Origin of the sequence: Bradyrhizobium macuxiense (assembly GCF_007993935.1) — a bacterium.
GTDB lineage: Bacteria > Pseudomonadota > Alphaproteobacteria > Rhizobiales > Xanthobacteraceae > Bradyrhizobium > Bradyrhizobium macuxiense_A.
Window position 1 is genome coordinate 1 of the sequence record NZ_VITY01000005.1, and the last position, 226,527, is coordinate 226,527.

Below are 226,527 nucleotides of genomic sequence, written 5' to 3' on the forward strand. Positions count from 1 at the left end.
CGTCAGCCTTCCGGCGATCGCCAGCTGACCAGCCCGGCTCTCGCCGGCGAACGCGGTGACCCGCCGCCACCTACACCACGCTAGGGGACACGATCGAGGCGGTGCCCGGACGCTCGGAATGGCAAGTTGAGCGATAGCTGCCTGTAGGTCCCTTGGCATGCCGTCACCTTCGGCGGGCTTCCGGTTGGCTGCCGTGCAGGTTGCGCCTGGGACGGAATCCGGGTCAGATGACGTCGACGCTGAATTTCTGGCGCGAGCGGTCGGTTGGCGCTCAAGCCTCGAAGCGGACCCGCCGACGTTTGGCCGCTGTGGTAATCTGCATTTTTGTAAATTTCGGAGCTGCCAGGTAAAGATATGATTGGTTTGATAGTACGAACCTGCGCCGCAGCCGGCCTTGCATTACTGTCAACGCTCGTTGTCGCGGATGGCGCGGGTACGAGCCGCGCAATACGTGGAGGCAGATTTGATAATTGGACGATCGAGGAGAACAAAGCTCTTCCGGAATTCCAGAAAGATATCCCCGATAGTGTTCGCGCGATCGGACAGTCAACTGTTTCGGGAATCTCAATAGAATTGCGTTGCTTAACAAGAAGCGTTGATCCTGAGATCTCCACCTATGCGATAAATGTTCATTTAGGCAACGTAAATACGCCGAGGGAATTCGAGGTTACGTTCTCGTCTGACGCCGCCCAATTCAAGGTTTCGATGCTGATGCTTCCGGGGCGGCAAAGCTATTCCCTGAAATTGCGATCGGATACGTTTCAGGACGTCTTTCGTTCGTTCGCCGTCGATCACGACCTGGAGCTTTCTTTCGCTTCGTCATCCGGCCAGCCCATCAACGCTCGCATTCGCGGCTCGAGTAAGCTTCTTCCATTCTGGAACTATTGCGAAGCGTTCACGAGCTGAAATCCTAACGATCGGCCGAGCGATCCTTGCCTTAACTGATTCAAGATCTATTCCCTGTATATGAGGGATTAAGGGCCATTTGTGGCCATCACAGACGCCCCTCGTAGCAGCTGATTTCGGCCAAAGAAAAGGCTCCCTGCATGCGCTGACCGCCCGATAGGAATGTGAGCAGCTTCGGAAGCGCCAGCCGACATTACCGAGTGTTCATGAATCCGCGTGTCTTCCACAGCAATTGTTGCACAAATTGCCTCGCGCGCGCTTCAGTTGTGGTTTATGTACGGCAAGATGTGGGCTTGCGTTAGGCTCTCGCCGTCCCAGGCTCTTCGGTCGATAGTTTATTCGAGTTTATCAAGTTGATGCTGGAATCGCAGCGCGAAATGGATACGGGTCTGCAATCACTTGCATTGCTGTTGCGTTTCCATGGGCTCGCAGTGGATGTGGGGCAAATCGCGCACCAGTTCGCCGGCTCCCAGATCAAAATCCAGGAAATGCTTCGCTGCGCCAAGACCTTGAAGTTGAAGGCTCGGGCGGTCAACGCCGATTGGGCCCATCTGAAGAAGGCCCAGCTTCCGGCCATCGTCGAGTGTCGCGACAGTAGCTTCTTCATATTGGGCAAGATTTCCGATGATGGCGCCTTGATCCACCGGCCGTCCGGTGGCGGTCCACAGGCGTTGAGCAGGGAGGAGTTTGAGGACAAGTGGACCGGGCGCATCGTGTTGATGACACGCCGCGCTTCGCTGAGTGATCTCGCCAGACGGTTCGATATCACCTGGTTTCTGCAGGCGATGCAAAAGTACAGGCGAATGTTTGCCGAAGTACTCGTCGCATCCTTTTTCCTTCAGCTCTTGGCACTAGCTACGCCGCTGTTTTTTCAAGTGGTTACCGACAAGGTTCTGGTCCACCGCGGATTCAGCACCCTCGACGTCCTGTTCGCTGGACTTGTGACCGTCTCAGTTTTCGAAGTCGTTCTTGGGGCGCTGAGGACGCACGTTTTCGCCCACACCACCAATCGGATCGACGTCGAACTTGGCGCCCGGTTGTTTCGCCATCTGTCCGCGCTTCCGATCGGGTATTTCGAGACGCGTCGAACCGGCGATTCGGTTGCTCGCGTCCGCGAGCTGGAAAACATCCGGAATTTCCTTACCGGTTCAGCCCTCACGCTGGTCGTGGATGTTTTCTTCACATTCGTGTTCCTGGCGGTGATGTTTTATTATTCGCCGCCGCTGACCTGGATCGTCGTCGGCTCGTTTCCGATTTACGTCGCACTATCCGCCGGCGTTACGCCCCTGTTCCACCGCAGATTGGAGGAAAAGTTCAACCGCAGCGCGGAGAATCAGGCCTTTTTGGTCGAAGCGGTCAGCGGCATGCAGACCCTCAAGGCCATGGCCGTCGAGCCGCAGATGCAGCGCCGATGGGAAGAGCAACTGGCTGGCTACGTGCAATCTAGTTTTCGAGTGCTTGCGCTCGGCAACTGGGCAGGACAGGGGGTGCAACTTGTTAGTAAGCTTGTTACAGCGCTGACCCTTTATCTTGGTGCGCATCTCGTCATCAACGGCGAACTCACCGTAGGCGAGTTGATCGCCTTCAACATGCTAGCAGGAAGAGTTTCGCAGCCGATCTTGCGACTTGCGCAGCTATGGCAAGATTTTCATCAGATGAGGATTTCTGTTGCGCGACTTGGCGACATTCTCAATGCCGCCGCCGAGCCGGCTTACAACCCTGCGCGGGCCGCTTTGCTGCCGATACGTGGCGATATTGCCATCGAACACGTAAGTTTCCGCTACCGGCTGGATGGCCCAGAAGTTCTGCAGGACGTCAGCATCAAGGTGCCGCCGGGGCAGGTCGTTGGTATCGTCGGATCCTCAGGGTCCGGAAAATCTACGCTGACCAAGCTGATCCAGCGGCTCTATATCCCGGAGCGCGGTCGCGTCATAATCGATGGTGTCGATCTCGCTGTCGCTGACGTCGCTTGGCTACGCAGGCAGGTCGGTTCGGTGCTGCAGGAGAATGTCCTCTTCAATCGGTCAATACGCGACAATATCGCGTTGGCCGATCCCGGAATGTCGATGGAACGTGTGATCGATGCGGCCGAGCTCGCTGGTGCCCATAATTTCATCCTCGAGCTTCCGCAAGGTTATGACACGATGGTCGGAGAGCGAGGCGCTAGCCTCTCGGGTGGGCAGCGACAGCGTATTGCAATCGCCCGCGCGCTCGTGACCGATCCCCGTATCCTTATCTTCGACGAGGCCACTAGCGCGCTCGACTACGAGAGCGAGCGCATCATCCAGACCAACATGCGTCGCATCGCCAAGGGAAGGACCGTGCTGGTGATCGCTCACCGGCTTTCGGCCGTCCGCCACGCGGATCGCATCATCACCATTGAGCGCGGTCGTATCGTCGAGGATGGCAGCCACGACGATTTGATCCGAAGGAGCGGCCGGTACGCGGATCTACATCGGATGCAGGCGGGAATTCATGAGGTCGTTTAGGCGGAACGACAATGTGGTGCAACTGCCGCGGCCGGACATCGGTACCCGGCGGTCGCAGCTTGAATTCCTGCCGGCGGCGCTAGAGATCATGGAAACACCGGCGTCGCCCGTTGGCCGCGCGATCGGCGCCACGATCATCCTTTTTCTTATCATTGCGCTCGGCTGGTCGATTGTGGGGCACATCGACATCGTCGCAGTGGCCTCGGGAAAGGTGGTACCGACGGGACGCACAAAGACGGTTCAGCCCCTTGAGACCGGCATCGTCACGGCAATTCTGGTGAAGGACGGAGACCAGGTCGCCGCTGGTCAGGTGGTAATGCGGCTTGACCAGACTGTTGCCACGGCTGAACGGAACCACGTCAGCCATGATCTTCTGGTCTCGAAGCTCGACGTTGCGAGATTGGCGGCTCTACGGGCCGGATTGGAAAGAGACGCCGACCCGCTGCCTTACTTTAGTCCTCCGGAAGAAGCGCCGACCGCTCAAATTTCCCGAACCCGCGCCGCGATGATCGAACAGGCGTCGACCCAGACGAACAAGCTTGCGGCGTTCGACCAGCAAATCGCGCAGAAGGTAGCTGAAGGTGATGAGATTGCCGCGACAATCGTGAAGCTCGAAGCGTCGATGCCGTTCGTCCAGGAAGAAGCGGACGTGCGCCAGAAGGCGATGGCGATCGAATTCGGCAACAAGATCGCACACCTCGACGCGCAGATCCGGCTGGCGGACCAGAAGAATGAGCTAGTCGTTCAGCAGCGCAAAGCCGCGGAGAATTCGGCCGCCGGAAAATCGCTGGAACGACAGCGCGAACAGGCGAAATCAGAATACGCCAACAAGGTCTTGAGCGATCTTGCTGATGCCGAGCAAAAAGTTGCAGGGTTCAGCGAAGATCTCATCCGGGACGAACAGAAGCTGGAGCAACAGGTTCTTCGGGCGCCGGTTAATGGCACCGTCCAACAACTTGCTGTCCACTCCGTTGGCGGGGTGGTAACCCCGGCGCAACAGGTGATGATGATCGTGCCGGCCGACAGCCATCTCGAAGTGGAGGCGATGGTTCCCAATCGCGATATCGGGTTTGTCAGCGCAGGTCAGGAGGCGCAGGTCAAGATCGATACCTTCAACTTCACCAAATATGGTCTGCTGCACGGTAAGGTCCTCACTGTCTCGCACGATGCGATCGTCCGCGATAAGCCGCAGGACAGATCGAACCCCACGAAATCTCAGACAGCTCTAACCGACAGCAGCGAGCCGCAGGGCCAGGAATTCGTCTATGCGGCGCAAATCTCGCTCGACCAGACCCGCCTGGAGGTCGAAGGGAGGATGGTCGATTTGACGCCGGGCATGGCGGTCACGGTCGAAATCAAGACCGGATCGCGCCGGGTGATCGAATATCTGCTCTCGCCCCTACTGCGCTACAAACAGGAAAGCTTGCGCGAGCGGTAAGAGAAAGAACTGCTCTGGAATCAACGAGGATGGCGGTGCGGAAGATACTGATCATGGGCCTGCCCGGTGCGGGCAAAACCACGCTGGCAACGGCGCTTGCGCCGCTGATCGGCGCAGTCGTGTTCAATGCGGATGCGGTGCGTGCAAATCTATCCAAGGACCTTGGCTTTGCTCACGAGGACCGCGTTGAACATGCGCGCCGAATGGGGTGGATGTGCGATCGCGTGGTGGAGGCGGGTGGAACGGTGATTGCCGACTTCATTTGTCCGACGGAGGCAACGCGCGACACGTTCGGCACTGCATTCACCATCTGGGTCGACCGCATCGAGGCAGGCCGGTTCGACGATACAAACCGCATGTTTGTGGCGCCAGGGCAGTTCGACCTCAGGGTCACGTCTGAAGGGACGCCGCAATATTGGGCCGAGCAGGCACTCATGCGCTTGCGTCCGCCGTTTGATCCGCAACAGCCGACCGCCCTGTTCATCGGACGCTACCAGCCGTTTCACGCCGGCCATCAACGGCTGATAGAGGAGGGGTTGCGACGGGTCGGTCAGGTATGCATCGCCGTTCGTAACACACACGGCACCGATACCAGGAATCCGCTGTCGTTCTTTGCCGTAAAGCAACGCATCGAGGCCGCTCTGTCAGCTTACGCAGGCCGCTTCGCTGTCGTGCCACTGCCAAATATTACAAACGTATTCTATGGCAGGGACGTCGGATACGCGATCGAAAGGATTGTTTTGGATGAGGAAACCGAGGCGATCTCGGCCACCAACGTCAGGATGCTGAGCTCCATGGCAAGATAGTCGGCGTTGATGCCACTTCGGTTGGGGGTCCCATTACAAAGTAACGATGCCCTTGCGAACTGCCTCTGGCTGCAGCCAGAAGCTCAGATGCGCGTACTTCGCGAATATGTCTGGCGGTATGCACGGCTCGCGGTTCTGGCGCTCGACCCTCGCGCCGACCTTGTGCATGCCGGGCATCCCAAGATGGGCATCGTACTCAGGCTCGTCGTAGCTCAGATTAGCAAAATCGTGCGGGTACCATGGCTCTTCGAGCTCCCGGTAGAGGCCCCTTAGCACGGCCTCAGGGGCAGCCACGAGCGTATCGTAGTTGATAACGATCAGTTTGCTGGCGTATTGGCTGAACCAAGCTTCGCGCAAATTGCTCCAAGCGAGACCGATGAGACCGCGGTCGGAGTTCATCAAGGTCTCGATGCGAGCGTAGAGCGAACTTCCCGGCTTGTAGTCTAGCGTTCTTGAGAGCTGTGTCGGATTCTTGCGGAGCATTCGTTCGAGGCTGTCGATAACCCATCCGATCTCACGAACGCAGCAGATTACCTTCGATTTTGGGTAGAGCTCGTTCAGCAAGGGTAGCTTTCCGGTCCACGTCCGATTGGTATCGAACACCAAATGGTCTACCGGGATGCCGGCGTAATAGGAATCAAAGACGGCCTTGATGATGGTCCGGCGGCGCTCGTCGTTGAAAAAGACTGCGAATTCGCTAGCTCCACTCATGCTGTGCAATAGAGGCATGATGAGCGAGGCCACAGGGCTTGTTACCGCGGCGGAGTAGCGTGGATTTTGCCTCAACAAGGCGCTCAAGACAGTGGATCCCGATCGGGGTAGCCCAGAAATAAAATGAAACATTCTTGGTGCGCCGTACTCTTTAGCTCCGAGTCATAGCATCAATCGGTGATGCCGTGGTCAACGGGAAAAGCGTCTTGGCGCGAACGAACCGAGCGTGCCCAACGTCGCCGCGGAAACAGTCCATTTACGCAATGCTCACGATTCGCACATGCGGACCTCAATCTTCATCATGCGTGCAATTACCTCGTTGATACCATCCGGCCTGTCCATCCGGCCGAAGAAAGCCGATAGAAATGGGGCCTCCGACAGAGGCGGGGAGTCCTTCGGTCTCAAGAGTAATCAATTTATTGATAGCCCCCACAATTCCAAGACTTTTCCAGATTAGGTGACGGCTGCGGATTTCGTCGTCGATAAGGGCATGCTCTCCCAAGGTCGCAAACCACACTTGCTTGGCTTGGCAGTGTCCGGGGCAATCCTCTTCTCTGATCGAAATGGAGTCGCCATCCCCTGGAACAAAGCCGATCACGCTCACCTTAAGAACACCATTTTCGGAGGATCCGAATACGGCCTGGAAAGCCTCTTGGCCGCGCATCTTGGCTTCGAAATATTGGGGGACTCGACTTTTGATTCTTTTGACGACCGCGGGAATGACACGAAGCATGTGGTCCTTATAGGCGGTCACAATCTCTGTGTGGCTGGCGGAGGTCGATAAAAGTCGTTTTGCAATCTGAAGGGAATCAAACTCGTCAAGCTGCCTAAATATTCCGGCCGCAGCAAAAAAATGATTTGGGGTAGTGAGGATTTTGCAGCGCATGGCCTCGTAACCTTGAATCGAAACAACTTTGGAATCTGCAGCCACGACTATCTGGGAGTCGGTTCGCAAGACGATCAAAGTTGTTGCGAAGGCTTGGCTTGCACACCAAGGTAGCAAAAGGCTCAGAAATAGAAACAGGCGCATCTTCGTTTGCCGGATCTCTGATTGCTGATACGGGCAGATTTTATAGAAGGTATTGAGACGAGCAGCTAGCTCGTCGGGGCGCACAGTACTTGAGGGCGGAGTATCGTTTGCCAACGTTCAAAGCAGGCAGCTATTTCGTTCGGTTGAAATCCAAAAAATTGACTTGCCAAATGTCATTGCACGACTAAAGATAGAGTTGTCCAGCACGATCATCTCCTAGTTATCTCCCGACGAGAGATGTAATTTGGCGGCGTAGTGAGGGGGTCCCGATGAGATGCGCTGGCCGCGATGCTACGAAAAGCTGATCAACGGCGCGTTCCGAGCAGGAACAATCAAAATCATCCGCCCTGTCAAAGAAGCTGCCAAGGCGCTCCGTCTACAAAGTCGAATTTTCCAGCGATATGGACGACTCGCGGGTCAATCCTCCTCTTATCGGGCCGGCTCCAATGGCCTGCTGGTTCGATCCGCCGCGAACTCACCCGATCAACGGGGGCGCTCTCCGACTCGCGACGCAATATCTCCGGATCACAAAAGCAACCAGGTAGCTCGAAATCGTCCTGGCACCGCACGAACTCGCCAAATCATATGTTTCACCGCCTTTATGCGTCGCGTAGTGCGCGAATACCCGGCGACTCCAAGACCGTCGAGATGCGCGTCGACGTCAGTGGCAACGTCCTTTTATCAACGCACGCGCGTCGGATCTGGGGCGGAGATGCGAACAGCCGCAAGCGAGACTTTCGCGTAAGGCAGCGGAAGAAGGAGTGGCAATTCAATGTCAAATCCAGAGAGTAAGCCGGGTTCTGAAACGACGGCGGCTGCTGATAGAATGCCACCACTCAGCACCGAGGAGGTGTCGCAGCTGCTGATGGCGTCGTCGCTTTCAGCGACAAGGCCGCTGGTTGGGCTTCTAAAATTTCTAGTAAACGAGGGAATCTTGGACGGCGGCAAGCTCAAGTCGTTCCTAGCCCCGATGCTCATCTCGGATGGTTTTCCGCCGGCGACCAGGGCGATGCTCGATCCCATCTGGAAATCGCTGCTCCATCAGCTCGACGACTCCAAGGGACGATCGTCCTTGTAGAATGAAGCGCGGCGGCATGAACGACACCGAAAATGAGACGGTCAGGTTTAGTATGAAACCAAACCCTTTTTTTTATGCGCTCGAGTTCACGCTTCACGCTTTATTTGCTGGGACCACCCGCGCGCTAATCATCAGCTTTTTCCCATTTATGGGTCTCCCATTTATATGGCCGGGGCTTTACTCCGAGAAGGGGGGGATTCTCTTATTAGCTGCATATGCCCTATTTGGTCTTTCTCTATTTATAGTTGCCGTTGTTACGTCTTACTATCTAACCTTCATAGCAACAGACAAGACGGCAATCGTCAGATTTTCCTTTTGGGGAATGACAACGGATGGGCTTTCGATTGCGATCGAAACCGTGGAGCGCATTGAGATAAAATCCCATGGCGCGACGTATGGCAGCGTTTATCTAAATTCGCCTAGCCGGCATCCACGCAGTGAGGCGACCAGAGTTCCTATTCTGATTGAGAGAAACAATTCAAGGTGGCGCTCAATGACCACTTGGCCGCGTTTGCTTGGATTCTACGGTTTCAAGGGCTTCAATGAATTTGCGGATATCATAAGTGAGCAACGAAACTCTGTCTCGGATGTCAAAGGGACCATGATGCCAGTACCGAGTTTTCTTATAAAGTGAGTCGTAATCGAAATGATGCTCGGGGCGACGGAGACCGCCTTCGACGCAAGAGCAGCGTATCACTCTGCTTTGATTCCGGTTGCTAGATAAAGGTTAAGTGTTGGCGAAGCCCGTCGAAGGAATGTGATTGAGGTGGTTGACGCGCGGGGGACCGGTCGACATCGACCAGCATAGGGGAGGCGAAGTTGGCATTGTTTGGTTTGTCAAATGTGACCGTGGGCGAATTCGTCGGAGGGGTAGCTGGTGGCATCTTGTTCTCATCGATAGGGCCGGAGGCCGTACCGGCTGGCGTCTACGTGGGTACGGTTGCTGGCGCGCTTATCGGCCAGTGGTTGGATGGGCAACCACACCCAGACTTTGCCGGGGCACTAGAGGATGGCGCTATCAAAGCTGTCGGTGGTCTGGGTGGGCTCGGGGTTGGCATAGCAGTTCAGCTAGAAGGTACCGCTCTGAAAGCTGCGATCGGAGCAGGGGGCTTCGTTGCCTCTCAAATAGAAAAGGGGGCTCAATATGTTCAGAATGCGCTGAATCAGCAAAATGACACGCAAGCGCCGAACCAGATCGTCGCGAACGATTTCAATGCGCTGAATCAGCAAAACGGCGTGCAGACGCCGAACCAGGTCGTCGCGAATGATTTCGATGCGCTGAATCAGCAAAACGGCGTGCAGACGCCGAACCAGGTCGTCGCGAATGATTTCGATGCGCTGAATCAGCAGAACGGCGGGCAGACGCCGAATCAGATCGTCGCCAATGATTTCAATGCGCTGAACGCAACGGAAACTGCGCCGAGCAGTGGAAGTTTTAATACGCAGAATCTTCCAGCCTACGACATCCCTAGCAGCGGTGGCACGAACGACGGAAGCGTGTTCTCGACCGGAACGACTCCATTCAATTCGTACGGTCAGCAATTCACGGACGCTTACGGCAATCTCTATACGAGCCAGAAGGCGGCCGATGAAGGTCAGGATCTGATACAGGACGAGGGGCTGAACCAGGGGGGGCAGGATAACGGCACGACCTTCGGTAACGATTACAACGGCAAATCAAACGACGGGACCAACAACGATGGCAACAACTCGGGTGGTTACGGTAATCTCAATAACACCAACTACGCTAACAATGTAGGCGGGTATGGCGGATATGGCGGGTATTCCGGTTCTGGCGGCGGAGGATACGGTTATGCACCAATTGTGCTCGATATCGCCGGCAAGGGAATAAATATCGCAAAGCTGTCGTCGTCGAACACTTACGAGGACGTGACAGGAGACGGCTATCAGAATCGAACCGCCTGGGCAGGCGTCGGCAATGGCGTGCTCTTTCTCGATACGACCGGCACCGGCCAACTCACCCAGGCGAACCAGATCATCTTTACCAAGTGGGATCCGGGCGCAAAATCGGACATGCAGGCATTGCTTGACGTGTTCGACACCAATCACGATGGCGCGCTAGATGCGGGCGACGCCGATTTCAGCAAGTTCTTTGTGCTGGTGAGCAATGCCAACGGCACGCAGACGGCCTATTCGCTTGCTGCGCTGGGTATCACCTCGATCAACCTCAATGCCAACGCGACGAATGTGGCTCTGCCCGATGGCTCGTCGATTGACGGCGAGACCACGTTTACGATGACCAATCCGTCGACGGGTGTGACGACGACAAACGTGGCCGCGACGGTAACTCTGGCGGTCGATTCCAACGGCTATCTCGTTGCCACGTCGGACACGGCAAATGCGGATGGTTCGGAAACGGTTGCAAATGTTGCGAGCTATGCCAACGGCAGCGTGGCTTACGAGCGCGTGCTCAACACCAGTTCGGACGGCCTTTCGAGGACTCTGACCAACCTCAACAACGGCGGAGTCGTCACGACAATCCAGACCGATAACACCGTCGTTAATGGCGACGGTTCGAAGACGGAGACGGTGACCAACTACGCCGGTGGTACAATTCTGACCAATGGAGAATTGACCGCTAGCGGCACCAGCGGTTCGAGGAAATTGAACTCGACCAGCACAACCACGAGCGCCAATGGTCTCGTTGTCACGATCCTCCGTGATCAACTGGGTGGTGGATGGACGACCCAGCGGGAGGTCGACACCACCAACGCTGATGGTTCGACGTCGATCGTGATCTCGAATCTGAATCCGGACGGGTCTGCGAGCAACGTAACTACGACGGCTGTCTCTGCGGATGGCCGGACGCGTACGACAACAAGCCTCGTCGATGGCAATAGCGCTGAGTCCACGGGATCGGTCGATCGGATCACGATAAACGGAGCCACTCAGACCGAAACGGTAACTGGCTCTGTTGGAACCACTGTGACAAGCTTGGTCACGATGGTCACGCAAACCGCGGGCACTGCGGTTACGCGGACGACCACCAGTGATTTGACTGACGGCTCCACGCTGGACCTGACGTCGGTCGCTCAAACCGTAACCAGCTCCAGCGGCTCGACCACGACGCAGACCGACACGAGCGGCGACGGGACACTGCTCGATAAGACAGTCACGACCAACACGCCGCAGAGCGGAGGTGGTCTTGTGACGGGCGTCGTAGCGTCGGAGCTAGACGGATTTGGCAACCTTATCAATCTCGGCACGACCACCACGACAATTTCGAACGCGGGGGCAACCGCGACGACGACGGTCGTCGACGACAGCGCCAACGGAACGCTGCTGTCCGAGCGCATCTCCACGAGGACTGTCGGCAGCCCGGTGGGCTCGGTTACGGTCTACGGTAACGGGGACGGCGAGGTTACGCAGTCGCAGACCATCTCCGTCAGCGGCGGCACCACGACCGATACGGTTGAGAACTTGAATGGTGACGGTTCGCTCGTCGGCGCGACCGTGACGACGACCAGCAATGGTGGACTGTCCAAGACCACTTCGATCGATTCAACCGGTGCCGGGACGGCAACGGCACCGATCTTGGATCACATCACGACCGATGTCACGACGGAGTCCGGCGGGGTATCGACGGAGACGGTCACGGCATACGGTGCTGTGGTTTCGGCGGGTGATGAGATTAGCAAGACACAGACAGTGGTGAGTGCGAACGGCCTGACCACCACCGTGTATCAGGCGTTCACTGGCGCAAGCCTCGCAAGCGGGTCCTGGGATCAGGTTACGACCGATCAGACGACAGTAAACGGCGACGGGAGCTTGAGCGAAGCGGTCTCGGTGACCGATGGCGCGGGTCATGTCCTCGAGACAAAGCAAAAGAACACCTCGGCCAATCGTCAGGTGGTCACGACCACGACCGCATTGGGAACCACCGGCCTTGTCAAAACAGTCGAGACAGTTACGACGGAAGGTAATGGCACGGTACAGGATCAAGTGGTTCGCTTTGACGGGCAAGGTGATGTGCTCGGCGCGACCGTAACCACAACGTCCGCGGACGGGCTTACCCAGACAATCCAGAGCGACGTTCAGGGCCAAACGGCGGCGGTTTATGCAGCGCATGGCTTGGCGTTTGATTCCGCAACGACCAGCACAATTGTTATCAACGCAGACGGCAGTCGTGTCGAAACAACCAACGTTACTTCGCAGAGTGGTGCACTTCTTTCGTCATCGGACCAACTGACGAGTGCTAACGGACGTTCGGTCACGACGGTGGCGGATCCTTACGCAACACCGCACTACGCAACACAATCGGTCGACGTTTCAACGATCAACGCAGACGGCAGCACGACTGCGACGGACCAAGATTACAGCTATAATGGCAGTTTGATCGATCGAACCGCAACGACAACGAGCGCCAGCGGACTGTCGAAGACGATAGTCTATGATCTCAATGGTGACGGTGCTACTGATCGGACAACGACGGACGTTACAACCATTAATCCGAACGGCAGCCGAACCGAGATTGTCACGGACTTTACTGGTGGTCAAACGAACGGAGCAGTCCGCGATATCACGACGACAACATCCGGGATCATCGTTCAAGGCGCCGGTCTCGAAACGACAATCACCAGGCAGTCGAACGGGTGGGTGCCGACCTACCAGGTTGAAACGATCACGCCGAGCGCGAACGGTACAATCACCGACACGGACAAGTACTATTCTGGCGCCGGCGGGGCGCTCCTTTTGCAAACATCCGTAGTGACCAGCGCCAATGGGCTCGTCAAAACAACCGGCACGGCGGTCAACGGGGATACGTCCAACGACTTCTGGACGACTGACGCCACCGTGCTTAACGCGGACGGCAGCCAGACGGAAACTGTGGCCAACTACGACAAGGCCGGGCTGATTAGCGAAACGGTGACAACGGAGTCTGCCAACGGCCTTTCAAAGACCACCGAGACCGACGCCAATGGAGCGGGCGGCGGCTCAAACCCGGTGTTTAACTCTACGATCACCGACGATACCGTGCTGAACAGTGATGGCAGCCGGACTGAGACCGTAACGAGCATCGCGGCTAACGGCGCAGCCTTCGAGCAAGTGACGGTCACGAGATCGGCTGATCAGCAGACTGTGACGACAGGCCGCTATCTCGATGAAACCGGAAACCTCGGTACCGTCGATCAGTCCGAGGTGACGCAGACGCAGGTCAACGGCTCGGTCACCGACACCACGTCGAGCTATGACCTGAGCCACACCCTGCTCGGTACCGTTGTCAAATCGACCAGCGGGAACGGCCTGTCGACGTCTCTAGTCTATGAGAATGCCGGTGGCACGGCTCTCGACACGCAGACCGATACCACGACATATGATTCAAACGGTGACGGTGGCACGGTCGAGACGTTCGTCGATGCTGATGCAGCCGCCGGCCTCAATAATACGCGGACCAGGCAATCCACGGGCAACAATCAGAGCTCAACCACCACGATGGTCTTGGCCGGTGCGTTGTCTTCGAATGTCTCTGGTTTCAGCGTGACGAGCACGAGCACCGTATCCATTGCGGACACGGGAGCGACCACTCAGACGACGGTCGACACGATCGCCGGCGCCACCAGTCCCAATGACACCACAACTGTCGTCACTTCGGCCAACCGGATGACGACGACGACTTCGACTGCGTTGGGCGGTGTCAGTGCATCTCCTTATATTGTTCAGCAGACTGCTATTGCGACGGACGGTTCAAAGTCGCAGACGACGACCTACTACAATCCGGCGGACTTGCCGCTGATCGAAAATCAGGTCACCGTCAATACGAGCTTTGACGGTCGGATGATTACGACGACGACGATTTCGGACAACGACCAACTCGATCAGACGTTCGACTCATTCACGCCCACTTTTGCGTCGAGCTCCAATACAGAGGTCAGCACCTTTACCAAAAATGCCAATGGCACAACGACTGATATCATCAGCGGCAGCGGTTCGTTTGGCGCTCCGAGTTACAAGCAGACTGTAACCGTTGCCACAAATGCTGACGCCAGTGTTACTACGACAACTCTGAACTATGATGCGGCTAGTGTTCTTGTCGATCAACTCGTCTCGGAGCTCTCCCCGAACGGCCTGGTTAGGTCGTTTGCATACGATACCACGGGTAAGGAAACGCTGGCTAATCTCGACGCTGCCGCTGCCGATATCGTTGCCGGGATGGCCTTGCCGGCCTCAATGCTTGGAACGGACATCATCGAATCCGATGTCAAGACGCTCAACGCCAACGGTAGTACGACGGAAGTTGTGAAGACAGCTTACGGCAACAGCTTTGCCAATCAACGCTCCCTGACAACGACGCTGACGGGCAACAATGGCCTCGTAACGACAACCTATGTCGATAATGACGGTAGTGGTGTCTACGAGCAGTTTGGACAAACAATCCTAGAGCCGGATGGTTCGAAAACCATCATCAACAATTTCTACAACGACGCTTCAGGCACGCAAGTCATCAATTCGCAGACGTTCGGTTCGACCCTCGTTGGAACCAACACCTATACGGTCAGTGCCGACGGTCTGATTACGACGCTCACGACCTCTTCGGGAATTACGGACAAGACCGTCGAGTTTGCGAACGCCAATGGCAGCTATCAATATTCGCGAACCGTGACGTCAGGTAGCGCTGCGGCCACAAATGGTTTTGTGGCTGGCAGTGCCTCGCATTATGTCGACGCGAACGGCATCGACACATGGAGCTGGAACAGCGGATCCGGGAGTTCAGGTGCGATCACGATCGATGTGGCCACTGAAAAGCAGGACGTCGCGATTGCCAACGAGATCTACCAAACCCTTCTCGGACGTCATATGGACGATGCTGAGACGCAGTATCTCGCGCAGTACATTACCAACGGAGTGGTGAACCGAGAGGCGTTGGCGTTTAACATCACCAATACGTCTGAATATGTGAATAGCTTTTCGACGCCCGGTGGTACAAGCGCCGATCCGATGTACGACGGGTTTAGCATTGAAGCGGCGCTCGAGAACGCGCTGGGACGTTTGCCGACGGCCGAGGAGATGGCGACGTTCGATCAATACGTCAGCCCAACGGAATACGGTGCATCTGCGGCTGCTTCAATTGAAGCGTTTATTCCCGCGGCAGTCGCGATTGCACAATATACGACGGATCAAAACTATCAAGCAAATCTGACGGCCATTGATCCAAATGAGCATTTGGTTGCCCCGTCGGAACAGTGGATTGATCCCGCCAATACGGTGGACATCGAATCCTCCGGAACTTTTGCCTATACTGGATACTTCATTACTGTCGGGAGACAGCTTTCTTCGGTCGACGTCATTAATGGCAGTAACAACGTCATATTCGCGGATGTGGGGTCGCTAACGGTCGCTGGTTTCAACGATGCAATCGAAGTCAATGACGGCCCAGTTTCGATAAGCACGTCGAACTCATCGATATCCATTGAAGATTCGAACATTGCGACTGTATCGGGAAACAACAACCAGATCGCGCAAGTCGGCCCATCGGAATTGACGCTCTCGGGATCGAATGACACGGTCTACGTTGTATCGGGTCCGCTTGTCACCGGGCCTGATACGAATCCATATTCGACGACGAATGCGTCGAACGCTTCCATTATCTTCGCAGCAGGTGTCGGGACCTCGTCTGCCCCCGCGGTCGTTAGCGGTAGCGGGGATATCATCACACTCAAAGGCAATGACGACCTAACAGTCACCGGCGCAAATACGATTGTCGTGCTCGGAAGCAACGATGTCATCACTGCGAGTAACTCGACGATCGAAATAGCGGCCGGTGTCACCGGTTATACGATAAATGGAACAGGAAACAGCGTTCTTGTTCCGCCGGTCGTCACAGCATCTGGTTTTAGCTTGGCTGCCGGCCAGAGCCGCGAGGCCCCGGGCTTGTTTTCGGCAGCCGACCCCGATGGAGCCAGCATCGTTACTTATGGTCTCTGGGATACCAACGGCAACGGCCATTGGGTCGTAAATGGCGTGATCCAGGCGACCAACGCTGAGATTGACGTGACGGCCGCGCAGCTGGCAGCGACCACATATGTCGGGGGTTACGGCAACGATCAGCTCTGGGTTCGCGCTTACGACGGCAACTCCTGGAGCAGCTGGACTTCGTTCAATGAAACTCAGGCGCCGGCGGCGACGACGCCGAGCTTGAATATCCCATCTAGCTTCGACATAGAGCCAGGTCAGATTCGGCCAGCCGCCTCTTTGGTCACGGCAACACAACTGAACGGGGCCGGCATTGTCACCTACGGCCTCTTTGATGTGAATGGCAATGGCCATTGGGTCGTAAACGGTGTGACCGAGGCAACCAACGCCGAGATCGATGTGTCTGCCGCGCAACTGGCGGAGACGACTTACGTTGGCGGCAACGGCAACGACGAGCTCTGGGTGCGCGCGAACAATGGTACGTCATGGAGTGCATGGCAGACTTTAACGGCAACGAGCGTGCTGCCGGCAGTCGCTGCGTCGAGCTTTTACATTGCACCTGGTGCGAACCGTACGGCCGCATCCTTGTTCACGGCAGCAGGTCCGGACGGTGCCAGCATTACGACTTATGGCCTCTGGGACACTGACGGCCATGGCCATTGGGTAGTGAACGGTGTCACTCAGGCAACCAATGCCGAGATCGATGTGACGGCCGCGCAGCTGGCACAGACCACGTATGTCGGGGGTAGCGGAACCGATCAGCTTTGGGTGCGTGCGAACGACGGAAACGCTTGGAGCGCATGGGCGCTATTCAACGCAAGCCAAGCTCCTCCCGTTGTGACGGCGTCGAGTTTCGACATCGCACCCGACGCGAGCCGTGCAGCCTCGTCTCTGTTCATGACGGCGGATCCCGATGGCGCGAGCATTGTTACCTATGGCCTCTGGGACACCGACGGCCACGGCCATTGGGTTGTGAACGGTGTCACTCAGGCGACCAATGTCGAGATCGATGTGACGGCCGCGCAGCTGGCAGCAACCACGTATGTCGGGGGTAGCGGAACCGATCAGCTTTGGGTGCGAGCGAACGACGGAAACGCCTGGAGCACATGGGCGCAGTTTAATGCCACGCAAGCCCCGCCCGTTGTGACGGCGTCGAATTTTAACATTGCTCCCGGCGCGAGCCGCGCGGCCTCGTCCCTGTTCACGACAGCAGATCCCGATGGCGCGAGCATCGTTACCTATGGCCTCTGGGACACCGACGGTCACGGCCACTGGGTTGTGAACGGTGTCACTCAGGCGACCAATGCCGAGATCGATGTGACGGCCGCGCAGCTGGCAGCAACCACGTATGTCGGGGGTAGCGGAACCGATCAGCTTTGGGTACGTGCGTACGACGGAAACGCCTGGAGCACATGGGCGCTATTTAAGGCAAGCCAAGCTCCCCCCGTTGTGACGGCGTCGAGTTTCGACATCGCACCGGGAGCGAGCCGCACGGCCTCGTCCCTGTTCATGGCAGCAGATCCCGATGGCGCGAGCATTGTTACCTATGGCCTCTGGGACACCGACGGTCACGGCCACTGGGTTGTGAATGGCGTCACTCAGGCGACCAATGTCGAGATCGATGTGACGGCCGCGCAGCTGGCAGCAACCACGTATGTCGGGGGTAGCGGAACCGATCAGCTTTGGGTGCGTGCGAACGATGGAAACGCCTGGAGCACATGGGCGCAGTTTAATGCCACGCAAGCTCCTCCCGTTGTGACGGCGTCGAATTTCGACATCGCACCCGGCGCGAGCCGTGCAGCCTCGTCCCTGTTCACGACAGCAGATCCCGATGGCGCGAGCATTGTTACCTATGGCCTCTGGGACACTGATGGCCATGGCCATTGGGTTGTGAACGGTGTCACTCAGGCAACCAATGTCGAGATCGATGTGACGGCCGCGCAGCTGGCAGCAACCACGTATGTCGGGGGTAGCGGAACCGATCAGCTTTGGGTGCGCGCGAACGACGGAAACGCTTGGAGCACATGGGCGCAGTTTAATGCCACGCAAGCCCCACCCGTTGTGACGGCGTCGAATTTCGACATCGCACCCGGCGCGAGCCGCGCGGCCTCGTCCCTGTTCACGACAGCAGATCCCGATAGCGCGAGCATCGTTACCTATGGCCTCTGGGACACCGACGGTCACGGCCACTGGGTTGTGAATGGCGTCACTCAGGCGACCAATGTCGAGATCGATGTGACGGCCGCGCAGCTGGCGCAAACGACTTACGTTGGTGGCAATGGGAGCGATCAACTCTGGGTCCGCGCCTACGATGGCACTTCCTGGAGCGCGTGGACATCATTCACGGGAGCACAAGCCGCACCCGTAGTGACGGCGTCCAGCTTCGGTATTGTCGCGGGCCAAAGTAGGTCGGCGTCATCGCTGTTCACCATCACCGATCCAAACGGCTCCAGCATTGTTACCTATGCTCTCTGGGACTCAAATAGTAACGGGCACTGGGTTGTGAACGGTGTTGCGCAGGCGGCGAATACCGAAATCGATGTTACAGCGGCGCAGCTGGCGCAAACGACGTACGTTGGAGGTGGAGGCACCGATCAGCTCTACATACGAGTCAACGACGGCAATGCGTGGAGCACCTGGGCTTCATTCACTGCAACGCCGGAGTTGCCGGTCGTAACCGCTGGCAGCTTGACGACCCTATCGGGACAAGCGATTTCCGCGTCCACGATGTTTTCTGCCAGTGAACGAGGCGGAGGAACGATCGCAAGCTACGCGCTCTGGGACACCAACGGAAACGGGCATTGGGTCGTCAACGGTGTCGTCCAAGCTACGAACACCGAGATCAATGTTACAGCTGCACAACTTGCCGAAACCACTTACGTCGCCGGCAACGGGGCAGATCAGCTTTGGGTTGCCGCATCCGACGGTACCTCGTGGGGCAATTGGCAGTTGTTTACGGTGACCGGTGCTGCATCCGCTATTGTGCCCGCAGGTACGACCTTTGTGCTCTGGGCGGCTTACTCCGGCCAACTGACATTTGCTTCCGCGACCGGAACGCTCAAGCTGGAGAACTCAGTCGGGTTTACAGGGACCATCAGCGGAATGACCGCGCTGGATGCCATCGATCTCACCGATATCAATTTTGCCAGCATTCAGACCCCGGTTTTCCACAACGCTACGGCCTCCGGTGGTACGCTCACGATAACCGACGGAACACGCACGGCTAACATTACCCTCTCGGGCAACTATCTCAGCTCTACCTTTGTTGTCTCGAGCGACGGAAATGGCGGCACGACGGTGGTAGATCCCGCTCCAGGAGCGCCGCCTACCATTCCCCTTACTGCAGCGGAGGCAGCCAGCGGCACCGTTTTGGCGAGCCAGACGACCGGATCCTATGGTGTCGCAGTCACCGATAGCGCGGCAAGCGTTGGGGCCAACCTGGATGCGCTAAATTCCAATCCTCATCTGACGTCGATTACGTTGACGGATGCCGGGACGCCGGTTTTGCCCCTTGCTGCTACTCAAGCGCTCGACGACGCCAACGCTCTCGGAAAGATCAGCAACACAGCGTATGCAATCGACGTACTCGATACGGCCGCGAATGTTGCCGCGAACCTGGATGCGTTAGATGCCGACGCCAGCGTCGCCGCTCTCACGTTAACTGACAGTGGAGTACCGACCCTGCAGTTGACCTCGGCCCAAGCGGCAGCAGACACCAAGGCGATCGCAGAAATCACCAACCAAGATTATGTCATTGCGACGCTGAACCCTTCTGCAACGGCCGTTTCTAACGCCGTCTTCCACGGAACGGGCGGAACGGTGTCAGCTGATGATGCAACGATAAGCATCTCGAGCAACGCCGCTGGAACAGTTACCGGGTCGAACGATACGATCGCGATCGGTCCGAACGGGACGGTCACGGCGCTTGGGTCGAACAACACCTATCTGTTCGGCGTAGGTAGTGGCCACGCAGAGATCGGTGCCGGAGTTGGATCGAATACTGGGACCGTCGACTTCGGCCCTGGCATCAATGCCAACAATCTGTGGTTTGAGCAGCGTGGCAACAATCTCGAAATTGACGTGCTTGGATCGAACGACACACTGACAATCGATGATTGGTTCGGTGGCGGCAACAACGCTGCGGTTCAGAGCTTCGCAACTACTGATGGGACCAAGCTGGATGCCGAAGTCCAGCAGCTCGTTTCGGCAATGGCGACTTACGCAACCGACAACCCCGGCTTTGCTACGTCGCAGATTTCGCAGATCCCGGCCAATTCGGAGCTGCAGGGCGCTGTGGGGGCCGCCTGGCATCATTAGAGTGGGTGCACCGGCTGAACACCTAGCTGGTTCGCCGACTGATAGGGAAATGGGAGTTTGCTTGCCTGATGCAACAGAATGCTTCTTGAGCAGCAGAGCTTGCCATTCGGTTTCAGCGGAGATCTCGCGTGATCGTCGGCCGCGCGGCGTCTTCGCCCGGCAGGGCTGGATAGGCAGCTTCGCCCTTGACGGCGCTACGGTAACCGTCGGATTGGACGTGGGCTGCAATGAGGTAGAGGAGGCCAGCGATACCCGCGGTCGCTAGACTTGCAGCCAGTACGGGCATTCCACCTTGCAGCAGTAGCTTATACCAATCCGCCGAGGTGGTGACTCACGGCGGGTATTCCCAAATCAGAGGATCGATGATTCAAAATGGCAACTGGAGGGAGTTGCCATGGGGCAGCCGATTGCGGTTCGAACGGATTTTGCAGCGATTGAGGTGCGCCGGCTCGCGCGGCGGGCGAAGGACAGCGATCAGGTCCGGCGCCTTCTGGCGATCGCAGCGGTGCTCGATGGCGCATCGCGGGCGGAGGCCGCCAAGGTCGGCGGGATGGACCGGCAGACGCTTCGCGACTGGGTGATCAGATTCAACAAGCAAGGGCCCGATGGTCTGATCAATGTTCCCGCGCCAGGTGCGCTGGCGAAGCTCAACACGGAGCACCGGGCGTTTCTGGCGCGGATCGTGGACGAAGGGCCGACCCCGCCCATCCATGGCGTGGTGCGCTGGCGGGCCTGTGACCTGATCATGCGGCTGCATGAGGAGTTCGGCATCTCGGTGTCAGACGATACGGTCTATCGAGCCCTCAAGGACCTCGGCTTCTCACACGTCAGCGCGCGGCCGAGAGCGTACAAGCAGGATCCCGAGGCGATCGAGGCATTTAAAAAAAATTCTACGCTCGCGTGGAGGAAATCCGCAGCAGTCTTGCGCCGGACACGCGGGTAGAGGGTAGAGGTGTGGTTCCAGGATGAGATGCGGGTGGGGCAGAAGAACAAGCTCACCTATCGCTGGGCTAGAAAGGGATCGCGGCCGCGGGCCGCTCACGACCAGCGCACGCAATCGACCTACCTGTTCGGTGCCGTATGTCCGGAGCTCGGAACCGGCGCGACACTGGTTCTGCCCTTCTGCAACAGCGAGGCCATGCAGCTTCATCTCAACGAGATCGCAAGCAAGGTCAGCCCTGGCGCCCACGCCATCGTCATCCTCGATCAGGCCGGGTGGCACGGAGCGAAGGAGCTGAAGATCCCGCACAACATCTCGCTGATGCCATTGCCGCCGCGTTCGCCCGAGCTGAACAGCCAGGAAAATATCTGGCAGTTCATGCGTCAAAATTGGCTGTCAAACCGCGTCTTCAAATCCTATGACAACATCGTCGATCACTGCTGTTACGCTTGGAACACTCTCATCGATCAGCCGTGGAAGATTATGTCAATCCGGCTCCGCGATTGGGCCTACATCGGTCGATCAATTTGAGGATTGGTATTACACTCTGCACAACAAGTTTGCAGAAATGCTGCAGGCAGACTCTGAGAGAGTAATTGCAGTTCGTGATTTGCAGGAAACGGCCCATGAACAGGTCCGAAATCGTTTTGCGCCCCGCTCGTGCCGGCGATGGTCGATCGCTGTTTGACGTGACGGTGCAATCCGTTCAGGGGCTCGGAAAAAGTCACTACACGAGCGAACAGCTCGCGGGGTGGATGGGAGAACGTACTGCCGAACACTACGAGGACATCATCAAGAGCGGCCGCACGGTATTAGCAGAACACAGGGGCGAGGTGGTCGGGTTCGTCGCCTCGGATCCTGGCGAGGTGACGCGCCTCTTTCTGCTGCCCAAGGCAGCAGGTCAGGGACTGGGTAAGCGATTGCTCGAAGCCGGTGTGGAAAACGCGAAGATGGGGTACTCTGGATCGATTAGGATCGAGTCCACGTTGAACGCCCAAGGATTCTACGAGCACCACGGCTTCAGAGCCATCGAGAAAGGATACTTCTCTCACGGCGTTGGAGGAGACCCCATTGAAGTCGTCCTTATGGAAATGGCGCAAACATAACATAACGTGATAGTGTCTCGGTCGTGCTTGGTTCGTGCTCGGCAGCGGAATGCCGGCGTATAAATGGTTGCGACGGTGCACCCGGGGGGCTCGCTCTTATCCTTTCGAGGCAATAAACGCTTTGATTTCGTCCGTCAGCCGGAACCATTCGCGGTTGTAGCAAACTGCTTCAAAGCGTGCATGAAGCTCGCGTTCCATTGAATGCGTGCCCTCAATCGTCAGATGGATCGTGGGGTCAACATGCGACGCCGTCCGCAGCGACTTCAACCGCTGCTCAAGGCATGTCGTAAAACGAATCTTCACGAATTCCGGATTGTCGGTGCTGATCAGGTAGACCACGGGACCAGATGACTTCGCTTTGCCGTTGTAGATCTCATTGATGATACGTCGGCATTGGCGACGCACATCCTCGTCGAAGCAATCGGTTCGATCCGGCCGTGCCTCTGGGTAGCCGTAGGCCACGCGCGCGGCCACCGTCGCCCGGTGAGCCGATGGTTGTGCCGAATCGCCCGCAAGACTTGCGCAGAGTTCGCGCATTGAGTTGACCGTCGACACGACATCATCAATCGAATTGATCGTGTGTTGCTTCAATTGACTCTCGTCAAACTCCTCAGAGCTGTCACGCATTCGGAGTTCTCAAACAGCTCCCAGTCCATGTCGCTGGGATCAAAGCGCACATATAGCCATCGGCGCGCCGTCTCCTTTTTCGCTTTCGCCAGCAATCGCTTTGCCATTGTCCGCGGCATATGACGAAGATCGTCATCATCGCACAGGATGATCCAGTCTTCGGGCAATGAAAGAGGGGCGCCGAGGCGCTCCAGCCTGTCAGCCAATGCCTGGATCGCTTGCTCAGTTTCCTGCACTGCCAATCTCCATCCGGGCCCGAATCCTCTTTGAAAGGTTCATTCTAGCGGGCATGGCGGTTCGTGCCACTCCACCGGATGTCTCGACTGGGGATAAACTAGCGGGCACGGTCGTCCGAAGAAGTATGTCCGTGGGTGGAGAGGGCGTTGCGAGCCGATTTCAAAAGTTGTCTTCGGTTGGATAAGTTGAAAAAGATCAGGCGACTGCTTGCATCTTCCAAAGGCCGGCTGAGAGCGTTACATGCGCTGTCCTGCGCATCGAGCTCCGACTTTCCGCTAACGAGAGTGGCCTGTGATTTAATGTGCGAAACGTACAAAGATCGCTGTGCAATTCATATTGCGAACCGGCTAGAAAAAATCGGCGGCCCTTTTGCCTGGTATTTTGCATTCAGCATCCTCGCGCAGTTGAATGGCGAAGGACCATTCATCTGGGATTCTGATCGGTCTTTCTCGTGCTCACCATTCATGGCCAAAAGCTGAATAAACTGCTCTAACAGACGATCATGGATGGCTGATCGCGTTTTTTATGTTGGCGGTGTGAATAGTGTCACACGGCTTAATTGTCTTCGAATGTATTCAGTGATGCATTGGATCGCATCGACGACGTTGGATATGAAGCAATGGAAATCGCACAGCGGCCAAAGCTCCAGGCAGTTCAAGCCAGCGGTACCAGCCGCTGGCTGACGATTATGCTGGGGTACGCGGCATTTTTGATCATATTTTGGGTGGCAGTGTATCTCGACGCCTTCTCGCCGGGGACGGCTGCTGGCGATTTCGCGACGATGACGGCGTTTCCGTAGGTTCGTGAAGCTGCTGATGGCGTCACCGCGGCGTTGGCAGAGTGGGGTAGTACCGCGCCGGCGGCTCGATTGTCCCGGCTCGCAAACAAGAGTTCAGGCAACGGTTGACGAGCGCTTGGCGCGCGGAGACCCATTGGAGTCACGTTGCGAGGCTGGCGAACTTATAGGCGTCTATTTGCAAGGACGCATTGATTTTATCTAGTTCATTTCCGAGAGGCGACGTCGTGCAGGACGATGATACAAGGCAGGATTTCGCCGAGGTATGGGGGAGCGCTCAACGGCAGCGCTCCAGGCAAGCTGTTCTCTGGTTCGCAAATCGTTTTCGAGCTCAAGCGTCTCTCAAGCCGCTCCTTAGACCCGCAGGCGTGCTCTGGCGCCGTGTGTGTGCGACAGTCGGCTGTTCGCTGTTCCGGAGAATGGAGAATGGACGGCTCGCTCTCCGCGCTATCGAAGGTGGGAGGAAGGCGCGATGAGCTCTGAGCTTATTTTGCCTGTCTTTGGGCTGAGTGGAATTGCTGCTGGGTTCTTCGCGGGTCTGTTTGGGATTGGCGGTGGCCTGATCATGGTCCCGGTGCTGGTGTACGCATTCGAGACGACCGGGATTGACCGTCAGCATGCCGTTGCGATGGCGCTGGGAACCTCCATGGCTGCGATTGTGTTTTCGGCGGCGCAGAGTGCATACGGGCATTATCGCCGAGGCAGCACCTCCGTCGACATGATCCGCCGTTCGACGCCCTGGGTGGTTGTCGGTGTTGTATTCGGCAGCGCGCTCGCTTCCGAAGCCCGCGCGACCTTACTGCTGGGCTTTGTCGCGTGTTTTCAGTTGTTCGCGGCCGGTCTGATGGTCACCGACATATCGAAGATCGGCGCGCTGCAGATGGTGGCGCGGCGTGATTTCTCTCTCGGTCTTTTCAGCCTGGCGTTCGGTGGAATTGCTGCGCTCGCCGGCATAGGCGGCGGTACGTTGTTCACGCCCTACTTCAAGGCTGCCGGCATGGAGCCTAAGCTTGCGATCGGCACTTCGGCGGCGATCGGGCTTCCCATCAGCCTGGCGGGGGCGCTCGCTTACGCCTGGGAGGGCCGCAATGTGCCATTAGGCCACTGGATGCTGGGCTACATCAACTTGCCAGCGCTTGCTGCGCTCGTGGCCGGAACGTTCGTGACCGTGCGGCTTGGTGTGGCGGTTGCGCATTGGCTACCGTCTCGCGCTCTGGCTGGGCTCTTTGCGTTGTTTCTGGTCTTTAATGGCGCGCACCTTTTGTATTCGGCATTGACGTGACCCAGCCACGGCGTTGCTGCGGCGGGCGTTTGAGATAGATACGATGAACAATATTATTCTGCTCTTTCTCTGCCTGCTAATAGGCATTGCTCTCCGCGTCGCCAAAAAAGTCCCGGAGGGCGGACATTCCGCGCTCAATGCCTTTATCATTCACATATCGCTGCCGGCCCTCATCATCCTTCAGCTCCACAATGTCCGTCTGCAGACGTCGCTGCTGTTCAGCATTGCCATGCCTTGGCTGATGTTCGCCCTGGGCGTTCTCTTCTTCTGGGCGCTCTCTGCCCGCCTGAAATTCTCACGGCAGACGACTGGCGCCCTGATGCTTGCGGGGGGCCTCGCCAATACATCTTTCGTCGGCCTGCCCATGATCGAAGCGTTCTTTGGCGCCCCCAGCATGGCGACCGGAATTCTGATTGATCAGCTCGGTACCTACCTTGTGCTGAGCACATTGGGGGTCGCCGTAGCAGCGATCTATTCCCCAGGCAAGGAATCGAAGACTGCGATCTTGAAGCGGATTATTCTGTTTCCGCCGCTCATTGCATTGATGGTGGCCTTCGCTCTCATGCCGTTCGAATTGCCGGTCTGGTTCACCGACGCGCTGAAGCGATTGGGCGACACGCTTGCGCCGTTGGCTCTGGTCTCAGTCGGGTTGCAGCTGAGGTTTGACCAGAGCAGCGGTCTTGTGACCGCGCTGGCGACGGGCCTGGGATTCAAATTGATACTGGCGCCTGCAGCGCTCGCGCTATTGTACATCGGCATCCTGGGGACAATGGAAGAAACGACGCGCGTGACACTGTTCGAGGCCGCGATGGGACCACAGATCGGCGGCGCGATCGTCGCCGTCCAGCATGGCCTCAACCCACCCTTGGTTTCGTTGATGGTGGGACTTGGCATATCGCTTTCGTTTCTGACGCTTCCGCTATGGTCCTATGCTCTGCACCACATTTGAGAAGAGCAAGCCTCGAAGCCGAGTCCGATCGAGATCGTCATGCCTTGAAGGCGTCCTGCACCCGAATTGATTCAGGAGCAGGATACTTTCATATTCGACCTGCTTCTGTAGAGGCAGAGGGACGGGAGCCCGTTACTACATGAGCGAGCCTGATGATGTCGAAGCGGCGCGCGCCGCATACGCGCAAGTCCAGCCCCTTTACGCGAGGCTCGCTTCGGAAATCCGGGACATTCTTGAAGTCAAGCTCGCGGCGGCCGGGCTTACACTTGTCTCACTTACGTTCCGGATCAAGACGCCTGACAGCTTTGCGGCGAAGGTTGCACGCAAGCGGTATACGAACCCAGCCTCGCAAATGACCGACCTTGCAGGCGTTCGCGTGGTCTCCGCGTATGAATCGGAGCTTGCTCAGATAGCAGAGGTCATTGAAGCCGTGTTCGATGTGCGGGAGCGCGTCGACAAAGCGCGCGATCTCGGCGCCGACAAGATGGGTTACAACGGCAAGGCATATATTGTCAGACTGGGCCCCCGCTACGCCGGTGGGCGATATGAAGGCATTACCGATATTGACTGCGAGATTCAGGTGCGCACGTTCTTGCAAGATGCTTGGGCGATCATCAATCACCAGCTTGTCTACAAGAACGAAGAGTCGACGCCTCAGCGACTACGCAGGGATTTGAACAACGTTGCGTCCCTTCTGGAGATTGCGCAGGGCATATTCGACTCCGTTAAGGAAAAGAGGAGCGCCTATGTCAGCGAGATCCAGCGAAAGGAAAATGACCAGTCGGCGTTTCTCGCCCAGCCGCTCGATTTCGACACGGTGATGGCGTATTCTCGCTGGAAGTTTCCAAAGTTGGACGCATCTGCAAGCCTGACGCAGATGTTGCTCAACGATATCGACCTGAAGGCCTATCCGACACTGCAGGCGCTCGATGCCGTTGTCGATCAGGCTCGTGCCGCGGTCGCAGCCTATCAGAAAGAAAACCCCGACTGGTTCAGGACCGGCACTGACTTCCTGACGAAGTCCCTGGGTTTTGTTGACCCGAAGTTCCGGGCAAAACACCGCTTTGCAACCAGGACGCGGGATGCATTTGAAAGATTTCAGAACTTGGTCGCGAGATAGCCTTTAACGTCGGAAGTGTGACCGTCTGCCCGGTGAAGCGGAAGTTCGCCGAGCTTCCAGCTAGATGTTTAGTCCCGGCATTTGCTGGAGCGGATTGAGTGTGAAACGTCCGGACTGGGAGGCCCATGCCTTGCAGACGAACTCGTAGGGTGTGAGGCCCTTGAGAGTCTTGAGCCTGCGGCCGTAGTTGTAGGCGGCGACGAAGTCGGCGAGATGGCCGCGGAGCTGATCGTGGCTCTCGTAATAGAAGCGCGTGACGGTTGCGTCCTTGATGGTCCGGTTCATGCGCTCGACCTGGCAGTGGTCCACGGATGCTTGGCTTTGGTCGTGCGATGCTCGATGTCGTTCGTGGCGCAAGTGTATTCGAAGGCGTGGGCCCGGAAGCGTTCGCCGCTGGCGATGGCCTGCTTGATCAGCGTGAGATAGCGGCTGGCGTCACCGGTTATACGATCAATGGAACAGGGAACAGCGTTCTTGTTCCGCCGGTCGTCACGGCTGGCGATTTTCTGGTTCGGCATTGGCGAGACGTCCAAGATATTCTTGATCGCGTAGGGCGTCTTTTTCCCGGTCTGGGTCAACACCTATATCGGCGTGCGCGACGTGAGCCCGCTGCTCGGGCGGGCGGCAGCAAGTCTCGGCGCAGGTGGCTGGCGCAACTTCGCCTACGTCGTCATACCCGGCGCGCTGCCGTTCATCATCGCCGGGCTTCGCGTCAGCCTGTCGGTTGCGCTGGTCGTTTTGGTGGCGGCGGAATTGGCTGGAGCAGCGTTCGGCGTCGGCTATCTGATCCAGATGTCACAACAGGTATTCGGCTCGATCAGATGTTCGTCGGGCTGATCGCGCTCGGTGCGATGGGGGTTGCGGCCGATCTCCTGTTTGAACGCGCCGTCCGCAGGTTGCTGCCCTGGTACGGCGCCGAGCAGGCAGGACAGAAGGGCTCGCAAATCGAGCGAGCCTCTGGCCGTCTGATCACAAAATAGCGAAAGCAATTTATTGCGCGCCAGAGGCGACGGCGTGGATTACAAGCCGTGGCAAGACGGAGAGGCGACGTGCAACCATCCCAGGTCGAGTTATGCGAAGACGCAACGGCATTGGCGCTGACCTGGCCGGATTGCGGGATCCGGCAGGTTGATGCGGTGGCCCTGCGCCGAGCCAGCCGTGCAGCCAGCGAAATCCGTCGGCAGATCGAGGGCATCGAACTGACGCTCCCGCCGGATCTCCACATCGCGGCGCTCGAACCAATCGGGAATTACGCACTGCGGCTCCATTTTTCGGACGGCCACGACCGCGGGATCTACCCGTGGTCCTATTTGCGCCAGCTCGCCGGACAGCAGCCAGCTTGAGGGTACGGTATGGATGAGATCAAAAGTGGCCTGACGGAGGTCGTCTGCGACATCCTGGTGATCGGCGGGGGGACCGCCGGGCCGATGGCAGCCTACAAGGCGAAGCGCCACAGCCCGGAGGCGCGCGTCGTTCTGCTCGAGAAGGCCAACGTCAAGCGCTCTGGTGCGATCGCGATGGGCATGGACGGGCTAAATAACGCGGTCGTCCCAGGCTACGCGACGCCGGAGCAGTACACCAAGGAGATTACGATCGCCAATGACGGCATCTGCGATCAGGCGCCGGTGTACAAATATGCGTCACGCTGCTTTGAAATCATCCAGGAGCTCGACGGCTTTGGCATCAAGTTCCAGAAGAACGAGAACGGTGATTTCGACGTCAAGAAGGTTCATCATCTCGGCTCCTACGTGCTGCCGATGCCGAACGGCGATACCGTCAAGAAGGCGCTTTATCGCCAATTGCGTCGCGAGAAGGTGCTGATCTCGAACCGCTACATGGCGACGCGACTGTTGACCGGACGCGATGGGCAGATCGCCGGCGCGATCGCCGTCAACACCCGCAGTGCCGAGTTTCTGGTGTTGCGTGCGAAGACCGTCATCCTGTGCGCCGGTGCCGCCGGCCGGCTGGGCTTGCCGCAATCGGGCTATCTCTGGGGCACTTACGAGAACGCCACCAATTCCGGCGACGGCTATGCCATGGCCTACCATGCCGGTGCCGCTCTCGCGAACCTTGAATGCTACCAGATCAATCCGTTGATCAAGGATTACAACGGTCCCGCCTGTGCATATGTGGCCGGTCCATTCGGAGCCTACACCACCAACAGCGAAGGAAACCGTTTCATCGAGTGCGACTACTGGTCGGGACAGATGATGCAGGAGTTCTATAACGAACTGCAATCCGGCAAGGGACCTGTATTCCTGAAACTCAATCACCTGCACAGCGATACGATCGGCAAGATCGAGGCGGTCTTGCATCAGGTCGAGCGACCGTCACGGGGACGGTTCCACGAGAATCGTGGGACAAACTACCGCGAACGCATGATCGAGATGCATATTTCCGAGATCGGCTTTTGCTCCGGGCATAGTGCCTCGGGGGTCTATGTCGACGAATTTGCGCGTACCACGGTGCCGGGGCTTTATGCGGCCGGCGACATGGCAAGCGTCCCGCACAATTACATGCTCGGCGCCTTCACCAACGGAGCGGTGGCAGGCGAGCACGCGGCGGAAGTTGCCGCCAACATCGACCTCGCCGACTATGACGCCGCCGATGTCGTGCGCGAGCAGCAACGCGTGCTGGCCGCAACACGACGGGAGGATGGCATTCCGCCAAACCAGCTCGAATACAAGGCGCGACGCTTTGTGAATGACTATCTTCAGCCGCCGAAGGTGACCGCGAAGATGAAACTGGGGCAGGCGCGTTTCGCCGAAATCCGCGAGGATATGGAGAGCGCGATGGTGGTGCGTGACGCGCACGAACTGATGCGTTCACTGGAAGCGGCGTCGATCCTGGATTGTGCCGAAATGGCGGCGTTTGCTTCGCTGTTTCGTACCGAGAGCCGATGGGGGCTCTATCATCATCGTGTTGAATATCCCGAGAAGAATGATGACGACTGGTTCTGCCACAGCATCCTGCGCAAGCGGGGCGGACGGATGACCGCAGAGAAGCGGCCGGTCGCGCCCTACATAGTCCCAATCGACGAATCCGAGCGTTCGGCCTATGACCGCCAGCGCATCCGGCAGCACGCCTAGAGAGAAGCGGACGTTTCATGCCAATTGCTCATACGCCAACCGCTGTTCCAGTTGTCGTCGACGAGGCCAAATGCATTGCCGACAAGGGGTGCACGGTCTGCGTCGACGTTTGCCCGCTGGATGTGCTCCGGATCAGCGATCTCACCGGCAAGGCCTACATGAAATACGACGAGTGCTGGTACTGCATGCCCTGCGAGACCGATTGCCCGACCGGTGCCGTGACGGTCAACATTCCCTATCTGTTGCGCTGACATGACCGTGTTCGAGCCATTCGAAGCGTTCGGAGATCTCGGAGAGATTGCTGAGCGGCTAACGAGTGAAGACCCATCGGTGCGCCGACTGGCGGTGCTTGACCTCGTGGAGACGTCGAGCGGCGAGGCGGTTCCGTTGCTGGCGGGTGCCATCCTCGACGCTGAACCGGTGGTCCGCCAGCAGGCCGCGCAAGCGCTTGGCGAGTTTGACGGCATCGACGTTGCCAGAGCGCTGATCGGCGTCGTAGCCGACCCTGTGGCGGAGGTCGCCCAGGCGGCCGCTGACAGCCTTGCCGAACTCCGCGATCCCGAGGCAAGTGGCGTCCTCCTGCCGTTAGTTACCCATCCGGCCGCTTTTGTGCGCGCGGCGGTTTTTCGGGCACTGAAGGCACTCCAGGTCGATGCATCGCTGGGTCCCGCGATCACAGGGCTTGGTGACGACGATCCCGGCGTGCGTGTGCAAGCCGTGGGAGTCATCGGCTATCTCAAGAAGACTGAAACGCTGCCATCCTTGATCAGCGCAACGCGAGACAAATCTGCTGATGTCAGGCTTGCGGCCGTCAACGCGCTGTCGTTTGCTCGCAACGAGATCGCGGCTCAGGCGGCAGCCGCCGCGCTCTCGGATTCGGAGTGGCAGGTCCGGGCTGCTGCGGCGGAAGCGATTGGGCGGATCGGTCAGGCTTCAGCGGCGGGCGCGCTGATTGCTTCGCTCGCCGACAGCTACTGGCAAGTTCGTCAGAAGGCGTTGCAAAATCTTGGCCGGCTGTGCGTTCGGGACGCTGTCGAAGCTGTTGTTCCCTTCCTCGACGACGAGCTGCCTTCGCTGCGCAAGGATGCCGCCGCAGCGCTCGGTGATATCGCTGATCCGCGCTCGCGCGATGCTCTCACGCGGCATACTGGTGACGTGGACCCCGATGTTCGAAAGACCGTGATCTGGGCGCTTGAACAGATTGGCCGTGGATGACTAATCCTTGAACAGGATGTTTTCGAGAAGATCGAGTCGCCGAATCCTGATGACGCCGTCCTCGATCGCGATAATGCGCTTGGTCTGGAACCGCTTCAGCATCATGGTGATCCACTGACGGGTCGAGCCAACCATCGCGGCGATCTGGTCATGCGTGACCTTTCGGTTGATGAGGACTGTCTCGCCGTCGGCAAGTCCATACAGCTCGGCGAGATTCAAAAGATATTGAGCGAGCCGCTCAATCACCGAGCGGGTGCCGAGCATCTGCGCCATCGATGAATAGCACTTGCCCTTGGCGATGAGGCCATCGATCAACGCCAGTGCGAAAGTCGGCATCTCGGCCAGCATTCGTTGAAGCGCGGGGCTGGACAAGGCCAGGATCTCGCAGTCCTCCATTGCGACGCCGGACCACATGTGGGGACCGCCACCGGAGATCTCGGGACCTCCGATGAAGTGGCCAGCCGTCCAGTAGGCGAGGGTGATCTCCCGGCCGGATGGTGCAGTGTAGTAGACGCGGACCTGTCCTCTTCTGATGATGAAGATGCCGTTGTGATGCTCGCCCTGGCTGAACACCATTTCGCCCTGCGCGGTGAAAACGGCGCGACCGGCGGCCAGGACCTGGGCCTTCTGTTCGGCGGACAGGCGATCCAGGAACTGGGCGCCGACGTTGAGGCCGTCGATGCTCTCGCTCATGAAAAATGCAGAACCGCCGGCCGCCGCGCACGGTCCGTTGGAGACCGTAAGGTTGTCTCTTGTTCGATAGCTGCCGTCCACGGAGATGGCTGTCTGCACCATCGGAGAGCGGGAGTAGCCTTCGGAAGCTTCCTTGATTGTGGTCATTGCGGCCCGGATGTCCTGCGCTGTCGTCCCTAGCTAAGTGTGAGGAGATGGCGAAGTCCACTTGTTTGAATGCCCGTCAGTGCACTTAGCAAAGCTGACGCGAGAACGTCACTCCGCTGGAATGGATTTTCTGCGGATCCGCCTGGCGCGAGAAAATCATTTGAAGCGCTTGCTGCGTGCCGTGATTGGAATCCGCCAGCGAATGACTTCTCCGACGCGATGCAAGTAATTGCTTCTGTTGCCGTGGTGTCGGCTCGATAGTGCAGTCCTGCGTTTTGCGGTGGCTGCTGGCCGCCGATCGATCGTTGGAGATGGGCCGATGCGTTCGCTTTACTTTATGAAGACGGCAGCCACCGCCGCGCTTGCCCTATTTGGCCTGGCAGCGATAGCGCAGGCCGAAACCATCCGGGTCGCGGTCGGGACACAGGACACCACCATCAACTGCGCGACAGGCGGCCTATTGATTCGCGAGCTCAAGCTGTTGGAGAAATTCCTGCCGCATGACGGCAAGTACAAGGATGTCACCTACGACATCCAATGGAAGAACTTCACCAGCGGCGCCCCGCTGACCAACGAAATGGTCGCCGACAAGCTGGACTTTGGCGCGATGGCGGATTTTCCGGGTTCGCTCAACGGAGTGGCGTTCCAGAAGGCGGGCCGCCGGAGCCTCTTCATCAGTGTCCTGTCCGGCAGCACGAAGGGCAGCGGCAACGGCATCGTAGTGCCCTCGAACTCTCCGGTTCAGTCGATCAAGGACCTCAAGGGCAAGACGATTTCCGTGCCCTTCGCATCGACGTCGCACGGCATGCTGCTGCGCGCCATCGAAGCCGAGGGCTGGAACCCAGAGACCGACGTCCACATCATCACCCAGGCGCCTGAAGTCGCCGGTCCTGCGCTCCAGGCCAACAAGATCGAGGCGCACGCTGATTTCGTTCCGTTTGCCGAACTGTTCCCCTGGCGCGGATTTGCCCGCAAGATCTTTGATGGTTCGCAAGCCAATGCGCCAACATTTCACGGCGCGTTGGTCGATGCCGACTACGCGGAAAAGTATCCGGAGATCGTCGTTGCCTACCTGCGCGCCGCACTCGAGGCGGATCGCTTGATCGCGAACGAACCGGAGAAATACAGCGATCTGATTGCCAAGGTGACCGGTATCGAGGCGGAAGTCATCTATCTGTTCCATGGACCGCTCGGCCTGCAGACGCGCGACGTGACCTGGAAGCCCGAATATCGTCAGGCTGTGGCCACCTCGATCAAGACACTGAAGCTGTTGAAGCGCGCCGATAGCGACCTCGATATCAATCAGTTCGTGACCGAGAAATACATCCGGGCGGCAGTTGCGGAAGCCGGCGGTGACTACGAAACACAGTTGAAGAGCTACGACCAGCTTGGGCTGAAGGCCCAAGATGCGACGACCGGCGCCAAGATCACGGATTTCAGTCGTGTCGCCCAGATTTGGGTCAAGGACGAGCCGCTCGTTCAGCACTTCAGTTCACCGGAGGGCGCTTTGACGGCTCTTGCTGGCCTGGAGAAGCATGGCAAGGCAATTCGCGTCATCTATGCCCAGGATCGCGAAACCGGCATCAAGCTGTTCGCCAATCAGGCGTGGTTTGTGCGATCGCCAAAGGGGGAGCTCAGTGCGTTCCTGCTCAAAGATGGGGCGGAAAGGTGGTCGACGGCGCATGGTGGCGTGGTGGTAGACTATGCCGGCGCACGGGAATCGCTTGTCGCGAGCCGGTGAGCAATGACGACCACTCGCACCGCTGGCCAGGTGCCATGGGCGCGCTGGCTTGTTCGGGGTCTTTCGATCGTCGCTTGCATCGTGCTGTGGCAACTCGCCTCAGCCCTGCACCTGAGTCTGGGTTTCGTCACATTTCGCAATGTGCCGCCGCCGACTGAAGTTCTGCAGTCCGCAATCGTGCTGCTCAAGTCGCCCAAGTTGCTGGCGCATGTGGGCAGCAGCCTGTGGAGGGTATTTGCGGGATACGGCGCAGCGGTCTTGTTGGGAATTGGCTTTGGCTTTGCGATCGGCCGTTCGCGCGCCGCGAGCGACCTTTTGCTGCCGCCGCTCGAGCTGCTGCGGCCGATCCCCGCGGTGGCCTGGATACCTCTCTCGATCCTGATCTTTCCGTCGTCGGAAATGTCGATGATCTTCATCACCTTCATCGGTGCGTTGTTTCCTATTGTTCTCAACACCGTGCATGGCGTTGCGAATATCGACCGCCGGCTGGTTGCCGCCGCGCGCAGTCTTGGCGGTACGCCTGCCGCCATTCTCCGTGAGATCGTGCTGCCGGGCGCTGCGCCGAGCATCGTTACCGGGCTCGCCATCGGCATGGGCACATCGTGGTTCTGCCTCGTTACCGCGGAGATGATTTCCGGCCAATTCGGCATCGGCTACTACACGTGGGAGGCTTACACACTTCAGAATTATGCCGATATCATCGTCGGCATGCTCGTGATCGGCCTGCTTGGCATGGGCAGCAGCTGGCTCCTGACGACATTGGGACACTATCTGATGCCGTAGCGGCAGCCGACGGTCGCACGATGAATATTCGGATATCTGATGTTTCGACGAGATCTGTCGGACGTATCGGCATCGAGCGTATATCGATCTCGCTCGGGGATGGCGCTGACGCCTTTGAGGCTGTTCGCGATCTCGATTTCGCAATCGCGCCCGGTGAGCTGGTTTGCGTGCTCGGCCCATCCGGTTGCGGCAAATCCACCTTGCTCGGTGCTTTGGCAGGCCACCTGCCGGTAACACGCGGGCGCTTGACGGTGGATGACCAGGCGGTTCTTGGCCCGAGTCCAGATCGCGGAATCGTATTTCAGCAACATACGCTGTTTCCGTGGAAGCGTGTTCGCGACAATGTCGCCTTCGGCCCGAAGATGCGCGGCGTGGGCAGGAGCGAGCGATATCAGGCCGCTGACGAGATTCTGCGGTTGGTCGGCCTTGAGGGCTTCGAGCGCTTCTATCCTTCGCAACTCTCAGGCGGGATGCAGCAGCGTGTCGAGATCGCGCGTGTTCTAATCAACCGGCCACGTGTGCTGTTGATGGACGAACCGTTCGGCGCACTGGATGCGCAGACTCGCAGCATGATGCAGGAGGTTCTGCTCGACATCTGGACGAGAATCCCGACAACGACCATCTTCGTGACGCATGATATCGAGGAAGCGCTGTTTCTTGCAGACCGCGTCATTGTTATTAGCGCGAGACCGGGGCGGGTCATCGAGAACATCCGCCTCCCGTTCGGCCGGCCACGCCGGGCCGAGCTTGTCACCGAACCGGATTTTGTGCGTCTGAAGCGCCGGATACTCGATCTTCTCAGACAGCCGGATAGCCCGCAGCCGCTGGCACGGTTGAGCCCGCTCGGAATCAAGTAGGGATGAGTGAGACGCCCAGCCGGGCGGCGAGGGCGGCGCATTGCTTGCGGATATCGGGAATCGCTATGATCTCCTAGAGCCGTGCGCCTGAGCGGGCCTATTGCGAAGAGGCGCTGTGAGACCTCGCCATCGCGGCCGATGATCGCACAGTTGCGATCGGTCTTGATGCCGATGCAGAGCGGGTCGATGTGCGATAGGCCCGGTCGAACAGGCCGCACACCGCCCGATTCGGCGTAGCGCACGGATCCTCGACGATGCCGGTGCAATCGACGAACACCTGCATGTCCAGGATTCTGGCATTCGTCGCGCCGGCGATAGTGGATTCGGACTCCGTCGTCGTTTGGCGCGACGCTTATCACCTTGGCCGCCATCAGGCACGATCCACAGTTCTCAGCATTTCGCCCTCATGCTGGAGGCGCCGCTCCGCCGGATTGAATAGATCTCGATCTGCACTTTTGAGAGACGAGCGCTCCCTCGAATATCCCAAATGGGACTGGCCCTTTACGACACCCGGTGCACCCAGGAGTGAGACCATTGCCGCCCTTTTGTATCGCTTTCCGCTACGTGAAGCGCGGAGGACGCACGTGTTGACCGATCCTTTGCCTCAAATACCTGGATTTCATCGGGGAAGATCCCCTCAATCAGTCCGCCATGAATCCTCGGGGGCGACCATCCGCAGTGCGCTCGAGATAATGACTGCACTGCGATCTGACGTTGAGTGCCGCTCAGTCCTCGTTGCGGGCGATCGATTCCATCAGCGACACCAGCTGACGCTGGACGGTCTGATCCTTGATCGTGCTGTACGCGCGCAGGAGCCGCAGGCTGAAGGCGCTGTCGAGGAACAGCAGGCTCTCGACTTCGCGAGCCTTGTTGTCGCTGTCGTAGAAGAAGGTGACCGGCACATCCAGCGCGCTCGCGATCTGCTGAAGGCGGGCGGCGCCGACGCGGTTGACGCCCTTTTCGTACTTCTGGACTTGCTGGAAGCTGACGCCGAGTTTGTCGCCGAGCTCGGCCTGCGAGATCTTCTGCTCGACACGGCGCAGGCGAATCCGCTTGCCCAACTCAATGTCCGGTTTTCCGGCACTGCGCTGCTTCATCTTCTTTGCTGCTGATCTGTTCATTCTGGTGCGTCCTTCAAATCGAGATCCCTGGCCTTCTAGGTCAGGGTCCGTCCATGGTGTACCGCATTAAATCCGTCTGGATCGTCAGTTGGTCGTAGGAACCACGGCAATCCAAGAAGATCACGGGATGGTAGTCCAGACGCATTTACGCGCCGGAAGCAGCTGCCAACTACCTAAAGTCGATCGCGCCAAGGATGCCTCGCGACACTTTCGCCCTCCACATTTGGCAGAATATTGACCATACTGCAACTATCGCGAGTTTAATTGCCAGTGATGTTGATGTGGCGCAGCCGCAGTCCCGTATCCCCACGGGAGTCTCCAACGTATGCTAGTTCTGTGCATTACGGTGAGCGCTTGGGCTCTAGGGAACAGGCTGCAGAACAGCTCGTCGACACAGACGCCGATAACGCAACAAAAGCTGGCAGTTCGGTTGCCCTGGCACCGACAGGTTACGAGTCGCGTTCAGTCCTGGCGGATGTCCTCGCCAGCGATCAAGCCTCTATCGCCCGCGATAATCGTTGGCGGAGCGTACGTCGGCGCACAGGGGCGCGTATGAACGCATCCTTGATCTACCAAGTCAGGGCAAGGTTCGGACTAACGAACTCGCGATCAGTCAAGCCATGATCGCGAAGCAACGACGGATTTTGCGTGGAACATTCCAAAAGACGCGCGCCACTCGCCGCGCGATGAGGAAGGGCAAGAGGGAATCGCGTATCGAAGTCTCCTCATTGCCGCCGTTTGGCATGCTGGCTCTCTACCTTTGCGACCGCCAGCGCTCATGCTACCCACGCCAGATATTGCTTTGTGCTGGGTGCGGATGCCGATTTCGATGCGATCAAATGAAAAAAGCAGAAGGAAGCGGCGCCGCTTTTTGCGGTCCGGTGGCTATTACCCATCAACAACGCCGGCTGAGTCGATTGAAGGCCCCGCTCGCTGCCGAAAAGCCGTTCGGTACAGGCACCTCTTGTAAGAACCTTGGCCGTCGTCGCGACCATGCAATGGCATTGCGGCAGAGCGAATTCATAAACTTTTGTAGGTTATTGCTGATCGTCGAGAACGAGCCAGCGTTCCGACCAATGAGCTTGGCCACGCGGCGTGCCTCTAGTTACTAGCTGCAGCACTCCCCTACTTGCCGAGTCGCAATGTCGTTGAAATAGGAGTCAGATATGAAAACTGCCGAGCAGCTCTTTCAAGATTTCATTGAGGCGGCTGGTCTTCCCGTTGGCAATTCTGTTGTCATGCGCGAGAGAAGGCGTGAGGCAGATGCCGAGCCAAATTGGGTCATTGCGACCGGGAATCTGCCCGACGACGCGAAGGAGCGCTATGAAGAGGCGGTGACACGCTTGCGTGAAGGGCACCCACACGTGAACTGGGACCACGTAAAGGATCGCGAAGGCGTATGGCGAATTATCAGAGCGCTCAAGACTGCCTAAGAGGCGTGGGATAGCTATCGCGCCCGGTACGTCCGATGGATCGCGAGTGGCCTGCGATTCTGGCAACCGAGCCAAGTCACTTTGTAGGCCGAATGCTCCGTGGGAAGCGCTCAATTCGTGGGAAAGCGCTCGCGAACGCCAGCATCTCCCGCACGAGCTGCCTTACGACCAGTACCTCGACACTCTGGGCCTGCACCTACTGCCTACCGATCCTCTGCCACAGCCAACGCGCCACCGCGGCGGGCGAGGAGTTCGCATTGCTGCCACTGGCGCGCAAATTGGCTTCGCGCATCGTCGCAATGTCGATCCGCTCAAGGAGCGGCTTCAGCGCCTCCTGCAATGCCGCATCATGCGCGCGCCGCGGTGCCAGCAGCAGGACCGCATCATAGGGCGGGATCGCGTGCTTGGGATCGGCCAACGTCTCCAGGTCGTATTCCTTGATCCGCCCCTCGCTGGTATAGCCAGCGATGACGTCGACGTCGCCACTAGCCACTGCCGCATACATGAAATCCGGCTGCATCTGTCGTTGCCTGCGGAATGAGAGGCCGTAAGCCTTTTGCAGGGCGGTCCATTCGGGGCGCGAGAAGAACTCGTAGTCGCCCGCAATCGACAGCGTCGGCGCGTGCGCAGCCAGGTCAGTGATTGAATGAATACCGAGTGCATCGGCGCGCTGCCGCGGCATCACCAGCGCATAAGCGTTCTCGAAACCCAGCGCACCGAGCAGGGTGACGTCCTGCTTTGCCAGGATCTCCTTCAACTCGGCAAGCAACCTTTCGCGCGGCGGCATATCGGTGCGGTGAAACTGGTTGAGCCACAGCGTGCCGGAATAATCCACATAGACGTCGATGTTGTTGGCCGCGAGCGCCAGGAAAATCACGCTGGAGCCGAGGCCTTCGCGCGTCGAGGCCTGCAATCCCGCCGCCTGCAGCCGCTGCTCGATCAGCGCGGAGAGCACATATTGCTCGGCAAACGTTTTGGCGCCAACGACGTAGGTCGACGGCGCCCGTGCCATCGAAGGTATCAGCGTGGCCGTGACCAGTACGGCGATCCCGACACTGCCGAGCATGGTGTGGAGGCGCTTGCGCTCGCGCAATCCGCGCTCGATGAGCGTCAAGAATTGATCGACCGCGAGCGCCAGCAGCGCCGAGGCGACGCAACCGAACAGCACGAGCACCCAGTTCTGGGTCTGTAATCCAGCGAAGATGTAATTGCCGAGGCTGGTCTGCCCGATCGGCGTCGATAATGTCGCGGTCCCGATCACCCACACCGCCGAAGTGCGGATGCCGGCCATAATCACCGGAAGCGCCAACGGCAATTCCACCGTGAACAGCGATTGCCGCGGCGTCATGCCCACCCCTTGCGCCGCTTCAAGCAGCGCGGGATCGACGCCGTTCAGCCCGGTGATGGTGTTGCGCAGCACCGGCAGCATGGAGTAGAGCGCCAGCGCCAGCATGGCGGGCAAAAATCCGAACGCGGAAAAGTCGAAGCCGAACCAGCGAAGCGTCAACGACGCAATGGCGAGCAGAAGCGGGTAGAACAGCGCGAGCAGCGCCAGTCCCGGCACGGTCTGGACGACGCTGGCGAGGCCCAGCAGGATGCCGCGGCTCACGGCATGGTTGCGTGCGAGGATCGCGAGCGGCAGGCTGATCACGAGCCCGAGCGCCAGCGCTGCCAGGCTGACCTGAACATGGCTGCCGAGGTAGTCCGGCAGGTGCGCGGCCGCGTCGCGCCAGCGGGGGTCGGACAGGAAACTCATCCCGCGCTTGCTCCCGCCAGCAGGGCGTTCAGCCGCTCGGCCTGCCGCCTGGGCGTGCGCAACAGCTCCGCCACATAGGGCTCGTTGTTGTTTGACAGCTCAGCCGGCTGGCCTTGCGCCACAACCCGTCCGGCCCGCATCACCGCGATGCGATCGGCAAGCAGCAAGGCCGCCGTCATGTCGTGGGTGACCATTACCGTGGTCAAGGCGAGCCTGCGATGCAGGGCGCGGTACTCATCGCCGAGGGTGTCGCGGGTCAGCGGATCGAGCGCGCCGAACGGTTCGTCCATTAGCATGATACGGGGACGGGCGGCGAGCGCCCGCGCCACGCCGACACGCTGCTGCTGCCCGCCCGACAGTTCATGCGGAAGGCGATCGCGATGAAGGGAGCGATCGAGCCGCACCAGCTCGAGGAGCTCATCGACCCGCGCGGCGATCTCGGCGGCGGGCCAGCCGAGCAGTCTCGGCGTGACGGCGATGTTGTCGGCGACGCGCATATGCGGAAACAGCCCGCCGCTCTGGAACACGTAGCCCATGCAGCGGCGCAAGCGCACCGGATCGACGTCGCGCACGTCCTCGCCCTCCACCATGACGCGGCCGCTGTCGGGGGCGAGCAGGCGATTGGCAAGCCGCAGCAGGGTGGATTTGCCGGAGCCGGAGGCGCCGACGATCGCCAGGAATTCCCCCGCGGCAATATCGAGCGAGACATCGTCTACGGCCGTGACGCGCTCGGCGTCATGACCGTTGGCAAAGCTCTTCCTGACATGGGCGTAGGCGATCAGCGGTGCGAGTGCCATGGTTGGACTGGACCAGTGCGCTGTTGTCCCGAATCCGAAGTTCGCTTCATTCTGCGGTGGACACGTTAGCGAACTTCGGATTCGAAGGACACTGGCAAGTCTATGCGGCCCGCCGTGACGCGCGGGAAGACGGTTGGTGGTTTGAGACTTCGAAATTGCTAATGGCGTCGCGGGCGTTACGGTACGAAACGTACCGTTATGACTTCATTAGAATACGCTTTCCGAGGATCCGTGCTCGCTTGTCCGTATCGTACAAAGTATGTTCGCGCGGCGATCGCGAACAATCTGTCAGCGCGACGTTCTCCAAGGAATGTAACGATCCATAGCACTGTTGATACGCGCTTAATCTAGCTTGGCCGACCGCTCCGCAACAGCTGCCGATAACCATGTCTGGCCGCCCACTTGGCACGAGCGAGATGGGTTTCATACGCGCGGCGGGCACGCTCCGGTTCATGTTCGGAATCAATGTGCAACACGACCTTTGCAACTTCTCGCCAGTCGGCGTCCTCTGCATCTGCGTCCAGAAGGCGCATATAGGTGACAGCGTGTTCTTGGTCGTAGGGCGTCAGGATCGAATCCGTCGGCGCTGCATCGTTGACATCCGGATCGAGCGGCGGATTTTGCATGGCAATCCTCCCAAGATGAGATCGGGGCAATGACGGTGCTTGGCTGATTTCAGGGTGGGGGAGCGCAGGCGTCAGGTCAAGGTCTCATCTGCGCAGCGCATAGTGCTCCCAGCACACAATCTGTTGTCAGTCGACGTGACGTGCTCTCGTCTATGTTTTGGAATTACCCGATCTTCTCCTAGCTCGAGCTCCGAGTTGTTCTCAACCGAGAAAGCCCGCGCCGAAATGGGCCGTGCTTGTCCCTTGGCAGGCACCGCAAAAACCTTCCCGCCAAAGGGTCATAATCACTGTGCAGCGGTAGTAGTATGTTCATGAACAACTACTGACTGGCGGCGGGCGACATGGTAAGTTCATCCCGCCCTACAGCCACGATCTTATCAACCGAAAACCCGTTGAATCGCGCCATTTGCGTATAGGCGCCCACATTCTGGAATTCAATCCAATCGCCTTCGCTCATATCGCGTGGCAGTGAATACGAGAATCCAAGCCTGTCCATGCCGTCGCAAGTTGGGCCAAAGATGATAAAGTCCTGCCGCTCCTCAGTCTGGATCGGCCGTCCCCCACGCCAAGCGCGGGCGGGGAGCAGAAAATATTGTCGGGCAGGTGAGAGCCCGCTGTAGATGCCCGCGCCGCAGTAGAGCGCCCCGCCCTTTCTTAAGATCACGCGGCAAAACAAAGAGATGCTATCATGAACCAGTGCTCGCCCGGGCTCACACAAGAGTTCAACACGCTTTAGTGCATCCGTTTCGCGCACAAGTTCCGTGATGTCGGAGAGCATGCTCAAGGGAGAGTGATAGGGGAAGTTCAGATAATGGCCGGGAAAGCCGCCACCAATATCGAGCGCTGTGGGCGCTGGAGAAACAGCTTCTATAATATCGACGGCCGCCCGAATGCCATGCAGGTAGGGATCGACAACGATCGTTTGGGAACCTGGGTAAAAGGACAAGCCTGTGGTCCAGCGCGATTGCGCGTTGACGAGACCCAGCAGGCGGCTCGCTTCGGCGGGCGAGACACCAAACTTGCCGTTTAAGTCTAAGATGGCGCACGTCCCGCTACACTTGAACCGGACGTAGATTCGTATTTCCGGATCATGCGACGGCAGGACCTCGAGGAGCTTCCGCAGCTCGGATTCGCAATCGATGACATAGTCGCGAACCCCCAGATCCCGGAACGTCCGTTCGATATCGCGACGAGATTTCACGGGATTCATGAACCATGAACGGGCCCGGGGAATAGTGGAATGGACAAGGCGGGCTTCGGCCAGCGACGCCACGTCGAATCCGGCCACTCCGGCGCGAGAGACTGCATGAAGAATTTTGGGCAACGGATTCGCCTTCACCGCATACAGCACGCGTCCTGAGAAATGCTCGGTGAATTCGCGCGTGACGGATGCAAGGCGCCCCTCATTGAGCGTATAGAAGGCATCAACTTCCGCCCTTTCCAATGACCTTACCAAGCTCATATTGCAGCATTCCTCTCGCACCGGCGCCGTGTTGTCGCCTGCTGCGAGAGCAATGACCATGCCAGCGCTCCTCACGCATTGAACCGCCTGATTACGATTTGAAATAGTTCGCCATGCGGCCCCGGCGCGCGATGTCTTGGATCTTACAACTTTTGTACACGGGAGTGAAAAGCCAGACAAAGATCGAGGGGCCGGCGCATCCGGATCGTGCATCACGGCCTTAATCCCTCGTTGAAATTCGCTCTGGCCTAAGACAAGGACCAGGCTATGAACCGGGGCAGCGGCCGTCAGTTTGAAGGCCAACTAGACCAGGGCCGGACTCAATTTACCCACCAAGTGAGGGCGGCTGCCGGTGGGGAGCGCCGAATGGATACCACAAGAATGTGCCTCTGACGCAGGCTTCTTGATCGGAGCCTCCAAGATCACCTTGGAGGACGACAAGAAGACAGCGACCTTGCGACACGCGTCGGTCAACAACGGCGCGCAGACGCAGGGCGAAATCCAGCTCTATTTCGATGAGTGCGAAAAGAATGGTGTCACCCCTGATAACTTCGCGGTGCGCTGCGAGTTGTCGATCGAGCCCGAGGCATCGACGCGGACTAACATCGCGGTCGCACGCAACACCGCCACGAAGATCGAGGCGATCTCGATTGCGGGCAAGCATGGCTACTTCGATGATTTGAACGTGACGTTCAAGCAGGAGCACCCGTGGAATGAGCTTGCGCAATCCGAGACCGATGTCGAAGACCATTACGTCGACACCCGGCTCTTGCTGCAAATCTTGTGGGCGATGATGCCGGAGGAACTGGCGCCCGATCACCGCCGGACCATCGAGGCGCGGATGCGGGCGTATAAGAACGCGGCCTACTGCCTGCAAGACTATGTTGAGATCCACGATAGCTCCGGGACGAATAAGGAAGACGCCGCGCGCTACAAGTACTTCACTGACATGGCCGGAACAGCGTGGACCGAGTACCAGCGCTGGAAGAAGTTGGACAAGTGGAATGATAAACATCTCCTCGAGCGCCTGCGCCAAGCCATTCGCGGCGAGGACGGCACCATCAAGGAGGTGTCAGACGGCATCGTTTTCCCGATCCTCTCTGCGCTCTCGCGGTTCGTGAAGCTGAAGAAGGGGAAGTGGCAGCTGATCTATCCGAAGGTCTTTCAGGACGAAGACATGCTGATCGCCGCGCGCCGTCCGCTTTCCCAATGTAGCGGACGTCCCATGCTCATGGGCCGGTCCGGCGCGGCCTGTGAGGCCCTGATCCTCCTGACCGAGATGGCGGAACGCTACTCAGAGCAGTACCAGGCGTAGCAGCATCGAACGCCCCGACCCCCGCGCACTATTAGCGCGGGGGCTTTTCGTTGCAATTTTTTGAGAGGAACGCCCGCCGCCGTTTTCTGAAAATGATCAGACAATCTGGCGGCGGGCCGTCGTCATTATTCGGTTTCCACGAACGAAGCTTCATATTGGAAGACGCGAGCATCCTTGTGGGCCCAATCGGGTACTCCGCTTAAAGCGAGAGCGTCTTTTTGATATTCTGCAAGCATGGACACGAGCCGATCCCTTCACAGAGAACGTGAACCTCGCCTATGCGATGAAGATTATCGGACCGTGTGCCTTGGCAATTGCGGCATACCTCGCCACGGCATCAGATGCATCGGCTGCCTGCGTTGGTCCGACGAAGACCGCGACCGGTCCCACCGGCATAACGCTCACCGTATGTCTCGATGGCAAATACTCGACGTGCCTAAGAGATAGCCAAAGACTTGGTTGGAGCGCTCAGCAGGCACGAAGCTTTTGCGAGAAGAAACGAGCGGCTGGCGGCGTAAGGTAACCGGACGACCTTTTGCGTTCGCAAGTTCTGATGGTTTCGCCCTCTCGCAACCACTCAAATTTGCGAAGGAAGCAAGTCCTGGCCAACGCCAGTCCGTGATTTTGACTTGCTCAGTAACATTCGAGGCCTTGTTGAATCGCGACGAAAGCCGGCATTTTGCGGACATAGCGCCGCCCAGCTCAAGACGATTGGCGCTTGCTGGGGAAGGCGCCTCTGTGCAAGACAATTGGTCTCGGAAGCGCATTAACGGGAACCATTCTGTGACAGCCTCTCTCGATGGCGAAATTCGCGACGGCCGCCATCATATGCAGGTCCGCGTTTATTTCGAAGATACCGACGCCGGCCAGATTGTCTATCACGCGAATTTTTTGCGCTTCATGGAACGCGGCAGAACGAATTACTTGCGCCTGCTCGGAACCAATCAGCAAGCGCTGCTCGAGGGAGCGCAGAACGACGCGCCCGGCTTTGCCTTCGTTGTCCGTTCGATGACAATCGATTTTCTAAGACCGGCGGTCTTGGACGACCTGCTCGACGTCGTCACGGTCGCGCAAGAGGTGAGGGGCGCGTCGATCGCCTTGCTGCAGGAATGCAGGCGGGGAGACGATCTCCTAGTCACGGCGCGTGTACGCGTGGCGTTTATCTCAGGCGGAAAGGCGCAGCGCATACCGAAGTCGCTGAGGCTTGCTATGGAAGGGCCTGGATAAATCGGCCCCTCGTTCATGCTGTGGTCTTCCAGCGACCCAATGAAATCAAGGCGTTAGAATTCTGTTGCGATATCGTCAAACCAGAGTTTTCCGGCATTGTCTACCACGCAAATTACCTGCGGTTCATGGAGCGCGGGCGCACCAATCATCTCCGTCTGATGGGCGCCGAGCAGAACGCGCTGTTCGAGGAGGCGCAGGAGGAGACCGGCGGATTCGCCTTCGTCGTGCGCTCGATGACGCTCGACTTCCTCAAGCCCGCGCGGATGGACGACATGCTCGACGTCGTGACCTGGCCGATCGCGGTGAAGGGCGCCTCCATCATGCTGGCGCAGGAGGTCAAACGCGGCGATGACGTGCTTGTGAAGGCGCAGGTGCGCGTTGCGTTCGTCAGCCAGGGCAGGGCACAGCCGATTCCGAAGTCCATACGCGCATTGATGAAGGCCGATTTGGCCTAACTATCGGCCGATAGCGAACGCCCCATAGACTCTCTGTCGCGTGGCGATAGATTTGCGGTGCTAACAACGAGGGATCGCCGATGTCACGCCCGCCGCTGCCACCTTTCACCCGCGAGACCGCCGCGCAGAAGGCGCGCATGGCGGAGGACGCCTGGAATTCGCGCGACCCCGTTCGGGTTGCCGGCGCCTACACCGAGGACAGCCGCTGGCGCAATCGCTCCGAGCTGTTTCAGGGCCGCGAGGCGATCGTGGCCTTCCTGACCCGCAAATGGGAGAAGGAGCAGGAGTATCGCCTGATCAAGGATCTCTGGGCGTTCGACGGCAACCGCATCGCGGTGCGCTTCCAGTACGAATGGCATGATGCGAGCGGCAACTGGTTTCGCTCCTACGGCAACGAGCAGTGGGAGTTCGACGAACACGGCCTGATGCGCCGCCGCGAGGCCTCGATCAACGACATCGCGATCTCCGAGAAGGATCGGCGCTTCCACTGGCCGGCTCCCGGCCCGCGTCCTGCCGATGTGCCGGGGTTGGGGCAGGAGCCGTTCTGATCGGCTCTTCGTAGCCTGGATGGAGCGGAGCGAAATCCGGCGGTCCTCCCGCGGAGAGATCTATTCCCGGATTGCGCGGAGCCGGTCATCGGGCGCGCGTTCGCGCGACCCGTTGGCTCCATCCGGGCTACGGTCAACCGCACCTGCCCGTTGAAAACGTTTGCGAGTCTCGATGAGGGCTGGTCTATGCTGATCGGCGTTGCAACACCGCGTCTGCCGGACCATTACATGACAATTGAACGTTCCAAAGCCTTTGCGCTCGCAAGCTTCTTCCTAGCGGCAGCGCTTGGCGCCGTTCCTATCAGCCGAAGCGCGGCGAAAGACAAGATGCGCGGGCCGGATACGTGGGGGCCGATGTTCAGATATCAAGTCGAGAGGTGTTGGAAGAAGCCTGCACGCGTCGGAGGCGGTGCGGAAAATGTGAAGGTTGAGATCACGGTCGACTTGACGCGAGAGGGTAAGCTGGATGGGCAACCTGTGGTGCTGCCAGGGAGCAAGCCGGTCACGTCAGACTATGCTCAGGCCTATCAAAAGAGTGCACTGCGAGCGATCATTGAATGCCAGCCCTACACTTTGCCGGCGGAATACTACGATCAATGGAAGCAATTCCAGCCGGTGTTCATGGAGTTTCCGACCCCTCCGACAGGGAAGGGAGAGTCTGCGGACGAGCTCTCCAACACCCGCAAGCTTTCGATCTGCCGCGGATGTTGACGTGACAACAAGCAGCGCTTTTGCGGAAGCGGCCCCTCACCCCAACCCTCTCCCCGAACGGGGAGAGGGAGCGGAGAGAGCCTTACGCCGCCGCCTTGTGCCGCGCGATCTCGGCCTTGTAGAGCTCGAACTCTTCCGCCACCGCCTTCGCGATCGACGGCCGGGCGCGCAGCCGCTCATAATAGGCCTTCAGCGCCGGCCATTTCGAAAGTTCGATCGGCGGCGTCGCCATGGTCCAGTTGATCACGGTGACGAGATAGGCGTCGGCGACGCTGAAATGGTCGAGCAGGTACTCGCGGCCCTTCAGATGATCCTCGACATAGTCGAGCCGCGACACGTATTTCTCCAGCGCATAGGTCTTGGCTTCCGGCGGCGCCTTCTTGTCGAGCAGCGGCAGAAACAGGCCCTTGTGCAGCTCGGTGCCGATGAAGCACAGCCACTGATGCAGCTTTGAACGCTCGGCGTTCGACGCGGTGCCGATGCCGGCCCGGGGGAACTGGTCGGCGACATATTGCAGGATCGCGGCGTTCTCGGTCAGCACCACGCCGTCGTCGGTGCGCAGCGTCGGCACCAGCCCGAGCGGATTGACCTTGTTGAAGTCGGTACCGTCGTTGCGCACCTGCTTGGTCTTCGGATCGACCTCGAGAAAGTTGGCCGGCTGGCCGGCTTCATAGAGCGCGACGCGGGTCGCCATCGAGCAGGCGAGCGGCGAGAAATAAAGGTCCATGGGTGCCTCCAGTGTCAGGCGCGGGGGGGGGGGGGCCGGCCGTTGTTGATTTTTGTACTGTCTTGGATAATATTAGCTGCGTCAAGGAATTTAATGCGAAATGGTACAAAAAAGTAAGAAGCCGCCATCTGCTGCCAAAATCGCAGCGCCCGTTGCACCGAAGCGCCGCGGGCGGCCGCGCGCCTATGAGCCCGATGTCGCGCTCGGCAAGGCGCTCGATCTGTTCCGCCGCGACGGCTTTGCCGCGACCTCGCTCGATGATCTGAGCGCGGCGACCGGCATGAACCGGCCGAGCCTCTATGGCGCGTTCGGCGACAAGCGCGAGCTCTACATCAAGAGCTACCAGCGCTATCGCGATGACGCGCGCGCCGCGATGGTCGACATCTTCCGCGCCGATGCGCCGCTGCGCGAGCGGCTGGAGCGCATCTATCGCATCGCGCTCGACATCTATCTTTCCGGCGAGTCCGGCCCGCGCGGCTGCTTCACGGTGATGACCGCGGCGTCGGAGGCGGTGTCCGATCCTGACATCCGCAACATGGTGGTGGAGGGGCTGACCGAGCTCGACAAGGCGTTCGGCATCTGCTTCCGCCATGCCAAGGAGCGGGGAGAGCTGCCTGAGGGCGCCGATCCGGCGTCGCTGGCGCATCTTGCCTCCGCCACCATCCACACGATTGCGATCCGTGCCCGGGCGCGGGTGCCGCGCCGAGACCTCGAGGCGATCGTGAAGGGCGCCATCGACGTGATGTGCCGGGCCAAATAGAAGCGGCAAAATTCTTCAGCCGCAAATGTCGGGCGCTGGTTTTCCTGCCCGTCCTCCGTAAGGTCTCCCCTCAAGGAAGTGAAATCTCATGGGAAAAGTCAGGACTTCAGCATTCTCGGTCTCAATCGACGGATTTGGCGCGGCGCCGCGTCAGAGCCTCGAAAATCCATTTGGCGAAGGCGGCATGGTGCTGCCCGGCTGGTTCCTCCAGACGCGGACGTTCCGCCAGACCTTCGGCCAGGACGGCGGCAGCACCGGGCTCGATGACGAGATCGCGCGCAAGTCGATGGAAAATATCGGCGCCTGGATTCTCGGGCGCAACATGTTCGGCCCGATCCGCGGGCCATGGCCGGACGAGTCCTGGAAAGGCTGGTGGGGTCCCAATCCGCCGTATCACACGCCGACCTATGTGCTGACCCATCACGCCCGGCCGGACATCGAAATGGAAGGCGGCACCACGTTCCATTTCGTGACCGATGGCATTCACGCCGCGCTCGAGCGCGCGCGTGCTGTTGCCGGGGACAAGGACATCCGGATCGGCGGCGGCGTGTCGCTGGTGCGTCAATTCCTGCAGGCGCGCTTGCTCGACGAGGTGCAGCTGGCGTTTTCGCCGGTGCTGCTCGGCGCCGGCGAGAATCTGTTCGCCGGCATCGATCTGCCCGCGCTCGGTTACGCCGTTGTCTCACACGTCGCGAGCCCGAACGCCACGCACGTCACCTTCGCGCGCAAATCGTAGACGTTCACGCCCGCGTCAGCGGCCAAAATCGGCCGTTGACGCGGGGGCCGTTCGGGCGTATTTAACCCAAAGGTTATTTAACCGATGAGCTAAGTACATGCCGCTCGATCCCCTCAGTTCGACCTTCGCGGCGCTGGCCGATCCGACCCGGCGCGCGATCCTGGCGCGGCTCGCGCTCGGCGAGACCTCGGTGATGGAGCTGGCAAAGCCGTTCGACATGAGCCTGCCGGCGATCTCCAAGCACCTGAAGGTGCTGGAGCATGCGGGCCTGATCTCGCGCGGGCGCGAGGCGCAGTGGCGGCCATGCCGCATCGCGCCCGCCTCGTTCAAACAGGTCGACGGCTGGCTCGGCAATTTCCGCCGCTTCTGGGACGAGAGCTTCAACCGCCTCGACGGCCTGCTCGAGGAGATGAAGGCGGAGGAGGCCGCGAAGGCCTCGCCGCGTAGTCAACGTAAAGTCAGAGTAACCAAGGAGAAGCAACGTGGACGCACGCGTGGATAAGACGCTGAGGATCACCACCCCGTCGGATTTCGAATTTGCGATGACGCGCCAGTTCGACGCGCCGCGGCGCTTTGTGTTCGATGCGATGACCAAGCCGGAATATCTGGTGCGCTGGCTCGGCTGCGAGCAGCTCACGATGCCGGTGTGCGAAGTCGACCTGCGGGTCGGCGGCGCCTATCGGTTCGTGTTCCGCTCGTCCGAAGGCATCGAGCATGAACTCATCGGCACCTATCGCGAGGTGGTGCGCCCGGAGCGGCTGGCATTCGGCGAGACGTTCTCGATGCCGGGCTTCACCAGCGACGAATATCTGGTCATCTCGACCTTCGTCGAGGAAGCCGGCACCACGACACTGACAACCACCATCCGCCATCCGACCAAGGAGGCGCGTGACGGCCATCTCAACTCCGGCATCGATAAGGGCGTCGCGCCCGCCTACGATCGGCTCGCCGAGGTGGTTGCCGAGATGGGCTGAGGCCTTCGCATCGTCATTGCGAGCGAAGCGAAGCAATCCATCTGTCCGCGTTTGCGGTGGCATGGATTGCTTCGTCGCTTCGCTCCTCGCAATGACGCTCGCATGTGATTCCAGCAGTCGCCGATTTCGTAGCCCGGATGGAGCGAAGCGCAATCCGGGAGCAGTTTGTCCGCTGCAAAGACCCCGGATTTCGCTTCGCTGCATCCGGGCTACGCGCTTGCCTCAATAACCCCGCTTGCGATCGACCACGTTCTCCAGCTCGCCGCCCGCCTCGAAGCGCGCGATCTGCGCCGCGACGTATTTCGAGATCTCGTCGGCGTCGGTGTCGGCGGCGTTGTGCGGCGTCAGCACCAGCTTCGGGTGGCTCCAGAACGGGCTCGCCTCGGGCAGCGGCTCGGTCTCGAACACGTCGAGCGAGGCCGCGCCCAGCGTGCCGTCGTCGAGCGCGCGCAGGATGTCGGTCTCGTTCTGCAGGCCGCCGCGGCCGGCATTGATGATCACGGGCGCGCCGAGCGGGCTATCACGGTTCAGCTTGGCGAACGCCTCGCGGTTCAGCACATGCCGCGTATCCGGCGTCAGCGGCAGCAGGCAGACCAGGATGTTGGTCGCGCGCAGGAATGTGTCGAGCCCCTCAGTGCCGTGATGGCAGGCGATGCCGTCGATCCGCTTCTCGCTGCGGCTCCAGCCGACGACGCGGAAGCCGAGCGCGCGCAGCGCTTGCGCCGCGGCCGCGCCGAGCGTGCCGAGCCCCATCACGCCGACGGTGATCGCGCTCGCCGCCCATTGATAGTCCGGCGCCCAGCGCTTCACGCGCTGCGATTCACGCAGATACAGCTCCTGGCGGTGATGCATCAGCACATGCAACACGACATATTCGGTCATGCGGTCGGTGAGATCGGAGACCGCAACGCGCACCAGCGGCACGTTGGGCAGCGAGCGGTCGGCCATCATCGCGTCGACGCCGGCGCCGAGGTTGAAGATGACGCGCAGGTTCTTGAATGAAGCGAGCTCGCCCGGCTTCGGCTTCCACACCGCGGCGTAGTGCACCTCGGCGGGATCGACCGCGCCGTCCGGCAGCAGCACCACCGGGCGGTCCGGGCAGACCATGTCGAACCGCGCCTTCCAGCGCGCCGACGACCAGTTTTCCGAGCCGCCCTTGATCAGCAGCGCCAGTGCGCCCTTACCCATCCGGATACCTCCAGTGTCAATGTGACATATGTCACAGAGCGAGTCCGACCCGCCCCCAATCTCCTGCCATCAACGGGGGAGAACTTCCATGCGCAAACTGATCCACACTGTGCTTCCATCCCGGCCGCCGTCGTCACGGCTTGCGCCGGCCCAAGCCGTGACCTTGTGCTCGCAATTGCCGACACGCCTGCTCAGGCACAACCGGCCGTTGCTCCCGCTCAGGCTGCGCCCTCGGAGCCCACGACAGCACGCGTCTCACCTGGTGACGAGCAGCCACATTCGTCACCGGGAGAGCGATGCGACCAAGGTGCCGGCGTCTCCTGGTGGCCGCACCATGACCGTCGCGGTGATCGCCTAGTGCGCCAGCGCCGCGCTCCAACGTTCGGTCCGTCGAGGCTCGCCTTGAGACTTCGATGAAAATCCAGAGCCGGCATCCGGAACTTAAATTTCTTTCGCTCGCGCTGTCGGCAGCGGGCATAATCGTTCGTTCTTGCAATGAACGGAGATGCCTTTTCGATGCTGTACGCCATCCTCTGCTATCATGACGAAGACATGGTCGGTTCCTGGAGCAAGGAGCACGACGCCTCGGTCATGCAGAAATTGTCCGTCGTGCAGGACAAGCTTGCCAAGCAGGGCAAGCTCGGCCCGGTGGCGCGGCTGTTGCCGACCACCGCGGCGACCACGCTGCGCAAGGAAAACCCGCCGCTGGTGCTGGACGGCCCGTTCGCCGAGACCAAGGAGCAGCTGCTCGGCTTCTACCTGGTCGAGGGCAAGAACCTCGACGAGGTGCTCGACATCGCGCGCGATCTCGGCGAGGCCAATCCCGGCGGCACCTATGAGATCCGCCCGGTCGGCTACTTCACTCGGGGGAGCGCAAAGACGTGAGCGTGACCGACACCGCCTGGATCGATGCCGCGCTGACGTCGGCGCGTCCCCAGGCGGTTGGCGCATTGCTGCGCTACTTCCGCAATCTCGACACCGCCGAGGAAGCCTTCCAGAACGCCTGCCTGCGGGCGCTGAAGAGCTGGCCGCAGAACGGCCCGCCGCGCGACCCGGCGTCGTGGCTGATCATGGTCGGCCGCAATGTCGCGATCGACGACATCAGGCGCGGCAAGAAGCAGGAGGCGCTGCCCGACGACGACCGGGCGATCTCCGACCTCGACGACGCCGAAGACGAGATCGCTGAGCGGCTCGACGGCTCGCATTACCGCGACGATATCCTGCGGCTGCTGTTCATCTGCTGTCACAAGGACCTGCCGCCGACCCAGCAGATCGCGCTGGCGCTGCGCATCGTCTCCGGCCTCACGGTGAAGCAGATCGCGCGCGCCTTCCTGGTCTCGGAAGCCGCGATGGAGCAGCGCATCACGCGGGCCAAGGCGCGCGTCGCCGACGCCAATGTGCCGTTCGAGACGCCCGGCGCGGTGGAGCGCAGCGAGCGGCTCGCCTCGGTCGCGGCGATGATCTATTTGATCTTCAACGAGGGCTATTCGGCGAGCGGCGACACCGCCGAGATCCGCTCGCCGCTGTGCGAGGAGGCGATCCGCCTCGCCCGTCTGCTGCTGCGGCTGTTCCAGAGCGAGCCGGAGATCATGGGGCTGACCGCGCTGCTGTTGTTGCAGCACGCCCGCGCCGAGGCACGTTTCGATGCCGACGGCCAGGTGATCCTGCTCGACGACCAGGACCGCAGTCTGTGGAACCAGAAGCTGATCGCCGAGGGCGCAGCGCTGATCGACAAGGCGATGCGCCACCGCCGCAGCGGGCCCTATCAGGTGCAGGCCGCGATTGCCGCGCTGCACGCCCGCGCGGAGAAGCCCGAGGATACCGACTGGACCCAGATCGACCTGCTCTACGGCGCGCTCGAGGTCATGCAGCCGTCGCCGGTGATCACGCTCAACCGCGCGGTTGCGGTCTCCAAGGTGAAGGGGCCGGAAGCCGCGCTCGAGATGATCGAGCCGCTGGCGCCGCGGCTGTCGAATTACTTCCACTACTTCGGCGTGCGCGGCGCCTTCCTGATGCAGCTCGGCCGCAACGAGGAGGCGCGTGTCGCCTTCGACCGCGCCATCGCGCTCGCCAACACCACGGCCGAAGCCGCCCACATCCGCATGCACATCGACCGCCTGATGCGCGACAGCCAGCCGCGCAATGTGAAGGCGAAGTAGGGCGCGCGCCTGGTTGCGCGTTGTTCGCGTCCAGGCTGAGAGACTTCCCGTGCAACACCCCTCTCCCTAACCCTCCCCCGCAAGGGGGGAGGGAACCCTTCCGCCGGTGGCTTCCTCACACGAACGCCGAAACGATGTGAGCGCGACGGGTCGCGCATCCGGCATGCAACGTCCCTTCCTCGGTGATCGCCAATAATTGCGTGAGGTGGGCAGGCGGCTCAGGCTCCCTCCCCCCTTGCGGGGGAGGGTTGGGGAGAGGGGTAAGTCCCAGGCGAGCTCGTCGACATCGCCTCAACAGTTTGGTCGCGCGATCGCGCCTCTCGTCGCGCTCCGAAAAATTCTTCCCGCGCGTTGTCGGTCCCGTATCTCACCGTTCGTCTTGATGACAAAGCATCACCAAGCGTTACGGAGCCCGTCATGTCGACGATCGTCGAGACCGAAGTCTCAAAGCCCGCCCGCATCACCGGCCGCGTCATGAGCGGCGTGGTCGTTCTTTTCCTGCTGTTCGATGGCGCCATCAAGCTGCTGCCGTTGCCGGTCGTCACCGAGACCATGGACAAGATGGGCTGGGGCGCGAGCGATACGCTGGCGCGCAGCCTCGGCATTATCACCATCGTCTGCACGCTGCTGTACTCGGTGCCGCCGACCTCGATCCTCGGCGCCATCCTGCTCACCGGCTATCTCGGCGGCGCGATCGCATCGCATGTGCGGATCGGCAGCCCGCTGTTCACCCACACGCTGTTCGGGCTCTATCTCGGCCTGATGGTGTGGGGCGGGCTCTATCTGCGCGACGGCAATCTGCGTGCGCTGCTTCCGTTCCGCCGCTGAGTTGGCTTGACGCGTTTGCTTCATGCGAACCGCTGCCCACTTCGTTCGAAACGCTCTAATTCTTCAATTCATGCATTTGGAGACCATCATGTTCGAGACCCTTGCCATCATCGCGATTGTCCTTGCGGTCGCGATTGCCGTCGTCCTCATCCTCGCGGCGACCAAGCCGAGCACGTTCCGCGTCACGCGCGCCACCAGCATCAAGGCGCCGGCCGAACGGATCTTTCCGCTGATCGACGATTTCCGGCAGTGGACGGTCTGGTCGCCCTACGAGAACCGGGATCCGGACATGAAGCGCACCTATGACGGCGCCGGGCGCGGGCAGGGCGCGGTCTATGCCTGGGACGGCAACAAGAATGTCGGCACCGGCCGCATGGAGATCCTGCAGTCGTCCGCGCCGTCGAAGGTCGTCATCAAGCTCGATTTCCTCAAGCCGTTCGAGGGCCACAACACCGCCGAGTTCACAATGCTGCCGCAGGGAGATGCGACCAACGTCACATGGACCATGTATGGTCCGGCCGTCTTCATGTCGAAGGTGATGCAGGTGTTCATGAACCTGGACCACATGATCGGCAAGGATTTCGAGGTCGGCCTCGCCAATCTGAAGAAGCTGACGGAAAGATAGCGCGTTTTCGAGCCAAGTGGTTTACCGGTTCGCGTGAAGAAAACGCGCCAGAACCAGAATCTACCCAAGGGAGCATGCGATGCAGGTCAACCCCTATCTCTCCTACGACGGCAATTGCGGCGCCGCGCTGAAATTCTACGAGAAGGTCCTCGGTGCGCGGATCGAGGAAACCTTCCCCTACGGCGAGGGCAATCCGGAGATGCAGACGCCGCCCGGCTGGAAGGACAAGATCATGCACGCCCGCCTCACGATCGACGGCGAGATCATCATGGCCTCCGACGCCCCGCCCGGCCACTTCCAGAAGTCGCAGGGCTTTCACGTCGCGCTGCAGGTCGAGGATCCCGCCGAGGCCGAACGCCGCTTCAAGGCGCTGTCCGAAGGCGGCACGGTCACCATGCCGTTCGGCAAGACCTTCTTCTCCAACGGCTTCGGCATGTGCGTCGATCAGTTCGGCATCCCCTGGATGGTGAACTGCCCGCAGCAGATGTAGGGCGGACTACTTCCAGCCTGTCGCCGTCATCCTGAGGTGCGAGCCTCTTCGGCGAGCCTCGAAGGATGGACGGCCCGGCTGGTGGCCGTCGACCCTTCGAGGCTCGCTGCGCTCGCACCTCAGGGTGACGGGGCAAGATAGAGGCTAAGAAACGTAGAGTGGAAGCGTAACCCACGTCGGTCTCTCATCCGCGCGACTGCCGTGTGGCGACAACGGTGGGTTACGCCTTCCGCCTTCGCTCGTTGAGCTACGGCGGACGCAGTCGGCTTACCCACCCTACGAGATCGCGCCTCACCTGCACCGCGGATAGATCGCCGCGAGTTCGCGGCCGCGCAGCAGCAGCAGGTGCGAGGTCAGGCCGCCGCGGCGCACGATCCAGTTGCGCACCGGCGCCGGATAGGCTTGCAGCACGGCGACGGATGCTTCCGGCTCTGCATAGGTCCGGCCGCGTTGGTCGATCGAGCGTGCGGCGTGGAAGCCGAGCACGGCGCGCCGTGTCACGCAGATGCGGTCGCCCGGCACCATCGAGAGCACCAGCGTGCAGGCCGACAGGCACGGCCCGTCGATCACCACGCGCTCGCCGGACTCGCGCACCTTATCGAACAGATCGATGAACGGACCGACTTGTCCGCCGGGGCTGGCAAGGATACGAACGTCGGCGTCAGCGCTTGAGACATCGGCAAGCAGCGCCGCCATCCCCAGGATCATGATCGTCCAGATCGCCCCGATACGCATGTGGCGGTTCCTTCCGTTGACGTCGCTCTGGCTCGCGCCGAGCCCTGGGGCATGATCCGGAAAAGTGTGAAGCGGTTTTCCCAAGGGGTCATGCTCAGGCTGAGAGCATAGGCTAGCTCATGCGGCGACAGTTTGTCAGTCTGCGCCGGAGACGCCGGCCTCGGCAAAGGTCGCCATGCCGCCGTGGCAGGCGAGCGCCGCGCGCAACAGCAGGATCGCAATCCCCGCGCCCGAAGCTTCGCCGAGCCGCATCTCGAGATCGAGCAAGGGCGCGAGCTGAAGTTCGCGCAGCAATTCGCGATGGCCGAGTTCGGCCGAGACGTGCCCGGCGCGGCAATGCGCGAGGCCGTTGGGTGCCAGCCGCGCCAGCGGCAGTACCGCCGACGTCGCGACGAAGCCGTCGAGCAGCACCGGGATCGATCTTGCACGCGCCGCCAGCACGGCACCGAAGATGGCCGCGAGCTCGCGCCCGCCGAGCGCGACCGCGACAGCGAGCGGATCGTCGAGCAGGTTGCGGTGCATTTTGAGCGCGGTATCGATCGTGGTGCGCTTGCGCAGCAGGCCGGCATCGTCGACGCCGGTGCCGCGGCCGGCCCAGCGCGCGCCGCGCCCGCCCATTAATGCCGCGCACAGCGTCGCGGCCACCGTCGTGTTGGCAATCCCCATCTCGCCGACCACCAGCAAATCGCATTGCTCCGGCACGGCGCGCCAGCCGGTGTCGAGCGCGACCAGGAAATCAGCGCCGTCCATCGCCGTCGCCATCGTGAAATCGCGGGTCGGCCGCGCCAGCTCGAGCGCCTCGACGCGCAACTCGGCCCCGGCAAGCTTTGCGATCTGGTTGATCGCGGCGCCTCCCGCGGCAAAATTCGCCACCATCTGCGCGGTGACCTCGGACGGATAGGCGGAGACGCCGCGCTCGGCGATGCCGTGATTGCCTGCAAACACCGCGATGGTGACCTTATCGAGCCGGGGGATCTCGCTCCCCTGCCAGCGCGCCAGCCAGATCGCTGCCTCCTCCAGCCGGCCGAGGCTGCCCGGCGGCTTGGTCAGGTTCTGCTGGCGCAGGGTAGCCGTCGCAGCGCTCGCCTCGTCGCCGTCGGGCAGGTCGCGACAAAAGCTGCGGATGTCGTCTAGACTATTGAACTGCATGCGATTCCCTCGTCGAGCGGGCCGCAAACTAAAGCATGATCCGGAAAAGTGTGAAGCGGTTTTCCGAGGAGATCATGCCCAATCAAGAGGCTAAAGCGCGATGACGATCTGACCCGATCCCATCGCGCTTTAGTGCAATTTGAAGGCTACGACCATGCGTGAGTTGCTCGACGATCTCAGGACCGCCACCGCCTTCCTGACCCGGCTGCCGATGCCGCTTCCGGACGGCGCGCGGCCGGAGGGTTTTGCTCGGGCACAGCGGCTGTTTCCGCTGGTCGGGGCGGGCATCGGCGCTGCGATCGGCCTGCTCTGCCTGCTGCTGCGGACGATCGGTGTCCCGGATCTGGCCGCGGCGGCGCTGGCGCTCGGCGGCGGCGCGCTCCTGACCGGCGCACTGCATGAAGATGGGCTTGCCGATGTCGCCGACGGATTCGGCGGCGGCCGCGATCCTGCGGCCAAGCTCGAGATCATGCGCGACAGCCGGCTCGGCACCTATGGCGCACTGGCGCTGGTGGTGAGCTTTGCCACCAGGCTTGCGGCGCTGGCCGCGCTTCCCGATGGCATGGTGGTGCAGGGCCTGATCGCGGCCCATGCGCTCGGCCGCGGCGTGCTGCCGTGGATCGCGATCAGCCTGCCTTACGCGCGCAAGGATGGGCTCGCGGCCAATGCCGGCCGGCCCGATGGTGCGATCGCGACGGTTGCGGCAGGCATCGCCCTGGTGATCGCAATCCTCGCTCTGCCCCTCGGCAGCGCGCTGCTGGCTGCAATCGCGGCCGGGGCAAGCGCGCTGATCATGGCGCTGCTGGCAAAGCGGCAGATCGGCGGCCAGACCGGCGACGTGCTTGGCGGCGCCGAGCAGGTTGCGGAGACCGCGATCCTGGTGTTGCTTGCGGCGCGGTTGGGGTAAGCGAAATGGACGGCGAAACGCATCTCTGGCTGATCCGTCACGCGCCGGTCGATGGACCGTGCGGCGTGATCCATGCGCCGGATGCGCCGGCGGACCTCAGCGATGCCGCTGCATTCGCCGCGTTGCAGGCGAGGCTTCCGGTTGATGCGGTCGCGGTCTGCAGCCCGGCGCGTCGCACAAGGGAGACCGCAGCGCAGCTCGGTCTCACGGCAACGGAAGACGACGCCTTTCGCGAACAGGATTTCGGCAACTGGACCGGCCGTCGCCACAGCGAGATCGAGGCCGAGCTCGGTGCCGCGGCCTATCGCGCGTTCTGGAATTCGCCGGGGACCAACCGGCCGCCGGGAGGCGAAAGCTTTGCCGACCAGATCGCGCGCGCACGGGCAGGGCTTAAGCGCCTGCCTGCAGGCGACGTCGTGCTGGTCGTACATTCCGGTACCATCCGCGCGATCCTCGCGATCGCGCTCGAACTTGCGCCGGAACCAGCACTGCGCTTCGTCATCGATCCGCTGTCGCTGACGCGGATCGACCGGTTGCAGAATGCGTGGCGCGTGGTGGTGGTGAACGGGCTTAGCGACTCTGCTGCACTGACAATTCCGTCATCCTGAGGTGCGAGCCTTGCGGCGCACTTGCGCCGCTGGACTAGCCTCGAAGGATGAATCGGCCACCGGCCGGGCCGTCGACCCTTCGAGACGGCCGCTTCGCGGCCTCCTCAGGATGACGGAGATGGAGTGAGTGTATCGCTAGGGCTCACCCATTCCGCCGCTGGCCGCGCAGGGTCGGCAGGCCGATGCCGGCGGCGTCGAAGCCGCCGTCGACGGCGAGGATCTGGCCGGTGATGTAGCTGGCACGGTCCGAGCACAGGAAGAAGATCGCCTCCGCCAGCTCCTCCTCGAGCCCATAGCGGTTGAGCGGGATGGCATCGTGATAGTCGGCGCGGATCTCCGGCGTGTGCACGGCTTTCGCCATCGCGGTCTCGACCGGCCCGGGCGCCACGCCGTTGACGCGGATGCCGAGCGAGGCGAGCTCGACCGCGAGCTGCTTGGTGAGGTGCGCGAGCCCGGCCTTGCTGGTGCCGTAGGCCGAGCGCAACGTCGAGGCGCGCACCGCCGAGATCGAGGTGATGTTGACGATCGCACCGCCACCATGCTCGCGCATCACCGGCGCTGCCGCCTTGGTGCACAGGAACGGGCCGGTGAGGTTGACCGCCATGATCCGGTTCCAGTCGGCGTCGGAGGTCTCCAGCACCGGCGCGAATACCGCCGTGCCGGCGTTGTTGACCAGCGCGTCGAGCCGGCCGAAGCGGCCTGTGATCGCCGTAATCGCTTTGGTCACGCCATCGGCATCGGAGACGTCGCAGGTCAGCGCCAGCGTGTCGTCGGGCTGCTTCAAGGCCGCGACCGCGGCGCGCAGCAATTCCCCTTCGATGTCGAGCAGCGCGACGCGCCAGCCGTCGGCGAGAAAGCGCTTCGCCGCGGCAAGCCCGATGCCGCGCGCGGCGCCGGTCACGAGTGCGACTTTGTGTGCGGAGGCGTTCATCGGAAGGTCCATCGGTTCGGGCAGGAAGTCCGGACCGTCTGCGACCTTTATGCAGAGGTGTCAACCCGACGGGGATGCCTTGTCACTCTCGAGGCGAAAGGCGCGTCTCGAAGGATGCACGGCCACCAGCCCAGCCGCACACCCTTCGAGGCTCGCTCCGCCCGCACCTCAGGGTGACGGGGAGAAAGCTTCAGCCTACGCCGCGAGTTCGGCGGAAGCGCGCTGCATGTTTGTGGACATGTCCTGCGTCACGATGCTCTGCTCCTCGACCGCGGCGGCGGTGGAGGTGATGTACTCGTTGACGCCGGCGATCGCAGCCTTGATCTCGGACAGCGAGCTCGCCACCGCGGCGGCGATCGAGTTCAGCGCATCGATTTCCGAGGAGATCGTGTCGGTCGCCTGCTTGGCCTGGTTGGCGAGGCTCTTCACCTCGGAAGCGACCACCGCGAAGCCGCGGCCGGCTTCGCCCGCACGCGCCGATTCGATCGTGGCATTGAGCGCGAGCAGATTGATCTGCCCGGTGATGCTCGAGATCATCTCGACGATGCCGCTCATCGCCTGCGCCGCGGCATTGAGCTTCTGCGCCTGGCCGTCGGCGGCTTCGACACGGCCGGTGGCGACCGCGGCGTTCTGCTTCGACTTGGTCATGGTCTCCGAGATCTCGCGGATCGAGGCGCTCATCTCCTCGCTGCCGGCAGCGACCGCCTCGATCAGGCCGCGTGCGCTGTCGGCCTTCTTGCGGCCGATCGCCTGCGCGGTGATGTCGGTGGCGTATTTCACCACCTTGTAGGGCTTGCCGTTGAGGTCGAGGATCGGATTGTAGGAGGCCTGGATCCAGATCTCGCGGCCGCCCTTGGCGATGCGCTTGTATTCGGCGGCCTGGAACTCGGCGCGGTTCAGCGCTCCCCAGAACTCGCGATAGCCTTGCGAGCTCGCCTCAACCGGCTCGACGAACATGCTGTGGTGCCGGCCCTGGATTTCGGCAAGCGAATAGCCCATCGCGGCGAGGAAGTTCGGGTTCGCGGTGCGGATCGTGCCGTCCATGTTGAACTCGATCACCGCCTGCGACTTGCCGATCGCATCGATCTGGCCGTCATTGTCGGCGGCCTTCACCTTCTGCTGCGTCACGTCGGTTGCGAACTTGACGACCTTGAACGGCTTGCCGCGGTCGTCCAGGATCGGGTTGTAGGTGGCGAGGATCCAGATTTCCTTGCCGCCCTTGCCGATGCGCTTGAACTCGCCGGCCTGGAATTCGCCGCGGTTCAGCCGCGCCCAGAAATCGCGATAGGCTGCGCTGTCGCGCTCGGCCGTCGGCATGAAGATGCTGTGATGCTTGCCCTGGATATCGGCGAGCGAATAGCCCATCGCGCCGAGGAAGTTCTCGTTGGCGGTGACGATGCTGCCGTCCATGTTGAACTCGATCACCGCCTGGGCCCGGCCGATCGCGGCGATCTTGCCGGCATCTTCCATGCTGTGGATCTTCTGCGCAGTGATGTCGGTGGCGAACTTGACGACGCCGACCGGCTTGCCGCCCTTGTCCAGGATCGGGTTGTAGGAGGCCTGGATCCAGATCTCGCGGCCGCCCTTGCCAATGCGCTTGTACTGCGCGGCCTGGAATTCGCCGCGGTTCAGCCGCGCCCAGAATTCGCGATAGTCGTGGCTGTCGCGGGTGGCGGGTTCGACGAACATGCTGTGGTGCTTGCCCCTGATCTCGTCGAGCGAGTAGCCCATCGCGTTCAGGAAGTTCTCGTTGGCGGTGACGATGGTGCCGTCGAGCTTGAACTCGATGACCGCTTGCGACTTGCCGATCGCTGCGGCTTGCGCCAGCGCACTGTCGATGTTTGCCTTGTTGCTGAAACTGAACATCAGGGCTCCGTGAATGTTCAAATGAAACGGGGATGGAAAAGCGGATTGCGGCAACTCACGGAAAGGTTGCAGCGAGCGGTTTAGCATCGGTAAAGCCTCGCGCCTGGCACGAACTGCACAACGCGTGGTGGCTCTCGCGCATCTATCTCAATTTGCGAAGCAATTTTTTGCTGTGCACGTTACCATCCATAGTCGGCATGCGATGTTTACCGTAATCTTACGGACGAAAATCGATGACGACTTTCGTCGGATGCGGATCATCGCGATGCGTGTTCTTCACCAACGCTGATCGCCCCATTACGAACGCTGATGTTGCTGAGTGTTTCGCGGATCAATGCGGCAAGCTGATTCGCGTTCTCGACGAATGCGCGTCGCGTCGATGCTTCACTCTCTGCGCCCCGGCGAGAGCAAAAATAAATTGCGGCACGAGATGTCGGCAGGATGGTCTGTGGTTCGTCCTCGGACCTCTGGTCCCATGATGGAGTTCTGATGTCGCTCACCCTGCATTACCACCCGCTGTCCTCGTTCTGCTGGAAGGCGCTGGTCGCACTGTACGAGAACGGTGCGCCGTTCACGCCGCACATGGTCAATCTCGGCGATCCCGCCCAGCGCGCGGCGCTGCTCGCGCTATGGCCGATCGGTCGTTTCCCCGTGCTGCGCGACGAGACGAGGGGCGAGACGGTGCCTGAATCGAGCATCGTCATCGAGTATCTCGACCGGCATTATCCCGGCACCGCCAAGTTGATATCGGGGGACCCGGACCTCGCGCTGCAGACCCGGCTGCGCGATCGCTTCCTCGATCTCTATGTCCATCTGCCGATGCAGAAGGTCGTCGGCGACCGGCTGCGGCCCGCGGACAAGAAGGACCCGCATGGCGTCGCTGAGGCGCGGGCGCAGCTCCGTACCTCCTATGCGATCCTGGATCAGCAATTGCTGATCCTGGATCAGTACCTCGCGCATGGCGGCTGGATGATGGGCGAGCGCTTCTCGCTGGCCGATTGCTCCGCCGCCCCGGCGCTGTTCTATGGCAACAAGGTCGAGCCGATCGGAGAGGGCCACCGGCATCTCGCTGCCTATCTCGAGCGGCTGAAGGCGCGGCCGTCCTTCGCGCGCGTCCTCAACGAGGCCGAGCCCTATTTCGGCATGTTCCCCCAGGAATCCTGACCAGGAATCCTGACCGGGAGCCCCGACCGGGAACCCTGATTCTTGTTCCGAAAATAAATGACGGCGCGATGTCGCTTTCGCGCCGTTCCATTCGTCTTGTACCTGAGGCCCGGGTTCTGGAGCGCTTTGGCCCTCCGGAGGCCCGGGCGATCTGTGTGGAGACGACATGGCTGCAGCTGGCAACAGGGCGGAGATCATCCGCTCCCTCTTCGCCGCCTATCTCGCCAACGACCGCGCGAGCGTCGAGGCGGCGTTTGCGGAGGATTTCCGCTTCTCGACGCCCTATGGCGAGAACATCGACAAGCCACGCTATTTCGCCGAGTGCTGGCGCGACTCGGGCTGGATCGGCCGCCACGAGATCGAGCGCATCATGGTCGACGGCGTCGAGGCCTTCGTCACCTATCGCTGCGTGGCGAAGGACGGCAAGAGCTTTCGCAACACCGAATTCTTCGTGTTCGACGGCGACAAGGTGTCGCGGATCGACGTCTATTTCGGCCCGTCGCATCAGGACGGCGAGCTCGTCAGGCAGGAACGATAAGGCAGTCTCGTGATCGATCGCGCGCTCGCCCGGGCGGCGGCGGCGGGCGTGAACTCTGCAAAGGAAACCGGACAATGTCGATAGCAAGTGAGGGCAGTGGTCTGTCGCAGGCACGGCTCGGACGCATGCGCGAGGTTCTGGCGCGGCATATCGATGATGGCGACGTACCGGGCCTGGTGGCGCTGGTCAGCCGCCGCGGCGAGATCCATGCCGATGTGCTCGGACGCATGGCGGTGGGCGGGCCGCCGATGGAGCGCGACACCATTTTCCGTATCTCCTCGATGACCAAGCCGGTGACGGCGGTCGCCGCGATGATCCTGGTTGAGGAATGCCGGCTCAGGCTCGATGATCCCCTCGATCGCTGGCTGCCCGAGCTCGCCGATCGCCGTGTGTTGCGCACCATCGAATCCGAGGTCGACGACACGGTGCCGGCAAGGCGCGCGATCACGCTGCGCGATCTGCTCACCTTCCGCCTCGGGCTCGGCATGATCCCGATGTATCCGGCGCGCTATCCGATCCAGATGGCGATCGCGGATGCCGGCTTCGCGCCCGGGCCGGTGTTTCCGTCGTTTCCGCCGGACGAGGTGCTGCGCCGCTACGGCACGCTGCCGCTGGCCTATCAACCCGGCGAGCGCTGGCTCTACGACACCGGGAGCCTGATCCTCGGCGTCCTGATCGCGCGCATTTCCGGAACCTCCTTCTCGGGCTTCCTGCAGGACCGAATCTTTGGACCGCTCGGCATGAAGGATACGGCTTTTCACGTGCCGCAACACAAGCTGATGCGGTTTGCGACCTGCTATGGCAGCGATCACGCGACCGGCGCGCTGAAAGTGTTCGACGAACCTGGGACCGGCAAATATGCCGCGCCGCCGGCATTCGAGAATGGCGGCGCCGGGCTGGTATCGACCGCGGACGATTTCAACGCCTTCGCCCAGATGATGCTCAATGGCGGGCGGCTCGGCACCGAGCGCATCCTGTCGCGTCCCTCGGTGGAGCTGATGACCTCGAACCAGATCACGCCGGAACAGAAACTAGGCTCCGAGTTTTTGCTCGGCGCACGGGGCTGGGGGTTCGGGCTGTCGGTCGTGACCACGCGGGACGATCTCTGCGATGTGCCCGGCCGCTACGGCTGGGACGGTGGTTACGGCACCTCCTGGTATTCCGACCCGCGCGAGGCGATGACCGGAATCCTGCTGACCCAGCGCATGATGGATTCGCCGCAGCCGCTTCCGGTGTATTCGGATTTCTGGACGCTCGCCTATCACGCGATCGATGACTAGGAGCCTGCGTCAATGACGTCAAAGATAATTTCAAAGGTCGTGTCGGAAGCGCAAACCGTCCGTCGTCTTTCAACCGAGCGCCGGTGCTGAGATCGGCAGAGAGACAACGGAGCACGACGATGAAGTTCATGGTGATCGTGAAGGCGAACGGGGATACCGAGGCCGGCGTGATGCCGAGCACCGAGACGCTTGCAGCAATGGGCAAGTTCAACGAGGAGATGGTCAAGGCCGGCGTGATGCAGGCCGGCGAGGGCCTGCATCCGACCAGCAAGGGCGCGCGGGTCAAATATGCCGGCGGGCAGGGCACGGTGACCCACGGGCCGTTCGGCCTGAGCGGCGATCTGGCCTGCGGCTTCTGGCTGATCGAGACCAAGTCGCTCGATGAAGCGATCGGCTGGATGAAGCGCGCGCCGTTCGACAGCGGCTCCGAGATCGAAATCCGCCAGGTGTTCTCGGCGGACGATTTCGGCGACGCGCTGACACCCGAGTTGCGCGAGCGCGGAGAGCGCCTGCGCGCGCAGGCAGGCAAGAAGTGACACCCGTCGTCGTTCCGCGATATCGCGCAGGCGATGCGTCCGAAATACATGATCACGATCGCAGGTCATGGACTCCGGGCCGCCGTCGCGTCGGGCTTCCCGGAATGACGAGGGTGAAGATTGCGAGTGCCTCAACAGATAAGGAAATCCGACCAATGCGTTTCATGATGCTGATGATCCCGCTCGGCTACGAATCCGCCCCAGCCAAGCTCGAGCTCGACCCTGAGCGCGTCGCCGCGATGATGCGGTACAATCAGGCGCTGAAGAATGCGGGCGTGCTGATCACGCTGGAGGGCCTGCATCCGCCGGCCGCCGGCGCGCGCGTCAAGTTCGACACCGGCGCGCCCGTCGTAATCGACGGTCCGTTCACCGAGGCCAAGGAGGTGATCGGCGGCTTCTGGATGATCGAGGTCGCCTCGCGCGCGGAAGCGATCGCATGGGCCAAGCAGTGCCCGGCCACCGCGAACGAGATGATCGAGATCCGCCAGGTGCAGGAGATGGCCGATTTCTCGGAGGAGGTGCAGCAGGCGGCCGCCACCTTCGAGCATCCGCAGGGCGGCTGGGGCAAGGCGCTGCGGTAGCGCATGATCCGGAAAAGTGCGCAGCGGTTTTCCGGAAAGATCATGCGCAAAACAAAAGAATCGGACAACAAGCGATGCCGCCGCAATGCGTCGTCGCACCACCAACCGATCGTCAAACCACCAACCACCACAACGGAGACGCAAGATGAGCACCAACACTTACCTCGCCGTCTATCTCGGCGGCGGCAAAACCGGCTCGCGGATGGCAGCCTGGAACGCGCTGCCCGAGACCGAGCGGCGCGCCAAGGAGCAGCAGGGTATGGCCGCGTGGGGCGCCTGGGTCGAGAAGCACCACGACGTGATCGTCGAGATGGGCGGACCGCTCGGCAAGACCAAGCAGGTCGGCGCTGGCGGCACCACCGACATCGCCAATCTCATGACCGGCTTCACCGTGGTGCGCGCCGCGTCGCATGAGGCCGCGGCAAAGCTGTTCGAGAACCACCCGCATTTTTCGATCTTCCCGGGCGAGGCCGTGGAGATCATGCCGGTGCTGCCGATCCCCGGGCGATAGTACCGGGGGCGTTAGGCCACCAGTTCCCTGAACCTCTCCCGCTCGCGGGGGAGGTCGCATCGCATCATCGATGCGATGCGGGTGGGGGCTTCTCCGTGACGAGCGGAGACAGCCCCCATCCCCCGGGAGCGACATCCCTGTCAGGTCACACCGGCCCACGCCAATCTGAAAACCCTGAGCGGAGATTTTGCGCGATGGCGAAGCTCGTCTTTGGATTGAACCAGTCGCTCGACGGCTACGTCGATCACGACCAGCCGATGCCGCCAGAACCTGGGCTGTTTCGTCATTTCATCGAGCAGGTGCGCGGCGCGACCGGCATGTTGTACGGCCGCCGCATGTACGAGGTGATGCGCTACTGGGACGACGACCTCCCCGATTGGGGCGCGGAGGAGCGCGAGTACGCGGCCGCGTGGCGGAGCCGGCCAAAATGGGTCGTGTCGCGTTCGCTGACCTCGGTCGGGCCCAACGCGACCCTGGTCGCGGGCGATCTCGGGACGGCGGTGTGCGACTTAAAAGCCCGGCTCGACGGTGAGATCGAAGTTGCAGGACCGGAGCTCGCGGGATGCCTGACCGAGCTCGGCCTGATCGATGAGTATCAGATCTACCTCCGGCCCGTCGTGCTCGGGCGCGGCAAGCCCTTCTTCGCCGGCCCCCGTGCCCCGCTGCGCCTCGTGGCAAGCGATCGGCTGGGCGAGAACACGATCAGGTTGACCTACGTCCCCGCCTAGTTGCAGCCCGCCGGTCCGTTAATCTTGATCAACGCGTCACCCGCTCGCTAGTGACCTTTACCGCCGGCTCATGTAAAAGCCGTTCACATGAGCTGGCGCAAGGACCAAGGCCGCGCCGAGCGCGGCTATCATCACGGCAATCTCAAAGAGGCGTTGCTGCAGGCCGCGCTCGACCTGATCTCGAAGAAGGGGCCGGCCGGCTTCACCTTCGCCGATGCCGCGCGCATGGCCGGCGTCAGCCCCGCCGCGCCGTACCGGCACTTCCGCGACCGTGACGAACTGATCGCCAGCATCGCGCAGCGCGGCTTCGAGCAGTTCGAGTCCTTGCTGACGCAAGCCTGGGACGACGGCCGCCCCGACACCGTCACGGCGTTCGAGCGGGTCGGCAAGGCCTATCTCGCCTTCGCGCGCGAGGAGCCCGCATTCTATTCGGCGATGTTCGAATCCGGCCTGCCGCCCGACGCGAATCCAACGCTGATGGCTGCGAGCGAGCGGGCGTTCGCGATCATTCGCGCCGCCGCCGAACGGCTCGCGGCGCTGGCGCCGCCGGGCATGCCACGTCCGCCGGCGATGATGATGGCGCTGCACATCTGGTCGATGTCGCATGGCGTCGCCTCGCTGTTCGGCCGCGGCGATGCCGCGCGGCGCAAGCTGCCGATGTCGCCGGAGGACCTGCTCGAGGCCGAAGTCCTGATCTATCTGCGTGGCCTCGGCTTCCGCACCGACCAGCGGCCTGGAACCGCGGCCGCCGACGACAAGCCGGCGGGCGAGAAGGCTGGTCCGTGGGGCAAGCCGAAATAAGGTTCAAGGGCTAAGCCAAAAATAATCCGAGGGGTGCGTCATCCGCGCTGCTTGACTTTCCCGGGGGATGGGCTACCTATGTAAATGTTATTTACATTCACAACGGCGTGATGCCGTGATGGAGAAGGAAATGGCCTACACCGCTGATGTCAATCGCTGGCGCGGCCCCGTCGAAGAGCCCTACCGTCCCTACTTCTACGCGACGCCGTGGCATCCCCTGAAGATCGCCGGGATCATCCTCGGCTTCATGATCTGGTGGCCGATCGGCCTCGCCCTTCTCTTTTTCACACTCGGGAGCAGAAAAATGGCCTGTTGGAGTCACAACGACATGGATCGCTGGCAGAACAAGATGGAGCGCATGCAGGACAAGATGGAGCGGATGAAGAGCCGCATGGAGCGCCGCGGCTTCCCGTTCGGCGGCTTCGGCCCGCCCTCCAGCGGCAACCGCGCCTTCGACGAGTACCGCCAGGATACGCTGCGCCGGCTCGAGGAAGAGCAGGTCGAGTTCAAGAACTTCCTCGATCGCCTGCGTCACGCCAAGGACAAGGAAGAGTTCGACGCCTTCATGGCGCAGCACAAGACCCGTCCGACCCCGCCGAACGACCAGCCGCCCCAGAGCTGATGTTGCAAGGCTGATCACGCGAGGCAGTAGCTAGCCTTCAGGCGATGTGCCCCCATAAAACCTGATGGCCCTGAGCCGCCCGTTTGCGACAAGCAAGCGGGCGGTTTGCATTTTGCGATCGTCATGCCCACTGTATCGCGCAGGATCCGGATGATGAGGCGAAGATGATGGCATCCGCGACGGTGAGTTCTGACGATCTCTGGCTTGCGATCCGGCGCGAGGCGGAAGCTGCAATCGTCGCCGATCCGTTTCTCGAGGCGTCGGCTGCCTTCATCCTCGATCAGGGCGAGCTCGGCGGCGCGCTCGCCTTCCTGATCGGCCGGGCTATCTGCCGCACTGATGCCGATCGTGCGCAGTTCATGCGGACCGCCCGCGAGGCGTTCGCGGCCGAGCCCGCGCTGGTCGATGCCGCAGCCACCGATCTCGTGGCGATCGTCCGTCGCGATCCGGCGATCACGGGTCTGCTGCCGCCGCTCCTCAACTTCAAGGGCTACGTCGCGCTGCAAGCCTGGCGTGTCTCGAACTGGCTGTGGCGTCACGATCGCCCCGACCTTGCGCTGTTGATGCAGAGCGCGGCGGCGGATCAGTTGCAGATCAGCATTCATCCGTCGGCCCAAATCGGAACCGGCGTGTTCCTCGATCACGGCACCGGCATCATCATCGGCGCGCTGGCGTCCGTCGGCGACGAAGTCACGATCCTGCAGAACGTCACCATCGCGCGGCATCAGGACGACCCGCGCCACGCCCCGACCATCGGCCGCGGTGTGCTGCTCAGCGCCGGCGCCACGGTCATCGGCAAGCTCAGCATCGGAGATTTCGCCAAGATCGGCGCCGGCGCGCTGGTGACATCGGATGTCCCCGCCGGCTGCACCGCCGTCGGCGTGCCGGCGCGGCTGACCAATTGCGCGGAGGCGGGGGTGCCGCACGCGTAAGGTGAGCTTGCGCGGAAGAATGCAGCCTGTGAGGTGAGCACACCTCTCAGACTCCCTCTCCCCCTGCGGGAGAGGGTGGGGAGAGGGGTGGCCCCGGGTGAGATGCGCGACGTCGGCCCGGCTGCATCAACGGACATCTACCTGCGAGGATTGTCCGTATTCAATCAGCACCGGAGCAAGCGGTACCCCTCTCCCCAACCCTCCCCCGCAAGGGGGGAGGGAGCCCTACCAGCGTGCTTACCTCACCGCTTCCGGCGATCGCTGTTGTTCACCCTGCATACCCGAGCCGTGAATCGCCCCGCGCCTCGTCACTCCGGCACGAGCGCGTCGGCGAGCTGCGTAAAACTGTCGACGTGGAGGTCGAACCAGGGCTCCGGCGCGACGTCCACCTTTGCCGCCGGCCCGAACTCCAGCGGACGGGCGACGAACGCGGTGCGCATGCCGAAGGCGCGGGCGGCCTTCAGATCGTATTTGTGGCAGGCGACCATCAGGATCTTGTCGGCGGGATAACCGAGGTAGTCCACCGCGAGTTGATATACCGCCGGTGACGGCTTGTAGCTGCGTGCAAGCTCCGCGGTCAGCACGGCGTCGAACGGCAGCCTGGCGTGCTTGACCACCGCCACCACGGCGGCCATGCCGGCATTCGACAATGTCGAGGTCACGAACCGGCGGCGCAGGCGGGCAAGGCCTTCGACACTGTCGGGCCAGGCGTCGAGCTTGCTCCACACCATGTTCAATTCGTCGCGCTCATCTTTGGAGAAAGCCTCCGATAGGGCGTGGCGATCAAGCAGCACATCCAGCGCTTCGCGATAGATGCGGTCGACCCGGATCCACGGGCGCTTGCCGGCGATCACGGCGTCGAGCGCGGCTCGATAGAGATCGCGCCATTCGCTCGAGAGTTTTGCCCAGTCGAGCGCAAGCCCCTTCGCGGCGTTGACGGCTTGCCCGGCGCGCAGGATCGGCTGGTAGAAGTCGACGCATGTCCCCTGGACGTCGAACGCGATCGCACGGATCTCATCGCGCCACGTCGCGGCCCTTGCCGGCTGCATCCCCGTCATTGCGGCCATGATCGATAGTCCTCCAGCGGTCACAACGCTTCGTCTGGTCAGATCGGGTAGCACGGTTTGTTCCCGCTTACGTGGATCGGAAGCGGTTGCTGGAAGCAGCCACCCCTTCGTAAGGTGAGCACGTCAGTCAGGCTCCCTCTCCCCTTGCGGGAGAGGGTGGGGAGAGGGGTGGCCCCGGGCGCGATAGACGAAGTACGATCTCGCTGCATCAATCTACGTACCGAGCACCGTCGTTTCTAACGGAGAGCGGAGCAAGCGGTACCCCTCTCCCCAACCCTCCCCCGCAAGGGGGGAGGGAGCCCTGCCGACGTGCTCACCTCACCGCATGACGCGGCGAAAGCCTACCGCCCCCTCACACATTCGACCCATGGATCGCGTCGATCACCGCGTCCGTCACTTCCTTGGTCGTCGCCTTGCCGCCGACATCGGGAGTCAGCACGCCGGCCGCGCACACTTTCTCCACCGCCGCCATCAGGCGCGCCGCGGCGTCCTTTTCGCCGAGGTGCTCCAGCATCTGCGCACCGGTCCAGAAGGTCGCGACCGGGTTGGCGATGCCCTTGCCGGTGATGTCGAACGCCGAGCCGTGGATCGGCTCGAACATCGAGGGGAAGCGGCGCTGCGGGTCGATGTTGCCGGTCGGCGCCACGCCGAGGCTGCCGGCCAGCGCGCCGGCGAGGTCGGACAGGATGTCGGCGTGCAGGTTGGTCGCGACGATGGTGTCGAGGCTCTTCGGATTGAGCGTCATGCGCACCGTCATGGCGTCGACCAGCATCTTGTCCCAGGTGACGTCGGGAAAGTCCTGCGCCACTTCGGCGGCGATCTCGTCCCACATCACCATGCCGTGGCGCTGCGCGTTCGACTTGGTCACCACGGTGAGGAATTTGCGCGGCCGCGACTGCGCGAGCTGGAACGCATAGCGCATGATCCGCGTCACGCCGACCCGGGTGAAGACTGCGACTTCAGTGCCGACCTCTTCCGGCAGGCCCTTGTGCGCGCGGCCGCCCATGCCGGCATATTCGCCCTCGGAATTCTCGCGCACGATCACCCAGTCGAGATCGCCGACGCCGACATTGCGCAGCGGCGAGGCGACGCCGGGCAGGATCTTGGTCGGCCGCACATTGGCGTACTGGTCAAAACCCTGGCAGATCGGCAGGCGCAGGCCCCACAGCGTGATGTGGTCGGGCACGTCGGGCGCGCCGACCGCGCCAAAATAGATCGCGTCGAACTTCTTCAGCTCGGCCAGGCCGTCGGCCGGCATCATCACGCCGTGCTTCTTGTAATAGTCCGAGCCCCAGTCGAAGGTCTTGACGTTGAAGCTGATGTCGCCGGAGCGCTTGGCCAGTGCCTCCAGCACGCGGACGCCCGCGGAGATCACTTCGGGGCCGATGCCGTCGGCGGGGATGGCGGCGATGGAATGGGTACGCATGGTTTGTCTCCGGATGAGTGATTAGTGGGTTCGCACAGGATTGGGTTGCGGTTCGGATTGTGCAGGCGCGCTCTGGCTGCGCGACAGCAGCAAGGTGAGCACGGCCGAGAGCACCAGCAGGCCGGCGACGAAATACAGCCCGCCGTCGAAGCTGCCGGTGCGTTCCTTGATCCAGCCGATCATCGCCGGCCCGACGAAGCCGCCGAGATTGCCGATCGAGTTGATGGTGGCGATGCCGGCCGCTGCGGCCGAGCCCGACAGGAACACGGTCGGCATGCTCCACAGCGGCGGCTTCGACGACGAGATGCCGATATTGACCAAGGTCAGCGCCGCGATCACGGCAGCAAGCCCGGTCCATAGTCCGGCAAGCGCTAAACCTGCCGCCGCCATCAGGCAGGCCAGCACCACATGCCAGGTGCGCTCGCCGGTGCGATCGGAATGCCGCGCCCACAGCACCATCGCGATTACGGCGATGGTCGCCGGCACCGCGTTGAGGAAGCCGACCTGGATCGACGACAGGCCGAACGCCTTGATGATCTGCGGCGCCCACACACCGAGCGTGTAGAGCCCGGCCGAGGTGCCGAAATAGACCAGCGCCAGCGCCAGTACGCGCGGATCGGCAAGGCCGCGCCAGATGCTGTGGCTCGCGGTCGCGGCCTTGCCGTCATTCTCCGCCTTCATCGTCTTGACCAGCCAGGCGCGCTCGTCGTCGGCGAGCCATCTGGCCTGCTCCGGCCGGTCGGTGAGGAAGCCCAGCACGACGAAGCCGAGCAGCACCGCGGGCACCGCCTCCAGCACGAACAGCCATTGCCAGCCCTTGAAGCCGAGCATTCCGTCCATCTCCAGCAGCGCGCCGGAGACCGGCGAGCCGAGCACGGTCGAGAGCGGCGCCGCGGCCATGAACAGCGCGGTGACGGCGGCGCGCTGCCGCGCCGGGAACCAGTAGGAGAGGTAGAGGATGATGCCGGGAAAGAAGCCGGCTTCGGCAGCGCCGAGCAGGAAGCGCAGCACATAGAAGCTGGTCGCGCCCTGCACCAGCGCCATCGCCGCCGAAACGATACCCCAGGTGATCATCACCCGCGCGATCCAGATCCGCGCGCCGATCTTGTGCAGGATGATGTTGGAGGGCACCTCGAACAGGAAATAGCCCCAGAAGAAGATACCGGCGCCGAAGCCATAGACCGTCGGCGACAGGCCGATGTCCTTGTTCATGGTCAGCGAGGCGAAGCCGATATTGACGCGGTCGATGAAGGCCACGAAGTACAGCAGCATGATGAACGGCACGATGCGCAGTGAGATCTTGCGCAACACGCGCGTGCCAAGCTGGCTTTCCATGGGCTTCCCCGGGTTCGTCTTGTCGTTGGGACGGCGCGTTTCGCCGCACCATTGGGAAGCCTAGAAGGCCGCGCCCTTCCGCTTCAACCCGTGTGGGTTTATACAAAAAAATGATATAATCGCCGCGGCCGTCATTGCGAGGAGCGGAGCGACGAAGCAATCCATCGCCCCGCCTATGCCGAGCTATGGATTGCTTCGCTGCGCTCGCAATGACGGTGGGAGAGGAGTCTATCTTGGAACTGCACCAGCTTCGCTGCTTCGTGGCGGCTGCCGAGGAGCTGCATTTCGGCCGTGCGGCGCAGCGCCTGCAGATGATGCCGTCGGCGCTCGGCCGTCACATCAAGCTGCTGGAAGAGGACCTCGGCGTGCGGCTGTTCGCGCGCACCACGCGCGCGGTGTCGCTGACCGAGGACGGCGCCACCCTGCTGCGCGAGGGCCGCGCATTGCTCGGCCGCGCCGAGGCGATCGAGAACGGCTTCCGCCGCCGGCTGCGCAAGCCATCGGCACGGCGCTTCCGGATCGGCGCGATCGACAGCGCCGCGGCCGGCCTGTTGCCGCCGCTGCTGCGCGACGTCCGCGCGGCCCATCCCGACGTCGCCGTGCAGCTGCTCGAGGAGAAGACCATCCGGCTGCTGCCAAAGCTGCTGTCGGGCGCGCTCGATCTCGCCTTCGTGCGGCCGCCGGAGCGGCCCGACCGGCGTATCGAGTTCGTGCCGCTGCTGCGGGAGACCGCCGTGGTGGCGCTGTCGCACAAGCATACGCTGGCGCGGCGCAAGCAGATCGTACTGCCCGACATCGCCGATCAGCCGCTGATCGTGCCGGAGCGCCGCTCGCGGCCGCACAGCCACGATCTCACGACCAAACTGTTCGACGAGGCCGGGCTGACGCCGCGCATCCAGGAGATCGCCGACGAGAAGCAGACCATCGTCAACATGGTCGCGGCACGGCTCGGCGTCGCCATCGTGCCGCGCTGGACCGCGCGAATGGCGATCCCGGGCGTGCGCTTTGTGCCACTTCGCCTGAAGCGCGGCAGCAGCGCCGGCCGACTGCCGCTCGCCGCCGCCTGGCTGAAAGGCTCCCGCGACCCGGTCCGCGACCAGGTGATCGCCGTGCTGGAAGCAAGGTTGAAGAGTTACGCGCGTGAGGCGTGACCATGCAAAGCGAGTGTCATATTAGCCTGCTAGCGATTCCGTCGCGGCTGCAAATGCACTTCCCGCGCCGGAGTAGCCCGGCGCTTCGCCGACAGTCTTTGACCGGAGGGATCATGCTACGCATTGCCACCTGTCTGACGCTTCTGATTTCCCTTCATGCGGCCGCGGCACAAGACAGGGTGCCGGACGCCCCACCGCACCCCTATTTTGGCGGCTCCACAACGCCGCCGACTGATCTACCGTCCGGGATCGGCAGTTATTGCATCTACGACAACCTCATCTACTCGATTGGCTCGCCCATCTGCGTCGGCAAGACGAGCTACGTCTGTGCTCCTGCGACAAACGAAGCGGAGCTCAATCAGCGGGCGTATTGGTCGGCAAGACCAGCTGACCCAAAACTGACCGCGCCGGTGTGCCAGTAGAACGCGAAGCTGCATCCTCATCCTCACGTGTCATCGCCCGGCTCGCCGCCTCCGCTAAAGCTTCGGCGCGCCAGGGACCTGTAGCCTCGTCGAAGCCTTGGCGTAGACGGGACCGGGCGATCCGGTACGCCGCGGCCTCTCGGCTCAAGCACTGCCGCCTCTGGAATACTGGATCACCCGCATGCGCATGCGCGGGTGATGACATCGCGTTGTTTGGTACCCTGAAAGGCGAACCATCTTGATCGTCGTCCTGGCGAAAGCCAGGACCCATTACCCCTAACCTCAGGCGTTGCGCGACGCTGGGGCCGCTGTCCCGCTCATCACCGAAGGCGGTGGTTATGGGTCCTGGCTTTCGCCAGGACGACGCTGGAGAGAGCTGCATACGGCCCCCCGCGGTTCCATCCCGGCGGATCCCGCGCCGGCGCAGCGCAAATCTCTCCCGGTTTTGCGGATCGGCCATGAGTTCCGCGTTTGTAGACTCGCGTTATGTTATAATATAACAGTCTCTCCATGGCGCATACGCACACCCACGACCATCACCATCACGGCCACGCCCGTCCCCACGGGCACAGCCACGGCCCGGCCGGCCATCCGGCCCAGACTGCGCACTGGTCGATCCTGCGCATGCCCGTGCCGGCCCGGCTGCTCGCGGCGCTCGCTGTCTCTGCCGGCCTGTGGGGCGTCGTCTGGCTGGCGATGAGGTGAGACCTGTGGCTGCTCTTGTCACCTTTCGCGACGTCACCCTCGGCTATGACCGCCATCCGGCGGTGCACCATCTCAACGGCGCGGTCGAGGCGGGTGCGCTGCTGGCCGTGATCGGCCCGAACGGCGCCGGCAAGTCGACGTTGCTGCGCGGCATTGCCGGCGTGCTCAAGCCGTTGTCGGGGGTGATCGATCTCGACGGTCTCGAGCACCGTGACATCGCCTATCTGCCGCAATCCGCCGACATCGACCGGACGTTTCCGATCTCGGTGTTCGATTTCGTCGGCACCGGGCTGTGGCGCTCCACCGGCTTCTTCGGCGGCATCGGCAAGGCCGCGCGCGGCAAGATTTTGGCGGCGCTCGCCGCAGTCGGCCTCAACGGCTTCGAGAACCGTCCGATCGGCACGCTGTCCGGCGGCCAGACCCAGCGCATGCTGTTCGCACGCGTGCTGTTGCAGGACGCCCGCCTGATCGTGCTCGACGAGCCGTTCAACGCCATCGATGCCAAGACCACCGCCGATCTGCTGGCGCTGGTGAAGCGCTGGAACGGCGAGGGCCGCACGGTGCTGGCGGCGCTGCACGACCTCGACATGGTGCGCAACAATTTCCCGGAAACGCTGCTCCTGGCACGCGGCCCGGTTGAATGGGGCCCGACCGCGCAGACGCTGACGGCGGACAATCTGACGGTCGCGATGCGGATGTGCGAGGCGTTCGACGACAGCGCCGCGGCCTGCGCAGCCGATCCGCGCTCGAGGGCTGCCTGACGCCGATGCTGACAGACGCGCTGATCACGCCCTTCACCGAATTCGAGTTCATGCGCCGCGCGCTGGCGGCCGTGATCGCGCTGTCGCTCGGCGGTGCGCCGATCGGCGTGTTCCTGATGCTGCGGCGGATGAGCCTGGTCGGCGACGCCATGGCGCATGCGATCCTGCCGGGCGCTGCGATCGGCTTTCTGATCTCGGGACTCAATCTGTTCGCGATGACGACCGGCGGCCTGATCGCAGGCTTTGCGGTGGCGCTGCTCGCCGGCCTCGTCGCCCGCACCACCGAGTTGAAGGAAGACGCCTCGCTTGCGACCTTCTATCTGGTCTCGCTCGCGCTCGGCGTCACCATCGTCTCGATCAAGGGCACCAATATCGACCTGCTGCACGTGCTGTTCGGCAACATCCTGGCGATGGACGATCAGACCCTGCTGGTGATCGCGTTCAACGCCACCCTCACGCTGCTGGTGCTCGCCGTGATCTATCGGCCGCTGGTGATCGAATGCGTCGATCCGGTGTTCCTGCGCACCGTGAGCCGGGCCGGCGCGCCGGCGCATCTCGCGTTCCTCGCGCTGGTCGTGGTCAACCTCGTCAACGGCTTCCACGCGCTCGGCACGCTGCTCGGCGTCGGGCTGATGATCCTGCCCGCGGGCATCGCGCGGTTCTGGTCGCGTGACATCACCACCATGATCTGTATCGCGGTTGCGAGCGCGATGCTGTCGGGCTATGCCGGGCTGGTGCTGTCGTACCAGACCCGGATTCCCTCCGGCCCCGCGATCATCCTGGTTGCGGCCGGGCTCTATATCGTGTCGCTGCTGTTCGGCAATGTCAGCGGCCTGGTTCGGCAGCTGTTTCCCGGCCGCCATCTCGAGGCATGATGATGCGGCGTTTGCTTGGGTTGATTGGTCTGGCGCTGCTGCTGGCGAGCGGCACGGCGCGCGCCGCTGAGCGCATCAATGTCGTCGCGAGCTTCTCGATCCTCGCCGACATGGTGCGCAATGTCGGCGGCAACGACGTCGACGTGGCGGCGCTGGTCGGGCCCGACGGCGACGCGCATGTCTATGCGCCGACGCCGGCGGACGCGAAGAAGGTCGCCGACGCAAGGCTTCTGGTCATCAACGGCCTCGGCTTCGAGGGCTGGATGCCGCGGCTGCTGCAGGCCTCCGGCAGCAAGGCGCCGGTCGCGGTGGCAACCAAGGGCATCATGCCGCGGAAGATGGGCGGCCATGACGATCCGCATGCCTGGCAATCCGTCGCCAACGCGAAGATCTACGTGGTCAATATTCGCGACGGGCTGATCGCTGTGGCCCCCGACCGGGCAGCCGCCTTCAAGGCCAATGCCGACGCCTATCTGGCCAAGCTGGAGGCGCTCGACCGCGAGGTGCACGAGGCGGTGGCAAAAATACCGGAGCCGCGGCGCAAGGTGATCTCGACCCACGGCGCATTCGGCTATTTCGCCGACGCCTACGGGATCACGTTCTTCTCGCCGCTGTCCGTCTCCACCGATTCCGAGCCCAGCGCGCGCGATATCGCCGCCATCATCGCCCAGATCAAGCTTGCGAAAATTCCGGCAGTTTTTCTCGAAAATATCAGCGATCCCCGCCTGATCGAACGGATCGCGGCCGAGACCGGCGCCCGGGTCGGCGGCACCCTGTATTCGGACAGTTTGACGGGCGAAAAGGGCCAAGCACCCACTTACATTGATATGGTCAGGCACAATATAAAGGCCCTGACCAGCGCGCTCGCCGAGTAGGGGCAGGGGCCTCCCTGCCGGGGTTGAGCGCGAACCCAAGTTCCCGGAGTTGTTATGGCTGAAGCTTCGCAAAAAATTCCTGTGACCGTGCTGACGGGCTATCTCGGCGCCGGCAAGACCACGCTGTTGAATCGCATCCTGTCGGAAAACCACGGCAAGAAATACGCCGTCATCGTCAACGAATTCGGCGAGATCGGCATCGACAATGACCTCATCATCGGCGCCGATGAGGAAGTGTTCGAGATGAACAATGGCTGCGTCTGCTGCACGGTGCGCGGCGACCTCGTCCGCATCATGGACGGCCTGATGAAGCGCAAGGGCAAGTTCGACGCGATCATCGTCGAGACCACCGGCCTTGCCGATCCGGCGCCGGTCGCGCAGACCTTCTTTGTCGACGAGGACGTGCAGAAGAACGCCCGGCTCGATGCCGTCGTCACCGTCGCCGACGCCAAGTGGCTGAGCGATCGCCTCAAGGATGCGCCGGAAGCCAAGAACCAGATTGCGTTCGCCGACGTCATCGTGCTGAACAAGACCGATCTCGTCTCCAAGCCCGAGCTCGCCGAGGTCGAGGCCCGCATCCGCGGCATCAATCCCTATGCCAAGCTGCACCGCACCGAGCGTTGCCAGGTTGGCTTGACCGACGTGCTGGAGCGCGGCGCGTTCGACCTCGACCGCATCCTGGAGATCGAGCCGGATTTCCTCGAGGCCGGCGACGATCACGACCATGACCACGATCATCACCATCACGACCATGATCACCACCACCATCATCACGATCATGGCCACGGCCATGGCGGGCTGAAGCACTATCACGACGAGGACATGCAATCGCTGTCGCTGCGTTCGGAGAAGCCGCTCGATCCGACCAAGTTCATGCCGTGGCTCCAGAACCTCGTCGCTACCGAGGGTCAGAAGATCCTGCGCTCGAAGGGCATCCTCGCCTTCACCGGCGATGACGACCGCTACGTGTTCCAGGGCGTCCACATGATGCTGGAGGGCGACCACCAGCGCAAATGGAAGGACGGCGAGAAGCGCGAGAGCCGTGTCGTGTTCATCGGTCGCGAACTGCCTGAGCAGGCGATCCGCGACGGCTTCGAGCAGTGCATCACCACGTGATGAAAGAGTTCGATCCGGGCGAGGCCCCTTCTTCCATCGTTTCGATCACCGACCGCGTCAAGCAGCTTCCGCTTGGCGCGGCAGTCGGCTCAGTGCATTTCCTCGGCGACCGCGCGTTCTTCGTCGGCACCGAGGAGAGCGTTGCGATCGCGACCCTAGAGGGCGAGATCACGCGCACCGAGACCCATTTCGGCGCCATCCTGTGCGCGGCCTCCGACGGCAAGCGGCTCGTCACCGGCGGTGACGACGGCAAGCTGATCGCGATCGACGCCAAGGGCGAGACTGCAACGATTGCGACCGACGCCAAGCGGCGCTGGATCGACAACGTCGCGCTGCACGGCGACGGCACCGTGGCGTGGTCGGCGGGCAAGACCGCCTTCGTGCGCAATCCCAAGGGCGAGGTGAAAACCTTCGAAGTGCCGTCGACCGTCGGCGGGCTGGCGTTCGCGCCGAAGGGCCTGCGGCTTGCGATCGCGCATTACAACGGCGTGACCTTGTGGTTTCCCAACATGGCCGCCAACCCGGAATTCCTGGAATGGGCCGGCTCGCATCTCGCAGTCTCGTTCAGCCCGGACAACAAATTCCTCGTCACCGCGATGCACGAGGCCGCGATGCATGGCTGGCGGCTCGCCGACAACAGGCACATGCGGATGAGCGGCTATCCCGGCCGCGTGCGCTCGATGTCGTGGAGTGTCGGCGGCAAGGGGCTCGCGACCTCAGGCGCCGATACCGTGATCGTCTGGCCATTCACCAGCAAGGACGGCCCGATGGGCAAGGAGCCGGCGATGCTGGCGCCGATGCCGGCGCGGGTCGCCGTGGTCGCCTGCCATCCGAAGAACGACATCATGGCGGTCGGCTATGCCGACGGCACCGTGCTGATGGTCCGGCTCGAGGACGGTGCCGAGATCCTGGTGCGCCGGAATACTGGCGCGCCGGTGTCCGCGCTGGGCTGGAATGCCAAGGGCACGCTGCTCGCCTTCGGCACGGAAGATGGTGACGCAGGCATCCTGGAAATGTAAGAGATCGCTGCATCCGAAGCGGATTCGAGCGAACTGGGTACCGGCAGCGTCATGCGATTCCTCACGACATTCCAGCTCGCCGATTTCATCGACACGCTGATCAGCCTGACCTCGGCCTTTGTGCTCGGCACCCTGATCGGGGCCGAGCGGCAGTACCGGCAGCGCACCGCGGGACTGCGCACCAACGTGCTGGTCGCGGTCGGCGCGGCCGCCTTCGTCGACCTCGCGATGCATCTGGCCGGGGCCGACGGCGCGGTGCGGGTGATCGCCTATGTGGTGTCGGGGATCGGCTTCCTCGGCGCCGGCGTCATTATGAAGCAGGGCATGGACGTGCGCGGCCTCAACACCGCGGCGACGCTGTGGGCCTCGGCCGCGGTCGGCTCCTGCGCCGGCGCCGACCTCGTGGCGCAGGCGGCGGCGCTGACCGTGTTCGTGATCGCCGGCAACACGCTGCTGCGTCCGCTGGTCAATGCCATCAACCGCATCCCTCTGAACGAGAAGGCGCTGGAAGCGACCTACTACTTCAAGGTCGTGGTCACCCCGGAAGTGCTGCCCGACATGCGCGACGCCGTCGTGGAGAAGCTCGAGGCCGCGAACTATCCGGTCGCCGATGTCAACGTGGTCGAGGCCGGCGACGACTTCCTCGAGATCGTGGCGGAGCTGGTCTCGACCGCGGTCGAGCCCAACGAGCTGAACGCCGTGGTGGTCGACATCCAGCATCAGCCCGGCGTGCGCCACGCGACCTGGGAAATCAGCACCACGGATTGAAGCGTTTTCGAGCGAAGTGGATACCGGTTCGCGTGAAGAAAACGCGTCAAAGCAAAATCAAGAGCCCCGTTCCGATTCAATCGGAACGGAAACGGCTCTGACGCGCGGTTCCCGCAGGCGGCGCCCAGGAACCATGCGGTGACCGGATCGTTGATCTCGCTGACACGACGCGGGGTGAACGAGATGGCTGCGGATCGAACCAGGTTGCGGAGGGACATCCTGATCGCCTCGACTTTGGTCGCGGCGGGCGTCGCGATCGCGGCGCTGGCGCTGCACGCGATCAACGCATCTTCGCCGCAAGAGCTGGCGCAGGCGACCCAGCCGCTGCAGTCGTCGCCGACGCCCGAGCCGCAGAAGACGACGGCACCTGCCGAATCGAAGCCGGGCGGCGAGCGGCCGACCACGCCGGCGCCGCAACCCGCACGTCCCGACGACGAAGCGCAGAAGGCCGGCGCCAAGCCGGTGCTGCCGCCCGCGCCCGCCGAGAAGACCGCCCCGCCGATCGAGAAGAAATAGCCTCTCCGGTCAGCGCATGTGACGCGCATTTGACTGCCGCTGCCGATTATACGGTCTCGCCTCCGTCATCCCCGCCCGCCATAATCCGTCGTCTTGCCAACGACAGATGGGGCCTTTCATGAAGATCGAGGACGTCCGGCGCACCGCCTATTCGATGCCGCTCACCAACCCGTCGTTTCCGCCGGGGCCGTACCGGTTCTTCGACCGCGAATATTTCATCATCACCTACAAGACCGATCTGGAAGCGCTCCAGGCCGTGGTGCCGGAGCCGCTCGAGGTCGCCGAGCCCGTGGTGAAGTACGAATTCATTCGCATGCCGGACTCGACCGGCTTCGGCGACTACACCGAGACCGGGCAGGTGATCCCGGTCCGCTTCAGGGGCGAGGAGGGCGCCTACACCCACGCCATGTATCTCGACGACGAGGGCCCGATCGCCGGCGGCCGCGAGCTGTGGGGATTTCCGAAGAAGCTCGCGAAGCCCAAGATTGAGGTCGAGAGCGACGTCCTGGTCGGCTCGCTGCACTACGGCTCGGTGCTCTGCGCCTCCGCCACCATGGGCTACAAGCACCGCAAGGTCGACCACGACACCGTGCTGAAATCGATGACGGCGCCGAACTTTATTCTCAAGATCATCCCGCATGTCGACGGCAGCCCGCGGATCTGCGAGTTGGTGCGGTTTCATCTCGAGGACATCACCTTGAAGGAGGCCTGGACCGGCCCCGCCGCACTCGGCCTGTTTCCGCACGCGCTGTGCGACGTCGCCCGCCTGCCGGTGCGTGAGGTGGTCTCGGCGCTGCATTTCAAGGCGGACCTGACGCTCGGCCTCGGCTCGGTCGCGTTCGACTACATGGCGAGGTGAGCCGCGCCAGACAGCAAAATGCCCGGCACGAGGCCGGGCATTTTCGTCTCAAGGCGCGGTGCGCGATCAGCGCACCAGGATGTTCTTGAACTGCCAGGGATCGCTGGTGTCGATGTCCTCCGGGAACAGTCCCGGACGATCCGTCAGCGGGGTCCAGTCGGTGTAGAAACCCTTCACCGGGCCGAGATACGGCAGCTGGATTTCCAGCAGGCGATCGAAATCCATCTCGTCGGCTTCGACGATGCCTTCGTTGGGATTTTCCAGCGCCCACACCATGCCGCCGAGCACGGCGGAGGTCACCTGCAGGCCGGTCGCGTTCTGGTAGGGCGCCAGCTCGCGGGTCTCCTCGATGGAGAGCTGCGAGCCGTACCAATAGGCGTTGTTGTCATGGCCGAACAGCAGCACGCCGAGTTCGTCGATGCCGTCGACGATCTCGTTCTCGTCGAGGATGTGGTGCTTCTCCTGCATCTTCGCGGCGCGGCCGAACATTTCATGCAGCGACAGCACGGCGTCGTCACAGGGATGATAGGCATAGTGGCAGGTCGGCCGGTAGATCGCCTTGCCCGATGCGTCGCGCACCGTGAAGTAATCCGAGATCGAGATCGACTCGTTGTGGGTGACGAGGAAGCCGTACTGCGCGCCGCGGGTCGGGCACCAGGTCCGCACCCGCGTGTTGGCGCCGGGCTGCATCAGATAGATCGCGGCGCCACAGCCGGCTTCGTGGGTATGCGCATTCTCGGGCATCCATTTCTCATGGGTGCCCCAGCCGAGTTCGGACGGCTGCACGCCTTCCGACAGGAAACCTTCCACCGACCAGGTGTTGACGAAGACGTCGGGCTCCTTCGGCGACTTGGCGCGCTGGGTGTCGCGTTCGGCGATGTGGATGCCCTTGATGCCGGCCTGCCGCATCAGGTCCGCCCATTCGGCCTTGGTCTTCGGCCGCGGCGCGTTGAGCTTCAGATCGGCGGCGACGTTGAGCAGCGCCTGCTTGACGAAGAACGAAACCATGCCGGGATTGGCGCCGCAGCAGGACACCGCCGTGGTCGAGCCGGCGGGGCGCGCCTTCTTGGCGGCCAGCGTCACTTCGCGCAGGGCGTAGTTGGAGCGTGCTTCCGGGCCCTTCGACGCATCGAAATAGAATCCGAGCCAGGGCTCGTTGACGGTGTCGATATAGAGCGCGCCGACCTCGTTGCAGAGCTCCATGATGTCGGTCGAGCCGGTATCGACCGAGAGGTTGACGCAAAAGCCCTGGCCGCCGCCCTCGGTGAGAAGCGGGGTCAGCAACTCGCGATAATTATCCTTGGTCACGGCCTTCTGGATGAACTTGACGTTCTGCTTCTCGCAATGCGCCTTGCGGCCCTCGTCCTTGGGATCGATCACGGTGATGCGCGATCTGTCGTAATCGAGATGCCGCTCGATCATCGGCAACGTGCCTTTGCCGATCGAGCCGAAGCCGATCATGACAATGGGGCCGGTGATTTTCGCGTAGATCTGCGAGGAGGGGCTCATCATTTTCTCCAGGAGAACGCCTAGCGGCGGGTAGAGTGGATCAGGGGTTGCGACGCTTTGCGGTGACTTCGATTTCGACCTTCATCTCGGGCTTGTAGAGCCCCGCGACGATCAGCAGCGTCGCGGCCGGGCGGATGTCGCCGAGGACCTCGCCGCAGACCGCAAAATGGGCGTCCGCGTCGCTGACGTCGGTGAGGTAGTAGGTCGCACGGACGATGTCGGCCATCGTGAAGCCTCCCTCGTTAAGGGCGGCCTCGATGGTCTTGAAGCAGTTCCGTGACTGGCTCGTGACATCCGATGGCATCGTCATCGTGGTGTAGTCGTAGCCGGTGGTTCCGGCGACGAAGGCGAAGTCGCCGTCGATCACGGCACGGCTGTAGCCGGCGGTCTTCTCGAAGGGCGAGCCGGTGGAAATCAGGCGGCGGGACATGCTGGACCTCGACTGAAAAGGGCTTTGCGCGGGGTTTACGGGCATTTTCGGCGCCCGCGCAACCCTTTGGATTCTGACCTGGGATTCTGGCCTTGCGGCCGGTGGTTAGCGGGACTGCTGCGTGGTGTCCGGCGGCGAGGGCGGCGAGCCGGTCCAGCGCCGGATCAGGATGTCCCTGACGATCATGACCGAGATCAGGACCAGCATCACCGTGGTGACGAGGCCGCGCCAACGCGGGCGCGCGCCGTCGATTGCGGGAAGGTTCTCCGACATGGCGCCCGCCCTTACGCTGCGTGCGGCACGGCGAACGGTGCCTTCCGCGTACGGGCGGTCCTGCTCTTGGTGGACAGCAATGCTCCGGTCGGCACGATCATGCCCCAGGCGCCGTCGAGCGCGCCGTCGACCAGTTCGAGGCCGAGCAGCCGCTCGCGCGCAAAGGCGCCTGGCAGCGACAGCTCGCCGGTCTTGGCGGCCGTAAAGCCGAAACGGGCGTAGTAGGGCGCATCGCCGAGCAGGATCACCGCCCCATGGCCGCGGGTCTTGGCGACAGCCAGCGCGCGCCGCATCAGCGCGGCGCCGACGCTGAGGCCGCGGCAGCCGTCATCGACTGCCAGCGGCCCCAGCATCAGCGCGCTGCGGCCCCCCGCGCTGACGTGCCACAGCCGCACGGTTCCAACCAACCGGCCGTCCTGGCGCACGGCCGCAAGGCTCAAGCCTTGGGCGGGCGCGCGTCCGTCACGCAGGCGCTGGCAGGTGCGCGTATGGCGATCCTCGCCAAAGCAGGCATCCAGCAGCGCTTCGCGCGCGACGACGTCCGAGGCACGCTCCGCACGGATCGCGAACGGGGCGGCTTCTCGGATGAGGGCAACGGGGGTGTTCCGTTTTGCAGTCATGGCACGTCAGTCCCCGCTTGCAACGGCATGTCGTACGCCGCGGCAAGCGTCGTTCGGAAAAATCAAAATGATCGGGAAGGAGCCGGCGGGGCCGGCTCCCGGTTTATCAGGCCTCGATCGGGAGGCGGCTTAGATGTGGTAGGTCTTCAGCGGCGGAATGCCGTTGAACGCCACCGACGAGTAGGTCGACGTATAGGCGCCGGTGCCTTCGATCAGCAGCTTGTCGCCGATCTCGAGCGTCACCGGAAGCGGATACGGCAGCTTCTCGTACAGCACGTCGGCGCTGTCGCAGGTCGGGCCCGCGAGCACGCACGGCGTCATGTCCGCCCCGTCATGCGGGGTGCGGATGGCGTAACGGATCGACTCATCCATCGTCTCGGCGAGACCGCCGAACTTGCCGATGTCGAGATAGACCCAGCGCACCTCGTCCTCGTCGCTCTTCTTCGAGATCAGGACGACTTCGGTCTCGATGATGCCGGCATTGCCGACCATGCCGCGGCCCGGCTCGATGATCGTCTCCGGGATCTGGTTGCCGAAATGCTTGCGCAGCGCGCGGAAGATCGACCGGCCATATTGCAGCACCGGCGGAACGTCCTTCAGATACTTGGTCGGGAAGCCACCGCCCATGTTGACCATGGTGAGGTTGATCCCGCGCTCGGCGCAGTCACGGAACACGGTCGAGGCCATCGCCAGCGCACGATCCCACGCCTTCACCTTGCGCTGCTGCGAGCCGACATGGAACGAGATGCCGCACGGCTCGAGCCCGAGGCGCTTGGCGAGGTCGAGCACGTCGACCGCCATCTCGGGGTCGCAGCCGAACTTGCGCGACAGCGGCCACTCGGCGCCGGCGCAGTCATAGAGGATGCGGCAGAACACCTTGGCGCCGGGCGCTGCGCGCGCGACCTTCTCGACCTCGGCGGCGCAGTCGACCGCGAACAGGCGAATGCCGAGCGCGAAGGCGCGTGCGATGTCGCGCTCCTTCTTGATCGTGTTGCCATAGGAGATGCGGTCCGGCGTCGCACCGGCGGCCAGCGCCATCTCGATCTCCGCGACGGTCGCGGTGTCGAAGCAGGAGCCGAGCGAGGCCAGCAGCGCCAGCACCTCGGGCGCAGGGTTGGCCTTCACCGCGTAGAACACGCGGCTGTCCGGCAGCACCTTCGCGAAGGTCTGGTAGTTGTCGCGCACGACTTCGAGGTCGACGACGAGGCACGGCTCGGTGTCGAGACCATCCTGGCGGCGGTTGCGCAGGAATTCCTGAATACGTTCAGTCATGGCACTCTCCAACGGCCCCAGCGACGGGATCCGCATCAACGTGACGTCGGATAAGAGCGCTTCGGCCACATCGCGCGATGGAGGCGCGCTGAGGCCAAGAGACTCAAACCAGACTGTGCTGCCGTGGATTGGTTGGGAGAGTTTCCCGCCCGCTCACCTGGCAATGAAGGACAAGCCTTTTCAGTAGCCCGCGCCGGCGTTGGACCGCCGGTAGAGACCAAAAAAGCCCGATCCGTCGTTGCTTTAAGTCGCGTCCCCCGTTGAGAGCGGGGTGCGCCGGTTCGCCTCCGGCTGCCAGTCACGGTTGCAAAGAGTGGTGAGACCTTCAACAAGGCATCCCTGGAGAGAGATGCTGGCCGCCTCGTGTCCTCTCGGACGTAAGCGACCCTCGGTTCTTCCACCCCTTGGCGGCTGTCCGGCCTCTTGTCCGGATACCTACCGACTGACACACGACCACAGGCACGTGCGAAATTGGGCAAGGCAGGAAATAAGTCTTTTGACTTCGCGGCGCAAGAATTTTTTTGCGATAGCGGCAAATTTCCCTAACGCGTGCTTGCGATCTCGCGCACAGCACGTGTTGGAGATGAACAGCTGTTAAGAATGACTAACGAAGCGTGTGCGTTTTAGCCCTGTGCCGCAGCGCTTTCTCGAATCGCGCAAAGCTCACGCGCGACGCGTGAACGGCTCGACGCGTTGCGCAGCGCGGATGAAGGCGATCATGATCAGGACGCCGAGGCCGAACAGCACGGCCTGCAAGATGTGCGCAGCGGTGTCGTTGAGCCCGAGCAGGATCGCGAGCGCCCAGCCGCCGGCGAACGCCGCGCCGAACACTTCGGCGCCGATCAGGATCGCCGCCGAGATCACGGTGATGACGCTCGGCCAGTAGATCCGGCTGTTGCCTGAGGCGGTGGGCTGCATGCTCATGAAATAGGTCCTGTTCAGGGGGCGCAATCTCTCCGAAAAGTGCCCATCTATCAAGCGCAAAAGGCCCAAAAATGCCGTATCGCGTGATATAGATTGGGCCGCATTTTCAAGGCGAAAAACGGGATATTCGATGTCAGAAGCCAGCGCAGAAGCCATTGCCAACCCCCTCCTGAAGGCGTGGCAGACGCCGCTCGAGACGCCGCCCTTCGCCGAGATCAAGCCTGAGCATTTCCTCCCCGCCTTCGAGCAGGCCTTCGCCGATCATTCGGCGGAAGTGGCTGCGATCACCCACGATCCGGCGCTGCCCGATTTCGACAACACCATCACGGCGCTGGAGCGCTCCGGCAAGCTGCTGTCGAAGGTTTCGGCCGTGTTCTACGACCTGGTCTCGGCCCACTCCAACCCGGCGATCCTGGAGATTGACAAGGAGGTGTCGCCGAGGATGGCGCGGCACTGGAATCCGATCATGATGAACGCTGTGCTGTTTGGCCGCATCGCCATGCTGCACGAGAAGCGCGCCTCGCTCGGCCTGACCGGCGAGCAGATGCGGCTCTTGGAGCGCACCTATACCCGCTTCCACCGCTCCGGCGCCGGGCTCGACGACGCCGCCAAGGCCCGCATGGCCGAGATCAACGAGCGCCTCGCCCATCTCGGCACCTCGTTCAGCCACCATCTGCTCGGCGACGAGCAGGAGTGGTCCATGGAGCTCGGCGAGGGCGACCGCGCCGGCCTCTCCGACACATTTGTGGCAGCTGCCAAGGCTGCGGCGGAAGAGCGCGGCATGCCTGGCAAGGCGATCGTGACGCTGTCGCGCTCCTCGGTCGAGCCGTTCCTGCAGAGCTCGCAGCGGCGCGACCTGCGCGAGAAGGTCTACAAGGCCTTCGTCGCCCGCGGCGACAATGGCAACGCCAACGACAACAACGCGACCATCGTGGAGATCCTCAGGCTCCGCGAGGAGACCGCGAAGATCCTGGGCTTCCCGACCTACGCCGCCTATCGCCTGGAGGACTCCATGGCCAAGACGCCGGAGGCGGTGCGAGGCCTGCTGGAGCGGGTCTGGAAGCCGGCGCGGGCGCGGGCGCTCGCCGACCGCGATGCGCTGCAGGCGCTGATCACCGAGGAGGGCGGCAATTTCACCTTGGCGTCCTGGGACTGGCGCTATTACGCCGAGAAGCTGCGCCAGGCCAAAGCCAATTTCGACGATTCCGCGATCAAGCCCTATCTGGTGCTCGATCACATGATCGAGGCCGCCTTCGACTGCGCCACCCGCCTGTTCGGCGTCACCTTCGAGGAGCGCAAGGACATCCCGGTCTGGCACCCGGATGTGCGGGTCTGGGAGGTCAAGGGCCGCGACGGCCAGCACAAGGCGCTGTTCTACGGCGACTACTTCGCGCGGCCCTCCAAGCGCTCCGGCGCCTGGATGACCTCGCTGCGCGACCAGCAGAAGCTCGACGGCGACGTCGCGCCGCTGGTCATCAATGTCTGCAACTTCGCCAAGGGCGCCGACGGCGCACCTTCGCTGCTGTCGCCCGACGATGCGCGGACCCTGTTCCACGAGTTCGGGCATGGCCTGCACGGCATGCTCTCCAACGTGACCTACCCGTCACTATCGGGGACCTCGGTGTTCACCGACTTCGTCGAGCTGCCCTCGCAGCTCTACGAGCATTGGCAGGAGCGACCCGAGGTGCTGCAGCGCTTCGCCCGCCACTACCAGACCGGGGAGGCGCTGCCGGACGATCTGCTCCAGCGCTTCCTCGCCGCGCGCAAATTCAACCAGGGCTTTGCCACCGTCGAGTTCGTCTCCTCGGCGCTGGTCGACCTCGAATTCCACACCCAGCCGGCGGCGGCGAGCTGGGACGTCCGCGCCTTCGAACAGAAGGAGCTGGAGAAGATCGGCATGCCCGCCGAAATCTCGCTGCGGCACCGGCCGACCCAGTTCGGCCACATCTTCTCCGGCGACCACTATGCCTCCGGCTATTACAGCTACATGTGGTCGGAGGTGATGGACGCCGACGCCTTCGGCGCGTTCGAGGAGGCCGGCGACATCTTCGATCCGGCGACCGCCAAGCGGTTGCACGACGACATCTATTCGTCGGGCGGCTCGCGCGATCCGGAGGAGGCCTATGTCGCCTTCCGCGGCCGCGAACCCGAGCCGGATGCGCTGCTGCGCCGCCGCGGCCTGCTCGAGACATCAGAGGCGGCCTGAAGGTGAGGCCGTCACTGAACCGGCTGATCGCCGGGCTCGTGCTTGCGGTGTCCGTCGTGCTCGGCATGGCGGCCGCCGAGGCGCATCCGCATGTCTGGATCGTCGCAAAGAGCGAGTTGATCTACGCGCCTGACGGCACCATCACCGGCGTCCGCCACGCCTGGACCTTCGACGACATGTTCTCGACCTATGCGTTGCAGGGCATCGAGACCAAGGTGAAGGGCGCCTACAGCCGCGAGGAGCTGGCGCCGCTGGCGCAGACCAATGTCGAGTCGCTGAAGGAATATGCCTATTTCACCTTCGCCAAGGGCGACGGCAAGAAGCAGAAGTTCACCGAGCCGGTCGACTACTTCCTCGAATACAAGGACTCGTCCCTGACACTGCACTTCACGCTGCCGGTGAAGACGCCGTTCAAGGCCCGGCAGCTTTCGCTCGAGGTGTTCGACCCGACCTATTTCATCGACTTCCAGTTCGCCGAGAAGGAGCCGGTCAAGCTGGTCGGCGCTGCTGCTGACTGCAAGATGCAGTTCGAGCGGCCAAACAGTGACGGCACCGCCGCCGCGCAGAAGCTCGGCGAGCAGAACTTTCTCGATGGCGGCAACGGCAATTTCGGCATGATGTTCGCCAACAAGATCACGGTGGATTGCCCATGACGCCGATCGCCTCGCGCGCGATGCGCGGCCTCGCCGTGTCCGCCGCGGTGCTCGCGGCATTCGCGGTGCTCGACGGCGCGGTTCATGCGCTGCTGGCGCAGAATCCGTTTGGCGCGCCGCGCGCCGCGGAGCCGCAGGGCGGGCTGGTCGGCTGGCTATTGGCAAAACAGTCGGAGTTCTATCGCGAGATGTCGCAGACCATCCGCGCCGCGAAATCCGATGGTTCGGCGGTCTGGACGCTACTTGCGATCTCCTTTGCCTACGGGATTTTCCATGCCGCAGGTCCCGGCCACGGCAAGGCGGTGATCTCGTCCTACATGGTCGCCAATCGCGAGACCGCGCGGCGCGGCATCGTGCTGTCGTTCGCCTCGGCGCTGATGCAGTCGCTGGTCGCCGTTCTGATCGTGGGTGTCTGCGCCTGGCTGCTCAATGCGACGGCGAAGACGATGTGCGGGGCGGAGAAGGCGATCGAGATAGCCAGCTACGCGCTGATCGCAGCCTTCGGCGCCCGGCTGGTCTGGGCCAAGGGCGGCGGCTTCTTCCGCGCGCTGCAGGTGCCGCGTCCGTCACTGGCGATGGCCGGCGCGCAGCACGGTCGCGATCACCATGATCACGCCCACCACGACCATGGCCATGAGCACCATCGTCACGCGCACGACGATCACGACCATCATCACGGGCACGATCACAGCCATGACGCGGACCATGTCCATGACGAGCATTGCGGCCATTCGCATGGACCGACGCCGGCCGAGCTCGCCGGGCCCGGCGGCTGGCGGCGTGGCCTGAGTGCGATCCTCACGGTCGGGATCCGGCCGTGCTCGGGCGCGATCCTGGTGCTGGTGTTCGCGCTGGCGCAGGGCTTGTTCTGGGCCGGCGTTGCCGCGACCTTCGTGATGGGCCTCGGCACCGCCATCACGGTGGCGGCGATCGCGTTGGTTGCGGTGTCGGCGCGCGGCGTGGCCGAGCGGCTCAGCGGCGCGCGCGACGGCGGCGGCATGGTGATCATGCGCGGCCTGGAATTCGCGGCCGCGGGCCTCGTGCTGCTGTTCGGGCTCGGGCTGCTGTTCGGCTACGTCGCGGCCGAACGGGCGACGTGTTTGTGAGGTCACCTCGCCCCGCTTGCGGGGAGAGGTCTCCTGAGTGAGGGACGCATCGCAGCGCGGGTTCCCTCTCCCCTTGCGGGAGAGGGTTAGGGAGAGGGGTGCCGCTTGCTGCACTGCTTATTGGGTGCGAGCGCTTACTAGGCGGCGAGCGAGATATTGGCTGATGGCCCTCGTACATCTCGCCCGGGGCCACCCCTCTCCCCACCCTCTCCCGCAAGGGGAGAGGGAGCCTGAACGGCGTACTCACCTCACGCAGGAACGGAGGCGGGGAGAAAGGCAACTCAGCTCGCCAGATATCCCCGGATTGCCGGCAGCAGGAAGATCGCGATGTTGATCGCAAAGCCGATGCTCCAGAGGATCGAGCGCAGCGTCGGGCGGTTGCCGATATAGGTGAAGACGTAGGCGATCCGCACGATCAGGAACAGCACCGCGAGCTCGTCGATCAGCCGCAGCGGGCCGACGCGGAATTCGGCGAGCAGCACGGCGAAGGCGAAGAACGGGAAGGCCTCGAGGCCGTTCTGGTGGGCGCCGAGCGCGCGCGAGCGGATCGGGTCGTCGTAGAAATCGGGATCGCGAGGTTTCGAATTGTCGAAACCGCGGATGCCGGCCCATTTCACCGACACGATCGTCAGCAGTGAGAGCAGCAGCGTCCCGAAGACGCACCATTCGGCGATCGTCATGGTTCCTCCCCATTCACGGAGCGGAACGTAGCCAACCGGCGCTTGGCTTGACAAGGTTGGAGCAACGCGCGAAGCCCAAAGCCCCCAGGCGAAGGACCAAGCGCAAAGCCATCATGAGCACGGTGATCCCGTTCGAGAGCGCGAAGCCTGCCGCGGCGCCGAAGCCGGAGCGCGTCGGCGTGCTGCTGGTCAATCTCGGCACGCCGGACACGGCGGATGCCGCAGGCGTGCGGGTCTATCTCAAAGAATTCCTGTCCGATCCGCGAGTGATTGAGGATCAGGGCCTGGTCTGGAAGCTGATCCTCAACGGCATCATCCTGCGCGTCCGCCCGGCCCGCAAGGCGCGCGACTATCTGAAGATCTGGAACACCGAGAGGAACGAGTCGCCGCTGAAGACCATCACGCGCTCGCAGGCCGACAAGCTGGCGGAAGCAATCGCCGATCACGACCACGTCGTGGTCGACTGGGCGATGCGCTATGGCAATCCATCGATCAAGCAGCGCATCGAAGCGCTGGCGGCGCAGGGCTGCGGCCGGCTGCTGCTGGTGCCGCTCTATCCGCAATATTCCGCGGCGACGTCGGCGACCGTTTGCGACGAAGCGTTTCGCGTGCTGGCCGGCATGCGCGCGCAGCCGATCCTGCGGGTGACGCCGCCTTATTACGATGATCCCGATTACATCGAGGCGCTGGCGGTCTCGATCAACGCGCATCTTGCGACGCTGCCGTTCCAGCCCGAGGTGATCCTCGCCTCGTTCCACGGCATGCCGAAGGAATACGTCGACAAGGGCGATCCCTATCAGGCGCAGTGCATCGCAACGACCAACGCGCTGCGCAAGCGGCTCGGGCTCGATGCCTCACGGTTGCTTCTCACCTTCCAGTCCCGCTTCGGCAAGGCCGAGTGGCTACAGCCCTATACCGACAAGACGGTCGAGAAGCTGGCCAAAGACGGCGTGCGGCGAATGGCCGTGGTCACGCCCGGCTTCTCCGCCGATTGCCTGGAGACGCTGGAGGAGATCGCGCAGGAGAATGCCGAGATCTTCCGGCATAATGGCGGCGAGCAGTTCGCGGCCATCCCCTGCCTCAACGACAGCGACGGCGGCATGGACGTGATCCGCCAGCTCGTGCTGCGCGAGTTGCAGGGCTGGATCTAGCGGGGCTGGTTCTGATTGTTAACGATCCGTGACACCGGACGCGGCTATTCGTTCGCATCTGGTAGTCCGGCAGCAGCTTCCTATGTGCTAGGTAGAACAACAGCCGGCTGAACCGGCGCGGCGGTCCTGCCGACCAATGCACGACCGCGCCCGGCGACGGTCTCGCCGGTCGCGCGGCGCCTTGGAGGACTTTATGACTGGCTTCGACATTTTCGCGATTGCGTTTGTTCTTCTTGTCATCGTCACGCTGTTCGCCGGGATCAAGACCGTTCCGCAGGGCTTTGACTGGACCATCGAGCGGTTCGGCAAATACACCCGCACGCTGTCGCCCGGCCTCAATCTGATCGTGCCCTATTTTGATCGCATCGGGCGCAAGATCAACATGATGGAGCAGGTGATCAACATTCCCGAGCAGGAGGTGATCACCAAGGACAACGCCACCGTGACGGTGGACGGCGTCGCGTTCTACCAGGTGTTCGATGCGGCGAAGGCGAGCTACGAGGTCGCCAATCTCAACCAGGCGATCACCGTGCTGACCATGACCAACATCCGCTCGGTGATGGGCTCGATGGATCTCGACCAGGTGCTGTCGCATCGCGACGAGATCAACGAGCGGCTGCTGCGCGTGGTCGATGCCGCGGTCTCGCCCTGGGGCGTCAAGGTCAACCGCATCGAGATCAAGGACATCGTGCCGCCGGCCGACCTCGTCGAGGCGATGGGCCGGCAGATGAAGGCCGAGCGCGTCAAGCGCGCCGACATCCTCCAGGCCGAAGGCCAGCGGCAGTCCGAGATCCTGCGCGCCGAGGGCGCCAAGCAGGGCCAGATCCTGCAGGCCGAGGGCCGCCGCGAAGCGGCTTTCCGCGACGCCGAGGCGCGCGAGCGGCTTGCGGAAGCCGAGGCCAAGGCGACCCAGATGGTGTCGGAGTCGATCGCCAAGGGCGACGTCGCGGCGCTGAACTACTTCATCGCCGACAAATACATCAAGGCGTTCGGCCAGCTCGCGGAGTCGCCGAACCAGAAGGTCCTGATGCTGCCGATCGAAACCTCGAGCGTGCTGGGCTCGCTCGCCGGTATCGGCGAGATCGCCCGCGCCACCTTCGGCGAGAGCGCAGCGTCCGCCAGCGCGGCGGCGCGGCGCGGCTCGGTGCCGTCGGCCGGTCCGACGCCGCCACCGCCGGTGCCGCCGCAGCGATAGAGATCCAAAGATGACTGGCTCCGCACACTCCTTGCACCTCTCCCCTTGTGGGAGAGGTCGGATCGCGTCAGCGATCCGGGTGAGGGGTCTCTCTCCGCGGAGAGACCGTCACCCCTCATCCCAACCCCTCTCCCACAAGGGGAGAGCGGCTTTTGACTGTTGAGAGGTCACGTCATGGCCGAGATGTTTTCGACACTGGGTACCTGGAACTGGCTGATCTTCGGCTTCATCCTGATGGCGCTGGAGCTCGCGGCGCCCGGGGTGTTCCTGTTCTGGCTCGGGCTCGCGGCGCTCGTGGTCGGCCTGCTGTCGTTCGTGTTCACGCCGTCCTGGCAGATGCAGCTGTTGATGTTCGCGGTGTTCGCCGCGCTGGCGGTGCCGGCATGGCGGCATTTTGCCAAGGGCGCGACTGCGGCGAGCAAGACCAATCCGTTCCTCAACCGCCGCAACGAAGCCCTGGTCGGTCGCGAATTCACGCTGGAGAAGCCGATCGTCGATGGATCAGGCACGGTGCGGATCGACGACACGATCTGGCGTGTCGCCGGCCCTGATGCACCGGCCGGCAGCCGGGTGAAGGTGGTGCGCGCCGACGGCGCCAGCCTGACGGTGGCCGCGGTCTAGACTCGGCTCCTCTCTCGTCGTCCCTGCGAACGCAGGGACCCATACGCCGCGGCGGATGTTGTGATCGAGACTCGTTGTTCCAACGTCGCGCAACAATGACCATTGGTGGCTATGGGTCCCTGCGTTCGCAGGGACGACAGCGAGTTCGTTGCTGCTTTGCCGTCATACTCCCCCGCGTTCCCGCGACGTGAATCGTTTGAGGCTTTCTGGCGTCTTCACCCCAATCCTCTTCCCGTCAGAACGGGGAGAGGGAGGATCAGCGCTTGCTCCAGCGCTCGGCGAAGCGATGGAGCGGCGTGAAGGTTTGGAACAGCTCGCGGCCGAGCGCGGTGAGGCCGTAACCATCATCCGTCAGCTCGACGAACCCGGCCGCGCGTAGCTCGGTCAATCGCGTCTGCAGGATGGTCGGCGAGGCCTCGTCGCAGGCGGTGCGCAGCGCGCGCGAGGTCAGTGCGCCCTCGCGCAGCTCCCAGACGATGCGCAAGGTCCAGCGCCGTCCCAACAGATCGAGCAGCGCCATGATCGGGCGGCCGGACCGCGAGCCGCGGACGCCGGGTTTTGCGGTCGGAACCTGCTTGGGCATGTCGCGAATCCCTCTCGAATCTCTCTTGCGTCGATCGCTACAGATATTGTAGCGTAATGCTACATTAAATGTAGCAACGGGATCAGCCCATGTCACGCATCGCGCCGCTCGATCCACCCTATGCGGCGGACGTTCAACAGCATTTTGACCGCATCATGCGCGGCAAGCCGCCGCTGGTATTGTTCCGCATGATGGCCGGCCATCCGCGCGCCTGGGAGAAATTCCGCGGCGGCAGCCTGCTCGACCGCGGGCCGCTCTCCTTGCGGGACCGGGAGATCGTGATCGACCGCACCTGCGCGCTCAACGCCTGCGAATATGAATGGGGCGTGCATGTCACCGCGTTCGGCGCCGCCGCCGGGTTGTCGGAGCAGCAGGTCCACGCCACCGTGCATGGTGCGGCCGGTGCCGACTGCTGGTCGCCGGCTGAACGGGCGCTGATCGCGGCGGTCGACGCGCTGCATGCGCACGCGACGTTGAGCGAGCAGGAATATGCCGCGCTGTCGGCGAACTACGACGACGATCAGGTGCTGGAGATCATCCTGCTGTGCGGCTTCTACCGCACGGTCTCCTACCTCGCCAACGCGCTGGCCCTGCCGCTGGAGGCGACCGCGGCGCGGTTTCCGGCGCAGCCACAGTCATTCCGGGGCGATGCATAGCATCGAACCCGGAATCTCGAGATTCCCCGATGCGCAATTGCGCATCTGAGGTTCACGCTTCGCGTGCCCCGGAATGACGGAGCGAAATTACGCCACGCCCGCGCGCAGCAGATCGTGCAAATGGATGATGCCGACCGGCTTCTTGGCATCGGTCACGATCAGCGTCGTGATCTGTGAGGCGTTGAGCAGCTCCAGCGCTTCGCCGGCCAGCGTGTCGCGACCGATCGTCTTCGGCGTCCGGGTCATGACCTCGTCGACCGACAGCGTCAGCAGGTCGGGGCGCATCTGCCGGCGCAAATCGCCGTCGGTGACGATGCCGACGAGATGGCTGTGGCTGTCGACGATGCCGACGCAGCCGAAGCCCTTGGAGGTCATCTCGACCAGCGCATCCGACATCTTGGTGCCGAGCGGTTTCAGCGGCAGCGCGTCGCCGCTGTGCATCAGGTCGCGGGCATATTTCAGCAGCGCGCCGAGCTTGCCGCCGGGATGCAGCACGCTGAAATCGGTCGAAGTGAAGCCGCGGCCCTCGAGCAGCGCGATCGACAAGGCATCGCCGAGCGCCAGCATCATCAGCGAAGACGTGGTCGGCGCCAGATTGTGCGGGCAGGCCTCGCGCGCCTTGGGCAGCGTCAGCTGCACATCGGCGGCCTTGCTCAGCGTCGAGTCCTTGTCGGCGGTCATCGCGATCAGCGGAATGCCGAACCGCGCCGCATAAGCGATCAGGTTGCGCATCTCCGGCTGCTCGCCGGACCATGACAGCGCGAGGATCACGTCCTCGGCGGTGATCATGCCGAGGTCGCCGTGGCTCGCTTCCGCCGCGTGGACGAAGAACGCCGGCGTGCCGGTCGAGGCGAAGGTCGCGGCGATCTTGCGGCCGATATGACCCGACTTGCCGAGCCCGGTCACGATCAGCCGTCCCTTGGCCTTGCAGATCAGCTCGGCCGCCGCGGTGAACGGCGCGCCGAGGTCGGACTTGAGTGCCGCGGAGATCGCCGCGACGCCGCTTGCTTCGGCATCGAGGGTGCGGAGCGCCGACTGAACGGCGCCGTCATCGGGGCCGGATGATTTGGTCATCAGCGGTTTCGGTTTGGCCATTTCGGATTCCAGGGGAGGGGTTATGCACCCGGGCGTCTCCCTTAGCACGTTCGATTCCGCGATGCGACGCGCGGCGGCGGATCCTCAACGGCTCATTAACCATAATTGTTTTAACTCCATTAACGACGTTTTTCGCCGCCCTGGCGGGATGCGTACGTCAAGTGCATGAATTCGTTGGAGTATTTCCATCGTGTGGCGGCGGCCAGCAAGCGGCCCAAATCGGCGCGGACGCCTCGTTCGCGTGGTTTTGCCATGCCTTGGTTTGCCATGCCTTGCGCTGACTGCGACGACTGGGCTCGTCAACGCCCAGACCGTGACGCCGGATCTGTTCAGCCCGAACCGGCAGAGCCAGGTGATCACGCAGGATTCGCCGCTGCGCCGGACCACGGCCGACGCCATGGATCCGCTCAACGGCCTGAAGCTGCCGGACGCCGATCCCAGCCGGCGCGCCTCGTCGTCGGCAACACCATCGGAGCGCGTCGGACAGATCCCGACCTACGGTCTTCCGGCTGCCAACGGCGCTTCGACGTCAGGCTATGACTCGCTCAATCGAAAACGGCTGAAGCCGAAATATTACCCGGGCCAGGCCAAGCCGAAGCCGCCGCCGGGACCCGGCTCGCCGGTGCCGACGCCGCCGCCGCTGACCGCGGCCGGGCAGTTGCGGCTGTCGATCCCGCCGTCGGAGACCGCCAGCAAGCCGCCGGTGCCGCCGGCGATGGCCGGCACCATCGTCGGCCAGCCGCCGCGCAGGCGGCTCAAGATCGACGACGATCCGTTCGGCGCAGTCGGCGACTACGCCGGCTCGTTCATGGTCAAAACCGCTGTCGAGGTGATGGCCGGCTACGACACCAATCCGGGCCGCTTGAATTCGCCGCAGGGCAAGGCGTTCTACATGGTCGCGCCGGAATTCGTCGCGATGTCGGACTGGGAGCGCCACGCCGTCGTCGCCGATCTGCGCGGCTCGTTCACCGGCTATGGCTCCCAGCTGACGCCGATTGATGGCACGCCGCTGTCGGCGCCGCTCGATGTCGACCGCCCGAATTTCACCGGCCATATCGACGGCCGTCTCGATGTCTCCCGAGACACGCATCTGCTGGGACAGGCCCGTTTGCTGGTCTCGACCGACAATCCCGGCAGCCCGAATGTGCAGGCCGGCCTCGCCAGATATCCGATCTACACCACGGTCGGCGGCACTTTCGGCATCGACCAGAATTTCAACCGCATGCAGGTCTCACTGGGTGGCACTATCGACCGCACCGATTACCAATGGTCGAAGCTCACCGATGGCACCTCGTCGTCGAACGACGATCGTAACTTCACGCAATATGGTGGCGTCGGCCGCTTCAGCTATGAGCTGAATCCGGCCGTGAAGCCGTTCGTCGAGGTGGAGGGCGACAGCCGCTTCCACGATCTCTATCTCGACCGCAATGGTTACGCGCGCAACTCCTCGGGCGGTTACGCCAAGGTCGGCACGTCCTTCGAGTTCACCCGGCTGTTGTTCGGCGAGGTCTCGATCGGCTACGCTAGGCGCGACTATGTCGACCCGCGGCTTAGCCCACTCGAAGGCCTGCTCACTACGGCCTCGCTGACCTGGACCGCGACGCCGCTGACCACCGCCAAATTCTATTCCGACACTCAGCTGGGCGAGACCACGCTGCCCGGCACCTCCGGCGTGCTGTCGCGCACCTACACCGTCGAGGTCGATCACGACTTCCGCCGCTGGCTGACCGGTATTGGCAAGTTCACCTACGGCACGCTCGATTACCAGGGCGACAACCGCACCGACACGATCTACTCGGTGTCGGCCGACCTGATCTACAAGATGACCCGCAGCCTCTGGATCAAGGGCACCGTGCGCCGCGACTGGCTGGATTCGAACCAGCCGGGACAGAGCTCGGCATCGACGGTGGTGATGCTGGGCGTGCGGGTGCAGAACTGAGCTGCTGACGTCTTTTTGCAGCGCGCAGCCCTAACATTAGTTGTCTCAGTAATCCGCTATTGCTATCTCCTCTCAGTGCTGGTGGCCCCGAGCTCCTGGTCCAAGAGATCAGGATCAAAGCTGGAAAGCCTGTCTTTCAGCACGTCGTATTGCTTCAACAATGCCTCATCGGCTGTCTTAGAGAGAACCTTCCCACTTATGGCCGCGTAACGGAGCCAAAGGTGAACCGGCTTCTCCTTTTCGCGAAGGCGTTCCCAAAGTCCAAGTGCGGCGTCCCAATTTTCGTTTGCCATCTCATATTTGCATCTCAGGCCGATTCTAATGTCGTGATGCGTTCTAAAGCGCTGGTCCAGATCGTCTAGCCGCCCACATATGGAGCGAGCTCATTGGCCTGTTGATCAGTGATTGCAAACTTTGAGCCTCTGAATTGACGTAAGATCAATCGTTTTGCGTCGTCTTCCTTTAGAGGGCCAACGCTAATACACGGGAATCCCTTTTCGGGCGGCGCGAATCGAACTTTTCTGCGCGAAACAATTGCAAAACGTATAGCTTCGCTGTTCCTCGCGATGGCAATCATGTCGGCGAATTCGGACTTTACAAATCCGTCGTTGTCGAGGAGGCCGCCATCGTCTTGCAGGATCAGTAGTTCTCGTGCATCCACGAACGCTTTCGCGAGCCTTTCAAAAATTACGCTCAGATCACGCGATGAAGTCTTCTCGAGTGTGGAAATGCGCGATTTCGTGGCAGCTATTGATGGCGATGGATTAATATCTTCCTCAATCTTTATCACCAAATCGGCGAGGCTATCTCCATCCTGAATGCGGAAGGTCTGCGATTTTGGAAGTGACAAGAGGTTTGCGCAGACATGCCTGCAGAGCGTCTTCCGTCCGACGCCTTCAAGGCCGAAAAAGCTGAAGACGTGCGGTTCGTCTAGCGAACTCGTTGGCGAAAGTACTGCCTCCGCTTCTTCAATCTCTGATTGCCTGCCGACGAAGTAGGGCGACTGCTTTTGCGACAAGCGACGTTGGAATAGGTATTGAATTTCACGAGTTATAGAAGCGACTGAATTGAGGCTGACAACTCGGGCCTTCTTTAGCCAGTCAGGCAACTCATCTATTGGAAGATCATCAATGATGATTGCCGCAATCGAATCTATCTTTCCCGCGAGTCTTAGTGCTTGAGCCTGAGTCAATTCCTTCTGCACCCAATCCGACTGGATTGAATTGCGACTTGCAAAGAGCACAAAGAGCTCTGATACTTCTAAACCCCTCTCAATTGAGGTCTCAAAATCCACTGCAGTGTCAAATGTGAAATCGTCGTAGACGATGTATGAACGTCCGAGCCGATTGGCCACAGCGGACACTATGTGTTTGTCCTTGGATGAATGCGACAAAAATACCTTCAATTGTCTTCCCCCTACGGCAATGTTCTTCTTGGAAATGCCGCACCCTATCATTTTTCTACCTGGAATTGCTATAGGCGTTCCACACTCCTCTATCAAAAGGCGCGGGCGGGCTTCGCCAGACCGGTCGTCTGTACGATGGCGACCAGCCCCGGGTCACGGCGCGGAATGCTGAGCGTTGCCGTGCTGGCATGCCGGTGTGGACGCAGGACAGGCAACCGCTGTAGGGGCACGCTGCGCTACGGCAGCACATGCGGGCATCCAGTACGCCGCGGCCGATCGGCTCAATCTCTGAGGTCTCTGGAATACTGGATCGCCCGCTTTCGCGGGCGATGACAGTTCAATGTGTGGATGTGGATTGCCGCAACGGCCGGGGCGATTACCCCGGCAGGTCGGTCTTGCCCATCAGGAAGCTGTCGATCGAGCGCGCGCACTGGCGGCCTTCACGGATCGCCCAGACCACGAGCGACTGGCCGCGGCGCATGTCGCCGGCCGAGAAAATCTTGGCGCGCGAGGTCTGGTAATCCTGCAGGGACGCACGGACGTTGCCGCGCTGGTCGAGCTCGACGCCCAAGGTCTTGAGCAGGCCCTCGTGCACCGGATGCACGAAGCCCATCGCCAGCAGCACGAGCTCGGCGTCGAGCGTGAACTCGGTGCCGGGCAGCGGCTTGAACTTGTCGTCGACCTTGACGCAATGCAGCTTGCTGACCTTGCCGTCCTTGCCTTCGAACTTGGTCGTCAGCACGGCGTATTCGCGCACCGCGCCTTCGGCCTGGCTCGACGATGTCCGCATCTTCAGCGGCCAGTTCGGCCAGGTCACGCCCTTGTTCTCGTGCTCGGGCGGCGCCGGCATGATCTCGAGCTGGGTCACCGACTTCGCGCCCTGCCGGAACGAGGTGCCGATGCAGTCCGATCCGGTGTCGCCGCCGCCGATCACGACGACATGCTTGCCACCGGCGAGGATGTCGGCGGCGCCGTTCAGCGGCTCGCCGGAGACGCGGCGGTTCTGCTGCGGCAGGAAGTCCATCGCGAAGTGGATGCCGGAGAGATCGCGACCCGGAATCGGCAGGTCGCGCGGGGCTTCCGCGCCGCCGGTCAGCGCCACGGCGTCATACTGCTTGGCGAGCTCCTGCGGATCGATCGCGCCCGGGGTGCTTCCACCGACGGCCTTGCCGTAATGGAAGGTGACGCCTTCGGCTTCCATCTGCTGAACGCGGCGGTCGATGATGCCCTTCTCCATCTTGAAGTCGGGAATGCCATAGCGCAGCAGGCCGCCGGCCTTGGCGAACTTCTCGTAGACATGCACCTCGTGGCCGGCGCGCGCGAGCTGCTGGGCTGCGGCGAGGCCCGCCGGGCCTGAACCGATCACGGCGACCTTCTTGCCGGTCTTCTCAGCCGCGATCTCCGGCTTCAGCCAGCCATTGTCCCAGGCGCGGTCGACGATCGCGCATTCGATCGTCTTGATGGTGACCGGGTTGTCGTCGATGTTCAGCGTGCAGGACGCTTCGCACGGCGCCGGGCAGATCCGGCCGGTGAATTCGGGGAAGTTGTTGGTCGAGTGCAGGTTGCGCGAGGCCTCTTCCCAGTTGCCCTGATAGACGAGGTCGTTGAAATCGGGGATCTGGTTGTTGACCGGACAGCCCGGCGTGCCCGGCGCGGTCGAGCCGGTGCCGTGGCAATAGGGGATGCCGCAATTCATGCAGCGCGCGGCCTGGTCGCGCGTGTCCTTCTCGCTCAGCGGAATGACGAACTCGTTGAAGTTCTTGAGCCGATCGGCGACCGGCTCGTACTTGCGGTCATGCCGCTCGATCTCGAGAAAACCTGTGATCTTACCCATTGAAACCCGATGCCCCTGCATCTCAGTTGTTCCGTCATTCCGGGCTGCGCCGCGGGGCGCAGACCCGAAGTCTCGAAGTGGTTTTGCGCAATTCCGGGTTCGCGCTCGGCGCGCCCCGGAATGACGCGTGGTCGTGACTTACGCGCCGATCGCGATCTTCGGCTCGGCGTCGGCGTTGGCCTTCATTTCCTTCAGCGCGCGGCGGTACTCCACCGGCATCACCTTGCGGAATTTCGGCAGCCAGGCCTTCCAGTTGGCGAGGATCTCCGCCGCCTTCTTCGAGCCGGTCAGCTTGGCGTGACGGGTGATCAGGACATGCAGCCGCTCCACATCGGAGTCGAGCAGGTTCTGGAACACGTCGACCCGGCCATGCGCCTCGAGATCGCCGGAGTGATGGTAGGTGTCGGCGTTGATCATCTCCTCCGACAGCACCGGCTCCAGCTCGACCATCGACAGGTTGCAGAGCTTGTCGAAGTCGCCGGTCTCGTCCAGCACATAGGCGATGCCGCCGGACATGCCGGCCGCGAAGTTGCGCCCGGTCTTGCCGAGCACCACCACGATGCCGCCGGTCATGTATTCGCAGCAGTGATCGCCGGCGCCTTCGACGACCGCGACCGCGCCGGAGTTGCGCACCGCGAAGCGCTCGCCGGCGATGCCGCGGAAGTAGCACTCGCCCGCGATCGCGCCGTACATCACGGTGTTGCCGACGATGATCGACTCTTCCGGCACGATGCCGGAGATCTTCGGCGGCTTGACGATGATGCAGCCGCCCGAGAGGCCCTTGCCGACATAGTCGTTGCCTTCACCCTCGAGCTCGAAGGTGACGCCCTTGGCGAGCCAGGCGCCGAACGCCTGTCCCGCCGTGCCCTTCAGGCCGACATGGATGGTGTCGAGCGGCAGGCCGGCATGGCCGTAGATCTTGGCCACCGCGCCCGACAGCATCGCGCCGGCGGAACGGTCGGTGTTGTTGATCTCTTCCTCGATCTTGACCGGCGCGCCGCGATCGAGCGCGGCCTGCGCCTGCTCGATCAGCCGGCGGTCGAGCACGGCATCCAGATGATGGTTCTGGCTCTCCGAGTGATAGATCGTCTGGCCCTTCTCCTCCTTCTGCCGCACGAACAGCTTGGAGAAGTCGAGGCCCTTGGCCTTCCAGTGCGAGACCAGCGCGGTCTGGTCCAGCATCTGGACCTGGCCGACCATGTCGTCGAACTTCTTGTAGCCGAGCTGCGCCATGATCTCGCGGACTTCCTCGGCGACGAAGAAGAAGTAGTTGATGACGTGCTCGGGCTGGCCGGTGAAGCGCTTGCGCAGCACCGGATCCTGGGTCGCGACGCCGACCGGGCAGGTGTTGAGGTGGCACTTGCGCATCATGATGCAGCCTGCCGCGATCAAGGGCGCGGTGGCGAAGCCGAACTCGTCGGCGCCCAGCAGCGCACCGATCACGACGTCACGGCCGGTGCGGAAGCCGCCGTCGACCTGCACCGCGATGCGGCTGCGCAGCCGCTGGCGCACCAGCGTCTGATGGGTTTCGGCAAGGCCGATCTCCCACGGCGAGCCGGCATGCTTGATCGAGGTCAGGGGCGAGGCGCCGGTGCCACCCTCGAAGCCTGCGATGGTGACATGGTCGGCGCGCGCCTTGGCGACGCCGGCGGCAACCGTGCCGACGCCGACCTCGGACACCAGCTTGACCGAGACCTGGCCGTCGGGATTGACGTTCTTGAGGTCGTAGATCAGCTGGGCGAGGTCTTCGATCGAGTAGATGTCGTGATGCGGCGGCGGCGAGATCAGGCCGACGCCCGGCGTCGAGTGCCGGACGCGCGCGATCGTCGCGTCGACCTTGTGGCCGGGCAGCTGGCCGCCTTCGCCGGGCTTGGCACCCTGCGCCATCTTGATCTGCATCATGTCGGAGTTGACGAGGTATTCCGTCGTCACGCCGAACCGGCCCGAGGCGACTTGCTTGATCGCCGAGCGCATCGAATCGCCGTTCGGCATCGGCTTGAAGCGGTCGGACTCCTCGCCGCCTTCGCCGGTATTCGACTTGCCGCCGATCCGGTTCATCGCGATCGCGAGCGTGGTGTGCGCCTCGCGCGAGATCGAGCCGAACGACATCGCGCCGGTCGAGAACCGCTTGACGATATCCTTGGCCGGCTCGACGTCCTCGAGCTTGACCGGCTTGCGCTTGTCGTCCTCGGCGCCCTTGATCCGGAACAGGCCGCGCAGCGTCAGCAGACGCTCGGACTGCTCGTTGAGGATCTTGGCGAACGCCCGGTAGCGCTCCAGCGAGTTGCCGCGCACGGCATGCTGCAAGGTCGAGACCGATTCCGCGGTCCAGGCATGGTCCTCGCCGCGGGTGCGGTAGGCGTACTCGCCGCCGACATCGAGCGCGGTCTTGTAGATCTGGCCGTCACCGAACGCGTCGGTGTGGCGCCGCACGGTCTCCTCGGCGATCTCGCCGAGGCCGACGCCCTCGATCCTGGTGTGGGTGCCGGCAAAATACTTGGCGACGAAGTCGGCCTTCAGGCCGACCGCGTCGAAGATCTGCGCGCCGCAATAGGACTGGTAGGTCGAGATGCCCATCTTGGACATCACCTTGAGCAGGCCCTTGCCGATCGACTTGATGTAGCGCTTGACGATCTCGTAGTCGTCGAGCGCGCCAGGCAGCCGGTCCTTCATCGCGAGGATGGTTTCGAACGCGAGATAGGGGTTGATCGCTTCGGCGCCGTAGCCGGCGAGGCAGGCGAAGTGATGCACTTCGCGCGGCTCACCGGATTCCACCACAAGGCCGACCGAGGTGCGCAGACCGGTGCGGATCAGATGGTGATGCACGGCGGCGCAGGCCAACAGCGACGGGATCGGGATCCGGTCGGTGCCGGTCATGCGGTCCGACAGGATGATGATGTTGATGCCCTCGCGCACCGCGCCCTCGGCGCGCGCGCAGAGCTCGTCGAGCACCTGCTCCATGCCCGCCGCGCCGAAGCCGGCGTGGAAGGTGGTGTCGAGCGTGCGCGACTTGAAGTGGGTCTCGGCGACGTCGGAGATCGAGCGGATCTTTTCGAGGTCGGTGTCGGTGAGAATCGGCTGCCGCACTTCGAGGCGCTGGGTCGAGGCGACGCCCTGCAGGTCGAACAGGTTCGGCCGCGGCCCGATGATCGAGACGAGGCTCATGACGATTTCCTCGCGGATCGGATCGATCGGCGGGTTGGTCACCTGCGCGAAGTTCTGCTTGAAGTAGGTGAACAGCTGCTTCGGCTTGTCCGACAGCGCCGAGATCGGCGTGTCGTTGCCCATCGAGCCGGCGGCTTCCTCGCCGGTCGACGCCATCGGCGTCATCAGGATGTTGATGTCTTCCTGGCTGTAGCCGAACGCCTGCTGGCGATCGAGCAGCGGCAGGTTGGAGCGCACGCCCTTGGCCGGCGCATCCGGCAGTTCCTCGAGCTGGATCTGGGTGCGATGCAGCCAGTCGGCGTAGGGGTGGCTCTTGGCGAGGTCGGCCTTGATCTCGTCGTCGGGAATCAGGCGGCCCTGCTCGAGATCGACGAGCAGCATCTTGCCGGGCTGCAGCCGCCACTTGGTGACGATCTGGTCCTCCGGAATCTTCAGGACGCCCATTTCGGACGCCATCACGATGCGGTCGTCCTTGGTGACGAGGTAGCGCGCCGGGCGCAGGCCGTTGCGATCGAGCGTGGCGCCGATCTTGCGGCCGTCGGTGAAGGCGATCGCGGCCGGGCCGTCCCACGGCTCCATCAGCGCGGCATGATATTCGTAGAAGGCGCGGCGCTGCTCATCCATCAGCGGATTGCCGGCCCACGCTTCCGGAATCATCATCATGACAGCATGCGGAAGGGAATAACCGCCCTGCACCAGGAATTCGAGCGCGTTGTCGAAGCAGGCGGTGTCGCTCTGGCCTTCATAGGAGATCGGCCACAGGCGGCTGATGTCCTTGCCGTAGAGCTCCGAATGCACGGAAGCCTGCCGCGCTGCCATCCAGTTGACGTTACCGCGCAGCGTGTTGATTTCGCCGTTATGGGCGATCATCCGGTAGGGATGCGCCAGCGACCAGGTTGGGAAGGTGTTGGTCGAGAAGCGCTGATGCACCAGCGCCAGCGCGCTGTCGAAATCGGCTTCGTGCAGGTCGGGATAGTACTTGCCGAGCTGGTCGGCGAGGAACATGCCCTTGTAGATCACGGTGCGGCACGAGAACGAGCACGGATAGTAGCCCGCCATGCCGCGGTCGCGGCGCTGGTAGATCGCCTGCGAGATCGACTTGCGCAGGATGTAGAGCCGGCGCTCGAAATCGTCCTCGTTCTTGGCTGCACCATTGCGGCCGATGAAGACCTGCATGTGGTAGGGCTCGGTCGGCTTCACGGTGACGCCGAGCGAGGAGTTGTCTGACGGCACGTCGCGCCAGCCGAGCAGCTTGAAGCCCTCGTTCTTGATCTCGTCGGCGATGATGCTCTTGATCACGTTCCGCCACGCCGCATCGCGCGGCATGAACAGCGCGCCGATGGCGTATTCGCCGGGCTGCGGCAGCTTGAAGCCGAGCTCGGAGGTCTTGCGCGCGAAGAACGTGTGCGGGATCTGCACCAGGATGCCGGCGCCGTCACCGGCGCGCGGATCGGCGCCGACGGCGCCGCGATGCTCGAGGTTGCACAGGATGCTCAGCGCGTCGGAGACGATCTGATGCGACTTCTGGCCCTTGATGTTGGCGATGAAGCCGACGCCGCAGGAGTCTTTCTCCAGGCTCAGGTCGTAGAGGCCTTCGGCTTGCGGGCGCCAGGTGTGCAGTTCGGGTGTGTGCGGTCCAAAGGACGCATCATGCGCGGCATCGGCGGCTTTCGAGTCCGCGGTCGCCGACAGCGTACCTGCCACGATGATTTCGCGCTCGAATTCCGACCCGCTCATGTGTCCTCTCCCTTTCGTAAGGGGCCTCACCCTATTTGGCGCACCTTGGACGTTGCGGCACCCACCGGGCCACCGCTCGTCCGCCGCGAGCCGCATTTTCCTAAATTCAGACGACGGGCGTTTCAACGTCCCCTAGGGGACGGCCCTGCCTGCAGCATTCTCGGAGCCCGGGGCGCCGAGGTCCTCCTTGCGAAGGTTCTCGTTGCAATCCCCATGCCGGGATGGCCTCGAAATTGAGACAGCCTTACTGTCCTAACCTCGACCTTGCCAAATTTTTGTCTATCACACAAGCGCGAGGAAGTCCTCGCCCGCATGCTTGGAATGAACGGCTCGGCCGGCTCGCCGCGCCCCCGATTCGAAGCAAACACGCCGTGATCTGGCCCAAGGAGCGACCAAGGACCGCCGAATTTCAAACTGAAATTTTGTCCCCGGGCAAGCCAGCGAGAGAGCGGGAACGCTCCCAGGCGGGGCAGACAGGAGTTACGGCGATGAAGTTGTTCACAGGTTCGGTTGCAGCCGCCGCCCTCGCGCTCAGCGCAGTCTCGGCCGAGGCCCAGCTCGCGACGTCCGCCCGGATCGGCAGCCCGGCTTTCGTCAGGGTCTCCGACATGGACGGGCCCTACGCCGCCATGCCCGAAGTTCCGCCGCCGCCGCGCTTCGGCCGTGTCCCGAGCCTGCTGCCGCCGGTCGAGGTCTACACCGTGCTGCGCGAGAACGGCTATCTGCCGCTCGGCGCCCCCCAGCAGCGCGGCTTCGTCTACACGATCTCGGTGATCGACCAGGGCGGCGACGACGGCCGGCTGGTGATCGACGCCCGCGACGGGCACATCATCCGCTTCACCCCGGCCAATCGGCTCGGCGACAATTACGAGGAGGAGATGAGCGCAACCTACGGCCCGGTCGGCCCGATGCCGCGGGCGATCCAGGCCCGGGTGCCGCGGCCGCCGCTCCCGATCCCCCATGTCGCGAGCCGCGTGCCGGTGCCGAAGCGCAGCCCGCTCAACGCCAAGGCCCAGGCTCCCGCTGCTGCTCCGGCGGGCCAGGCTCCCGCTGCGGCGGCCCAGGCCGCGGTGCCGCCGGCCGCGACGCCGCAGCCTGCGCCGGCCGCACCCGCGCCGGCCGAGCAGGCCGCGGCTGCGCCGAAGCCGGCCGAGACCCAGGCGGCCGCGACGTCGAAGCCCGTTCAGCAAGCCGAGGTCCCGACCGTCGGGCAGGCCGCGCCACCGCCGGCGGCACCCGCGCCCGCGATCCTGCCGACCCAGGCAATGCCCAAGGTGCAGGGGTTGGAATAAAGGCAACCGGCAACAAAAAACGCCCCGGTTTCCCGGGGCGTTTTCGCGTTCAGCCAATATCTGCTGACGCGGGGGGCATTGCTTAGGCAGCGACCTTCGCCGAGCCGTCGACGACCTGCGGGGCCTTCTCGCCGCCGCCGATCGGAATGCTGCGGGGCTTCTTGGCCTCGGGAATCTCGCGAACGAGATCGACGTGGAGCAGGCCGTTCTCGAGCGAGGCGTTCTTCACCTGCACGAAGTCGGCAAGCTGGAAGACGCGCTCGAACGCGCGGGAGGCGATGCCGCGATAGAGCACTTCCGAGCCGTTGCCGGAGTTCTCGTTGGCGGATTTCTCGCCCTTGATCGTCAGCGTGTTCTCCTTCGCGACGATCGAAAGCTCGGCCTGCGAGAAGCCGGAGACCGCGACGCTGATCCGGTAAGCATTCTCGCCGGTGCGCTCGATGTTGTAGGGGGGATAGCCGGGGCTGCCGTCCGAGGTCACCTGATCGAGCAGGTTGAAGAGGCGGTCGAAGCCGACGGTGGAACGATAAAACGGAGTGAGGTCGTAGCTACGCATAGGGTAGTCCTCCAATGAGCGACTGTTTCAGTTACCCGCCCGCCATCGGGCCGGGCTTAGATGTGTGCAGCCTCATGTTCCGGTTCCGAAACACTGGTAGCGGCCTGCACGGAGGTGATATGGGAGGGGTCACGTCGCGTTCAAGAGGCGGAAACCGCGTCGCTTTTTTTGGCGCCGACGTCCTTGATCTCCACCCTGTCCCACCACGCCGGTCTCCCGCATGACGCTCGTCTCGATTCCCGCCAACCCGGTTCCGGACGACGTTGTCAGTGGCACCATCAAAACATCGGATGGAGCCGAGCTGCGCTTCGCGCGCTGGGCGCCGCCGCCCGGCCGCAAGGGCACGGTCTGCGTGTTCGGCGGCCGCGGCGAGATGATCGAGAAATACTTCGAGACCGTGCGCGACCTGCGCGACCGCGGCTTTGCGGTGGCGATGATCGACTGGCGCGGGCAGGGCCATTCGTCGCGGCGGCTGCGCGATCCGCGCAAGGGTTATGTGCGCGACTTCGCCGACTACGAGGCCGACGTGGAGGCCTTCGTGCAGCAGGTGGTGCTGCCGGATTGTCCGCCGCCCTATTTCGCGCTGGCGCATTCGATGGGCGGCGCCGTGCTGCTGCGGGTCGCGCATGCCGGCAAGCGCTGGTTCGACCGCATGGTGCTGTCGGCGCCGATGATCGACCTGCCGCGCAAGCGCGTGTCGTTCTTTCCGAGCGCACTGCTTCGGATCATGCGCTGGACCGGGCAAGGCGGCAATTACGTTCCGGGCGGCGGCAGCGAGCTGGTCGGCCTCGCGCCCTTCATCGGCAATCCCGTGACCAGCGATCCGGTGCGCCACGCCCGCAACGCGGCGATCCTGGAGGAAGACCCGACGCTCGGCATCGCCGCACCGACGATCGCATGGGCCGACACCGCGTTCACCGCGATGCGCACCTTCCGCGGCATGTCGTATCCGTCCGAGATCCGCCAGCCGATCCTGATGCTGGCGGCGAGCAATGACGAGGTGGTGTCGACGGCCGCGATCGAGGAGTTCGCCTATCATCTGCGCGCCGGCTCGCATCTCGTGATCGCCGGCTCCAAGCACGAGATCCTGCAGGAGCAGGATCGCTACCGCGCGCAGTTCTGGGCGGCGTTCGACGCCTTCGTGCCGGGCACGCCGCTGTTCAAGTGAGCAGTCTATCGGTGTGGAGCTCGCAGCTCAGCCGTTGAGCAGCGCAACGATGCGGTCGGGAAAGCGCTTCTCGACGAACAGGGTCTTGACCTCGGCGACGCTGAGATAGCGGTCCTTGCCTTCGCCCTTGCCCATGATGTCGAGCAGCACCGGCCACTCGCCGAGCATCAGAAGCGGATAGTAACAGTGCAGGATGGCGTAGGGCGGCGGATGCTCATCCTTGGCGCGCTGGAAGTTCGCGGCCATGAAGGTCTTGATCTCGGAGGCCGACAGCCCGCGTTCGACGCTGCCGTCGGGCGCCTTGTAGTCCGAGCCGAAGGTCGCGAGCCGCGCGATCTCGTCCTCATGCACGACGGCATGCTGGTCGAGGATGCGCGAGCCGGCGCCATGCTTGTCGAGCGGGCCGTTGCGCAATTCGTCGAGGATCGCGCCCTGCAACAGGCTGCGCATTTGGCTGAACGGACCGATGCCGTTGGCCATCTGCGCGACCATGAAGATCTTGGCGCCGGCGTTGAGCGCCGGAAGGCCGGTCTTGCCGGTGGCGCGGTCGATGGTTTCGGTCAGCTCTCGCAGCGGCACGATATGGCCGCCGACATAGCCGCCGGCGACCAGTGCACGCAGGAACGGGCAGGGATTGTCAGGAGAGACCTGCGGTGCGGGCGCCGCGCTTGCAGCCGTATCGGACATCAAACCACATCCTGAAGAGCTTCAGCTTAAAAAGCATCCATTACCGGTGGATGAATTCGCTCAGGAGTCGACGGCGAATTTCGATGCGGATGCAACCAGAGCGATTTTGCCGAACGGGAGGCCGGCTTTCAAGAGGCCGTCGCGATAATGCGCGATGTCGGCCGGGTTCTTCCAGTGGAAATTGCGCAAGTGACGTTCGACCGTCAGCTCGGGATGGTTGGCGAGCAGCGCCTCGGCGGCCTGCGCGGCCTCCTCGGTGCGGCCGAGCTGGGCGAGCGCCGCGGCACGCACCGCAAGACCCTGCAAATGGTTCGGGTTGAGGTAGAGCGTTTCGCGCGACCACGACAGCGATGCGTCATACTGTCCGAGCAAATAATGGCTGAACGCGTTCAAGGCGCCCCACTGGTAGCGCGGGTCGCTGTTGCCGCGCTGGACCGCCGTCGAGAACAGATCGACCGCCTTGCGGTGGTCGCCGATCACCATGTGGCAAATTCCGAGCACGCCGCGCGCACCCATATCGTAGGGGTTGAGCTCGATCGCCCGCTTGATGGCGTCCATCGCGGCTTCATAGTGGCCCTGCATTGCGTGCAGATAGGCCAGCAGCGAAAACGCGAACGAGGAGCGGGGGTCGAGCCGCACGCTGCTCTCGGCCAGGCTGACCGACGAGGCCCACAATTCGCGCGTGCTCGGAATCCAGCCGAACTGGACGCTCTGGATCTGGATCAGTGCGAGATAAGCGCGCGCGATCGACAGCGCGGGATCGAGCTGGATCGCTTCCTTGAACAGCGCGATCGCGGTTTCGCAATCGTCCTTGGTCTGGTGATAGTAGTGCGACAGACCTTTCAGGAAGCGATCCCATGCCGTGAGTTCGGCATTCGGCGAGCGCGCCGGTGCCGAGGCCTCTGCACGGTAGATCTCCTGCGCGACCGCGGCGGACAGATTGGCGGTGATCTCGTCCTGCATCGCGAACAGGTCGCCCATGTCGCGATCGTAGCGGCCGGTCCACAACTGCTCGCCCTTCTCGGGCGCGATCAGCTCGGCGGAGACACGGATCTTGTTGCCGGCGCGCCGCACCGAGCCCTGGATCAGGTAGGTGGCGTCGATCTCGCGTGCGATCAGGCGGGTCGAGACGTTCTTGCCCTTGTAGGCGAAGGTCGAGTTGCGGCTCAGCACGCGATAGAAGGATTGCAGCGACAGCGCGTGGATCAGATCCTCGGTCAGGCCGTCCGAAAAATATTCGTCGGCGCTGCCGCTCAGATTGTCGAACGGCAGCACGCCGACGATCGCGGTCCGGTATTGCCCCGGCAGATGCGGGCCGTCGTCCGGAGCGTGCTCGTGGGCGTCAGTCCCGGCCGGCGCCCAGGTCCAGACATTGACCGGTTCGGCGATATTCTTGAAGCGATGCGGGCCGGCGTCGACCAGGCTGACGGCCAGCCGCCGTCCCGCCTCGGTGCGGGCCTTGTCCGAGACCGCGATGCCGCCGGGCGTAGCGACCGTCTCGAGACGGACGGCGATGTTGACGTCGTCGCCGAACACCTCGTCCTCGTCGGCCATGACGTCGCCCATGTGGACGCCCATCCGGAAATGCATGGCGCGGTCGGCCGGCAGATGTTCGTTGCGCTCGGCCATCAGGGTCTGCATCGCGACGGCGGCCTCGATCGCGCCGATGATGCTCGGAAATTCCAGCAGGAAGCCGTCGCCGGTGTTTTTGACGATTCGGCCGCCATGGTTGAGGATGATGGGGTAGATCGCGCTGCGGTGCGCCTTGAACGAGGCATGCGTCCCCGCCTCGTCGACCCCCATCATGCGGGAATAGCCGGCGATATCAGCGCAAAGAATGGCAGCGAGCCGTCTTTCCATGTCTCCTGTGCCCTGGAATGGCCACTTAGCCGAGGTGACCGAATCCGATACTTACAAGACAGGCCGGGTCTGGCGGAAGCTCGGTTTGCGGGCACCTATAATGCATAGTAGCAGGAATTGGCATGCGACCAACGGATCGTACAGTCCGTTTCTCTACTGAATTCGTGTGTCGCTGGGATGGCGCAGGTTGGCTGACCGTCCTTTCCGGTTGGTTACTTACATAGGTTAATCTCGCCCAATGCTGGGAATTCACGAACTTTGGCTGTTTGTCCTGTCCGGGCTGCTGCTTAACGTCACGCCGGGGCCGGATACCGCTTATATCATCGGACGCACGATTCAGCTCGGATGGCGCGGCGGTGCCGCTGCGGCGATCGGTATCAGCTGCGGCTGCCTGGTCCATGTGCTGGGCGCGGCGATCGGGCTGTCGGCGCTGCTGATGGCGTCGTCGACCGCGTTCCTGGCCGTCAAGCTGATCGGCGCGGCCTATCTGGTGCTGACCGGCCTGCAGATGCTGCTGTCGCGCGCCAAGCCGATCGCCGAGATCGCGGGGCAGGCCGGCGAGACCTCGATCTCGCGCGTGTTCTGGCAGGGCGCCCTGACCAACATCCTCAACCCCAAGGTGGCGCTGTTCTTCCTGGCGTTCCTGCCGCAATTCGTGGCGGCGGACTCGGCCCACAAGACGCTCGCCTTCCTGGTGCTCGGGCTGATCTTCATCACCGGCGGCACGCTGTGGTGTCTTGGCCTCGCGGCCTTTGCGGCGAAGGCCGCCGGCCGCATTCGGCAATCGACCGGCGTGATCGCCTGGATCAACCGTTCGCTCGGCGCGCTGTTCATCTATCTCGGCGTCCGCGTCGCCATGCTGGAGGCGCGCTAGTCTCTTAGCCGTGGATCTTGAGCAGTGCGCTGCCGGCGAGATAGATGCCGAGCAGAATCATCGAGATCAGGAACCAGCGGCGGAACACGTCCGGTTGCATCCGCGTGCGGACGGCCTGGCCGATGAACATGCCGGTGAACGACGCCACCATCGCGACCGCACCCGGTAGTGCGGTGGCCGCCGTCAGCAGGCCCGAGGCCGTCAGGTTGAACGCGAGCGCCAGGGTCGCGGTGGTGAAGAAGACGCCGAGCGCCTGCACCAGCTCGTCCCTCTCCATGCCGATCGCCTGCATGAACGGCATCGAGGGAATGACCTGGACGCCGGTCGCCGCCGAGATCAGCCCGGTGATGACGCCGACGATGCCGCCGATCCATTTCTCATTGCGCCGCGCGACCTTGAAGTTGAATCTGCTGAGGCCAACGATCGCGTAGATCACCAGCAGCACGCCGAGCACGACGGTGCCGTAGGCGGCGTAAGGCCCGGTCAACAGCCCGGCATTGATCCAGATTCCGGCGACGGTGCCGAGCATCAGCGGCCACAGCCGCCTGAGGATGTCGCGCAGATAGGGGCCGACAAAGGTCTGCCAGATATTGGTGACGATCGCCGGCACGATCACGATCGCGATCGCCTGGCCCGGCGCCATCGTGGTCGCGAGCAGCCCCATCGCGACCGTCGGCAGGCCGAGGCCGAGCGTGCCCTTGACGAAACCGGCGAGCAGGAAGGCGAACGCGATGAAGATCAGGAGATGGTCGACCATGGCCGGACATTGACCGATCGACGCGATCGGCACAATCTGGAGGTTACGGAGTTAGCCTTCGGGATGCCCGAAGGAATGGGGCGGGACACGTCATGCGGTTCGACCTGATCGATTTGCAATTGTTCATCGCGGTTTCCGATGCGCGCAGCATCACGCAGGGCGCGGCGCGGGCGAACATGGCGCTAGCCTCGGCGAGCGAGCGAATCAAGGGCCTCGAGGAGGCGCTCGGCGTCGCGCTGCTCAAGCGCGGGCGCCGCGGCGTCGAATTGACCGCGGCAGGCGAGAGCCTGCTCGGCCACGCCCGCATCGTCATCCACAATGTCGAGGCGTTGCAAAGCGATCTTGCCGCCTATGCCAGCGGTGTCCGCGCCAACGTGCTGCTGCTCGCCAACACCTCGGGCCTGTCGGAGCATCTGCCGCGGGCGCTCGCAGCCTTCCTGCACGAACATCCCGATATCAGCGTCGATGTCGAGGAGCGCGAGAGCACCGATATCGCGACCGCGATCGCCAGCGGCGCCGCCGACCTCGGCTTCGCCGCGGAGCACGCGCTGCCCGACAGCGTGGAGCGCTTCCTGTTCAGCGAGGACCGCCTGATGCTGGTGGCGCCGCGCCGCAGCGATCTCGGCAACCGCCGCCAGATCGACTTCCAGGAGGTGGTCGGGCGCGATTTCGTCGGCCTCACGGCGACGTCCGCGTTGCAGGTCCATATTTCCCGCCACGCGGCAAAGCTCGGTGCGCGGCTGCGCTTTCGTGCCCGCCTGCGCGGCTTCGACGCCATCTGCCAGATGGTCGCCGCCGATGTCGGCGTCGCAGTGATCCCGGAAACCGCGGCGCGGCGCTGTGCGGCGTCGATGGCGATCACGACGATAAGGATCCGCGACGGCTGGGCCAACCGCCGGCTGACGATCTGCGCGCGCAGCTTCAAGGCGCTGCCGCGCGCCGCCAAGCAGCTCGTGGAATATTTGCGGTCCGAAGCGCAGCGCTGACATGCGAGGAGAGAGTGCAATGCTCAGGGTTTGGGGACGGCGCAGTTCGTTCAACGTACAGAAGGTGATGTGGCTGATCGGCGAGCTCGATCTGGCGCACCAGCACATCGATGCCGGCGGCGCGTTCGGCGGGCTCGATGCGCCGGACTTCCTGGCGATGAACCCGCACGGCCGCGTGCCAGTGATCAGAGATGACGCGACAACCGTCTGGGAATCCCACGCCATCCTGCGCTACCTCGCCGCGCGGCATGGGGCGGGGCGGTTCTGGTCCGACGATCCCGTCATAAGGGCGCGGGTCGATGGCTGGATGGACTGGTCGCAAACCGCGCTTCAGCCGGATTTTCTCGGCGGCGTGTTTTGGGGATTCTTCCGCACGCCGGAGGGCCAGCGCAATCGGCTGGCGATTGAGCGCGCTGGTCCGCTGCGAGCAGCATTTCGCCAAGCTCGAACGTCTCCTTGAGAATAATCCGTTCCTGCTCGGCGAGACGCTGTCGCTCGCGGACATCACCGCCGGAACCTCGCTCTATCGCTACTTCGAGCTCGAGATCACGCGCCCGCCGCTGCCGGCGGTCGAGCGCTGGTATCGGACGCTGCAACAGCGCCCGCCGTTTCGTAAGCACGTCATGATTCCGTTCGAGGAGCTGCGCGGCCGGCTCGACTATTAGAGCGTTTTCGAGCGAAGTGGGCACCGGTTCGCGTGAAGAAACGCGTCAAGACAAGAATCCAGAGCTTCGGTCCTGATTCAATCAGAACCGAAGCTCTAGATCCTACTTCGTCGTCACCACGCCGGCATCCTGGATCACCTTCGCCCATCGCTTGATGTCGGCGGCGATGAAGTCGCGGAAATGCTCCGGCGTGTCGCCGGCCAATGTCAGGCCTTGCTCGGCGAGTTTTGCCCTGACCGCCGGATCGGCCATCGCATCGGTGGCGAGTTTGTTCAGTCTTGCGACGATCGCCGGTGGCGTTCCGGCAGGCGCGACCATGCCGTACCAGTTCTCGATGATCAGGTCGGGCATGCCGACCTCCGTCGTGGTCGGTACGTCGGGCGCGGTCGGGGCGCGTTCGCGGCCGCCGAGCGCGATCGGCCGCAGCGAGCCGGCCTTGATCTGCGGCAGGATCACCGGCAGGTCGAGGAAGGTCATCTGCACCTGCTGACCCAGCAGATCGTTCACCGCCGGCGCGGCGCCGCGATACGGCACATGCACGATGTCGATCTTCGCCGTCAGCTTGAACAATTCGCAGGCCAGATGCGGCAGGCTGCCGGGGCCGGAGGAGGCGAAGTTGAGCTTGCCCGGCTGCGCCTTGGCGAGCGCGACCAGCTCGCTCATGTTGTTCGCCGGCACGTTGGTGGCGACGACCAGCATCTCGGGCACGGTCGCGACCAGCGTCACCGGCGCGAGATCCTTCAGCGTGTCGTAGGCGACTTTTTCCATGCTCGGGCTGATCGCCAATGCGCCGGCGCTCGCGATCGCAACCGTGTAGCCGTCGGGCGTGGCCTTCGCGACCGCGTCAGTGCCGAGCACGCCGCCCTGGCCGGCGCGATTGTCGACGATGATCGGCTGCTTCACCAGCTCCGACATCTTCTGCCCGATCACGCGCGCGATGATGTCGTTCGGCCCGCCGGGCGGGAACGGGACGATCAGCCGGATCGGCTTGGTCGGGAACTCCTGGGCCGAGGCCGCAATGGGCGCGAGAAGCAGGAGAACGGCTACCACCAGCCTGCCGCACATCGTCATGTCGCCCATCCCTGACTTTTCTCGTTGCCGTCAGGATGGGCGCAGATCAGGCGCCCGGCAACTCAAGAAAACGGGCGATGAGAAGCTCAGGCGTTAAGCAGCTTCATTGCGGCTTCGTGCACGCGCGGGTCGCCGGCTGCGATGATGCGGCCGCCGCCTTGCGCCGGCTTGCCGTCCCAGGTGGTGACGACGCCGCCGGCGCCGGTGACGATCGGGATCAGGCCGGCAATGTCATAGGGTTTCAGCTCGGTCTCGATCACGAGGTCGAGGTGGCCGGCCGCGAGCATGCAATAGGAGTAGCAGTCGCCGCCGTAGCGCGACAGGCGCGCCGCTTGCTCGACGCGGCCGAAGCGGGCGCGGTCATCCGGATTCATCAGAAGCGGGCTCGTGGTGAAGACCGTTGCCTCTTTCAGCGTGGCGCAGCGCCGCACCGAGAGCCGCCGCTCGCCCGACGGCCCGGAATAGTTCGCCGAGCCGTTGTCGCCCAGGAAACGCTCGCCGATATAGGGCTGGTGCATCATGCCGAATACCGGCGTACCTTTATGCAGCAGCGCGATCAGCGTGCCCCAGATCGGAAAGCCGGCGATGAAGGACTTCGTGCCGTCGATCGGGTCGAGCACCCAGACATAGTCGGCGTCCTGCCGCTCGTTGCCGAATTCCTCGCCGACGATGCCGTGCTGGGGGAAGTTCGCCTTGATGAGCCGCCGCATCACCGCCTCGGCGGCCCGGTCGGCCTCGGTGACCGGATCGAAATCGTTCGAGCTCTTGTTGTCGACCGAGAGCGAGGTGCGGAAGAAGGGCAGGATGGTTTCGCCGGATGCGGTCGCGAGGCGGCCGATGAAGGCGGTAAAGTCGATGACCGTCACGGCATGTCCCCGAAATGCGCAAACGACGCGGAAAGGATCGAATGCGCTCTTGCCTAGCTCAATCCAATGCGGCGCGCACGATTAACGGAGTGTTATCCCAGCCTGATGACCGGTTCCGGACTTTCGATTTGGCTTCGGATTCGAAAGCCGCCCTGCCTCCAGAGTGGATCACGAAGTCGCGAGTTCTGGTATACAAGCTATGCGCAAACCGCCATCCGATCGGAATTTCTTCTGTAAGATGTTGATATAGAATAATAAAAATTGCGGATCTGGATCTGTGACAAATTCGACAGCCTACTAACAAATACGCGGGAAATGTTTCGAAAGTTCTTGCGTTTTGTGCAGCGCGGTCGCATATTGTTGCGGTGCGGTAGCGCCTCGCGCTATCGCTGCCCTCCTTGGGCGTTTCCTCCCTAGACTTGGGCCGCTTGTTCATTCAAGCGGCCCTTTTTTCTTGGCCCTTCCTTGGCTCGACGTTTCCAGGCGTGAATGCGGAATCCAGTTTCGCATCCGGTCACGCCGCCAACTGAATTCCCGGTTCACGACTTCGTCGATCACCGCAGTCGATTCGAGGACGCCGCTACTCCGCCGCGGCCTGGAACGGCCCGAGATCACCGAACGGGATCTTTGCGAGCGCATCCGCGAGCGTCGCGAAGTCGGCTGCCACCTGGGCGAAGCGCGGTCCGCGCTCGCGGTGGCGCTCATCCATATAGACCGCGCGATTGAGCTCGATCTGCACGGTGTGCAGGCCGCTCGCCGGGTTGCCGTAATGCTCGGTGATGAAGCCGCCGGCATAGGGCTTGTTGCGGCCGATCGAATAGCCGAGCGAGCTCATGATCTCCTCGACCAGATCGGGCAGCAGCGGCGCGCAGCTCGTGCCGTAGCGGTCGCCGATCACGACGTCGGGCCGGCGCGGCTCGTCGCGCGACACGCCGACCGACGGCATCGAATGACAGTCGACCACGATCACGGCGCCGAACGCCTGGTGCGCCTTGTTGATCAGCCGGCGCAGCGCGCGGTGGTAGGGCTTGTAGAGCACCTCGATCCGCCGCAGCGCCTCGTCGACGTCGAGCCGTTCGCGGTAGATCTCCTGGCCGTCGCCGACCACGCGCGGGATGGTGCCGAGGCCGCCGGCCACCCGCATCGAGCGCGTGTTGGCAAAGCTTGGCAGCCGCCCGGTGAACATCCGCGGGTCGAGCTCATAGGGCTCGCGGTTCACGTCGACATAGGAGCGCGGGAAGTTGACCCGGACGATCGGAAAGCCGCGATCGCTCACGCCGGCGATCAACTCGTCCATGAAGCTGTCTTCGGAGCGGCGCAGCGACGCCACATCGATACGCGACGCTTCGAGGAATTCGGCAGGATAGACCGAGCCCGAATGCGGGGAATTGAAGATGATCGGCGCGCGCCAGGCCTGCGGCTCAACGATCTCGAACGGGGGCGACAACTCGCCAGCAAATTCGGTCATTCCCTTGGCGCCGTCCCTTGCGTCCGCCTCGCCCCGCAGGAACTGATTCTGCGGAAAAAGCGGAGATTTGTGGGCAGGCATTGTCGGTAATCGCGATCATTCTGCCAAGTGAAAAGAGTGTGGCACGCCCTGGAACGAGTCTTAAAGTCGGGACATGCCGCACCCGGTTGATTCGATGGCGTGTTGGGTCCAGAAATGCGTGGTGCGCATTTGCCGCTGGCTTGACGCAAATTTCACCCGAAATTTACCGTCTGTCGGGCTTACTGTTCGGACTGCTCCTCAAGCCGGATTCGACGATTCCTGCCATGCCGAAAATACTTCTCGCCGAAGACGACACTGATATGCGCCGCTTCCTGGTCAAGGCGCTCGAAAATGCGGGTTTCAAGGTCTCGCCGCACGACAACGGCATGTCGGCCTACCAGCGGCTGCGCGAGGAGCCGTTCGAAATGCTGCTGACCGACATCGTGATGCCCGAGATGGACGGCATCGAGCTGGCGCGCCGCGCCTCGGAACTCGATCCCGATATCAAGATCATGTTCATCACCGGCTTCGCCGCGGTGGCCCTCAATTCCGATTCGGAGGCGCCGAAAAACGCCAAGGTGCTGGCCAAGCCCGTGCACCTCAGGGAATTGGTTAGCGAAGTGAATAAGTTGCTGGCGGCCTGATTCGCCAAAAAACCTTCACTTTGTATCCTTGCCTGCCCCGCCGGTGTCCGTTATAGGGACCCGATCCAAACATGGCTTTGGGTGCGTAGCTCAGCGGGAGAGCACTACCTTGACATGGTAGGGGTCACAGGTTCGATCCCTGTCGCACCCACCACGCTTCGCCCTGACGGGCTTCGCGTGGCGCAGCCACGCCGGAGACCTTCAGAGCGAAGTGTGTCCGGCGTAGCTTGAACGTAGTGAAAGCGAAGACGGACGACGGCCGAAGCCCAGCGAGCGGAGGCAGGCCCTTGGCTACGAGCCACGGCTCGGCAAGCCGTGCTTTGCAATAGCGAGGCGACCGATTCAAGCTGTCAAACACCTGCTCGCTGTCATTCCCGCGAAAGGGGTGATCCAGCATTCCAGACACGCCGGTGCTTGAGCCGAGAGGCCGCGGCTCTCGCGATGTCGTCCCTGCGAAAGCAGGGACCCATACTCCGCGGCAGGCATTGTAGGCGGAACTCGTCGTTCCAGCATCGCGCAACAATTTGCATTTGGGGTTATGGATCCCGGCCTTCGCCGGGACGACAGTGAGCGCGTGGCGCTGTTCGTGAGTCCGCAGTCTCGCGACGTGAACCGCCCGAGTCCTGCGCTTCGTTCCGCCCTCTCACTAATGCAAACGTTCGGCCCGCTCGCCGCCCGGTGATGTCCCGTAGAATTACGCCCGCGCTACTACGCGTCGAATTTCGGCTCTGGTGCTGATACGCCGTGGCATCGCGTCGACCGATCGGCGCCTCCCGTTCCACTGGAAATCACCGTGCACACCGCGCTGAGCCTGCTTTCGATCTGGGTGCTGATCAACATGCTGTTCGTCGTGGTGATGACGCCGGCAGACGATTCGCGTCGGCCCGAACCCGGCGCGCGAGACTGATCTCGCGCCAACCCAACGACGACCTATCGCCAAAAGATCGCGGCCGCTCAGTGCGGCACGCCGCCGCCGCTCCAAGGTGAGGGCCGTGCCGGCGCGGCCGCGGCGCCGACCAGCGGACGCCGATTCCAGTCCAGCACGGAGTCGCTGTGCAACTGCTCGACGACCCACAGGAAATACACCGAGGCGGGAATGCCGATCAGGTCGAACACGAGCATCGCGCCGCTGCCGTGGGTCGTGGCATCGATCAGGTGGATCAGCGCGCAGCTGAAGAACACGCCCGTCAGGGCAGCTCCAGACAGCGACCACACGCCGGTCGCAAGATAGCGGCGCACCTGATGGTCACCCAGATACCAGCCGACCAGGCCGTAGGTCACGGTCACGAACACATTGGCAAAGAACGTGGCTGACGCAACGTCGATCCAGCTGCCCGGCGTCGTCACGCGCGCGGCAAGCTCGGCCGACGTGCAAAGGAACGGCACGTATGCACCGGGCTGGGCCATCGCCCAGGCCGAGAGCCAGCCCGCGGTGATCGCGAACCCGCCGACCAGCAACATCGCACGATGCGGCGAGAGGGCGATCAATCGCTCGCCCTGGCCGCCCAATATCGTTTCGAACCGCAGGAACACGAATGTTAGTCCCGCCGGCAGCCCGAGCAGGGTGACGGCGAGCATCGACCAGGACACGCTCTCGCCCTGCAGCACCTGAAAGCCATGCACCAGATGATGCGGGCCGCAGCTCGCAGCCATCATCGAAAATCCGATGCCGAAGCGAGACCAGCCGCGGTAACGATGCAGGCTGACCGTTTCCCAGGCCGACAACAGTCCGAGGCCTGCGTAGGCCAGCCCGATCGCCAGGTTGCTGAGGCCAATGACCAGATACATCATCGCGAGACCGTCGCCTTGGTGCCCATCGGGGCGCCGATGTGATCAAGAAATTCATCGATGAAATAGTGATGGCCGCGCCGTACCGGTCCTTCGACGGGCTGCGCCGCGTGCAGCGCGCGTCCCGAACTCGGATGCCAGAGCGCCTTGGTCAGCATCGGCGCGATCTGTTCGGCCGCGACCGGCCGCGAGAAGAAATAGCCCTGAGCGACGTCGCAGCCCATGCGGAGCAGCATGGCCGCCTGCTCGCTCCTCTCCACGCCCTCGGCGATGGTGTGCTTGCCCATCGCATAGGCCAGGCTCAGGATCGATGACACGATCGCAGTATCGCCCGGCTCGCTGCTGAGACCGTCGATGAAGCTGCGGTCGATCTTCAGGACTTCGGCCGGCATGTCGCGCAGGCGCGACAGCGATGAGTGTTCGGTCCCGAAATCGTCGATCGCGACAAACACGCCGAGCTGGCGGATCTGATCGAGAACCTGGACGACCTCCTCCGGCGCGCTCATCATCACGCTCTCGGTGATTTCGAGGCACAGGGCAGTCGGATCGACGTTGGTCGTGGCGAGAACCTGGCGGAGCTCCTCGATGAAGGTCGGCTCCGCGATCTCACGCGGCGACACGTTGACGGTCATGGCGAGCCGGCAGGCCGGCATCTGCCTCGTCCACTCGGCGAGCTGGCGACAGGATTCCTGCAGCACCTGCCGTCCGATCTTGACGATGAGCCCGCATTCCTCGGCGACGGGAATGAAGTCGGCGGGCGAGATGATGCCACGCTCGGGATGCCGCCAGCGCACCAGCGCCTCGACACCCACGACGCATCCGTCCTTGAGGCGGACCTGCGGCTGATACTCGACGAATAGCTGTGATTCGCGCAGCGCCGCCCGCAGATCGGATTCGATCTGGACGCGCTTCTCGGCGCGCGCATGCAGCTCGTCGTTGAACTCCGCCAATCGCGCCCGGCCACGGACCTTTGCTGCGTAGAGCGCGGTGTCCGCCTCGCGCAGCAACTGCTCGGCGCACTTCGTGCCGGGCTTGCAATGCGCGAGCCCCACGCTTGCCGAGACCACGACTTCCTTGCCGGAGAGCAGGATCGGCTCGGCCAGTGCGGCGAGGATCCGCCTGCCGAGCGCAGCTCCAGAAGAATCCGAGGCACGCGGATGCAGGACGACCATCTCGTCGCCGCCGAACCGGCTCGCGGTATCTTCAGGTCCAAGGCATGCAACGATGCGACGGGCCATCTCGGTCAGCACCTTGTCGCCGCTGCTATGGCCAAGTGAATCGTTGACGAGCTTGAAGTTGTCGAGATCGACGAACAGCACCGCGACCCGCGCGCCGTCATCGGCCTCGCGCGCCAGTTCACGATCCAGCCGTTCCAGCAGCAGGCTGCGTGTCGGAAGCCCGGTCAGCTGGTCATGCGCCGCCGTATGCATCAGGCGTGCAATCACGCCGCGTAGGCGCTCGACCTCCGAACTTGTCCCGGCCGACGAAGCGGCGGGATCATTCTCGACGCCAGAATGCAGTTCCCTGATCGTGGCCCCGAGCCGCATCGAAATATTGGGCCGCGGTCCAACCATCTCCTCGTCCCCACTACCACTAGAATATCCGGTGACGGTAGGCAGTCTGGAGTTTGCAAAAGGTTGCGTGAAGGTCGTCCGCGACTTTTGCGCGATAACGATTTGCAAGATGGTTACAAATCTACGATGGCGGCGCGGTCCATTTATTGAGACTTTCGTCGATGGTAAAACTAGCGGGTTCCGGCGCCTGGCTCGGAACAAGCATGTTCGGCCGATCGGCAACCCGAACGGTTCCGAGCACGCGCAGGCTCACGATGCCGTCGGCTGCGATGTTGCTGCCGCTGACGACGCCAGCGTCATGCCAGGCGAACCAGCGCGGGCATCTGCCATGCCCGCGCAATCGGCGAGCTTCTATCCGATCTCACCAACGATGCCAGCGATGATGCCAGCGGTGGTAGGGGCCGCCATAGTAGGCGTATGCCGGGCGCACCACGTGACGATAGCGGTAGCCGTAATAGGCCGGGCTGTACCCGCTATAATATGTCGTGGTGTAGCCGCCGCCCCAGCGATACGGCGCGTCGTAGCCGTAGTCGTAAGCGTAACCGGGCGCGTAGTAGGCGGGCGCGTAGTCATAGCCATAGCCGGGGTAGCCGTAGCCATAGCCGGGGTAGCCATAGGCTGACGAGGCGAGGCCGCCGACGACCGCGCCGGCAATCAATCCGCCTGCGAGCGCGGGACCCCATCCTCCCCACCCTCCGTGTCCCCACCGTGCTTCGGCGGGCGCTGGGGCTGCGATGGCGCCCACCCCAAGCGCGCCGACTGTTGCAAGAACAAGGGCTGTCTTCCTCATGGGATCCTCCTCGGGATGTCATTGCCCTGGTGTCAACGGGGGCAGGGAGCAATGGTTGCCAATCGCCGTGCGCCCGCGCGAACGCAACAATCGGTTCCTTGAGCGGGATCCTGTCGCAGTTCCCCGGTGCGAAATGTCGCGTCGCGCTTCTGTCTAGGAACGGCACGGGCGGCGACGCTGTTTCTTCACGAGGCAGGTTCATCGGTGAAGAGCGCACGCCTGTGCCGCACATCTCACCGGGCTTTGTTGGAAAGCGGCAGCGGCGGAGCGAGCGCCAGCCATTGGCATCAACCTTCGCGCAGCGAGTGGCCGCCAAATTTCAGGAGGAATCGGCAATGCAGAACCGAATCATGAAGAGCAAATTGCTGCTGACGACGGCCATCCTGTTCGCCGGCGTCAGTCTCGCATCGGCGCAAGGCATGCGCGAAGGCGCAGGCGGCGGCATGGGTGGTGGTGCGGGCGGCGCGGGTGCCGGTGCTAGCGAACACGGACCGTCCGCAGGATCATCAGGCGGACATGCCGGCGGCGCAATGCATGGAAGTCCCGGCGCGTCGCGAAGCGAAGGCATGACGGTCGGCCAGGGCGCAGGCGCAAGAGAAGGTGGCCGCGCTGAAGGTCGGGTCAGCGGCGGCGCAGCCGGACGCAGCGAACGCGTGCAGGGCCAGACCACCGGGCAAGCCCGCGAAAGCGGCCGGTTGCAGGAGAGAGGCGATCGACAGAGCGAGCGCAGTCAGGGCCGGCAAGAGCAGACCGTCGGCCAGGGCCGAAGCCAGCGCGAGCAGATGGGCCGATCTGAATCCCGCGAACGCAGCAACGCGACAACGCGGCAGAGCCAGCGGCAGGAGGACCGCGCCAACACCGCAAACCGCAGTCAAGGCACCACAACGGGCCAGGCGACGGGGCAAGGCAAGGGCGCGAGCGCAACGACCGGCCAGAGCACGAAAGCCGGCGCGAGCGCAACGACCAGCCCGAACACGAGAGCCGGCCAGACCACGGGCGCGGCCACCTCGCAGTCCGGCAAGGCGCAAGTCCAGGGTAACTCCGGCCAGACCACCGGGCAGGCCGGTGCAACCGCTGGGACGCAATCGAACGCCGCGGTTCAGACCGAGGCGGGGCGCACCGTGACCGCGCAACAGCAAAGCACGATCCAGCGCTCCGTGCTGTCTGCACGCAACGCGCCGCGCGTCGACGTCAACGCGATCCACTTCGCGGTCAATCCAGGCGTGGTGGTGCCCCGGAGGTTCAACGTCGTGTCGGTCGCCGCCTTCCCGGTGCTGATCGATGCGTTCCCGTATTATCGCGACGACAGCTTCTTCGTCGTCGAGGATGAAGTGGTGTTCCTCGATCGGGATCGCCGCGTGGTCGACGTGGTCCCGGTCGGACCGCGGACGCGCTTCAGCCACCATCGCAGCAGCAGCGAGAGCTATGCGATGATGGACCTCAATCCTCAAGAGATCCGCGAGGTGCAGCAGGTGCTTATCGACCGCGGCCTGCTGGTCGGTGAGGCTGACGGCGTGATGGGGACGCGGACCCGCGAGGCGTTGATCACGTTCCAGCGCCGGGAGGGCATCGCGACCAGCGGAAGCGTCGACACGCGCACGGTTGCCGCATTGGGCCTGTCGGACCGGATCGGCCAGGGTGCGGGGCGAGAGCCGTCGACGGTCGGCCGGGGCGGCGCAGGGCAGCAGCCCGCCGAGCAGAGCACGACCGGGCAAACGCGGGATGGACAAACGACGGGACAGGTGAACTCGCCGCAGAGCCAGTCATCATCCGGCCGGACCGGAAACGAGCCATCCGCTCGACAGCAGGCCCCGGAGCACAATACGACAGGACAGGTCGCGCCGCGGAGCCAGTCCACCGTTGGTCAGGGCGGCGCCAACCAGCCAGGTGCCGGCCGGGACAAGCAGTCCAGCCAACCTAACCAGAGCAGCAATCCGCCATCGTCCGGCGCAGGCCAGAGCACGCAGACGCCGGCGCAAAACTCCGACCGGAAATAGCATGTTCGGATCGGAAACAGGATGCTCGAGCAGGAGCCCCGCCGCACGGCGGGGCTCCTTTCTTGAGGCGTCCCTGCTTTCGCGCGTCGTGTGTCCAGCGGGAAAGTTCTTCGCAATGTGATGAGCCGTTGTGACCTTCGTCATCTCGACGTTCAGATGAGAATGCCGCAACGTGCGACAACATGTGCGCCTCGTGCAGCTCACGTGTGCCGTCCGCATGGATTGCATTCACGTTGCACGCGATGGAATGCCACATGATTAGGCAAATGTCCTTGGTCGCGGTCGCCGAGCAACCGGTGCGCGGGATGCTCGATGTGTCATGTACCGTGCTTAGCTCGCGCAGCTGTTGTGACATTCGTTTCGTCTCAGCGCGGAGATCGAGAAAATTTTCTGGACACTCCGCGATGACGCGTTGCCCGATCGCATCGCATGAAGGCAATTTTGGATTTCCGCACGACGCTCGTTGCCGTCCCTCTGGTTCTCCAACAGATTGTTATCTAGATCAGTCGAGCCGACTCGGTGGCGGAGCTACCGCTCCTGAATGCGGCAATGACGCGACAATGATGAATGCCATGTGTGAACACGACTGCCGCAGGAACCGTCGGCCCTATCAGGAGCGGCCGGCATAAGCGGGTGATGTCCGCATCCAGAAAATGCTGCTTCTTTGTCCGCCAGAAATTCGTCAGCCCGCCGGTGGCCGGCGACGCAACCTTGGGAATGCCCCCTCGTTGAGACGACGCTCGTCGTTCGCGACATCGGGGAACGAAAGTACATGCAACAAGACGACAACACGCCGGTGAGCGCAGCGAAGCTCCTGGAACAAGTTCCCTTGCCGCGCGAACCCCGAGACATCAGGGACATAGCCCCGGCGCCGCCGCGGCTTTTCACGACACGGCCCTATCCGCCGTCGGAGCAGTTCGAGGTCTGGAAGACGCGCATGGCCTCGCTGGTCGACGTGGCGCCGCCCGAGGGGCACAGTCCTGCGCAGGGCTTCGAGGTCGAATATCTGACCTGCAACATGGCCGATGTCGTCTTCACGTCAGGCCGATTTGCCGCGCAAACATTCGCGCGCGCGACCCAGCCGTCGCAGGGCACGCCGGTCGATATCTGGTGGCTGTTCCGGGTGCGCGCCGGCGAAGCCCGGTTCGAAACCGCGGAGCGGCAGATTCATGCCGGACCAGGCGCGCTGTTCCTGATCTCGCTCGATGACGATTTCCGCGGCAGCATCACGAATTATGATGGGCTGGTGATGGCATTGCCGCGCAGGTCGTTCGCAGGCGTGGCGGATCAGCTTGGCGAGATCAGCAACGTCCTCCTTTCGGGCAATCTCATCGAACTGTTGACCGACTACCTCGACCGACTCGAGACGCGCCTGATCCTGATGTCTCCGGACGAGTTGCGGCAGGCGGGGCGGGCGACCGCGCAGATGATCTCCGCCTGCATTCAGCTGTCCTCGGAACGGTTGGAGCAAGCGCGCGGTGCGATCGAGTCGGTGCTGTTCGAGCGTGCGCGTCTTTATATAGAGACGCATCTCGGCGACTTCGACCTGACGCCGGATCGAGTCGCGCAAAAGTTGAAAATATCACGATCGAACTTATACCGGGCATTCGAAAGCGTCGGCGGCGTAGCCGGCTACATCATGCGCAAGCGCCTGCACGCAGCGTATGCCGAACTCGTCGGCAGTCCCGACCGGCAGGTGCAGGAAGTCGCCTATCGCCATGGCTTCAAGCTGGCATCGGATTTCACGCGCGCGTTTCGCCGTGAGTTCGGCGTCAGCCCGCGCGAGATGCGCGAACACGCGCGCCGCACATCGAGCGCAAGTTGAGCTCCTGCTCGAATCATCCAGGAGCGCAGGCGTGGACGCGTGGCGTGCGCAGTGCACGGTGGGATTCATATGACACGTCCGCGCACCGTGTGCCTTAATGATCGTTCAACTTGTGAGACGATCTGCCATCTATTTGGACGGCCTGCTGAGTGACGTTGTCAATTATGTGTCTATCATTTTCCGTTATGACGACTCGGGGCAAATTGGTGGGGCAGTCGAGCGAGCGCTGGGTGGCAAGATGCGCTCGTTGAGTTCGGCACATCGTTCGCCAGGACCGGAAGACGGGCGCGGATCGCGCGCTCCTGAAGTCTCCATATGCGTGTCCGATGGGACCGCATGCGGTCTGCCGTGGCACGGCACCCCCGACGTCTGGACCAGATGTCATCAAAGGGGCGCACCATGTCTGCCGCACAGACTCCGACCGCATCGCTGAAGCGTCAAGGCCGCACCGGCTTCGTCCGGAGCTGGGTTGCCTCAGGCGACGCCGATAGCCGTTCGCTGCGGCGCCGGTTGCTCGCCGCGCTGCGTCTGGCGCATCGGACGCTCGGCATGAAGCGCGATCGGCTCGGGCTCGGGTCGCTCGGTGCGGGCGCAGTGCTTGCTGTGATCACGATGATGTCCCCGCAAGGCGCGTTCGCGCAGGTTGCCATCGGCAACGGGGTTTTGAGCAACCCCGCCAATTGCACCAGTCCCACTGCTGCCACTGCCGGTAGCACAGCGATGGGTTGTGGCGCCAACGCCTCCGGTGCCAACTCGACCGCCATTGGCACCGGCACCAACGCGAAGGGCCAGAACTCGCTGGCGATCGGCGATGCCAACACCGCAACCGGCGACGGTTCGATCATCGTGGGCTACGCCAACTCCGTGAACGGTCTTAACGCGATCGGGATGGGCGTCTTTGCGAATGCGGTCGGCACCAATGCCCTTGCCGTCGGCGGGAACGCGCATTCCACCGGGGACGGATCGAGCGCCTTCGGCGTCAACACCACGGCGAATGGCGCAGGCGCGACCGCCATCGGCAACGGCTCCAGCGCCACCGGCACCGGCGTCATGGCGCTGGGATTGGGCGCCGCTGCGTCATCATCAAACGGTGCGGCGATGGCTTTGGGATCGGGCGCCAGGGCAATCGCCGGGACCGGCGGCGGTTCCCCGATTGCCATCGGCGTGAATGCCAATGCGAGCGGGACCGCGCCCGCCGGCTTCACGTATGAGGCCGTTGCGCTCGGCACGGGTTCCACCGCGACCGGTCCGTGGTCGACCAGCGTCGGCCCGAGCTCATCCGCGACGGGGACCGGGGCCAGCGCGTTCGGAACATCGGCCGCGGCCACGGCAAACCAGGCCACCGCGGTCGGCAACGGCGCGAAAGCCTCCGCTGTTGGGGCCGCATCCATGGGATACCTCGCCAATGCGAGCGGCTCCAACGCCGCCGCCTTCGGCATCCAGTCCACCGCGTCGGGCACCAGTTCATTGGCGGCCGGCAACCTCTCCAGCGCGTCGGCCGATTTCGCCGTCGCCGTGGGTAACCAAGCGCAGGCGCAGGCGACCGGAGGTGCGGTTGCGGTCGGATCCGGCGCGATCGTCGGCAGCGCGGCGACCGGCGGCATTGCGGTCGGCAACAATGCGAGCTCCACCGGCGCCTCTGCTGCCGCCGTCGGCGTCGGGGCGGCCGCCTCAGGCGGGAATGCCTCTGCTTTCGGCCGCGCCGCCAATGCGAGTGGCGCGAACTCGCTCGCCGCCGGGTTCCAGTCGGCTGCTAGCGCCACCAGTGCGATCGCGCTCGGCAATGCTGCCGTCGCCAATTCCGCAAATGCCGTCGCCATTGGCACCAGCGCGACCGCGACCGGCGGGCAGGCCGTCTCGATCGGCGCGGGCAACGTCGCCAACGGCAACGGCGCGGTCGCGCTCGGCGATCCCAGCATCGCGACCGGTAATGGCGCGATCGCAAGCGGCCTCAACAACACCGCGACCGGCGACGGCACCGTCGCGATGGGCAACACCAACATGGTGGGCGGCGGCGGCCAGGCCGTGGGCACGCCTGGTACGGCGGCGCAAGGCGCGGTCGGCATCGGTTATCAGAACACGGTGACCGGCCAGGGGGCGGTGGCGATCGGTGACCGCAACATCGCCAACGGCGTGAGCGCCATCGCACTGGGTAGCCAGGCCAACGCCTCGGCCGCGAACGCGATTGCGTTCGGCGCCGGTGCGACCGCCGGCAATGCCGGCTCGGTTGCGCTCGGCTCCGGCAGCGTCACCGCCGCCGCCGTCGGCACGCCGAACACGGTGATCAACGGCACCACCTACAGCTTTGCCGGACCGACGGCATCCTCGACCGTCAGCGTCGGCGCGCTCGGCGCCGAGCGCACCATCACCAATGTCGCGGCAGGCCGGATCAGCAACTCCTCGACCGATGCGATCAACGGCTCGCAGCTCTGGGCCACCAACCAGGCGGTCGACGGCCTCGGCACCACTGTCAACAACATCAACAATGGCGGCGGCATCAAGTATTTCCACGCCAACTCGACGCTGGCCGATTCCTCGGCGACGGGGACCAACTCGGTTGCGATCGGACCGGTGTCGAACGCGAATGCCACCAACGCGGTGTCGATCGGCAACGGCGCGACTGCCGGCAATGCCGGCGCGGTCGCGCTCGGCTCCGGCAGCGTCACCGCCGTCGCGGTCAACACGCCGAACACGGTGATCAACGGCACCACATACGGCTTCGCCGGCACCACGCCGACCTCGACCGTCAGCGTCGGTGCGCTCGGCGCCGAGCGCACCATCACCAATGTCGCGGCGGGCCGGATCAGCAACTCCTCGACCGATGCGATCAACGGCTCGCAGCTCTGGGCCACCAACCAGGCCGTCGACGGCCTCGGCACCATTGTCAACAACATCAACAATGGCGGCGGCATCAAGTATTTCCACGCCAATTCGACGCTGGCCGATTCCTCCGCGACGGGGACCGACTCGGTTGCGATCGGACCGGTGTCGAACGCGAGTGCCACCAGCGCGGTGTCGATCGGCAACGGCGCGACTGCCGGCAATGCTGGCGCGGTCGCGCTCGGCTCCGGCAGCGTCACCGCCGCCGCCATCAACACACCGAATGCCATCGTCAACGGCATCACGTATGGGAACTTCGCCGGCACCACGCCCGGGTCCACGATCAGCGTCGGCTCGCTCGGCGCCGAGCGCACCATCACCAACGTGGCGGCAGGCCGGGTCACGCAGACCTCGACCGATGCGATCAACGGCTCGCAGCTCTACAGCGTCGCCAATACGCTCTCGGGCCAGATCGCCGCCGGCGCCATCCACGACTACAGCGTCAACAGCACGACGCCTGGAACGGACACCAACTACAACAACGCCGGAGCCACCGGCGCCAACGCGCTCGCGGCCGGCGTCAGTGCGAGTGCCGCCGGCACGAGCAGTGTTGCAGTCGGCACCGGCGCCGCGGCACGGGCATCATCCGACACGGCACTCGGTTCGGGCGCGCTTGCCGCGTCGCTCAGCAATCAGCCGCTGACCGGGGCGATTGCCGTCGGTGCCGGGCAGGCCACGAATGATGGCGCCATCGCGATCGGCGACGCCTTCGGCGGCGGTCCGAAGGCATCCGGTCGCGATTCGATTGCTCTCGGCACTCAGACCACCGCGTCAGGCTCTGCATCCACCGCCGTTGGCGCCAATGCGACGGCATCGGGCATCAGCTCCTTTGCCGGTGGTACGTCCGCGACGGCCAGCCAGGCCAATTCGATCGCACTCGGTGCGCTCGCGAATGCTGGTGCGCAAGCCGGCGACGTCGCCCTCGGCTCGGGTTCGGTGACGGCAACGGTGGTCCGCACGTCGGGTATCACGATCGGCACCACCAACTACGCTTTCGCCGGCACCAATCCCCTTTCGACGGTCAGCGTCGGCACGGTCGGCAATGAACGCACCATCACCAATGTCGCGGCGGGACGGATCAGCAACGGCTCGACCGATGCGATCAACGGTTCGCAGCTGTTTGCCGCCACCTCGGCGATCGACAGCCTGTCGACCGTCGTCAACAACGGCCTGACGCATTATTACGGCGTCAACGACGGCGGCACCCAGCAGGCCAACTACAACAACAACGGCGCGACCGGCGTCAACTCGATGGCGGCGGGCGTCGCCGCGTCGGCGACGGCGGCGAACTCCACCGCGCTCGGCTTCAACACCCAGGCCACCGTCGCCGACGGCGTCGCGATCGGCTCGGGATCGATCTCCAACCGTGCGCTCGCGCCGGCTTCCGGCATCATCGGCGGCACCGTCATCCCCTACAACACCACCGACCTCACGCTGCTCGGCGCGGTGTCGGTCGGCAATGCGACGAGCTATCGGCAGATCACCAACGTGGCCGACGGCACCCAGTCGAGCGACGCCGTCACCGTGCGGCAGCTGACCGGCGCGCTGTCGTCGTTCGCGACCACGACGACGAAATACTTCCACGCCAACTCGACGCTGGCGGACTCGCTCGCGATCGGCAACAACTCGGTCGCGGTGGGACCGCAGACCGTGGTCAATGGCGACAACGGCATCGGCATGGGATTTGGCGCCACCGTGGCGCAGACCGCGCCCGGCGGCATCGCGATCGGCCAGAATTCGGTGTCCAACTTCGCCGATTCGATCGCGTTCGGAACCAATGCGCAGGCGAGCGGCATCCAGTCGGTGTCGATCGGCGCCGGAGCCCAGACCACCAACCCGACCAGCGTCGCGCTCGGTCCGAATGCCAAGGCGACGGCGCAGGCCGGCGACGTTGCACTCGGCGCCAATTCGACCACCTCCACGGTGGTCAAGACCGCCAGCACCACGATCGCCGGCACCACCTACAATTTCGCCGGCACCAATCCGACGTCGACTGTCAGCGTCGGCAGCGCCGGTGCGGAGCGCACCATCACCAACGTCGCCGCGGGCCAGATCACCGCGACCTCGACGGACGCGATCAACGGCTCACAGCTGTGGGCCACCAATGTGTCGCTCAGCAATCTCTACAACACCGTCAGCAACATCAGCACCGGCGGTGGCGGCGTGAAATATTTCCACGCCAATTCGACGGCGGCGGATTCCATTGCGGCGGGTGCGGAGAGTGTCGCGATCGGGCCGAAGTCGGTCGCGAGCGGCGCCAATGCGATCTCGATGGGCAACGGCTCGGCCGCATCGGGCGACAATTCGGTCGCGATCGGCGCCGGCGCCAAGGCGACAGCGGCCAACTCGCTGGCGCTCGGTGCGAATGCCACCACTACGGCCAATCTGAACGATGCTGCCTATACGCCGGTCGTCGGCAAGAGCGTCGCCGGGGTTGCGACCGGCGAAGTGTCGGTCGGCTCGTCCGGGGCCGAGCGCCGCGTCACCAATGTCGCCGCGGGCTCGGCCGCGACGGATGCGGTCAACGTCAGCCAGCTGCAGGCGGTTGCGTCGAGCTCGATCCGCTACGACACCGATGCCGCCGGCAACGCCACCAACAGGGTGACGCTGAACAGCGGCAGCAGCGGGCCGGTGACCATCAGCAACGTGGCGGCGGGCGTCGCCGGCACCGATGCGGTCAACGTCAACCAGCTCAACAGCGCGTTCCAGCAGCTCAACGGCCAGATCGGCGAGGTGCGGCAGGACGCGTGGCGCGCGGCGGCGATCGGCATGGCGGCGGCATCGCTGCGCTATGACGACCGGCCCGGCAAGATCAGCGCATCGGCCGGCGGCGGCGTCTGGCGCAGCCAGGGCGCGCTCGCCTTCGGCATCGGCTACACCAGCGAGAACGGCCGGCTGCGCACCAACGCGGCGGCGACCACCGCAGGCGGCGATTGGGGTGTCAGCGCGGGCTTGAGCCTGACGCTCAATTGACCCTGATGGCGACGAGGCGGCTGGCGTGCCTGGCTTTGGCAATCTGGCTCGGCGAGGCGGCGGGCGCGGATGCGCAAGGCGCGCCGCCGTCCGCCTACACCGTCAAGCCGTCCGACGTCATGGTGCCGGACGGCGAGACGCTTGGCGAGTTCAGGCGGATGATCCAGCCGTTCAAGAACTGGACCCTGATCTGCGACGAGAGCCTGAAATCGAAGCGCCGGGTCTGCAATGTCACGCAGTCGATCGTCAACGCCCAGGGCGCGGTCGCCTTCAACTGGTCGCTGATTGCGACCGCCGACGGCAAACCGCTGATGGCGATGCGGATCCCCGCGGCCGCCGGGGTCGGCGCGCAGATCGAGCTCGCGATGGGCGATAGTCCGGACCGTATCGTCGCGCAGACCGATCGCTGCGACGCCAATTTCTGCTTTGCCACGATTGCGATCGGCAACGTGCTGAAGCGGCATATCCGCGCGGCGACGCCGTGCCTCGTGTCCTATCCGCTTCCGCAGGGCGGACCGATCACGCTGGAGGCGCCGCTGGACGGACTGTCCGGCGTGCTGGCGAAACTCAAATGAAGCGAGGTCGGACATGCGGATGTGGAATTCCGGCATCCGGCTCAAAACTGAAGTGCGAAGTGAAAAGGAAGAATGGTCGATGCGGCGCACCCTTGGATTGATCTTTGTTGCGGTCGTCGTGGCCGCGCTCGGTGCCGCCGGCGTCGTGGTCTACGCGCAGCAGGCGCAGCCGATACCATTGCAGCCGGCTGCACCGGCTCCGGCCAAGAAGCCCGCCGCCGCTGCCAAGCCGCCGCCGCACAAGTCGCGTGCGCAGGAGGCGCAGACGCCACCCTCTGCAGCAGCATCCGTTCAGCCGCAGCAGGCGGGACAGCAGCCGACCGTGTTCGACGAGCACGCCCGGCAGGGCAACATCGTGACCTGCGCCAACCTGTTCGGGACACTCGGCCGCGGTCTTGCGATGAATTCCAACTACACCGCGCAGTCGCAATGGGACGCCAAGGCCGGCAATTCGCATTCGGTGCAGTCGCTGGTCGCGCTCGCACCGAACCAGGCCCCGCAGGCCAATCAAGCGCCGCAAGGCAACCAAGCCCCGCAGGGCAATACGGCCCAGCAGGCCGCCGGGATCGTGTTTGCTGCGCCGGTTGGATCGGCCTGCGAAGGCAATCTGGTGCGGGTGACGCCGCGGACCGAGAACTGCTCGACGGTTGCCGCCGAACTCGCCAAGCTCAACGGGCAAAGCGGCGCGCTCGGCGAACTCGCGACGGTCGCGCTGTCGAACGGCGCGCAGGTGGTGCTGATCCCGTTCGGCAATGCCTGCGTCGCCGTGACCGCGCTGCGGGTCGCGGGGTAACGTGGCCGCTCGAGCGCGGTGCCGATGGTCGGCCTGCTCGGCACCGATCAGGGACTTTTGCCGCCATCGACGGTGCTGCTGCCGCTACCCGTGATCAGGCGCGCCGCTGTTCCCTGCATCAGCTCGCTGACATCTTGGCGATCAGCCGATAAAGGGCTGGATTTCCGCCGCCGGATCGTCAATTCTGATTTGGAACTTACCATCCGTGCCAAACGCGGAGGAGATGTCCCATGGAGGAAGCGCGTCCGGAGCGGTTTGTCCGCCACGTCGGCGGTGAACTGGTGTCTTCCGTCATTGCGCGGTCGAAGCCGATCAGGGTCGAGCTGCTCAGCCGAACCTCGCGGCCCCGCATGAACTGGCACTTCCGCCAGCCCGAGTTGACCCTGTTCTGGTTCCGCAACGGCTGCTCGCGCCTGCGGGCCAGGATCAACGGCCGGCCCGTCGAGTACGATTTTTCCGAGGCGGCAAATCTCGCGCTGTTTCCCGCCGGCACCGAGATCGAGGGTGAATGGTCGGTCGGGCCCGCATTCGACTATGTCGTCGTGTTCCTCGATCCAACGTTCGTGCAGAGCCGCCTGAACGGCGTGATCGAACGGCCGGCGATTGCGTTCGGCCACGCCCAGCTCTGCCGCGGCCTCGCCGAACTCAGCGAGGAGGCCGCAACGCCCGACAATCTGTTCGACCTGTTCGCCGAAGGCTGGGCCAGCCAGGCGCTGGCCCATATGGCGCGGTTGTCGCGTGGAGCGGAGGCTCCGAAGCCGCCGAGCCGCGGCGGATTGCCGGCGCTGAAGCTGCGCAGGATCGAGGAGTTCGTCCGCGCAAACCTCGGCGAGACGATTTCGCTGTCGGCGCTGTCGGATGTCGCCGGCCTGAGCAAGCGGCATTTCCTGCGCGCCTTCCAGGAGAGCACGGGCACCAGCCCGCATCGCTACGTGCTCGGCCTGCGCATCGCATCGGCCAAGCGCCGCCTCGGCGACACCGACGAGAGCCTGACCAGCATCGCGCTGGCCTCGGGCTTCAGCCACGCCCAGCATTTCTCGTCGGCGTTCCGGCAGGCCACGGGCATGAGCCCGTCGGCGTTCCGGCAGCAGCGCCGGGCCTGAGTTTCGGCGCTTTTTTGCAAGTCGCGGCGGTTTCCCGCAAGCGGCTGTGGCTGCGCCGTCGTAAGCCGGGGTTGCGCTCAAGAATGGGTCGCGTCCGCGCATCGGAGAAGGAAACAACGCATGTCAGGGCCATTGGCGGGAGTTCGCGTACTTGATCTGACCGGCGTCGTCTCGGGCCCGTTCGCGACGATGTTTCTGGCCGATCAGGGCGCGGATGTCCTGAAGGTCGAGCCGATCGGCGGCGACATCACCCGCCGCAGCCGGGCCAATGTCGACAAGACCGGCGAATTCTCGGCGCTGTTCATCTCGTCGAACCGCGGCAAGCGCTCGCTCTCGATCGACATGAAGACCGATGCCGGACGCGACGTGCTGGGCAAGCTGGTCTTGCAAGCCGACGTGCTGGTGCAGAATTTCCGGCCTGGTACGATGGAACGTCTCGGGCTCGCTCCGGACGAGGTGCGCAAGAAGAACCCGCGGCTGATCTATGTCTCGATCAGCGGCGTCGGCGAAGACGGGCCCTATGCCAAGAAGCGCGTCTATGACCCCATCGTGCAAGCGCTGTCGGGCTTCTGCGACGTGCAGGCACAGCCCGTCACCAACCGCCCGCAGATGATCCGCACCATCGTCGCCGACAAGACGACGGCGGTCTATGCCGCGCAGGCGATCACGGCGGCACTGTATGTCCGCGAGAAATCCGGCCGCGGGCAGCACATCCAGGTGGCGATGCTCGACGCGATGATCGCCTATCTCTGGCCGGAAAGCATGATGCAATACACCGTGGTCGGCCGCGAGCAGACCGCGTCGGATCCGAACGATCGTCCCGATCTCGTGTTCCAGACTTCGGACGGCTATCTCACCTGCGGGACGATCTCCGATTCCGAATGGCAGGGCTTCTGCAAGGCGACCGGCGATCCCGCGCTTGCCGCCGATGAACGCTTCGCGACGCCGGCGTCGCGCTCGGTCAATGCGACGGCACGCATCAACAAGATGCAGGACTATATCGGCAAGCACACCACCGCCGAATGGCTGGCGCGGCTCGATGCGGCCGACGTGCCATGCGCGCCGATCCTGCGGCGCGGCGAGATCATCGCCAACGAGCAGGTGGTGGCCCGCGGGCTGATCGCCGAGCTGGAGCAGCCCGGCGTCGGCACCGTGCGGCAACCGAAGCCCGCGGCGCGGTTCGAGGTCGATGCCGCCGCGATCGGCGGCCCGGCTCCGCGCATCGGCCAGCACACCAGGCAGGTGCTGCGCGACCTCGGTTACGGCGACGCCGCCATCGAAGCGATGATCGCGCAGAAGGCCGTGCGCGCGGTCTGAACGGCCGCGCCGCGCAACGTCAGCATTGTCGAACTGAAGAACCGCCGTCGGTGGGAGATATCCTATGGCCGAGACGAACAAGACCGCCTTGCTGGTTGGCGCGGGCGATGCGATCGGGGCCGCGGTCGCGCGGCGGTTCGCCGCCGGCGGCTACTCCGTCTGCATCGCGCGGCGCGATCCGGCGAAATCGGGCGCGCTGATGGAGGAACTGACCGGCGCCGGACGCAAGGTGCATGCATTCGCCGTCGACGCGCGGCGCGAGACCGAGGTGCAGGAGCTGTGCGAGCGGGTCGAACGCGAGATCGGGCCGATCGAGGTCTGCCTGTTCAATGCCGGCTCGAACGTGAAGAAAGACCTGCACGAGACCAGCGAAAAGCTGTTCTTCAAGGCCTGGGAGCTCGCCTGCTTCGCCGGCTTCCTGGTCGGACGCGAGGCGACGCGGCACATGCTGCGGCACGGTCGCGGCACCATGCTGTTCACCGGTGCGACGGCGAGCGTGCGCGGCGGCAGCGGCTTTGCCGCCTTTGCGTCCGCGAAGTTCGGCTTGCGCGCGGTCGCCCAGGCGATGGCGCGCGAGCTCGGGCCGAAGAACGTTCATGTCGCCCATCTCCTGATCGATGCCGGCGTCGATAGCCCGGCCATTCACCAGCGGATGGCCGACAGGGGCATCGACGCGTCGGAGATCGCGCCGGATTCCCTGACGAAGACATCCTCGATCGCCGAGGCCTACTGGTTCGTCCACCAGCAAAGCCGCGACGGTTGGAGCCATGAAATCGATCTGCGGCCATCGGTCGAGAAATGGTGATGCCATGCCGGAGACGCTAACGCTGTGGGGCGTGGGGACATCGCGGACGATCCGGGCCCATTGGGCGTTGCATGAACTGGGCCTGGACTATCGCTGCCGGCCGATCCTGCCGCGCTCGGGCGAGACCAAGACTCCCGAATACACCCAACTGAACCCGCGCCAGAAGATACCGCTGCTGCAGGATGGCGACTTCACGATCGGGGAGAGCGCCGCGATCGTCGCCTATCTGGCGCGCACCTATTCCAATCCCGATGTTGCGCTGGTGCCGGTCGAAGCCCGCGATTTCGCGCGCTGGCTGGAATGGTGCTTCTTCATCGTGGCCGAGCTGGACTCGACCAGCCTTTACGTGATGCGCCGCCACGGCCTCCAGGGTCTTGCGCATATCTACGGCCACGCGCCCGACGTCGTCGGCAAGGCCGCCGAGTATTTCCGCCAGCAGCTCCGGCACGTGGAAGTCGCACTGTCGGACGGACGCAGATATCTGATGGGCGATCAGTTCACCAGCGCGGATATTTTGCTCGCGACCTGCCTGGTATGGGCGATCGACTACGGCGTCGGGGTCTGCGACGTCGCGACGCCCTATCTCGACCGCGTCACCGCGCGGCCGGCCTACAAGGAAAGCGTCGCGGTCAATACGGTGAAGGCCTGACCGGTCCTACGGCCTCTTTGCTCCGCCGACATCGCATGTCGGTGCGAGGCCATAGCGGCCGTGCAGGCCACGCCAGAGACTGCCACACAGGGCACTCAAGAGCTTGCGCATCGAACATCCCCCTCGACGTCATCCTGCTCACGACGTCGGTGAAATGACAGAGCCATTTCTGGGCAGGCCTGCGTAGTTTTTAAGCAGGGCGTCATTGTAGCCGAGCGCAGCGCGCGGGAAATCTCATGAGATTCAAACGCCGACTCTGTGGCACGGCTCGTGCATCAAGGGCGTTGAGTTGGCCGCTAGGGTTCCGATCTTGTCAGGCAAGATGCTGGTCCGAGAGCAGCCGCTTGCGGGGGAGACATCCCCGCAGGTGCACGGCGGGATAAAAGCCCGGGAGACCTCGTTAGCCAAGGGATTGGCGGAGCGATGGTCTTTTCGCCAGTCCCTTTTTGTGAAGTTTCGCAAGAGGGATCGGCAATGAACAAGTTCTCTTTCTTCCTTCGCTCTGTTGTCATCGGCTGCGCGGTCGTGCTCGCGGCCGCGCCTGCGGCCGACGCCGCGCCGAGGAAAAGCTTCAAGGTCGCCTGGTCGATCTATGTCGGATGGATGCCGTGGGGCTATGCGGCCGACACCGGCATCGTCAAGAAGTGGGCCGACAAATACGGCATCGCGATCGAGGTCAAGCAGTTCAACGACTACGTCGAATCGATCAACCAGTACACCGCCGGCGGCTATGATGCCGTCACCATCACCAACATGGATGCGCTGTCGATTCCGGCGGCCGGCGGCGTCGACACGACAGCCGTCGTGATGGGCGACTTCTCCAACGGCAATGACGCCGTGATCCTGAAGAACAAGTCCGACCTCGCCGCGATCAAGGGACAGACGGTCAATCTGGTCGAGTTCTCGGTGTCGCACTATCTGCTGGCGCGGGCGCTGGAGACCAGCAAGCTGAGCGAGAAGGACGTCAAGGTCGTCAACACGTCGGATGCCGATATCGCGGCCGCCTACAAGACGCCTGATGTCAATGCGGTCGTGACCTGGAATCCGATCGTGACGGAAATCCTCGGCTCGCCTGACGCCAGGAAGGTGTTCGATTCCTCGCAGATCCCCGGCGAGATCATGGACCTGATGGTGGTGAACACCGCGGTCGCCAAGGACAATCCGGATTTCGCCAAGGCGCTGGTGGGCATCTGGTACGAGACGCTCTCCAGGATGACGGCGAACGATCCCGCCGCGAAGGCCGCCAAGGAGGCGATGGCCAAGGCCTCAGGCACCGACCTCGCCGGCTTCGACAGCCAGCTCTCGACCACCAAACTGTTCGACAAGGCAACCGACGCCGAAGCCTTTACGCGCAGCAAGACCGTCGGAGCGACCATGGATCGCGTCCGCAAGTTCCTGTTCGAAAAGGATCTGCTCGGCAAGGGCGCGAAATCGGCCGACGCCGTCGGCATCGAACTCGCCGACAAGTCGGTGCTGGGCGACAAGGCGAACGTCAAGCTGCGTTTCGATCCGACCTACATGGACGAAGCCGCCAAAGGCAAGCTCTGACGCCACCGCGTGACCCCCAAGCAGGAACCGACGATGCGACTCGTGAACATACGGCCGGGACGGCAGACGCGGTTCTATCTGCTCGCGCTGCCGTTCCTCTTGGTCGCAATCGCCTACTTCGCCGGCTCCAGCGCGCGGCTCGCGCAGAACCCGAACGACAAGCTGCTGCCGGCGTTGCCGAGCATGGTGCAGGCGGTCAAGCAGATGGCGTTCGAGGTCGACCCGCGCACCGGCGGCTATCTGATGGCCTCCGACACCGTCGCCAGCCTGGGGCGACTGGGGTCTGCGCTTCTGATCTCGACGGTGGCGGCGCTGGTGCTCGGCATCGTGATCGGGCTGTTGCCCGGCGCCAACGCCTTGCTCGGACCGTTCGTGTCGGTCACCTCGATGGTGCCGCCGCTGGCATTGTTGCCGATCCTGTTCATCGTGATGGGGTTGGGGGAGAACTCGAAGATCGCGCTGATCGTGATCGGGACGCTGCCCTGCATGATCCGCGATCTCGCCATGAAAGTGCAGGAGCTGCCACGCGAGCAGATCGTCAAGGCGCAGACGCTCGGCGCCTCGACCTGGCAGATCGCGCTGCGCGTCGCGATGCCGCAAACCCTGCCGCGGCTGATCGACGTGCTGCGGCTGCAACTCGGCCCGGCGTGGCTGTTCCTGATCGCGGCCGAGGCGATCGCGTCCGATTCCGGGCTCGGCTACCGGATCTTCCTGGTGCGGCGCTATCTCGCGATGGACGTCATCATCCCCTACGTCGCCTGGATCACGCTGCTGGCGTTCCTGATCGATGTCGGCCTGCGCGTCCTGCAACGCAAGGCGTTTCCCTGGTTTGCCTCGGTGAGGGCGGAATGAGCGCGATCCGTTTCGATGACGTCTGGAAGGAATATGGCGACCACATCGTGCTCGAGCGCATCACGATGGAGGTCGAGCCGCGCGCCTTCATTGCGCTGGTCGGCCCGTCCGGCTGCGGCAAGACCACGTTGTTGCGCATGCTGCTCGGCGAGGAGCAGCCGAGCCGCGGCCAGATCCTGGTCGACGGCAAGCCCTTGCTCGCCGAGCCGGACGCCGATCGCGGCGTGGTGTTTCAGCGCTACTCGGTGTTTCCGCATCTCACCGTGCTGCAGAACGTCATGCTCGGCCGCGAGTTGCGCGACGCAAAGTTCATTGGCCGGCTGTTCGGCGCCGCACGCCGCGCGGCCGCCGACGATGCCATGAAGCTGCTCGCCGAGGTCGGCCTCGCCGGTCAGGAGAGCAAATATCCGTCGGCGCTGTCAGGCGGCATGCAGCAGCGCCTCGCGCTGGCGCAGGCGATCATGCGCGGCCCGAAGATCCTGCTGCTCGACGAGCCGTTCGGCGCGCTTGACCCGGGCATCCGCGCCGACATCCACGTCCTGATGAAGCGGCTGTGGAACGAGACCCATCTGACGGTCGTGATGGTGACGCATGACCTCAGTGAAGCCTTCGGGCTCGCCACGCGCGTGATCGCGTTGGAACGGTCCCGCAACCGGCCCGAGGAGCGCGAGCGTTACGGCGCCACCGTGTCGCGCGACCTCGAGATCTTTCCGCGCCGCAGTGCCGAGCTGCGGACCACAGTTCAACCAGCTCCGGCCGGGACGACCCGGTCAGGCAAGGAGCATCAGCCGGGACGGCCCGGCGCTCTCGTCTTGAAGGAGCAACCATGATCCTCACAGAGGAACAGAAGGCCGAGGTCGCGGCGCATACCCGACGCTACAACGAGCTGAAGGCGGCGGGGCAGGAGCACGCGCCGCGGGCGCTGCCGTCGCCGACCGCGCGCGACGGCGCGCTGATCGCCGCCGATTCAATCATCCATCGCGAGGTGATTCCGGCTGGCTGGTACTGGACCACACGGCTGAACCGCGGCGACGCGCTGCGCATCGTCAACACGTCGGGGAAATCGACCGTCAGCCTGCTGGCCTGGAACGCGGCCGATCCCAGTGAACGGCTCAACCACGCCGACACCATCAAGGTGCAGTGGGCGGCACGGCTGCAGAAGGGACGCGTGCTGCTGTCCGACATGGGGCGCGCGCTGCTCGGCATCACCGAGGACACCAGCGCCGCGCATGATGCCGTGGTCGGCGGCTCGACATCAGCGACCAACCTGGCGAACTACGGCGACGGGAATTTCCGCAACACGCGCGACAATTTCATTCTCGCTGCGATGAAGCTCGGGCTCGACCGCCGCGACGTGCATCCCTGCGTCAGCTTCTTCGCGCCGGTCGCGATCGACGCCGACGGCAAGTTTGTCTGGTCGGAGGGGCGTCGCGAGAAGGGCGACTTCGTCGAGCTTCGCGCGGAAATGGATCTGCTGATCGCGCTGTCGAATTGTCCGCATCCGCTCGATCCTGCTGCGGCCTATCCGCAGGCGAGCGTGGAGATCGTGCGCTACCGCGCCGATGCGCCCACGGCGGACGATCTTTGCCGCACCGCGACCGCGGAGGCGGTTCGCGCCTATGAGAACAACGCGCTGTATTTCGGCGAAGCTCTGGAAGGAGCCGCGCGATGACCACGCAATCCGTTCAGACGCGCGGTCGCGTCGTCCTCGATGTCGAAATTCCTGCGCGCAAGCCGTGGTCGGCGATCATCCGCAAGGGCCAGACCTTGCGAATCACCGATACCCACGGCCAGCAGGCGGTGGATACGCTGTTCTATTGTGCCGACGATTTCGGCGAGCGCTACAGCGGCCAGGATACGCTGCGCGCGCAAGGCTCTGCCTATGTCGGCCTCGGCACCAGTATCATGTCCAATGAAGGCCGCGTGATGCTGCGCGTCACGGCCGACAGTTGCGGCCTGCATGATACGTCGGCGGGCGCCTGCTCCTGCGAGAGCAACACCGTGCGGTTCGGTCACCAGACCCGCTACCAGCACGCCTGCCGCGAGAATTTTGTGATCGAGGCCGCGAAATACGGGCTGTCGAAGCGCGACATCGTGCCGAATTTGAATTTCTTCATGAACGTGCCGATCGACCCCGCCGGCAATTTCACCGTGGTCGACGGCGTCTCGAAGCCCGGTGACGCCATCGAGCTGGTCGCCGAGATGGACGTGCTCTGCCTGATCTCGAACTGCCCGCAAATCAACAATCCCTGCAACGGCTTCTTCCCGACGCCGGTGCAAGTCACGATCTTCGATGCGACGATCTCCGAGCCGGAGGCGTGAGGCATGTTCAGCAAGGTCCTGATTGCCAACCGCGGCGAGATCGCCGGGCGGATCGGCAGAACATTGCGCCATATGGGCATCGCTTCGGTCGCGGTCTATTCCGACGCCGACCGCTTCACCCGGCCGGTGCTCGAGGCCGACGAGGCGGTGCGCATTGGCCCTGCGCCCGCCGCCGAGAGCTACCTCAACGTCGATGCCATCATGGCGGCGTGTCTTGCGACCGGCGCCGAGGCGGTGCATCCCGGCTACGGCTTCCTGTCGGAGAACCGCCGCTTTGCCGAGCGGCTCGCTGAGCACGGCATCAAGTTCATCGGGCCGCGGCCGGAGCATCTCGACGCCTTCGGCCTCAAGCACAAGGCACGTGAGATCGCCGAGCAAAGCGGCGTGCCGCTGCTGCCTGGCTCTGGCCTCTTGGGGACCATCGACGAGGCAGTGCAGCAGGCGGAAGCGATCGGCTTTCCGGTCATGCTGAAGAGCACGGCGGGCGGCGGCGGCATCGGCATGCAGCTCTGCCACGACATGGCGACGCTGCGCGAGCGGTTCGAATCGGTGCAGCGCACCGCGCGGGCGAGTTTTGGCGATGCCCGGGTCTATCTCGAGCGGTTCGTCGCCCGAGCGCGCCACATCGAGGTGCAGATCTTCGGCAACGGCAAGGGCGACGTGGTCGCGCTCGGCGAGCGCGACTGCTCGCTGCAGCGGCGCAACCAGAAGGTTTTTGAGGAGACGCCCGCGCCGGGGCTCTCGGCCGAGATCAGGCGGCGGCTGCATGCGGCGGCAGTGTCGCTCGGCGAGGCGGTAAGCTACGAATCCGCTGGCACCGTGGAGTTCATCTACGACGTCGAGCGCGAGGATTTCTACTTCCTCGAGGTCAATACCCGCCTTCAGGTCGAGCATCCCGTCACCGAGCAGGTTTACGGCGCTGATCTCGTCGAGTGGATGATCCGGCAGGCGGCCGGCGAGGACGTGCTGGCGCACGCGAGCACGCTGGCGCCCAAGGGCGCGGCGATCGAGGTACGGCTCTATGCCGAGAACCCGGGCGCAGGATTCCGTCCGAGCGCGGGCCGGCTGACGCAGGTGACATTCTCGCCGGACGCACGGATCGACGGCTGGATCGAGACCGGCACCGAGGTGACGCCGTTCTACGATCCCATGCTGGCCAAGATCATCGTTGCCGCCGAAACGCGCGAGGCCGCGATCGCGCGGCTTTCGCAGGCGCTCGATGAGACGGTCGTCGCCGGCATCGAGACCAATCTCGACTATCTGCGTGCGATCGCCGCCTCGGACGTGTTCCGCAGCGGGCAGGTGGCGACCAGCGTGCTCGGCGAATTCGCCTATCGTCCCCGCACCATCGACGTCGTCGCGCCAGGTGCGCAGAGCGGGGTGCAGGAATTGCCCGGCCGGCTGCATCTCTGGCATGTCGGCGTGCCGCCGAGCGGCCCGATGGACGAACGGTCGTTTCGGCTTGCCAACCGTGTGGTCGGAAATCCGGAAGCAACGACCGCGCTGGAGTTGACCGTCAACGGGCCGACCCTGCGCTTCAACTCCGGTGCGATCGTCGCGCTCGCAGGCGCGCGCATGAGGGCATCGCTCGACGGCGCCGAGATTGCCTACGACGAACCGGTCGCGGTGCGTGCCGGCCAGACACTGGTCATCGGCAGCATCAAGGGCCCGGGCCAGCGCAGCTATCTCGCCGTGCGCGGCGGCATCGATGTGCCAGAGATCCTCGGCTCGCGCGCCGTGTTCGCGCTCGGTGCGTTCGGCGGCCATGCGACGGGCTCGCTGAAGGCCGGCGACGTGCTGCATATCGGTGCCGAGACGCCGAGCCTTGCCGCTGCTCGGCGCGCAACGGCGGACGAACAGCCGCAGCTCACATCAGCGTGGCAGATCGGTGTGGTCTACGGCCCACATGGCGCGCCGGACTTTTTCCTCGACGAGGACATCGAGACGTTGTTTGCGTCGAGCTACGAGGTGCACTTCAACAGCGCCCGCACCGGCGTGCGGTTGATCGGCCCGAAGCCGCGCTGGGCGCGGGCCGACGGCGGCGAGGCCGGGCTGCATCCGTCGAACATCCACGACAATGCCTATGCGATCGGCTCGATTGATTTCACCGGCGACATGCCGATCATTCTCGGGCCCGACGGCCCGAGCCTCGGCGGCTTCGTCTGTCCGGCCGTCGTCGCGCGCGACGAGCTCTGGAAGGTCGGCCAGCTCCGGCCCGGCGACACCGTTCGCTTCGTCGCGGTGAAGCGCGACGATCCGGTTGCCGGGCCCACGGTGCTGCGTGCGCCCGAGCTCGGTTCGGCCATTGTCGGCCGCAACGAGGACGGCCCGATCCCGGTGGTGTACCGCCGCGCCGGCGACGACAATCTCCTGGTCGAATACGGTCCGATGGAGCTCGACATCGCGCTGCGGCTGCGCGTCCATGTGCTGGCGCAGGCGCTGGAAGAGGCGAAGCTCGGCGGCCTGATCGATCTGACGCCCGGCATCCGCTCGCTGCAGATCCATTATGACGGTACGGCGCTGTCGCGCGGAAAACTGCTCGACGTGCTCAGGCGGATCGAGCGCGAATTGCCTGATGTCGATGCGATGCGGGTGCCGAGCCGCACCGTGCATCTGCCGCTGTCATGGCGCGATCCGCAGGCCGAGCTTGCGATGCGCAAGTATCAGGAGCTGGTGCGCGCGGATGCGCCGTGGTGTCCCTCGAATGTCGAGTTCATTCGGCGCATCAACGGGCTCGGCAGCGAGGACGATGTCCGCCGCGTCGTGTTCGACGCCGACTATTTCGTGCTCGGCCTTGGCGACGTCTATCTCGGCGCGCCGGTGGCAACGCCACTCGACCCGCGGCATCGCCTCGTGACCACGAAGTACAATCCGGCGCGGACCTGGACGCCGGAGAATGCGGTCGGGATCGGCGGCGCCTATATGTGCATCTACGGCATGGAAGGGCCGGGCGGCTACCAGCTGTTCGGCCGCACCATCCAGGTCTGGAACAGCTGGCGCACGACGCCGGTGTTCGAGCCCGGCCATCCCTGGCTGCTGCGGTTCTTCGACAAGATCCGCTTCTTTCCGATCGACGCCGACGAACTGCTCGACGCCCGCGCCGCATTCCCGCACGGGCAATACGACATCCGGATCGAGCAGGGCGAGTTCTCCTACGCCGGCTATGCCAGGCAGCTGGCCGAGATGCAGCCATCGATTGCCGCGTTCAAGGCGACCCAGCAGGCGGCGTTCGACGCCGAGCGTCAGCGCTGGCGCGAGATGAAGCTCGACGAGGCGCCGGCGGAGACGCTCGATGTGAGCGCCACAGCGAAGGGTATTCCCGATGGTCAGATCGGCGCCTTCTCCGAGGTGCCGGGCAACATCTGGAAGATCCTGGTCGAGGAGGGCGCCGCGGTCGCAGCCGGCGACACGCTCGCCATCATCGAGTCCATGAAGATGGAGATCTCGGTGCTCTCCCCGGCGGCAGGCCGCATCGCGTCGGTGCCGGTCAAGCCCGGCCAGACGCTGCGCGCCGGCGACGTCGTGGCGTTGCTCCGGCCGGGTTAGGACGGGTGCGCATCGAGATGTAACGTCCGCCTAATTCACGACGGTGGCGCGGATGCGGATGCTGCGCGGGTTCTCAGGCGGACCAGCAGCGGTCCTGCGTGTGCCGTCGGAACTTCCCAGTTCGCACCGGCGGAGGGGATGTCTCGATCGGATGCGCTCACCGGGGACTGTCGGTCACCCCTGGTTCCGAGGGCGTTCAGGAGCATCGCGAACACGATCATCACCATGACGCCTGCAACGCTGAGCGCAATCTGAATCGAAGGCCTGTTCGATACGTCGAACAGATCGAATTGGCTGACGAGCGCCAGCAGGACGCCGAGACAAAAGATCGGTAGTGAGTTCTCGCCGCAGCTTCTCGCGCTGCGCAGCAGCGGCGCCGACAGTCCTCGCCAACCCTGGGGAACGAGCTGCAACGCCACGATCGCGAGAGCCAGGAAATGCAGCAGTCGCAACGGACTCAGATTCGATTTGTCCAATGGAAACAGCAGATCCGTCAAAGTCTGCGGGAGCAGTGACTTGCTGCCCTGGCCCAGTGCAAGGACCAGGCTGAACGCCAGATAGAGGATGGACAGCACAAGAGCAGGGCGCGACGTCACCCACCTTCGGGCCCTCTGCCCCTCGATGACGCTCCATGCGCCCAGCACGATCAGAAGCTGCCAGGCCAGCGGATTGAAGAACCAGGCGCTGTCGGGCCAGGCGGGAACCCGCCATCCGAAGATGTGCACCAGTGCGTAGAGCAACGTCGAAAGGCCGAGCGTCATGTTTGGCGCGCGCAGCAGCAGCCACAGCAGCGGTGCGAACAGGACGTGACAGATCACAAAAACCGGCAAGACATCGGTATTGACCGGGCGGTACTGCAGGACCGCGGCATGCGCGAGGGTCGCGCCCGGATGCTCGAATAGAATCCGCGTATTGCTCGCGTCGGCAAGACGATCACTGCCTGCGACGTAGACAAGGATGGCGCAGGCGAGCGTCAGCAGCAGGAAGGCGGCATAGATGTCCCACCCCCGCCGCAGCGAGCGGTCGATCATGTGCCTCCAGCCCTCGCGCTGATACGCTCTGCCATAAGCCAGCGCGCAGGTGACGCCGGAGATGAACATGAATATTTCGGCGGCGTCGCAGAAGCCGTAGTTGCGCAGCGTCAGCCAGCTTCCGACGTTGTTCGGGATGTGATCGAGAAAGATCCACCATAATGCGATGCCGCGGCAGATATCGATGCGCGGGTCGCGGCCGGTCGATCTGAACTCCGGCGGAGTTTCGCCGATCAATCGTTTCGAGCAGTGCGTTCGATCATGCATTTGTCGATCTGTCCGGCCTGCGCGCACGACCTCATCGGGCAATGGCCCATGGGGCGCTCGGATGCTCCGATGCGCGCGCGTGCCGGACCAGCCTCCGGCCAACTCTTGGGATTGTGTGCTCCGGCTACCCGAGGGTTGGCGACGTTTTCGTCGGCCAGTCGCAATCTCGGGGGCCAGCAGGATCGCTGTCTTCCGACGGCGGCTGCAAGATCTCGCCGATGACCGGTATCAAAAGCTGCTTCCGCATCTCGGCGAGGCGGGCGCGACAGTACTCATGATAAAGCATGTCGAATATGGTGGACATGATCGAACGCCTTCTTCATCACTGAGGTTGAATTCCCACGTGACAGATTTCGACCATTTCAACCGGCGGCAAAAAGCGGTGCCGGGGATAGTTATGTCCGATGAACTCTGCCAGCGATGTCGCTATGGCAGCAAAATAAATTCGATTTCAAAATACTTGCCTGCCCGCAGCTCTCTGAGTTCGATCGATTGCCAGCAAGTTGGTAAAGCTGATTTGCGCTTTGCACGTTGCTAGGAATATCCAAACTCAATCCGATGGCAGCAATTATAAATAGAGCCGTCGCGACCGCCTCCTCTTAAAGGAGAAATATGGCTGCGACTTTCACAAATATTATACCCGTAATATCCTGATCACCGAGTGAACCAGTTCACATTAGCATCAATCACAGGCGGGTGAGAATAGCAGACCGGTAGCATGGCTTCTTGGACTCGTGCGCACGGATCGAGCTTAGGTCGGTGCGTGAATTGCAAAATGCAGATACTGGCTGCGGTGTGCCGCAGCATTTCGTTCTGATGTTTTGTGAAGGCTGGAGGTCCCCATGGCTACGGACGCAGCCGATTTTTCATCGCATCGATTTTCGACGCGCGACCATCCGGAGCGTATTCGGGTCCCGTTATGGCGCGAGCACTTTGCACGATGCATCGTGCACGCCGATATCGAACCTCTATCGGACGTTCCGTTCCAGGCCGATGCGTCGCTGCACGCGGTTCAGGGTTTGCGTACGCTGGCGCTGAAGGGCACGTCCATGCGTTTCGCGCGCTTGCAAGCGAACCTTGCCGACGGCGATGACTCGATCGGTGTCATCTTCTGCTCGTCCGCGAGAAGTCGGCTGTCGCAGCGCGGCGAGGACGTTGAGCTTCGCGGCACCGATGCGATCGCAATTCTGCATTCCGAGCCCGTCAGCGTGACTTATGTCGAAGGACTGCAATTCGGCCTGGCCGTGCCGCGCGTGGCGCTTGCGCAACGCGTGACGGATGTGGAAGGCTTGGCCATGCGGCCGATCTGGCACCAAACGGAAGCCTTCCGCTTGTTCACGGCATATCTGAAATCGGTGTTCAAGACGGGAGCCCTGAGCGCCCCCGGACTTCGTGAGACGGTCGTGCACCACATCCATGATCTCGTCGCGCTCGCAATCGACGACTGTCCTGCGTTGGGCGAGAGCAGCGCGAGCGCCGTCGTTGCTGCGCGGCAGAATGCAGCACTCGACTACATCGCCCTCCACTTCGAGGAGCCCGGGCTCAACGTTCAGACGGTCGCACGCGGGCAGGGCATCTCGCCCCGCTATCTGCAGCGCCTGATGGCGTCGTCGGGATCATCGTTCACCGAGCGCCTCAATGAGTTGCGTCTTCAACGGGCGTTCCAGCTGCTCACCGGGTCCGATGCCGGCCGTCAGCGAATCTCCGATATCGCGCTGGAGGTGGGTTTCTCGGACGTTTCGCATTTCAACCGCTTGTTCCGGGCTCGCTTCGGCGATTCACCGCGCGGCGTTCGGTTCGGACGCAAGGGATCCAGCGGAGCCGCGCGACTCTGATCGAGAAAGAGGCGTCTGCGTAGTCCAACAGCCGATGTTCGCGGATTGCTGAGACTGTCCGCCTTATACTTCCAGCCATTCCTCGCGAATGGCGGCGTTGTTCTTGAGCTGCTCGGGCGTGCCCTCGAACACGACGCGGCCGTGGCCCATGATGTAGACCCGGTTCGAGATCTTCATCGCGATCGACAGCTTCTGCTCGACCAGCAGGATGGCGACGCCGGCTTTGGCGATCCGCGCGATCAGTTCGCCGACCTGCTGCACGATCAGCGGCGCGAGACCCTCGGTCGGCTCGTCGATCATCATCAGCTCGGGGTCGCCGAGCAAGGTGCGGCAGGTGGTCAGCATCTGCTTCTCGCCGCCCGACAACACGCCTGCCGGCGTGTCGGCACGGCGGGCGAGATTGGGAAACATGTCGAGCATCTCCTGCAGCCGCCACTTGCCGGGCCGGCGCGGGTCCTTGATGCCGAGGATCAGGTTCTGGCGCACCGTCAGGCTCGGGAAGATGTCGCGATGCTCGGGCACATAGCCGAGCCCGAGGCGGGCGATCTTGTAGCTCGGAAGGCCCGCGATGTCCTGGCCCTTGAAGCGGATGGTGCCCTGCGGCGGCACCTCGCCCATGATCGCCTTGACGGTGGTCGAGCGGCCGACGCCGTTGCGGCCGAGCAGGCTGACCACCTCGCCGGCGGCGATGTCGAGATCGACGCCCTGCAGGATGTGGCTCTTGCCGTAATAGGCGTGAAGATTCCTGACCTCGAGCATCAGTCGACCTCCTCGCCGAGATAGGCTTCCTTGACCTTCGGGTTGCCGCGGATTTCTTCAGGAGTGCCGGAGGCGATGATGTGGCCGTAGACCAGCACCGAGATGCGGTCGGCGAGGCCGAACACCACGCTCATGTCGTGCTCGACGATGACGAGGGTGCGGCCCTCGGTGAGGCGGCGGATCAGCGCGACGGCGCGTTCGGTCTCGGCGTGGCTCATGCCCGCGGTCGGCTCGTCCAGCATGATGACGCTGGCGCCGCCGGCGATCGTGATGCCGATCTCGAGCTCGCGCTGCTCGGCATAGGTGAGCAAGCCCGCCGGAACGTCGCGGCGATGGCTGAGATGGATATCGTCGAGGATCTGCGCGGTGCGCTGCTTCACCTCGGGCAGACTGTCGGTGTTCTTCCAGAACGCATAGCGGTGGCCGGTCGCCCACAGCACGGCGCAGCGGACGTTCTCCCACACCGTCATGCGGGCGAACACGTTGGTGACCTGGAACGAGCGCGACAGCCCGCGCCGGTTGATCTCGAATGGCCGCAGGCCCGAGGTCACCTCGCCGTTCAGGCGGATCTCGCCCGAGGTCGGCTTGATGTGGCCAGAGATCAGGTTGAACGTCGTCGACTTGCCGGCGCCGTTCGGGCCGATGATGGCGTGACGCTCGCCCTTCGCGACGCTCAGATTGAGGTCGCGGATGATCTGGACATTGCCGAAGCTTTTCTCGACGGCGTTGACTTGGATGGCAGCGGTCATGCGAGATACCCTCGATCACGGGCCACCGTCGCGGCGCGATCCCAGGCCTCGGCAACGCGCCGCCAGGTGATGCGCGCGATCAGGAAGCCGCCGACCACCAGAACCGCCGCAGCCGCCCAGGTGGTCGGCGCGGTCGCGACGAAGGGGATGCCGAGCAGGTTGATCGGGTCGCCACCGGAGAAGCGTGCGACGGTCTCGATGGCCAGGATGATGCCGAGCGCAAACGCCAGCGTCGGAATCGCCGCGACCAGGTAGGACGGGATCACGGTGCCGAGCGTGCCGGCGCGGATCAGCGGACGGTGCTTCATCAGGATCCCGGCGATGCCGCCTGGTGCGAACATCACGATGCCGATGAAGATGACGCCGAAATAGAGCTGCCAGACCGAGGTGACGTTGGTCAGCCCGAGTTGCAGATAGGTGACCAGGATGGCACCCAGGATCGGACCGAAGAAATAGGCGGTGCCGCCGATGAAGGTGGAGAACAGCACGAAGCCCGATTGCATGGCGCCGAGATAGGCCGAGTTGGCGATCTCGAAATTGATCGCGGTCAGCCCACCGGCGATGCCGGCGAAGAAGCCCGCGAACATGTAGGCGAGGTAGCGCACCACATGCGGATCGTAGCCGATGAACTCGACGCGCTCCGGATTGTCGCGCACGGCGTTGCAGATGCGCCCGAGCGGCGTGCGGGTCAGCGCGTACATTGCGATCGCCGAGACCAGCACCCAGAACGCGATCAGATAGTAGACCTGGATCTGCGGCCCGAAGGTCCAGCCGAACAGCGGCATCAGCGAGGTGCGGTCGGTGGTGATGCCGGATTCGCCGCCGAATACGCTGCGCAGGATCAGCGAGGACGAGGCGACCAGTTCGCCGATGCCGAGCGAGATCATCGCAAACACGGTGCCGGCGCGCTTGGTCATGACCCAGCCGACCAGCAAAGCGAACGCCATGCCGCCGATGCCGCCGACCAAGGGGATCACTGGCAGCGGGATCGGCCAGTTGTGGCTCGCGACCGCGTTCATGACGTGGACCGCGAGGAAGCCGCCGAGGCCGTACTGCACCGCGTGTCCGAACGACAGCAGCCCGGTCTGGCCGAGCAGGATGTTGTAGGACAGCGCGAAGATGATCGCGATGCCGATCAGGCTGAACGAGGTCAGCGAGCCGCCGGAGGAGAAGATCAGCGGCAGCACCACGAGCGCTATGGCTGCGAGCAGCCAGACGCCATAGAAGCCGAGGGCGCCGCCGGACTCCTGCTTGGCCGCGGCGAGGGAGGGCGTGGGAGCGTTCGTCATGACTCGCGCGTCCCCAAGAGGCCCATCGGGCGGAAGATCAGCACCAGCACCAGCAGCAGATAGGGCAGGATCGGCGCGATCTGCGCGATCGTGACGTTCCAGATGTCGGTGAGCGGCGAGGGGCCGAGGCTCGGATCGAGCGGCCCGAACACGCTGGCGAGCGAGCCGTTCAGCGCGACCGCAAAAGTCTGGATCAATCCGATCAGCAGTGAGGCGATGAAGGCGCCGGGCAGCGAGCCGAGGCCGCCGAACACGATGACGACAAACAGGATCGGACCGAGATATGCAGCCATGTCGGACTGCGTCACCAGCGAGGGACCGGCGATGACGCCGGCAAGACCCGCCAGCGCGCTGCCGACGCCGAACACCAGCATGAACACGCGGCCGACATTGTGGCCGAGATGGCCGACCATGCTCGGATGGGTCAATGCGGCCTGTACGATCAGGCCGACCCGGGTCCGCTTCAAGGTGACCAGCAGCGCGATGAAGATCACGACCGAGACCACCAGCATGAAGATCTTGTAGGCGGGGTAGTTGGTGGAGAACACGGTGAAGGCGGGGAAGTCGAGCACTGCCGGGACGCGGTAGTCGACCGGGCTCTTGCCCCAGATCATCGAGACGATCTCTTCGATCGCGAAAGCCAAACCAAAGGTCAAAAGCAGCTCGGCGACATGGCCGTGCTTGTGGGTGTTGCGCAGGCCGTAGCGCTCGACGCCCATGCCGACCACGCCAACCAGCAGCGGCGCGATCACCAGCGCCGGCCAAAAGCCGATCCAGCGGGTGAGCTGATAACCGAAGAACGCGCCCAGCATGTAGAAGCTGGCATGCGCGAAGTTCAGCACGCCCATCATGCTGAAGATGACGGTGAGCCCGCTGGACAGCAGGAACAACAGCATGCCGAACAAGACGCCGTTGAGCGTCGAGATGACGATCAGCTCAGCCACGGTGCACTCGCTTGAGAATGGGAACGGTTCACGTGATCAAAGACCTGTCGAAGGAAATTTATCACCGGTCATTCCGGGGCGATGCGAAGCATCGAACCCGGAATCTCGAGATTCCGGGTCTGGTGCTTGCGCACCATCCCGGAATGACGTTTGGCCGATCAGGGCCGCTTCATGTTGCAGGTGGTCGGCAGCATCGTCTGCGCGGTATCGATCTTGGAGACGATGTGCCAGCCCCAGCCGGTGTTCTCCTCGTCGAACGGTTCCTTGGCCTTGTCGGCCAGCGAGCCGAACGAGGAGATGTAGATCGGCTGGAAGAACTGGTGGTCGTCCTTGCGCATGAAGCCTTCACCGCCGTCGAACACGTCGAACTTCACGCCTTCGAGCGCGGCCGCGACCTTCACCGGATCGATCGAGTTGGCCTTCTCGGCGGCTGCCTTGAACATCCGCATCTCGTTGACCGCGCGCGGATACCACACGGAAATGCCGGTCTTGGCGCGGAAGTCCTTCTCGAAGTCCATTGCCGCCTTGTTGCCGGAGTTCGGCACGCCTTCGCTGATCTGGAACACCTGGTTCTCGAGACCGGTCTGCTTGATCGCGGTCGGTCCGCCGGCGCCGCCGGCATAATAGGTGTACCAGTTGACCTTGAGGCCGGCGTCGGCCGCGGCCTTCAGCAGCAGCGCGAAGTCCTGGCCCCAGTTGCCGGTCACGACGGTGTCGGCGCCGGACGCCTTGATCTTGGCGATGTAGGGCGAGAAGTCGGTGACCTTGAGCATCGGATGCAGTTCGTCGCCGACGAGCTGGATATCCGGCCGCTTTTCACCCAGCATCTTGCGCGCAGCAGTGCGCACCGACTGGCCGAACGAATAGTCCATGTTGATCAGGTAGACCTTCTTGATGGACTGCTGGCCCTTCATGTAGTTGGTCAGCGCTTCCATCTTGATGTCCGAGTTCGCATCCCAGCGGAAATGCCAGTAGCTGCACTTCTCGTTGGTCATGCTCGGATCGACCGCGGCGTAGTTGAAGTAGAGCACTTCCTTGCCGGGGTTGCGCGAATTGTGTTTGGTGACGAAGTCTTCCAGCGCGGCACCGACCGACGAGCCGTTGCCCTGGGTGATGTAGTGGACGCCGGCGTCGACCGCCTTCTGCGCCTGCACCAGGCTTTCCTGCGGATTGGTCTTGTTGTCGAGCGGAACGATTTCGACCTTGTGGCCGAGGATGCCGCCCTTGGCGTTCAGTTCGTCGGCGAGATACTGAAACGTCTTCAGGCCGCCTTCGCCAACGCTGGCGCCGCCGCCGGAGAGCGGATCGATGTAGCCGATCTTGATGGATTCCTGCGCGGACGCCGCGCCTCCCAACACCGTCAGTGCCGCCGTGGCAGCAACGATCAGCCTGCGCATCCTGCTTTCTCCCTTGCTCATGTTTCTTGATCTTCAGCGATCGAAGCCGTCTCATAACCTCAATTGCCGAGCCTTCGCAACTTTCGCTTTGAATACTGCGTCAAGTTTTCGCGCGGGGTATTATAATGTTATAGGCTATAAATGTTTCGAGATACCGCGAGATCCGACGCAGATTTGAACCACAAGTAAACTTTTGGATGAGGCATTCGCCGGCTCGTTTGAAACCGACGTCGTCCGAATTCCGGCGAGACAAGCCTGGTCCGGGAGGCATTATAGCGGCGGGACGCGAATTGGCGATTCAAGCCCGCGGGCGCGGCTTGAGGCCCGAGAGGAAGAGCCGCGCGAAGTGATCGGCGATCTCGACGGCAGACCAGTCGCGCCGGGTCTTGAACCAGATCGGATACCAATGCCCCATGCCGGTTAAAATCCGCTCGGCGAAATATGTATCGATGCGGCGGAAGCGGCCCTCGTCGATCCAGCGTTGATAGCTGTCCTGGTCTCGCCGGATCGTCGCCAGCACCTGGCCGACATATTCCTTCCGGTCAGCGTCGTTGAGATAGTTGATGTTGTGGTAGGTCGCCTTGGGGCCGCAGGGCGTGTCGTGCAGCATCAGCAGCAGGCGGATTCTCTGCACGATGTGGTCGAACGCCCCGAGGCTGTGCTCTTGCAGGTGCTCGCGAATGCTGACCTCGCCGGCAAGCCCGCGTCGCAGGCAGGCCAGCAGCAGGCTCTCTTTTTCGCTGAAGTGATAGTAGATGCCGGCGCGGGTGATGCCCGCATCCGCAGCGATGCTCTCGAGCGACGTGCCCGACGCGCCCCGGCGATTGAAGCTGTCCGAGGCGATCGAAAGCATCCTGTCGAACTTCGCGGCCCGCTTGTTCAACGCCGCACGCGACGCGAGGAAAGGCGCGAGGCTGAGCGGCTCGGGCATCTCGGGAAGCGCGATCTCGCGCCGGTACACGCCGTGCGTGATGATGTCGTCGATCGCATCGATCGCCTGCTGGCGCGTGTAGTAGTCGCGTTCGGACAGCCAGAACGGCACCCAGTCCAGGATCGAGATCAGCGCCACCGCCGTCAGCTGCGGCTCGTCGCAGGCGATCGAACCGTCCGCCACGCCCCGTTCCAGGATTTTCGCCAGCAGTGCGGCGTTCTGCCAGCGCTTGGCGTGGACCTCGCTGCTGTAGGGCGCGGCAAGCGCATCGATATCGGTGAACAGGATCATGCGCTGGCCCTCGGGCCGCAGCCGGCCGCGCACGAAGCGCCTGACGATCTCGAGCCCGTCGATACCGGGCTCGGCCGCGGCTTCGATTTCGTGCCGGTAGATCGCAAGGCCCCGCAGATAGCAGTGGAAGATCAGATCTTCCTTGTCGCGGAAATAGTGGTACAGCGCGCCCGGCACGGCCCGAACCGACGCCGCGACCTGCTCCATCGTCACGTTCGCATACGAGTGGCGGGCAAACAGCCGGGAAGCTGAGACGAGGATTTCTTCAGCCCGGTCCGTCGGGTCGGCGGCGACTTGCAAGCTCGAATGCCCTTCCTGATCGCGGAACGATAATCCGCACGCGAGATAATCCGCTTGGCAGCGGCTTGTCGATCTGCGATAGACGGTGGCATACCATACACCAGCAGTCCTTTGGAGAGAGCATGGCGCGCAACATTCTGATTTTGGGAGCCTCCTACGGCTCCCTGCTGGGGACCAAGCTCTTGATGGCGGGGCACAATGTGTCCCTGGTGTGCCGCAAGAACACCGCTGATCTGATCAACCGCGAGGGTACCGAGGTCCGCATCAAGCTGCGCGACGAGAAGGAGCATCGCTCGATCTTCTCGCGCGACCTGCCGGGTAAGCTCGACGCGGTCACGCCCGCCGATGTCGACGTGTCGCGCTACGACATGGTTGGCCTTGCGATGCAGGAGCCGCAATACACCAACCACACGGTGCGCGTGCTGATGATCAAGATCGCGGCGGCGAAGCTGCCGTGCCTGTCGATCATGAACATGCCGCCGCTGCCGTACCTGAAGCGGATCCCCGCGCTCGCCGGCATGGACCTCGAGGAGGCCTACACCAACGCGCAGGTGTGGGAGCGCTTCGAGCCGGGCCTGGTCACGTTGTGCTCGCCGGATCCGCAGGCGTTCCGTCCGCCGGAGGAGAAGGCCAACGTGCTGCATGTCGGCCTGCCGACCAACTTCAAGGCCTCGGCCTTCGCCGACGACAAGCACAACAAGGTGCTGCGCGAGCTCGAAGCCGACATCGATGCGGTGACGCTCGACGGCCAGGACGTGCCGGTGAAGCTGAAAGTATTCGACTCGCTGTTCGTGCCGCTGGCCAAATGGTCGATGCTGCTGACCGGCAATTATCGCTGCATCACGCCGACGGAGCCGCAATCGATCCGCGACGCCGTGCACGGCGATCTCAGCCGCTCGCAGGCGATCTACGATCATGTCGACGGTATCGCGCGCAAGCTCGGCGCCGATCCGGCAGATCAGGTGCCGTTCGCGAAATACGCCAAGGCGGCGGAAAGCCTGCTCAAGCCGTCGTCGGCGGCCCGCGCGGTCGCGGCCGGCGCGCCGTTCATCGAGCGCGTCGACCTCCTGGTGAAGCTGATCTCGCACCAGCTCGGTAACCCCAGCGCCGAGATCGACCGCACCGTCGAGACCGTCGATCAGAAGCTGAACGAGAAGATCGTGCAGGGCGGCTCCGGCGCGGAGTAACCCGAGCACGCGGTGCGGGGGCGGGAAGCGCGCCCTCGCCATGCACTGGCGATCGGCAAAGCGTGCGATCGCGGCTGCCGAATGCATGGCTCGGCCTGGTCAGTTGAGCTAGGCTGGCGCAGCTGCGGCTCGGAGCTACCGACATGCCGAACAAATCGCTTCCTCGCCTTGCAATCTACGGCGACCTCGATCGCGCGCGCGACATCCTGCGCGCCTGGCAGCCGCTCGACCACCTCTCGCCTGACGACGCCGAGCTTGTCGTGAAAGCGATCGCCGAAGGCATCGCCCGCGGCCGCCGGCACGGGCTGGAGATGGGGCAGTGCTGCCACCTCGCGGCGTGAGGTGTGGTCAGCGAGCGTTTGCATAGCGCGCCCATAGAGCGACCTGCACTAGTGGGGTGAGCACGCCGGTCAGGCTCCCTCCCCCCTTGCGGGGGAGGGTGGGGAGAGGGGTGGCCCCGGGCGAGATGGTCGATGTGCGCGTCGCTATCGCAACGTTGAGCGTGCGTCGTGGCGATGTTGAAAGAGTTTGCCGTGTGGCACCCCTCTCCCCAACCCTCCCCCGCAAGGGGGGAGGGAGCCCTTCCGCCGGTGCTCGCCTCACACGAGAGCATAGCCCTTCACCTCACGGCGTGCGATCACGAGATGCGCGTGTCGCGACCTGTTCCTGTAAGGCGAGCACGCTCGTCAGGCTCCCTCCCCCCTTGCGGGGGAGGGTGGGGAGAGGGGTGGCCCCGGGCGAGATGATCGGTGTGCGCGCCGCTATCGCAACATTGAGCGTGCGTCGTGGCGATGTTGAGAGAGTTTGCCGTGTGGCACCCCTCTCCCCAACCCTCCCCCGCAAGGGGCCCGCAAGGGGGGAGGGAGCCCTTCCGCCGGTGGCTTCCTAACTTGAGATCGGTCGTGCTTCGAGGCCGCGCCGCTAGCTCTGATGTGCCACCGCCAAAATCGTCACCGCACGCGTCTGGTGGCTCGGGGTCTGGAAATCGATGGTTTGGCCGACCGACAATCCGATCAGCGCGGCGCCGACCGGCGTCAGCACCGAGATGCGGCGGAGCGCGATGTCGGCTTCGTGCGGATACACCAGCACGACTTCCCTGACGTCGCCGGTCTCGTCGTCGCGGTAGCGCAAGCGCGAGCCCATGCGGACCACGTCGTGGAGGTCGGCATCGTCGGCGACGACCTGCGCCCGGTCGGTCTCGCGCGCCAGGAACTGGGCGACGCGCGGAAACACCGCCATGCTGGAATCGGCCAGCGCGCTGAGGCGATGCGCCTCGCTCGCCGTGATCACGATCGGCGGCAATGCCGCGGCGGTAAAGCTATTCTGAATGCTCTGGGGCATGTCGTTTGACCTTGCGGTTGATCGAAGGCGCGAAAGCGCCGGCGCGCGACTGCTTCGCGCGCCACGGCGGGCTGAAATGATGTTGATGACGCCTGAAGAATCCGGACGGCGCGCGATCGCCGGCCGGCTAAGTGCCTGCGTGCAGACGTCCAGCGCGCAAGCCAAGGCGCGCGATGCGGGTGTCGATGCTCAACATGTCGATCATGGCCCCATCAACATAGCCGCTGATGACGACGCATCCATTGCGGCGAACGCGCGCACGCGCCGCGGGTCAGGGCTGGCCGATGCCGGTGAGGCCGAGCACCGCGCCGGCGGCGAGCGCGAGCAGCGGATGGATGCGGGTCGTCGTGGTGGCGATCGCGACGCCGGCCGCGATCAGGATGGTACCCCAGCTCGAAACCGAGGTGTGGGTGATGACGATGGCGCTGGCGGTGACGAGGCCGGCGGTGACCGGAACGAGCCCGGCCTGCACGGTCTTCCGCCACGGCCGGTCCTTGAAGCGTTCCCACAGCCGCAGCGCGAAGCCGGTGACGAGCGACGATGGCCCGAACTTGGCGAGCGAGGTCACCAGCACGCCGGAGAATCCGGCGACATGCCAGCCGACCAGCGGCACCACCATCATGTTGGGTCCAGGCGCGGCCTGCGCCAGTGCGAACAGCGCGCCGAATTCCTGCGCCGTCATCCAGTGATGGATATCGACCACCTGGCGCTGCATCTCCGGCAGGATGGTGTTGCCGCCGCCAAAGGCCAGCAGCGAGAGCTCAGCGAAGATCAGTGCGAGCGTGACGAGGGTTGCGGTCATGATGTCTGCCTCGCGCGCAGGAAGATGCTGAGCGGCGCGAGCGTCAACAAGGTCGGCAGCAGCGGCAGCCGGAACACCGCGATCGCCAGCACGCCGAGCGTGACGATCAATAGGCCGACGACATCGCGCCGCAATGGCCAGGCGATCTTGATCGCCGTGGAAATCAGCAACCCTGCTGCCGCGGCGGCGAGCCCGCCGAACAGATGACGCACCACCGGATCGTTGGCGAATTGGCTGTAGATCACGCCGAGCCCGATCACCACCGCGGTCGGCACCGCGATCAGGCCGAGGATCGAAGCGAACGCGCCGGGAATGCCGCGAAACTTCAGTCCGACCGCCACCGACATGTTGATGATGTTGCCGCCGGGCAGGAACTGGCAGAGCCCGAGCAGGTCGGTGAACTCGGCACTGGTGAGCCAGCCGCGCTTCTCCACCATCATGTGGCGCGCCAGCGGCAGCACGCCGCCGAAGCCGGTCAGTCCGAGGACGAAGAAGCCCGTGAACAGCTCGCCGACATCAGGTGCGACATGCTTGCTGGTTTGAGCGGCGCGTATGGCGTCCATCGGCGGGGCGGCTCCGGTTCGTTCGTTCTTGAGCCGACTCTAGTTGGCCGCATGCCAAATTTCCAATATATGGATACTGGAATTTGCATATCTTTTGCATATGGATCGTCGCGATGATCGAGCTGCGCCATCTCCGTTATGCCGTCGCGGTCGCCGAGGAAGGCCACATCACCCGCGCCGCGGCGCGGCTCGGCATCCAGCAGCCGCCGCTCAGCCAGCAGATCCGGGCGCTGGAAGCTGCGATCGGCGCACCGCTGTTTCGCCGGCAGCCGCGCGGGGTCGAACTGACCGCCGCCGGCCGCGCCTTCGTCGGCAAGGCGCGCGCGATCCTGCGCGACACCGAGCTCGCGGTGGAAGCCGCGCGCCGCGCCAGCCGCGGCCAGGAAGGCCAGCTTGCGATCGGCTTCACCTCGTCGGCTGCGTTCCATCCCTTCGTCACCGGCGTGATGCGCGAGATGCGCGAGCATGCGCCGGCGATCAAATTGTCGCTGGAAGAGGCCTCGACCGGCGAGCTGATCGAAGCCGTCGAGGCCGACCGGCTCGATGCCGCGTTCGTGCGCTCGCCGAGCGAGCGGCTGGACAACCTCACGATCACGCATCTGCTCGACGAGGAGATGCTGGTCGCGTTGCCCGACCATCATCCGCGTGCCCGCAGGGATCCGCGCCGGCGGATTTCGCTGAGCTCGCTTGCCGACGAGCCGCTGATCCTCTATCGCCGCCCGACCGGGCCGGGCCTCTACGACAGCATCATCGCCGCCTGCCGCGCGGCGGGCTTCAGCCCGAAGGTGGCGCAGGAGGCGACGCGGATGGTGTCGACGCTCAGCCTCGTCGCCGCAGGGCTCGGCATTTCGATCGTGCCGGAATCGATGGCGCGGCTGGAGACCGCCGGCGTCTCCTATCTCCGCCTCGACCGCGCCGCTGGCCTGGTCGCGCCGCTCGCACTGGCGCGCAAGAAAGCCCCCGCCGGCGGCACGCTCGGCCGCCTGCTTGCGATCGTGACGCGGCGGGTGAAGGACCGCGCAGGGGTTTGATGGCGATTTGCGCGCCGTGGCAGAACGTCCCAGGTGGCGCGGAATGTGGCCAGTTTGGCGAACGCCTGCGTCGGTGCGCGTCTAGATAGCCTGCATCGGATCCGGTTGCCCGCGTGTCGATTGCGACAGGTCGGTTGCGTCCGGCGGCTTCCGGTTCGTCACCACAGTGAAAGGCAGTTCCAATGGCACGTTTTCCCGTCCATACGCTCGACTCCGCCCCCGAGGCCTCGAAACCCTCGCTGCGCGAGGTTGAGGCGCGGTTCGGCATGATCCCCAACCTTGCGGCGACGATGGCGACCTCGCCCGTGCTGATCCAGAGCTTCATCGGCATCTTCGACAAGGTTCACGGCGGCAGCTTCACCGAGCAACAGATCCAGACCGTGCTGCTCACCGACGCGGTGACCAATCGCTGCACCTGGGCGGTCGCCCTGCACTCCGCGCTCGGCCTGCAGGCCGGCCTTGCTGCGGCCGATGTCGACGCGATGCGCGCCGGCCGTTCGCCCGCCGACAAGCAACTCGGCGCACTCTCGACATTGGCAAGGTCGCTGATCGAAAAGCGCGGCCGGCTCGACGAGGAGGAGATCGAGCAATTCCTGGCGGCCGGGTTCTACAAGGACCTCGTGCTTGAAGTGATCAACATCGTGGCGGCGTCGACCATCACTAATTACACGGGCAGCGTGACCAACCCGCCGCTGGAAGCGGGGTTGCAGGCGCATGCCTGGAATGGCTGAGTAACAAACACCGCGCGCCGGCCATGGGCCGGCGTGCGCCTGCCTTCTAGCCGGCAAACCTGGCGCGGTAGTCCTGCGGCGTCGTCGACAGCAAGCGCAGGAAGCTGCGGCGCATCGTCTCCTCGGAGCCGAAACCGCAGCGCTGTGAAATCCGCTTGATCGGCAGCCGCGTCTCCGAGAGCAGATGCCGCGCGCCCTCGACCCGCAACCGCTCGATCGCGCGGGCCGGCGTCAGCCCGGTCGCTTCGGCGTAATGCCGGCTGAAGCTGCGCTCGCTCATGCCGGCCTGCTTCGCCAGCGTCGGAAGCGAGAGGTCGTCGGCCAGATGGTTGCTGATCCAGTCATGCAGCGCGCCGAACCTGTCGTCGGTCGTTTGCAGCGACAGGACTTCGCTGAACTGCGCCTGTCCGCCCGGCCGCTTGAGAAACACCACGAGATAGCGGGCGACGGCGAGCGCCGTTGCGCGGCCGAGATCGTCCTCGACCAGCGCCAATGCCAGATCGATGCCCGAGGTGACGCCGGCCGAGGTCCAGAACGATCCGTCGCGCACGAAGATCGGATCGGACTCGACGTGGATGTCGGGAAAACGCTCGGCGAGCTCCTGCCAGAATCCCCAATGCGTCACCGCCCGACGGCCATCGAGGGCACCTGATGCGGCGAGCAGGAACGCGCCGGTGCAGACCGATGCGGTGCGGCGGGCCTCTCCCGAGCGTCTGCGCACCCAGTCAACCAGGACGTCGTCGGCCGCCGCAGCGTTGACGCCGTCGCCGCCTGGAACAATCAGCGTGTCCACCGCGCTGCCGGTGGCAGGCAATGGATTGACCGCGAGCCCGATGCCGGCCGATGCCTGGACCGTGGGGCCGTCCTTGGCAACGACGCGGACTTCGTAAGGCTCCGCGTTGCCTGCCTTGGCCATCATTGCGTTGGCCGACGCGAACACCTGCAACGGTCCGGTGACATCGAGCAACTGCACCGCCGGATAAGCCAGCACCTCGATCAGGCGACGGTCTTTTGGCGGAGAATGTGGGGGCTTTGGCGTCATCGCCGAAGCGTGCCGCGCTAGATTTGCTTTGTCCATAGTGCGAGGGAAGTTCGATGATTGCTCATGATGTCCACTTACGGATCGGGTCGCTGCTGTTCGAAGGCGTCGACCAAATCGACTTGACCGGCCCCTTCGAGGTGCTGTCGCGGATTCCGAATTCGACCTACCGCATCTACGCCAAGACCATGGAGCCAGTGCGCGACCTCAAGGGATTGCGGCTGACGCCGGATGCGACGCTGACTGAGGCGCCGCCGCTCGATGTGCTGCATGTGCCGGGCGGCTTCGGTCAGGAGGCGCTGATGGAGGACGAGGAGGTCCTGCGCTGGATCCGCGAGCAGGCAGCAGGGGCTTGCAGCCTGTTCTCGGTCTGCACTGGCGCGCTGCTGTGCGGCGCGGCCGGGCTCTTGAAGGGGCGCAGGGCGACGACGCATTGGGCGTCGTTTCATCTGTTGCCGTACTTCGGCGCCACGCCGGTGAACGAGCGCGTGGTGGTCGACGGAAGCTTTGTCTTCGCCGCCGGCGTCACGGCCGGCATCGACGGCGCATTGCGGCTCGCGGCGGAATTGCGCGGCGACGACGCGGCGCGGGCGATCCAGCTCTACATGGCCTATGCGCCGGAGCCGCCCTTCAACAGCGGCACGCCGGAGACCGCGCCGCCCGAGATCCTGCAGCAGACACGGCACGCGACGCGTGCGATCACGGCGCAGCGGGAAGAAACTGCACGCCGCGTGGCGGCCAGGCTGGGCGTCGTCGTGCCGGAGCCCGAGCGTCTGTCGGCAAGTGCAAGCTGACGTTACTTCGAAATCGAGCGGTGGCCTCCACTTCACCTCGCCCCGCGTGCGGGGAGAGGTCGGAACGCATCGCTAGATGCGTTCCGGGTGAGGGGGAGCCTCCGCGAACGCGGCTGTCACCGCGTGCGCGGAGAGAGCCCCTCACCCCAACCCTCTCCCCGTAGGAACGGGGCGAGGGAGCGCGCTGCCTGCCGTCGCTATTCGGCCTAGTCGCGCGGTTAATTGCCCGGCTCGAAGCTGCAGTCGGCGCCGCCGCCGGCCTTGTCCTTGATCACCTTGGGATCGAGCGTGCAGGACAATTTCGACAGTGCCTCGTAGATCGTGCCGGCGGCGCCGTCGCCGGGCACGCCGGCGAGCGCCACGGTGGCGTAGATCGCGTTGGCTTCGCGTCCCCTGACGGTGTGGGTCCTGCTGCCGAAGGTCAGCGCGCAGGAACGCGAGGTGATGTCGACATTGCTGGCGCGGCAGACGACCTTGTCGGCGGTGACGGTGATCTTCCTGATGACGTGGACATCGCTGTCGCCGTTGAAGAACGCGGCGACCGCCTTCTTCTCCGTGGCCGGCAGCGGCGAATAGGGCGCCACCACGCCGGCGAGCGCCAGCGCGACCGAGCCGGACGTGGTCGCAGGCGCGGCCCATGCGGCTGACGAGGCCAGCGGCAATGAACATGCGAGGATCATCAGTCGGCCCAGTCTCATTCCCGTCTCCTGTTGTGGCGCTTTCCGCGGCGCGGAATCGCTAGCACGTCTCGCAGCTTGAACAGGTGACGTCATTCACATGCCATCCCGCAACTTCGCGTGAGGGCGGTGCGCGCTGATGGCAGTGCGGCCCCGCGTGGACCGGCTTGCACGATCGCGCCATCGGCGTCACAGTCCCCTCTGCGGCTGCGATGCCGCCAACAACGAAGACAAGAAGATCAATCCGAGGAACGCCATGGCGGCCACGCGCATCGACTGCGACATCCATCCCGCGGTGGGGGGAACGCGCACCACGCTGCTGCCCTATCTGAGCGATCACTGGAAGGAACAGGTCGTCAGCCGCGCCATCGACGGGCTCGACCTCAATTCCTATCCGCCGTCGATGCCGCTGTCCGGCCGCGCCGACTGGCGGCCGGCCGACGGCAGCAAGCCCGGCAGTGATCTCGCCATGGTGCAGCGCGGCGCGTTCGACCAGCTCGGCGCCAGCCACGCCATCTGCAATGTCGTCTATGGCGCACAGGCAGTGTTCGATTCCTACATGGCGGCGGACTTCTGCCGGGCGATCAACGACTGGATCGCGGCCGAATGGCTCGCGAAGGACACGCGGCTGCGTGCCTCGATCGTGGTGCCGATCCAGGCGCCGGATCTCGCAGTCGAGGAGATCGAGCGCCGCGCCGCTGACAACCGCTTCGTCTCGGTGCTGGTGCCGTCGCAAAACGAGACGCTGCTCGGGCGGCGGCATTACTGGCCGATCTATCAGGCCGCGGAGAAATACAAACTGCCGATCGCGATCCATGCCGGCAGCGCTTATCGCGGCGCGCCGAGCTCGATCGGTTGGCCGTCCTACCGCTACGAATATTATCTCGCCGAGGCGCAGGCGTTCCAGGCGCAGACGCTGAGCCTGATCTATGAGGGCGTGTTCGGGAAGTATCCCGGATTGACCGTGGTGCTGATGGAATCAGGCGTCAGTTGGCTGCCGGCCTTCATGTGGCGCGCCAACAAGACCTGGCGCGGCGTGCGCGTCGAGGTGCCCTGGGTCGAGCGTGAGCCGGCCGCGATCATCCGCGAGCATTTCCGCGTCACAATGCAGCCGTTCGACGCGCCGATGGACGCAACAAGCGTTGCCGACATCATCGACCAGATCGGCTCCGACAAGATGTTCCTGTTCGCGTCCGATTATCCGCATTGGCAGTTCGACGGAGACGATCCGATCCCGCCGCATCTGCCTGCGAGCCTTGTGAAGCGGATGTGCGAGGATAATCCAATTGAAACGTTCCCGCGTCTGAAGCTGAATTCGTAGTTCGCGCGCATGATCCGGAAAAGTGGAGCCGGTTTTCCGACAGGATCATGCGCCAAACAAAAAGGAGGATCGCATGAGTGACGTCATCGACCGCCCGATGCTCGACCAGGAGACGACCGCGGCGACGCGGCTCAGGATCATCGATTGCGATATCCATCCGAGTATCCATTCGCATAGCGATCTCAACGAATTCCTGCCGAAGCGCTGGCAGCAGCATCTCAAGGAATATGGCAGCCATCTCCGCACGCCCTATATCGGCACCACGCCGTATCCGCGCTCCTCGCCCTTGATCGCGCGGCGCGATGCCTGGCCGCCGACCGGCGGCGTGCCTGGCTCCGATCTCGATTTCATGCGCAAGCAGCACCTTGATCCGTTCGACGTCGAGTTCGGCATTTTGCAGGTGCTCGACCTCTTCATCTTCTCGCAGCAGAACCTGGAATTCGGCGCCGCGATCCAGCGCGCCATCAATGACTGGCAGCTCGCGTTCTGGGCGCATCGCGATCCCAGGCTGAAGGCTTCGATCCTGGTCGGGCAGGACGGCAGTGACCTCGGCCTTGCCGAGATCGAGCGCTGCGCCAGGACCGGCGAATACATCCAGATCAACGTCTCGCCGCGCGCCAACGAGCCGCTCGGCCGCCGCCGCTACTGGCCGATCTATGAGCGCGCGCAGGCGCTCGATCTGCCGCTCGGCATCCATGTCGGCGGCTATGGCGGGCACGCGCCGACCGGCGGCGGCTGGCCGTCCTATTACTGCGAGGAGCATCAGTCGAACGCGCACACGGTGGCCTCGAACCTCACCAGCCTCGTGCTGGAAGGCGTTCCCGAGCGCTTCCCGAAACTGAAGATCGTGTTCATCGAGGGCGGCTTCGGCTGGATCCCCGCGACGATGTGGCGGATGGATCAGCACTTCGAGCGCTTCCGCAGCGAGGTGCCACATCTGAAGCGCAAGCCGAGCGAATATGTGAAGGAGCATTTCTGGTTCACGACCCAACCGATCGACGAGCCGGATGAGGCCAGGCATCTGCGTCAGCTGATCGAATGGGTCGGCATTGACCGGCTGCTGTTCTCGTCGGATTATCCGCACTGGGACTATGACGACGCGCGCTACGCCTTCAAGACGCCGCTGACGGACGCCGAGCGGCGCAAGATCTTCAACAGCAACGCCCGCGCGGTTTACAAGTTTTGATCATGACCCGTCACATCGTCGCGCGCACCAGTGAGATTCCGGCCGGCGGCAACAAGGTGTTCGGCCTCGAGGGCCGCGACATCGTCGTGTTCCACGTCAATGGCGAGTTCTTCGCGCTGCTCAATCGCTGCCCGCACGAGGGCGCGCCGCTGGAGAAGGCGGCGTGCGTCGCGCGCCTGACCTCGCCGGAGCCCGGCGTCTATCAGCGCGACCGCGTCGGCGAGATGCTGCGCTGTCCGTGGCACGGCTGGGAATTCGACATGCGCAACGGGCAGTCCTGGTTCGACCCCAACCGGTTCAGGATCCGCTCCTATCCGGTCGCGGTCGAAAGCGGCGCGGAGTTGCAGAAGGGGCCGTACGTCGCCGAGACGTTCCCGGTGCATATCGAAGACAATTACGTGATCGTCGAGGTTTGACCGGCACGTCCGCTTCGTTATTGCGATATTAGCAATAATGAAGTTCCGGTGACGATAATTATAATAATCGCTGCAATGAGCCACCTTGAGGTCGCGGTCGGGAATGATCCCGTCCACGACATCAGGAACGGCACCATGAAGCTTTATCACTTTGCGCTCTCCGGCCACGCGCACCGCGCCCGCCTGTTCATTTCCCTGCTCGGAATTCCGCACGAATTGGTCGACGTCGACCTCAGGTCCGCCGCGCAGAAGACGCCGGAGTTTCTGACGCTCAATCCGTTCGGCCAGGTGCCGGTGCTCGACGATGACGGCACCATCATTCCCGACTCCAATGCGATCCTGGTCTATCTCGCGACCAAGCTCGGCCGCACCGACTGGCTGCCGCAGGACGCGAAGGGCGCTGCCGCCGTGCAGCGCTGGCTGTCGGTAGCCGCCGGCGATCTCGCGTTCGGACCCGCCGCGGCGCGGCTCGTCACCGTGTTCGGCGCGAAGTTCAACCCGGAAGATGTGATCGCCCGCGCGCACGTGATGCTGAAGCGGCTCGAGGCCCATCTTGCCGATCGCGACTGGCTGGTCGGTGCGCAGCCGACCATCGCCGACGTCGCGCTCTACAGCTACCTGTCGAGCGCGCCCGAAGGCAATGTTGATCTCTCTGGCTATGCGCGCGTCAACGCATTCCTGCGCCGGATCGAGGCGCTGCCGGGCTTCGTGCCCTTTGCCAAGACCCCAGTCGGTCTGGCCGCGGCTGCGTGATCTGCTGATCGGGCGCGCCTTTCGGGCACGCCCGTCCAACCCCCGAAAGGGAGGGCGACGAGATGAGCGACAGACGAAGCAAGAGCAAGCTGCCGGCCTGGCATGCCGGCGAGAAGGCGATCCAGCAGAAGGCCGGCGTCGCCGAGAAGATGGAGGCCGTCGGCCAGCGCGCCGTGCGCGACTTCATGCCCGACCAGCATCGCGATTTCTTCGCGCAGATTCCCTTCATCGTGGTCGGCAGCGTGGATCGCAGCGGCGACGCATGGGCCTCCTTGCTGACCGGCCGGCCCGGCTTCATCTCTTCGCCGACACCGCGCGGCCTCGAGATCGATGCGCGGCCCGACGCCAGCGATCCCGTCAACGACGGCATGCGTGAGGACGAGGCCATCGCATTGCTCGGAATCGAACTGCACACGCGGCGCCGCAACCGTGCCAACGGGCTGCTCCGCGCATCGTCGGGTAGGGCGCTGAGCTTCGAACTCGATCAGAGCTTTGGCAACTGCCCGCAATATATCCAGCTCCGTGATTTCGCCTTCGTGCGCGAACCGGATCAGCCGTTCACCGGAGCGATCGAGACGAGCACGACGCTCGATCAGGCCGCGCGCGACACGATCGCGGCGGCGGACACGTTCTTCGTGGCGTCCTATGCCGAGCGCGAGGATCGCCGCCAGGTCGACGTGTCGCATCGCGGCGGCAGAGCTGGCTTCGTCCGCGTCGCTGCCGACGGCACGCTGACCATCCCGGATTTCGCCGGCAATCTGTTCTTCAACACGCTCGGCAACATCCTCGTCAACGGCAAGGCCGGGCTGGCGTTCGTCGATTTCGAAACCGGCGACATGCTGCAGCTGACCGGCGATGCCGAGGTGATCCTGGACTCGCCGGAGATCGCGGCATTCCAGGGCGCCGAACGGCTGTGGAGTTTTCGTGCCCGCCGCGTGGTGCGCAGGCGCGGCGCGCTGCCGCTGCGCTGGGCGTTCCGGGCCGAGGGCTGGTCGCCGAATGCGCTGATGACCGGCGACTGGGCGCAGGCCGCCGACCGGATTCGCGCGGCCGAGCTTGCGTCGCAATGGCGCCCGTTCAAGGTCACCAAGATCGTCGACGAGAGCCGGTCGATCCGCTCGTTTCATCTGCAACCGGACGATGGCGCAGGGCGGCTGCCGCACCGGGCGGGACAGCATCTGCCGATCCGCATCGCGCTCCCCGGCGCCGACAAGCCGATCATTCGCACCTACACGCTGTCCGTCGCACCGTCGGACGGCATGTACCGCATCAGCGTGAAGCGTGACGGCGCGGTGTCGCAGCATCTGCATGACAACATCCGTGTCGGCGACATCATCGAGGCGCGCGCGCCGGGCGGCGGCTTCACCATCGATGCGCGCGAGAAGCGGCCCGCGGTGCTGCTCGCCGGTGGTGTCGGCATCACGCCGCTGCTGGTGATGCTGCGTCACGTCGTCTATGAGGGGCTGCGCACCCGCGGCATCCGGCCGACCTTCCTGTTCCAGGCCGCGCATACGAAGGCGGACCGCGCGTTCGGCGACGAATTGCAGCAACTCGCTGCGGCCGCCGGCGGCGCCGTCCGGATCATTCGCGTCCTCAGTGACGTCGATGGCGCCGAGCTGGGCGCCGACTACGATGCCGCGGGGCGGATCGACATGGCGCTGCTGTCGCGTACCCTGCCGTTCAACGACTATGATTTCTATCTGTGCGGCCCGCCGCAGTTCACCCAATCGCTCTATGACGCCCTGTGCGGCTACAACATTGCCGATAGCAGGATCCACGCCGAGGCGTTCGGGCCGTCGTCGCTGGTGAGGACGCCGGATGTGGCCGCGACGGCGCCGCCGCGCCGGCCGCCCGCGACCGCGCCGGTCCCGGTCGCCTTCACCGCATCTCTGAAGGAAGCGCGCTGGACGCCGGAGTCGGGCACGCTGCTTGAGTTGGCGGAAGCGCGCGGCCTCAGCCCTGTGTTCAGTTGCCGGGAAGGCAATTGCGGAACATGCCGGACCGGATTGCTGGCAGGTGCGGTAACCTATGTGAAGGAGCCGACCGCTGAGGTGGCCGATAATGAAGTGCTGATCTGCTGCGCGGTGCCCGCGCAGCCGGCGACCGACGGCGACGACCGGATCCAGCTCGATCTCTGATCAGCTGCGCCGTCGATGCTTCAGGCTGCGCAGCGCCTTCGTCGCTGATCAACCCATGCTGCCCGGCATGAAGCAGCGCGGTCTCGGGTGACCATTCAGATAATACGGCCAGACGACGGTGTGGCCGGCGCGGTTTGGTCCGGGCACGACGGCCTCATCGGGAACGTCGACCCATTCCCCCTCGAGGCGCACGCGGTAGTGGCCGTCCTTGGTGTCCCAATCGGCGTCATCGACGCGCGTCGCGTCGGTGCCGTCGCAGCAGGGGCCTTTGCCACTGTGCAGGCTCTCATACCAGCCGTTGAGTTCGGGATGCTGATGATCGTGGGCCTGGGCCGGACCGATCGACGGCATCGGCAGCAGGACGGTAAGTACAGTAAGCGTCATACGCCAAAACGATGTGTTCATCTGGTTCCCAGTTCCGGAAGCCCATGTCAGCCAATCCGGAAATGGTCACGGAGTTCAGTTCATCAATAGATGACATTCATCATATAAATCACATTCATGAGAGCCACGGCGGGCGCGAGCGCAACGCAGATGCTGACAAGGTCAGGCGAGCAGGCCCATTACCTGCTCGATCACGGCCTTCACTTGCTTCGAATCCGGCGTCTGGTGCGCGAGCGCCATCAGCCCCGCATGCACCACCATCACCGTGTGCGCGGTGATGTCGGGATCGAAGCCCTTCTTGAACTGAGCGCGGTCGGCACGCAGCCGCGTGCGCAACAGCTCTTCAAGCCGCCGGTTGTAGCGCTCGATGCTCTTGCGGAGCGCGGCCTGATCGAGCGAGCCGTCGGTCGCCGAATTGATCGACAGGCAGCCGCGCTGTCCCTTCTCACCCGAGCAATAGGGAATGAAGCCGGTGAGCCACTGCCTGATCGCCTCGCGGGCCGGCCCCGGCTGCGCCAGCACGCGCTCGGCCCAGCCGAGGATTCCGTCGTGATAGCGGTCCAGCACGCGCAGGAACAGCGCGTGCTTGTCGCCGAAGGCCGCATAGAGGCTCGGCTTCGCGATACCGCTCGCCGCCGTGATCTCGTCGAGCGAGGTCGCCTGAAACCCCTTCTGCCAGAACACCTGACGGGCGATTTCCAGGACGTCGTCCGGATCGAAGCTGCGCGGCCTTGCCATGGCGCTGTTTTATGTACTCCCGCGTCCGATGTGAAGCCGTCACCAACGCCGTGAAACCATTTCTAGTCATTGACGTGGCCGCAATTCTATACTTATAAGTACAGAATAACATCGGGAGATGATGCCATGAAGGCGGTTCAGGTTGTTGCGTTCGGACGTCCGGCGGAAGTGGTGAAGCTCAACGAGGTGCCTGATGTCGGCAGCCCCGGGCCGAACGAGGTGGTGGTCGCGGTCGAGGCCGCGCCGATCAACAACTCGGACTTCATGATCATGGCGGGGCGCTACGGCTATCTGCCGACGCCGCCGGCGACGCTCGGGATCGAGGGCGTCGGGCGGGTCATCGCCGCGGGGGCGCAGGTCAAGCACCTCAGGGAAGGTGACCGCACGCTCGTTCCGTTCATGATCCCGACCTGGACCGAACGGCTCAAGTTCACGCCGTCCTGGCAGCGTCCATTGCCCGAGACTGCCGACATCCGGCAGCTATCCATGATCGCGGTCAACCCGGCGACGGCCTATCTGCTGCTGACCGATTTCGTCAAAGTCCCGCGCGGCGGCTGGGTGATCCAGAACGGCGCCAATTCGGCGACGGCGCGCGCGGTGATCGCCATCGCCAGGTCGCTCGGGCTCAAGACGGTCAACATCGTCCGCCGCGAGGAGGTCGTGGATGAGGTCAAGGCGGTCGGCGGCGACATCGTCCTGGTCGACGGGCCGGATCTCGCCAAGCGCGTCGCCAAGGAGACCGGCAAGGCGCCGATCCAGTTGGCGCTCGACGTCGTCGGCGGCTCGTCGGCCTTGAATCTGATGAACTGCCTGGCGCCGAAGGGTGTCCTCGTCATTTACAGCGCGATGAGCGGACAGCCGTTCTCCGGCTCGGCCTTGAGCGTGATCTTCAACGAGGTGTCGGTGCGCGGCTTCTGGCTCGCTCATTGGAGCAAGACCGCAACCGATGACGCGATGGCCACGATGTACGACCATCTCGTGCCGATGGTCGCCTCAGGGGCGATCAGCGCGCCGGTGGTCGGGTCCTATCGCCTGGAGGATTTTTCGCAGGCGATCGCGCAGGCGTCGGCATTCAAGGGCAAGGTCATCTTCACGCCGAACCAGGCTGCGTAGCCGGACAGTCGGTGGCGTGACACGGCGATGCCGTGTCCGCCACCCGGTCGCGGCAGGCAGCTAGACGATGGTCGTGAGCGCGAAAGCGTGCCACGAACTCCAGTCAATTCCGTCGAACGCGCGTACGTACATCGTGTCGGTGCCGGTGGCGGCGCCGCCCCGCATCCAGACATCGCCGAGGTCGGCGGCGCCGACGTCGATGACGGTGGCGGCCGGCCAGTGCGAATTCGCCGACGTCCAGAAATAGCCGCTGTTCGCGGCCGCGCTGCCATCCCAAAACTGATACTCGGTTGCTGGATTTCCGTCGGCGTCGGAATAGGACACCAGGTTGCTGAGCTGGCTCCACTCGTTGACGTGCAAGGTCTGATCGTTGATCGAAACGGCGGGGGCGTGGTTCGGCAGGGTGGTCAGGTTGAAGCTGTCCCAGGAGCTCCAGCTGGTCCCGTCGAACGCGCGAACGTACATGGACTCCGAACCGCCTGCGGTCCCGCCTCGCACCCAAACGTCGGCCAGATCGGACGCGGACACCTCGATCGGCGTGGCGGCGGCCCAGTGTGAATTCGTGGACGTCCAGAAATAGGCGCTGTTCGCGGCAGAGCCGCCGTCCCAGAACTGGTATTTGGTGATCGGATCGCCGTCGGCATCGGACGCCGACGTCCAGTTGACGAGCTGCGCCCATTGCGCGGCGTTCAGCGTATGATCGTTGATCGCAACCGTTGGCGCCGTGTTTGTGGACGTCAGGGTAAAGGCGTCCCAATTGCCCCAGGCGGTCCCGTCGAAGGCCCGCACATACATGGTCTCGGAGCCGGTCGCCGAGCCACCCTGAATCCAGAGACTGTCCAGATCGGACGCCGAAACGTCGATGGGGGTGCCGGCCGCCCAATGCTCATTGGTAGGCGTCCAGAAGTAGGCGCTGGTCGCGCCCGAGCTGCCGTCCCAGAACTGATACTTGGTGATCGTGTCACCCTCGGCATCGCTGGTGCTGAGCCAGTTCTCCGGCTTGACCCATGTATTGACGTGAACCGACTGGTCGTTGATGGTCGCGACCGGCGGCGTGTTGACCGTCGACGTCACCGTGAAACTGTCCCAGTTGCTCCACGAGGTGCCGTCGAACGCCCTGACCCACATGGTCTCCGAACCGGTCGCCGAGCCGCCCTGGATCCAGACGTTGGCGAGATCGGCGGCCGAAACGTCGATCGTCGTGTTCGCATCCCAGTGCGAATTGGTCGGCGTCCAGAAATACGCGCTGGTCGCGGCCGTGCCGCTGTCCCAGAACTGGTACTTGGTGATCGCATCGTTGTCGGCATCCGACGTCGTCAACCAGTTGCCGACGGTGACCCACTGACCCATGTGCACGGAATGATCGCCGGTCGTGACCACGGGCGCCGAGTTCGTCGTCGTCAGCGTGAAGGAGTCCCAGGAGCCCCAGTCCGATCCGTCGAATGCTCGAACCCACATCGTCTCGGAGCCGGTCGTCGAGCCGCCCTGGACCCAGACGTTGGTCAGGTCGGCGGCCGAAACCTCGATCGTCGTGTTGGCAGCCCAGTGCGAATTGGTGGGTGTCCAGAAATAGGCGCTGGTGGCGGACGTGCCGCTATCCCAGAACTGGTATTTCGTGGCGGCATCGCCGTTGGCATCGGAGTAGCTCAGCCAATTCTCGACCTTCGCCCAGGTGTTAACGTGCAGCGACTGGTCATTGATCGCAGCAACCGGAGGCGTGTTTGGCGTCGTCGTGAGGATGAACGACGTCCAGGAACTCCAGTCAGTCCCGTCGAAGGCGCGGACCCACATTGTTTCCGAGCCGCTGACCGAACCGGAGCTCAGCCACACATCGGAGAGATCGGACGCTGCAACGTCGATGATGGTGTTGGCGGCCCAATGGGTATTGGTGGGCGTCCAGAAGTAGCCGCTGGTTGCGGATGCGCCGCTGTCGAAGAACTCGAAGCTTTGCGCGGGATTGCCGTCGGCGTCGGAATAAGTCAGCCACGGCTGTATTTTTTGCCAGTGGTTGGACAACAGGCTGTGGTTACCAATCGAGACGACCGGTGGGGTATTGGCCATGGTTTGCTTCCTCGTGGGGCGCCGGTCGAAGCCGGCAAATTTCCAAGGTGCAAGGCAATCGACTTCGCCTTCGCGAAGCGGGGTGGTGCTGCTCCCGTGTCATTGGGCTGAGAGCAGCGCATTGAAAAAATCGGCAATATCAAATTCAGGATCGCAGAATTCGGGCGCGTCATCTATGACGGGCGTCACGCTCGCTCGCGATGCGGACTGCGACAAAACGTCCTAGACCGCGCTTTGGAATCATCTTGCGCGAGGTCTCCGCTCATGCAACGGCGGCCGATCATCGACCGCGAGCGGACCAATCGCGAGACGATGATCGCGATTGCCCGCTCACTGAGATCGATGTCCGGAGCACGAAAGGCTTGATGCTCACGCGTGCTTGCCCGCGCGCTGCGGCAGCATGAAGACGAGGGCCGCGATCGCAACGGCGAGAGCAACGGATGCGGTATAGCGGCTGAGCGCGAGGCCGCCGTGATCCAGCGGCTTGTCGAGGAAATCGCCGACGGTGGCACCGAGCGGCCGGGTCAGGACGAACGCGATCCAGAACAGCACCGTGTGTGAGACCCGGGTCCAGAGATAGGCGGCGGCGACGACGGCAAGACCGGCGGCGAACACGATGGCGCCGCCGCCATAGCCGAGACCGGTGGAGTCGGCCATCCAGTCGCCGAGCGCGGTGCCCAGCGTCTGCGAGAACAGGATCGTGATCCAGTAGAAGGTTTCGGCCGCCTTGTTGTCGATCGACGCGATCGAAACCGTGCCCATGGTGCGATACCACGCAGCGAGGGATGCAACGAGCAGTCCGGCAAGCAGCGACGAGCCGCCGAGATATCCGATCCCCAGCGAGCGGTCGACGAAATCGGCAAAGGTCGTACCGACGGTCGTGGTCGCGATGATCACCGTCCAGTAGAGCAGCGGATGGAAGCGCCTCGCCGCCATCTGTGCTGAAACGGCAGCAACGAAGATGATCGCGAAGATCGCGGTGCCGACGAGATAGCCGAGATTCATCGACATCGTGACGGCGTCGCCGCCGGTCTCGCCGAGCGTCGTGGCGAGAATCTTGATGATCCAGAAGCCTAGCGTGACGGCGGGAACCTTGCCCGCGCGGTCCTCGGTGGCGTTGTCGAGCAGCATATCCATGGGTTGGTCACTCCAAGATTCGTCACTTCAAGAGAACATCGCCGGCGGACGTTACCGCCGGCGGGTGGTCGAATGATGGACGGAGGGATCAGGCCTTCATCGAGTCCATGATCGAGAGCAGTTCGGCGAGCGCCTTCCTGCATTTGGCGGCGTCCGGATTCATCTCACGCACCGCCTCGAGCGCACGATCGATCGCCTTGTCGACCGTGTGCCAGTCCGCGGCCGCGCGCGGCTTCAAGCCGGCTTCCGCCTCGTCCCATTTGGTCTCGAGATCCTTGATCCGCGCCTTGGCGCCGGCCAGGTCGTTCTTGTCGACCATTTCAGCGACGTCGGCGGCGATGCCGCGGAACGGCGTCAGGTCGCCGAGTTTGGAGGCGGCGGCTTGCGCGCGGGGTAGCAGGGGCAGGCCTCCGCTCGCATGCGGAAATGGTGAAGTCACCACGAGAGCGTGGATGGCGGCAAGTGCGACTATCGTTCTGTTCATTGTGGTTCTCCTGTTGGGGTTGCTTCGGCCGACGACCTCTTGGACGCGCGGCGAACTCATGCGCGGGGTGATGCTTCGGGGTTTCGCCCGCTGCCGCCCGCGAGCGACAGCCAGCCGACCAGCGCGATGATCACGGCGAGGAAGGCGAGGCTGGTGTAGATCGTGCCGAGGCCGAGGCCGCCATAGTCGCGGGATTGCGACAGCATGTCGCCGAACGAGGCGCCGAGCGGCCGGGTCAGGATGTAGGCGATCCAGAACGCCAGCACCTCGTTGGCGCCGAGTGCGTAGGCGGCGGCGACGCCTGCGATCAGCGCCATGAACACCACGACGCCGACGTTGAAGCCGAGGCCCAGCGCTTCGGTGGCAAGATCGCCCGCCGCCGTGCCGAGCGCGAATGTGAAGAGGATCGCGGCCCAGTAGAACAATTCGCGCCGCGTGGTCACGATGCTGTGGATCGACAGCGTCCGCTCGAGCGCGAACCAGATTGCGAAGGTCGCGGCCAGGGTGATCGCAAAGGCGGCCGTGCTGACGTAGAGGCTGATCTCGAGCTTGTCGGTCAGCACATCGGTGATCTGGGTGCCGACGATGCTGACGAGCACGACCGTCAGCCAGTAGACCCACGGCACGTAACGGTTCATTCGCAGCTGGACAGCCAGCACGGCCGCAAGCAAGGCAGCCATGATCAGGCCGGTCACACTTGTTCCAAGGCCGACATGGACGGCAAGATAATCGGCGCCGGTCTCGCCGACCGTGGTCGACATGACCTTGATCAGCCAGAAGACGAGGGTGACTTCGGGGACCTTGTTCAGCATGCTGCGGCCGAGGCGTCGGGTAACCTGCACGGTGGTGAACTCCGCTGTGAGATCGCCGGCGGTTCCGCCGGGTTCGACACGGAGCGTGCCCTGCGAGACTTAGCTCCGGCTTAGCCGGGCCGAGTGGCCGCCACGCAGGCGTCGAATGCCCTAAGTTCCGGCTAAGTCGAAGCTGATATGATCGCGCAGGTGTCGCGGGTTGGGCGATACGACGCAGTTTTGCCGGGCGATCCCCGGTGCGGACCCGGATGGATTGCCAGGCGATGCGCGTGCTCTTGGTCGAAGACGACAGGATGATCGGCGCCGCCGTCGTCGAGGCATTGCGGGATGCCGCCTATGCCGTCGACTGGGTGCGCGACGGCGATCTCGCCATCGAGGCCAGCCGCAGCGAGACCTACGACGTCGCACTGCTCGATCTCGGACTGCCATTGACCGATGGCCTCGACGTCCTCAAGGCGATCCGCGCCGGCTCCATGCGCCTTCCCGTCATCATTCTCACCGCGCGCGACGCGCTGAACGATCGCATCCAGGGGCTCGATCTCGGCGCCGACGACTATTTGGTCAAGCCGTTCGAGATCGCGGAATTGCTGGCGCGCATGCGCGCGGTGCTGCGGCGCGAGGGCAGCGGGGCGCCGCCGGTGCTGACCAACGGCGAGCTTCACCTCGACCCGGCAACGCGGGAAGCGGCCTTCGGCGGAGAAAAAGCCGTGCTCAGCGCGCGCGAGTTCGCCCTGCTTCAGGCGCTCTTGAATCGCCCGGGAACGATCCTGTCCCGCGCCGAGCTCGAGCGCCAGATCTATGGCTGGAGCGAGGAGGTCGAGAGCAATGCGGTCGAATTCCTGATCCACGCCGTGCGCAGAAAGCTCGGCGCCGGCGCGATCAGGAACGTGCGCGGCGTCGGATGGATGGTGGACCGTTCGAGATGATGCGATCGCTGCGCGGGCGCCTGTTCGTCGGACTGACGGCGATTATTCTGCTGACGGGCGCCGTCGGCGGCATCCTGGCGTACCGATGGGCCTACAGCGAAGCGATCGAAATGCAGGACTCCGTGCTGATCCAGATCGGCAGCTTCGCGCTGAGCGCTCCAATGCGGCAGAGCCGCCCGGTCACCGGTGTCGATGCCGAAGCCGAGGTTGCCGTCGTCGAGCTGGGCGACGCGCCGCGCGGCGCCACGGACGATCGCCGGCTGCGGGGCCTGAAGGATGGGCTGCACAACGACGTCTATCACGGACAGCCGGTCCGCGTGCTGCTTCGGACGCGGCCGGATGGCAGCCGCTTCGCGGTGACGCAGCAGACCGAGATCCGCACCGAGATCGCGGGCGACATGGCCGTGCGTACGCTGTTGCCGATCGCCGCGCTGGTGCCGTGCCTGCTGCTGATGACCGCATTGGTGATTGCCCGATCGTTCCGGCCGATGTTGCGCCTCGCCGGCGATCTCGACGCGAGCCGGGTGGACGACATCGGCACGCTGCCGACGACCGGCGCGCCAAGCGAGCTCCAGCCGTTCCTTGACTCGATCAACGGGTTGCTCCGGCGGACGCGCGTCATGATGGATCAGCAGCGGCGTTTCATCGCCGACGCGGCCCATGAACTCCGAACGCCGGTCACCGCGCTCAGCCTGCAGGCGGAAAATCTCGCCTCGCTCGACATGCCCGCGGAGACGCGCGACCGGCTCGATGCGTTGAAGAGCGGCATGCGGCGCACCAAGCATCTGCTCGAGCAACTTCTGGCGCTGGCGCGTCAGGACGCAGCGCCCTCCACCGTGAGCGCCGCGGTGGAATTGGACAAGATCGCAAAGGGTGTCGTCGCCGACTTGCTGCCGGAGGCGTCGGCGCGCAACATCGATCTCGGTTTCACGACCGTCGAGACGGTCGTCGTGAACGGTGATCCCTTGTCCTTGATCTCGGCGGTCCGGAACCTGGTCGAGAACGCGATCAAGTTCACGCCCGATGGCGGGGCCGTCGATCTCAGTGTCCATCGCGAGGACGCAATGGCGGTCATCCGGATCGAGGACACCGGGCCGGGGATTCCGCCGCAGGATCTGGCGCGGACCGGCGAGCCGTTCTTTCGCGGCGGCCAGCCGAGCGGCGAGGGCGCCGGGCTCGGTCTCTCGATCGTGAAGCGAATTGTCGATCGTGCCACGGGTTCGATCCTGTTCGAAAATGTGACCGGCGCCGGACGCTCGGGCCTGCGCGTGACCGTCAAGCTGCCGCTGGCCGATCGTTAAGGCCTGGCGGCCGGCAAAATGCGCCGGGGTGCGCGGCATCATTGCCATTGTGTCTTGAGACCCGCGCCGCTTATCGCTACCAGTGCAATCCGAAAGCGATGCCCGGGCGCATTGGAGATAAGGACGTTTCTCATGGCAAACACGACGACGGAGCTCGAAGCGCTCCTGATGCAGCGGTCGCTGACCGATCCGCAGCTTCTGGCGAAGGCGGAGGCCGCATCGGACTTCCGCATCCTGCCGGATGCCACTGTCATCAAGATCGGCGGCCAGAGCGTCATCGACCGCGGCCGCGCCGCCGTCTACCCGCTGGTCGACGAGATCGTCGCGGCCCGCAAGGCGCACAAGCTGCTGATCGGGACTGGCGCAGGGACCCGTGCCCGCCATCTTTACTCGATCGCGGCCGGGCTCCGGCTGCCGGCCGGCGTGCTCTCGCAGCTCGGCGCTTCGGTGGCCGATCAGAATGCGGTGATGCTGGGCCAACTGCTGGCCAAGCACGGCATCTCCGCGGTCAGCGGCGCCGGGCTGTCGGCCGTGCCGCTTTATCTCGCCGAGGTGAACGCGGTGATCTTCAGCGGCATGCCGCCCTACGGTTTGTGGATGCGGCCCGCGCCTGAGGGCATGATTCCGCCCTACCGCACCGACGCCGGATGCTTCCTGGTCGCCGAGCAGTTCGGCTGCAAGGCGATGATCTATGTGAAGGACGAGAACGGCCTCTACACCGCGAACCCGAAGACCTCGAAGGGCGCGACCTTCATCCCGAAGATCTCGGTCGCGGAGATGAAGGCCAAGGGATTGCAGGATTCGATCCTCGAATTCCCGGTGCTCGATCTGCTCGCCTCCGCGCGCCATGTGCGCGAGGTGCAGGTGGTCAACGGCCTCGTCCCCGGCAATCTCACCCGCGCGCTCGCGGGCGAGCATGTCGGCACCATCATCACCGCGAACTGAGCAGAGACACGACCATGGATGACACCATCAAGCACGTCGCTTCGCCGCTCGCGCGCCAGACCCTGCTCGACAGCGATCTCACCCGTCCCGTCGCCGGCGGACGCCCGATTCCGCTGCTGCCCTGGGTGCAGGTGATCAAGATCGGCGGCCGCTCGATCATGGATCGCGGCCATCAAGCGATCCTGCCGATCGTCGACGAGCTGCGCGCGCTCTTGCCCGAGCACCGCATGCTGATCCTGACCGGCGCCGGCATCCGCGCCCGCCATCTCTACAGCGTCGGCCTCGATCTCGGACTGCCGGTCGGCTCGCTGCAGCCGCTCGCGGCGAGCGAGGCCGGGCAGAACGGCCATATCCTCGGCTGCCTGCTCGCGCCGGAGGGCGTGTCCTATATCGAGCATCCGACCATCGCGAGCCAGCTCGCGATCCACCTCTCCGCATCGCGCGCGGTGGTCGGCAGCGCGTTCCCGCCGTATCACCATCACGAGTTTCCGAACTCGCGCATCCCGCTGCATCGGGCCGACACCGGCGCGTTCCTGCTCGCCGATGCGCTCGGCGCGGCGGGTCTGACGATCGTCGAGGACGTCGACGGCGTCTACACCGACGATCCCAATGGTCCGGAGGGCAAGAAGGCCCAGCTGCTGCGCGAGGCGAGCCTCGCCGATCTCGCCAAGCTGAAGGGCACGCTGCCGTTCGATCCCGCGCTGCTCGAAGTGATGGCCAATGCGCGGCACATCGAGCGCGTGCAGGTCGTGAACGGCCTCGTTCCCGGCCGTCTCACCGCGGCGCTGGGCGGCCAGCATGTCGGATCGATCATCCGCACCGGCGCGCGCCCGGCCTGATAGCGCCGCTGACTCCGCTTCACCTCGCCCCGCGTGCGGGGAGAGGTCGAAATTCGCGGGACGCGAATTTCGGGTGAGGGGGAGTCTCCGCGAATACAGCTGTTGCCGGCGTGTGCGGAAGCGGCCCCTCACCGCAACCCTCTCCCCGTAAGAACGGGGCGAGGGAGTTCGATGCCGACGCGGCGCGCGATTACTTGATCGTGGCGTGCACGGTGATGACCGAGGTGCCGGAGGCCTTCGGCCCCTTGCCCGTCGCCTTGATGGCAAAGCTGTCGCTGCCCTTGTACTTGGCCTTTGCCCTGTACTCGAAGGTCGATGCGTTGATCTTCTTCAGTTTGCCATAGGCCGGCTTCTGCGAGATCGACGAGTCCGTCACTGTGCCGCGGATTCCGATCGGGATCTGGCAGCTTTCGCCGGAGGCGATGTCGATATCGCCGGTCGAGTTCTCGCCCCAGTCCGCCAATGTCACCGACATCGAGCATTCCGGCACAGCCTGCGCCGACAGCGCCGGCGTGACACCCGATGCTGCAAGGATGAGCGCCAGGGCGGCTATTCCCGACGACCGCGTCGTGACCATACTCATTTTCATGCAAGGCCCACTGCTGAAGATTTTCGGCGCGGGAATCCTGCAACGTGGGAGCTGGGGTGGCAAGGGCTTCGGTCCACCAGTGTGACAGGTGTTCAAATGCGTGGGTGCTTGTTGCGTCGCTGAAGCATCTCCATAGTCATCGCAGCCCGATCTGATCGGGATACAATCGTTCGCAAGACAAGGAAGAATTCCCATGACTGAAGGAAACGACGACGCTCCGCAGGCCGGATTTGCCGGCGTTACGCGCAAGACGCTCGAGCGTCTCGCGCTGCCCGGCGATCGTCGCGAGCTCGTCGTTGCCGAGGTGACCTATCCGCCCGGCGGGGTGGCGCCGCTTCACAAGCATCCGGTGGGCGGCGTGATCTTCATCGTCGAAGGCACAGCCGAGTCCGCCTACGGTGACGAGCCGCCGCGACGATACGGGGCAGGCGAGACCTTGCAGGATCGCCCTGACGTCCCGCACACGCTGTTTCGCAATTGCGACCCGGAACGGCCGCTGCGCTTCCTGACCATCTACGCACTCGAACCCGGACGCGCCTACACGATGGAGCCGTGAGGCGCGGACGCCAACAACAGGATCTCACTCCTTCTTCGCCGTCAGCCCGTCGACCATTGCGCGGGTCAATGTCGCGATCTCGCTGCGCAGCTGGCCGATCGGCACGGCGATCAATTTGTGCTCCAGTCCGAGCGCGACCATGCCGTGCACGGCCGAGAACAGGCTGCGCGCGGTGACGCCGAGCTGCGCCGGCGAACGCTGCGGAAACAGCGCAGCGAGCGGCTTGTAGATGTGGCGGAACAATTCCATCTGCTCGGTGATCGCCCATTCCGGCACCGGCTTGCCGGGCTGCATGCGATGCTCGAACAGCGCGCGCCACAGTTCGAGATTGTCGGCGGCGAAGTCGCAATAGGCGACCGCGATCCGCACCAGCATCTCGCGCGGCGCCGCCGAGCCGCCGATCTCGGCCAGCGACAGCGACGCATCCAGCCGGGCCAGCGTGCGCGAGCCGACCCGCAGGATCAGCTCGTCGACATCCTCGACCAGATTGTAGACGCCGCCATTGGCGACCCCGATTTCCTGGGCCAGTTCGCGGGTTTTCAGGCCGCCGAGACCTTTCGCCGCAATTGCCCGTTCCGCTGCCTCGATCAGCGCTTCGCGCAGTTTTGCCCGTCGTTCCAATGCCTTGGACATATTTCACCTATCGTTAACCACAAGCTTGAGCATCGCTCAAATAATTCTTGAGCAATGCTCAGTATGTGGTACAAGAGATTCATGAGCGATGCTCATAACAGGGAGCGATCAAATGTTCAAAACTGTTTTGACAATTTTCCGCGGCGGCGTGGCGGCAGCCGAGGAGGAACTGCAAGACCGGACCGCGCTGGTCGTGCTCGACCAGCAGATGCGGGACGCGGCCGCCGCGGTCGACCGCTCGAAGCGGACGCTGGCGCTCGCGATCGCCGGCGACGCGCAGGAGGGCCGGCGGCTCGACGCCACCAACGCCCGGATCGCCGACCTCGAGGTGCGCGCAACGGCGGCGCTCGAGGGCGGCCGGGAAGACCTCGCCCGCGAAGCCGCGCAGGCGATCGCCAACCTCGAAGCCGAACGCGATGCCGCGATGACCGCGCGCACGCTGTTCGCCACCGAGATCACCCGGCTGAAGCGCCACGTCGCCAACGCCGAGGCGCGGATTGCCGAGCTCGATCGCGGCCGGCGCCTCGCCCGTGCCTCGGAGGCGGTGCGTTCGCTGCGCCGGAGCGGCATCGAGGCGGCGCGGCCCTACGAATCGACGCTGCCGGAAGCGGAAGCGACGCTGAAGCGGCTGCGCGAGCGGCAGATGGAGATCCAGGCGGCCGATGACGCGCTGTTCGAGATCGATACCGCCTCGGGACCGGTCGTCGTCGCCGAGAAACTCGCGGAGCAGGGTTTTGGTCCGCGCATGAAATCGACTGCCGACGACGTGCTGGCGCGCCTGAAAGCCAAGCGCCCGCCCGCAGCGTGACACCCCAAGCCTGAAACCAAGCCAACTTAAACCTGATATCATCAAGGAGACGACCATGAACCAGACCGTTCAACCCCACAGCAGCAGCTGGGTGACCTTCACTTACGCGTCCTTCGCAGCCGCCGCCTTCCTCGTCGGTGTCGGCGTGTTCTTCCTGCCGATCGACCTCTGGATGAAGGGCTATCTGACGATGGGCATCGTCATGCTGGTCCAGACCTGCGTCACGCTGACCAAGACGGTGCGCGACAATTACGAGAGCGGCAAGTTCGTGAACCGCATCGAGGACGCCAAGGCCGAGCGCCTGCTGATGGAAGTCTCCAAGGCGGCGTAAGAAGGCGACGTGAGGCTGAGCCCAATGCGAAACGGCGGGTGTTTCTTCACCCGCCGATTTCGCCTGAGGCAAATGCCAAACCCTCCACGTCATTGCGAGGAGCGAAGCGACGAAGCAATCCATCGCGCAGCGCATGCGGAAGGATGGATTGCTTCGCTTCGCTCGCAATGACGGGTGGATAGACTGCCGGCGCTTACACCCAACTTGTTCCGTTTCCGGAAGGCCTTGTTTACCCTGCGGCAAAGCGCGTCAGGTTGCGCTCATGGCTCCTTAACAGGGGCGAGTGCAGAGATCGCGCCCGAGGGACAGAGAAATGGCGTCCACCGATGATCCGACCCCGGCTTCGCGCGGCGGCAGGGGTTTTGCGAAGGCGCGCGCGGCCTTTGACGGCCTGCGCAGCCATGCCGGCTTCTGGCTGAAGGCGCTGTCGCAGCCGACCATCGATCTCACCTTGCGCACCCAGGCCGGCCAGCGCACCCGGATCGTCGAATCTCCCGGCCTGTCGCTGCCGAAGGACGAACTCGACGCGCTGGTCGGGCAGCTGCGCATCGTCGCCGCCAAGACGCTGCCCGAGGAGAGCCTGACCTATGGCATCTTCTCCGGCGAGCCGGAGCGGCTGTCGCGCGCTGTTGTCACCGTAATCTCAGAGGAAGACAGCGGCCGGCCGATCGCCTTCAACGCGCTGTCGGTGATGGAGGTGCCGCTCGACGGCGAGCCGGCTGAAGTGACCCATCTCGGCCTCGTGATGGTCGATCCGGATGTACGCGGGCAGGGGCTGTCCTGGGTGCTCTACGGCCTGACCGCGCTGGTGCTGTTCGCCCGCGATGGGTTGCGGCCGAAATGGATCTCCAACGTCACCCAGGTGCCGGCCGTGGTCGGCATGGTCAGCGACACCTTCTCGGACGTGTTTCCGTCGCCGCTGCCGGGCGCGCGGCAGAGTTTTGCGCATCTGCAGCTCGCGCGCGGCATCATGGCGCGACACCGCGCGGTGTTCGGCGTCGGCGAGGAAGCCGGCTTCGACGAGGCGCGCTCGGTCATCACCAATGCCTATACCGGCGGCTCGGACGCGCTGAAGAAGACGTTTGAGATTGCGCCGAAGCATCGCAATGCCGTCTACAACGAATTCTGCGAGCGCGAGCTGGACTACGGCCGCGGCGACGATGTGCTGCAGCTCGGCCGCGTCGATCTGGCCGGCGCGCGCCGTTATGTCATGAGCGAGGTGCCCTCGGGCTCGCTGCCGGCGCTGCTCGCGGCGTCCACGATGCTGGCGCTGCAGCGGCTGGTGCTGCCGGTGGTCTACTGGCTGGACGACAGCCGCGCCTTCGGGACCTTGCGGCCGCGCCGGCAGGACAGCGGGGCTATGCGATGAATTTCGACTATTACTCCTTCACCGGCCGCAACATCGGCTTCGTCGACGAGCACGAGCAGCAGCTGCTGCGCCAGGCGCGGGTGTTCGTCTGCGGTGTCGGCGGCATGGGCGGCGCGGCCTTCATGGCGCTGGCGCGCGCCGGCGTCGGCAAGTTCGTGATCGCCGACATCGATCGTTTCGAGGTCTCCAACCTCAATCGCCAGGTGTTCGCCTTTGCCGATGAGGTCGGCCGCGAGAAGGCGGAAGTCGCCGCCGAAGCTGCGAAGCGCATCAATCCGACCATCGAGATCGAGGTGCTCGGCGAGAATTGGACCAGCGAGCTCGCCGGGATTGCGAAACGCTGTCCGGTGATTGTCAACGGCATGGACGACATCGCCGCCGGTGTGCATCTGTACCGGACTGCAAAGCACGCCGAGTCAACCGTGATCGATGCCTATATGTCGCCGCTGCCGTCGGTGATCGTGGTGCGCCCGCATGATCCACGGCCCGAAGAGCGCCTCGGCTTTCCGACGACAGGTAAGGACTGGACTGCCATTACCGAGGACGACCGCCGCGCCGCGATGCGCGCCGAGATCGAGCATGTGATGCTGCACTCCTCGTCGCGCAACTATGTCGACCTCGCGATCGCCGGCGAAGTCGCGGCCGGCCGCCGCAGCCGGATGTCGTTCGCGCCGATGGTGATCTCGACCGGCATGCTGATGGCCTATGAGGCGGTGGCGCTGATCCTCGGCCGCACCTCCGGCACCGATTGCCGCGGCTGGTTCCTCAACCCGCACCGGCCTGCGATCGAGAAGCCGCGCAACGCGCTGGTTGCCGCCCTGATGCGCCCGCTGGTACGGCGGGCGATCGATCAATTGACGGGCGTCGCATGACTTCGGGGGTGATCGCCGATTCCATCGTCAATCTCTGCGGCGCCATCGGCGTTGCGGTGGCGATGATGACGTTCTATCGCCGCGATCCGCGGAGCCCGCTGACCCGCCGCCTGCTGCTCGCGCTCGGCGTGATCGCGACCCTGTTCCTCGACCGTGGCCTGGCCTGGTGGAGTGGAAGCTTTGTGCTCGACCGCCTCTCGGTGATCCCGGCCGCGCTGATCCCGCTCGGCGCGCTGATCGTCACCGAGGGCATCCTGCGGCGGCACGCGCCGCGTGCGGTCAAGATCGCAGCGCTCGGCGGCGGCATCCTGCTCGGCCTCGGCGGCACCTTCGGGCTGCAGCGCTTCGTGATGCCGTATGCGATCACACTTGCGCTGTTCCAGCTGCTGGGCTTTGCCACCTGCGCGTTGCTGCTGGCGACGCGCGACCGGGCCGCGTTGATGGCCTCGGAAAACCGCAGCATCGGCCGCATGGCGGTGGGCGCGCTGGTGGTGATCCCGTTCATCCTGACCGATTTCCGCACGCTGTTTCCCGACATCCCGGTCCGGCTCGGCGCGCTCGGCGCGCTGCTCACCGTGACCGTAATGCTGATCGCCGGCGGCGGCGCCGAGACCCGCCGGCATGGGCTCGCGATGATGGCGCTGCGGCTGATCTCCTCGGGCCTGCTTGGGCTCGCCGCCGCTTTCATGGCGCCTGACGTCGATGCCGCGCAGATGGTCCGGTTCGTCGCGGTCGCGATCGCCGGCGTCTTGACCATCGGGCTGATGACGGACGCGCTGCGCGCGTTGTTCGAATCCCAGGAGCCGGGCGTGCTCAACTCGGTCGCGGCGTCGCCGGCGCAGACCAGGGAGCAGCTGATCGCCGAGCTGGCGCGGCACCCGATCTTCGAAAGCGCGCGGCGCTTCCGCGAGGACGAGCTTGGACCTTACGATCCGCCGTTGCTTCGCGACTTCCTGTCGACCAAGCGTGTGCTACGCCGGTCCGAGGCCCCATGGGGACTGCCGCCGACCGATCCGGCCGCCGAGCGCATGGTGTCGCTGATCTCAGCCAACAGCGCCTCCCATGTCATCGTGCTCGCACATGATCCGCTCGACCTGATCGTGCTCGCCGTGCCGGTGACCGCGGCCGATCCCGCCACCGAAACTGCGCTGGCGCTGGTGCGGCGGCTGCTGGCATTGACCCCGGAGGCCAAATGACGATTGAGATCCGGGAGGGCGACCGCAGGGCGGCATTCGACGCCGCCCTCAGTGCCTATGGGCCCGACAGCCTCTACGTGCCGCCGCTGTGGAGCGATTTCGACCGGATGTTCGACCCCGCGAAGAACCCGTTCATCACCGAAGGCCATGGCCGCTACGCGCTGTTCTCGGCGCATCGCGACGGCCGGCCGATCGGCCGTATCGCCGCCTCGATCCACGATGCGTCAAACCGCAAGCACGGCACCCGTCACGGCGCGTTCGGCTTCTTCGACTGTATCGACGATGTCGACGTGGCCGATGCGCTGCTGCGTGCCGCCGAGCAATGGCTGTCGGCGCGCGGCATGAGCCGCATCGCCGGCAACTTCAATCTCACCGCGATGCAGCAGATCGGCGTGATGACCGACGGGTTCGACCATGCGCCGTTCACCGACATGATGTGGTCGCCGCCGCATATCGCGCAGCATCTCGAACGCGCCGGTTATACGGCGACCTTCCCGATGACGACGTTCGAGATCGCGCTCGACGATGGCAAGCCGGAGCAATTGCTCGGCGACAAGCAGCGCGCAGTGCTCGCGGACAAGGACTTCGTCTGGCAGCCGATCAAGCGCTCCGCCTTCAAGGTCCGGCTGGAGGATGCGCGGCTGATCCTGAACGACGGCTTTGCCGACAACCCGATGTTCGTGCCGCCCACCGCGGCCGAGTACCTGTTCCAGGCCGGCGACATGATGTGGATCATCGACAAGCGGATTTCGACCGTGGTGTATCACCGCGGCCGCCCCGCCGGCGCGATCATCGCGATCCCGGACCTCAATCCATTGATCAAGGCGATCGGCGGCCGGATCGGGCTATCAGCGCCGTTCAGGTTCGTGCAGCACCGCATGCTGAACACGCGCGCCGTGCTGATCTATCAGTCGGTCTGCCGCGACCTGCACAATCGCGGCCTCAACGGCGCGATGCTCTACCGCACCGCGCTGGCGTTGCAGCAGGCCGGCTACCGCACGCTCGGCGGCACCTGGATTGCGGACATCAATGCTCCCTCGCTGCGCCAAGTCGAGAAGGCCGGCGCCACGCCGCTGCACCGGCTGCATCTGTTCACCAAGCGGCTGGCCGCGGCATGAGCGAGCTGACGCCGGATCTGCTGCACGAGCTGGTCGCGGAGGCGCGGCTGGCGCCGAGCGTCCACAACATCCAGCCGACGCGCTGGCGGCTGCTCGGCGACGGGCGGCTGGCGCTGGTCGACGATATCAGCGTGCGCGCGCCGGTCGCCGACCCCGCGGGGCATGATGTGCTCGTCTCGCACGGCGCCGCGCTGGAAGGCATGAGCCTTGCGCTCAACCGCCGCGGCCTTGCGATCACGGCTATGACCACGATCGAGCAGCCGCTGTCGCCGCAACTTGCCGCGCTTTGCAGCTTTGCGATCAGGCAAGGCGTCGCGCCCGATCCGCTCGCGGAGCATGTGGCGCACCGCATGTCGTGGCGGGGCAGGTTCGTGGCATCGCCGGACGATACCGCGCCGCTGGTGCAGCTTGCCGTCGCGCGTGACGATTTGATCTGCATCAGTCATCGCCGGACGATTGCCGATATCGCCGGGTGGGCCGACCAGGCCGAATTCTCCTTTGTGCACGGCGACGACTATCGGGCCGAGCTGCTCGACTGGATGCGGCTGTCGCCCAGCCATCCGCACTATCTGCTTGATGGTCTCAATCGCGACGTGCTCGCCATGAGCGCGGTCGAGGCCACCGCCGCCCGCTTCGTGCTCGGCAGCCTGTTCAGGCCGCTCGATCGTCTCGGCCTCGCCGCAGCGCTGCTCGCCGACCGTGCCAAGACCGCCTCGGCCTCGGCGATCGTCCTGTTCTGCCGCCCGGTCGGTGAGGATCCACTCACGACGGGCCGGCATTTCTACCGCAGCTGGCTGGAGATCGATCGTGCCGGGCTCGCGGCGTGCCCGATCTCGGCGCTGGCAGATCATCCTGACTTCAATGAGCGGCTGCGAAAACTCGGCAAGGTCGGCGCCGACCTGCGCCTCGTCAACGTGTTCCGCGTCGGCCGGCCGGCCAAACCACTGAAACCGCGGCATTACCGGATGCCGGTGGATCGCTTGATTGTCTGATCGGTACCCCCTGTCAAAGCTTCACGCGGCCGTGCTATGACGCCGCCCGCAAACCAATGACCGGTGGGATGATGTCGAAGCAATCGTTGCGCGAGGAGGCGGAACGCCTGATCCGCGAGACCATGGAAAAACGGAACCTGGTCATCAAGCAGGGCACGACCCGGATCGAGGCCGTCTGCGGCAAATGCGGCGCGCCGAACCGGGTGCAGGCGGAAAAGGGCCAGACCCGCGTCAAGTTCACCTGCAAGAACTGCGACCACAAGCAGGAAACGCTCTGAGCGATTGAGCGAAACCGCGTAGGGTGGCTCGTCTAACCCACCCTGCGACTCTGCTTGTACCGTCATCCTGAGGTGCGAGCGGAGCGAGCCTCGAAGGATGCACGGCCCGGCCGGTGGCCGTCGATCCTTCGAGACGGCCGCTTCGCGGCCTCCTCAGGATGACGGTGATAGTGCGTAGGATGGGTGGAGCGCAGCGATACCCATCATCTCGCCGCGCGGGGACATTTGATGGGTATCGCTTCGCTCCACCCATCCTACGGAGTCCTCGACTTAAACGCCTCGCACACCGTGGTGTGATCCGGCGCAGTCCGGGCCGCGGTTCGCAGCGAGACGTTGCGCCACCAGGCATCCAGCGCGTGGCGGTCGCAGGCGAGCTTCACGCTCATGCCGCCGGCGAACTTGATCCAGTCCGCAAAACTTTGCCGTGACACCGCGATCACGACGGGAATATCGGCATCGAGCGCGCGCTCGATCAAGAAGCCGAGGCCCTTGCCGTCGCGCTCCCGCTTGCCGAAACGGTTGATGATGACGAGATCGGCGCCATCCGCGAGCGCATCAGCGACGCGGAATCCTGCGTCCTGCAGCCGCGACAGATCGAGCTTGCAGCCGGTGGCGCCTTCGCTGGGCGGCTGCGCCAGCAGCAGCGTCTCGCCGCTATGGACCAGCACCGCCGACAGGCTGGAATCCGCGCATTGGCCTGATTGCACCATGCCGACCACGCGCGCGCCGTGCGCCTTCAGATCGCCGGCGAAGGCGCGCAGGACGGCGTCCGGATCGTCATTGTCGTCATAGACCAGGGCGGCAAGGTCGCATTGGGCGTCGAACATCATGGGCTCTGTTCGTTGTGGAGGGGAAAGGCGGCCGCGGCGCCGAGGAGCGCCAAGGGGCTCCAAGACGTCGCGGCCAGATGTTCTTGGAATCAGGCGGCCGGCGGGCCGTTGATGATCTGCAGCTGGGTGAATTCGGCGAGGCCTTCCTCGGCGAATTCGGTGCCGATGCCCGACTGCTTGGCGCCGCCGAACGGAATGTTCGGGGCCATGTCGAGATGCTTGTTGATCCACACCGTGCCGGCCTCGATCCGGGTCGCGATCTCATGCGCCCGCTTGATGTCGGATGACCAGACCGAGGCGCCGAGGCCGTAGGTGGTGGCATTGGCGCGGCGGATCACGTCGTCCTTGTCGGAGTATTTGATCACGGGCAGCACCGGGCCGAACTGCTCCTCGTCGACCAGTTTCGAGCCTTCCTTGATGTCGCGCACGATGGTCGGCTCGATGAAGTAGCCGGGACGGTCCATGGCGGCGCCGCCGGCGATCACATTGCCGTTCTTGCGGGCGTCGTCGAGGAACGCCTTCACCTTCTCGTACTGCATCTTGTTCTGCAGCGGGCCGAGCTTGGTGCCCTGCTTGGAGCCGTCGTCGACCACGGTGTTCTTCGCGATCGCGACCAGCTCGTTGCAGATTTCGTCATAGACGGATTCGTGCACATAGAGCCGCTTGATGGCGAGGCAGACCTGGCCGGAGTTCTGGAACGCGCCCTCGAAGATGCCGGGCGCGACCTTCTTCGGATCGACGTCGTCGAGCACGATGCCGGCATCATTGCCGCCGAGCTCGAGCGTGATCCGCTTCAAGGTCTGCGATGCGCTCGCCATCACCTTCTGGCCGGTCGCGGTCGAGCCGGTGAAGGAGATCTTACGGATATCCGGGTGCTTGGTCATGTGGTCGCCGAGATCGTTGGCGTCGGCGATGAAGTTCAGCACGCCCTTCGGCAGGATGTCCTTGACCAGTTCGGCAAAGCGCAGCGAGGCCAGCGGCGTGGTCGGCGCAGGCTTCACCACCAGCGTGTTGCCGGCGAGCAGCGCCGACGGCAGCTTGAACGCCAGGATCAGCAGCGGATAATTCCAGGGAATGATTGCGCCGACGACGCCGAGCGGGCGGCGATAGGCCTCGACCTTGCGGTCGCCGGAATTCTCGATCACCCGCATCGGAAGATCGAGCGAGCCGAGATAGCGGAAGAAACCCGCCATGCCCATCACTTCGCCGGTGGCATCCGCGAGCGGCTTGCCCTGTTCGCTGGTCAGGATGCGGGCGAGCTCGTTGGTGTTGGCCTCGATCACCTCGGCCATCTTGATGACGAGCTTGCGGCGCTCTTCCATCGGGGTTGCGGCCCAGGCCGGATAGGCGGCCTTCGCGGCGGCGACGGCCTTGTCGAGCTGGTCCTTGGAGGCGCGTGGGCATTGCGCCACCACCTCTTCGGTCGCCGGATTGAGCACCGGCATCGTGCTGTCGCCGGGTACCATCTTGCCGTCGATGAGAAGACTGTAATCACTCATAGGCTTTGCTCTCCCTGGTCAAACGGGTCCTTCGCGGACCTCGCTATATCCAGTCATATATCACGATTGCGACGGGCGGGCCACGGCCAAAGATGAGGCTCGAATAACGGCTGGACGGCGGCAGTCCGCGCGATATATATTTACGAATATAACGAAGAATGATCCGGAGTGCCGGTATGCAGATCGAAACCCAGGAGCTCACCACCTGCGAAGTCGCGCCCGACGGCTGCGCTATTTCGCTCGGATTCGTCGACGGCAAGGGCGAGCCTGCAACGATCCGCCTGTCGATCAACCAGGTCGGCGCGCTGGTCATGACCTTGCCCGGGCTGATCAGCAAGGCGCTGCAGACCCGGTTCGGCGACCAGACCTTGCGCTACGCCTATCCGCTGGATTCCTGGGTGATCGAGCAGTCGACCGATCCGGCCCAGGGCATGATGACGCTCAAGACCTCGGACGGCTTCAGCGTCTGCTTCTCGATCCCGCGTGCGCAGCAGAGCGAGCTCGGCGAGGCGCTGGTGGCGCCGCGGGCGACGCCGGTACGGGTGCGGGCGAATTGAGAAAGTGCGTAGGATGGGTAGAGCGCAGCGAAACCCATCAAATGGCGGGCCGCAGGAGAGATGATGGGTTTCGCTGCGCTCTACCCATCCTACGATTCTTATGCCGCGCCGACAACGCCTCCACGTCATTGCGAGCGAAGCGAAGCAATCCATCCCTCCGCGTATGCGGCGCCATGGATTGCTTCGTCGCTTCGCTCCTCGCAATGACGGGTGGCGATCACTTCCCCTTCACGAACGCCGCGAACGCATCGCCGTAATCCTTGTGCCAGTACCGTAGGATGGGTAGAGCGCAGCGAAACCCATCAAATGGCGGGCCGCAGGAGAGATGATGGGTTTTTCGCTGCGCTCTACCCATCCTACGATTCTTTGCCGCGCCGACAACGCCTCCACGTCATTGCGAGCGAAGCGAAGCAATCCATCCCTCCGCATGCACGGAGAAATGGATTGCTTCGTCGCTTCGCTTCTCGCAATGACGGGGGCGGTCACTTCCCCTTCAGGAACGCCGCGAACGCGTCGCCATAATCCTTGTGCCAGTACCGTAGGATGGGTGGAGCGAAGCGATACCCATCAAATGGCGGGCCGCAGGAGAGATGATGGGTATCGCTTCGCTCCACCCATCCTACGATTCTATGCCACGCCCGACAACGCTTCCTCGTCATTGCGAGCGAAGCGAAGCAATCCATCCCTCCGCGTATGCGGTGCTATGAATTGCTTCGTCGCTTCGCTTCTCGCAATGACGCCGGCGCTCACTTCCCCTTCACGAACGCCGCGAACGCATCGCCGTAATCCTTGTGCCAGCGCGACAGCGGCGGGCGGTTCTCGACGATGTCGCCGGCGGCCCACAGGATGCGGCGTTCGTCGAGCGCGCGCGGCACATCATTGTCGGGGCAGAGGATGTAGAAATCGCCGCCGTCGAGGCGCTCGATCATGAAGTCGACGGTCTGCTCCGCGGTCCAGGCGCCGGCCGGCTTCTCGGTGCGGCCGCGCGCGGTCAAGCCGGTGAAGACGAAACCCGGGATCAACAGATGCGCCGTGAGCTTGCAGCCGTCGGTGTTGCGCAGCTCGTGCTGCAGCGCCTCGGTGAACGCCTTCACGCCGGCCTTGGAGACGTTGTAGGCGGGATCGCCCGGCGGCGTGGTGATGCCCTGCTTGGAGCCGGTGTTGATGATCAGCCCCGGCCGGCCGCGCTTGATCATGTCAGGCGCAAACGCCTGGGTGCCGTTGATCACGCCCCACAGATTGACGCCAAGAATGCGCTGCCAATTGTCCGCGGGCCCGAACATCGCGCTGCCGGGCTGGATGCCGGCATTGTTCATCAGGATGTCGGTGCCGCCGAATTTCTTCGCGACCGCGGCTTCGAGATTTGCGACCTCGTCCGCACGGCTGACGTCGACCGCAGCGGTCATGATATCGGCGGCGCCGCCCGGTGCCGCAGCCGACAGTTTTGCCGCAGCAGCCTTCAGCCTGTCATCGCCGAGATCGACGATGCAGACCGTCATGCCGGCTTCGGCGAACCGCATCGCTGCGGCAAGCCCGATGCCGGAGGCGCCTCCGGTGATCACGGCAACATGATTGGCTGACATCACGGGGTGGGGCATCATCGGTCTCCGGACACATTTGTGGATTACACTTGCAGGCTAGCATATCGCGCGCGAGACACAGGCGCATGGGAGGTTTTCGCGCGCGCCGCCCTCATAACGTCCGCGCGGCTTTACGGTTTCGCGTCTGCGCTGTAGAATCCGCGATATAACGCCTCCACAAGACCTCAGCCGAACAATTTGACAGGGAGTGCAAACATGGCTGTTTCGCAGGCTATTCCGATCACGCGCCATCCTTATGCCGACGGCTCCTACAAGAAGATGCTGATCGACGGCAAATGGGTCGACGCCGCCTCCGGCAAGACATTCGAAACCCACAATCCCGCCACCGGTGAATTGCTCGCGACCGTCGCCGAAGGCGATGCCGAGGACATCAACCGCGCGGTCGCGGCGGCGCGCCGCGCCTTCGAAGGACCGTGGAGCAAGGTGAAGCCGTTCGAGCGGCAGAACATGCTGCTCAAGCTCGCCGAGCTGGTCGAAGCCAATTTCGAGGAACTGTCCCAGCTCGACACGCTCGACATGGGCGCGCCGATCAGCCGCACCCGCGGCAACCGGCTCCGCTCGCTCGGCATGCTGCGCTATTACGCGGGCCAGGCCACCGCGATCCACGGCGAGACCATCGAGAACTCGCTGCCCGGCGAGATCTTCTCCTACACTCTGAAAGAGCCGATCGGCGTGGTCGGCGCCATCATCCCCTGGAACGGGCCGCTGACCGCCTCGATCTGGAAGATCGGCCCGGCGATCGCGACCGGCTGCACCGTGGTGCTGAAGCCGGCCGAGGAATCGCCGCTGACCTCGCTGCGCATCGGCGAGCTCTGCATGGAGGCCGGCATTCCGCCCGGGGTCGTCAACGTCGTGCCGGGCTATGGCGAGACCGCGGGCGCCGCGCTCGCCTCGCATCCCGATGTCGACAAGGTCGCCTTCACCGGCTCGCACGTCACGGGACAGTCGATCATCCGTGCGTCGGCCGGCAATCTCAAGCGTGTCTCGCTCGAGCTCGGCGGCAAGTCGCCGGACATCGTGTTCGCCGACGCCGATCTCGACGCCGCGGTGCCGGGCGCTGCGATGGCGGTGTTCGCCAACTCGGGCCAGATCTGCAGCGCCGGCACCCGGCTGTTCGTCGAGCAGAAGGTCTATGACGAATTCGTCGGCCGTGTCGCCGAGTTCGGCAAGAAGCTGCAGGTCGGCAACGGGCTCGATCCCAACACCCAGATCGGGCCCTTGGTGTCGCAGCAGCAGATGGACCGCGTCTCCGGCTATCTCGACATCGGCCAGAAGGAAGGCGCCAAGGCGCTGGCCGGCGGCGGCCGTCTCACCGAGGGCGCGCTGTCGAAGGGCTTTTTCGTGCAGCCGACGGTGTTTGCCAATGTGCAGGACAACATGCGCATCGCGCAGGAGGAGATCTTCGGTCCGGTGATCTCGGCGATCTCGTTCAAGGATCCGGACGAGTTGATCAAGCGCGCCAACGCCACCACCTTCGGCCTCGGCTCCGGTGTCTGGACCACCAATGTCAGCAAGGCGCACCAGGTCGCGAAGGCGCTGCGCGCCGGCTCGGTCTGGGTCAATTGCTACCAGGCGATGGACCCGGCGGTGCCGTTCGGCGGCTACAAGATGAGCGGCTACGGCCGCGAGTCCGGTAAGCAGCACGTCGAGGAGTATCTCAACGTCAAGGCAGTCTGGATCAAGACGGGCTAGCGCCGCGAAGCTCGCTGCCTCGCTTCACCTCTCTCCGCCCGCGGGGAGAGGTCGCCGCGCCCTTGCGCGGCGGGTGAGGGGTACAGGTCTCAATGTTCGACTTGCTCGCGCAGCGAAGCCCTTCACCCCAACACCCACGTGATTTCGGAATACTAGAAATATACCCCTGATTTGCCCGACGCGTCAAGTTGCCGTGTCGAACGCCGGCCGCCGCCGGGCTCCTTTGCATGGGGTTGTTTTCGATATTTTCGCAAAGCGTCCCTGCGACGGCCGCAGGTCGCTTGCGTTTACCGCCCCGCGGCCCTCTTCGGCTTGCCGATGTCGCTGCGCAGGGCCTCGAGCTCCTTGCGCACGGCTGACGCCGCGTCGCGCTCGATCTTGCGGTAGCGCGCCACCAGGGAGAGGCCGAACGGGGTCAGCACCGCGCCGCCGCCGTTCTTGCCGCCGGTCTGCCGTTCCACCGCCGCCTGGCGGCAGATGCGGTTGATCTCGTCGACCAGGTCCCAGGCGCGCTTGTAGCTCATGTCCATGGCGCGGCCGGCGGCCGAGATCGACCCGCATTCCCTGATGTTTTCCAGCAGCAGGATCTTGCCCGGCCCGATCCGGTCCTCGGCATCGAGGTCGATGCGGACGCTCAGGGAGGGGAGCGATGAGGCGCTCGATTTCGACATGGGAGACCTTCTCTCGGCAACAGATTGCCACTACCTCCTTTTATGAACAAGATGAACCCGTTAGATAACGGGAAATCGCAAAGAATATTTGGGGTAGGCATGACTTCTTCGTCGCTGTTTTCGCCGCTCAAGGTCGGTCCCTATGAGCTGAAGCACCGTGTCGTGATGGCGCCGTTGACGCGGATGCGGGCAGCGCGGCCGAGCCTCGCGCCGCGGCCGATGAACGCGGAATATTATGCGCAGCGCGCGACACAAGGCGGCCTGTTGATCGCAGAGGCCTCGCCGGTGGTCGCCACCGGCTTCGGCAATCCCGGCGTTCCCGGCATCTACAGCGAGGCCCAGATCGCGGGCTGGCGCGAGGTGGTGGATGCCGTGCACGCCAAGGGTGGGCTGATCTTCCTGCAACTCTGGCACGTCGGCCGCGTCTCGCATTCCTCGTTCCAGCCGGATGGTGCGCTGCCGGTGGCGCCGTCGGCGGTCGCGATCCCCTCCGAGTTCAAGTGCATGACGGCGGACGGCAAGGTGGTCGAGTACGAGACGCCGCGCGCGCTCGAGACCGATGAGGTCGCGCTGACGGTCGAGGCCTATCGTGAGGGCGCGAAGAATGCGCTCGCCGCCGGCTTCGACGGCGTCGAGATCCACGGCGCCAATGGTTATCTGATCGAGCAGTTCCTGCAATCGCGCAGCAATGTGCGGACCGATCAATATGGCGGCTCGATCGAGAACCGCGTGCGCTTCCTGCTGGAAGTGACGCAGGCGGTGACCGAGGTGTGGGGTGCCAACCGCGTCGGCGTGCGGCTTTCGCCCTACGGCATTGCCAATGGCAGCGGCGAGGCCGACCCGATGCCGCTCTACAGCCACGCCATCAAGGCGCTGGACAGATTCGGGCTCGCCTATCTGCATTTCATCGAGCCGCGCGCCTCCGGCACCGGCCGCGCCGACGTCGACTGGCAGAACGTGCCGTCGGCGATGGTGCTGTACCGCCCGATGTGGAGCGGCGTGCTGATCACGGCCGGCAATTTCGTCGGCGACAGCGCAGAGCGCGCACTTGCCGAGGGCCATGCCGATGCGATCGCATTCGGCCGCTATTTCATCTCCAACCCGGATCTGCCGCGCCGCCTGCAGCGCGGCTATCCGCTGACCAAGTATAACCGCGCCACCTTCTATGGCGGCGAGGAGAAAGGCTACACGGATTATCCCGTGCACGACGAGCTGGCGCAGGCGTAGACGACGCGCGTCATTGCGAGGAGCGAAGCGACGAAGCAATCCATCGCTCCGCGCATGCGGATGAATGGATTGCTTCGCGGAGCCTGTCATCGGGCGCGCGTTCGCGCGACCCGTTGGCCCGCAATGACGGTGATCAGCGATGTTTCCGGACGACGAGTTCGAGCCGACCAAGAAGCCAAAACCCGTGGCGCTGGCGAAGCCTGCGGCCGGTCAATGCCTGTGCGGCAAGGTCCGCTTCGAGATCGATGTGCCGGCGCGCTGGGCCTGGCATGATCACACCGCCGCCAGCCGCCGTGCGCACGGCGCCGTTTACGCGACCTATGTCGGCAGCTGGAAGAAGCGCTTCCGCATCACGCAAGGCGAAAGCGAACTGTCGCGCTACGAGGATGCGAAGAGCAAGACCGCGCGCAGCTTCTGCGCCAATTGCGGCACGCCCATCATCTACGAACGCGCGCGGTCGCCGCACATGGTCAACATCCCGCGCGCGCTGTTTTCGGGGCGCACCGGCCGGCAGCCACTCTATCACATCGCGATCGAGGAATTGCAGGAATGGGCCTACACCGGCGAGCCGCTGGTGCCGCTGAAGGGCTATCCTGGCGTGGTCTGGCAGCGATCGAAAAAGAAGAAGCGCAGCGAGCGCGAGGGGATGTTCTGATGCATGATCCGGAAAAGTGCGAAGCGGTATTCCGAAAAGACCATGCACAAACAAAGGACGCGAACTGCGCTCGTCAGCTTCCGAGCAGGACCGCCGTATGGAAACGCCGGCCGCGTCAGTGCTTCACGTAGATGACCTCGCCCGTTCCGGCGTATTCCTCGGTCCATCCCCTCTTGTCCACGAGGAACCTCTTCAGAGGTTCGTGCGCCTTCACCCAGAGCACCGTATCGATCTTGTATTTGTCGAGGACGGCGTCCCAGGCGGTCTCGTCGATCTCCCATTTGATCAGGCTGAAATAGTCGCGCAGCAGCTCGTCGGGGTAAGCGGTGGCCGACCGGCCATCGATGAACACGGGCACCGCACCACGCGTGTAGAAGATCAGGAGTCCACCGACGTTCCAGTGGTTCAGCAGCCGTGCATGCGGAAAATGAGTCTGAAGATAGCGCGCATCCTGCTCTGACAGCAGTTGCGGAAGCGCGAGCGCCGGTTTGACGTATATCAGCGTCAGCGGCAGCGCGCATATGCCGATGATGCCGGCTACCAGCAACGAGCTTTGTACCTTGAGCTCATTCAGTTGCTTGGGAAGCAGCCGATCCAGGTGCAGCGCCAGCGGTACCGTCGCGAACATGAAGAAGAACGACATGTATCTGTATTGATAGAATCCCAGCAGCAGGAACAGCCAGGCCAGCAGCCGCGACTCCAGAGGAGCGGTCGAAGCCGCCGGGTGGCGGAGCTCGAACGCAGTGAACATGGCGATATAGACGATACCGGGAACGCTTCCCGGCATGGTGAAGTTCGCAGCGTAAGACCACCACTCGGTGATGTGCGCCTGCGCAAAGTGGCCCAGCGTGGTCGCGACGCCGTTGTAGATATGCCAGCCGAGAGGATTGATCAGAATGGCGACCAGGCAGCCGGCGGCCGCGAGACAGTAGATCCTAAGACCAGTCCAGTCCCGCCTGAGCAGGGACACCGCGCCAAAAATACCAATGATGAAGAGTCCGAGCATGAAGCCGCCGTGCAGGTTGGCCCAAAGCACCATCATCACGGGCAGCAAGAACCATCGGGTTCGTTTCAAGCACTCTGCGTAGAAGATGACGCAGAACAACATCGTCGGGGTGTTTGGCGACACCGAGAGATAGGAATTCGGGGCGGTCGCAAAGGCCGGATAAAGCAGGCACGCGGCCAGAACGGAAATTGCGACCGCAAGCGTCGAGGCGCCGTTGCGCAGGCAGATGGATGTGAGATATCCGGTGATGACGGCGCCACATGCAACGATTGCCAATGTGAGACCGGTACATCCCGTGTATTGAAACACCACGCTGGCGATCACGTCCCAGAGCCAGGAGAGGTTATACCATTGCCTGTCGCCGAGGGTGAAAGACCACGGATCCTGGAAGGGGATATTGCCGCGCTCCCTGATCAGGTCGCCGGCGGCGAGGTGCCATCCCAAATCGAGGTGACCCAGCAGGAGCGGCCCGTTCGCCAGGTAGTACAGGGATGAGCACGCGATCAGGAAGAGATAGATTCCCAGCTTCGCGAGCTTGATCGTTCCTGGTCCTCTCTCAAGCCTGGTGCCGTTCCAAGCCGCCAGCGCGTCCATGAATGAGTCCTGCGATCGAAGCGGGCCGCCTGCGGGCCCTGTGTGCTTTTCTGCCCGCCCGGTGGATGCAAACAATCGCCGCTTTAGGGCACTCTCGCTAAAGTAGCGTTAATCTCGGCCGCGCAATTCGATGCTGCCCGCCGAGGGAGTTTCCCGGAACTCGCGATCATCGTGGTGCATGGTCAACACCAGGCGCGCGCCTGCGGAATGCGGCCATGACCGGCCGCTCGATTGCTCCCGAAGCGCAAGTTTGGTCATCTCCTCGCCTGCCGTCGGCCAACGCGCTGGCTGGCCTGGAGGGAACATGAAGAACCGCATCACCGGCCGTTCGGCATTTCTGGCGTTGCTGAAGGATGAAGGCGTCACGCATCTGTTCGGCAATCCCGGCACCACCGAATTGCCGATCATGCATGCGTTGAAGGACCATCCCGATCTCACCTATGTGATGGCGATGCAGGAGAGCCTGGTCGTCGCGATGGCCGACGGCTTCAGCCGCGCCTCCGGCAAGCTGGTCGCCTGCAATGTCCATGTCGCGCCCGGTCTCGGCAATGCGATGGGCTCGCTCTACAATGCGAGCTTCACCGGCACGCCGCTGATCCTGACCGCCGGGCAGCAGGAGCAGGGCCACGGCCTGACCGAGCCGGTGCTCTACGGTCCGCTGGTGCAGATGGCCACTCCCTTGGTGAAATGGGCGGTCGAGGTGACGCGGCTCGAAGACCTGCCGCGCATTGTGCGCCGCGCCGCCAAGATCGCGACCACGCCGCCCACCGGGCCGGTGTTCATCTCGCTGCCCGGCGACATCCTCAATGCGGAGGCCGGCATCGAGCTCGGTCGCTCGACCCGGGTCGACACCCGCGTCCGGCCGTCGGAGGACTCGTTGAAGGCGCTTGTCGCACGCATCCTCAAGGCGGAGCGCCCCGTCATCGTCGTCGGCGACGAGATCGTCAAGAGCGACGCGCTGCGCGAGGCGGCCGATCTCGCCGAGACTTTGGGCTGCCCGGCCTGGCAATCGTCGACGCCTTATGGCGCGCACTTCCTGTCCGAAAGCCCGAGCTTCATGGGCGCCATCGCGCGGCTGCAGAAGGTCGCGCGCGACGTGCTGGCGCCGCATGATCTTCTGATCGCGCTCGGCGGCGATCCCTTGCGGATGTCGGTCTACAGCGAGGTCGATCCGCTGCCGGACGGGCTCTCGATCGTGCAGGTCGGCCTGGTCGACAGCGATCTCGCCCGCAACTATGGCGCCGAGATCGCTGTGAAGGCGGACGTCAGGGAAACGCTGCGTGCGCTGGTTCCGGCATTGAAGGAGATCGGCGGCGGCGCGCTGGAGACGCGCGCGAGGCAGGGGCTGGCGGCGCTCGCACCGAAGAACTGGGCGGCGAAGCGCAAGGCGCTGGTCGAGCAGATCTCGAGGGCAAGCCAGACCTCGCCGATCGATCCGGACTGGCTGGCGTTGCAGGTCGTGGAGGCGATGCCTGACAACGCGATCCTGGTCGACGAAGGCCTGACCTCGTCGCGCCAGATCATTGGGCTGCGCGCGCATCGCGACCGCTACGCCTATCACGCGCTCGCATCCGGCGGCATCGGTTGGGGCCTGCCGGCCGCGGTCGGCGTCAGCCTCGCCAATCCGGAGCGCCCGGTGGTGTGCTATTCCGGCGACGGCTCGTCGATGTATTCGATCCAGTCGCTGTGGACCGCGGCCAACCACAAGCTGCCGCTCAACTTCGTCATCGTGAACAATGGCGGCTACCGCATCATCAAGCAGCGTCTGCTCGCCTTCCATGGCGACGATCACTATGTCGGCATGGATTTCATCGATCCGCCGGTCGATTTCACCGCGCTTGCGCGTTCGCTCGGGCTCGAGGCGATCAAGGTTACCGATCCGCAGGAGCTGAAGGGCACGCTGATATCCGCATTCAGCCGTCTCGGTGCGAAGCTGATCGAGGTGGTGGTGAGCAATTCGGTGAATTGAGTTCGAAATCGCTAGGTGGGTTAGCCGAAGGCGTAACCCACCGCCGGCTTCTCATCCGCACTGTGCTTGTTGGACGAAAATGGTGGGTTACGCCTTCGGCTAACCCACCCTACGCAGCTACTGCGCAGCGCTCGGCTTCACCCGATACCGGCTCGCCGGATGCGTGTCGTCGAGCTTCGCGCGCCCCGCGCCGAACAGCTTCTCGCGCAAGGTGCCCTTGGCGTACTCCCGCTTGTAGCGGCCGCGCTTGACGAGCTCCGGCACCAGCATGTCGGCGATATCCTCGAAATCGCCGGGCGAGATCGCGAAGGCGACGTTGAGGCCGTCGACGTCGGTGTCCTCGAACCACTGCTCGATCTTGTCGGCGACCTGTTCCGGCGTGCCGACCACCACGGGGCCGGCGCCGCCGATGCCGACATGCTCGGCGACCTCGCGCACGGTCCAGACCCTGTCGGGGTCGGCGCGGGTGACGTTGTCCATGGCGGAACGGCCGGCGTCGTTCTGCACGTGACGGACTTCCTGATCGAGCGAATAGGTCGAGAAGTCGACACCGGTCCAGCCCGACATCAGCGCCAGCGCGCCCTCATGGCTGATATGGCTGCGATACTCGGCGTATTTCGCCTTCGCCTCGGCCTCGGTCGGCGCCACCACGACGCACATCATCGAGAACATCAGGATCTCGGCCGCGTTACGGCCTTTCGCGGCGGCGAGCTCGCGGATCGCCGAGACACGCGGGCCGATCACCTTCGCCGACGGCCCCGACATGAAGACGCATTCGGCGTGCTCGGCCGCGAACTGCCGGCCGCGCGGCGAGGTGCCGGCCTGGTAGAGCACCGGTGTGCGCTGCGGCGACGGCTCCGACAGATGGATCGCGTTGAGCCGGTAGTTGGCGCCCTCGTGCTGCACCCGATGCACTTTCGCAGGATCGGTGAAGATGCCGCGCGCGACGTCGCGGATCGCGGCGTCGTCCTCCCAGCTGCCTTCCCAGAGCTTGTAGACCAGCTCCATATATTCGTCGGCGAGCTCGTAGCGGTCGTCATGCGCGGTCTGCTTGTCCTTGCCGGCGCCGCGCGCGGCGGAATCGAGATAGCCGGTCACCACGTTCCAGCCGACCCGGCCGCCGGTGAGGTGATCGAGGGTCGACATCCGCCGCGCGAACGGGTAGGGCGGCTCGAAGGAGAGATTGCTGGTGACGCCGAAGCCGAGATTTTCGGTCACCGCGGCCATTGCCGGGATCAGCATCAACGGCTCGTTGGCCGGGGTCTGCGCCGCGTTGCGCAGCGCCGCATCCGGATTGCCGGCATAGACATCGTAGACGCCGAGCACGTCGGCGAGGAACAGACCGTCGAACCGGCCCCGCTCCAGCGTTTTCGCCAGGTCGGTCCAGTAGGACAGCTTGTTGTAGTCCTTGGTGCGGTCGCGCGGATGGGTCCATAGCCCCGGTGACTGATGCGCCACGCAGTTCATGGCAAAGGCGTTGAGCCGGATTTGTTTTGTCATTGTCGAAACCTTGGTCGAAACCTTGAGCGCCGGTTCGATTGCTGCCCGGTCGATGCCGGGCGTCCCACTGTCAACTTGTTGCGACTTCCCACGTTTTGGCAAGGCCCCTTCGCGATTCACACCCTTCCGGTGGCGGGCCGATCCCGATAGGTTGCCGGCCTCCAGAAGCATGATCCGGATGTGCGACGCAGCGATCCGACGGGATCATGCCAAGACGCGACCGGACGAAGGAACAATCATGGCGACACGGGCCGACGCAATCGCAAAGGTGCGGGAGCATTTTCAATCGGGACAGTTCCTGAGGGAGCTCGACCGCAGGGTCGGCTACCAGACCGAAAGCCTCAACGCCGACAAGGCCGATGCGTTGCGCGCCTATCTGGTGGAGAATTTGCAGCCGGCCTTTGCCGAGCTCGATTTCAAGACCCGGCTGATCGAATCGCCAACCGGCCGCGGGCCCTATCTGATCGCCGACTACCAGGAAGATGCCGCGCGGCCGACCGTGCTGACCTACGGCCACGGCGACGTCGTCGACGGCATGGTCGGCGAATGGCGCGACGGGCTCAATCCCTGGCAGACCACGGTCAAGGGCGACCGCGTCTATGGCCGAGGCACCGCCGACAACAAGGGCCAGCATTCGATCAACATGGCCGCGCTGCGCGCGGTGAAGCAGGCGCGCGGCGGCAAGCTCGGCTTCAACGCCAAGTTCATCATCGAGACCGGCGAGGAGATCGGCTCGCCCGATCTGCGCGAGGTCTGCGAGGCGCATCGCGACGAGCTGAAGGCCGATCTGTTCATTGCCTCCGACGGGCCGCGGCTGTCGGCGGAGCGGCCGACCATCTTCCTCGGCTGCCGCGGCGGCAACCGCATCCATCTCGACGTCAACCTGCGCGAGGGCGGCAACCACTCCGGCAATTGGGGCGGCGTGCTGGCCAATCCCGCGACGATCCTGGCGAACGCGATCGCGAGCCTGGTCGACGGCAAGGGCCGCATGAGGCTCGAGATCCTCAAACCCCCGCCGATCTCGAACCGGGTCCGCGCCGCGCTCGCCGACGTCGAGATCAAGCCGACGGCGGACGAACCGCAGCTTGCGGAAGATTGGGGCGAGGAGGGCCTGACCGCGGCCGAACGGCTCTATGCCTGGAACACACTGGAAGTGCTGGCGATGTCATCGGGCAATATCGACAAGCCGGCCAATGCGATTCCTGGCCATGCCAACGCGGTGCTGCAGCTCCGCTTCGTGGTCGGCACGAAATATCTCGAAGTGATCGACGGCGTGCGCGATTATCTGCACAAGAACGGCTTTCCGATGGTCGAGGTCTCCGGCGCGCAGCGCTTCGGCGCCTCGCGCACCGACATGGACAGCCCGTGGATCGACTGGGCGGCGAACTCGATCCGCACCACCACCGGCAAGGCGCCGGCGGTGCTGCCGAACTTCGGCGGCTCGCTGCCGAACGACGTGTTCTCCGAAGGCCTCGGCCTGCCGACGATCTGGGTGCCGCATTCCTATCCGGGCTGCTCGCAGCACGCGCCCGACGAGCACATCCTGTTACCGGTGACCGAGGAGGCGCTGACCATCATGGCCGGCCTGTTCTGGGATCTCGGCGAGGCAAAGCACAAAGGTTGAAAGGCGGGGCTGCATTTTCCCCCGTCACCCTGAGGAGCCGCGAAGCGGCGTCTCGAAGGGTCGACGGCCACCAGCGGGGCCGTGCATCCTTCGAGGCTCGCAAGAGCTCGCACCTCCAGCGACAAAGGCTTCGCCTTTGCGCGGGGATGACGGGGAGGACGTAGATGGCCGGGACGAGCCCGGCCATGACGTGTTGAGAGAATGGTGCCTGACCGGCCAAGGAATATAGATGACCCTATCGACGCCGATGAACTCTCAGGCCGACGCGACGACCAAGAAAAACATCACCCGCCTGATCGTCGCGACCTCGGTCGGCAATGCGCTCGAATGGTACGACATCTCGGTCTATGCCTACTTCGCGGTCTACCTCTCCAAGGCGTTCTTCCCGGCCAATGACCCGACCACCTCGCTGCTGCTGACCTTCGGCAGTTTTGGTCTGTCGTTTTTGATCCGCCCGATCGGCGGCATCGTGCTCGGCGGCTATGCCGATCGTCACGGCCGCAAGGCGTCGCTGATGCTGTCGATCGTGCTGATGACCTTTGGCACGCTGGTGCTGGCGCTGATGCCGACCTACCAGACCATCGGCATTCTGGCGCCGATCGCGGTGATGCTGGCGCGGCTGGTGCAGGGTTTCTCCGCCGGCGGCGAGTTCGGCTCCTCGACCGCGTTCCTGGTCGAGCACATGCCGGAGCGGCGCGGCTTCGTGGCGAGCTGGCAGTTCGCAAGTCAGGGCGTCAGCGGCCTGCTCGGCGCAGGCTTCGGTGCGCTCCTGACCTCGCTGATGAGCCCCGAGGACCTGCAATCCTGGGGCTGGCGGCTGCCGTTCCTGTTCGGCGTGCTGATCGGCCCGGTCGGCATCTACATCCGCAACCATGTCGACGATGCGACCCCGCCGCCGGCGGCGGAGCAGCAGGGCTCGCCGGTCGTGGAGGTGTTCGCGCGGCAAATGCTCCCCACGATCCTTGCGATCGGCGCGCTCGCGGTGTCAACCGCGGTGAACTATCTGATCGTCTACATGCCGACCTATGTGGTGAAGACGCTCAACCTCGCGCCATCGGTCGGCTTCACCGCCGCATTCGCCGCGCAGACGGCGGTCGCGCTGCTGGCGCCGATCGCAGGCCTCGTCTCCGACAAGATCGGACGCACCACGCACATGATCCTGTTTGCGCTGCTGCTGCTGGTCTCGATCTTCCCGGCGTTCCTGCTGCTCACCGGCAAGCCGACGCCTGCGATCATCCTGCTCGGCGTGCTCTGGCTCGGCGTGCTCAAGTCGCTGTATTACGGGCCGCTGGCCGCGCTGATGTCGGAGTTGTTTCCGCCGGCGACGCGTGCGACCGGGCTCGGTCTCAGCTACAACATCGGCGTCACATTGTTCGGCGGCATGGGGCCGGCGATCATGACCTGGATGGGCGGCTTTGCGCTGATCGGCGAGCTCGCGCCGGGCTATTATCTCACCGCGGTCTGCATCCTCAGCCTCGGCGCGCTGTTCACCATTCGAAGGATGCGGCTCGCATGATCCGAAAAAGTGCGAAGCGGTTTTTCGAGATGATCATGCACAATGATACCTGATTTCGTGAAACGAAATTCGAATACCGCTATTGCTGCAAAGCAGCGTAGATAGTCGATATCAAAGTTTCATCTGACGAAAGTATACGGTGTCCGCTGCACATCTTCCGTTTTAGGATGATGCCGGCCGGGCGCATCTCTTCGTGCCCGGTTCACGAATTGGAATTGAGGCAAGGAAGGCCAGGGCATGAACGCCTCCACGACTGCGACCGCACGGACCAGCCGCAAGAGGCCATTGCCGGAGCCGGGCCAACCCGACAAGTTCAACGCGATCCAGAAGGTCTGCGCGATCCTGCGCGTGCTGGCGCAGCGCTCGCCGTTGCGGCTGACCGACATCGCCGACACCACCTCGCTGAACAAGGCGACCGCGTTGCGCATCCTCAATTCGCTGATCGAGGAAGGTTTCGTCAGCCGGGTTGCCGGCGCCAAGACCTATGAGCTCGGCCAGGAGGCGCGGGTGATGGCGGTCGGCGCGCGCCGCTCGGTCGACATCGCCGAGCTGGCGCAGCCGAGCCTGTTGCGGCTGTCGGAGCGCTCGGCCGACACGGCACTGTTGTCAGTACGATCCGGCGTCGAGGCGCTGTATCTGGCGCGCTCGGTCGGCAGCCACCCGCTGCAACCGAACTATCTGCAGATCGGCAGCCGCCGTCCGCTCGGTGTCGGCGCTGGTGCGCTGGCGCTGTTGGTCTGGTTGCCCGACGCCGAGATCGAGGCCGTGATCGAGGTGATCGTGCCGCGGCTGGCGAAGTCGCCGCGCATCACGCCGAAGTTCCTGCGCGAGCGGATCGCGGTGGCGCGCAAGGCCGGCCACACCGTGCTGCTCGACGCTGCATTCCCCGGCATGGGCGGCGTCGGCGTTCCGGTCCGCGACGATGCCGGCGAGGTGGTCGCCGCGCTGTCGATCGGCGCCGCTACCGACCGCATCCGCCGCCGCGAGGGCGAACTCGCCGACATGCTGAAGAAGGAAGCCCAGGTGCTGGCCCGCGCGATGGCCCAGGCGCCGAAGAACGTGCGGTCGGCGAAGCCCGTGAGTTGACCGGATTGCGCGTCGGGATTTGGCAGTTCCTGGCAGCAGGGCCTTTGGGCGTTGCGGCCTGCGCGCTGACCGGGCGGGTCGGTTTAATCAAGCGATTAATCTGAGGAACCCAAGGGCGTCAGCGGCTTGCGAGAACGGGCGGTTGCCGTCATCATGGCCGCGCTCGCCGAGGAAACCTGCCCAACAAGATGACGCTATCGCCTGACGCCACCGACGACGCTGTGACGACGGCGTTTGCCGGCCTTCCCGCATTGCTCGACCAGGCGCCTCGGCTGGTCTCGCGCGGCCGGCTGCTCGATTGCGACTGCCTGATCGGCCCGATGGCGCGGCCGTTTCATGCCGCGATCCGCACCGGGCGCATCGTCGAGCTCGTGCCTTCGCCGGTCCTGATGCGCTCGTGGCGCTTTGCCTATCGCGCGACGCCGCAGGCTTGGGCCGCCTATTGGCAGGCCGAGCCGAAACCCGGCTGGCACGATTTGCTGGCGCTGACCAAGCGCGGCGAAGCCGTGCTGGAAGGCGACCTGCATCCCTTCATGGCGCATCTGCAATACTTCAAGGACCTGCTGGCGCTGCCGCGGCAGCATTTCGCGGCGGTCAGCTCATGAGCGGCACCATCATGAACGGCACGATCGAGCCGATGGTCGGCCGCTACGTTCACGTCGAGATCGGCGGCGAACTGCACCGCATCTATTTCGAGGAAAACGGTGCAGGCATTCCGCTGGTCTGCCTGCACACCGCGGGATCCGACGCGCGGCAGTGGCGGCATCTGCTCGCGGATGCGCAATTTGCCGAAAATTTCCGCGTCATTGCCTTCGATATGCCCTGGCATGGCAAGTCGAATCCGCCGAAAAGCTGGACCGGCGATGAATACCAACTCACCACCGCGCGCTACACCGAGACCATCCGCGCCTTCTGCCACGCGCTTGCGCTGGAGAAGCCGGTCGTGATGGGCTGCTCGATCGGCGGCCGTATTGTGCTCAACCTTGCGATCGAATATGCCGCCGAGTTCCGCGCGCTGATCGGGCTCGAGGCTGCCGATTTCCAGGCGCCGTGGTATGACACCGATTGGCTGAACCGTCCGGACGTTCACGGCGGCGAAGTCTGCGCGGCGCTGGTGTCGGGGCTGATTGCGCCGCAGAGCCCCGAAGCTGCGCGGATGGAAACGCTGTGGGGCTATAAGCAGGGCGGCCCCGGCGTGTTCAAGGGCGACCTGTATTTCTACCGTGTCGATGGCGATCTGCGCGGTCGGGTCGCGTCAATCGATACTAAAGTATGCAAGCTGTATTTGCTCACGGGCGAGTATGATTTCTCCTGCACGCCCGAGGACACGAGGCGGACAGCAGCGGCTATAGGGGGCGCCAGCGTCACGATCATGGAGCAGCTCGGTCATTTTCCGATGAGCGAGAATCCGGAACAGTTTCGCCGCTACATCGCACCCGTCCTCGCCGACATTCTCACGCAGTAAACCGATCGTTTCCACGAAGGAGTAGACGTATGACACGCAAATATCTCATCGGCTTCGCGCTCGTCGCCGCGCTCGGCGCGAGCCAGGCGCAGGCCGAGGAGCTGACCGGGACGCTGAAGAACATCAAGGACACCGGCGCGATCACGCTCGGCTTCCGCGATTCCTCGATCCCGTTCTCCTATCTCGACGACAACCAGAAGCCCATCGGCTACGCCATGGACATCTGCTACAAGATCGTCGACGCCGTGAAGAAGGAGCTGAAGCTCGACAAGCTCGAGGTCAAGCTCAACCCGGTGACCTCGGCAACCCGTATCCCGCTGATGGCCAACGGCACCGTCGATCTCGAATGCGGCTCGACCACCAACAATGCCGAGCGCCAGAAGCAGGTCTGGTTCACCAACACCCACTTCCTGACCGCCAGCCGCTACGTCTTCAAGAAGTCGAGCGGGCTGAAGTCGATCGACGACCTGAAGGGCAAGACGGTGGTCTCGACCGCCGGCACCACCAACATCAAGCAGCTCACCGAAGCCAACGTCGCGCGCGGCCTCGGCGCCAACATCATTCCGGCCAAGGATCACGCCGAAGCCTTCCTGATGGTCGAGACCGACCGCGCGGTCGCCTTCGTGATGGACGACATCCTGCTCGCGAGCCTCGTCGCCGGCTCGAAGTCGCCGGGCGACTACGTCATCTCCAAGGATGCGTTCTCCAAGCCGGAGCCCTACGGCATCATGCTGCGCAAGGATGACGTGCAGTTCAAGAAGGTCGTCGATGCCGCCACCGCGGCGCTCTACACCAGCGGCGAAGGCGAGAAGATCTACGACAAGTGGTTCATGCAGAAGATTCCGCCGAAGGGCCTGACCCTCAACGTCGAGCTCGGGCCGGAGCTGAAGCACGAATTCGCCAAGCCGTCGGACTCGCCGGATCCGGATTCGTACAAGTAAGGGAGTCCAACTCCTTCCGCGTCATTGCGAGCGGAGCGAAGCAATCCATTGCCACCGAGCGTACGGAAACATGGATTGCTTCGTCGCTGTCGCTCCTCGCAATGACGGGGATAGGCCAGCCTCTCAGGGGCGGGCTTGTTGAACCAAGCGTGTCCGGCCATTTTTGGAGGAGAATGGCCGGACATTTGCATATCGTCTGCGCATCGCGTTTGGATGCGCAGACGTTGCCGTCAAGCGTGACCGGCGCGGCCGCGTGGGGGACCTGTGAACTATAATTGGAACTGGCACATCTTTCTTGAGCCGAACCCGATGGGGACCGGCACCTATCTCGACCTGCTGCTGTCGGGACTGGTGGTCACCGTCAAGGTGTCGGTGCTCGCCTGGATCATCGCGCTGGTGTCCGGCTCGGTGATCGGCGTGCTGCGCACGCTGCCGTCGCGGACCGCGTCGTGGATCGGCTTTTGCTGGGTCGAATTCTTCCGCAACATGCCGCTCCTGGTGCAGCTGTTCCTGTGGTTCTTCGTGCTGCCGGAATTGCTGCCGAGATCCGCCGGGCTGTGGCTGAAGCAGTTGCCGAACGCGCCGTTCTGGACCGCGGCGATCGGCGTCGGCCTGTTCATGTCGGCGCGCGTCGCCGTGCAGTTGCAGGCCGGCATCACCTCGCTGCCGCGCGGGCAGAAGCAAGCCTCGACCGCGCTCGGCCTCACCACGGTGCAGACCTATCGCTACGTGCTGCTGCCGATGGCGTTTCGCATCATCCTGCCGCCGCTGACCTCCGAGTTCCTCAACACCATCAAGAACAGCGCGGTCGCCATCACCATCGGCTTGATCGAATTGACCGGCGAGGCGCGCTCGATGCAGGAGTTCTCGTTCCAGGTGTTCGAGGCCTTCACGGCGGCAACGGTGCTCTATCTTCTCCTCAATTTCGTCGTGGTCACCGCGATGCGCTTCCTCGAGCGCTATGTCGCGATCCCCGGCTACATCACGGGCAAATGACCATGCTCGGCAATTTCGATTTCGACGTCATCCGCCGCGCGCTGCCCTATCTGTTCCTGGAGGGCATGCGCTTCACGCTGACTCTGACGGCGCTGGCCGCGTTCGGCGGCCTGGTGTTCGGCACCCTGATCGCGTTGATGCGGTTGTCGAGCTACAAGGTGCTCGGGCGCATCGCCGGCTTCTATGTCGACTTCATCCGCTCGCTGCCGCTGGTGCTGGTGATCTTCTGGTTCTACTTCCTGGTGCCCTATATCGGGCAGTGGGTGACCGGCGCGTCGCGGCCGATCACCGTCGGCGCCTTCGCCTCCTCGCTGATCACCTTCATCGCCTTCGAGGCGGCCTATTTCTCCGAGATCATGCGCGCCGGCATCCAGTCGATCTCGAAGGGCCAGCCGGCTGCGGCCAGCGCGCTTGGCCTGACCTATGCGCAGTCGATGCGCTACGTCGTGCTGCCGCAGGCGTTCCGCAACATGTTGCCGGTGCTGCTGACCCAGACCATCGTGCTGTTCCAGGACACCTCGCTGGTCTACGTGCTGTCGATCCCGGACTTCCTCGGCGCCGCCAGCAAGGTCGCGCAGCGTGACGGCCGTCTGGTCGAAATGTACCTGTTCGCCGCGCTGGTCTACTTCGTCGTTTCCTGTGTCGCGTCGTTTGGTGTCCGCCGCCTGCAGTCGCGCATCGCCATTGTTCGCTGAACAAACAAGCTGAGCCATCATGATCGAGATCAATCACGTCAATAAATGGTACGGGCCGACCTTCCAGGTGCTGAAGGACTGCACCACCAGCGTCGCCAAGGGCGAGGTGGTGGTGGTCTGCGGCCCGTCCGGCTCGGGCAAGTCCACCCTGATCAAATGCGTCAACGCGCTGGAGCCGATCCAGGGCGGCGACATCGTGCTCGACGGTGTCAAGGTCAACGATCCCAAGACCGACCTGCCGAAGCTGCGCTCGCGTGTCGGCATGGTGTTCCAGCACTTCGAGCTGTTCCCGCATCTGCGCATCATCGACAATCTCCGCCTCGCGCAGGAGAAGGTCTTGGGCCGCAAGTCTGAGGATGCCACCGCCAAGGGCATGAAGCTGCTGGATCGCGTCGGGCTGAAGGATCATGCCAAGAAGTTTCCCGCCGAATTGTCCGGCGGTCAGCAGCAGCGCGTCGCGATCGCACGCGCGCTGGCGATGGACCCGATCGCGATGCTGTTCGACGAGCCGACCTCGGCGCTCGACCCGGAAATGATCAGCGAGGTGCTCGACGTCATGGTCGACCTCGCCCGCGAGGGCATGACCATGATGGTGGTGACCCACGAAATGGGCTTCGCCAACAAGGTCGCGGACCGCGTCATCTTCATGGACCGCGGCGAGATCGTCGAGGACGCCAAGAAGGCCGACTTCTTCGGCACGCCCCGCAGCGACCGCGCGCAGAAGTTTTTGTCGAAGATCTTGCAGCACTGAGGCATCGGACCTTCCTCCGTCATTGCGAGGAGCGCTAGCGACGAAGCAATCCGTCTATCCGCGTGTGCGGAGCCATGGATTGCTTCGCTGCGCTCGCAATGACGGGGAAGGGCCACGGGGCCCCTCAGGGGTTTTCCCCCGTTAACATTTTGCGTATACGAAGGCCTGAAACTCCCCTTCGTCCGCAGGAGAACTCGCGTGGAAAAGATCGCTTACGTCAACGGCTCGTACGTGCCGCATTCCGAGGCCAAGGTCTCGGTGTTCGACCGCGGCTTCCTGTTTGCCGACGGCATCTACGAGGTGGCGGCGGTGCTCGAGGGCAAGCTGATCGACAACGCCTCGCATCTGGCGCGGCTGAAGCGCTCGGTCGGCGAGATCCAGCTTGCGCTCCCCGAGACGCTGGAGCGGATCGAGGAGATCCAGAAGGAGCTGGTCAAGCGCAACGACCTCGTCAACGGCATGGTCTATCTCGAAGTCACCCGCGGCGCCGACAAGGGACGCGACTTCGCCTTCCCGAAGGCGGAGGCGAACGTCAAGCCGACCCTGGTGATGTTCACCTCGGAAAAGGACATCATCAACGCGCCGTCGGCCAAGACCGGCATCAACGTCATCACGGTGCCCGACATCCGCTGGGAGCGGCGCGACATCAAGAGCGTGGCGCTGCTCGCGCAGGTGCTGGCCAAGCAGGCTGCGGCGGCGGCCGGCGCCGGTGAGGCCTGGATGATCGAGGACGGCAAGGTGACCGAAGGCGGCTCGTCCTCGTCCTTCATCGTCACCCAGGACGACGTCGTCGTGACTCGGCAGAACGGCAGCGAGATCCTGCCCGGCTGCACCCGCAATGCCGTGGTCAAGCTCGCCGAGGAGCGTCAGCTCCGCATCGAGGAGCGCGCCTTCACGGTCGAGGAAGCGCTCGCCGCCAAGGAGGCCTTCATCACCAGCGCCTCGGTGTTCGTGCAGGGCGTGGTCGCGATCGACGGCAAGACCGTCGGCAACGGCAAGGTCGGCCCGATCACCGATCGCCTGCGCGAGATCTATGTCGAGTTCGCCAAGGCGACGGCGGTTTGATTGGCCGGAGCGACGTCTGTGTCCCGTCACCCTGAGGTGGCCGCCTCTTCAGCGGCCCTCGAAGGGTCGACGGCCACCAGCGGGGCCGTTCATCCTTCGAGACGCGCTTCGCGCTCCTCGGGATGACGGAGAACGGTTGCGGTCTCTGCTCACGCCGCCACCTTCACCTTCACCGGATGCACCGCGCGGAAGCCGATCGCGATCCGGTTCCAGGCGTTGATGGCGCCGATCAGCGTGGTCAGGTTCACCAGCTCGCTGTCCGTGAACTGGGCGCGCACCGCCTCATAGTCGGCGTCGGGCGCGTGCGTCTCGGAAACCAGCGTCAGCGCCTCGGTCCAGGCCAGCGCCGCGCGCTCGCGCTCGCTGTAGAGCGGCGACTCGCGCCAGGCATTGAGCAGATAGAGCCGCTGCTCGGTCTCGCCATGCTTGCGGGCATCCTCGGTGTGCATGTTGATGCAATAGGCGCAGCCGTTGATCTGGGAGGCGCGGGTCTTGACCAGCTCGATCAGCGATTGCTCGAGGCCGCTCGCATTGATCTGGCTCTCGACGGCGACCAGCGCTTTGATGGTCTCGGGGGCGGCCTGGTAGAAGTTCATGCGGGGTTTCATGGTCGTTCTCCTTGGTTGTGGGTTTAGGCAGTAAGGCTAGTGCGCGCCGCCGCCGGCGAGTTGGCCCGGCTTCTTCAGGAACAGTGTCGCTGCCAGCGCAACGATCAGCGCCACGCCGAGCAGATAGAAGGTGTCGCTGAAGGCGAGGATGTAGGCCTGCTTCTGTACGATCTTGCCGATCGCGCCGATGGCGCGGTTGGCGGCCGACGCCGGATCGGCGATGCCGTGGTTCATGAAATACTGCGTCAGCTGCTCAATCCGCGTGCGCGTCGCCTGCTCCAGCACGGAGACCGACTGCATCAGGACGTTGGAGTGATACTGCTCGCGCTTGGTCAGGACCGTCTGCAGCACCGCGATGCCGACTGCGCCGCCGAGATTGCGCATCATGTTGAACAGAGCGGAGGCCGAGCCCGCGTTCTCCAGCTCGATGCCCGCGGTTGCAACCGCCGACAGCGGGGCCATCACCAGGGCCTGGCCGATGGCGCGGACGATGTTGGGCCAGAACAGCTGCTCGGTGGCGTAGTCGTTGGTCATGAAGATGTTCATGAAGTTGGAGCCGGCGAACAGCGCGAAGCCGACGCTGATGATGATGCGGGGGTCGAAGCGCTGCATCAGCCGCGGCACCAGCGGGATCAGCAGGAGTTGCGGCAGCCCGGTCCAGGCCAGCACCATGCCGATCTGCTCGGCATTGTAGCTTTGGATGCGCGACAGATACTGCGGCAGGATGAACACCGAGCCGTACAGCGCGATGCCGAGCAGGAAGTTGGCCAGCATGCCGAAGCCGAAATTGCGGCGGGCGAGCAGGCGCAGATTGAGCAGCGGCTTCTCGACGGTGAATTCGACGATCAGGAAGGCTGTCAGCGCGACCGCCGCGATGACAGACAGGCGCACGATGAAGGGCGAGCCGAGCCAGTCGTCCTTGTTGCCTTCCTCCAGCACGGTCTGCAACGCGGCGAGGCCGATCGCCATGGTGATGATGCCGAGCCAGTCGCCCTGGCGGATCAGCGACAGCTTCATCGGGCTCGGATCGAGCGAGACGTACAGCATCGCGATCATCACGGCACCGGGCACCAGGTTGACGTAGAAGATGTACTGCCAGCCCCAGTTCTCGGTGAGATAGCCGCCGATGGTCGGGCCGATCGCCGGCGCGAACGTCGCCGACAGCGCGAACAGCGCCAGCCCGATCGGCTGCTTTGCCTTCGGCAGCAGCGTGATGATCAGCGTGAACGCCATCGGGATCAGCACCCCGCCGGTGAAGCCTTGCACCGCGCGCAGCGCGATCATCTGCGGCAGGTCCTGCGCCAGCGCGCACGCCGCCGAGAACACCAGGAACAGGAACGCGTTGGTGAGCAGATAGATCCGCACCGAGAACACCTGCGCGAGCCAGCCAGACAGCGGGATCACCACGATCTCGGCGATCAGATAGGACGTCGAGATCCAGCCGCCGTCGTCGATCCCGGCGCCGATCGCGCCCTGGACGTCGGCGAGCGAAGCGTTGACGATCTGGATGTTGAGCACCGCCATGAACGCGCCGAGCGTGGAGCCGATCACCGCGATCCAGGTCTTGGCCGGAATCGCGGGTGTTGCCGGTGTTGCTGGGGCGGTGAGGGGAGCAGTGTTGGCTGCGTTGGCGGTGGGCTGGAGCGCGGTCATCGGGCGGTTCTCTCGCTTACCCACTCAACATGTATTAGGCGGCCGGTTTCGATAATCCGGGAAAGACTGGAAGGATTGTCCGTTCGTAATTGATAATGGGCGCGTGGCCGCGACTGCGGTTGCGGTTTGGCGCGCCGTTCGGTTTGCGTGGGTGTGTCGATGAGTGAGGTGAGCACGCTGGATCGGCTCCCTCCCCCCTTGCGGGGGAGGGTGGGGAGAGGGGTGGCCCCGGGCGCTGGCGTCGGAGATTTGCGCGAGCTTTTCCAGTCCTGCGATACGCGTCACTCTTGGCAGTGCGTCGTCGCAAGCCAACGATCCTGGGAGCAAGCGGCACCCCTCTCCCCAACCCTCCCCCGCAAGGGGGGAGGGAGCCCTACCGCCGGTGCGCGCGGCACGAAGGAGAAGCAAGCGGGGCGGAGAACACAGTAAAGCGCGATCGACCACCGTTGCGGTGATCGATCGCGTCAGGCCGGCCGGGAGATGTTTGGGCTAACCGCCGTTCGCCCGCATCGCTGACGCCAGCCGCCGCTTCTCCTCGCGCTCGGCCAGCACCGTCGCCTTGGTGTTGACGGTCGGGATCGCCGACATGCCCGGCCGCAGCAGGCCGGTCAGGCTGTGATCGTCGAGCACGATCTTCACCGGCACGCGCTGCACGATCTTGGTGAAATTGCCGGTGGCGTTGTCGGGCGGCAGCAGCGCGAATTCGAGGCCGCTGGCCGGCGACAGGCTGTCGACATGGCCCTTCAGCGTGGTGCCGCGAAAGCTGTCGACGGTGAGCTCGACCGGCTGGCCGTTGCGCACATGGGTCAGCTGCGTCTCCTTGAAGTTGGCGACCACATAGACCGCATCGAGCGGCACCACCGCCATCAGCTGCGTGCCGGCCTGCACATATTGCCCGACGCGCAGCGTGCGGGCGCCGACCGTGCCGTCGACCGGCGCGGTGATCCCTGCGTAGGACAGGTTCAGCTCGGCCTGCTGCTCGACCGCGCGGGCGCGATCGACTTGCGCGGCGGCCTGGGCGCGCTGCGTGGTCAGCACGTCGACCTTGCGCTGTGCCGCCGACAGCGCCGACTTCGCGTGCTGCAACTGCGCGGTGTTGGCGCGCAGCGCCGCGTCGGTCTGTTGCGCGCGTTGAATGGTGCCGGAGCCAGACTTCATCAGCCCGTCGTAGCGGGTCTGCTCCTCCTGGGCGAATTTCAGATTGGCCTCGGCGGCGGTGACGTCGGCGGTGCTCTGGTCGATGATCGGCTGCTGCAATTCGAGTTGGGCATCGAGATTGCGCACCGAGGCTTCGGCGGCGTTGACGTCGGCCTTGGCCTGGCCGAGCGCGGTGCGATAGTCGCGGTCGTCGATCTCGGCCAGCAGCTGGCCGGCCTTCACCGGCTGGTTGTCGGTGACCAGCACCTTCGCGATATAGCCCGACACCTTCGGGGCGATGATGGTGGAGTCCGCCTTCACATAGGCGTCGTCGGTCGTCTCGAGGTAGCGGCCGGTGGTGAGGTAGTCGTAGCCAAAGTCGGCGGCGACTGCGATGCCGAGCAGGGCGGCGAGCCCGAGGCCCACCCGCTTGACCGTCGCCCGCGACGGGCGGAGGCCGATTTTGGCCGGTTCTTCAGGGACATAGGTGGTGGTCGACATGGTCTTCTCCTGGCCGAACATTGCGTCCTTCCAGAAAGGGCGCCAGTCACGGCCCTTTAGATGCAATATCCTCCCCGCTGTGATAATCCCGATAAAACTGGAAGCATTATCAAGCCAGCGCTGATAATCCGGACCTTGCCGCATGGATCGCCTGACCAGTTTGACCGCGTTCGTCCGGGTCGTGGATTCGGGCGGCTTTTCCGCGGCCGGCCGCAGGCTCAACATGTCCACGACAATGGTGAGCAACCACGTGCAGTCGCTGGAAGACCGGCTCGGCGCCCGGCTGCTCAACCGCACCACCCGCAAGGTCAGTCTCACCGAGGTCGGCCAGGCCTATTACGACCGCTGCGTCCAGATCCTCGCCGACATCGAGCAGGCCGATGAGGTCGCCGGCGCGCAGCAATCGGTGCCGCGCGGCACGCTGCGCATCTTCACCAACACGCATCTGGTGCAATTCCTGTCGCCGGCGGTGGCCGAGTTCCTCGCGACCTATCCCGAGGTCAAGGTCGACCTCACCATCGGTGAGCGCAACGCCGACCTGATCGACGAGAACTACGATCTCGCGGTGCGCATGACCCCGCCGCCGGACTCCAGCCTGATCGTGCGCACCATCGCGACCTGGCGTCACGTGCTGTGCGCGTCCCACGGCTATATCGAACAGCACGGCAAGCCCGACCAGCTCGCCGATCTGTCCGCGCGCAACTGCATGCGCCACGCCAACTACCCCTATGGCGATGAATGGCGCTTCGCCGATCGCAAGGGCACGCCGGCCGCGGTGCGCGTCTCCGGCAACCTGGTCTCCAACAGCGGCGAGACGCTGAAGCTCGCCGCGCTCGCCGGCGTCGGCGTCTTCCTCGCGGCGGGCTTCCTGGTCCGCGACGAGCTGGAGTCCGGCCAATTGGTGCGGCTGCTGCCTGAATACCGGCCGGTCGAATTGACGATGAACGCGATCTATCCGCACCGCCATCATCTCTCGGCGAAGGTCCGCACCTTCATCGATCTCCTGGTGCGCCACGCCACCGAGCAGCAGAAGCTGATCAATCCGTATTCGTGAGCGGTTGCTGCCGTCATTGCGAGGAGCGAAGCGACGAAGCAATCCATGCTTCCGCGCATGCGGAACGATGGATTGCTTCGCTTCGCTCGCAATGACGAACATGGACCCGTCATCCCCGCGCAAAGGCTTCGCCTTTGTCGCTGGAGGAGCCGCGAAGCGGCGTCTCGAAGGATGAATCGGCCAGAGAACGGGCCGTGCATCCTTCGAGACGCGCTACGCGCTCCTCAGGATGACGGGACTAGTAGCGCAACGCTTCTTCCACCGTCATGACCGCCCGGCATCCCTTGCATGGCATCTGCGTGTATCAAGAACCCACCGCCTGCCGCCGGGGCCTGCCATGCCGCTTCGTCTCCTCGCATCGCTTCTGCTCGCGCTCGCAGCATCCGTGTTGCCGCACACGCCTGCACGCGCCGACTATCCCGACCACATCGTCAAGATCGTGGTGCCGTTCGCGCCGGGCGGCGGCACCGATGTCGTCGCGCGTACGCTGGCGCAGGAGATGCAGAAGGATCTCGGCGTCACCGTCATCATCGAAAACAAGCCGGGGGCGGGCACCATCATCGGCACGCAGAGCGTCGCCGCGAGCCCACCCGATGGCTACACGTTGCTGATGGCGACCTTCGCCAACGCGGTCAATCCCAGCCTCTACCGCAAGCTGCCCTACGACGCGCACAAGGATCTTGCGCCGGTGGCGCTGGTGGCGCGCTCGTTCAACGTCGTGGTGGTCAATCCGTCCTCGCCGATCAAGTCGATCGCGGATCTGATCGCGGCCGCGAAGACCGATCCGGAAAAACTGTCCTACGGCACTTACGGCACCGGCACCTCCGCGCACCTCGCCGGCGAATTGTTCAAGCATCTCGCAGGCGTCAATCTCACCACCGTGCCCTACAAGGGCGCCGCGCCAGGGATCACCGACCTGCTGGGCGGCCAGATCCAGGTGATGTTCACGACGGTGGCGAGCTGCGCGTCGCTGGTCGAGGCCGGGCAGTTGCGCGCGATCGCCGTGACCTCGGCTGAGCGCTCGGCGTCATTCCCGAAACTGCCGACGGTGTCGGAGGCCGGCGTGCCCGGCTATGCCGCGGAATCCTGGTACGGCCTTTACGCACCTGCGAACACGCCGCCTGAGATCATCGACCGTCTCAACAAGTCTGCGGCCAGGGCGGTGCAGGCGGAGGCCTTCAGGAAGCTCAGCGTCAATGAGGGCCTCGTGATGGTGGCACAGCCTCCGGCCGAGCTCGACCGCTACTTTGCCGGCGAGGAGGCGCGCTGGCGCAAGGTGATTGAGGACGCCGGCATCAAGGCCGAATAGCCGGCTGCCGGGCACCGCGATCACATCTTTTTGCATCGCCATGCCGTAACTGTGATTCTAGACGCAACGAATGGTTCCTGGGGTCGTTGATGACGGGACGCCGGCAACCCTGCCGGTTTGGATCGCGCCCCGGGCTGGGAGAGGACCATGTGGATTCTGTTGCTGCTGCCGTTCATCGGCTTGCTATGGGTGCCGTTCTACAATTTCGCCGAGCCGTCGCTGTTCGGCTTTCCCTTCTTCTACTGGTACCAGCTCGCCTGGGTGCCGATCTCCTCGCTGCTGATCTGGCTGGTCTATCGCAGCCGGCGGCCCGATGCCGACGAGCAGCGGTGAGGGGGCAGCCATGACCGATCACATCGCCTGGGTGGCGCTCTCCGTCTTCGTCTTCTTCTTCGCCCTCGTCACCGTGATGGGCTTCTTCGCCGCGCGCTGGAAATCCGGCCCGGTCAGCGAGCATCTCGACGAGTGGGGTCTCGGCGGCCGCCAGTTCGGCACCTGGATCACCTGGTTCCTGGTCGGCGGCGATTTCTACACCGCCTACACCGTGATCGCGGTGCCCGCGCTGGTCTATGCGGTCGGCGCCTACGGCTTCTTCGCGCTGCCCTACACCATCATCGTCTATCCCTTCGTGTTCGCCGTGATGCCGGTGCTGTGGAAGAAGGCGCATGCCAACGGCTACGTCACCGCGGCGGACGTCGTCCACGGTGCCTATGGCTCGCGCGCGCTCGAGCTCGCGGTGGCGCTGACCGGCCTGGTCGCGACCATGCCCTACATCGCGCTGCAGCTGATCGGCATGGAGGTCGTGATCAAGGCGATGGGCCTGAGCGGTGAGCTGCCGATCATCGCCGCCTTCGTGATCCTTGCGCTCTATACCTATAGCTCCGGCCTGCGTGCGCCGGCCCTGATCGCCTTCGTCAAGGACATCATGATCTACATCGTGGTGCTGACGGCCGTGGTCGTGGTGCCCTCGAAGCTCGGCGGCTATGGCGCGGTGTTCTCGGCCGCCAACGACGCCTTCACCGCGAAGGGCGGCGCCACCGGGCTGACGCTGAAGCCTTCGCAGTATCTGCCCTATGCGACGCTGGCGCTCGGCTCGGCGCTTGCCGCCTTCATGTATCCGCATACGCTGACCGGCATCTTCGCCTCGAAGTCGGCGGATACGATCCGCAAGAACGCGATCCTGCTGCCGGCCTATACGCTGCTGCTCGGTCTGATCGCGCTGCTCGGCTACATGGCCTATGCCGCTAACATCAAGGTGACGTCGCCGAACGACGTGGTGCCGATGCTGTTCAAGACCCTGTTCCCGGAATGGTTCGCCGGCTTCGCGTTCGCCGCGATCGCGATCGGCGCGCTGGTGCCGGCCGCGGTGATGAGCATCGGCGCCGCCAACCTGTTCACCCGCAATGTCTGGAAGTCTTATGTCAATCCGGACATCTCGCATGCCGGTGAGGCCTCGGTGGCGAAAATCACCTCGCTGGTGGTGAAGGTCGGTGCGCTGGCCTTCATCCTGTTCCTGCCGACGCAATATGCGCTCGACCTGCAACTGCTCGGCGGCCTCTGGATCGTGCAGACGCTGCCGGCGCTGGTGTTCGGCCTGTTCACCGTCTGGTTCCGTGCCGAGGGCCTGCTGCTCGGCTGGGCCGTCGGCATCGGCTGGGGCACCTACACGGCATGGAGCAACGGGTTGAAGCCGCTCGCCAGCATCTCGCTCGGCGATGCCAGCTACACCTTCTATGTCGGGCTCGGCGCGCTGCTGCTCAACGTCGTGGTGGCGGTGCTTGCGACCATCGTGGTCGGCCTGATCTCACCCGCCAAGCGCGGCGCGGCGGCCTGAGCCGTCGCCTGCATCTGTTGGGGCGGAGGTGAGAAGCGCGACGAGCCGCGCCACCTCCGCCTTGGTCTTGTCGATCGCGGCGTCCTTCACCGGCCCGTAGCCGCGGATTTCCATCGGCGCCTTTGCAATCGCTGTGAGATCGGGCAGGCGGGCGGCATCGAGCTTGCCGAGCATGGTATCGATCAGCGCTTCATACCAAGTGATCAGCTCGCGTTCAGCGCGGCGCTCGGCGGTGTAGCCGAATACGTCGAACGGCGTGCCGCGCAGTCCCTTGAACCGCGCGAGCAACCGCAGCGGCGTCTGGATCCACTGCCCGAACGCGCGCTTCTTCGGCCGGCCCCGCGCATCCAGCCGCGCCGGAAGGAAGGGCGGGGCGAGATGATACCGTACCGTGAAGTCGCCATCGAATGTGCGCTTGAGCTCGTCGAGGAAGCCCGCCTGCATATGCAGCCGCGCCACCTCGTATTCGTCCTTGTAGGCCATCAGCTTGAACAGCGACCGGGCCACGGCGTCGGTCAATGTCTCGCTGCCGAGCGCGGCGTCGGCGCGGCGCACACGCTCGACCGTGGCTCGGTAGCGCGCGGCATAGGCCTCGTTCTGATAGCCGGTGAGAAAATCGGCGCGGCGCGCGACCATCTGCTCCAGTGTCTCAGGCGTGCCGACGGCAGCATGCTCGGCCTTCGGCAGGAAGTCCGGATCTGCGAACGCGAGCCGGCCCCATGCCAGCGCCTGCCTGTTGCGCCCGACGGCGACGCCGTTGAGCTCGATCGCACGCGTCAGCGCCTCCAGCGACACCGGCACGAGGCCTTGCTGCCAGGCGAAGCCGAGCATCATGATGTTGGCGAAGACGCTGTCGCCGAGCAGCCGCTCGGCCAGCGCGTTGGCGTCGATGGTGGAGAGGTTGCCCGATCCGATCACCCGCTCGATGGCGCGCAAGCGAACCGGCGAGGCGAGGTCGGCATCGCGGAAGCGTACCACGTCGCCGGTCGGCATCTCGGCGATGTTGACCGCCGCGCGCATGCCCTTGCGATAGGTGCCGGAGGCCTTGGCCGACGAACTCACCACGAGATCGCAGCCGATCAGGACGTCGGCCGCGCCCTGGTCGATCCGCACCTGGTGCAGCGCGTCGGGCTTGGCCGCGAGCCGCAGATAGCTCAGCACGGGGCCGAATTTCTGCGCGAAGCCGGTGAAGTCGAGCACCGACACGCCACGGCCCTCGAGATGCGCGGCCATCGCGATCAATGCGCCGACTGTGATGACGCCGGTGCCGCCGACGCCGGTGACGAGGAGATCATAGGGCTTGTCGAGTGTCGCGAACTCCGGCACCGGCAGGGTGGCGGCGCGCGCCAGCGGGTCGATCGCGCTTTCGCTCTTGGCCCGCCGCTTGCCGCCCTCGATGGTGACAAAGCTCGGGCAGAAGCCGTTGAGGCAGGAAAAATCCTTGTTGCAGGTCGACAGGTTGATCTTGCGCTTGCGGCCGAACGACGTCTCCTTCGGCTCGACGCTGAGGCAATTGGATTCCACCGAGCAGTCGCCGCAGCCCTCGCAGACGAGGTCGTTGATATAGGCGAACCGCGCGGGATCCTTGATCGTGCCGCGCTTGCGCCGCCGCCGCTTTTCGGTCGCGCAGGTCTGCTGATAGATCAGCACGGTGACGCCGGGGATTTGGCGCAGCTCGCGCTGCACGGCGTCCATCTCCTCGCGTGGATGAATCGTGACGCCGGCGGGCAGGTCGGCCGGCGAGAAATGTGCGGGATCATCCGACACCAGCGCAATCCGTGACACGCCTTCGGCGCGGACAGAGTGCGCGATCGCCTGCACGCTGACCGGGCCGTCGACCGGCTGGCCGCCGGTCATCGCCACCGCGTCGTTGAACAGGATCTTGTAGGTGATGTTGGCCTTCGCGGCGATCGCCTGCCGGATCGCCATCGAGCCGGAGTGATAGTATGTGCCTTCGCCGAGATTCTGGAACACGTGGCTATTGCCGGTGAATTTCGAGGACGCCGCCCAGTTGACGCCTTCGCCGCCCATCTGGATCAGCGACGAGGTCTCGCGGTCCATCCAGCTCGCCATGAAGTGGCAGCCGATCCCGGCCAGCGCCTTGGAGCCGTCGGGCACTTTCGTCGAGGTGTTGTGCGGGCAGCCCGAGCAGAAATACGGCGTGCGCGTCGCGCCCGGCACCGCGATGCTCCGATCCTGCTCCGGCACCAGCGCCGCGACACGGCGCGCGAGCTGCAATTCCGAAAACATCGGATCGAGCCGTCGCGCCAGCACATCGGCCAGCATCCGCGGCGACAATTCGCCGGTCCAGGAGATCAGCCGTGCGCCTCGCTCGTCATGCTTGCCGACCATCCGCTCCGGCTTGGCGCCGGGATAGTCGTAGAAATATTCCTTGAACTGGCTCTCGATGATGCCGCGCTTCTCCTCGACCACCAGGATCTCACGCTTGCCCGTCACGAACTCCATCGCATCGTGCAGCGCCAGCGGCCACACCATGCCGACCTTGTAGATGTCGATGCCGAAGCGGCGGCACGCGGTCTCATCCAGCCCGATCAGCCGCAACGCTTCCATCAGATCGAGATGCGCCTTGCCTGTGGTGACGATGCCGTAGGTCGCGTCCCTGATGTCGTAGATGCGGCGGTCGATCGGATTGGCCTTTGCGAAGGCGTAGACCGCGTGCTTCTTCGCCTCCAGCCGCTCCTCGATCTGCGGGCCCGGCAAATCCGGCCAGCGATAATGCAGGCCGCCGGGCGGCGGCACGAAATCCGGCTGTATGAAACGGCGCGGGGCGGGCAGTTCGACCGAGGCGCCGGACTCGACGATCTCAGAGATCGCCTTGAAGCCGACCCACATGCCGGAAAACCGGCTCAGCGCGTAGCCGTACTCGCCGAACGCGAGATATTCGCCGACATCGGCCGGA

General features: G+C 63.8%; 206 protein-coding genes, 1 tRNA gene, 2 pseudogenes and 1 riboswitch (1 of these 210 only partly in view). Of the genes and pseudogenes, 136 read left to right on the forward strand and 73 right to left on the reverse strand.

The window, feature by feature from the left end:
• Window positions 1-354 precede the first annotated feature (354 nt).
• From FBZ93_RS14415 to FBZ93_RS14430, 4 genes are all read left to right on the forward strand, one after another.
• A complete protein-coding gene (locus FBZ93_RS14415; RefSeq protein WP_146986621.1) occupies window positions 355-906 on the forward strand; it encodes a hypothetical protein in 552 nt (183 codons plus the stop codon).
• 356 nt (window positions 907-1,262) lie between these two features.
• Window positions 1,263-3,395: a type I secretion system permease/ATPase gene (locus FBZ93_RS14420; protein WP_146986622.1), complete on the forward strand. Its 2,133-nt coding sequence runs from the start codon at window positions 1,263-1,265 to the stop codon at window positions 3,393-3,395.
• A 13-nt stretch (window positions 3,396-3,408) separates the two neighbouring features.
• Complete coding sequence (locus FBZ93_RS14425; protein WP_246667485.1) at window positions 3,409-4,833, forward strand: HlyD family type I secretion periplasmic adaptor subunit; 1,425 nt, start codon at window positions 3,409-3,411, stop codon at window positions 4,831-4,833.
• Between the two features lie 29 nt (window positions 4,834-4,862).
• Window positions 4,863-5,639 carry an adenylyl-sulfate kinase gene (locus FBZ93_RS14430; protein WP_246667486.1) on the forward strand — a complete coding sequence of 259 codons (777 nt, stop codon included), beginning with the start codon at window positions 4,863-4,865 and terminating at the stop codon, window positions 5,637-5,639.
• 33 nt (window positions 5,640-5,672) lie between these two features.
• Here the strand turns inward: FBZ93_RS14430 and FBZ93_RS14435 are convergent, their stop codons facing one another.
• Window positions 5,673-6,482, reverse strand: a complete 810-nt coding sequence (locus FBZ93_RS14435) for a sulfotransferase family protein (protein WP_146986624.1) — start codon at window positions 6,480-6,482, stop codon at window positions 5,673-5,675.
• A gap of 157 nt (window positions 6,483-6,639) precedes the next feature.
• A complete protein-coding gene (locus FBZ93_RS14440; protein WP_146986625.1) occupies window positions 6,640-7,380 on the reverse strand; it encodes a hypothetical protein in 741 nt (246 codons plus the stop codon).
• A gap of 772 nt (window positions 7,381-8,152) precedes the next feature.
• Between FBZ93_RS14440 and FBZ93_RS14445 the strand changes: the two genes are divergently transcribed.
• The 5 genes and pseudogenes from FBZ93_RS14445 to FBZ93_RS14465 all read left to right on the forward strand — a co-directional run bounded on the left by FBZ93_RS14445 (window position 8,153) and on the right by FBZ93_RS14465 (window position 22,753).
• Window positions 8,153-8,458, forward strand: coding sequence for a hypothetical protein (locus FBZ93_RS14445; protein ID WP_146986626.1), 306 nt, complete (start codon window positions 8,153-8,155; stop codon window positions 8,456-8,458).
• Between the two features lie 16 nt (window positions 8,459-8,474).
• Complete coding sequence (locus FBZ93_RS14450) at window positions 8,475-9,092, forward strand: hypothetical protein (RefSeq protein WP_146986627.1); 618 nt, start codon at window positions 8,475-8,477, stop codon at window positions 9,090-9,092.
• A 185-nt stretch (window positions 9,093-9,277) separates the two neighbouring features.
• The gene (locus FBZ93_RS14455) at window positions 9,278-20,707 is read left to right on the forward strand and encodes a beta strand repeat-containing protein (RefSeq protein ID WP_146986628.1); all 11,430 of its coding nucleotides are present in this window, start codon (window positions 9,278-9,280) and stop codon (window positions 20,705-20,707) included.
• 394 nt (window positions 20,708-21,101) lie between these two features.
• Window positions 21,102-22,178 (forward strand): annotated as a pseudogene (locus FBZ93_RS14460) (IS630 family transposase).
• A 95-nt stretch (window positions 22,179-22,273) separates the two neighbouring features.
• A complete protein-coding gene (locus tag FBZ93_RS14465) occupies window positions 22,274-22,753 on the forward strand; it encodes a GNAT family N-acetyltransferase (protein ID WP_146986629.1) in 480 nt (159 codons plus the stop codon).
• Between the two features lie 96 nt (window positions 22,754-22,849).
• On the opposite strand, the gene FBZ93_RS14470 is transcribed toward FBZ93_RS14465, so the two are convergent.
• Together FBZ93_RS14470 and FBZ93_RS14475 are read right to left on the reverse strand one after the other, a co-directional pair.
• The gene (locus FBZ93_RS14470; RefSeq protein WP_146986630.1) at window positions 22,850-23,380 is read right to left on the reverse strand and encodes a GIY-YIG nuclease family protein; all 531 of its coding nucleotides are present in this window, start codon (window positions 23,378-23,380) and stop codon (window positions 22,850-22,852) included.
• On the reverse strand, window positions 23,341-23,616 hold the full coding sequence (locus FBZ93_RS14475) for a hypothetical protein (protein ID WP_146986631.1): 276 nt from the start codon (window positions 23,614-23,616) through the stop codon (window positions 23,341-23,343). The genes FBZ93_RS14470 and FBZ93_RS14475 overlap by 40 nt, the downstream gene beginning before the upstream one ends.
• Window positions 23,617-24,236: 620 nt before the next feature.
• Here FBZ93_RS14475 and FBZ93_RS14480 point away from each other — a divergent pair.
• The 4 genes from FBZ93_RS14480 (at window position 24,237) to FBZ93_RS14495 (ending at window position 27,764) form a co-directional block, all read left to right on the forward strand.
• Complete coding sequence (locus FBZ93_RS14480) at window positions 24,237-24,416, forward strand: hypothetical protein (RefSeq protein WP_146986632.1); 180 nt, start codon at window positions 24,237-24,239, stop codon at window positions 24,414-24,416.
• 469 nt (window positions 24,417-24,885) lie between these two features.
• A complete protein-coding gene (locus tag FBZ93_RS14485) occupies window positions 24,886-25,695 on the forward strand; it encodes a sulfite exporter TauE/SafE family protein (RefSeq protein WP_146986633.1) in 810 nt (269 codons plus the stop codon).
• A gap of 43 nt (window positions 25,696-25,738) precedes the next feature.
• Window positions 25,739-26,644 carry an AEC family transporter gene (locus FBZ93_RS14490; protein WP_146986634.1) on the forward strand — a complete coding sequence of 302 codons (906 nt, stop codon included), beginning with the start codon at window positions 25,739-25,741 and terminating at the stop codon, window positions 26,642-26,644.
• 139 nt (window positions 26,645-26,783) lie between these two features.
• On the forward strand, window positions 26,784-27,764 hold the full coding sequence (locus tag FBZ93_RS14495; RefSeq protein ID WP_146986635.1) for a GTP pyrophosphokinase: 981 nt from the start codon (window positions 26,784-26,786) through the stop codon (window positions 27,762-27,764).
• Window positions 27,765-27,824: 60 nt separating this feature from the next.
• Here the strand turns inward: FBZ93_RS14495 and FBZ93_RS14500 are convergent.
• Window positions 27,825-28,138, reverse strand: a pseudogene (locus FBZ93_RS14500) (integrase core domain-containing protein); the annotation flags it as partial.
• Between the two features lie 226 nt (window positions 28,139-28,364).
• On the opposite strand from FBZ93_RS14500, the gene FBZ93_RS41310 reads away from it, so the two are divergent.
• From FBZ93_RS41310 to FBZ93_RS14525, 6 genes are all read left to right on the forward strand, one after another.
• Complete coding sequence (locus FBZ93_RS41310) at window positions 28,365-28,601, forward strand: ABC transporter permease subunit (protein ID WP_246667487.1); 237 nt, start codon at window positions 28,365-28,367, stop codon at window positions 28,599-28,601.
• Window positions 28,586-28,744 (forward strand): hypothetical protein, encoded by a 159-nt coding sequence (locus FBZ93_RS41315; RefSeq protein ID WP_246667488.1) that lies wholly within the window; start codon window positions 28,586-28,588, stop codon window positions 28,742-28,744. Before FBZ93_RS41310 ends, FBZ93_RS41315 begins: the two co-directional genes overlap by 16 nt.
• A gap of 69 nt (window positions 28,745-28,813) precedes the next feature.
• Entirely contained in the window at window positions 28,814-29,107 is a 294-nt protein-coding gene (locus tag FBZ93_RS14510) for a gamma-butyrobetaine hydroxylase-like domain-containing protein (RefSeq protein WP_146986636.1), read from the forward strand.
• 9 nt (window positions 29,108-29,116) lie between these two features.
• Window positions 29,117-30,853, forward strand: coding sequence for a fumarate reductase/succinate dehydrogenase flavoprotein subunit (locus tag FBZ93_RS14515; protein WP_146986637.1), 1,737 nt, complete (start codon window positions 29,117-29,119; stop codon window positions 30,851-30,853).
• Window positions 30,854-30,870: 17 nt separating this feature from the next.
• Window positions 30,871-31,104: a 4Fe-4S dicluster domain-containing protein gene (locus tag FBZ93_RS14520; RefSeq protein ID WP_050420777.1), complete on the forward strand. Its 234-nt coding sequence runs from the start codon at window positions 30,871-30,873 to the stop codon at window positions 31,102-31,104.
• Between the two features lies 1 nt (window position 31,105).
• On the forward strand, window positions 31,106-32,068 hold the full coding sequence (locus FBZ93_RS14525) for a HEAT repeat domain-containing protein (protein ID WP_146986638.1): 963 nt from the start codon (window positions 31,106-31,108) through the stop codon (window positions 32,066-32,068).
• On the opposite strand, the gene FBZ93_RS14530 is transcribed toward FBZ93_RS14525, so the two are convergent.
• Complete coding sequence (locus FBZ93_RS14530; protein WP_246667514.1) at window positions 32,069-32,761, reverse strand: Crp/Fnr family transcriptional regulator; 693 nt, start codon at window positions 32,759-32,761, stop codon at window positions 32,069-32,071.
• A gap of 484 nt (window positions 32,762-33,245) precedes the next feature.
• On the opposite strand from FBZ93_RS14530, the gene FBZ93_RS14535 reads away from it, so the two are divergent.
• The 3 genes from FBZ93_RS14535 to FBZ93_RS14545 are packed head-to-tail and all read left to right on the forward strand — an operon-like array spanning window position 33,246 to window position 36,289.
• A complete protein-coding gene (locus FBZ93_RS14535) occupies window positions 33,246-34,649 on the forward strand; it encodes an ABC transporter substrate-binding protein (protein WP_146987031.1) in 1,404 nt (467 codons plus the stop codon).
• A gap of 3 nt (window positions 34,650-34,652) precedes the next feature.
• The gene (locus FBZ93_RS14540) at window positions 34,653-35,432 is read left to right on the forward strand and encodes an ABC transporter permease (protein WP_146986639.1); all 780 of its coding nucleotides are present in this window, start codon (window positions 34,653-34,655) and stop codon (window positions 35,430-35,432) included.
• 20 nt (window positions 35,433-35,452) lie between these two features.
• Window positions 35,453-36,289 carry an ABC transporter ATP-binding protein gene (locus FBZ93_RS14545; RefSeq protein WP_146986640.1) on the forward strand — a complete coding sequence of 279 codons (837 nt, stop codon included), beginning with the start codon at window positions 35,453-35,455 and terminating at the stop codon, window positions 36,287-36,289.
• Window positions 36,290-37,014: 725 nt separating this feature from the next.
• On the opposite strand, the gene FBZ93_RS14550 is transcribed toward FBZ93_RS14545, so the two are convergent.
• The gene (locus FBZ93_RS14550; protein WP_146986641.1) at window positions 37,015-37,410 is read right to left on the reverse strand and encodes a helix-turn-helix domain-containing protein; all 396 of its coding nucleotides are present in this window, start codon (window positions 37,408-37,410) and stop codon (window positions 37,015-37,017) included.
• A gap of 839 nt (window positions 37,411-38,249) precedes the next feature.
• Between FBZ93_RS14550 and FBZ93_RS14555 the strand changes: the two genes are divergently transcribed.
• Window positions 38,250-38,522 carry a hypothetical protein gene (locus FBZ93_RS14555; protein ID WP_146986642.1) on the forward strand — a complete coding sequence of 91 codons (273 nt, stop codon included), beginning with the start codon at window positions 38,250-38,252 and terminating at the stop codon, window positions 38,520-38,522.
• A 54-nt stretch (window positions 38,523-38,576) separates the two neighbouring features.
• Window positions 38,577-38,843, forward strand: a complete 267-nt coding sequence (locus tag FBZ93_RS14560; protein ID WP_146986643.1) for a hypothetical protein — start codon at window positions 38,577-38,579, stop codon at window positions 38,841-38,843.
• Between the two features lie 196 nt (window positions 38,844-39,039).
• On the opposite strand, the gene FBZ93_RS14565 is transcribed toward FBZ93_RS14560, so the two are convergent.
• The 4 genes from FBZ93_RS14565 to FBZ93_RS14580 form a co-directional block, all read right to left on the reverse strand.
• A complete protein-coding gene (locus FBZ93_RS14565) occupies window positions 39,040-40,599 on the reverse strand; it encodes an ABC transporter permease/substrate-binding protein (RefSeq protein ID WP_146986644.1) in 1,560 nt (519 codons plus the stop codon).
• Window positions 40,596-41,396 (reverse strand): ATP-binding cassette domain-containing protein, encoded by an 801-nt coding sequence (locus tag FBZ93_RS14570; protein WP_146986645.1) that lies wholly within the window; start codon window positions 41,394-41,396, stop codon window positions 40,596-40,598. Before FBZ93_RS14570 ends, FBZ93_RS14565 begins: the two co-directional genes overlap by 4 nt.
• A 347-nt stretch (window positions 41,397-41,743) precedes the next feature.
• Window positions 41,744-42,022: a DNA -binding domain-containing protein gene (locus FBZ93_RS14575; RefSeq protein WP_146986646.1), complete on the reverse strand. Its 279-nt coding sequence runs from the start codon at window positions 42,020-42,022 to the stop codon at window positions 41,744-41,746.
• A gap of 319 nt (window positions 42,023-42,341) precedes the next feature.
• Complete coding sequence (locus tag FBZ93_RS14580; RefSeq protein WP_167529041.1) at window positions 42,342-43,544, reverse strand: alanine racemase; 1,203 nt, start codon at window positions 43,542-43,544, stop codon at window positions 42,342-42,344.
• A gap of 367 nt (window positions 43,545-43,911) precedes the next feature.
• Here FBZ93_RS14580 and FBZ93_RS14585 point away from each other — a divergent pair, with 367 nt between their 5' ends.
• The 5 genes from FBZ93_RS14585 to FBZ93_RS14605 all read left to right on the forward strand — a co-directional run bounded on the left by FBZ93_RS14585 (window position 43,912) and on the right by FBZ93_RS14605 (window position 47,740).
• The gene (locus FBZ93_RS14585; RefSeq protein ID WP_167529042.1) at window positions 43,912-44,799 is read left to right on the forward strand and encodes an AIPR family protein; all 888 of its coding nucleotides are present in this window, start codon (window positions 43,912-43,914) and stop codon (window positions 44,797-44,799) included.
• A 783-nt stretch (window positions 44,800-45,582) separates the two neighbouring features.
• Window positions 45,583-46,026 carry a tol-pal system-associated acyl-CoA thioesterase gene (gene ybgC, locus FBZ93_RS14590; RefSeq protein WP_146986649.1) on the forward strand — a complete coding sequence of 148 codons (444 nt, stop codon included), beginning with the start codon at window positions 45,583-45,585 and terminating at the stop codon, window positions 46,024-46,026.
• Window positions 46,027-46,070: 44 nt separating this feature from the next.
• On the forward strand, window positions 46,071-46,481 hold the full coding sequence (locus tag FBZ93_RS14595; protein ID WP_246667515.1) for a YbgC/FadM family acyl-CoA thioesterase: 411 nt from the start codon (window positions 46,071-46,073) through the stop codon (window positions 46,479-46,481).
• A gap of 80 nt (window positions 46,482-46,561) precedes the next feature.
• Window positions 46,562-47,029: a DUF1348 family protein gene (locus FBZ93_RS14600; RefSeq protein ID WP_146986651.1), complete on the forward strand. Its 468-nt coding sequence runs from the start codon at window positions 46,562-46,564 to the stop codon at window positions 47,027-47,029.
• A 186-nt stretch (window positions 47,030-47,215) separates the two neighbouring features.
• Window positions 47,216-47,740 (forward strand): hypothetical protein, encoded by a 525-nt coding sequence (locus FBZ93_RS14605; RefSeq protein ID WP_146986652.1) that lies wholly within the window; start codon window positions 47,216-47,218, stop codon window positions 47,738-47,740.
• Window positions 47,741-47,822: 82 nt separating this feature from the next.
• On the opposite strand, the gene FBZ93_RS14610 is transcribed toward FBZ93_RS14605, so the two are convergent.
• Complete coding sequence (locus tag FBZ93_RS14610; protein WP_146986653.1) at window positions 47,823-48,467, reverse strand: glutathione binding-like protein; 645 nt, start codon at window positions 48,465-48,467, stop codon at window positions 47,823-47,825.
• Window positions 48,468-48,567: 100 nt separating this feature from the next.
• Here FBZ93_RS14610 and FBZ93_RS14615 point away from each other — a divergent pair, with 100 nt between their 5' ends.
• The 4 genes from FBZ93_RS14615 (at window position 48,568) to FBZ93_RS14630 (ending at window position 50,937) form a co-directional block, all read left to right on the forward strand.
• Entirely contained in the window at window positions 48,568-49,227 is a 660-nt protein-coding gene (locus FBZ93_RS14615) for a TetR/AcrR family transcriptional regulator (protein WP_146986654.1), read from the forward strand.
• A gap of 88 nt (window positions 49,228-49,315) precedes the next feature.
• The gene (locus FBZ93_RS14620; RefSeq protein WP_146986655.1) at window positions 49,316-49,963 is read left to right on the forward strand and encodes a dihydrofolate reductase family protein; all 648 of its coding nucleotides are present in this window, start codon (window positions 49,316-49,318) and stop codon (window positions 49,961-49,963) included.
• Between the two features lie 97 nt (window positions 49,964-50,060).
• Window positions 50,061-50,465 (forward strand): ArsR/SmtB family transcription factor, encoded by a 405-nt coding sequence (locus FBZ93_RS14625; RefSeq protein WP_146986656.1) that lies wholly within the window; start codon window positions 50,061-50,063, stop codon window positions 50,463-50,465.
• On the forward strand, window positions 50,446-50,937 hold the full coding sequence (locus FBZ93_RS14630) for an SRPBCC domain-containing protein (protein ID WP_146986657.1): 492 nt from the start codon (window positions 50,446-50,448) through the stop codon (window positions 50,935-50,937). The genes FBZ93_RS14625 and FBZ93_RS14630 overlap by 20 nt, the downstream gene beginning before the upstream one ends.
• A gap of 222 nt (window positions 50,938-51,159) precedes the next feature.
• Here the strand turns inward: FBZ93_RS14630 and FBZ93_RS14635 are convergent, their stop codons facing one another.
• Complete coding sequence (locus tag FBZ93_RS14635) at window positions 51,160-52,125, reverse strand: 2-hydroxyacid dehydrogenase (protein ID WP_146986658.1); 966 nt, start codon at window positions 52,123-52,125, stop codon at window positions 51,160-51,162.
• A gap of 516 nt (window positions 52,126-52,641) precedes the next feature.
• On the opposite strand from FBZ93_RS14635, the gene FBZ93_RS14640 reads away from it, so the two are divergent.
• The 5 genes from FBZ93_RS14640 to FBZ93_RS14660 all read left to right on the forward strand — a co-directional run bounded on the left by FBZ93_RS14640 (window position 52,642) and on the right by FBZ93_RS14660 (window position 56,227).
• Window positions 52,642-53,010 carry a YciI family protein gene (locus FBZ93_RS14640; protein ID WP_146986659.1) on the forward strand — a complete coding sequence of 123 codons (369 nt, stop codon included), beginning with the start codon at window positions 52,642-52,644 and terminating at the stop codon, window positions 53,008-53,010.
• Window positions 53,007-54,284 carry an RNA polymerase sigma factor gene (locus FBZ93_RS14645; protein WP_146986660.1) on the forward strand — a complete coding sequence of 426 codons (1,278 nt, stop codon included), beginning with the start codon at window positions 53,007-53,009 and terminating at the stop codon, window positions 54,282-54,284. Before FBZ93_RS14640 ends, FBZ93_RS14645 begins: the two co-directional genes overlap by 4 nt.
• 417 nt (window positions 54,285-54,701) lie before the next feature.
• Window positions 54,702-55,112, forward strand: a complete 411-nt coding sequence (locus FBZ93_RS14650) for a DoxX family protein (RefSeq protein WP_050419569.1) — start codon at window positions 54,702-54,704, stop codon at window positions 55,110-55,112.
• 88 nt (window positions 55,113-55,200) lie between these two features.
• The gene (locus tag FBZ93_RS14655; protein WP_167529043.1) at window positions 55,201-55,737 is read left to right on the forward strand and encodes an SRPBCC family protein; all 537 of its coding nucleotides are present in this window, start codon (window positions 55,201-55,203) and stop codon (window positions 55,735-55,737) included.
• A 79-nt stretch (window positions 55,738-55,816) separates the two neighbouring features.
• Window positions 55,817-56,227 carry a VOC family protein gene (locus tag FBZ93_RS14660; protein WP_146986661.1) on the forward strand — a complete coding sequence of 137 codons (411 nt, stop codon included), beginning with the start codon at window positions 55,817-55,819 and terminating at the stop codon, window positions 56,225-56,227.
• Between the two features lie 291 nt (window positions 56,228-56,518).
• Here the strand turns inward: FBZ93_RS14660 and FBZ93_RS14665 are convergent, their stop codons facing one another.
• Together FBZ93_RS14665 and cobT are read right to left on the reverse strand one after the other, a co-directional pair.
• The gene (locus FBZ93_RS14665) at window positions 56,519-56,935 is read right to left on the reverse strand and encodes a hypothetical protein (RefSeq protein ID WP_433995415.1); all 417 of its coding nucleotides are present in this window, start codon (window positions 56,933-56,935) and stop codon (window positions 56,519-56,521) included.
• A gap of 162 nt (window positions 56,936-57,097) precedes the next feature.
• Window positions 57,098-58,111 carry a nicotinate-nucleotide--dimethylbenzimidazole phosphoribosyltransferase gene (gene cobT, locus FBZ93_RS14670; protein ID WP_146986663.1) on the reverse strand — a complete coding sequence of 338 codons (1,014 nt, stop codon included), beginning with the start codon at window positions 58,109-58,111 and terminating at the stop codon, window positions 57,098-57,100.
• Between the two features lie 154 nt (window positions 58,112-58,265).
• Here cobT and cobS point away from each other — a divergent pair, with 154 nt between their 5' ends.
• Together cobS and FBZ93_RS14680 are read left to right on the forward strand one after the other, a co-directional pair.
• Window positions 58,266-59,018, forward strand: coding sequence for an adenosylcobinamide-GDP ribazoletransferase (gene cobS / locus FBZ93_RS14675; RefSeq protein ID WP_146986664.1), 753 nt, complete (start codon window positions 58,266-58,268; stop codon window positions 59,016-59,018).
• 5 nt (window positions 59,019-59,023) lie between these two features.
• Window positions 59,024-59,626 carry a histidine phosphatase family protein gene (locus FBZ93_RS14680; RefSeq protein WP_146986665.1) on the forward strand — a complete coding sequence of 201 codons (603 nt, stop codon included), beginning with the start codon at window positions 59,024-59,026 and terminating at the stop codon, window positions 59,624-59,626.
• A 142-nt stretch (window positions 59,627-59,768) separates the two neighbouring features.
• On the opposite strand, the gene FBZ93_RS14685 is transcribed toward FBZ93_RS14680, so the two are convergent.
• A complete protein-coding gene (locus FBZ93_RS14685; RefSeq protein WP_146986666.1) occupies window positions 59,769-60,557 on the reverse strand; it encodes an SDR family NAD(P)-dependent oxidoreductase in 789 nt (262 codons plus the stop codon).
• Window positions 60,558-60,752: 195 nt separating this feature from the next.
• The gene (locus tag FBZ93_RS14690; RefSeq protein ID WP_146986667.1) at window positions 60,753-62,423 is read right to left on the reverse strand and encodes a methyl-accepting chemotaxis protein; all 1,671 of its coding nucleotides are present in this window, start codon (window positions 62,421-62,423) and stop codon (window positions 60,753-60,755) included.
• A gap of 489 nt (window positions 62,424-62,912) precedes the next feature.
• On the opposite strand from FBZ93_RS14690, the gene FBZ93_RS14695 reads away from it, so the two are divergent.
• From FBZ93_RS14695 to FBZ93_RS14740, 10 genes are all read left to right on the forward strand, one after another.
• A complete protein-coding gene (locus FBZ93_RS14695) occupies window positions 62,913-63,587 on the forward strand; it encodes a glutathione S-transferase family protein (RefSeq protein ID WP_146986668.1) in 675 nt (224 codons plus the stop codon).
• 166 nt (window positions 63,588-63,753) lie between these two features.
• Window positions 63,754-64,125, forward strand: a complete 372-nt coding sequence (locus tag FBZ93_RS14700) for a nuclear transport factor 2 family protein (RefSeq protein ID WP_050419576.1) — start codon at window positions 63,754-63,756, stop codon at window positions 64,123-64,125.
• A 74-nt stretch (window positions 64,126-64,199) separates the two neighbouring features.
• Window positions 64,200-65,405, forward strand: a complete 1,206-nt coding sequence (locus FBZ93_RS14705) for a serine hydrolase domain-containing protein (RefSeq protein ID WP_146986669.1) — start codon at window positions 64,200-64,202, stop codon at window positions 65,403-65,405.
• 119 nt (window positions 65,406-65,524) lie between these two features.
• Window positions 65,525-65,941 (forward strand): YciI family protein, encoded by a 417-nt coding sequence (locus FBZ93_RS14710; protein ID WP_146986670.1) that lies wholly within the window; start codon window positions 65,525-65,527, stop codon window positions 65,939-65,941.
• Between the two features lie 155 nt (window positions 65,942-66,096).
• Complete coding sequence (locus FBZ93_RS14715; RefSeq protein ID WP_146986671.1) at window positions 66,097-66,522, forward strand: YciI family protein; 426 nt, start codon at window positions 66,097-66,099, stop codon at window positions 66,520-66,522.
• 145 nt (window positions 66,523-66,667) lie between these two features.
• Window positions 66,668-67,033: a YciI family protein gene (locus FBZ93_RS14720; RefSeq protein ID WP_146986672.1), complete on the forward strand. Its 366-nt coding sequence runs from the start codon at window positions 66,668-66,670 to the stop codon at window positions 67,031-67,033.
• 194 nt (window positions 67,034-67,227) lie between these two features.
• Window positions 67,228-67,761, forward strand: a complete 534-nt coding sequence (locus FBZ93_RS14725) for a dihydrofolate reductase family protein (protein ID WP_146986673.1) — start codon at window positions 67,228-67,230, stop codon at window positions 67,759-67,761.
• An 87-nt stretch (window positions 67,762-67,848) separates the two neighbouring features.
• Window positions 67,849-68,562, forward strand: a complete 714-nt coding sequence (locus FBZ93_RS14730) for a TetR/AcrR family transcriptional regulator (RefSeq protein ID WP_074131438.1) — start codon at window positions 67,849-67,851, stop codon at window positions 68,560-68,562.
• Window positions 68,563-68,692: 130 nt separating this feature from the next.
• On the forward strand, window positions 68,693-69,184 hold the full coding sequence (locus FBZ93_RS14735; RefSeq protein WP_021080144.1) for a DUF2852 domain-containing protein: 492 nt from the start codon (window positions 68,693-68,695) through the stop codon (window positions 69,182-69,184).
• A 164-nt stretch (window positions 69,185-69,348) separates the two neighbouring features.
• Window positions 69,349-70,116 carry a serine O-acetyltransferase gene (locus FBZ93_RS14740; RefSeq protein ID WP_167529044.1) on the forward strand — a complete coding sequence of 256 codons (768 nt, stop codon included), beginning with the start codon at window positions 69,349-69,351 and terminating at the stop codon, window positions 70,114-70,116.
• A gap of 308 nt (window positions 70,117-70,424) precedes the next feature.
• On the opposite strand, the gene FBZ93_RS14745 is transcribed toward FBZ93_RS14740, so the two are convergent.
• The 3 genes from FBZ93_RS14745 to FBZ93_RS14755 form a co-directional block, all read right to left on the reverse strand.
• On the reverse strand, window positions 70,425-71,183 hold the full coding sequence (locus FBZ93_RS14745) for a haloacid dehalogenase type II (protein ID WP_246667489.1): 759 nt from the start codon (window positions 71,181-71,183) through the stop codon (window positions 70,425-70,427).
• A gap of 352 nt (window positions 71,184-71,535) precedes the next feature.
• The gene (locus FBZ93_RS14750; RefSeq protein ID WP_146986674.1) at window positions 71,536-72,609 is read right to left on the reverse strand and encodes a tartrate dehydrogenase; all 1,074 of its coding nucleotides are present in this window, start codon (window positions 72,607-72,609) and stop codon (window positions 71,536-71,538) included.
• A gap of 21 nt (window positions 72,610-72,630) precedes the next feature.
• Window positions 72,631-73,944 carry an MFS transporter gene (locus FBZ93_RS14755; protein ID WP_146986675.1) on the reverse strand — a complete coding sequence of 438 codons (1,314 nt, stop codon included), beginning with the start codon at window positions 73,942-73,944 and terminating at the stop codon, window positions 72,631-72,633.
• Between the two features lie 233 nt (window positions 73,945-74,177).
• Here FBZ93_RS14755 and FBZ93_RS14760 point away from each other — a divergent pair, with 233 nt between their 5' ends.
• From FBZ93_RS14760 to FBZ93_RS14810, 11 genes are all read left to right on the forward strand, one after another.
• Window positions 74,178-75,095 carry a LysR family transcriptional regulator gene (locus tag FBZ93_RS14760; protein ID WP_146986676.1) on the forward strand — a complete coding sequence of 306 codons (918 nt, stop codon included), beginning with the start codon at window positions 74,178-74,180 and terminating at the stop codon, window positions 75,093-75,095.
• Window positions 75,096-75,208: 113 nt separating this feature from the next.
• A complete protein-coding gene (locus FBZ93_RS14765; protein ID WP_146986677.1) occupies window positions 75,209-75,517 on the forward strand; it encodes a hypothetical protein in 309 nt (102 codons plus the stop codon).
• A 510-nt stretch (window positions 75,518-76,027) separates the two neighbouring features.
• Window positions 76,028-76,222 (forward strand): hypothetical protein, encoded by a 195-nt coding sequence (locus FBZ93_RS14770; RefSeq protein WP_146986678.1) that lies wholly within the window; start codon window positions 76,028-76,030, stop codon window positions 76,220-76,222.
• Between the two features lie 5 nt (window positions 76,223-76,227).
• Window positions 76,228-76,983, forward strand: coding sequence for a metal ABC transporter ATP-binding protein (locus tag FBZ93_RS14775; protein WP_146986679.1), 756 nt, complete (start codon window positions 76,228-76,230; stop codon window positions 76,981-76,983).
• Window positions 76,984-76,988: 5 nt separating this feature from the next.
• Entirely contained in the window at window positions 76,989-77,858 is an 870-nt protein-coding gene (locus FBZ93_RS14780; protein WP_146987035.1) for a metal ABC transporter permease, read from the forward strand.
• Between the two features lie 2 nt (window positions 77,859-77,860).
• On the forward strand, window positions 77,861-78,733 hold the full coding sequence (locus tag FBZ93_RS14785; protein ID WP_146986680.1) for a metal ABC transporter solute-binding protein, Zn/Mn family: 873 nt from the start codon (window positions 77,861-77,863) through the stop codon (window positions 78,731-78,733).
• A 54-nt stretch (window positions 78,734-78,787) separates the two neighbouring features.
• The gene (locus FBZ93_RS14790) at window positions 78,788-79,849 is read left to right on the forward strand and encodes a CobW family GTP-binding protein (protein ID WP_146986681.1); all 1,062 of its coding nucleotides are present in this window, start codon (window positions 78,788-78,790) and stop codon (window positions 79,847-79,849) included.
• On the forward strand, window positions 79,849-80,868 hold the full coding sequence (locus FBZ93_RS14795) for a WD40 repeat domain-containing protein (RefSeq protein ID WP_167529045.1): 1,020 nt from the start codon (window positions 79,849-79,851) through the stop codon (window positions 80,866-80,868). Before FBZ93_RS14790 ends, FBZ93_RS14795 begins: the two co-directional genes overlap by 1 nt.
• Window positions 80,869-80,919: 51 nt before the next feature.
• Window positions 80,920-81,636, forward strand: coding sequence for an MgtC/SapB family protein (locus FBZ93_RS14800; protein ID WP_146986683.1), 717 nt, complete (start codon window positions 80,920-80,922; stop codon window positions 81,634-81,636).
• A gap of 183 nt (window positions 81,637-81,819) precedes the next feature.
• Window positions 81,820-82,152 (forward strand): hypothetical protein, encoded by a 333-nt coding sequence (locus FBZ93_RS14805; protein ID WP_146986684.1) that lies wholly within the window; start codon window positions 81,820-81,822, stop codon window positions 82,150-82,152.
• A gap of 118 nt (window positions 82,153-82,270) precedes the next feature.
• On the forward strand, window positions 82,271-83,011 hold the full coding sequence (locus FBZ93_RS14810; protein ID WP_167529046.1) for an acetoacetate decarboxylase: 741 nt from the start codon (window positions 82,271-82,273) through the stop codon (window positions 83,009-83,011).
• A 66-nt stretch (window positions 83,012-83,077) separates the two neighbouring features.
• Here the strand turns inward: FBZ93_RS14810 and FBZ93_RS14815 are convergent, their stop codons facing one another.
• From FBZ93_RS14815 to FBZ93_RS14840, 6 genes are all read right to left on the reverse strand, one after another.
• On the reverse strand, window positions 83,078-84,520 hold the full coding sequence (locus FBZ93_RS14815) for a homospermidine synthase (protein WP_146986686.1): 1,443 nt from the start codon (window positions 84,518-84,520) through the stop codon (window positions 83,078-83,080).
• 40 nt (window positions 84,521-84,560) lie between these two features.
• Window positions 84,561-84,950: a RidA family protein gene (locus tag FBZ93_RS14820; protein ID WP_146986687.1), complete on the reverse strand. Its 390-nt coding sequence runs from the start codon at window positions 84,948-84,950 to the stop codon at window positions 84,561-84,563.
• A 105-nt stretch (window positions 84,951-85,055) separates the two neighbouring features.
• The gene (locus tag FBZ93_RS40595) at window positions 85,056-85,223 is read right to left on the reverse strand and encodes a hypothetical protein (RefSeq protein ID WP_167529048.1); all 168 of its coding nucleotides are present in this window, start codon (window positions 85,221-85,223) and stop codon (window positions 85,056-85,058) included.
• Between the two features lie 11 nt (window positions 85,224-85,234).
• The gene (locus tag FBZ93_RS14825; protein WP_146986688.1) at window positions 85,235-85,843 is read right to left on the reverse strand and encodes a GNAT family N-acetyltransferase; all 609 of its coding nucleotides are present in this window, start codon (window positions 85,841-85,843) and stop codon (window positions 85,235-85,237) included.
• Between the two features lie 129 nt (window positions 85,844-85,972).
• Complete coding sequence (locus tag FBZ93_RS14830) at window positions 85,973-87,115, reverse strand: type III PLP-dependent enzyme (RefSeq protein WP_146986689.1); 1,143 nt, start codon at window positions 87,113-87,115, stop codon at window positions 85,973-85,975.
• A gap of 663 nt (window positions 87,116-87,778) precedes the next feature.
• Window positions 87,779-88,039, reverse strand: coding sequence for a hypothetical protein (locus tag FBZ93_RS14840; protein ID WP_050423491.1), 261 nt, complete (start codon window positions 88,037-88,039; stop codon window positions 87,779-87,781).
• 130 nt (window positions 88,040-88,169) lie between these two features.
• On the opposite strand from FBZ93_RS14840, the gene FBZ93_RS14845 reads away from it, so the two are divergent.
• The 3 genes from FBZ93_RS14845 to FBZ93_RS14855 all read left to right on the forward strand — a co-directional run bounded on the left by FBZ93_RS14845 (window position 88,170) and on the right by FBZ93_RS14855 (window position 92,004).
• Window positions 88,170-90,245, forward strand: a complete 2,076-nt coding sequence (locus tag FBZ93_RS14845; RefSeq protein WP_146986690.1) for a M3 family metallopeptidase — start codon at window positions 88,170-88,172, stop codon at window positions 90,243-90,245.
• A 65-nt stretch (window positions 90,246-90,310) separates the two neighbouring features.
• Window positions 90,311-90,898, forward strand: a complete 588-nt coding sequence (locus FBZ93_RS14850) for a DUF1007 family protein (protein ID WP_246667516.1) — start codon at window positions 90,311-90,313, stop codon at window positions 90,896-90,898.
• Window positions 90,895-92,004, forward strand: coding sequence for a nickel/cobalt transporter (locus FBZ93_RS14855; protein ID WP_246667490.1), 1,110 nt, complete (start codon window positions 90,895-90,897; stop codon window positions 92,002-92,004). Before FBZ93_RS14850 ends, FBZ93_RS14855 begins: the two co-directional genes overlap by 4 nt.
• 281 nt (window positions 92,005-92,285) lie before the next feature.
• Here the strand turns inward: FBZ93_RS14855 and FBZ93_RS14860 are convergent, their stop codons facing one another.
• A complete protein-coding gene (locus tag FBZ93_RS14860) occupies window positions 92,286-92,684 on the reverse strand; it encodes an MAPEG family protein (protein WP_146986692.1) in 399 nt (132 codons plus the stop codon).
• A gap of 113 nt (window positions 92,685-92,797) precedes the next feature.
• On the opposite strand from FBZ93_RS14860, the gene hemH reads away from it, so the two are divergent.
• From hemH to FBZ93_RS14875, 3 genes are all read left to right on the forward strand, one after another.
• Window positions 92,798-93,835, forward strand: coding sequence for a ferrochelatase (gene hemH, locus FBZ93_RS14865; protein ID WP_146986693.1), 1,038 nt, complete (start codon window positions 92,798-92,800; stop codon window positions 93,833-93,835).
• Between the two features lie 193 nt (window positions 93,836-94,028).
• Window positions 94,029-95,030: an SPFH domain-containing protein gene (locus FBZ93_RS14870; RefSeq protein WP_146986694.1), complete on the forward strand. Its 1,002-nt coding sequence runs from the start codon at window positions 94,029-94,031 to the stop codon at window positions 95,028-95,030.
• A 174-nt stretch (window positions 95,031-95,204) separates the two neighbouring features.
• Window positions 95,205-95,651, forward strand: coding sequence for an NfeD family protein (locus tag FBZ93_RS14875; RefSeq protein WP_146986695.1), 447 nt, complete (start codon window positions 95,205-95,207; stop codon window positions 95,649-95,651).
• A gap of 256 nt (window positions 95,652-95,907) precedes the next feature.
• On the opposite strand, the gene FBZ93_RS14880 is transcribed toward FBZ93_RS14875, so the two are convergent.
• A complete protein-coding gene (locus tag FBZ93_RS14880; protein WP_146986696.1) occupies window positions 95,908-96,234 on the reverse strand; it encodes a winged helix-turn-helix transcriptional regulator in 327 nt (108 codons plus the stop codon).
• An 89-nt stretch (window positions 96,235-96,323) separates the two neighbouring features.
• On the opposite strand from FBZ93_RS14880, the gene FBZ93_RS14885 reads away from it, so the two are divergent.
• Window positions 96,324-96,890 (forward strand): carboxymuconolactone decarboxylase family protein, encoded by a 567-nt coding sequence (locus tag FBZ93_RS14885; protein ID WP_146986697.1) that lies wholly within the window; start codon window positions 96,324-96,326, stop codon window positions 96,888-96,890.
• Between the two features lie 87 nt (window positions 96,891-96,977).
• Here the strand turns inward: FBZ93_RS14885 and FBZ93_RS14890 are convergent, their stop codons facing one another.
• Window positions 96,978-97,985, reverse strand: coding sequence for a KpsF/GutQ family sugar-phosphate isomerase (locus FBZ93_RS14890; RefSeq protein ID WP_146986698.1), 1,008 nt, complete (start codon window positions 97,983-97,985; stop codon window positions 96,978-96,980).
• Between the two features lie 241 nt (window positions 97,986-98,226).
• On the opposite strand from FBZ93_RS14890, the gene FBZ93_RS14895 reads away from it, so the two are divergent.
• Window positions 98,227-99,924, forward strand: coding sequence for an outer membrane beta-barrel protein (locus FBZ93_RS14895; RefSeq protein ID WP_208764012.1), 1,698 nt, complete (start codon window positions 98,227-98,229; stop codon window positions 99,922-99,924).
• 358 nt (window positions 99,925-100,282) lie between these two features.
• On the opposite strand, the gene FBZ93_RS14900 is transcribed toward FBZ93_RS14895, so the two are convergent.
• From FBZ93_RS14900 to gltB, 3 genes are all read right to left on the reverse strand, one after another.
• Window positions 100,283-101,380, reverse strand: coding sequence for a toll/interleukin-1 receptor domain-containing protein (locus FBZ93_RS14900; protein ID WP_146986699.1), 1,098 nt, complete (start codon window positions 101,378-101,380; stop codon window positions 100,283-100,285).
• A 325-nt stretch (window positions 101,381-101,705) separates the two neighbouring features.
• A complete protein-coding gene (locus FBZ93_RS14905; protein WP_146986700.1) occupies window positions 101,706-103,163 on the reverse strand; it encodes a glutamate synthase subunit beta in 1,458 nt (485 codons plus the stop codon).
• A gap of 138 nt (window positions 103,164-103,301) precedes the next feature.
• The gene (gene gltB / locus FBZ93_RS14910; protein ID WP_146986701.1) at window positions 103,302-108,065 is read right to left on the reverse strand and encodes a glutamate synthase large subunit; all 4,764 of its coding nucleotides are present in this window, start codon (window positions 108,063-108,065) and stop codon (window positions 103,302-103,304) included.
• A 488-nt stretch (window positions 108,066-108,553) separates the two neighbouring features.
• Here gltB and FBZ93_RS14915 point away from each other — a divergent pair, with 488 nt between their 5' ends.
• On the forward strand, window positions 108,554-109,357 hold the full coding sequence (locus tag FBZ93_RS14915) for a hypothetical protein (RefSeq protein ID WP_146986702.1): 804 nt from the start codon (window positions 108,554-108,556) through the stop codon (window positions 109,355-109,357).
• An 82-nt stretch (window positions 109,358-109,439) separates the two neighbouring features.
• Here FBZ93_RS14915 and FBZ93_RS14920 read toward each other — a convergent pair whose 3' ends face one another.
• Window positions 109,440-109,913, reverse strand: a complete 474-nt coding sequence (locus FBZ93_RS14920; RefSeq protein WP_024584810.1) for an Hsp20 family protein — start codon at window positions 109,911-109,913, stop codon at window positions 109,440-109,442.
• A 220-nt stretch (window positions 109,914-110,133) separates the two neighbouring features.
• Between FBZ93_RS14920 and FBZ93_RS14925 the strand changes: the two genes are divergently transcribed.
• Window positions 110,134-111,081 carry an alpha/beta hydrolase gene (locus FBZ93_RS14925; RefSeq protein ID WP_146986703.1) on the forward strand — a complete coding sequence of 316 codons (948 nt, stop codon included), beginning with the start codon at window positions 110,134-110,136 and terminating at the stop codon, window positions 111,079-111,081.
• Between the two features lie 27 nt (window positions 111,082-111,108).
• Here the strand turns inward: FBZ93_RS14925 and FBZ93_RS14930 are convergent, their stop codons facing one another.
• Together FBZ93_RS14930 and FBZ93_RS14935 are read right to left on the reverse strand one after the other, a co-directional pair.
• A complete protein-coding gene (locus FBZ93_RS14930) occupies window positions 111,109-111,768 on the reverse strand; it encodes a hypothetical protein (protein WP_146986704.1) in 660 nt (219 codons plus the stop codon).
• 60 nt (window positions 111,769-111,828) lie between these two features.
• On the reverse strand, window positions 111,829-113,628 hold the full coding sequence (locus tag FBZ93_RS14935; protein ID WP_146986705.1) for an adenylate/guanylate cyclase domain-containing protein: 1,800 nt from the start codon (window positions 113,626-113,628) through the stop codon (window positions 111,829-111,831).
• Window positions 113,629-113,866: 238 nt separating this feature from the next.
• Here FBZ93_RS14935 and FBZ93_RS14940 point away from each other — a divergent pair, with 238 nt between their 5' ends.
• Window positions 113,867-114,502: a LysE family translocator gene (locus tag FBZ93_RS14940; protein ID WP_146986706.1), complete on the forward strand. Its 636-nt coding sequence runs from the start codon at window positions 113,867-113,869 to the stop codon at window positions 114,500-114,502.
• 4 nt (window positions 114,503-114,506) lie between these two features.
• On the opposite strand, the gene FBZ93_RS14945 is transcribed toward FBZ93_RS14940, so the two are convergent.
• Window positions 114,507-115,259, reverse strand: coding sequence for a sulfite exporter TauE/SafE family protein (locus FBZ93_RS14945; RefSeq protein WP_146986707.1), 753 nt, complete (start codon window positions 115,257-115,259; stop codon window positions 114,507-114,509).
• Between the two features lie 92 nt (window positions 115,260-115,351).
• On the opposite strand from FBZ93_RS14945, the gene FBZ93_RS14950 reads away from it, so the two are divergent.
• The 3 genes from FBZ93_RS14950 to FBZ93_RS41325 all read left to right on the forward strand — a co-directional run bounded on the left by FBZ93_RS14950 (window position 115,352) and on the right by FBZ93_RS41325 (window position 116,910).
• Window positions 115,352-116,245 carry a LysR family transcriptional regulator gene (locus tag FBZ93_RS14950; protein WP_074131862.1) on the forward strand — a complete coding sequence of 298 codons (894 nt, stop codon included), beginning with the start codon at window positions 115,352-115,354 and terminating at the stop codon, window positions 116,243-116,245.
• A gap of 67 nt (window positions 116,246-116,312) precedes the next feature.
• On the forward strand, window positions 116,313-116,705 hold the full coding sequence (locus FBZ93_RS41320) for a glutathione S-transferase family protein (RefSeq protein ID WP_246667491.1): 393 nt from the start codon (window positions 116,313-116,315) through the stop codon (window positions 116,703-116,705).
• Entirely contained in the window at window positions 116,650-116,910 is a 261-nt protein-coding gene (locus FBZ93_RS41325) for a glutathione S-transferase C-terminal domain-containing protein (RefSeq protein ID WP_246667492.1), read from the forward strand. Before FBZ93_RS41320 ends, FBZ93_RS41325 begins: the two co-directional genes overlap by 56 nt.
• 102 nt (window positions 116,911-117,012) lie before the next feature.
• On the opposite strand, the gene FBZ93_RS14960 is transcribed toward FBZ93_RS41325, so the two are convergent.
• The 3 genes from FBZ93_RS14960 to FBZ93_RS14970 form a co-directional block, all read right to left on the reverse strand.
• Complete coding sequence (locus tag FBZ93_RS14960; RefSeq protein ID WP_167529051.1) at window positions 117,013-117,990, reverse strand: Bug family tripartite tricarboxylate transporter substrate binding protein; 978 nt, start codon at window positions 117,988-117,990, stop codon at window positions 117,013-117,015.
• 77 nt (window positions 117,991-118,067) lie between these two features.
• Entirely contained in the window at window positions 118,068-118,847 is a 780-nt protein-coding gene (gene hisN, locus FBZ93_RS14965; RefSeq protein WP_074131865.1) for a histidinol-phosphatase, read from the reverse strand.
• A gap of 580 nt (window positions 118,848-119,427) precedes the next feature.
• Window positions 119,428-120,315 carry an N-formylglutamate amidohydrolase gene (locus FBZ93_RS14970; RefSeq protein ID WP_146986708.1) on the reverse strand — a complete coding sequence of 296 codons (888 nt, stop codon included), beginning with the start codon at window positions 120,313-120,315 and terminating at the stop codon, window positions 119,428-119,430.
• Between the two features lie 305 nt (window positions 120,316-120,620).
• Here FBZ93_RS14970 and cpdR point away from each other — a divergent pair, with 305 nt between their 5' ends.
• Together cpdR and FBZ93_RS14980 are read left to right on the forward strand one after the other, a co-directional pair.
• Complete coding sequence (cpdR, locus tag FBZ93_RS14975; RefSeq protein WP_016843340.1) at window positions 120,621-120,980, forward strand: cell cycle two-component system response regulator CpdR; 360 nt, start codon at window positions 120,621-120,623, stop codon at window positions 120,978-120,980.
• A 79-nt stretch (window positions 120,981-121,059) separates the two neighbouring features.
• Window positions 121,060-121,134: transfer RNA gene (locus FBZ93_RS14980), tRNA-Val, on the forward strand.
• Window positions 121,135-121,934: 800 nt separating this feature from the next.
• Here FBZ93_RS14980 and FBZ93_RS14985 read toward each other — a convergent pair.
• The 3 genes from FBZ93_RS14985 to FBZ93_RS14995 all read right to left on the reverse strand — a co-directional run bounded on the left by FBZ93_RS14985 (window position 121,935) and on the right by FBZ93_RS14995 (window position 125,132).
• Window positions 121,935-122,771 carry a hypothetical protein gene (locus tag FBZ93_RS14985; protein WP_146986709.1) on the reverse strand — a complete coding sequence of 279 codons (837 nt, stop codon included), beginning with the start codon at window positions 122,769-122,771 and terminating at the stop codon, window positions 121,935-121,937.
• The gene (locus FBZ93_RS14990) at window positions 122,768-124,342 is read right to left on the reverse strand and encodes a putative bifunctional diguanylate cyclase/phosphodiesterase (protein WP_146986710.1); all 1,575 of its coding nucleotides are present in this window, start codon (window positions 124,340-124,342) and stop codon (window positions 122,768-122,770) included. Before FBZ93_RS14990 ends, FBZ93_RS14985 begins: the two co-directional genes overlap by 4 nt.
• A 361-nt stretch (window positions 124,343-124,703) precedes the next feature.
• Window positions 124,704-125,132, reverse strand: coding sequence for a hypothetical protein (locus FBZ93_RS14995; RefSeq protein ID WP_146986711.1), 429 nt, complete (start codon window positions 125,130-125,132; stop codon window positions 124,704-124,706).
• 335 nt (window positions 125,133-125,467) lie between these two features.
• Here FBZ93_RS14995 and FBZ93_RS15000 point away from each other — a divergent pair, with 335 nt between their 5' ends.
• The 15 genes from FBZ93_RS15000 (at window position 125,468) to uca (ending at window position 148,317) form a co-directional block, all read left to right on the forward strand.
• Window positions 125,468-127,129, forward strand: coding sequence for a peptidoglycan-binding protein (locus FBZ93_RS15000; RefSeq protein WP_246667493.1), 1,662 nt, complete (start codon window positions 125,468-125,470; stop codon window positions 127,127-127,129).
• Between the two features lie 772 nt (window positions 127,130-127,901).
• Window positions 127,902-128,954 carry a helix-turn-helix domain-containing protein gene (locus FBZ93_RS15005; RefSeq protein WP_146986712.1) on the forward strand — a complete coding sequence of 351 codons (1,053 nt, stop codon included), beginning with the start codon at window positions 127,902-127,904 and terminating at the stop codon, window positions 128,952-128,954.
• Window positions 128,955-129,353: 399 nt separating this feature from the next.
• Window positions 129,354-134,807 carry a beta strand repeat-containing protein gene (locus FBZ93_RS15010; protein WP_146986713.1) on the forward strand — a complete coding sequence of 1,818 codons (5,454 nt, stop codon included), beginning with the start codon at window positions 129,354-129,356 and terminating at the stop codon, window positions 134,805-134,807.
• A gap of 5 nt (window positions 134,808-134,812) precedes the next feature.
• Window positions 134,813-135,382 (forward strand): invasion associated locus B family protein, encoded by a 570-nt coding sequence (locus FBZ93_RS15015; RefSeq protein ID WP_146986714.1) that lies wholly within the window; start codon window positions 134,813-134,815, stop codon window positions 135,380-135,382.
• Between the two features lie 79 nt (window positions 135,383-135,461).
• Window positions 135,462-136,175: a hypothetical protein gene (locus FBZ93_RS15020; RefSeq protein ID WP_146986715.1), complete on the forward strand. Its 714-nt coding sequence runs from the start codon at window positions 135,462-135,464 to the stop codon at window positions 136,173-136,175.
• Window positions 136,176-136,405: 230 nt separating this feature from the next.
• On the forward strand, window positions 136,406-137,278 hold the full coding sequence (locus FBZ93_RS15025) for an AraC family transcriptional regulator (protein ID WP_146986716.1): 873 nt from the start codon (window positions 136,406-136,408) through the stop codon (window positions 137,276-137,278).
• A gap of 120 nt (window positions 137,279-137,398) precedes the next feature.
• A complete protein-coding gene (locus FBZ93_RS15030; protein WP_146986717.1) occupies window positions 137,399-138,595 on the forward strand; it encodes a CaiB/BaiF CoA transferase family protein in 1,197 nt (398 codons plus the stop codon).
• 64 nt (window positions 138,596-138,659) lie between these two features.
• Complete coding sequence (locus tag FBZ93_RS15035; RefSeq protein WP_146986718.1) at window positions 138,660-139,400, forward strand: SDR family NAD(P)-dependent oxidoreductase; 741 nt, start codon at window positions 138,660-138,662, stop codon at window positions 139,398-139,400.
• 4 nt (window positions 139,401-139,404) lie between these two features.
• Window positions 139,405-140,049 (forward strand): glutathione S-transferase family protein, encoded by a 645-nt coding sequence (locus FBZ93_RS15040; RefSeq protein ID WP_146986719.1) that lies wholly within the window; start codon window positions 139,405-139,407, stop codon window positions 140,047-140,049.
• Window positions 140,050-140,334: 285 nt separating this feature from the next.
• A riboswitch (guanidine-I (ykkC/yxkD leader) is annotated at window positions 140,335-140,445 on the forward strand.
• Between the two features lie 78 nt (window positions 140,446-140,523).
• Window positions 140,524-141,597: a putative urea ABC transporter substrate-binding protein gene (locus FBZ93_RS15045; protein WP_146986720.1), complete on the forward strand. Its 1,074-nt coding sequence runs from the start codon at window positions 140,524-140,526 to the stop codon at window positions 141,595-141,597.
• A 33-nt stretch (window positions 141,598-141,630) separates the two neighbouring features.
• On the forward strand, window positions 141,631-142,449 hold the full coding sequence (locus tag FBZ93_RS15050; RefSeq protein WP_146986721.1) for an ABC transporter permease: 819 nt from the start codon (window positions 141,631-141,633) through the stop codon (window positions 142,447-142,449).
• Window positions 142,446-143,279, forward strand: coding sequence for an ABC transporter ATP-binding protein (locus FBZ93_RS15055; protein ID WP_146986722.1), 834 nt, complete (start codon window positions 142,446-142,448; stop codon window positions 143,277-143,279). Before FBZ93_RS15050 ends, FBZ93_RS15055 begins: the two co-directional genes overlap by 4 nt.
• Window positions 143,276-144,121, forward strand: coding sequence for an urea amidolyase associated protein UAAP1 (locus FBZ93_RS15060; RefSeq protein WP_146986723.1), 846 nt, complete (start codon window positions 143,276-143,278; stop codon window positions 144,119-144,121). Before FBZ93_RS15055 ends, FBZ93_RS15060 begins: the two co-directional genes overlap by 4 nt.
• A complete protein-coding gene (locus FBZ93_RS15065; protein WP_146986724.1) occupies window positions 144,118-144,771 on the forward strand; it encodes an urea amidolyase associated protein UAAP2 in 654 nt (217 codons plus the stop codon). Before FBZ93_RS15060 ends, FBZ93_RS15065 begins: the two co-directional genes overlap by 4 nt.
• 3 nt (window positions 144,772-144,774) lie before the next feature.
• Complete coding sequence (uca, locus tag FBZ93_RS15070; protein ID WP_146986725.1) at window positions 144,775-148,317, forward strand: urea carboxylase; 3,543 nt, start codon at window positions 144,775-144,777, stop codon at window positions 148,315-148,317.
• 35 nt (window positions 148,318-148,352) lie between these two features.
• Here uca and FBZ93_RS15075 read toward each other — a convergent pair whose 3' ends face one another.
• A complete protein-coding gene (locus FBZ93_RS15075; RefSeq protein ID WP_146986726.1) occupies window positions 148,353-149,615 on the reverse strand; it encodes an OpgC family protein in 1,263 nt (420 codons plus the stop codon).
• Window positions 149,616-149,739: 124 nt separating this feature from the next.
• Window positions 149,740-149,919, reverse strand: a complete 180-nt coding sequence (locus FBZ93_RS15080) for a hypothetical protein (protein WP_146986727.1) — start codon at window positions 149,917-149,919, stop codon at window positions 149,740-149,742.
• A 538-nt stretch (window positions 149,920-150,457) separates the two neighbouring features.
• Between FBZ93_RS15080 and FBZ93_RS15085 the strand changes: the two genes are divergently transcribed.
• Window positions 150,458-151,450 carry a helix-turn-helix transcriptional regulator gene (locus FBZ93_RS15085; protein ID WP_146986728.1) on the forward strand — a complete coding sequence of 331 codons (993 nt, stop codon included), beginning with the start codon at window positions 150,458-150,460 and terminating at the stop codon, window positions 151,448-151,450.
• A gap of 63 nt (window positions 151,451-151,513) precedes the next feature.
• Here the strand turns inward: FBZ93_RS15085 and FBZ93_RS15090 are convergent, their stop codons facing one another.
• The 6 genes from FBZ93_RS15090 to FBZ93_RS15115 all read right to left on the reverse strand — a co-directional run bounded on the left by FBZ93_RS15090 (window position 151,514) and on the right by FBZ93_RS15115 (window position 158,110).
• Window positions 151,514-152,209 carry an ABC transporter ATP-binding protein gene (locus tag FBZ93_RS15090; RefSeq protein WP_146986729.1) on the reverse strand — a complete coding sequence of 232 codons (696 nt, stop codon included), beginning with the start codon at window positions 152,207-152,209 and terminating at the stop codon, window positions 151,514-151,516.
• Window positions 152,209-152,958: an ABC transporter ATP-binding protein gene (locus FBZ93_RS15095; RefSeq protein WP_146986730.1), complete on the reverse strand. Its 750-nt coding sequence runs from the start codon at window positions 152,956-152,958 to the stop codon at window positions 152,209-152,211. The genes FBZ93_RS15090 and FBZ93_RS15095 overlap by 1 nt, the downstream gene beginning before the upstream one ends.
• Window positions 152,955-154,247 carry a branched-chain amino acid ABC transporter permease gene (locus FBZ93_RS15100; RefSeq protein WP_146986731.1) on the reverse strand — a complete coding sequence of 431 codons (1,293 nt, stop codon included), beginning with the start codon at window positions 154,245-154,247 and terminating at the stop codon, window positions 152,955-152,957. Before FBZ93_RS15100 ends, FBZ93_RS15095 begins: the two co-directional genes overlap by 4 nt.
• Window positions 154,244-155,191 (reverse strand): branched-chain amino acid ABC transporter permease, encoded by a 948-nt coding sequence (locus FBZ93_RS15105; protein WP_050423449.1) that lies wholly within the window; start codon window positions 155,189-155,191, stop codon window positions 154,244-154,246. The genes FBZ93_RS15100 and FBZ93_RS15105 overlap by 4 nt, the downstream gene beginning before the upstream one ends.
• A gap of 158 nt (window positions 155,192-155,349) precedes the next feature.
• Window positions 155,350-156,588, reverse strand: coding sequence for a branched-chain amino acid ABC transporter substrate-binding protein (locus FBZ93_RS15110; RefSeq protein ID WP_146986732.1), 1,239 nt, complete (start codon window positions 156,586-156,588; stop codon window positions 155,350-155,352).
• A 298-nt stretch (window positions 156,589-156,886) separates the two neighbouring features.
• Window positions 156,887-158,110 (reverse strand): TetR/AcrR family transcriptional regulator, encoded by a 1,224-nt coding sequence (locus tag FBZ93_RS15115; protein ID WP_167529052.1) that lies wholly within the window; start codon window positions 158,108-158,110, stop codon window positions 156,887-156,889.
• Window positions 158,111-158,232: 122 nt separating this feature from the next.
• Between FBZ93_RS15115 and FBZ93_RS15120 the strand changes: the two genes are divergently transcribed.
• Complete coding sequence (locus FBZ93_RS15120) at window positions 158,233-159,297, forward strand: ketopantoate reductase family protein (RefSeq protein WP_074130272.1); 1,065 nt, start codon at window positions 158,233-158,235, stop codon at window positions 159,295-159,297.
• Between the two features lie 143 nt (window positions 159,298-159,440).
• Window positions 159,441-159,638, forward strand: a complete 198-nt coding sequence (locus FBZ93_RS15125) for a hypothetical protein (RefSeq protein ID WP_146986733.1) — start codon at window positions 159,441-159,443, stop codon at window positions 159,636-159,638.
• Window positions 159,639-160,218: 580 nt separating this feature from the next.
• Here FBZ93_RS15125 and rnk read toward each other — a convergent pair.
• The 3 genes from rnk to FBZ93_RS15140 form a co-directional block, all read right to left on the reverse strand.
• Window positions 160,219-160,638, reverse strand: a complete 420-nt coding sequence (rnk, locus tag FBZ93_RS15130; protein WP_167529053.1) for a nucleoside diphosphate kinase regulator — start codon at window positions 160,636-160,638, stop codon at window positions 160,219-160,221.
• Between the two features lie 271 nt (window positions 160,639-160,909).
• Complete coding sequence (locus tag FBZ93_RS15135; RefSeq protein WP_050426518.1) at window positions 160,910-161,440, reverse strand: chromate transporter; 531 nt, start codon at window positions 161,438-161,440, stop codon at window positions 160,910-160,912.
• A complete protein-coding gene (locus tag FBZ93_RS15140) occupies window positions 161,437-162,003 on the reverse strand; it encodes a chromate transporter (RefSeq protein ID WP_146986734.1) in 567 nt (188 codons plus the stop codon). Before FBZ93_RS15140 ends, FBZ93_RS15135 begins: the two co-directional genes overlap by 4 nt.
• Window positions 162,004-162,119: 116 nt before the next feature.
• Here FBZ93_RS15140 and FBZ93_RS15145 point away from each other — a divergent pair, with 116 nt between their 5' ends.
• On the forward strand, window positions 162,120-163,034 hold the full coding sequence (locus FBZ93_RS15145) for a LysR family transcriptional regulator (RefSeq protein WP_208764022.1): 915 nt from the start codon (window positions 162,120-162,122) through the stop codon (window positions 163,032-163,034).
• Between the two features lie 182 nt (window positions 163,035-163,216).
• On the forward strand, window positions 163,217-163,765 hold the full coding sequence (locus tag FBZ93_RS15150) for a carboxymuconolactone decarboxylase family protein (protein ID WP_146986736.1): 549 nt from the start codon (window positions 163,217-163,219) through the stop codon (window positions 163,763-163,765).
• 46 nt (window positions 163,766-163,811) lie between these two features.
• Here FBZ93_RS15150 and FBZ93_RS15155 read toward each other — a convergent pair whose 3' ends face one another.
• The gene (locus FBZ93_RS15155) at window positions 163,812-164,807 is read right to left on the reverse strand and encodes a GlxA family transcriptional regulator (protein ID WP_246667494.1); all 996 of its coding nucleotides are present in this window, start codon (window positions 164,805-164,807) and stop codon (window positions 163,812-163,814) included.
• A 53-nt stretch (window positions 164,808-164,860) separates the two neighbouring features.
• Here FBZ93_RS15155 and FBZ93_RS15160 point away from each other — a divergent pair, with 53 nt between their 5' ends.
• Window positions 164,861-165,598: a DJ-1/PfpI family protein gene (locus tag FBZ93_RS15160; RefSeq protein ID WP_146986738.1), complete on the forward strand. Its 738-nt coding sequence runs from the start codon at window positions 164,861-164,863 to the stop codon at window positions 165,596-165,598.
• 218 nt (window positions 165,599-165,816) lie between these two features.
• Here FBZ93_RS15160 and FBZ93_RS15165 read toward each other — a convergent pair whose 3' ends face one another.
• Window positions 165,817-166,296: a hypothetical protein gene (locus FBZ93_RS15165; RefSeq protein WP_167529054.1), complete on the reverse strand. Its 480-nt coding sequence runs from the start codon at window positions 166,294-166,296 to the stop codon at window positions 165,817-165,819.
• 235 nt (window positions 166,297-166,531) lie between these two features.
• Here FBZ93_RS15165 and FBZ93_RS15170 point away from each other — a divergent pair, with 235 nt between their 5' ends.
• The 5 genes from FBZ93_RS15170 (at window position 166,532) to FBZ93_RS15190 (ending at window position 172,089) form a co-directional block, all read left to right on the forward strand.
• On the forward strand, window positions 166,532-167,596 hold the full coding sequence (locus FBZ93_RS15170; protein WP_146986739.1) for an amidohydrolase family protein: 1,065 nt from the start codon (window positions 166,532-166,534) through the stop codon (window positions 167,594-167,596).
• A gap of 73 nt (window positions 167,597-167,669) precedes the next feature.
• Window positions 167,670-168,782, forward strand: a complete 1,113-nt coding sequence (locus FBZ93_RS15175) for an amidohydrolase family protein (RefSeq protein WP_146986740.1) — start codon at window positions 167,670-167,672, stop codon at window positions 168,780-168,782.
• A gap of 2 nt (window positions 168,783-168,784) precedes the next feature.
• Window positions 168,785-169,198, forward strand: coding sequence for a Rieske (2Fe-2S) protein (locus tag FBZ93_RS15180; protein ID WP_076865034.1), 414 nt, complete (start codon window positions 168,785-168,787; stop codon window positions 169,196-169,198).
• Between the two features lie 135 nt (window positions 169,199-169,333).
• The gene (locus FBZ93_RS15185; RefSeq protein ID WP_146987043.1) at window positions 169,334-169,951 is read left to right on the forward strand and encodes a glutathione S-transferase family protein; all 618 of its coding nucleotides are present in this window, start codon (window positions 169,334-169,336) and stop codon (window positions 169,949-169,951) included.
• 62 nt (window positions 169,952-170,013) lie between these two features.
• Entirely contained in the window at window positions 170,014-172,089 is a 2,076-nt protein-coding gene (locus FBZ93_RS15190) for a pyridoxamine 5'-phosphate oxidase family protein (protein WP_146986741.1), read from the forward strand.
• A 48-nt stretch (window positions 172,090-172,137) separates the two neighbouring features.
• Here the strand turns inward: FBZ93_RS15190 and FBZ93_RS15195 are convergent, their stop codons facing one another.
• Both FBZ93_RS15195 and FBZ93_RS15200 read right to left on the reverse strand, forming a co-directional pair.
• Complete coding sequence (locus FBZ93_RS15195; protein WP_146986742.1) at window positions 172,138-172,494, reverse strand: hypothetical protein; 357 nt, start codon at window positions 172,492-172,494, stop codon at window positions 172,138-172,140.
• 141 nt (window positions 172,495-172,635) lie between these two features.
• Complete coding sequence (locus FBZ93_RS15200; RefSeq protein ID WP_146986743.1) at window positions 172,636-173,211, reverse strand: TetR/AcrR family transcriptional regulator; 576 nt, start codon at window positions 173,209-173,211, stop codon at window positions 172,636-172,638.
• A 126-nt stretch (window positions 173,212-173,337) separates the two neighbouring features.
• Here FBZ93_RS15200 and FBZ93_RS15205 point away from each other — a divergent pair, with 126 nt between their 5' ends.
• Complete coding sequence (locus tag FBZ93_RS15205) at window positions 173,338-174,324, forward strand: zinc-dependent alcohol dehydrogenase family protein (protein ID WP_146986744.1); 987 nt, start codon at window positions 173,338-173,340, stop codon at window positions 174,322-174,324.
• Window positions 174,325-174,384: 60 nt separating this feature from the next.
• Here FBZ93_RS15205 and FBZ93_RS15210 read toward each other — a convergent pair whose 3' ends face one another.
• From FBZ93_RS15210 to FBZ93_RS15225, 4 genes are all read right to left on the reverse strand, one after another.
• Entirely contained in the window at window positions 174,385-176,385 is a 2,001-nt protein-coding gene (locus FBZ93_RS15210) for a hypothetical protein (RefSeq protein ID WP_246667495.1), read from the reverse strand.
• 369 nt (window positions 176,386-176,754) lie between these two features.
• On the reverse strand, window positions 176,755-177,522 hold the full coding sequence (locus FBZ93_RS15215; protein WP_246667496.1) for a COG4705 family protein: 768 nt from the start codon (window positions 177,520-177,522) through the stop codon (window positions 176,755-176,757).
• A gap of 88 nt (window positions 177,523-177,610) precedes the next feature.
• Window positions 177,611-178,006 (reverse strand): hypothetical protein, encoded by a 396-nt coding sequence (locus tag FBZ93_RS15220; RefSeq protein WP_146986745.1) that lies wholly within the window; start codon window positions 178,004-178,006, stop codon window positions 177,611-177,613.
• A gap of 56 nt (window positions 178,007-178,062) precedes the next feature.
• On the reverse strand, window positions 178,063-178,818 hold the full coding sequence (locus tag FBZ93_RS15225) for a COG4705 family protein (protein WP_146987046.1): 756 nt from the start codon (window positions 178,816-178,818) through the stop codon (window positions 178,063-178,065).
• Between the two features lie 263 nt (window positions 178,819-179,081).
• Between FBZ93_RS15225 and FBZ93_RS15230 the strand changes: the two genes are divergently transcribed.
• The 4 genes from FBZ93_RS15230 to FBZ93_RS15245 all read left to right on the forward strand — a co-directional run bounded on the left by FBZ93_RS15230 (window position 179,082) and on the right by FBZ93_RS15245 (window position 182,829).
• Complete coding sequence (locus tag FBZ93_RS15230; protein ID WP_146986746.1) at window positions 179,082-179,744, forward strand: response regulator transcription factor; 663 nt, start codon at window positions 179,082-179,084, stop codon at window positions 179,742-179,744.
• Window positions 179,741-181,045: an ATP-binding protein gene (locus tag FBZ93_RS15235; RefSeq protein WP_146986747.1), complete on the forward strand. Its 1,305-nt coding sequence runs from the start codon at window positions 179,741-179,743 to the stop codon at window positions 181,043-181,045. The genes FBZ93_RS15230 and FBZ93_RS15235 overlap by 4 nt, the downstream gene beginning before the upstream one ends.
• Before the next feature lie 132 nt (window positions 181,046-181,177).
• Window positions 181,178-181,990 (forward strand): uridine kinase, encoded by an 813-nt coding sequence (locus FBZ93_RS15240; protein WP_146986748.1) that lies wholly within the window; start codon window positions 181,178-181,180, stop codon window positions 181,988-181,990.
• Between the two features lie 14 nt (window positions 181,991-182,004).
• On the forward strand, window positions 182,005-182,829 hold the full coding sequence (locus FBZ93_RS15245) for a molybdenum storage protein subunit alpha (protein WP_146986749.1): 825 nt from the start codon (window positions 182,005-182,007) through the stop codon (window positions 182,827-182,829).
• A gap of 190 nt (window positions 182,830-183,019) precedes the next feature.
• On the opposite strand, the gene FBZ93_RS15250 is transcribed toward FBZ93_RS15245, so the two are convergent.
• A complete protein-coding gene (locus FBZ93_RS15250; RefSeq protein ID WP_246667497.1) occupies window positions 183,020-183,418 on the reverse strand; it encodes a hypothetical protein in 399 nt (132 codons plus the stop codon).
• 193 nt (window positions 183,419-183,611) lie between these two features.
• Between FBZ93_RS15250 and FBZ93_RS15255 the strand changes: the two genes are divergently transcribed.
• Window positions 183,612-183,974 (forward strand): cupin domain-containing protein, encoded by a 363-nt coding sequence (locus tag FBZ93_RS15255; protein ID WP_146986750.1) that lies wholly within the window; start codon window positions 183,612-183,614, stop codon window positions 183,972-183,974.
• Between the two features lie 24 nt (window positions 183,975-183,998).
• On the opposite strand, the gene FBZ93_RS15260 is transcribed toward FBZ93_RS15255, so the two are convergent.
• A complete protein-coding gene (locus FBZ93_RS15260; protein ID WP_050422870.1) occupies window positions 183,999-184,607 on the reverse strand; it encodes a TetR/AcrR family transcriptional regulator in 609 nt (202 codons plus the stop codon).
• Window positions 184,608-184,719: 112 nt separating this feature from the next.
• Between FBZ93_RS15260 and FBZ93_RS15265 the strand changes: the two genes are divergently transcribed.
• The 8 genes from FBZ93_RS15265 to FBZ93_RS15300 all read left to right on the forward strand — a co-directional run bounded on the left by FBZ93_RS15265 (window position 184,720) and on the right by FBZ93_RS15300 (window position 191,571).
• Window positions 184,720-185,415: a PspA/IM30 family protein gene (locus tag FBZ93_RS15265; protein ID WP_146986751.1), complete on the forward strand. Its 696-nt coding sequence runs from the start codon at window positions 184,720-184,722 to the stop codon at window positions 185,413-185,415.
• A gap of 55 nt (window positions 185,416-185,470) precedes the next feature.
• A complete protein-coding gene (locus FBZ93_RS15270) occupies window positions 185,471-185,746 on the forward strand; it encodes a YiaA/YiaB family inner membrane protein (protein ID WP_146986752.1) in 276 nt (91 codons plus the stop codon).
• A 313-nt stretch (window positions 185,747-186,059) separates the two neighbouring features.
• Window positions 186,060-187,115 (forward strand): hypothetical protein, encoded by a 1,056-nt coding sequence (locus tag FBZ93_RS15275; protein ID WP_208764013.1) that lies wholly within the window; start codon window positions 186,060-186,062, stop codon window positions 187,113-187,115.
• Entirely contained in the window at window positions 187,112-187,987 is an 876-nt protein-coding gene (locus tag FBZ93_RS15280) for a HesA/MoeB/ThiF family protein (RefSeq protein WP_146986753.1), read from the forward strand. The genes FBZ93_RS15275 and FBZ93_RS15280 overlap by 4 nt, the downstream gene beginning before the upstream one ends.
• Window positions 187,984-189,183, forward strand: a complete 1,200-nt coding sequence (locus tag FBZ93_RS15285) for a hypothetical protein (RefSeq protein WP_146986754.1) — start codon at window positions 187,984-187,986, stop codon at window positions 189,181-189,183. Before FBZ93_RS15280 ends, FBZ93_RS15285 begins: the two co-directional genes overlap by 4 nt.
• Window positions 189,180-190,301: a GNAT family N-acetyltransferase gene (locus FBZ93_RS15290; protein ID WP_146986755.1), complete on the forward strand. Its 1,122-nt coding sequence runs from the start codon at window positions 189,180-189,182 to the stop codon at window positions 190,299-190,301. Before FBZ93_RS15285 ends, FBZ93_RS15290 begins: the two co-directional genes overlap by 4 nt.
• Complete coding sequence (locus FBZ93_RS15295; protein WP_146986756.1) at window positions 190,298-191,293, forward strand: hypothetical protein; 996 nt, start codon at window positions 190,298-190,300, stop codon at window positions 191,291-191,293. Before FBZ93_RS15290 ends, FBZ93_RS15295 begins: the two co-directional genes overlap by 4 nt.
• A gap of 71 nt (window positions 191,294-191,364) precedes the next feature.
• Complete coding sequence (locus FBZ93_RS15300; RefSeq protein WP_035651034.1) at window positions 191,365-191,571, forward strand: hypothetical protein; 207 nt, start codon at window positions 191,365-191,367, stop codon at window positions 191,569-191,571.
• A gap of 254 nt (window positions 191,572-191,825) precedes the next feature.
• On the opposite strand, the gene FBZ93_RS15305 is transcribed toward FBZ93_RS15300, so the two are convergent.
• On the reverse strand, window positions 191,826-192,398 hold the full coding sequence (locus FBZ93_RS15305) for a DUF2478 domain-containing protein (RefSeq protein ID WP_208764014.1): 573 nt from the start codon (window positions 192,396-192,398) through the stop codon (window positions 191,826-191,828).
• A gap of 92 nt (window positions 192,399-192,490) precedes the next feature.
• Entirely contained in the window at window positions 192,491-193,900 is a 1,410-nt protein-coding gene (locus tag FBZ93_RS15310) for an aldehyde dehydrogenase family protein (protein WP_146986758.1), read from the reverse strand.
• A gap of 176 nt (window positions 193,901-194,076) precedes the next feature.
• Between FBZ93_RS15310 and FBZ93_RS15315 the strand changes: the two genes are divergently transcribed.
• Window positions 194,077-194,457 carry a hypothetical protein gene (locus FBZ93_RS15315; protein WP_146986759.1) on the forward strand — a complete coding sequence of 127 codons (381 nt, stop codon included), beginning with the start codon at window positions 194,077-194,079 and terminating at the stop codon, window positions 194,455-194,457.
• Window positions 194,458-195,203: 746 nt separating this feature from the next.
• On the opposite strand, the gene FBZ93_RS15320 is transcribed toward FBZ93_RS15315, so the two are convergent.
• Entirely contained in the window at window positions 195,204-196,055 is an 852-nt protein-coding gene (locus tag FBZ93_RS15320) for an SDR family NAD(P)-dependent oxidoreductase (protein ID WP_146986760.1), read from the reverse strand.
• A 198-nt stretch (window positions 196,056-196,253) separates the two neighbouring features.
• On the opposite strand from FBZ93_RS15320, the gene FBZ93_RS15325 reads away from it, so the two are divergent.
• On the forward strand, window positions 196,254-197,750 hold the full coding sequence (locus FBZ93_RS15325; protein ID WP_146986761.1) for an aldehyde dehydrogenase family protein: 1,497 nt from the start codon (window positions 196,254-196,256) through the stop codon (window positions 197,748-197,750).
• Between the two features lie 287 nt (window positions 197,751-198,037).
• Here the strand turns inward: FBZ93_RS15325 and FBZ93_RS15330 are convergent, their stop codons facing one another.
• Window positions 198,038-198,421, reverse strand: coding sequence for a winged helix-turn-helix domain-containing protein (locus FBZ93_RS15330; RefSeq protein WP_050422860.1), 384 nt, complete (start codon window positions 198,419-198,421; stop codon window positions 198,038-198,040).
• Between the two features lie 99 nt (window positions 198,422-198,520).
• On the opposite strand from FBZ93_RS15330, the gene FBZ93_RS15335 reads away from it, so the two are divergent.
• Together FBZ93_RS15335 and FBZ93_RS15340 are read left to right on the forward strand one after the other, a co-directional pair.
• Window positions 198,521-199,648 (forward strand): alkene reductase, encoded by a 1,128-nt coding sequence (locus FBZ93_RS15335; protein WP_146986762.1) that lies wholly within the window; start codon window positions 198,521-198,523, stop codon window positions 199,646-199,648.
• A 139-nt stretch (window positions 199,649-199,787) separates the two neighbouring features.
• Window positions 199,788-200,303, forward strand: a complete 516-nt coding sequence (locus FBZ93_RS15340; protein WP_246667498.1) for a GFA family protein — start codon at window positions 199,788-199,790, stop codon at window positions 200,301-200,303.
• Window positions 200,304-200,418: 115 nt separating this feature from the next.
• Here FBZ93_RS15340 and FBZ93_RS15345 read toward each other — a convergent pair whose 3' ends face one another.
• On the reverse strand, window positions 200,419-201,903 hold the full coding sequence (locus FBZ93_RS15345; RefSeq protein ID WP_146986763.1) for a hypothetical protein: 1,485 nt from the start codon (window positions 201,901-201,903) through the stop codon (window positions 200,419-200,421).
• A gap of 304 nt (window positions 201,904-202,207) precedes the next feature.
• Between FBZ93_RS15345 and FBZ93_RS15350 the strand changes: the two genes are divergently transcribed.
• Window positions 202,208-203,872, forward strand: coding sequence for a thiamine pyrophosphate-binding protein (locus FBZ93_RS15350; protein WP_146986764.1), 1,665 nt, complete (start codon window positions 202,208-202,210; stop codon window positions 203,870-203,872).
• 117 nt (window positions 203,873-203,989) lie between these two features.
• Here the strand turns inward: FBZ93_RS15350 and FBZ93_RS15355 are convergent, their stop codons facing one another.
• Window positions 203,990-205,372 (reverse strand): LLM class flavin-dependent oxidoreductase, encoded by a 1,383-nt coding sequence (locus tag FBZ93_RS15355; protein ID WP_146986765.1) that lies wholly within the window; start codon window positions 205,370-205,372, stop codon window positions 203,990-203,992.
• Between the two features lie 238 nt (window positions 205,373-205,610).
• On the opposite strand from FBZ93_RS15355, the gene FBZ93_RS15360 reads away from it, so the two are divergent.
• From FBZ93_RS15360 to FBZ93_RS15405, 10 genes are all read left to right on the forward strand, one after another.
• Window positions 205,611-206,996 carry a M20 family metallopeptidase gene (locus tag FBZ93_RS15360; protein WP_146986766.1) on the forward strand — a complete coding sequence of 462 codons (1,386 nt, stop codon included), beginning with the start codon at window positions 205,611-205,613 and terminating at the stop codon, window positions 206,994-206,996.
• 229 nt (window positions 206,997-207,225) lie between these two features.
• On the forward strand, window positions 207,226-208,512 hold the full coding sequence (locus FBZ93_RS15365; RefSeq protein WP_146986767.1) for an MFS transporter: 1,287 nt from the start codon (window positions 207,226-207,228) through the stop codon (window positions 208,510-208,512).
• Window positions 208,513-208,749: 237 nt separating this feature from the next.
• The gene (locus tag FBZ93_RS15370; protein WP_146986768.1) at window positions 208,750-209,598 is read left to right on the forward strand and encodes an IclR family transcriptional regulator; all 849 of its coding nucleotides are present in this window, start codon (window positions 208,750-208,752) and stop codon (window positions 209,596-209,598) included.
• A gap of 188 nt (window positions 209,599-209,786) precedes the next feature.
• The gene (locus FBZ93_RS15375) at window positions 209,787-210,203 is read left to right on the forward strand and encodes a hypothetical protein (RefSeq protein ID WP_146986769.1); all 417 of its coding nucleotides are present in this window, start codon (window positions 209,787-209,789) and stop codon (window positions 210,201-210,203) included.
• Window positions 210,200-211,063, forward strand: a complete 864-nt coding sequence (locus FBZ93_RS15380) for an alpha/beta fold hydrolase (RefSeq protein WP_208764015.1) — start codon at window positions 210,200-210,202, stop codon at window positions 211,061-211,063. The genes FBZ93_RS15375 and FBZ93_RS15380 overlap by 4 nt, the downstream gene beginning before the upstream one ends.
• A gap of 29 nt (window positions 211,064-211,092) precedes the next feature.
• Window positions 211,093-212,004 (forward strand): amino acid ABC transporter substrate-binding protein, encoded by a 912-nt coding sequence (locus FBZ93_RS15385; RefSeq protein ID WP_146986770.1) that lies wholly within the window; start codon window positions 211,093-211,095, stop codon window positions 212,002-212,004.
• Between the two features lie 264 nt (window positions 212,005-212,268).
• Window positions 212,269-213,000 (forward strand): amino acid ABC transporter permease, encoded by a 732-nt coding sequence (locus tag FBZ93_RS15390; RefSeq protein WP_146986771.1) that lies wholly within the window; start codon window positions 212,269-212,271, stop codon window positions 212,998-213,000.
• A gap of 2 nt (window positions 213,001-213,002) precedes the next feature.
• The gene (locus tag FBZ93_RS15395; protein WP_146986772.1) at window positions 213,003-213,695 is read left to right on the forward strand and encodes an amino acid ABC transporter permease; all 693 of its coding nucleotides are present in this window, start codon (window positions 213,003-213,005) and stop codon (window positions 213,693-213,695) included.
• A 19-nt stretch (window positions 213,696-213,714) separates the two neighbouring features.
• The gene (locus tag FBZ93_RS15400; RefSeq protein WP_146986773.1) at window positions 213,715-214,446 is read left to right on the forward strand and encodes an amino acid ABC transporter ATP-binding protein; all 732 of its coding nucleotides are present in this window, start codon (window positions 213,715-213,717) and stop codon (window positions 214,444-214,446) included.
• Between the two features lie 198 nt (window positions 214,447-214,644).
• Window positions 214,645-215,511 (forward strand): D-amino-acid transaminase, encoded by an 867-nt coding sequence (locus FBZ93_RS15405; protein WP_146986774.1) that lies wholly within the window; start codon window positions 214,645-214,647, stop codon window positions 215,509-215,511.
• 149 nt (window positions 215,512-215,660) lie between these two features.
• Here FBZ93_RS15405 and FBZ93_RS15410 read toward each other — a convergent pair whose 3' ends face one another.
• The 3 genes from FBZ93_RS15410 to FBZ93_RS15420 form a co-directional block, all read right to left on the reverse strand.
• Window positions 215,661-216,119 (reverse strand): carboxymuconolactone decarboxylase family protein, encoded by a 459-nt coding sequence (locus FBZ93_RS15410; protein ID WP_146986775.1) that lies wholly within the window; start codon window positions 216,117-216,119, stop codon window positions 215,661-215,663.
• A gap of 36 nt (window positions 216,120-216,155) precedes the next feature.
• Window positions 216,156-217,772 carry an MDR family MFS transporter gene (locus FBZ93_RS15415; RefSeq protein WP_146986776.1) on the reverse strand — a complete coding sequence of 539 codons (1,617 nt, stop codon included), beginning with the start codon at window positions 217,770-217,772 and terminating at the stop codon, window positions 216,156-216,158.
• A 489-nt stretch (window positions 217,773-218,261) separates the two neighbouring features.
• Complete coding sequence (locus FBZ93_RS15420; RefSeq protein WP_146986777.1) at window positions 218,262-219,410, reverse strand: HlyD family secretion protein; 1,149 nt, start codon at window positions 219,408-219,410, stop codon at window positions 218,262-218,264.
• Window positions 219,411-219,552: 142 nt separating this feature from the next.
• Here FBZ93_RS15420 and FBZ93_RS15425 point away from each other — a divergent pair, with 142 nt between their 5' ends.
• The 4 genes from FBZ93_RS15425 (at window position 219,553) to mctP (ending at window position 223,607) form a co-directional block, all read left to right on the forward strand.
• Window positions 219,553-220,464 carry a LysR family transcriptional regulator gene (locus tag FBZ93_RS15425; RefSeq protein ID WP_146986778.1) on the forward strand — a complete coding sequence of 304 codons (912 nt, stop codon included), beginning with the start codon at window positions 219,553-219,555 and terminating at the stop codon, window positions 220,462-220,464.
• Window positions 220,465-220,801: 337 nt separating this feature from the next.
• Window positions 220,802-221,773, forward strand: coding sequence for a Bug family tripartite tricarboxylate transporter substrate binding protein (locus tag FBZ93_RS15430; RefSeq protein WP_146986779.1), 972 nt, complete (start codon window positions 220,802-220,804; stop codon window positions 221,771-221,773).
• 147 nt (window positions 221,774-221,920) lie between these two features.
• On the forward strand, window positions 221,921-222,106 hold the full coding sequence (locus tag FBZ93_RS15435) for a DUF3311 domain-containing protein (RefSeq protein WP_050628491.1): 186 nt from the start codon (window positions 221,921-221,923) through the stop codon (window positions 222,104-222,106).
• Between the two features lie 10 nt (window positions 222,107-222,116).
• Window positions 222,117-223,607, forward strand: coding sequence for a monocarboxylate uptake permease MctP (gene mctP, locus FBZ93_RS15440; protein WP_146986780.1), 1,491 nt, complete (start codon window positions 222,117-222,119; stop codon window positions 223,605-223,607).
• Here mctP and FBZ93_RS15445 read toward each other — a convergent pair.
• A protein-coding gene (locus FBZ93_RS15445; RefSeq protein ID WP_146986781.1) for an indolepyruvate ferredoxin oxidoreductase family protein crosses the window boundary here: on the reverse strand, window positions 223,578-226,527 show its 3' portion. Its footprint extends 527 nt past the window's final position; only the last 2,950 of its 3,477 coding nucleotides appear in the window; the start codon falls outside the window, past its right edge; the stop codon is at window positions 223,578-223,580. The two genes, mctP and FBZ93_RS15445, sit on opposite strands and share 30 nt — an antisense overlap.

Coding starts and splice junctions, on each gene's coding strand:
- FBZ93_RS14845 (WP_146986690.1), top strand. CDS start 88,170: ATGTCAGAAGCCAGCGCAGAAGCCATTGCCAACCCCCTCCTGAAGGCG.
- FBZ93_RS15120 (WP_074130272.1), top strand. CDS start 158,233: ATGGCGCGCAACATTCTGATTTTGGGAGCCTCCTACGGCTCCCTGCTG.
- FBZ93_RS15030 (WP_146986717.1), top strand. CDS start 137,399: ATGTCAGGGCCATTGGCGGGAGTTCGCGTACTTGATCTGACCGGCGTC.
- FBZ93_RS15250 (WP_246667497.1), bottom strand. CDS start 183,418: ATGAAAATGAGTATGGTCACGACGCGGTCGTCGGGAATAGCCGCCCTG.
- FBZ93_RS15065 (WP_146986724.1), top strand. CDS start 144,118: ATGACCACGCAATCCGTTCAGACGCGCGGTCGCGTCGTCCTCGATGTC.
- FBZ93_RS14860 (WP_146986692.1), bottom strand. CDS start 92,684: ATGACGATCGCCGAATGGTGCGTCTTCGGGACGCTGCTGCTCTCACTG.
- FBZ93_RS15230 (WP_146986746.1), top strand. CDS start 179,082: ATGCGCGTGCTCTTGGTCGAAGACGACAGGATGATCGGCGCCGCCGTC.
- hemH (WP_146986693.1), top strand. CDS start 92,798: ATGAGCACGGTGATCCCGTTCGAGAGCGCGAAGCCTGCCGCGGCGCCG.
- FBZ93_RS14555 (WP_146986642.1), top strand. CDS start 38,250: ATGAAAAAAGCAGAAGGAAGCGGCGCCGCTTTTTGCGGTCCGGTGGCT.
- FBZ93_RS14640 (WP_146986659.1), top strand. CDS start 52,642: ATGCTGTACGCCATCCTCTGCTATCATGACGAAGACATGGTCGGTTCC.
- FBZ93_RS15420 (WP_146986777.1), bottom strand. CDS start 219,410: ATGTCGACCACCACCTATGTCCCTGAAGAACCGGCCAAAATCGGCCTC.
- FBZ93_RS41315 (WP_246667488.1), top strand. CDS start 28,586: ATGTTCGTCGGGCTGATCGCGCTCGGTGCGATGGGGGTTGCGGCCGAT.
- FBZ93_RS14880 (WP_146986696.1), bottom strand. CDS start 96,234: ATGCCCAAGCAGGTTCCGACCGCAAAACCCGGCGTCCGCGGCTCGCGG.
- FBZ93_RS14855 (WP_246667490.1), top strand. CDS start 90,895: ATGACGCCGATCGCCTCGCGCGCGATGCGCGGCCTCGCCGTGTCCGCC.
- FBZ93_RS14665 (WP_433995415.1), bottom strand. CDS start 56,935: ATGATCCTGGGGATGGCGGCGCTGCTTGCCGATGTCTCAAGCGCTGAC.
- FBZ93_RS14450 (WP_146986627.1), top strand. CDS start 8,475: ATGAACGACACCGAAAATGAGACGGTCAGGTTTAGTATGAAACCAAAC.
- FBZ93_RS14615 (WP_146986654.1), top strand. CDS start 48,568: ATGGTACAAAAAAGTAAGAAGCCGCCATCTGCTGCCAAAATCGCAGCG.
- FBZ93_RS14470 (WP_146986630.1), bottom strand. CDS start 23,380: ATGCGTGACAGCTCTGAGGAGTTTGACGAGAGTCAATTGAAGCAACAC.
- FBZ93_RS14875 (WP_146986695.1), top strand. CDS start 95,205: ATGGCCGAGATGTTTTCGACACTGGGTACCTGGAACTGGCTGATCTTC.
- FBZ93_RS15140 (WP_146986734.1), bottom strand. CDS start 162,003: ATGGACGCCATACGCGCCGCTCAAACCAGCAAGCATGTCGCACCTGAT.
- FBZ93_RS14890 (WP_146986698.1), bottom strand. CDS start 97,985: ATGGCCAAACCGAAACCGCTGATGACCAAATCATCCGGCCCCGATGAC.
- FBZ93_RS15270 (WP_146986752.1), top strand. CDS start 185,471: ATGAACCAGACCGTTCAACCCCACAGCAGCAGCTGGGTGACCTTCACT.
- FBZ93_RS14825 (WP_146986688.1), bottom strand. CDS start 85,843: ATGACTGCAAAACGGAACACCCCCGTTGCCCTCATCCGAGAAGCCGCC.
- FBZ93_RS15095 (WP_146986730.1), bottom strand. CDS start 152,958: ATGACCGCTGCCATCCAAGTCAACGCCGTCGAGAAAAGCTTCGGCAAT.
- FBZ93_RS15360 (WP_146986766.1), top strand. CDS start 205,611: ATGGCGACACGGGCCGACGCAATCGCAAAGGTGCGGGAGCATTTTCAA.
- FBZ93_RS14550 (WP_146986641.1), bottom strand. CDS start 37,410: ATGAACAGATCAGCAGCAAAGAAGATGAAGCAGCGCAGTGCCGGAAAA.
- FBZ93_RS15220 (WP_146986745.1), bottom strand. CDS start 178,006: ATGAACAGAACGATAGTCGCACTTGCCGCCATCCACGCTCTCGTGGTG.
- FBZ93_RS15165 (WP_167529054.1), bottom strand. CDS start 166,296: ATGAGACTGGGCCGACTGATGATCCTCGCATGTTCATTGCCGCTGGCC.
- FBZ93_RS14490 (WP_146986634.1), top strand. CDS start 25,739: ATGAACAATATTATTCTGCTCTTTCTCTGCCTGCTAATAGGCATTGCT.
- FBZ93_RS14620 (WP_146986655.1), top strand. CDS start 49,316: ATGGGAAAAGTCAGGACTTCAGCATTCTCGGTCTCAATCGACGGATTT.
- FBZ93_RS15330 (WP_050422860.1), bottom strand. CDS start 198,421: ATGTCGAAATCGAGCGCCTCATCGCTCCCCTCCCTGAGCGTCCGCATC.
- FBZ93_RS14950 (WP_074131862.1), top strand. CDS start 115,352: ATGCGGTTCGACCTGATCGATTTGCAATTGTTCATCGCGGTTTCCGAT.
- FBZ93_RS14700 (WP_050419576.1), top strand. CDS start 63,754: ATGGCTGCAGCTGGCAACAGGGCGGAGATCATCCGCTCCCTCTTCGCC.
- FBZ93_RS15395 (WP_146986772.1), top strand. CDS start 213,003: ATGCTCGGCAATTTCGATTTCGACGTCATCCGCCGCGCGCTGCCCTAT.
- FBZ93_RS15335 (WP_146986762.1), top strand. CDS start 198,521: ATGACTTCTTCGTCGCTGTTTTCGCCGCTCAAGGTCGGTCCCTATGAG.
- FBZ93_RS14580 (WP_167529041.1), bottom strand. CDS start 43,544: ATGGTCATTGCTCTCGCAGCAGGCGACAACACGGCGCCGGTGCGAGAG.
- FBZ93_RS14545 (WP_146986640.1), top strand. CDS start 35,453: ATGAATATTCGGATATCTGATGTTTCGACGAGATCTGTCGGACGTATC.
- FBZ93_RS14720 (WP_146986672.1), top strand. CDS start 66,668: ATGAGCACCAACACTTACCTCGCCGTCTATCTCGGCGGCGGCAAAACC.
- FBZ93_RS14465 (WP_146986629.1), top strand. CDS start 22,274: ATGAACAGGTCCGAAATCGTTTTGCGCCCCGCTCGTGCCGGCGATGGT.
- FBZ93_RS14995 (WP_146986711.1), bottom strand. CDS start 125,132: ATGAGGAAGACAGCCCTTGTTCTTGCAACAGTCGGCGCGCTTGGGGTG.
- FBZ93_RS15055 (WP_146986722.1), top strand. CDS start 142,446: ATGAGCGCGATCCGTTTCGATGACGTCTGGAAGGAATATGGCGACCAC.
- FBZ93_RS15225 (WP_146987046.1), bottom strand. CDS start 178,818: ATGCTGAACAAGGTCCCCGAAGTCACCCTCGTCTTCTGGCTGATCAAG.
- FBZ93_RS40595 (WP_167529048.1), bottom strand. CDS start 85,223: ATGTCGGAGAACCTTCCCGCAATCGACGGCGCGCGCCCGCGTTGGCGC.
- FBZ93_RS14945 (WP_146986707.1), bottom strand. CDS start 115,259: ATGGTCGACCATCTCCTGATCTTCATCGCGTTCGCCTTCCTGCTCGCC.
- FBZ93_RS14795 (WP_167529045.1), top strand. CDS start 79,849: ATGAAAGAGTTCGATCCGGGCGAGGCCCCTTCTTCCATCGTTTCGATC.
- FBZ93_RS15005 (WP_146986712.1), top strand. CDS start 127,902: ATGCAACAAGACGACAACACGCCGGTGAGCGCAGCGAAGCTCCTGGAA.
- FBZ93_RS14830 (WP_146986689.1), bottom strand. CDS start 87,115: ATGACTGAACGTATTCAGGAATTCCTGCGCAACCGCCGCCAGGATGGT.
- FBZ93_RS15350 (WP_146986764.1), top strand. CDS start 202,208: ATGAAGAACCGCATCACCGGCCGTTCGGCATTTCTGGCGTTGCTGAAG.
- FBZ93_RS14710 (WP_146986670.1), top strand. CDS start 65,525: ATGAAGTTCATGGTGATCGTGAAGGCGAACGGGGATACCGAGGCCGGC.
- FBZ93_RS14660 (WP_146986661.1), top strand. CDS start 55,817: ATGCAGGTCAACCCCTATCTCTCCTACGACGGCAATTGCGGCGCCGCG.
- FBZ93_RS14610 (WP_146986653.1), bottom strand. CDS start 48,467: ATGGACCTTTATTTCTCGCCGCTCGCCTGCTCGATGGCGACCCGCGTC.
- FBZ93_RS15155 (WP_246667494.1), bottom strand. CDS start 164,807: ATGACGCCAAAGCCCCCACATTCTCCGCCAAAAGACCGTCGCCTGATC.
- FBZ93_RS14915 (WP_146986702.1), top strand. CDS start 108,554: ATGAAGTTGTTCACAGGTTCGGTTGCAGCCGCCGCCCTCGCGCTCAGC.
- FBZ93_RS14920 (WP_024584810.1), bottom strand. CDS start 109,913: ATGCGTAGCTACGACCTCACTCCGTTTTATCGTTCCACCGTCGGCTTC.
- FBZ93_RS15275 (WP_208764013.1), top strand. CDS start 186,060: ATGGCGTCCACCGATGATCCGACCCCGGCTTCGCGCGGCGGCAGGGGT.
- FBZ93_RS15415 (WP_146986776.1), bottom strand. CDS start 217,772: ATGACCGCGCTCCAGCCCACCGCCAACGCAGCCAACACTGCTCCCCTC.
- FBZ93_RS14790 (WP_146986681.1), top strand. CDS start 78,788: ATGGCTGAAGCTTCGCAAAAAATTCCTGTGACCGTGCTGACGGGCTAT.
- FBZ93_RS15280 (WP_146986753.1), top strand. CDS start 187,112: ATGAATTTCGACTATTACTCCTTCACCGGCCGCAACATCGGCTTCGTC.
- FBZ93_RS14515 (WP_146986637.1), top strand. CDS start 29,117: ATGGATGAGATCAAAAGTGGCCTGACGGAGGTCGTCTGCGACATCCTG.
- FBZ93_RS15210 (WP_246667495.1), bottom strand. CDS start 176,385: ATGGCCAATACCCCACCGGTCGTCTCGATTGGTAACCACAGCCTGTTG.
- FBZ93_RS14495 (WP_146986635.1), top strand. CDS start 26,784: ATGAGCGAGCCTGATGATGTCGAAGCGGCGCGCGCCGCATACGCGCAA.
- FBZ93_RS14625 (WP_146986656.1), top strand. CDS start 50,061: ATGCCGCTCGATCCCCTCAGTTCGACCTTCGCGGCGCTGGCCGATCCG.
- FBZ93_RS14820 (WP_146986687.1), bottom strand. CDS start 84,950: ATGTCCCGCCGCCTGATTTCCACCGGCTCGCCCTTCGAGAAGACCGCC.
- FBZ93_RS14840 (WP_050423491.1), bottom strand. CDS start 88,039: ATGAGCATGCAGCCCACCGCCTCAGGCAACAGCCGGATCTACTGGCCG.
- FBZ93_RS15080 (WP_146986727.1), bottom strand. CDS start 149,919: ATGTCCACCATATTCGACATGCTTTATCATGAGTACTGTCGCGCCCGC.
- FBZ93_RS15315 (WP_146986759.1), top strand. CDS start 194,077: ATGCAGATCGAAACCCAGGAGCTCACCACCTGCGAAGTCGCGCCCGAC.
- FBZ93_RS15100 (WP_146986731.1), bottom strand. CDS start 154,247: ATGACGAACGCTCCCACGCCCTCCCTCGCCGCGGCCAAGCAGGAGTCC.
- FBZ93_RS15240 (WP_146986748.1), top strand. CDS start 181,178: ATGGCAAACACGACGACGGAGCTCGAAGCGCTCCTGATGCAGCGGTCG.
- FBZ93_RS14750 (WP_146986674.1), bottom strand. CDS start 72,609: ATGCGTACCCATTCCATCGCCGCCATCCCCGCCGACGGCATCGGCCCC.
- FBZ93_RS15345 (WP_146986763.1), bottom strand. CDS start 201,903: ATGGACGCGCTGGCGGCTTGGAACGGCACCAGGCTTGAGAGAGGACCA.
- FBZ93_RS15320 (WP_146986760.1), bottom strand. CDS start 196,055: ATGCCCCACCCCGTGATGTCAGCCAATCATGTTGCCGTGATCACCGGA.
- FBZ93_RS14970 (WP_146986708.1), bottom strand. CDS start 120,315: ATGACCGAATTTGCTGGCGAGTTGTCGCCCCCGTTCGAGATCGTTGAG.
- FBZ93_RS14485 (WP_146986633.1), top strand. CDS start 24,886: ATGAGCTCTGAGCTTATTTTGCCTGTCTTTGGGCTGAGTGGAATTGCT.
- cobT (WP_146986663.1), bottom strand. CDS start 58,111: ATGCAGTTCAATAGTCTAGACGACATCCGCAGCTTTTGTCGCGACCTG.
- FBZ93_RS14715 (WP_146986671.1), top strand. CDS start 66,097: ATGCGTTTCATGATGCTGATGATCCCGCTCGGCTACGAATCCGCCCCA.
- FBZ93_RS14445 (WP_146986626.1), top strand. CDS start 8,153: ATGTCAAATCCAGAGAGTAAGCCGGGTTCTGAAACGACGGCGGCTGCT.
- FBZ93_RS14420 (WP_146986622.1), top strand. CDS start 1,263: ATGCTGGAATCGCAGCGCGAAATGGATACGGGTCTGCAATCACTTGCA.
- FBZ93_RS15435 (WP_050628491.1), top strand. CDS start 221,921: ATGTGGATTCTGTTGCTGCTGCCGTTCATCGGCTTGCTATGGGTGCCG.
- FBZ93_RS15200 (WP_146986743.1), bottom strand. CDS start 173,211: ATGGCAAGGCCGCGCAGCTTCGATCCGGACGACGTCCTGGAAATCGCC.
- FBZ93_RS14770 (WP_146986678.1), top strand. CDS start 76,028: ATGGCGCATACGCACACCCACGACCATCACCATCACGGCCACGCCCGT.
- FBZ93_RS15365 (WP_146986767.1), top strand. CDS start 207,226: ATGACCCTATCGACGCCGATGAACTCTCAGGCCGACGCGACGACCAAG.
- FBZ93_RS14725 (WP_146986673.1), top strand. CDS start 67,228: ATGGCGAAGCTCGTCTTTGGATTGAACCAGTCGCTCGACGGCTACGTC.
- FBZ93_RS15285 (WP_146986754.1), top strand. CDS start 187,984: ATGACTTCGGGGGTGATCGCCGATTCCATCGTCAATCTCTGCGGCGCC.
- FBZ93_RS15085 (WP_146986728.1), top strand. CDS start 150,458: ATGGCTACGGACGCAGCCGATTTTTCATCGCATCGATTTTCGACGCGC.
- FBZ93_RS14905 (WP_146986700.1), bottom strand. CDS start 103,163: ATGGGTAAGATCACAGGTTTTCTCGAGATCGAGCGGCATGACCGCAAG.
- FBZ93_RS14985 (WP_146986709.1), bottom strand. CDS start 122,771: ATGATGTATCTGGTCATTGGCCTCAGCAACCTGGCGATCGGGCTGGCC.
- FBZ93_RS14935 (WP_146986705.1), bottom strand. CDS start 113,628: ATGGAAAGACGGCTCGCTGCCATTCTTTGCGCTGATATCGCCGGCTAT.
- FBZ93_RS15205 (WP_146986744.1), top strand. CDS start 173,338: ATGAAGGCGGTTCAGGTTGTTGCGTTCGGACGTCCGGCGGAAGTGGTG.
- FBZ93_RS15340 (WP_246667498.1), top strand. CDS start 199,788: ATGTTTCCGGACGACGAGTTCGAGCCGACCAAGAAGCCAAAACCCGTG.
- FBZ93_RS15110 (WP_146986732.1), bottom strand. CDS start 156,588: ATGCGCAGGCTGATCGTTGCTGCCACGGCGGCACTGACGGTGTTGGGA.
- FBZ93_RS14435 (WP_146986624.1), bottom strand. CDS start 6,482: ATGTTTCATTTTATTTCTGGGCTACCCCGATCGGGATCCACTGTCTTG.
- FBZ93_RS14655 (WP_167529043.1), top strand. CDS start 55,201: ATGTTCGAGACCCTTGCCATCATCGCGATTGTCCTTGCGGTCGCGATT.
- FBZ93_RS14805 (WP_146986684.1), top strand. CDS start 81,820: ATGGCTGCGGATCGAACCAGGTTGCGGAGGGACATCCTGATCGCCTCG.
- FBZ93_RS15305 (WP_208764014.1), bottom strand. CDS start 192,398: ATGTTCGACGCCCAATGCGACCTTGCCGCCCTGGTCTATGACGACAAT.
- FBZ93_RS15125 (WP_146986733.1), top strand. CDS start 159,441: ATGCCGAACAAATCGCTTCCTCGCCTTGCAATCTACGGCGACCTCGAT.
- FBZ93_RS14530 (WP_246667514.1), bottom strand. CDS start 32,761: ATGAGCGAGAGCATCGACGGCCTCAACGTCGGCGCCCAGTTCCTGGAT.
- FBZ93_RS14815 (WP_146986686.1), bottom strand. CDS start 84,520: ATGAGCCCCTCCTCGCAGATCTACGCGAAAATCACCGGCCCCATTGTC.
- FBZ93_RS14690 (WP_146986667.1), bottom strand. CDS start 62,423: ATGTTCAGTTTCAGCAACAAGGCAAACATCGACAGTGCGCTGGCGCAA.
- FBZ93_RS14885 (WP_146986697.1), top strand. CDS start 96,324: ATGTCACGCATCGCGCCGCTCGATCCACCCTATGCGGCGGACGTTCAA.
- FBZ93_RS15170 (WP_146986739.1), top strand. CDS start 166,532: ATGGCGGCCACGCGCATCGACTGCGACATCCATCCCGCGGTGGGGGGA.
- FBZ93_RS15020 (WP_146986715.1), top strand. CDS start 135,462: ATGCGGCGCACCCTTGGATTGATCTTTGTTGCGGTCGTCGTGGCCGCG.
- FBZ93_RS15135 (WP_050426518.1), bottom strand. CDS start 161,440: ATGACCGCAACCCTCGTCACGCTCGCACTGATCTTCGCTGAGCTCTCG.
- FBZ93_RS15310 (WP_146986758.1), bottom strand. CDS start 193,900: ATGAGTGATTACAGTCTTCTCATCGACGGCAAGATGGTACCCGGCGAC.
- FBZ93_RS15260 (WP_050422870.1), bottom strand. CDS start 184,607: ATGTCCAAGGCATTGGAACGACGGGCAAAACTGCGCGAAGCGCTGATC.
- FBZ93_RS15375 (WP_146986769.1), top strand. CDS start 209,787: ATGACGCTATCGCCTGACGCCACCGACGACGCTGTGACGACGGCGTTT.
- FBZ93_RS41320 (WP_246667491.1), top strand. CDS start 116,313: ATGTGGCTGATCGGCGAGCTCGATCTGGCGCACCAGCACATCGATGCC.
- FBZ93_RS14535 (WP_146987031.1), top strand. CDS start 33,246: ATGAAGACGGCAGCCACCGCCGCGCTTGCCCTATTTGGCCTGGCAGCG.
- FBZ93_RS15010 (WP_146986713.1), top strand. CDS start 129,354: ATGTCTGCCGCACAGACTCCGACCGCATCGCTGAAGCGTCAAGGCCGC.
- FBZ93_RS15255 (WP_146986750.1), top strand. CDS start 183,612: ATGACTGAAGGAAACGACGACGCTCCGCAGGCCGGATTTGCCGGCGTT.
- FBZ93_RS15150 (WP_146986736.1), top strand. CDS start 163,217: ATGGCACGTTTTCCCGTCCATACGCTCGACTCCGCCCCCGAGGCCTCG.
- FBZ93_RS14785 (WP_146986680.1), top strand. CDS start 77,861: ATGCGGCGTTTGCTTGGGTTGATTGGTCTGGCGCTGCTGCTGGCGAGC.
- FBZ93_RS14430 (WP_246667486.1), top strand. CDS start 4,863: ATGGCGGTGCGGAAGATACTGATCATGGGCCTGCCCGGTGCGGGCAAA.
- FBZ93_RS15325 (WP_146986761.1), top strand. CDS start 196,254: ATGGCTGTTTCGCAGGCTATTCCGATCACGCGCCATCCTTATGCCGAC.
- mctP (WP_146986780.1), top strand. CDS start 222,117: ATGACCGATCACATCGCCTGGGTGGCGCTCTCCGTCTTCGTCTTCTTC.
- FBZ93_RS15190 (WP_146986741.1), top strand. CDS start 170,014: ATGAGCGACAGACGAAGCAAGAGCAAGCTGCCGGCCTGGCATGCCGGC.
- FBZ93_RS14730 (WP_074131438.1), top strand. CDS start 67,849: ATGAGCTGGCGCAAGGACCAAGGCCGCGCCGAGCGCGGCTATCATCAC.
- FBZ93_RS14520 (WP_050420777.1), top strand. CDS start 30,871: ATGCCAATTGCTCATACGCCAACCGCTGTTCCAGTTGTCGTCGACGAG.
- FBZ93_RS14415 (WP_146986621.1), top strand. CDS start 355: ATGATTGGTTTGATAGTACGAACCTGCGCCGCAGCCGGCCTTGCATTA.
- cobS (WP_146986664.1), top strand. CDS start 58,266: ATGCGTGAGTTGCTCGACGATCTCAGGACCGCCACCGCCTTCCTGACC.
- FBZ93_RS14600 (WP_146986651.1), top strand. CDS start 46,562: ATGTCACGCCCGCCGCTGCCACCTTTCACCCGCGAGACCGCCGCGCAG.
- FBZ93_RS15370 (WP_146986768.1), top strand. CDS start 208,750: ATGAACGCCTCCACGACTGCGACCGCACGGACCAGCCGCAAGAGGCCA.
- FBZ93_RS14850 (WP_246667516.1), top strand. CDS start 90,311: ATGGCGGCCGCCGAGGCGCATCCGCATGTCTGGATCGTCGCAAAGAGC.
- FBZ93_RS14695 (WP_146986668.1), top strand. CDS start 62,913: ATGTCGCTCACCCTGCATTACCACCCGCTGTCCTCGTTCTGCTGGAAG.
- FBZ93_RS14800 (WP_146986683.1), top strand. CDS start 80,920: ATGCGATTCCTCACGACATTCCAGCTCGCCGATTTCATCGACACGCTG.
- FBZ93_RS14705 (WP_146986669.1), top strand. CDS start 64,200: ATGTCGATAGCAAGTGAGGGCAGTGGTCTGTCGCAGGCACGGCTCGGA.
- FBZ93_RS14570 (WP_146986645.1), bottom strand. CDS start 41,396: ATGGCACTCGCACCGCTGATCGCCTACGCCCATGTCAGGAAGAGCTTT.
- FBZ93_RS15195 (WP_146986742.1), bottom strand. CDS start 172,494: ATGAACACATCGTTTTGGCGTATGACGCTTACTGTACTTACCGTCCTG.
- FBZ93_RS14680 (WP_146986665.1), top strand. CDS start 59,024: ATGGACGGCGAAACGCATCTCTGGCTGATCCGTCACGCGCCGGTCGAT.
- FBZ93_RS14755 (WP_146986675.1), bottom strand. CDS start 73,944: ATGGAAAGCCAGCTTGGCACGCGCGTGTTGCGCAAGATCTCACTGCGC.
- FBZ93_RS14740 (WP_167529044.1), top strand. CDS start 69,349: ATGATGGCATCCGCGACGGTGAGTTCTGACGATCTCTGGCTTGCGATC.
- FBZ93_RS15355 (WP_146986765.1), bottom strand. CDS start 205,372: ATGACAAAACAAATCCGGCTCAACGCCTTTGCCATGAACTGCGTGGCG.
- FBZ93_RS14480 (WP_146986632.1), top strand. CDS start 24,237: ATGGAAATCGCACAGCGGCCAAAGCTCCAGGCAGTTCAAGCCAGCGGT.
- FBZ93_RS15265 (WP_146986751.1), top strand. CDS start 184,720: ATGTTCAAAACTGTTTTGACAATTTTCCGCGGCGGCGTGGCGGCAGCC.
- FBZ93_RS15040 (WP_146986719.1), top strand. CDS start 139,405: ATGCCGGAGACGCTAACGCTGTGGGGCGTGGGGACATCGCGGACGATC.
- FBZ93_RS14925 (WP_146986703.1), top strand. CDS start 110,134: ATGACGCTCGTCTCGATTCCCGCCAACCCGGTTCCGGACGACGTTGTC.
- FBZ93_RS15045 (WP_146986720.1), top strand. CDS start 140,524: ATGAACAAGTTCTCTTTCTTCCTTCGCTCTGTTGTCATCGGCTGCGCG.
- FBZ93_RS14605 (WP_146986652.1), top strand. CDS start 47,216: ATGCTGATCGGCGTTGCAACACCGCGTCTGCCGGACCATTACATGACA.
- FBZ93_RS15245 (WP_146986749.1), top strand. CDS start 182,005: ATGGATGACACCATCAAGCACGTCGCTTCGCCGCTCGCGCGCCAGACC.
- FBZ93_RS14540 (WP_146986639.1), top strand. CDS start 34,653: ATGACGACCACTCGCACCGCTGGCCAGGTGCCATGGGCGCGCTGGCTT.
- FBZ93_RS15430 (WP_146986779.1), top strand. CDS start 220,802: ATGCCGCTTCGTCTCCTCGCATCGCTTCTGCTCGCGCTCGCAGCATCC.
- FBZ93_RS15235 (WP_146986747.1), top strand. CDS start 179,741: ATGATGCGATCGCTGCGCGGGCGCCTGTTCGTCGGACTGACGGCGATT.
- FBZ93_RS14565 (WP_146986644.1), bottom strand. CDS start 40,599: ATGAGTTTCCTGTCCGACCCCCGCTGGCGCGACGCGGCCGCGCACCTG.
- FBZ93_RS14525 (WP_146986638.1), top strand. CDS start 31,106: ATGACCGTGTTCGAGCCATTCGAAGCGTTCGGAGATCTCGGAGAGATT.
- FBZ93_RS15300 (WP_035651034.1), top strand. CDS start 191,365: ATGTCGAAGCAATCGTTGCGCGAGGAGGCGGAACGCCTGATCCGCGAG.
- FBZ93_RS15025 (WP_146986716.1), top strand. CDS start 136,406: ATGGAGGAAGCGCGTCCGGAGCGGTTTGTCCGCCACGTCGGCGGTGAA.
- FBZ93_RS15035 (WP_146986718.1), top strand. CDS start 138,660: ATGGCCGAGACGAACAAGACCGCCTTGCTGGTTGGCGCGGGCGATGCG.
- FBZ93_RS14780 (WP_146987035.1), top strand. CDS start 76,989: ATGCTGACAGACGCGCTGATCACGCCCTTCACCGAATTCGAGTTCATG.
- FBZ93_RS14650 (WP_050419569.1), top strand. CDS start 54,702: ATGTCGACGATCGTCGAGACCGAAGTCTCAAAGCCCGCCCGCATCACC.
- FBZ93_RS14735 (WP_021080144.1), top strand. CDS start 68,693: ATGGCCTACACCGCTGATGTCAATCGCTGGCGCGGCCCCGTCGAAGAG.
- FBZ93_RS15380 (WP_208764015.1), top strand. CDS start 210,200: ATGAGCGGCACCATCATGAACGGCACGATCGAGCCGATGGTCGGCCGC.
- FBZ93_RS14685 (WP_146986666.1), bottom strand. CDS start 60,557: ATGAACGCCTCCGCACACAAAGTCGCACTCGTGACCGGCGCCGCGCGC.
- rnk (WP_167529053.1), bottom strand. CDS start 160,638: ATGCCCCAGAGCATTCAGAATAGCTTTACCGCCGCGGCATTGCCGCCG.
- FBZ93_RS15410 (WP_146986775.1), bottom strand. CDS start 216,119: ATGAAACCCCGCATGAACTTCTACCAGGCCGCCCCCGAGACCATCAAA.
- uca (WP_146986725.1), top strand. CDS start 144,775: ATGTTCAGCAAGGTCCTGATTGCCAACCGCGGCGAGATCGCCGGGCGG.
- FBZ93_RS14900 (WP_146986699.1), bottom strand. CDS start 101,380: ATGATAGGGTGCGGCATTTCCAAGAAGAACATTGCCGTAGGGGGAAGA.
- cpdR (WP_016843340.1), top strand. CDS start 120,621: ATGCCGAAAATACTTCTCGCCGAAGACGACACTGATATGCGCCGCTTC.
- FBZ93_RS14810 (WP_167529046.1), top strand. CDS start 82,271: ATGAAGATCGAGGACGTCCGGCGCACCGCCTATTCGATGCCGCTCACC.
- FBZ93_RS15180 (WP_076865034.1), top strand. CDS start 168,785: ATGACCCGTCACATCGTCGCGCGCACCAGTGAGATTCCGGCCGGCGGC.
- FBZ93_RS14440 (WP_146986625.1), bottom strand. CDS start 7,380: ATGCGCCTGTTTCTATTTCTGAGCCTTTTGCTACCTTGGTGTGCAAGC.
- FBZ93_RS15175 (WP_146986740.1), top strand. CDS start 167,670: ATGAGTGACGTCATCGACCGCCCGATGCTCGACCAGGAGACGACCGCG.
- FBZ93_RS15385 (WP_146986770.1), top strand. CDS start 211,093: ATGACACGCAAATATCTCATCGGCTTCGCGCTCGTCGCCGCGCTCGGC.
- FBZ93_RS15000 (WP_246667493.1), top strand. CDS start 125,468: ATGCAGAACCGAATCATGAAGAGCAAATTGCTGCTGACGACGGCCATC.
- FBZ93_RS15015 (WP_146986714.1), top strand. CDS start 134,813: ATGGCGACGAGGCGGCTGGCGTGCCTGGCTTTGGCAATCTGGCTCGGC.
- FBZ93_RS14575 (WP_146986646.1), bottom strand. CDS start 42,022: ATGCAAAATCCGCCGCTCGATCCGGATGTCAACGATGCAGCGCCGACG.
- FBZ93_RS15090 (WP_146986729.1), bottom strand. CDS start 152,209: ATGCTCGAGGTCAGGAATCTTCACGCCTATTACGGCAAGAGCCACATC.
- FBZ93_RS14745 (WP_246667489.1), bottom strand. CDS start 71,183: ATGGCCGCAATGACGGGGATGCAGCCGGCAAGGGCCGCGACGTGGCGC.
- FBZ93_RS14940 (WP_146986706.1), top strand. CDS start 113,867: ATGCTGGGAATTCACGAACTTTGGCTGTTTGTCCTGTCCGGGCTGCTG.
- gltB (WP_146986701.1), bottom strand. CDS start 108,065: ATGAGCGGGTCGGAATTCGAGCGCGAAATCATCGTGGCAGGTACGCTG.
- FBZ93_RS15290 (WP_146986755.1), top strand. CDS start 189,180: ATGACGATTGAGATCCGGGAGGGCGACCGCAGGGCGGCATTCGACGCC.
- FBZ93_RS15160 (WP_146986738.1), top strand. CDS start 164,861: ATGATTGCTCATGATGTCCACTTACGGATCGGGTCGCTGCTGTTCGAA.
- FBZ93_RS15075 (WP_146986726.1), bottom strand. CDS start 149,615: ATGCATGATCGAACGCACTGCTCGAAACGATTGATCGGCGAAACTCCG.
- FBZ93_RS15215 (WP_246667496.1), bottom strand. CDS start 177,522: ATGGATATGCTGCTCGACAACGCCACCGAGGACCGCGCGGGCAAGGTT.
- FBZ93_RS15060 (WP_146986723.1), top strand. CDS start 143,276: ATGATCCTCACAGAGGAACAGAAGGCCGAGGTCGCGGCGCATACCCGA.
- FBZ93_RS15185 (WP_146987043.1), top strand. CDS start 169,334: ATGAAGCTTTATCACTTTGCGCTCTCCGGCCACGCGCACCGCGCCCGC.
- FBZ93_RS14990 (WP_146986710.1), bottom strand. CDS start 124,342: ATGGTTGGACCGCGGCCCAATATTTCGATGCGGCTCGGGGCCACGATC.
- FBZ93_RS14960 (WP_167529051.1), bottom strand. CDS start 117,990: ATGGGCGACATGACGATGTGCGGCAGGCTGGTGGTAGCCGTTCTCCTG.
- FBZ93_RS15050 (WP_146986721.1), top strand. CDS start 141,631: ATGCGACTCGTGAACATACGGCCGGGACGGCAGACGCGGTTCTATCTG.
- FBZ93_RS15295 (WP_146986756.1), top strand. CDS start 190,298: ATGAGCGAGCTGACGCCGGATCTGCTGCACGAGCTGGTCGCGGAGGCG.
- FBZ93_RS14635 (WP_146986658.1), bottom strand. CDS start 52,125: ATGGGTAAGGGCGCACTGGCGCTGCTGATCAAGGGCGGCTCGGAAAAC.
- FBZ93_RS15400 (WP_146986773.1), top strand. CDS start 213,715: ATGATCGAGATCAATCACGTCAATAAATGGTACGGGCCGACCTTCCAG.
- FBZ93_RS14765 (WP_146986677.1), top strand. CDS start 75,209: ATGCTACGCATTGCCACCTGTCTGACGCTTCTGATTTCCCTTCATGCG.
- FBZ93_RS14870 (WP_146986694.1), top strand. CDS start 94,029: ATGACTGGCTTCGACATTTTCGCGATTGCGTTTGTTCTTCTTGTCATC.
- FBZ93_RS15425 (WP_146986778.1), top strand. CDS start 219,553: ATGGATCGCCTGACCAGTTTGACCGCGTTCGTCCGGGTCGTGGATTCG.
- FBZ93_RS14560 (WP_146986643.1), top strand. CDS start 38,577: ATGAAAACTGCCGAGCAGCTCTTTCAAGATTTCATTGAGGCGGCTGGT.
- FBZ93_RS14930 (WP_146986704.1), bottom strand. CDS start 111,768: ATGTCCGATACGGCTGCAAGCGCGGCGCCCGCACCGCAGGTCTCTCCT.